Origin of the sequence: Curtobacterium salicis (assembly GCF_011759505.1) — a bacterium.
Taxonomy (GTDB): domain Bacteria; phylum Actinomycetota; class Actinomycetes; order Actinomycetales; family Microbacteriaceae; genus Curtobacterium; species Curtobacterium salicis.
This window is the reverse complement of record NZ_JAAOYO010000002.1, coordinates 400,763-628,903: the sequence shown is the minus strand read 5'-3', so window position 1 is coordinate 628,903 and position 228,141 is coordinate 400,763. Positions and strand designations below refer to the sequence as shown.

At 71.9% G+C, this 228,141-nt stretch carries 227 protein-coding genes, 2 tRNA genes and 1 pseudogene (2 of these 230 only partly in view); 128 read left to right on the top strand and 102 right to left on the bottom strand.

Annotated features, from left to right (window positions below; translation table 11 throughout):
• Positions 1-312: the 3' portion of an acyltransferase gene (locus E9228_RS07325; protein WP_166779899.1), read on the top strand. Its footprint begins 198 nt before the window's first position; the window shows 312 of its 510 coding nt (coding positions 199-510); its start codon lies off the left edge, out of view; the stop codon is at positions 310-312.
• 277 nt (positions 313-589) lie between these two features.
• Here the strand turns inward: E9228_RS07325 and E9228_RS07320 are convergent, their stop codons facing one another.
• Together E9228_RS07320 and E9228_RS07315 are read right to left on the bottom strand one after the other, a co-directional pair.
• The gene (locus E9228_RS07320) at positions 590-943 is read right to left on the bottom strand and encodes a hypothetical protein (RefSeq protein WP_166779898.1); all 354 of its coding nucleotides are present in this window, start codon (positions 941-943) and stop codon (positions 590-592) included.
• A complete protein-coding gene (locus E9228_RS07315) occupies positions 940-2,100 on the bottom strand; it encodes a TRAFAC clade GTPase domain-containing protein (RefSeq protein WP_166779897.1) in 1,161 nt (386 codons plus the stop codon). The genes E9228_RS07320 and E9228_RS07315 overlap by 4 nt, the downstream gene beginning before the upstream one ends.
• Positions 2,101-2,222: 122 nt before the next feature.
• Here E9228_RS07315 and E9228_RS07310 point away from each other — a divergent pair, with 122 nt between their 5' ends.
• Positions 2,223-2,555, top strand: coding sequence for a hypothetical protein (locus tag E9228_RS07310; protein WP_166779896.1), 333 nt, complete (start codon positions 2,223-2,225; stop codon positions 2,553-2,555).
• Entirely contained in the window at positions 2,552-2,920 is a 369-nt protein-coding gene (locus E9228_RS07305; protein WP_166779895.1) for a hypothetical protein, read from the top strand. Before E9228_RS07310 ends, E9228_RS07305 begins: the two co-directional genes overlap by 4 nt.
• 38 nt (positions 2,921-2,958) lie before the next feature.
• Here E9228_RS07305 and E9228_RS17545 read toward each other — a convergent pair whose 3' ends face one another.
• Entirely contained in the window at positions 2,959-3,498 is a 540-nt protein-coding gene (locus E9228_RS17545; protein ID WP_166779894.1) for a VanZ family protein, read from the bottom strand.
• A gap of 283 nt (positions 3,499-3,781) precedes the next feature.
• Between E9228_RS17545 and E9228_RS07295 the strand changes: the two genes are divergently transcribed.
• Together E9228_RS07295 and E9228_RS17315 are read left to right on the top strand one after the other, a co-directional pair.
• Complete coding sequence (locus tag E9228_RS07295; RefSeq protein ID WP_110904938.1) at positions 3,782-4,105, top strand: hypothetical protein; 324 nt, start codon at positions 3,782-3,784, stop codon at positions 4,103-4,105.
• 358 nt (positions 4,106-4,463) lie between these two features.
• The gene (locus E9228_RS17315; RefSeq protein ID WP_166779893.1) at positions 4,464-11,252 is read left to right on the top strand and encodes an Ig-like domain-containing protein; all 6,789 of its coding nucleotides are present in this window, start codon (positions 4,464-4,466) and stop codon (positions 11,250-11,252) included.
• Between the two features lie 79 nt (positions 11,253-11,331).
• Here the strand turns inward: E9228_RS17315 and E9228_RS07285 are convergent, their stop codons facing one another.
• Both E9228_RS07285 and E9228_RS07280 read right to left on the bottom strand, forming a co-directional pair.
• The gene (locus E9228_RS07285; RefSeq protein WP_166779892.1) at positions 11,332-11,631 is read right to left on the bottom strand and encodes a hypothetical protein; all 300 of its coding nucleotides are present in this window, start codon (positions 11,629-11,631) and stop codon (positions 11,332-11,334) included.
• A 213-nt stretch (positions 11,632-11,844) separates the two neighbouring features.
• Complete coding sequence (locus tag E9228_RS07280; protein ID WP_166779891.1) at positions 11,845-12,372, bottom strand: hypothetical protein; 528 nt, start codon at positions 12,370-12,372, stop codon at positions 11,845-11,847.
• A 96-nt stretch (positions 12,373-12,468) separates the two neighbouring features.
• Between E9228_RS07280 and E9228_RS07275 the strand changes: the two genes are divergently transcribed.
• Positions 12,469-12,693 carry a hypothetical protein gene (locus tag E9228_RS07275; RefSeq protein ID WP_166779890.1) on the top strand — a complete coding sequence of 75 codons (225 nt, stop codon included), beginning with the start codon at positions 12,469-12,471 and terminating at the stop codon, positions 12,691-12,693.
• Positions 12,694-12,721: 28 nt separating this feature from the next.
• Here the strand turns inward: E9228_RS07275 and E9228_RS07270 are convergent, their stop codons facing one another.
• Entirely contained in the window at positions 12,722-13,279 is a 558-nt protein-coding gene (locus E9228_RS07270; protein WP_166779889.1) for a histidine phosphatase family protein, read from the bottom strand.
• Between the two features lie 46 nt (positions 13,280-13,325).
• On the opposite strand from E9228_RS07270, the gene E9228_RS07265 reads away from it, so the two are divergent.
• A complete protein-coding gene (locus E9228_RS07265; protein ID WP_341849821.1) occupies positions 13,326-13,781 on the top strand; it encodes a GNAT family N-acetyltransferase in 456 nt (151 codons plus the stop codon).
• Between the two features lie 39 nt (positions 13,782-13,820).
• Here the strand turns inward: E9228_RS07265 and E9228_RS07260 are convergent, their stop codons facing one another.
• Genes E9228_RS07260 through E9228_RS07245 form a run of 4 tightly spaced genes read right to left on the bottom strand, consistent with a single transcriptional unit; the run spans position 13,821 to position 15,843 of the window.
• Positions 13,821-14,399, bottom strand: coding sequence for an NAD(P)H-dependent oxidoreductase (locus tag E9228_RS07260; RefSeq protein WP_166779887.1), 579 nt, complete (start codon positions 14,397-14,399; stop codon positions 13,821-13,823).
• A 25-nt stretch (positions 14,400-14,424) separates the two neighbouring features.
• Positions 14,425-14,916, bottom strand: coding sequence for a GNAT family N-acetyltransferase (locus E9228_RS07255; RefSeq protein ID WP_208385616.1), 492 nt, complete (start codon positions 14,914-14,916; stop codon positions 14,425-14,427).
• A gap of 29 nt (positions 14,917-14,945) precedes the next feature.
• Positions 14,946-15,122 (bottom strand): hypothetical protein, encoded by a 177-nt coding sequence (locus E9228_RS07250; protein ID WP_166779885.1) that lies wholly within the window; start codon positions 15,120-15,122, stop codon positions 14,946-14,948.
• Between the two features lie 52 nt (positions 15,123-15,174).
• The gene (locus E9228_RS07245; protein WP_208385615.1) at positions 15,175-15,843 is read right to left on the bottom strand and encodes an SDR family oxidoreductase; all 669 of its coding nucleotides are present in this window, start codon (positions 15,841-15,843) and stop codon (positions 15,175-15,177) included.
• A gap of 124 nt (positions 15,844-15,967) precedes the next feature.
• Here E9228_RS07245 and E9228_RS07240 point away from each other — a divergent pair, with 124 nt between their 5' ends.
• Complete coding sequence (locus tag E9228_RS07240) at positions 15,968-16,525, top strand: TetR/AcrR family transcriptional regulator (RefSeq protein WP_341849819.1); 558 nt, start codon at positions 15,968-15,970, stop codon at positions 16,523-16,525.
• A 33-nt stretch (positions 16,526-16,558) separates the two neighbouring features.
• On the opposite strand, the gene E9228_RS07235 is transcribed toward E9228_RS07240, so the two are convergent.
• Positions 16,559-17,290, bottom strand: coding sequence for an SOS response-associated peptidase (locus E9228_RS07235; RefSeq protein WP_166779882.1), 732 nt, complete (start codon positions 17,288-17,290; stop codon positions 16,559-16,561).
• A 66-nt stretch (positions 17,291-17,356) separates the two neighbouring features.
• Between E9228_RS07235 and E9228_RS07230 the strand changes: the two genes are divergently transcribed.
• Positions 17,357-17,959, top strand: a complete 603-nt coding sequence (locus E9228_RS07230) for an NAD(P)H-dependent oxidoreductase (protein ID WP_166779881.1) — start codon at positions 17,357-17,359, stop codon at positions 17,957-17,959.
• A gap of 89 nt (positions 17,960-18,048) precedes the next feature.
• On the opposite strand, the gene E9228_RS07225 is transcribed toward E9228_RS07230, so the two are convergent.
• A complete protein-coding gene (locus tag E9228_RS07225) occupies positions 18,049-18,696 on the bottom strand; it encodes a maleylpyruvate isomerase N-terminal domain-containing protein (protein ID WP_425248371.1) in 648 nt (215 codons plus the stop codon).
• 46 nt (positions 18,697-18,742) lie between these two features.
• Positions 18,743-19,414 carry a hypothetical protein gene (locus E9228_RS07220; RefSeq protein ID WP_166779879.1) on the bottom strand — a complete coding sequence of 224 codons (672 nt, stop codon included), beginning with the start codon at positions 19,412-19,414 and terminating at the stop codon, positions 18,743-18,745.
• Positions 19,415-19,544: 130 nt separating this feature from the next.
• Here E9228_RS07220 and E9228_RS07215 point away from each other — a divergent pair, with 130 nt between their 5' ends.
• Together E9228_RS07215 and E9228_RS07210 are read left to right on the top strand one after the other, a co-directional pair.
• Positions 19,545-19,970: an organic hydroperoxide resistance protein gene (locus tag E9228_RS07215; RefSeq protein WP_111074879.1), complete on the top strand. Its 426-nt coding sequence runs from the start codon at positions 19,545-19,547 to the stop codon at positions 19,968-19,970.
• A 40-nt stretch (positions 19,971-20,010) separates the two neighbouring features.
• Positions 20,011-20,388, top strand: coding sequence for a YchJ family protein (locus E9228_RS07210; protein WP_166780163.1), 378 nt, complete (start codon positions 20,011-20,013; stop codon positions 20,386-20,388).
• A 41-nt stretch (positions 20,389-20,429) separates the two neighbouring features.
• Here E9228_RS07210 and E9228_RS07205 read toward each other — a convergent pair whose 3' ends face one another.
• On the bottom strand, positions 20,430-21,302 hold the full coding sequence (locus tag E9228_RS07205) for a shikimate dehydrogenase (RefSeq protein WP_166779878.1): 873 nt from the start codon (positions 21,300-21,302) through the stop codon (positions 20,430-20,432).
• Between the two features lie 69 nt (positions 21,303-21,371).
• Here E9228_RS07205 and E9228_RS07200 point away from each other — a divergent pair, with 69 nt between their 5' ends.
• On the top strand, positions 21,372-22,385 hold the full coding sequence (locus E9228_RS07200) for an iron-siderophore ABC transporter substrate-binding protein (RefSeq protein ID WP_341849815.1): 1,014 nt from the start codon (positions 21,372-21,374) through the stop codon (positions 22,383-22,385).
• Positions 22,386-22,598: 213 nt separating this feature from the next.
• Here the strand turns inward: E9228_RS07200 and E9228_RS07195 are convergent, their stop codons facing one another.
• The gene (locus E9228_RS07195) at positions 22,599-23,003 is read right to left on the bottom strand and encodes a DUF1304 domain-containing protein (protein ID WP_252727784.1); all 405 of its coding nucleotides are present in this window, start codon (positions 23,001-23,003) and stop codon (positions 22,599-22,601) included.
• A gap of 78 nt (positions 23,004-23,081) precedes the next feature.
• Here E9228_RS07195 and E9228_RS07190 point away from each other — a divergent pair, with 78 nt between their 5' ends.
• Together E9228_RS07190 and E9228_RS07185 are read left to right on the top strand one after the other, a co-directional pair.
• The gene (locus E9228_RS07190; RefSeq protein ID WP_110904041.1) at positions 23,082-23,399 is read left to right on the top strand and encodes a chorismate mutase; all 318 of its coding nucleotides are present in this window, start codon (positions 23,082-23,084) and stop codon (positions 23,397-23,399) included.
• Positions 23,396-24,484, top strand: a complete 1,089-nt coding sequence (locus E9228_RS07185) for a beta-propeller fold lactonase family protein (protein ID WP_166779877.1) — start codon at positions 23,396-23,398, stop codon at positions 24,482-24,484. Before E9228_RS07190 ends, E9228_RS07185 begins: the two co-directional genes overlap by 4 nt.
• A gap of 82 nt (positions 24,485-24,566) precedes the next feature.
• On the opposite strand, the gene E9228_RS07180 is transcribed toward E9228_RS07185, so the two are convergent.
• The 4 genes from E9228_RS07180 to purS are packed head-to-tail and all read right to left on the bottom strand — an operon-like array spanning position 24,567 to position 28,882.
• Entirely contained in the window at positions 24,567-25,502 is a 936-nt protein-coding gene (locus tag E9228_RS07180) for an NAD(P)-dependent oxidoreductase (protein WP_166779876.1), read from the bottom strand.
• Positions 25,503-25,506: 4 nt separating this feature from the next.
• Complete coding sequence (gene purL / locus E9228_RS07175) at positions 25,507-27,888, bottom strand: phosphoribosylformylglycinamidine synthase subunit PurL (RefSeq protein ID WP_341849813.1); 2,382 nt, start codon at positions 27,886-27,888, stop codon at positions 25,507-25,509.
• A 47-nt stretch (positions 27,889-27,935) separates the two neighbouring features.
• Complete coding sequence (gene purQ / locus E9228_RS07170) at positions 27,936-28,631, bottom strand: phosphoribosylformylglycinamidine synthase subunit PurQ (protein WP_111074887.1); 696 nt, start codon at positions 28,629-28,631, stop codon at positions 27,936-27,938.
• 2 nt (positions 28,632-28,633) lie between these two features.
• On the bottom strand, positions 28,634-28,882 hold the full coding sequence (gene purS / locus E9228_RS07165; RefSeq protein ID WP_110823495.1) for a phosphoribosylformylglycinamidine synthase subunit PurS: 249 nt from the start codon (positions 28,880-28,882) through the stop codon (positions 28,634-28,636).
• Between the two features lie 156 nt (positions 28,883-29,038).
• Here purS and E9228_RS07160 point away from each other — a divergent pair, with 156 nt between their 5' ends.
• Complete coding sequence (locus E9228_RS07160; protein ID WP_166779874.1) at positions 29,039-29,647, top strand: helix-turn-helix transcriptional regulator; 609 nt, start codon at positions 29,039-29,041, stop codon at positions 29,645-29,647.
• A gap of 23 nt (positions 29,648-29,670) precedes the next feature.
• Positions 29,671-31,299 carry a DHA2 family efflux MFS transporter permease subunit gene (locus E9228_RS07155; RefSeq protein WP_252727940.1) on the top strand — a complete coding sequence of 543 codons (1,629 nt, stop codon included), beginning with the start codon at positions 29,671-29,673 and terminating at the stop codon, positions 31,297-31,299.
• A 767-nt stretch (positions 31,300-32,066) separates the two neighbouring features.
• Here E9228_RS07155 and E9228_RS07150 read toward each other — a convergent pair.
• Both E9228_RS07150 and E9228_RS07145 read right to left on the bottom strand, forming a co-directional pair.
• A complete protein-coding gene (locus E9228_RS07150) occupies positions 32,067-32,885 on the bottom strand; it encodes a cytochrome c oxidase assembly protein (RefSeq protein ID WP_166780160.1) in 819 nt (272 codons plus the stop codon).
• A gap of 139 nt (positions 32,886-33,024) precedes the next feature.
• Complete coding sequence (locus E9228_RS07145; protein WP_166779872.1) at positions 33,025-34,350, bottom strand: acyltransferase family protein; 1,326 nt, start codon at positions 34,348-34,350, stop codon at positions 33,025-33,027.
• 162 nt (positions 34,351-34,512) lie between these two features.
• Between E9228_RS07145 and E9228_RS07140 the strand changes: the two genes are divergently transcribed.
• Both E9228_RS07140 and E9228_RS07135 read left to right on the top strand, forming a co-directional pair.
• A complete protein-coding gene (locus E9228_RS07140; protein ID WP_166779871.1) occupies positions 34,513-34,980 on the top strand; it encodes a Fur family transcriptional regulator in 468 nt (155 codons plus the stop codon).
• Between the two features lie 29 nt (positions 34,981-35,009).
• Positions 35,010-36,515, top strand: coding sequence for a catalase (locus E9228_RS07135; RefSeq protein ID WP_166779870.1), 1,506 nt, complete (start codon positions 35,010-35,012; stop codon positions 36,513-36,515).
• Between the two features lie 137 nt (positions 36,516-36,652).
• Here the strand turns inward: E9228_RS07135 and E9228_RS07130 are convergent, their stop codons facing one another.
• Complete coding sequence (locus E9228_RS07130; protein WP_166779869.1) at positions 36,653-37,219, bottom strand: GNAT family N-acetyltransferase; 567 nt, start codon at positions 37,217-37,219, stop codon at positions 36,653-36,655.
• Between the two features lie 137 nt (positions 37,220-37,356).
• Between E9228_RS07130 and E9228_RS07125 the strand changes: the two genes are divergently transcribed.
• The 11 genes from E9228_RS07125 to E9228_RS07075 all read left to right on the top strand — a co-directional run bounded on the left by E9228_RS07125 (position 37,357) and on the right by E9228_RS07075 (position 44,085).
• Positions 37,357-37,635, top strand: coding sequence for a hypothetical protein (locus E9228_RS07125; protein ID WP_166779868.1), 279 nt, complete (start codon positions 37,357-37,359; stop codon positions 37,633-37,635).
• Positions 37,636-38,262 (top strand): hypothetical protein, encoded by a 627-nt coding sequence (locus tag E9228_RS07120; protein ID WP_166779867.1) that lies wholly within the window; start codon positions 37,636-37,638, stop codon positions 38,260-38,262. It abuts the gene before it with no gap.
• 117 nt (positions 38,263-38,379) lie between these two features.
• A complete protein-coding gene (locus tag E9228_RS07115; protein WP_166779866.1) occupies positions 38,380-38,664 on the top strand; it encodes a hypothetical protein in 285 nt (94 codons plus the stop codon).
• Positions 38,661-39,263 (top strand): hypothetical protein, encoded by a 603-nt coding sequence (locus E9228_RS07110; protein ID WP_166779865.1) that lies wholly within the window; start codon positions 38,661-38,663, stop codon positions 39,261-39,263. The genes E9228_RS07115 and E9228_RS07110 overlap by 4 nt, the downstream gene beginning before the upstream one ends.
• A gap of 83 nt (positions 39,264-39,346) precedes the next feature.
• On the top strand, positions 39,347-39,520 hold the full coding sequence (locus tag E9228_RS07105; RefSeq protein WP_166779864.1) for a hypothetical protein: 174 nt from the start codon (positions 39,347-39,349) through the stop codon (positions 39,518-39,520).
• Between the two features lie 47 nt (positions 39,521-39,567).
• Positions 39,568-40,131 (top strand): hypothetical protein, encoded by a 564-nt coding sequence (locus E9228_RS07100; RefSeq protein WP_166779863.1) that lies wholly within the window; start codon positions 39,568-39,570, stop codon positions 40,129-40,131.
• A gap of 335 nt (positions 40,132-40,466) precedes the next feature.
• On the top strand, positions 40,467-40,748 hold the full coding sequence (locus E9228_RS07095; protein WP_166779862.1) for a hypothetical protein: 282 nt from the start codon (positions 40,467-40,469) through the stop codon (positions 40,746-40,748).
• Positions 40,749-41,022: 274 nt separating this feature from the next.
• The gene (locus E9228_RS07090; protein ID WP_166779861.1) at positions 41,023-41,352 is read left to right on the top strand and encodes a hypothetical protein; all 330 of its coding nucleotides are present in this window, start codon (positions 41,023-41,025) and stop codon (positions 41,350-41,352) included.
• The gene (locus E9228_RS07085; protein WP_166779860.1) at positions 41,349-42,407 is read left to right on the top strand and encodes a peptidoglycan-binding domain-containing protein; all 1,059 of its coding nucleotides are present in this window, start codon (positions 41,349-41,351) and stop codon (positions 42,405-42,407) included. The genes E9228_RS07090 and E9228_RS07085 overlap by 4 nt, the downstream gene beginning before the upstream one ends.
• Positions 42,398-43,000: an ATP-binding cassette domain-containing protein gene (locus E9228_RS07080; protein WP_166779859.1), complete on the top strand. Its 603-nt coding sequence runs from the start codon at positions 42,398-42,400 to the stop codon at positions 42,998-43,000. Before E9228_RS07085 ends, E9228_RS07080 begins: the two co-directional genes overlap by 10 nt.
• Positions 43,001-43,011: 11 nt before the next feature.
• Positions 43,012-44,085, top strand: coding sequence for a hypothetical protein (locus E9228_RS07075; protein WP_166779858.1), 1,074 nt, complete (start codon positions 43,012-43,014; stop codon positions 44,083-44,085).
• 34 nt (positions 44,086-44,119) lie between these two features.
• Here the strand turns inward: E9228_RS07075 and E9228_RS07070 are convergent, their stop codons facing one another.
• Together E9228_RS07070 and E9228_RS07065 are read right to left on the bottom strand one after the other, a co-directional pair.
• Positions 44,120-45,061, bottom strand: a complete 942-nt coding sequence (locus E9228_RS07070; protein ID WP_166779857.1) for a VOC family protein — start codon at positions 45,059-45,061, stop codon at positions 44,120-44,122.
• An 84-nt stretch (positions 45,062-45,145) separates the two neighbouring features.
• Complete coding sequence (locus E9228_RS07065; RefSeq protein ID WP_166779856.1) at positions 45,146-45,925, bottom strand: SDR family oxidoreductase; 780 nt, start codon at positions 45,923-45,925, stop codon at positions 45,146-45,148.
• Between the two features lie 106 nt (positions 45,926-46,031).
• Here E9228_RS07065 and E9228_RS07060 point away from each other — a divergent pair, with 106 nt between their 5' ends.
• Both E9228_RS07060 and lepB read left to right on the top strand, forming a co-directional pair.
• Complete coding sequence (locus tag E9228_RS07060) at positions 46,032-46,565, top strand: hypothetical protein (RefSeq protein ID WP_166779855.1); 534 nt, start codon at positions 46,032-46,034, stop codon at positions 46,563-46,565.
• Positions 46,562-47,191 (top strand): signal peptidase I, encoded by a 630-nt coding sequence (lepB, locus tag E9228_RS07055; RefSeq protein WP_252727783.1) that lies wholly within the window; start codon positions 46,562-46,564, stop codon positions 47,189-47,191. The genes E9228_RS07060 and lepB overlap by 4 nt, the downstream gene beginning before the upstream one ends.
• A gap of 94 nt (positions 47,192-47,285) precedes the next feature.
• Here the strand turns inward: lepB and E9228_RS07050 are convergent, their stop codons facing one another.
• Positions 47,286-47,606, bottom strand: a complete 321-nt coding sequence (locus tag E9228_RS07050; protein WP_166779854.1) for a hypothetical protein — start codon at positions 47,604-47,606, stop codon at positions 47,286-47,288.
• A 103-nt stretch (positions 47,607-47,709) separates the two neighbouring features.
• On the opposite strand from E9228_RS07050, the gene E9228_RS07045 reads away from it, so the two are divergent.
• Positions 47,710-48,915, top strand: a complete 1,206-nt coding sequence (locus E9228_RS07045; RefSeq protein ID WP_166779853.1) for a PP2C family protein-serine/threonine phosphatase — start codon at positions 47,710-47,712, stop codon at positions 48,913-48,915.
• 64 nt (positions 48,916-48,979) lie between these two features.
• Here E9228_RS07045 and E9228_RS07040 read toward each other — a convergent pair whose 3' ends face one another.
• A complete protein-coding gene (locus E9228_RS07040; RefSeq protein WP_166779852.1) occupies positions 48,980-49,858 on the bottom strand; it encodes a phosphoribosylaminoimidazolesuccinocarboxamide synthase in 879 nt (292 codons plus the stop codon).
• Entirely contained in the window at positions 49,855-51,138 is a 1,284-nt protein-coding gene (purD, locus tag E9228_RS07035; RefSeq protein ID WP_166779851.1) for a phosphoribosylamine--glycine ligase, read from the bottom strand. Before purD ends, E9228_RS07040 begins: the two co-directional genes overlap by 4 nt.
• A gap of 57 nt (positions 51,139-51,195) precedes the next feature.
• Between purD and E9228_RS07030 the strand changes: the two genes are divergently transcribed.
• The gene (locus E9228_RS07030) at positions 51,196-51,555 is read left to right on the top strand and encodes a sterol carrier family protein (RefSeq protein ID WP_166779850.1); all 360 of its coding nucleotides are present in this window, start codon (positions 51,196-51,198) and stop codon (positions 51,553-51,555) included.
• Here E9228_RS07030 and E9228_RS07025 read toward each other — a convergent pair.
• Both E9228_RS07025 and E9228_RS07020 read right to left on the bottom strand, forming a co-directional pair.
• The gene (locus E9228_RS07025; RefSeq protein ID WP_166779849.1) at positions 51,511-52,365 is read right to left on the bottom strand and encodes a DUF4184 family protein; all 855 of its coding nucleotides are present in this window, start codon (positions 52,363-52,365) and stop codon (positions 51,511-51,513) included. The genes E9228_RS07030 and E9228_RS07025 overlap by 45 nt on opposite strands.
• A 313-nt stretch (positions 52,366-52,678) precedes the next feature.
• Entirely contained in the window at positions 52,679-55,267 is a 2,589-nt protein-coding gene (locus tag E9228_RS07020) for a helix-turn-helix transcriptional regulator (RefSeq protein WP_166779848.1), read from the bottom strand.
• Positions 55,268-55,371: 104 nt separating this feature from the next.
• On the opposite strand from E9228_RS07020, the gene E9228_RS07015 reads away from it, so the two are divergent.
• Positions 55,372-55,827: a hypothetical protein gene (locus tag E9228_RS07015; protein ID WP_166779847.1), complete on the top strand. Its 456-nt coding sequence runs from the start codon at positions 55,372-55,374 to the stop codon at positions 55,825-55,827.
• Positions 55,828-55,923: 96 nt separating this feature from the next.
• On the opposite strand, the gene purF is transcribed toward E9228_RS07015, so the two are convergent.
• Entirely contained in the window at positions 55,924-57,381 is a 1,458-nt protein-coding gene (gene purF / locus E9228_RS07010) for an amidophosphoribosyltransferase (protein WP_166779846.1), read from the bottom strand.
• Positions 57,382-57,452: 71 nt separating this feature from the next.
• Between purF and purM the strand changes: the two genes are divergently transcribed.
• A complete protein-coding gene (purM, locus tag E9228_RS07005; RefSeq protein WP_166779845.1) occupies positions 57,453-58,547 on the top strand; it encodes a phosphoribosylformylglycinamidine cyclo-ligase in 1,095 nt (364 codons plus the stop codon).
• A 138-nt stretch (positions 58,548-58,685) separates the two neighbouring features.
• Here the strand turns inward: purM and E9228_RS07000 are convergent, their stop codons facing one another.
• Positions 58,686-58,892 carry a DUF3073 domain-containing protein gene (locus E9228_RS07000; protein ID WP_166779844.1) on the bottom strand — a complete coding sequence of 69 codons (207 nt, stop codon included), beginning with the start codon at positions 58,890-58,892 and terminating at the stop codon, positions 58,686-58,688.
• 162 nt (positions 58,893-59,054) lie between these two features.
• Between E9228_RS07000 and E9228_RS06995 the strand changes: the two genes are divergently transcribed.
• A complete protein-coding gene (locus tag E9228_RS06995; protein ID WP_166779843.1) occupies positions 59,055-60,206 on the top strand; it encodes an NAD(P)-binding domain-containing protein in 1,152 nt (383 codons plus the stop codon).
• Positions 60,207-60,275: 69 nt separating this feature from the next.
• Positions 60,276-61,067, top strand: a complete 792-nt coding sequence (locus E9228_RS06990) for an NAD-dependent epimerase/dehydratase family protein (protein WP_166779842.1) — start codon at positions 60,276-60,278, stop codon at positions 61,065-61,067.
• 13 nt (positions 61,068-61,080) lie between these two features.
• Here E9228_RS06990 and E9228_RS06985 read toward each other — a convergent pair whose 3' ends face one another.
• Positions 61,081-62,064, bottom strand: coding sequence for an aldo/keto reductase (locus E9228_RS06985; protein WP_166779841.1), 984 nt, complete (start codon positions 62,062-62,064; stop codon positions 61,081-61,083).
• An 89-nt stretch (positions 62,065-62,153) separates the two neighbouring features.
• On the opposite strand from E9228_RS06985, the gene E9228_RS06980 reads away from it, so the two are divergent.
• Positions 62,154-62,543, top strand: coding sequence for a MerR family transcriptional regulator (locus E9228_RS06980; protein ID WP_166779840.1), 390 nt, complete (start codon positions 62,154-62,156; stop codon positions 62,541-62,543).
• 35 nt (positions 62,544-62,578) lie between these two features.
• Here the strand turns inward: E9228_RS06980 and E9228_RS06975 are convergent, their stop codons facing one another.
• From E9228_RS06975 to yczE, 7 genes are all read right to left on the bottom strand, one after another.
• Positions 62,579-63,019, bottom strand: a complete 441-nt coding sequence (locus E9228_RS06975) for a DoxX family protein (protein ID WP_166779839.1) — start codon at positions 63,017-63,019, stop codon at positions 62,579-62,581.
• 126 nt (positions 63,020-63,145) lie between these two features.
• Positions 63,146-63,394 carry a DUF3072 domain-containing protein gene (locus E9228_RS06970; RefSeq protein ID WP_111074916.1) on the bottom strand — a complete coding sequence of 83 codons (249 nt, stop codon included), beginning with the start codon at positions 63,392-63,394 and terminating at the stop codon, positions 63,146-63,148.
• An 86-nt stretch (positions 63,395-63,480) separates the two neighbouring features.
• Positions 63,481-64,269 carry a hypothetical protein gene (locus E9228_RS06965; RefSeq protein ID WP_166779838.1) on the bottom strand — a complete coding sequence of 263 codons (789 nt, stop codon included), beginning with the start codon at positions 64,267-64,269 and terminating at the stop codon, positions 63,481-63,483.
• Between the two features lie 27 nt (positions 64,270-64,296).
• A complete protein-coding gene (locus E9228_RS06960; RefSeq protein WP_341849811.1) occupies positions 64,297-66,543 on the bottom strand; it encodes an APC family permease in 2,247 nt (748 codons plus the stop codon).
• Positions 66,544-66,759: 216 nt separating this feature from the next.
• Complete coding sequence (locus tag E9228_RS06955; protein ID WP_166779837.1) at positions 66,760-67,347, bottom strand: PadR family transcriptional regulator; 588 nt, start codon at positions 67,345-67,347, stop codon at positions 66,760-66,762.
• A complete protein-coding gene (locus E9228_RS06950) occupies positions 67,344-68,267 on the bottom strand; it encodes a DUF4097 family beta strand repeat-containing protein (protein ID WP_166779836.1) in 924 nt (307 codons plus the stop codon). The genes E9228_RS06955 and E9228_RS06950 overlap by 4 nt, the downstream gene beginning before the upstream one ends.
• A 76-nt stretch (positions 68,268-68,343) precedes the next feature.
• Entirely contained in the window at positions 68,344-69,009 is a 666-nt protein-coding gene (gene yczE, locus E9228_RS06945) for a membrane protein YczE (RefSeq protein WP_166779835.1), read from the bottom strand.
• A 60-nt stretch (positions 69,010-69,069) separates the two neighbouring features.
• Between yczE and yczR the strand changes: the two genes are divergently transcribed.
• The 3 genes from yczR (at position 69,070) to E9228_RS06930 (ending at position 74,830) form a co-directional block, all read left to right on the top strand.
• Positions 69,070-70,509 (top strand): MocR-like transcription factor YczR, encoded by a 1,440-nt coding sequence (gene yczR, locus E9228_RS06940; protein ID WP_166779834.1) that lies wholly within the window; start codon positions 69,070-69,072, stop codon positions 70,507-70,509.
• A 130-nt stretch (positions 70,510-70,639) separates the two neighbouring features.
• Positions 70,640-71,338 (top strand): DUF6518 family protein, encoded by a 699-nt coding sequence (locus E9228_RS06935; RefSeq protein ID WP_166779833.1) that lies wholly within the window; start codon positions 70,640-70,642, stop codon positions 71,336-71,338.
• A 135-nt stretch (positions 71,339-71,473) separates the two neighbouring features.
• On the top strand, positions 71,474-74,830 hold the full coding sequence (locus E9228_RS06930; protein ID WP_166779832.1) for an efflux RND transporter permease subunit: 3,357 nt from the start codon (positions 71,474-71,476) through the stop codon (positions 74,828-74,830).
• A 19-nt stretch (positions 74,831-74,849) separates the two neighbouring features.
• On the opposite strand, the gene E9228_RS06925 is transcribed toward E9228_RS06930, so the two are convergent.
• Both E9228_RS06925 and E9228_RS06920 read right to left on the bottom strand, forming a co-directional pair.
• Positions 74,850-75,110: a hypothetical protein gene (locus E9228_RS06925; RefSeq protein ID WP_166779831.1), complete on the bottom strand. Its 261-nt coding sequence runs from the start codon at positions 75,108-75,110 to the stop codon at positions 74,850-74,852.
• 103 nt (positions 75,111-75,213) lie between these two features.
• Complete coding sequence (locus E9228_RS06920) at positions 75,214-76,221, bottom strand: alpha/beta hydrolase (RefSeq protein WP_166779830.1); 1,008 nt, start codon at positions 76,219-76,221, stop codon at positions 75,214-75,216.
• A 66-nt stretch (positions 76,222-76,287) separates the two neighbouring features.
• Between E9228_RS06920 and E9228_RS06915 the strand changes: the two genes are divergently transcribed.
• Positions 76,288-77,142, top strand: coding sequence for a PPK2 family polyphosphate kinase (locus E9228_RS06915; protein WP_341849810.1), 855 nt, complete (start codon positions 76,288-76,290; stop codon positions 77,140-77,142).
• 269 nt (positions 77,143-77,411) lie between these two features.
• A complete protein-coding gene (locus tag E9228_RS06910; protein ID WP_166779828.1) occupies positions 77,412-79,631 on the top strand; it encodes a DEAD/DEAH box helicase in 2,220 nt (739 codons plus the stop codon).
• Between the two features lie 81 nt (positions 79,632-79,712).
• Here the strand turns inward: E9228_RS06910 and E9228_RS06905 are convergent, their stop codons facing one another.
• Positions 79,713-80,225 carry a mycothiol transferase gene (locus E9228_RS06905; RefSeq protein WP_166779827.1) on the bottom strand — a complete coding sequence of 171 codons (513 nt, stop codon included), beginning with the start codon at positions 80,223-80,225 and terminating at the stop codon, positions 79,713-79,715.
• A gap of 26 nt (positions 80,226-80,251) precedes the next feature.
• Complete coding sequence (locus tag E9228_RS06900; RefSeq protein ID WP_208385614.1) at positions 80,252-80,785, bottom strand: MarR family transcriptional regulator; 534 nt, start codon at positions 80,783-80,785, stop codon at positions 80,252-80,254.
• A gap of 283 nt (positions 80,786-81,068) precedes the next feature.
• Here E9228_RS06900 and E9228_RS06895 point away from each other — a divergent pair, with 283 nt between their 5' ends.
• The 4 genes from E9228_RS06895 to E9228_RS06880 all read left to right on the top strand — a co-directional run bounded on the left by E9228_RS06895 (position 81,069) and on the right by E9228_RS06880 (position 87,143).
• Entirely contained in the window at positions 81,069-81,662 is a 594-nt protein-coding gene (locus E9228_RS06895) for a hypothetical protein (RefSeq protein ID WP_166779825.1), read from the top strand.
• A gap of 38 nt (positions 81,663-81,700) precedes the next feature.
• Positions 81,701-82,846, top strand: coding sequence for a S24/S26 family peptidase (locus tag E9228_RS06890; RefSeq protein ID WP_166779824.1), 1,146 nt, complete (start codon positions 81,701-81,703; stop codon positions 82,844-82,846).
• An 86-nt stretch (positions 82,847-82,932) separates the two neighbouring features.
• A complete protein-coding gene (locus E9228_RS06885; RefSeq protein WP_166779823.1) occupies positions 82,933-84,102 on the top strand; it encodes an exonuclease SbcCD subunit D in 1,170 nt (389 codons plus the stop codon).
• Complete coding sequence (locus tag E9228_RS06880; RefSeq protein WP_166779822.1) at positions 84,102-87,143, top strand: AAA family ATPase; 3,042 nt, start codon at positions 84,102-84,104, stop codon at positions 87,141-87,143. Before E9228_RS06885 ends, E9228_RS06880 begins: the two co-directional genes overlap by 1 nt.
• A gap of 29 nt (positions 87,144-87,172) precedes the next feature.
• On the opposite strand, the gene E9228_RS06875 is transcribed toward E9228_RS06880, so the two are convergent.
• Together E9228_RS06875 and E9228_RS06870 are read right to left on the bottom strand one after the other, a co-directional pair.
• Positions 87,173-87,349: a hypothetical protein gene (locus E9228_RS06875; RefSeq protein WP_166779413.1), complete on the bottom strand. Its 177-nt coding sequence runs from the start codon at positions 87,347-87,349 to the stop codon at positions 87,173-87,175.
• On the bottom strand, positions 87,346-88,152 hold the full coding sequence (locus tag E9228_RS06870) for a class E sortase (protein WP_341849809.1): 807 nt from the start codon (positions 88,150-88,152) through the stop codon (positions 87,346-87,348). Before E9228_RS06870 ends, E9228_RS06875 begins: the two co-directional genes overlap by 4 nt.
• A gap of 134 nt (positions 88,153-88,286) precedes the next feature.
• On the opposite strand from E9228_RS06870, the gene E9228_RS06865 reads away from it, so the two are divergent.
• Complete coding sequence (locus tag E9228_RS06865; RefSeq protein WP_166779821.1) at positions 88,287-88,718, top strand: GNAT family acetyltransferase; 432 nt, start codon at positions 88,287-88,289, stop codon at positions 88,716-88,718.
• Positions 88,719-88,766: 48 nt separating this feature from the next.
• On the opposite strand, the gene E9228_RS06860 is transcribed toward E9228_RS06865, so the two are convergent.
• A complete protein-coding gene (locus E9228_RS06860; protein WP_166779820.1) occupies positions 88,767-89,693 on the bottom strand; it encodes an EamA family transporter in 927 nt (308 codons plus the stop codon).
• Between the two features lie 36 nt (positions 89,694-89,729).
• Between E9228_RS06860 and E9228_RS06855 the strand changes: the two genes are divergently transcribed.
• The 6 genes from E9228_RS06855 (at position 89,730) to E9228_RS17540 (ending at position 95,743) form a co-directional block, all read left to right on the top strand.
• Positions 89,730-90,872: a CPBP family glutamic-type intramembrane protease gene (locus E9228_RS06855; RefSeq protein WP_166779819.1), complete on the top strand. Its 1,143-nt coding sequence runs from the start codon at positions 89,730-89,732 to the stop codon at positions 90,870-90,872.
• Positions 90,873-90,881: 9 nt separating this feature from the next.
• Entirely contained in the window at positions 90,882-92,741 is a 1,860-nt protein-coding gene (recQ, locus tag E9228_RS06850; protein WP_166779818.1) for a DNA helicase RecQ, read from the top strand.
• Positions 92,742-92,814: 73 nt separating this feature from the next.
• Positions 92,815-93,555 carry a 1-acyl-sn-glycerol-3-phosphate acyltransferase gene (locus tag E9228_RS06845; protein WP_166779817.1) on the top strand — a complete coding sequence of 247 codons (741 nt, stop codon included), beginning with the start codon at positions 92,815-92,817 and terminating at the stop codon, positions 93,553-93,555.
• A 100-nt stretch (positions 93,556-93,655) separates the two neighbouring features.
• Positions 93,656-93,931: a hypothetical protein gene (locus E9228_RS17015; RefSeq protein WP_166779816.1), complete on the top strand. Its 276-nt coding sequence runs from the start codon at positions 93,656-93,658 to the stop codon at positions 93,929-93,931.
• A gap of 194 nt (positions 93,932-94,125) precedes the next feature.
• Positions 94,126-94,782 (top strand): M23 family metallopeptidase, encoded by a 657-nt coding sequence (locus E9228_RS17310; RefSeq protein WP_341849808.1) that lies wholly within the window; start codon positions 94,126-94,128, stop codon positions 94,780-94,782.
• 118 nt (positions 94,783-94,900) lie between these two features.
• Positions 94,901-95,743, top strand: a complete 843-nt coding sequence (locus E9228_RS17540; protein WP_341849807.1) for an NAD(P)-dependent oxidoreductase — start codon at positions 94,901-94,903, stop codon at positions 95,741-95,743.
• A gap of 39 nt (positions 95,744-95,782) precedes the next feature.
• Here E9228_RS17540 and E9228_RS06825 read toward each other — a convergent pair whose 3' ends face one another.
• Positions 95,783-95,971 carry a hypothetical protein gene (locus tag E9228_RS06825; RefSeq protein ID WP_166779815.1) on the bottom strand — a complete coding sequence of 63 codons (189 nt, stop codon included), beginning with the start codon at positions 95,969-95,971 and terminating at the stop codon, positions 95,783-95,785.
• 50 nt (positions 95,972-96,021) lie between these two features.
• Positions 96,022-96,537 (bottom strand): MarR family winged helix-turn-helix transcriptional regulator, encoded by a 516-nt coding sequence (locus E9228_RS06820; protein WP_166779814.1) that lies wholly within the window; start codon positions 96,535-96,537, stop codon positions 96,022-96,024.
• Between the two features lie 165 nt (positions 96,538-96,702).
• On the opposite strand from E9228_RS06820, the gene E9228_RS06815 reads away from it, so the two are divergent.
• A complete protein-coding gene (locus E9228_RS06815) occupies positions 96,703-97,593 on the top strand; it encodes an alpha-E domain-containing protein (protein WP_166779813.1) in 891 nt (296 codons plus the stop codon).
• A 69-nt stretch (positions 97,594-97,662) separates the two neighbouring features.
• On the opposite strand, the gene E9228_RS06810 is transcribed toward E9228_RS06815, so the two are convergent.
• Together E9228_RS06810 and E9228_RS17005 are read right to left on the bottom strand one after the other, a co-directional pair.
• On the bottom strand, positions 97,663-99,012 hold the full coding sequence (locus tag E9228_RS06810) for an MFS transporter (RefSeq protein ID WP_166779812.1): 1,350 nt from the start codon (positions 99,010-99,012) through the stop codon (positions 97,663-97,665).
• A 5-nt stretch (positions 99,013-99,017) separates the two neighbouring features.
• On the bottom strand, positions 99,018-99,482 hold the full coding sequence (locus tag E9228_RS17005; protein ID WP_166779811.1) for a MarR family transcriptional regulator: 465 nt from the start codon (positions 99,480-99,482) through the stop codon (positions 99,018-99,020).
• 172 nt (positions 99,483-99,654) lie between these two features.
• Between E9228_RS17005 and E9228_RS06800 the strand changes: the two genes are divergently transcribed.
• Positions 99,655-100,407: an SDR family NAD(P)-dependent oxidoreductase gene (locus tag E9228_RS06800; RefSeq protein ID WP_166779810.1), complete on the top strand. Its 753-nt coding sequence runs from the start codon at positions 99,655-99,657 to the stop codon at positions 100,405-100,407.
• A gap of 100 nt (positions 100,408-100,507) precedes the next feature.
• Here E9228_RS06800 and E9228_RS06795 read toward each other — a convergent pair whose 3' ends face one another.
• The 3 genes from E9228_RS06795 to E9228_RS06785 are packed head-to-tail and all read right to left on the bottom strand — an operon-like array spanning position 100,508 to position 102,933.
• On the bottom strand, positions 100,508-101,449 hold the full coding sequence (locus E9228_RS06795; protein WP_166779809.1) for an acetamidase/formamidase family protein: 942 nt from the start codon (positions 101,447-101,449) through the stop codon (positions 100,508-100,510).
• Between the two features lie 60 nt (positions 101,450-101,509).
• Positions 101,510-101,779 (bottom strand): hypothetical protein, encoded by a 270-nt coding sequence (locus E9228_RS06790; RefSeq protein WP_166779808.1) that lies wholly within the window; start codon positions 101,777-101,779, stop codon positions 101,510-101,512.
• 11 nt (positions 101,780-101,790) lie between these two features.
• A complete protein-coding gene (locus tag E9228_RS06785; protein ID WP_166779807.1) occupies positions 101,791-102,933 on the bottom strand; it encodes an inorganic phosphate transporter in 1,143 nt (380 codons plus the stop codon).
• A 78-nt stretch (positions 102,934-103,011) separates the two neighbouring features.
• On the opposite strand from E9228_RS06785, the gene E9228_RS06780 reads away from it, so the two are divergent.
• Positions 103,012-103,884, top strand: a complete 873-nt coding sequence (locus E9228_RS06780) for an alpha/beta fold hydrolase (protein WP_166779806.1) — start codon at positions 103,012-103,014, stop codon at positions 103,882-103,884.
• Positions 103,885-104,000: 116 nt separating this feature from the next.
• Here E9228_RS06780 and E9228_RS06775 read toward each other — a convergent pair whose 3' ends face one another.
• From E9228_RS06775 to E9228_RS06760, 4 genes are read right to left on the bottom strand one after another with little or no spacing between them, the layout of a single operon-like run.
• Positions 104,001-105,221, bottom strand: coding sequence for an alpha/beta hydrolase (locus E9228_RS06775; protein WP_166779805.1), 1,221 nt, complete (start codon positions 105,219-105,221; stop codon positions 104,001-104,003).
• The gene (locus E9228_RS06770) at positions 105,212-106,120 is read right to left on the bottom strand and encodes a hypothetical protein (protein WP_166779804.1); all 909 of its coding nucleotides are present in this window, start codon (positions 106,118-106,120) and stop codon (positions 105,212-105,214) included. The genes E9228_RS06775 and E9228_RS06770 overlap by 10 nt, the downstream gene beginning before the upstream one ends.
• Positions 106,117-106,635: a hypothetical protein gene (locus tag E9228_RS06765; protein ID WP_166779803.1), complete on the bottom strand. Its 519-nt coding sequence runs from the start codon at positions 106,633-106,635 to the stop codon at positions 106,117-106,119. The genes E9228_RS06770 and E9228_RS06765 overlap by 4 nt, the downstream gene beginning before the upstream one ends.
• Positions 106,632-107,324 (bottom strand): helix-turn-helix domain-containing protein, encoded by a 693-nt coding sequence (locus E9228_RS06760; RefSeq protein ID WP_166779802.1) that lies wholly within the window; start codon positions 107,322-107,324, stop codon positions 106,632-106,634. Before E9228_RS06760 ends, E9228_RS06765 begins: the two co-directional genes overlap by 4 nt.
• A gap of 122 nt (positions 107,325-107,446) precedes the next feature.
• On the opposite strand from E9228_RS06760, the gene lplAB reads away from it, so the two are divergent.
• Both lplAB and E9228_RS06750 read left to right on the top strand, forming a co-directional pair.
• A complete protein-coding gene (lplAB, locus tag E9228_RS06755) occupies positions 107,447-108,496 on the top strand; it encodes a lipoate-protein ligase LplAB (RefSeq protein ID WP_166779801.1) in 1,050 nt (349 codons plus the stop codon).
• Positions 108,497-108,590: 94 nt separating this feature from the next.
• Positions 108,591-108,917, top strand: coding sequence for a hypothetical protein (locus E9228_RS06750; RefSeq protein WP_166779800.1), 327 nt, complete (start codon positions 108,591-108,593; stop codon positions 108,915-108,917).
• Between the two features lie 35 nt (positions 108,918-108,952).
• Here E9228_RS06750 and E9228_RS06745 read toward each other — a convergent pair whose 3' ends face one another.
• From E9228_RS06745 to E9228_RS06700, 10 genes are all read right to left on the bottom strand, one after another.
• Positions 108,953-109,237 carry a GNAT family N-acetyltransferase gene (locus E9228_RS06745; protein ID WP_166779799.1) on the bottom strand — a complete coding sequence of 95 codons (285 nt, stop codon included), beginning with the start codon at positions 109,235-109,237 and terminating at the stop codon, positions 108,953-108,955.
• Between the two features lie 104 nt (positions 109,238-109,341).
• Positions 109,342-111,726, bottom strand: a complete 2,385-nt coding sequence (locus tag E9228_RS06740) for an MDR family MFS transporter (RefSeq protein WP_166779798.1) — start codon at positions 111,724-111,726, stop codon at positions 109,342-109,344.
• A gap of 148 nt (positions 111,727-111,874) precedes the next feature.
• The gene (locus E9228_RS06735; protein WP_166779797.1) at positions 111,875-112,768 is read right to left on the bottom strand and encodes a hypothetical protein; all 894 of its coding nucleotides are present in this window, start codon (positions 112,766-112,768) and stop codon (positions 111,875-111,877) included.
• A gap of 32 nt (positions 112,769-112,800) precedes the next feature.
• A complete protein-coding gene (pgm, locus tag E9228_RS06730; RefSeq protein ID WP_166779796.1) occupies positions 112,801-114,420 on the bottom strand; it encodes a phosphoglucomutase (alpha-D-glucose-1,6-bisphosphate-dependent) in 1,620 nt (539 codons plus the stop codon).
• Between the two features lie 280 nt (positions 114,421-114,700).
• Positions 114,701-114,949, bottom strand: coding sequence for a hypothetical protein (locus tag E9228_RS06725; protein ID WP_166779795.1), 249 nt, complete (start codon positions 114,947-114,949; stop codon positions 114,701-114,703).
• Between the two features lie 122 nt (positions 114,950-115,071).
• Positions 115,072-115,740 (bottom strand): methyltransferase domain-containing protein, encoded by a 669-nt coding sequence (locus E9228_RS06720; RefSeq protein WP_166779794.1) that lies wholly within the window; start codon positions 115,738-115,740, stop codon positions 115,072-115,074.
• A complete protein-coding gene (locus tag E9228_RS06715; RefSeq protein WP_341849806.1) occupies positions 115,737-116,375 on the bottom strand; it encodes a TIGR04282 family arsenosugar biosynthesis glycosyltransferase in 639 nt (212 codons plus the stop codon). The genes E9228_RS06720 and E9228_RS06715 overlap by 4 nt, the downstream gene beginning before the upstream one ends.
• Positions 116,372-117,127, bottom strand: coding sequence for a glycosyltransferase family 2 protein (locus E9228_RS06710; protein WP_341849805.1), 756 nt, complete (start codon positions 117,125-117,127; stop codon positions 116,372-116,374). The genes E9228_RS06715 and E9228_RS06710 overlap by 4 nt, the downstream gene beginning before the upstream one ends.
• Before the next feature lie 269 nt (positions 117,128-117,396).
• Positions 117,397-118,467, bottom strand: a complete 1,071-nt coding sequence (locus E9228_RS06705; RefSeq protein WP_166779793.1) for an NAD-dependent epimerase/dehydratase family protein — start codon at positions 118,465-118,467, stop codon at positions 117,397-117,399.
• Positions 118,464-119,354 carry a phosphorylase family protein gene (locus tag E9228_RS06700; RefSeq protein ID WP_166779792.1) on the bottom strand — a complete coding sequence of 297 codons (891 nt, stop codon included), beginning with the start codon at positions 119,352-119,354 and terminating at the stop codon, positions 118,464-118,466. The genes E9228_RS06705 and E9228_RS06700 overlap by 4 nt, the downstream gene beginning before the upstream one ends.
• A gap of 121 nt (positions 119,355-119,475) precedes the next feature.
• Between E9228_RS06700 and E9228_RS06695 the strand changes: the two genes are divergently transcribed.
• The 7 genes and pseudogenes from E9228_RS06695 (at position 119,476) to E9228_RS06670 (ending at position 124,824) form a co-directional block, all read left to right on the top strand.
• Positions 119,476-120,744: a molybdopterin-binding protein gene (locus E9228_RS06695; RefSeq protein WP_166779791.1), complete on the top strand. Its 1,269-nt coding sequence runs from the start codon at positions 119,476-119,478 to the stop codon at positions 120,742-120,744.
• Complete coding sequence (gene moaC, locus E9228_RS06690; protein ID WP_166779790.1) at positions 120,741-121,211, top strand: cyclic pyranopterin monophosphate synthase MoaC; 471 nt, start codon at positions 120,741-120,743, stop codon at positions 121,209-121,211. Before E9228_RS06695 ends, moaC begins: the two co-directional genes overlap by 4 nt.
• Positions 121,208-121,723, top strand: coding sequence for a MogA/MoaB family molybdenum cofactor biosynthesis protein (locus E9228_RS06685; RefSeq protein WP_166779789.1), 516 nt, complete (start codon positions 121,208-121,210; stop codon positions 121,721-121,723). The genes moaC and E9228_RS06685 overlap by 4 nt, the downstream gene beginning before the upstream one ends.
• Positions 121,720-122,157 carry a molybdenum cofactor biosynthesis protein MoaE gene (locus tag E9228_RS06680; RefSeq protein ID WP_166779788.1) on the top strand — a complete coding sequence of 146 codons (438 nt, stop codon included), beginning with the start codon at positions 121,720-121,722 and terminating at the stop codon, positions 122,155-122,157. The genes E9228_RS06685 and E9228_RS06680 overlap by 4 nt, the downstream gene beginning before the upstream one ends.
• Positions 122,158-122,307: 150 nt before the next feature.
• On the top strand, positions 122,308-122,706 hold the full coding sequence (locus E9228_RS06675) for a PLD nuclease N-terminal domain-containing protein (RefSeq protein ID WP_166779787.1): 399 nt from the start codon (positions 122,308-122,310) through the stop codon (positions 122,704-122,706).
• A 54-nt stretch (positions 122,707-122,760) separates the two neighbouring features.
• Positions 122,761-123,436: pseudogene (locus E9228_RS17710) on the top strand (ATP-binding cassette domain-containing protein); the annotation flags it as partial.
• A gap of 56 nt (positions 123,437-123,492) precedes the next feature.
• On the top strand, positions 123,493-124,824 hold the full coding sequence (locus tag E9228_RS06670) for an ABC-F family ATP-binding cassette domain-containing protein (RefSeq protein WP_482156223.1): 1,332 nt from the start codon (positions 123,493-123,495) through the stop codon (positions 124,822-124,824).
• A 74-nt stretch (positions 124,825-124,898) separates the two neighbouring features.
• Here the strand turns inward: E9228_RS06670 and E9228_RS06665 are convergent, their stop codons facing one another.
• Both E9228_RS06665 and E9228_RS06660 read right to left on the bottom strand, forming a co-directional pair.
• Positions 124,899-126,251 (bottom strand): D-alanyl-D-alanine carboxypeptidase/D-alanyl-D-alanine-endopeptidase, encoded by a 1,353-nt coding sequence (locus E9228_RS06665; protein ID WP_341849804.1) that lies wholly within the window; start codon positions 126,249-126,251, stop codon positions 124,899-124,901.
• 109 nt (positions 126,252-126,360) lie between these two features.
• On the bottom strand, positions 126,361-126,855 hold the full coding sequence (locus tag E9228_RS06660; RefSeq protein ID WP_166779785.1) for a MarR family winged helix-turn-helix transcriptional regulator: 495 nt from the start codon (positions 126,853-126,855) through the stop codon (positions 126,361-126,363).
• A 79-nt stretch (positions 126,856-126,934) separates the two neighbouring features.
• On the opposite strand from E9228_RS06660, the gene E9228_RS06655 reads away from it, so the two are divergent.
• Positions 126,935-127,006, top strand: a tRNA-Gln gene (locus E9228_RS06655).
• Positions 127,007-127,342: 336 nt separating this feature from the next.
• A complete protein-coding gene (locus E9228_RS06650; RefSeq protein ID WP_166779784.1) occupies positions 127,343-128,455 on the top strand; it encodes a fatty acid desaturase family protein in 1,113 nt (370 codons plus the stop codon).
• 101 nt (positions 128,456-128,556) lie between these two features.
• Here the strand turns inward: E9228_RS06650 and E9228_RS06645 are convergent, their stop codons facing one another.
• Positions 128,557-129,192 carry an MBL fold metallo-hydrolase gene (locus E9228_RS06645; RefSeq protein WP_166779783.1) on the bottom strand — a complete coding sequence of 212 codons (636 nt, stop codon included), beginning with the start codon at positions 129,190-129,192 and terminating at the stop codon, positions 128,557-128,559.
• A 36-nt stretch (positions 129,193-129,228) separates the two neighbouring features.
• Here E9228_RS06645 and E9228_RS06640 point away from each other — a divergent pair, with 36 nt between their 5' ends.
• Positions 129,229-129,672: a MarR family winged helix-turn-helix transcriptional regulator gene (locus E9228_RS06640; RefSeq protein WP_166779782.1), complete on the top strand. Its 444-nt coding sequence runs from the start codon at positions 129,229-129,231 to the stop codon at positions 129,670-129,672.
• Positions 129,673-129,686: 14 nt separating this feature from the next.
• Here the strand turns inward: E9228_RS06640 and E9228_RS06635 are convergent, their stop codons facing one another.
• The gene (locus tag E9228_RS06635) at positions 129,687-130,043 is read right to left on the bottom strand and encodes a hypothetical protein (RefSeq protein WP_166779781.1); all 357 of its coding nucleotides are present in this window, start codon (positions 130,041-130,043) and stop codon (positions 129,687-129,689) included.
• Positions 130,044-130,184: 141 nt separating this feature from the next.
• On the bottom strand, positions 130,185-135,572 hold the full coding sequence (locus E9228_RS06630; RefSeq protein ID WP_166779780.1) for a DUF6531 domain-containing protein: 5,388 nt from the start codon (positions 135,570-135,572) through the stop codon (positions 130,185-130,187).
• A 101-nt stretch (positions 135,573-135,673) separates the two neighbouring features.
• On the opposite strand from E9228_RS06630, the gene E9228_RS06625 reads away from it, so the two are divergent.
• Together E9228_RS06625 and E9228_RS06620 are read left to right on the top strand one after the other, a co-directional pair.
• Positions 135,674-136,198 carry a hypothetical protein gene (locus E9228_RS06625; RefSeq protein WP_166779779.1) on the top strand — a complete coding sequence of 175 codons (525 nt, stop codon included), beginning with the start codon at positions 135,674-135,676 and terminating at the stop codon, positions 136,196-136,198.
• A 244-nt stretch (positions 136,199-136,442) separates the two neighbouring features.
• On the top strand, positions 136,443-136,736 hold the full coding sequence (locus E9228_RS06620; protein ID WP_166779778.1) for a hypothetical protein: 294 nt from the start codon (positions 136,443-136,445) through the stop codon (positions 136,734-136,736).
• A 61-nt stretch (positions 136,737-136,797) separates the two neighbouring features.
• Here the strand turns inward: E9228_RS06620 and E9228_RS06615 are convergent, their stop codons facing one another.
• Both E9228_RS06615 and E9228_RS06610 read right to left on the bottom strand, forming a co-directional pair.
• Entirely contained in the window at positions 136,798-137,115 is a 318-nt protein-coding gene (locus E9228_RS06615; RefSeq protein WP_166779777.1) for a hypothetical protein, read from the bottom strand.
• Entirely contained in the window at positions 137,112-137,624 is a 513-nt protein-coding gene (locus E9228_RS06610; RefSeq protein ID WP_166779776.1) for a DUF427 domain-containing protein, read from the bottom strand. The genes E9228_RS06615 and E9228_RS06610 overlap by 4 nt, the downstream gene beginning before the upstream one ends.
• A 194-nt stretch (positions 137,625-137,818) precedes the next feature.
• On the opposite strand from E9228_RS06610, the gene E9228_RS06605 reads away from it, so the two are divergent.
• Positions 137,819-138,535, top strand: a complete 717-nt coding sequence (locus tag E9228_RS06605) for a TerD family protein (protein WP_166779775.1) — start codon at positions 137,819-137,821, stop codon at positions 138,533-138,535.
• A gap of 85 nt (positions 138,536-138,620) precedes the next feature.
• On the top strand, positions 138,621-140,525 hold the full coding sequence (locus E9228_RS06600; RefSeq protein ID WP_166779774.1) for a family 43 glycosylhydrolase: 1,905 nt from the start codon (positions 138,621-138,623) through the stop codon (positions 140,523-140,525).
• A gap of 73 nt (positions 140,526-140,598) precedes the next feature.
• Here E9228_RS06600 and E9228_RS06595 read toward each other — a convergent pair whose 3' ends face one another.
• The 3 genes from E9228_RS06595 to E9228_RS06585 all read right to left on the bottom strand — a co-directional run bounded on the left by E9228_RS06595 (position 140,599) and on the right by E9228_RS06585 (position 144,735).
• On the bottom strand, positions 140,599-141,606 hold the full coding sequence (locus E9228_RS06595; RefSeq protein WP_166779773.1) for an AraC family transcriptional regulator: 1,008 nt from the start codon (positions 141,604-141,606) through the stop codon (positions 140,599-140,601).
• Positions 141,607-141,799: 193 nt separating this feature from the next.
• Positions 141,800-143,389 (bottom strand): GMC family oxidoreductase, encoded by a 1,590-nt coding sequence (locus E9228_RS06590; RefSeq protein WP_166779772.1) that lies wholly within the window; start codon positions 143,387-143,389, stop codon positions 141,800-141,802.
• Complete coding sequence (locus tag E9228_RS06585; RefSeq protein WP_166779771.1) at positions 143,386-144,735, bottom strand: alpha/beta fold hydrolase; 1,350 nt, start codon at positions 144,733-144,735, stop codon at positions 143,386-143,388. The genes E9228_RS06590 and E9228_RS06585 overlap by 4 nt, the downstream gene beginning before the upstream one ends.
• 343 nt (positions 144,736-145,078) lie before the next feature.
• On the opposite strand from E9228_RS06585, the gene E9228_RS06580 reads away from it, so the two are divergent.
• The 14 genes from E9228_RS06580 to E9228_RS06515 all read left to right on the top strand — a co-directional run bounded on the left by E9228_RS06580 (position 145,079) and on the right by E9228_RS06515 (position 153,388).
• Positions 145,079-145,540, top strand: a complete 462-nt coding sequence (locus tag E9228_RS06580) for an Asp23/Gls24 family envelope stress response protein (protein WP_166779770.1) — start codon at positions 145,079-145,081, stop codon at positions 145,538-145,540.
• Positions 145,537-145,728, top strand: a complete 192-nt coding sequence (locus tag E9228_RS06575) for a DUF2273 domain-containing protein (protein ID WP_166779769.1) — start codon at positions 145,537-145,539, stop codon at positions 145,726-145,728. Before E9228_RS06580 ends, E9228_RS06575 begins: the two co-directional genes overlap by 4 nt.
• Complete coding sequence (locus tag E9228_RS06570; RefSeq protein ID WP_166779768.1) at positions 145,725-146,042, top strand: hypothetical protein; 318 nt, start codon at positions 145,725-145,727, stop codon at positions 146,040-146,042. Before E9228_RS06575 ends, E9228_RS06570 begins: the two co-directional genes overlap by 4 nt.
• Positions 146,043-146,050: 8 nt before the next feature.
• Complete coding sequence (locus E9228_RS06565; RefSeq protein WP_166779767.1) at positions 146,051-146,626, top strand: DUF6286 domain-containing protein; 576 nt, start codon at positions 146,051-146,053, stop codon at positions 146,624-146,626.
• A complete protein-coding gene (locus E9228_RS06560; protein ID WP_166779766.1) occupies positions 146,623-147,186 on the top strand; it encodes a hypothetical protein in 564 nt (187 codons plus the stop codon). Before E9228_RS06565 ends, E9228_RS06560 begins: the two co-directional genes overlap by 4 nt.
• 97 nt (positions 147,187-147,283) lie before the next feature.
• A complete protein-coding gene (locus tag E9228_RS06555) occupies positions 147,284-147,457 on the top strand; it encodes a CsbD family protein (protein WP_166779765.1) in 174 nt (57 codons plus the stop codon).
• A gap of 87 nt (positions 147,458-147,544) precedes the next feature.
• The gene (locus tag E9228_RS06550; protein ID WP_166779764.1) at positions 147,545-148,570 is read left to right on the top strand and encodes an Asp23/Gls24 family envelope stress response protein; all 1,026 of its coding nucleotides are present in this window, start codon (positions 147,545-147,547) and stop codon (positions 148,568-148,570) included.
• Positions 148,567-148,989 carry an MFS transporter permease gene (locus E9228_RS06545; RefSeq protein ID WP_208385612.1) on the top strand — a complete coding sequence of 141 codons (423 nt, stop codon included), beginning with the start codon at positions 148,567-148,569 and terminating at the stop codon, positions 148,987-148,989. The genes E9228_RS06550 and E9228_RS06545 overlap by 4 nt, the downstream gene beginning before the upstream one ends.
• Positions 148,990-149,350: 361 nt before the next feature.
• Positions 149,351-149,620: a GlsB/YeaQ/YmgE family stress response membrane protein gene (locus E9228_RS06540; protein ID WP_111075805.1), complete on the top strand. Its 270-nt coding sequence runs from the start codon at positions 149,351-149,353 to the stop codon at positions 149,618-149,620.
• Between the two features lie 116 nt (positions 149,621-149,736).
• Positions 149,737-150,702: an AraC family transcriptional regulator gene (locus tag E9228_RS06535; protein ID WP_166779763.1), complete on the top strand. Its 966-nt coding sequence runs from the start codon at positions 149,737-149,739 to the stop codon at positions 150,700-150,702.
• A gap of 168 nt (positions 150,703-150,870) precedes the next feature.
• Positions 150,871-151,038, top strand: a complete 168-nt coding sequence (locus E9228_RS06530; RefSeq protein ID WP_166779762.1) for a hypothetical protein — start codon at positions 150,871-150,873, stop codon at positions 151,036-151,038.
• A gap of 54 nt (positions 151,039-151,092) precedes the next feature.
• Complete coding sequence (locus E9228_RS06525) at positions 151,093-151,353, top strand: hypothetical protein (protein WP_166779761.1); 261 nt, start codon at positions 151,093-151,095, stop codon at positions 151,351-151,353.
• A 65-nt stretch (positions 151,354-151,418) separates the two neighbouring features.
• Positions 151,419-152,612: a helix-turn-helix domain-containing protein gene (locus E9228_RS17535; protein WP_166779760.1), complete on the top strand. Its 1,194-nt coding sequence runs from the start codon at positions 151,419-151,421 to the stop codon at positions 152,610-152,612.
• A 140-nt stretch (positions 152,613-152,752) separates the two neighbouring features.
• Positions 152,753-153,388: an LppP/LprE family lipoprotein gene (locus tag E9228_RS06515; RefSeq protein ID WP_166779759.1), complete on the top strand. Its 636-nt coding sequence runs from the start codon at positions 152,753-152,755 to the stop codon at positions 153,386-153,388.
• An 18-nt stretch (positions 153,389-153,406) separates the two neighbouring features.
• On the opposite strand, the gene E9228_RS06510 is transcribed toward E9228_RS06515, so the two are convergent.
• Both E9228_RS06510 and E9228_RS06505 read right to left on the bottom strand, forming a co-directional pair.
• Positions 153,407-154,033: a TetR family transcriptional regulator gene (locus E9228_RS06510; RefSeq protein WP_166779758.1), complete on the bottom strand. Its 627-nt coding sequence runs from the start codon at positions 154,031-154,033 to the stop codon at positions 153,407-153,409.
• A gap of 85 nt (positions 154,034-154,118) precedes the next feature.
• Positions 154,119-156,185 carry an MDR family MFS transporter gene (locus E9228_RS06505; protein ID WP_166779757.1) on the bottom strand — a complete coding sequence of 689 codons (2,067 nt, stop codon included), beginning with the start codon at positions 156,183-156,185 and terminating at the stop codon, positions 154,119-154,121.
• 250 nt (positions 156,186-156,435) lie between these two features.
• On the opposite strand from E9228_RS06505, the gene E9228_RS06500 reads away from it, so the two are divergent.
• Positions 156,436-156,978, top strand: coding sequence for a MarR family transcriptional regulator (locus E9228_RS06500; protein WP_166779756.1), 543 nt, complete (start codon positions 156,436-156,438; stop codon positions 156,976-156,978).
• Between the two features lie 30 nt (positions 156,979-157,008).
• Here E9228_RS06500 and E9228_RS06495 read toward each other — a convergent pair whose 3' ends face one another.
• A complete protein-coding gene (locus E9228_RS06495; protein ID WP_166779755.1) occupies positions 157,009-157,581 on the bottom strand; it encodes a TetR/AcrR family transcriptional regulator in 573 nt (190 codons plus the stop codon).
• A 67-nt stretch (positions 157,582-157,648) separates the two neighbouring features.
• On the opposite strand from E9228_RS06495, the gene E9228_RS06490 reads away from it, so the two are divergent.
• The 6 genes from E9228_RS06490 (at position 157,649) to E9228_RS06465 (ending at position 166,088) form a co-directional block, all read left to right on the top strand.
• Positions 157,649-158,407 (top strand): SDR family NAD(P)-dependent oxidoreductase, encoded by a 759-nt coding sequence (locus E9228_RS06490; protein WP_166779754.1) that lies wholly within the window; start codon positions 157,649-157,651, stop codon positions 158,405-158,407.
• A gap of 95 nt (positions 158,408-158,502) precedes the next feature.
• Complete coding sequence (locus E9228_RS06485) at positions 158,503-160,320, top strand: DEAD/DEAH box helicase (protein ID WP_166779753.1); 1,818 nt, start codon at positions 158,503-158,505, stop codon at positions 160,318-160,320.
• A gap of 201 nt (positions 160,321-160,521) precedes the next feature.
• Complete coding sequence (locus E9228_RS06480) at positions 160,522-160,803, top strand: pyrophosphorylase (RefSeq protein ID WP_110824133.1); 282 nt, start codon at positions 160,522-160,524, stop codon at positions 160,801-160,803.
• Between the two features lie 367 nt (positions 160,804-161,170).
• A complete protein-coding gene (locus E9228_RS06475; RefSeq protein WP_166779752.1) occupies positions 161,171-163,195 on the top strand; it encodes a glycosyltransferase in 2,025 nt (674 codons plus the stop codon).
• Positions 163,192-163,602, top strand: coding sequence for an ATP-binding protein (locus E9228_RS06470; RefSeq protein ID WP_166779751.1), 411 nt, complete (start codon positions 163,192-163,194; stop codon positions 163,600-163,602). Before E9228_RS06475 ends, E9228_RS06470 begins: the two co-directional genes overlap by 4 nt.
• On the top strand, positions 163,590-166,088 hold the full coding sequence (locus E9228_RS06465) for an OpgC domain-containing protein (protein WP_166779750.1): 2,499 nt from the start codon (positions 163,590-163,592) through the stop codon (positions 166,086-166,088). Before E9228_RS06470 ends, E9228_RS06465 begins: the two co-directional genes overlap by 13 nt.
• 75 nt (positions 166,089-166,163) lie before the next feature.
• Here the strand turns inward: E9228_RS06465 and E9228_RS06460 are convergent, their stop codons facing one another.
• The 6 genes from E9228_RS06460 to E9228_RS06435 form a co-directional block, all read right to left on the bottom strand.
• The gene (locus E9228_RS06460; protein WP_166779749.1) at positions 166,164-167,714 is read right to left on the bottom strand and encodes an AMP-binding protein; all 1,551 of its coding nucleotides are present in this window, start codon (positions 167,712-167,714) and stop codon (positions 166,164-166,166) included.
• Between the two features lie 257 nt (positions 167,715-167,971).
• Complete coding sequence (locus E9228_RS06455; RefSeq protein ID WP_166779748.1) at positions 167,972-168,880, bottom strand: hypothetical protein; 909 nt, start codon at positions 168,878-168,880, stop codon at positions 167,972-167,974.
• 100 nt (positions 168,881-168,980) lie between these two features.
• The gene (locus tag E9228_RS06450; RefSeq protein ID WP_166779747.1) at positions 168,981-169,610 is read right to left on the bottom strand and encodes a response regulator; all 630 of its coding nucleotides are present in this window, start codon (positions 169,608-169,610) and stop codon (positions 168,981-168,983) included.
• Positions 169,604-171,022: an ATP-binding protein gene (locus E9228_RS17530; protein WP_166779746.1), complete on the bottom strand. Its 1,419-nt coding sequence runs from the start codon at positions 171,020-171,022 to the stop codon at positions 169,604-169,606. Before E9228_RS17530 ends, E9228_RS06450 begins: the two co-directional genes overlap by 7 nt.
• 99 nt (positions 171,023-171,121) lie before the next feature.
• Positions 171,122-171,271: a hypothetical protein gene (locus E9228_RS06440; RefSeq protein ID WP_166779745.1), complete on the bottom strand. Its 150-nt coding sequence runs from the start codon at positions 171,269-171,271 to the stop codon at positions 171,122-171,124.
• A gap of 166 nt (positions 171,272-171,437) precedes the next feature.
• A complete protein-coding gene (locus E9228_RS06435) occupies positions 171,438-171,887 on the bottom strand; it encodes a MarR family winged helix-turn-helix transcriptional regulator (RefSeq protein WP_166779744.1) in 450 nt (149 codons plus the stop codon).
• Between the two features lie 104 nt (positions 171,888-171,991).
• Between E9228_RS06435 and E9228_RS17525 the strand changes: the two genes are divergently transcribed.
• The 6 genes from E9228_RS17525 (at position 171,992) to E9228_RS06405 (ending at position 179,746) form a co-directional block, all read left to right on the top strand.
• Positions 171,992-173,005, top strand: a complete 1,014-nt coding sequence (locus tag E9228_RS17525) for a helix-turn-helix domain-containing protein (protein ID WP_166779743.1) — start codon at positions 171,992-171,994, stop codon at positions 173,003-173,005.
• Positions 173,006-173,149: 144 nt separating this feature from the next.
• Positions 173,150-174,538 (top strand): MFS transporter, encoded by a 1,389-nt coding sequence (locus tag E9228_RS06425; RefSeq protein WP_166779742.1) that lies wholly within the window; start codon positions 173,150-173,152, stop codon positions 174,536-174,538.
• 437 nt (positions 174,539-174,975) lie between these two features.
• Positions 174,976-176,202, top strand: coding sequence for an alcohol dehydrogenase catalytic domain-containing protein (locus E9228_RS06420; protein WP_166779741.1), 1,227 nt, complete (start codon positions 174,976-174,978; stop codon positions 176,200-176,202).
• Positions 176,203-176,433: 231 nt separating this feature from the next.
• Positions 176,434-177,861: a bifunctional UDP-N-acetylglucosamine diphosphorylase/glucosamine-1-phosphate N-acetyltransferase GlmU gene (gene glmU / locus E9228_RS06415; protein ID WP_166779740.1), complete on the top strand. Its 1,428-nt coding sequence runs from the start codon at positions 176,434-176,436 to the stop codon at positions 177,859-177,861.
• A 111-nt stretch (positions 177,862-177,972) separates the two neighbouring features.
• Positions 177,973-178,950 (top strand): ribose-phosphate diphosphokinase, encoded by a 978-nt coding sequence (locus tag E9228_RS06410; RefSeq protein ID WP_166779739.1) that lies wholly within the window; start codon positions 177,973-177,975, stop codon positions 178,948-178,950.
• Between the two features lie 16 nt (positions 178,951-178,966).
• A complete protein-coding gene (locus tag E9228_RS06405) occupies positions 178,967-179,746 on the top strand; it encodes a putative protein N(5)-glutamine methyltransferase (RefSeq protein WP_341849801.1) in 780 nt (259 codons plus the stop codon).
• Between the two features lie 163 nt (positions 179,747-179,909).
• Here E9228_RS06405 and E9228_RS06400 read toward each other — a convergent pair whose 3' ends face one another.
• A complete protein-coding gene (locus tag E9228_RS06400) occupies positions 179,910-181,487 on the bottom strand; it encodes a molybdopterin-dependent oxidoreductase (protein WP_425248369.1) in 1,578 nt (525 codons plus the stop codon).
• Positions 181,488-181,604: 117 nt separating this feature from the next.
• On the opposite strand from E9228_RS06400, the gene E9228_RS06395 reads away from it, so the two are divergent.
• Positions 181,605-182,303 carry a hypothetical protein gene (locus E9228_RS06395; protein WP_166779738.1) on the top strand — a complete coding sequence of 233 codons (699 nt, stop codon included), beginning with the start codon at positions 181,605-181,607 and terminating at the stop codon, positions 182,301-182,303.
• Between the two features lie 93 nt (positions 182,304-182,396).
• Here E9228_RS06395 and gndA read toward each other — a convergent pair whose 3' ends face one another.
• The gene (gndA, locus tag E9228_RS06390; RefSeq protein WP_166779737.1) at positions 182,397-183,854 is read right to left on the bottom strand and encodes an NADP-dependent phosphogluconate dehydrogenase; all 1,458 of its coding nucleotides are present in this window, start codon (positions 183,852-183,854) and stop codon (positions 182,397-182,399) included.
• A 113-nt stretch (positions 183,855-183,967) separates the two neighbouring features.
• Here gndA and E9228_RS06385 point away from each other — a divergent pair, with 113 nt between their 5' ends.
• From E9228_RS06385 to mfd, 6 genes are all read left to right on the top strand, one after another.
• Complete coding sequence (locus E9228_RS06385; RefSeq protein WP_166779736.1) at positions 183,968-184,495, top strand: gluconokinase; 528 nt, start codon at positions 183,968-183,970, stop codon at positions 184,493-184,495.
• Between the two features lie 64 nt (positions 184,496-184,559).
• Positions 184,560-185,888: a D-mannonate dehydratase ManD gene (gene manD / locus E9228_RS06380; RefSeq protein WP_252727780.1), complete on the top strand. Its 1,329-nt coding sequence runs from the start codon at positions 184,560-184,562 to the stop codon at positions 185,886-185,888.
• Between the two features lie 25 nt (positions 185,889-185,913).
• Positions 185,914-186,834 carry a hypothetical protein gene (locus tag E9228_RS06375; RefSeq protein ID WP_166779735.1) on the top strand — a complete coding sequence of 307 codons (921 nt, stop codon included), beginning with the start codon at positions 185,914-185,916 and terminating at the stop codon, positions 186,832-186,834.
• Positions 186,835-187,047: 213 nt separating this feature from the next.
• The gene (locus E9228_RS06370) at positions 187,048-187,677 is read left to right on the top strand and encodes a 50S ribosomal protein L25/general stress protein Ctc (protein WP_166779734.1); all 630 of its coding nucleotides are present in this window, start codon (positions 187,048-187,050) and stop codon (positions 187,675-187,677) included.
• A 29-nt stretch (positions 187,678-187,706) separates the two neighbouring features.
• A complete protein-coding gene (pth, locus tag E9228_RS06365; protein ID WP_166779733.1) occupies positions 187,707-188,291 on the top strand; it encodes an aminoacyl-tRNA hydrolase in 585 nt (194 codons plus the stop codon).
• Between the two features lie 117 nt (positions 188,292-188,408).
• Positions 188,409-192,002 (top strand): transcription-repair coupling factor, encoded by a 3,594-nt coding sequence (gene mfd, locus E9228_RS06360; protein ID WP_166779732.1) that lies wholly within the window; start codon positions 188,409-188,411, stop codon positions 192,000-192,002.
• Positions 192,003-192,074: 72 nt separating this feature from the next.
• On the opposite strand, the gene nhaA is transcribed toward mfd, so the two are convergent.
• Complete coding sequence (gene nhaA, locus E9228_RS06355; RefSeq protein ID WP_166779731.1) at positions 192,075-193,253, bottom strand: Na+/H+ antiporter NhaA; 1,179 nt, start codon at positions 193,251-193,253, stop codon at positions 192,075-192,077.
• Positions 193,254-193,381: 128 nt separating this feature from the next.
• Here nhaA and E9228_RS16745 point away from each other — a divergent pair, with 128 nt between their 5' ends.
• The 8 genes from E9228_RS16745 (at position 193,382) to E9228_RS06315 (ending at position 201,581) form a co-directional block, all read left to right on the top strand.
• Positions 193,382-194,251 carry a MazG family protein gene (locus E9228_RS16745; protein ID WP_208385611.1) on the top strand — a complete coding sequence of 290 codons (870 nt, stop codon included), beginning with the start codon at positions 193,382-193,384 and terminating at the stop codon, positions 194,249-194,251.
• 216 nt (positions 194,252-194,467) lie between these two features.
• On the top strand, positions 194,468-195,712 hold the full coding sequence (gene hisS / locus E9228_RS06345; RefSeq protein ID WP_166779730.1) for a histidine--tRNA ligase: 1,245 nt from the start codon (positions 194,468-194,470) through the stop codon (positions 195,710-195,712).
• A 97-nt stretch (positions 195,713-195,809) separates the two neighbouring features.
• Positions 195,810-197,093: a phosphopyruvate hydratase gene (gene eno / locus E9228_RS06340; RefSeq protein WP_111076424.1), complete on the top strand. Its 1,284-nt coding sequence runs from the start codon at positions 195,810-195,812 to the stop codon at positions 197,091-197,093.
• A 174-nt stretch (positions 197,094-197,267) separates the two neighbouring features.
• A complete protein-coding gene (locus tag E9228_RS06335; protein WP_166779729.1) occupies positions 197,268-197,807 on the top strand; it encodes a septum formation initiator family protein in 540 nt (179 codons plus the stop codon).
• Positions 197,808-197,842: 35 nt separating this feature from the next.
• Complete coding sequence (locus E9228_RS06330) at positions 197,843-198,391, top strand: DUF501 domain-containing protein (RefSeq protein WP_166779728.1); 549 nt, start codon at positions 197,843-197,845, stop codon at positions 198,389-198,391.
• Between the two features lie 44 nt (positions 198,392-198,435).
• Positions 198,436-199,908: an FAD-dependent oxidoreductase gene (locus E9228_RS06325; RefSeq protein ID WP_166779727.1), complete on the top strand. Its 1,473-nt coding sequence runs from the start codon at positions 198,436-198,438 to the stop codon at positions 199,906-199,908.
• 110 nt (positions 199,909-200,018) lie between these two features.
• A tRNA-Leu gene (locus E9228_RS06320) sits at positions 200,019-200,092 on the top strand.
• Positions 200,093-200,258: 166 nt separating this feature from the next.
• Entirely contained in the window at positions 200,259-201,581 is a 1,323-nt protein-coding gene (locus E9228_RS06315; protein WP_341849800.1) for a threonine/serine exporter family protein, read from the top strand.
• 160 nt (positions 201,582-201,741) lie between these two features.
• Here E9228_RS06315 and E9228_RS06310 read toward each other — a convergent pair whose 3' ends face one another.
• The gene (locus E9228_RS06310) at positions 201,742-204,114 is read right to left on the bottom strand and encodes an Ig-like domain-containing protein (RefSeq protein ID WP_166779726.1); all 2,373 of its coding nucleotides are present in this window, start codon (positions 204,112-204,114) and stop codon (positions 201,742-201,744) included.
• Positions 204,115-204,386: 272 nt separating this feature from the next.
• On the opposite strand from E9228_RS06310, the gene E9228_RS06305 reads away from it, so the two are divergent.
• Positions 204,387-204,968: a LemA family protein gene (locus tag E9228_RS06305; protein ID WP_166779725.1), complete on the top strand. Its 582-nt coding sequence runs from the start codon at positions 204,387-204,389 to the stop codon at positions 204,966-204,968.
• Between the two features lie 18 nt (positions 204,969-204,986).
• On the opposite strand, the gene E9228_RS06300 is transcribed toward E9228_RS06305, so the two are convergent.
• A complete protein-coding gene (locus tag E9228_RS06300; protein WP_166779724.1) occupies positions 204,987-206,201 on the bottom strand; it encodes a winged helix-turn-helix domain-containing protein in 1,215 nt (404 codons plus the stop codon).
• 116 nt (positions 206,202-206,317) lie between these two features.
• On the opposite strand from E9228_RS06300, the gene E9228_RS06295 reads away from it, so the two are divergent.
• The 4 genes from E9228_RS06295 (at position 206,318) to E9228_RS06280 (ending at position 210,033) form a co-directional block, all read left to right on the top strand.
• Complete coding sequence (locus tag E9228_RS06295; protein WP_208385610.1) at positions 206,318-207,571, top strand: AI-2E family transporter; 1,254 nt, start codon at positions 206,318-206,320, stop codon at positions 207,569-207,571.
• Positions 207,572-207,617: 46 nt separating this feature from the next.
• The gene (gene ilvA, locus E9228_RS06290) at positions 207,618-208,862 is read left to right on the top strand and encodes a threonine ammonia-lyase (protein WP_166779723.1); all 1,245 of its coding nucleotides are present in this window, start codon (positions 207,618-207,620) and stop codon (positions 208,860-208,862) included.
• Between the two features lie 110 nt (positions 208,863-208,972).
• Positions 208,973-209,536, top strand: coding sequence for a hypothetical protein (locus E9228_RS06285; RefSeq protein ID WP_166779722.1), 564 nt, complete (start codon positions 208,973-208,975; stop codon positions 209,534-209,536).
• A complete protein-coding gene (locus E9228_RS06280) occupies positions 209,533-210,033 on the top strand; it encodes a SoxR reducing system RseC family protein (RefSeq protein WP_166779721.1) in 501 nt (166 codons plus the stop codon). The genes E9228_RS06285 and E9228_RS06280 overlap by 4 nt, the downstream gene beginning before the upstream one ends.
• A gap of 18 nt (positions 210,034-210,051) precedes the next feature.
• On the opposite strand, the gene greA is transcribed toward E9228_RS06280, so the two are convergent.
• Positions 210,052-210,540 carry a transcription elongation factor GreA gene (gene greA, locus E9228_RS06275; protein ID WP_166779720.1) on the bottom strand — a complete coding sequence of 163 codons (489 nt, stop codon included), beginning with the start codon at positions 210,538-210,540 and terminating at the stop codon, positions 210,052-210,054.
• Positions 210,541-210,642: 102 nt separating this feature from the next.
• Positions 210,643-210,966: a DUF4307 domain-containing protein gene (locus tag E9228_RS17520; protein ID WP_166779719.1), complete on the bottom strand. Its 324-nt coding sequence runs from the start codon at positions 210,964-210,966 to the stop codon at positions 210,643-210,645.
• A gap of 231 nt (positions 210,967-211,197) precedes the next feature.
• Here E9228_RS17520 and mca point away from each other — a divergent pair, with 231 nt between their 5' ends.
• On the top strand, positions 211,198-212,088 hold the full coding sequence (gene mca / locus E9228_RS06265) for a mycothiol conjugate amidase Mca (protein ID WP_208385609.1): 891 nt from the start codon (positions 211,198-211,200) through the stop codon (positions 212,086-212,088).
• Positions 212,085-212,393: a hypothetical protein gene (locus E9228_RS06260; protein WP_166779718.1), complete on the top strand. Its 309-nt coding sequence runs from the start codon at positions 212,085-212,087 to the stop codon at positions 212,391-212,393. Before mca ends, E9228_RS06260 begins: the two co-directional genes overlap by 4 nt.
• A gap of 101 nt (positions 212,394-212,494) precedes the next feature.
• Here the strand turns inward: E9228_RS06260 and trhA are convergent, their stop codons facing one another.
• On the bottom strand, positions 212,495-213,214 hold the full coding sequence (trhA, locus tag E9228_RS06255; RefSeq protein WP_166779717.1) for a PAQR family membrane homeostasis protein TrhA: 720 nt from the start codon (positions 213,212-213,214) through the stop codon (positions 212,495-212,497).
• Between the two features lie 76 nt (positions 213,215-213,290).
• Here trhA and E9228_RS06250 point away from each other — a divergent pair, with 76 nt between their 5' ends.
• The 3 genes from E9228_RS06250 (at position 213,291) to E9228_RS06240 (ending at position 217,057) form a co-directional block, all read left to right on the top strand.
• On the top strand, positions 213,291-214,076 hold the full coding sequence (locus E9228_RS06250; protein ID WP_341849799.1) for an isoprenyl transferase: 786 nt from the start codon (positions 213,291-213,293) through the stop codon (positions 214,074-214,076).
• A 137-nt stretch (positions 214,077-214,213) separates the two neighbouring features.
• Positions 214,214-215,326, top strand: a complete 1,113-nt coding sequence (locus E9228_RS06245) for an aminotransferase class V-fold PLP-dependent enzyme (protein ID WP_166779715.1) — start codon at positions 214,214-214,216, stop codon at positions 215,324-215,326.
• Positions 215,327-215,668: 342 nt separating this feature from the next.
• A complete protein-coding gene (locus tag E9228_RS06240) occupies positions 215,669-217,057 on the top strand; it encodes an RNA 5'-3' helicase PhoH2 (RefSeq protein WP_425248368.1) in 1,389 nt (462 codons plus the stop codon).
• Between the two features lie 146 nt (positions 217,058-217,203).
• Here the strand turns inward: E9228_RS06240 and E9228_RS06235 are convergent, their stop codons facing one another.
• The 5 genes from E9228_RS06235 to xseA form a co-directional block, all read right to left on the bottom strand.
• On the bottom strand, positions 217,204-218,616 hold the full coding sequence (locus E9228_RS06235; RefSeq protein ID WP_166779713.1) for an aspartate ammonia-lyase: 1,413 nt from the start codon (positions 218,614-218,616) through the stop codon (positions 217,204-217,206).
• A gap of 103 nt (positions 218,617-218,719) precedes the next feature.
• The gene (locus E9228_RS06230; protein WP_166779712.1) at positions 218,720-219,334 is read right to left on the bottom strand and encodes a carbonic anhydrase; all 615 of its coding nucleotides are present in this window, start codon (positions 219,332-219,334) and stop codon (positions 218,720-218,722) included.
• 88 nt (positions 219,335-219,422) lie between these two features.
• On the bottom strand, positions 219,423-220,061 hold the full coding sequence (locus tag E9228_RS06225; protein WP_166779711.1) for a DUF4245 domain-containing protein: 639 nt from the start codon (positions 220,059-220,061) through the stop codon (positions 219,423-219,425).
• Complete coding sequence (locus E9228_RS06220; RefSeq protein WP_166779710.1) at positions 220,058-220,321, bottom strand: exodeoxyribonuclease VII small subunit; 264 nt, start codon at positions 220,319-220,321, stop codon at positions 220,058-220,060. The genes E9228_RS06225 and E9228_RS06220 overlap by 4 nt, the downstream gene beginning before the upstream one ends.
• A gap of 128 nt (positions 220,322-220,449) precedes the next feature.
• Positions 220,450-221,691, bottom strand: coding sequence for an exodeoxyribonuclease VII large subunit (gene xseA, locus E9228_RS06215; protein WP_166779709.1), 1,242 nt, complete (start codon positions 221,689-221,691; stop codon positions 220,450-220,452).
• A gap of 124 nt (positions 221,692-221,815) precedes the next feature.
• Here xseA and E9228_RS06210 point away from each other — a divergent pair, with 124 nt between their 5' ends.
• Together E9228_RS06210 and E9228_RS06205 are read left to right on the top strand one after the other, a co-directional pair.
• Positions 221,816-222,880, top strand: coding sequence for a 4-hydroxy-3-methylbut-2-enyl diphosphate reductase (locus tag E9228_RS06210; protein ID WP_166779708.1), 1,065 nt, complete (start codon positions 221,816-221,818; stop codon positions 222,878-222,880).
• The gene (locus E9228_RS06205) at positions 222,877-223,704 is read left to right on the top strand and encodes a DUF6264 family protein (protein ID WP_166779707.1); all 828 of its coding nucleotides are present in this window, start codon (positions 222,877-222,879) and stop codon (positions 223,702-223,704) included. Before E9228_RS06210 ends, E9228_RS06205 begins: the two co-directional genes overlap by 4 nt.
• Positions 223,705-223,737: 33 nt before the next feature.
• Here the strand turns inward: E9228_RS06205 and E9228_RS06200 are convergent, their stop codons facing one another.
• Together E9228_RS06200 and fbaA are read right to left on the bottom strand one after the other, a co-directional pair.
• Positions 223,738-224,997, bottom strand: a complete 1,260-nt coding sequence (locus E9228_RS06200) for a M18 family aminopeptidase (RefSeq protein ID WP_166779706.1) — start codon at positions 224,995-224,997, stop codon at positions 223,738-223,740.
• Positions 224,998-225,186: 189 nt separating this feature from the next.
• Positions 225,187-226,215 (bottom strand): class II fructose-bisphosphate aldolase, encoded by a 1,029-nt coding sequence (fbaA, locus tag E9228_RS06195; protein ID WP_166779705.1) that lies wholly within the window; start codon positions 226,213-226,215, stop codon positions 225,187-225,189.
• A gap of 156 nt (positions 226,216-226,371) precedes the next feature.
• Here fbaA and glpX point away from each other — a divergent pair, with 156 nt between their 5' ends.
• A complete protein-coding gene (gene glpX, locus E9228_RS06190; protein WP_111075711.1) occupies positions 226,372-227,361 on the top strand; it encodes a class II fructose-bisphosphatase in 990 nt (329 codons plus the stop codon).
• Between the two features lie 61 nt (positions 227,362-227,422).
• Here glpX and E9228_RS06185 read toward each other — a convergent pair whose 3' ends face one another.
• On the bottom strand, positions 227,423-228,141 hold the 3' portion of the coding sequence (locus tag E9228_RS06185; protein WP_166779704.1) for a DNA recombination protein RmuC. The gene runs 541 nt beyond the window's last position; only the last 719 of its 1,260 coding nucleotides appear in the window; the start codon falls outside the window, past its right edge; the stop codon is at positions 227,423-227,425.

The following is a 228,141-nucleotide window of genomic DNA, read 5'->3' as shown; positions in this document are numbered from 1 at the left end:
ATCGGTGAGGACGTGAACCTCTCAACACAGGTGCATCTCTGGACGGCTCAGCACGGCTGGGATGACCCGGATTTCGCCTACGAGTCTGCTCCCATCGTCATCGGAGACCACGCGTGGCTGAGTACCCGTGTGACAGTCCTCCCCGGTGTGACCATCGGTGAGGGTGCCGTCGTCGCGGCGGGCGCTGTGGTCACGAAAGATCTGGCGCCTTACGGTCTCTACGGCGGAGTCCCCGCCCGCTTCATCCGCCCCCGTCAATCGCCGAAGTCCTACCGGCTTGCGCCGGCCTCAGCGAAGACCTGGTGGTGGTGACCCCGGGGAGCATCGTCGGGGCTTGGACAGTCCGTCTGGCCGGAGCGGTTGAGTAGCGACCACTCCGGCCAGACTGGCCTCAGGTCACGATCAAGAGGACGGCGACCACGCCGATCACGGCGAGTGGTGCTGCCACCCACAGCCACCACGGGAAAGCGGAGGGACGTCGGTACTGTCTGCGATTCGGGTTCACCTGCTGACCGTACGACCTGCACGTGTCGGCTCACGGTCGTTCGGTGCCCCTGGTGCGGAACTCCATCAACTTGACGGCTGATCGTCACATGTCGGACACAGAGCCCGGCGCCTTCGGCTGCTCCCACACCTCGGCGTACCGCTCCCGCACCAGCGGCCACACCTGTGTGACCGCGTCCTCGACGGAGCGCACGGAGTCGCTCAACGGCGGGGTCAGCACGAACTCGTGGGGGATCGGCCGGCCCGAGCGGTCCTGACGCCCGTCGGGGTCGGGGAACCGCACGGCGAGCATGCCGGTCCGCCGCCGGATCGTGGCCGGGACGTCGCGGACGCCGGCGAACGCCTCCTCGTAGCGGGCCAGGGGGTCCTGGTCGGGCCGCTCGGTCGCCAGGAAGCGGAATCCCCAGGTGCGGCCACGGGTGGCCCAGATGAAGCTCATGCGTCGTCTCCTCGGCGCAGGACCCGGTCGTCGACGCCGCGGTCCAGGTCTTCTGCGAAACGCGCGAGGACGCGGGTGGTGAACTCTCGTTCGGCTTCCGCCTGGTCCTTCACCTTCGCGACCTTCTTCGTGGCGAAGCTGACCGCCTTCGAGCCGAGGCCGCCACCGATCATGCTGACGGCGGCGCCGACCAGGTTGGACTTCATCAGCTTCGAGGTGCCGAGGAACCCGATCACCGGGCCGACGAACTTCAGCAGCTGTTCGGCGACCTGGGCACCGCGCTGTCGGGTGGAGGCCCACTTCGCGAAGCGCTCGAACGGCAGCATGGCGGTCATCGGCAGCAGCAGGTCGACACCGGTGCGGGTGGTGACGTCGATCGTCCCGGGCTCGAACTTCGCCGAGGAGAGCAGCAGGAAGTCCTCACCGACGTCCAGGGCGTCGGGGTCCTCGACGAAGCTCTGCAGCACGCTCCGCAGTTCGTCGAGCTCCCCGCCGGCCTTCCCGATGACGATCTCGCGGAACTCCTCGACGTCCAGGTCGGGCAGCAGGTCGGCCTTCGACAGCGCGAGGGTCCAGATGCGGGGGAACCGGGTCAGGCGTTTGCCGTCCTCGAGCACGTCGTCGCGCAGGGCGTAGAGGCCGGTGTGGAAGTCAGTGAGCAGCGCCTTGAGGTAGCGCTCCTCCTCCCCGGCGTTCTCCGCGAGCAGCTGCCCGTCGACGAGCACGACGGCGACGTCCGCACTGAGCAGGGAGCGGAAGGTCGCGACCCGGCGGGCTTCTTCCTCGGCCGAGCTCGGGTCCTCCTCGAACCACTCACCGGGGTAGTCGTGCCACACGATCCCGAGGGGCTTCGCTGCCTTCTGCTTCGAGCGGCCCTTCGGCAGGTCGTCGGCCGAGGGTTCGATGACGAAGCGGTAAGTGGCGGCGCTGAAGCGGTTGGCGCTGGGCACGGTGGAGCTGTCCCGCATGCCCAGGTAGTTGCGGTGCAGGGTCCGCCCCTGCGCGCGGTCCTCGGCGGTGACCGCGTACCGGTTCGCGCGTCGGACACGCGGCTCCTGGGCGGCGCCGTAGAACGACGAGAGCAGGACGGTCTTCCCGCTGCCACTGCCTCCGAAGACGGCGATGTGCTGTTCCATCGTGGTGCTGGTCGAGGCCATGCCCCGACCGTAGGCGGGTGCACCTGCACACTCCGCCCGCCACCCCGGACCTGAGCAACCACGAAGGATAGGGTCGACGAAGGCTCGACAACAGGTCGGGGTCAGCACGACGGGGGACACGCATGCAGATCAAGCACGTGATGGGGGCTGCCCTCGGGGCGGCGGTGCTCGCGACGACTCTGGCGGGGTGCACGGCGTCGGCGTCGGCGTACCGCACGGTGAGTCCGGAGAGCTTCGAGTCGACGGTGGTGAAGGCGCTGCAGGAGATCTCCGACGCCACGCCGGAGGTCGACTGCGGCGACGAGGACATCGCGCTCAAGGACGGCGACCAGGTGCACTGCGACGTCAACACGAAGGGGTACGACGTCGTCTACGACTCGGTCGTGACCATCAGCACCAAGGGCGCCGAGGACTACAGCGTGCACGTCGAGGTCGACGAGCAGCCGAAGTCGTGACCGATGCGCGCCGCGATGGCGGGCGTGCGCCGACGGATCCGCCGGCCTCGGGCCTCCAGATCGGGGTGTCCGTCACCGCGCTCGTCGTGACGGGCCTGCTCGGGCTGGCGTTCTCGGCGATCGACCTGGTGCTCATGCTGTTCGTCGGCGGCATCGACGTCCCCAACGGCCGCACCGACGTCACCGCCAGTCGGGTCTCGATGGGGCTGCTGCTCCTCGTCGCGACCGTGCTCTGGTGGAGCGGTGTGGTGGTGACGACGCGTGCGGTCGGGCGGAAGCGCACCGGGCTCGGGCCGGCCTTCGGGTTCGGGCTGGGCAGCCTGCTGCCGCACCTCAGCGCGTGGGGCATCGGCAACGGCTCCTGAGACGGTGGGTCGGGAGGGGCGCCAGCAAGCCGACGCCGTCAGGCCCGCCGCCGCGCAGCCACCCCGAGCAGGAGCACCCCGAGAACCGCGCCCACCACGGCGCCCATGGTGTTCGCGACGACGTCGTCGATGGTCGCGTACCGCGCCGGCAGGAACAGTGCCTGCCCGATCTCGATCGTCGAACTGACGAGCAGGCCGGCGGCGGCGCCGGCCCACCACCAGCGGGCACCCGCGAGCAGCACCACGAGCAACCCCAGCGGCACGAAGAACGCCACGTTCGCCAGCGACTCGATCATCGGGTAGCCGAACCAGCTCGGCGCTCCGTGCCGGTGCGCCGCTCCGACCAGCCGGTCGATCCACGGCTGCGCCCTCGAGTCGACGGGCGTGCCCCAGAAGCCGATGAGGACCACCGCCACCCCGTAGGCGACGGCCAGGGCGCCGGCGACCCGGCGGCTGCGCCCGGTCGCGTGGGCGCTCGTCCCGCCCCGTCGGCGGAGCGCGCGTCCGGAGGCGACCACCCGGCGGACCGCGGCCGACGTCACGTCGCGCACGTCGGGCTCGGGATGGTCGGGGGTCACGGGAGCGACGCTACCGGGGCGTGCCTCCCGGCCGTGTCCACCGCATGGCGGACCGCCGGACGGGAGGCTCGACCCACCTTCCTGGATTCCGTCCACTTCGCGAGTACCCCGGTTTGTCCCCTGTACCCCGGAAACGTGACGTTCCGTCCCGGGTTTCCGGGGTTCGATACCGGAGCGGATCAGGAGAACCCGTGAATCGACGGGGCTGGCTGGTGGGTGTTCGGCCTGCGCCGTAGCGTTGTCCCGCAAGCAGATGTACCCCAGAACGTGAAGGAGCAGGGCCATGACGATCATCAGCCACGACGTGCACCAGGTCGAGGTGACGCTGGACACCGACACGGTGGACACGATCGCCGTCCTCGAGGCCCAGGTGGCCCACACTCCTTCCCGCGCCTCCCTCTCTTGGGCAGAGGTCGAACCCGGCCTCTGGTCCGCGAACTACGGCGGCTACTTCGGTGGCACGGTCGACAAGCGCGACGGGCACTACTTCGTGTCCGACACGTTCGGCCAGTACGTCGGGGACTTCCGCTCGCTGGAGGACGCACAGTCGCGTCTCGCCGAGCGTCTGCACATCGTGCTCCCGTCCGTCATCCGACCGGTCGACTGACCGCACCTGACGGACTGACCACGGACACCTGAGAACGAGGGATCGAACGCAGCAGCGAAGCACCCCCCGGAGCATGACCTCCGGAACAGCATGACCAGGGCCCCGCCGGAACACCGGCGGGGCTTTGACGTTCTCCGGACAGTGGCGTTGCTCGTCGTGTCCAGAGCGGGCCGGAAGTGTCCCCAATCCGGGGGTCTGTACCCCGGAAATCCGGCGCTGGTCCCCCCTACTGGGGACCCGTCATGTCCCCATCGGAGTGGGTCGGGCTGTCAGGATCACGCTCGGCGCAAACGGTCGTTCTCCGATTCCCCGGGTCCTCCAGCGCGCCAGGTTCGCTGTCTCGACCCGAAAGTGACTGATGCTGCCTGATCCCCAGGGCTCCGCCGCGCCCCGCCGCGCGCTCGGCCTCCGTTCCCTCGCCATGCTCGGCGCCGCACTGCTCGTCGGTGCCGGCCTGAGCGCCGCCGCCGTCGTCTCCGCAGCACCCGCGTCGGCCGCCGTGCAGGCGACGCAGGACAGCCACTTCGTCTGCGACCAGAACACGCTGTACGCGACGAACAGCGCCGGCAAGGTCGTCGCGATCGACATCACGACGGGTGCGAGCAAGGGCGCGACGGTCGACGTCGCCGACCTGGGCGACCAGGCGAACAACGGCCTCGGCATCTCCCGCGAGGGCACGTCGATGTTCGCCGCCGCGAACGGCGGGAACGCCACGCTGCGGTCCTTCGACCCGAAGACGAACACGGCATCCGCCGCGATCGCCACCGACAAGGTGCGCTCGGTCATCCGCGGTGCCGTCAACCCGGTCACCGGCTTCTACTACTACGGCGACAACACCGGCGCGCTGATGGCCTACGACCCGGCCACCGGCAAGGCGATCGGCCAGGTCGGGCAGATCAACGGCCTCAAGGCGGGCAACGGCGACTTCGCGTTCAGCTCCCGCGGCCTGTTCTTCGTCGTCGCGGCCGACAAGGTCTACCGCGTCGACGCCGAGACCGTCCCCACCACCGCGGGCACGACGGCGCTCTCGACCACCGAGATCGCGACGCTGCCGACGAACACGAACAGCCCCGGCATCGCGTTCTCGTCCGACGGCTACCTCTACGTCTCGAACTCCGCCACGACCGGGACGGCGCCGAACACCACCACGACCACGACGCTCCTGCAGCTCGACCCGACCTCGGGCGCGCAGGTCCGGAGCTTCCCGGTCGTCGGCAACTACAACGCCAGCGACCTGGCGACCTGCAACTACGCGGACACCGTCACCGGTCGCACGAGCGTCGACCAGCGCTGGAACAGCAGCGACCAGTTCGGACTCGCGATCTCCGGCGACGGCATCACCGCGACGAGCAAGGGCACCAGCGCCAGCACCACGGGCAGCGCCACCGGCCTGCAGGACCAGAAGGCCGGCGCGATCCTCACCACGCCGGGCAAGAAGTACACGGTCGCGCAGACCGCCCTCGGCACGACCGACCTGGCGAACTACACGACCACGTGGAAGGCCGTCGACGTCAACAGCGGCACCGCCGTGGCGTCCGGCACCGGCCAGACCGCCGCGTTCACGTTCCCGCAGGCCGTGGGCACCGACGGCACGGACGTCGTCGTCACGTTCACGAACACCCTGAAGCTCGTGCACGGGTCGACCTCCGCCGACACCTACGCCACCCCGGTCGACACCACCCTCACGGTCCCCGCCGCCGGCGTGCTGGCGAACGACAAGGGCACCGGCCTGACGGTCACGAAGCACACCGACCCGAGCAACGGCACCCTGACCATGACCGGCACGGACGGCGCCTTCTCGTACGCCCCGAACGCCGGGTCCTCGGGCACCGACCAGTTCGACTACACCGCCACCGACGGCAGCGGCCAGTCCTCGACCAGCACCGTCACCATCACGGTCACCCCGACCGCGACCGACGACGCCTTCAGCGTGCACGCCGGCTCCACCGTCACCGCGGACGCCGCCCACGGCCTGCTCACCAACGACCACGGCTCGCGCCTGACCATCACCGGCAACTCCGCGCCGGCGCACGGCGCCCTGACGCTCGCGGCCGACGGCTCGTACACGTACACGCCCGCCGACCGCTTCTCCGGGAAGGACTCGATCACCTACACGGCGAAGGACGCCTCCGGCACGACGATCACCGGCACGGTCAGCATCACGGTCCTGCCGACCGCGAAGGCCGACACGATCACCGCCACCGCCGGACAGACCACCACGGTCGCCGCTCCGGGCCTGCTCGGCAACGACCTCGGCTCGGGCCTGACCGTCACCGGCAACACGACGCCCGCGCACGGCACCGTGTCGGTCGGCAAGGACGGCACCACCACGTACACAGCGGCCCCGGGGTACTCCGGACCGGACGGCTTCGACGTGACGATCACCGACGGCAACGGCGAGTCCGACACCGTCACGATCACCGTGCGCGTCGCCCCGAAGGCCGCGGACGACACCGCGACGGTCGACGCCGGCAGCTCCGTCAGCACCACGACCCGCGCAACGGGCGTCCTGGGCAACGACTCCGGTTCCGCCCTGACGATCACGAGCTCCACGACGCCGGACCACGGCACGCTGGTGCTCGACGCCTCGGCCGGCACCTACACGTACACGCCGACCGTGGGCTTCTCGGGCACGGACCACTTCGACTACACCGCGACCGACCAGTCCGGTGCGACGACGTCCGCCACGGTGACGATCACCGTCCGCCCCGCGGCCACGGCCGACAGCGCGACGACGTCCGCCGACCACCCCGTCGTCGTCGACGTGCAGGCGAACGACCACGGCACCGGCCTGACCACCACGGTCGCCGGTCAGCCCGCCCACGGCACGGTCGCCGTCGCCACCGACGGCACCGTCCAGTACACGCCCGCCGCCGGCACCTCGGGCCCGGACTCCTTCACCTACACGGTGACCGACGACGCCGGCCGGACCACCGGGCCCGTGACCGTCAGCGTCACCGTGGCGCCCGTCGCGACGAACGACACCGCGGCCACCCAGGCCACGAAGACGCTCGCGATCCCCGCCACGACCCTGCTCGGCAACGACTCCGGCACCGGCCTGACCATCACGAAGGCCGCCGGCACCTCGCACGGTGACGCGTCCGTCGCCGCCGACGGCTCGGTCGTCTACGCGCCGAAGGCCGGGTTCTCCGGCACCGACACCGTCGTGTACACGGTGACCGACGCCTCCGGGCAGTCGACCACCGCGACCATCACGGTCGTCGTCGGCCCGATGGCGATGCGCGACACCGCGACCGCCACCGCCGGCTCGACCCTGACGATCGGCGCGGCCGACGGCGTGCTCGCCAACGACCAGGGCACCGACCTGACCGCGGAGGTCGACCGCGCCCCGGCACACGGCACGCTCGACCTGCACGCCGACGGCTCGTACAGGTACACGCCCGCCGCCGGGTTCTCCGGCCCGGACTCGTTCACCTACACGGCGACCGACGGCTCGGGCGGGAAGTCCACCGGCATCGTCACCGTGACCGTCCGACCGAAGGCACAGGACGACCGCCTCACCACGACCGCCGGCACCCCGCTCGTCGTCACCGCGGGCAGCCTCACCGGCAACGACTCCGGCTCCGGCCTGACCGTGACCGCCGTGACCGACGGCGCGCACACCACCGTCGTGCTCGGCACGGACGGGTCGATCACGATCACACCGGCCCCGGGTACCTCCGGCACCGACTCGGCCACTTACACGGTCACCGACACCGCCGGCAACACCAGCACCGCCACCGTGCGGATCACCGTCGCCCCGGTCGCGACCGACGACTCCGGCACCGTGCGTGCGGGGGAGACCCTCACCCGCACCACCCGGGCCACCGGCGTCCTCGGCAACGACCTGGGCACCGCCCTGGCGATCACCCACCACACCGAACCGGGCCACGGCGTCCTGGTCCTCGACGACACCACCGGAGCCGTGAAGTACACGCCCGTCGACGGGTTCTCCGGGGACGACTCGTTCACCTACACGGTGACCGACGCCGCCGGCACGCCCGCCACCGCCACCATGACGCTCGTCGTCACCCCGGCGACCGCCGACGACCGCGCGGCGACCTCGGCGAACCGGCCGGTCACGATCGACGTGCAGTCGAACGACTCCGGCGTCGACCTGCGCACCGTCCTGGTCGGCGCGCCGACACACGGCGCCGCCGTGGTCGAGCGGGACGGCACGGTCACCTACACGCCGGCCGCCGGCACCTCCGGGACGGACACGTTCACCTACCGGGTGACGGACGCGACCGGACGCCCGAGTGCGCTGTCGACGGTGACCGTCACGGTCCTCCCGGTCGCCATGGCCGACACCGTCGGGACCGCCGCCGGCAAGCCCGTGTCGATCCCGGCGGCCACGCTGCTCGGCAACGACTCCGGTACCGGCCTGACCGTCACCGCGGTCGGCGGCGCCGACCACGGCGACGTGACCCTTGGCACGGACGGCACCGTCGTCTACACGCCGAAGGCCGGGTTCTCCGGGACCGACACCGTCACGTACACGGTGACCGACGCCTCCGGGCGGTCCACCACCGCGACGGTCATCGTCGTGGTCGGGCCGATGGCGATGCGCGACAGCACGACCGCGACCGCTGGCTCGACCCGTACCGTCAGCGCGGCGGACGGCGTCCTGGCGAACGACCGCGGCACCGACCTGACCGCCACCGTCGACCAGACGCCCGCACACGGCACGCTCGACCTGCACGCCGACGGCTCGTACACGTACACGCCCGCCGACGGGTTCTCCGGCACGGACACCGCCACCTACACGGCGGAGGACGGCTCCGGCACGACCGCCACCGGCATCCTCACGATCACCGTCCGGCCCGCCGCCGGTGACGACACCCGCACCACCACCGCCGGCCAGCCGGTCACCGCGACCTCGGCCGCGCTGACCGCGGACGACCACGGCACCGGCCTGCACGTCACCGACGTCACCGACGGTGCGCACGGCACCGCCACGGTCGACGCCGACGGCACCGTCACCTACGTGCCCACCGCCGGCTGGTCCGGTACCGACACCGTGACCGTCACGGTCAGCGACGCCATCGGCGGCACCGCGACGAGCACCCTCACCATCACGGTGGTCCCCGTGCTCGCAGCACCCGACGCCACCGCCACCGCCGACGGGCAGCTCGTCGTCCCCGCCGGTCAGGGCGTCCTCGCCGGCGCCACCGGCACCGACCTCGAGGTCACCGGCCACAGCACGCCCGACCACGGCACCGTCGAGGTCGGCAAGGACGGCTCGTACACGTACACCCCCGAGCCGGGCTACTCCGGCCCGGACGGCTTCGACGTGACCGTGACCGACGGCAGCGGCGGCACCACCACCGGCACCGTGACGATCACCGTCGCCCCGAAGGCCACGGACGACACCGCCACCACGACGGCGTCCACCCCGGTCGCCGTCACCGTCACCCGGAACGACTCCGGCACCGCCCTGCGCGTCAGCAGCGTCGGAGCCGCAGCGCACGGGACGGTCACCATCACCGGAGCCGGGACCGTCACCTACCTCCCCGCCGACGGGTTCTCCGGCACCGACACGTTCCGGTACACCGTCGTCGACCCGACCGGGGGCACCGCCTCGGCGACCGTCACCCTCACCGTCACCCCGACGGCCACGGACGACGTCCTCCGCACCGCCGGCCGGACCCCGCTGACGATCGCCGGCAGCACCCTCACCGGCAACGACTCCGGCACCGGCCTCACCGTCACCGGTCACGGCGACGCCGCCCACGGCACCGTCACGACCGGCGCCGACGGCGGACTCGTCTACACGCCGGCCGTCGGGCACTCCGGCACCGACCGCTTCACCTACACGGTGACCGACGCCTCCGGGCAGACGACGACGGCCACCGTCACCGTCCTCGTCGGCACCGTCGCGGTCGACGACTGGAGCACCACGACGACGAACGGCACCGTGCGGATGAACCGGGCGCTGGGCGTCCTGTCCGACGACTCCGGTACCGGCCTCTGGGCCTCCGTCGACGTCCGGCCGCAGCACGGCAGGCTCCGGCTCGCGAAGGACGGGTCGTACGTCTACACCCCGTCCGCGAACTGGTCCGGCCGTGACTGGTTCACCTACACGGCGCACGACACCGAGGCGAACACCGCGGTCGCCCGCGTCGCGATCGACGTCACCCCCACCGCCGTCGCCGACACCGCGCACACCACCGCGGGCACGGCCGTCACCGTCCGCGGACCCGGCGTCCTCGGCAACGACCGCGGCACGGAGCTGACCGTCGTCGCCGTCGGGAACGCAGCCCACGGCACCGCCACCATCGCCGCCGACGGCACGTTCGTCTACACGCCGGCCGCCGGGTTCTCCGGCACCGACACCGTCGCCTACACGGTGCGGGACGCCAGCGGTCAGACCGTCGACACCACCGTCACCGTCACCGTCGGCATCACCGCGACGGACGACGCCGGTCACACCGTCGCCGGTACGGCGCTCGCCGTCGACGCCCGCCACGGCCTGCTCCGCAACGACTCCGGCACCGGGCTCACCACGAGCCTCGCCCGGAAGGCCGCGCACGGCACCGTCCGGGTGCAGGCCGACGGGTCGTACGTCTACAGGCCGGCGGCCGGGTTCACCGGGCGGGACACGTTCGAGTACACGGTGACCGACGCCTCCGGGCAGACCACCCGTGCGACCGCGACCATCACGGTCGTCGCGGCGGCCGTCGCCACCGACGACCGGGGCACCGGCCGCAGCGGGCACACCGTCACCGTCGAGCCGCTCGAGAACGACCGCCCGACCGGCGGCGCCACGTTCGACACCGACACGCTGCACCTGGTCGACCCCGCCACCGGACACATGACCGACCGGGTCGCCGTCCGCGGTGCCGGCACCTGGCACGTCGAAGACGGGGTCGTCACGTTCACCCCGGCGCACGGGTTCTCCGGCACCGAGACGATCGACTACACCGTCCAGGACAGCGCCGGACAGGTCGTCACCGCGACGATCACGGTCACCTACCCGGTCGGGATCGCCGCCGTCGCGCACGTGGCGCAGCTCGCCTTCACCGGCAGCACGGGCTTGGCGGGGCTGGGGCTCGGGGCGCTCGCGCTGCTCCTCGCTGGCGCGGCGCTGCTGCTGCGGCGCCGCCTGGTGGCCGAGGGGCCGGTCGGGCCGCGCCGCCGGCGGTAGCCGCGCGGGGAGTCCGTACCGGACGGGAGGCCCGGACCACGTCAGCCGACAGGCTCACGTGATCCGGGCCTCCCGTCCGTCAGCGGCGTGCGAGCAGCGCGCCGGCGACGAGCCGGAGCGCCAGTGTGACCGCACCGACCACGGCGGCGGCGGCGCCGACCACCACCAGGACCAGGACGCGCAGCAGGGCGTGCGTCGCCGACTCGTCGACGTGGGGCGTGATCAGCGTCGTGCTGAGGAAGACGGAGCCTGCCGCGACGAGCAGGACAACGCCGATCCAGGTCGCGGCGCGAAGGGCGGGTGGCGCGACGACCTCGTCCGCCGCCGAGCCGGGGCGCGCCCGTGCCCCCTCGGTCTCCCAGTCAGCCAATTCCGTCATGGTCGTCCCCCTCCGTCGGCATGATCGTAGGGGGAACGGGACGAACGCGGCACCCCCCTGCGCCCGCCCAGCGCAGGAGCAGGTCAGCGGACCCGCTCGGCCCGGTCGGCGTCGGCGTCGTCCTGCCAGCGCTGGGCCTGCTCGTCGGGTTCGGGGATCGAGTGGACATCCGGGCCGCCCACCGCGTCGTGCTCGACGCAGCGCGGGCGCCGGTCAGTCGGTGCGAAGGGTGTCGTTCTCGTCCGACGCCACCGGCTCGACCGGCGTCCAGCCGTACCAGCGGCCGTCGATCTCGGTCGTGAGGCGTCCGTCACCGCAGGTGACGAGTGACGTCGTCGGCAGCCGGTCGGGCAGGAAGCCCGCGGTCATCGCCGGCCCGCCCTTCGCGCCGTCGACCGGCTCGCACGCGCTCGTATCGACGCCGTCGGCCGAGGTGAAGCCGATGACGTAGCCGGGCTCGCTCGTGTCGAGACGGACGTCGATGTCCTTCGCGTCCGCCGGCACCCACTTCGGCATGAACCACGCGAGGTCCTCCGAGTCCGCGTTCGACGGGGCGTCGGCGTAGGTGTCGTAGTGCTCCTGCTGCTCGGGCAGGTACGGCTGCACGACGCTGCAGCCGGCGAGGGCCAGCACGATGACGCCCATGCCGAGGACGCCGACCGCGGAGGTCAGGGCGGAACGCTCGGATCGGGTAGCGGGCTGAGTGGTGTCGTCCGTGGTGGGGTGCTGCGTCGAGATCATGTGTCCATCGTCTCGGCGGCGTGCCTGCCGGGGAATGTGGCCACCTGCCGGGACGGGGTGGGGATGACCCCCGGATGGCGGGGTTACTCTGCGGGGATGGCTGACGACCCGATGAGCGCGCTGTTCTCGAGCGCGATGACCGCGGTTCCGGGTGGCGGCGACGCCGGGCGGGCGGCCGGGCTCGTGGGGCTCCTCGGGCTGCTCACCGCGATCGTGTCGGGTGTCGGAGCGGTGGTGGTGGGAATCGGTGCGTTCGTCGTCGTGCTCGCGCCGCTGGTGCTGGGGTTGGGCCTGGTGCCCGGCTTGCTGCCGAGTCCCTGACGGGTTCCTCGCCCTTCGATCCGTCGTGTCATGCGATCCGTTGCCAGGTGGACAGCGCCTTCCAGCGCGTCGGGTCGAACCGGAACGCGCTGCCCATGCCGGGCTGGTCCAGGTCGCGGCTGATCGGGACCCGGGTGAGGCTCGCCAGCAGGAGCGCCCCGACCCCGCCGTGCGCCACGAACACGATCGAACGCTCCGGCGTCTCGGCGACGAGCTGGCGGACCGCATGCTCGATCCGGCGCTGGGCGTCGACGGCCCGTTCCCATCCGCGGATCGACTCGACGGGCCGAGCGAAGAACGCGTCCACGGTCGGCTCGAACTCCTGCGGGTCGAGGTAGCCGGTCGCGCTGCGGTCCATCTCGCCTAGTCGCGCGTCGACCTCGGCGTCGAGGTGCCACGACCTCGTGAGGACCGCGGCGGTGTCCAGCGCCTTCCGCTCGGCGCTGCTGACCAGGCGCTCCGGCCGAGGCAGGACGGAAGCGGCGCGTCCGGCGCGGACTTCGCCCTGCGGTGACAGGCCCCAGTCCTCGATCGGCACATCGGGATTCACGACGACCTCGGGGTGGGTGAGGAACGTGCAGTGCATCCGACGACAGTACTGTCGGGGTGTGGTCCTCGTCGGTGGTCGAACCGTGCTGGAAGTCATCTCGCCGGAGCTCGCGCGCCGCATCGTCGCGCGTGACGAGCAGCCTGGCGACGACTGGCATCCCGAGTACCCATTCGCGGACGAGCTCGACCCGCTGCGGTCACTCGCGGCTGCATCGAGCACCGACCCGGTCTTCACGATGTACCTCGTCCGCCGGCGGTCGGACGGCCTGGCGGTCGGCGGCATCGGGTTCTTCGGTCCGCCGGACGGAACCGGGACCGTGGAGTTCGGGTACGGGCTCGTACCGTCGGCCCGGGGCGCAGGACTCGCGACCGAGGCCGTCGAGCTGGCACTCCAGCATGCGGCCGACAACGGGGCGCGGGCGGCCGTCGCGGACACCGACGTCGCGAACGTCGGCTCGCAGCGGGTCCTCGAGAAGAACGGCTTCGTCGAGGTCCGACGCAGCGCAGCGCTCGTGTGCTACCGACGTGAGCTCGCCTGACGGACGGTTGCCGCGCCTCCCAGCCGGTGCTCGTCGCCGTCAGACCTCCCACTCCGACGAGTACGTCCTGCCCTGCAGCAGTCGCGCCAGTTCGACGTGTACCGACACCGTCTTGTCGAGACGATCGGCGCGGTCCGGCCGCAGCTGGTCGCCGTCCCAGTCCCGCTCGGAGAAGTACGCCGTGTAGGGGTTCACGATGCACTTGAAGTCCAGCATCAGTGACTGCGCGAGCGGTCCGGTCGCCATCGTGCTGTGCGGCAGACCGGCAGCGCAGACGAACGTGACGACCTTGTCGAACCATGCCGCGCGCCGACCTGCTCCGGTCGCGCCGGTGGACTCGATGAGCGACTTCACAATCGACGACGGCGCCCAGTTGTAGATCGGGAAGGCGAGGACGACACCGTCCGCTTCGTCGATGACGCGGTGCACGGCGCTGAACGCGTCGCTCTCGAAGACCCTGTCGTTGTCGAACGGCGGCAGCGAGACGTCCGCCAGGTCGATGACCGTGCTCCGATGTCCCTGCGAGGAGATGACGTCGGCCGCGTGCTCGGCGAGACGGCGACTCACGCTCGCAGGGTCGAGGCTGCAGGAGAAGACCGGGAGGCTCAGCGACGACACACGAGCACGGTACCGAAGCGACGGGTCATCCAACGGTGGGGTTCCCCAGCGGGATCACATAGCGTCGGAGTCGGACGGCCCCACGGTCCTCCCTCGTGACGATTATCCCGCCCACATGTTCCAGCGTCGCGATCGACCCCGCGTTGTCGTCGTGACAGACGGCGGTGACTGAGCTCCACCCGTGCTCTTCCGCGAAGGCCAGCACCTCACGGAGCGCCCACGTGCCGACACCTCGGCCGCGCGCGGACGGGCGGACGCCGTACCCAACGTGACCCAGTCGCGGTACCCGCTCGTCCTCCGCACACCTCAGGGCGATGCCGCCCAGCACGGTTCCGGCGTCGACGATCCACCAGAGCGACGTGGGGTCGTGCCGCAAGCGTTCAAGCCACGCCCGGAACCCGTCCGCGCTCTCGACGTCGTCCGTCGGTCCGATGCCGAAACCGTCCTCATGGAGGCCCGGCCCCCACTCGTGATGGGCCTCCAGCCAGGCGTCGCGCAGCTCCGGACCCGGCTGCACCAACTCCAGCGTCGACCGAGGACGCGAGGTCATCCGGCGCGACGGCCGCGCTGCCGTCGCACCTGCACGAGCATCACGACCAGGGCGAGCCCGATCAGCACCGGGATCCAGACTGATCCGGATGCGGGCGCCGCCACGACGACTCCGAGCACCAGGCAGATCCCGGCACAGACCGCGATGACGATGTCCCCAGCTGTCCACTTCACGGTCGTCCCCTCGTTCGACTCACTGACACGCTACGACTCTGCAAGGCCGATGTCACTCCGCCGCCGCACCGCCCTCCAGCCACTCGGCGAACCGCGGACCGATGACCTCGGCGTCTGCTGTGGGAAGCAGTGCTCCGTTCCGGAAGGCCCGCCCCATCGCGCCGGGGATGGGCAACGGGACCGCGACCACACCCCGGTCGGGCAACGAGCGGGTCATCTCCCACAAGGTCATCGTCTCCGGGCCCGTGACGTCGACCTCCGTCTCGGTCCGGAGGCCCGTGGCGACGTCCGCAACGATCGCTGCGACGCTGTCGAGTGCGACCGGGGCGATCGTCATGCCGGGTACGAGCGCGAACGGCCCGGTCCGCATCCGCTCGAGGTTCTGTCGAGCGAACTCGAACCACTGTGTCGAGCGCACGATCGTGAGTCGCGGGCTCACGTCGCTCGCGATCTGCTCCTGGACGGTCTTGCCGGCGAAGTACCCGTAGCCCTGCACCACGGGCAGCGTGCAGTTGACGATCGACAGGAGCACGTGGTGCGCCTGGAGGTCCGCCGCGGCCGCAGCGATCGCTCGTGTCGAGCGGCCGAAGAAGTCCGTCGCGCGCCGCCTGCTCGTGGTGAACATCCCCGTCGCCTCGACGATGACGTCGGCCCCGGCCAGTCGCTTCGTGGCGTCATCACGGAGCACGTCGAAGCCGGTCGTCCTCGAGTGCTGCGTCACGTCGCACCCTCGTGCCCGCAGCGCCTGTTCGATCGCGCGTCCGGAAGCGCCCCCACCCACCACTGCAACCTGCATGCCGTGCCCCTCGTGTCTCTACAGATGTAGAGGAAACTACGATCGACTGGTGTCCGAGCGGCGGAAGTCCCTGGCAGACGCTGGTCTGCGGCTGGTCGCACGCGAGGGCGTGCGCGCGCTGACGCACCGGGCGGTCGACGCAGAGGCCGGGGTCCCAGCGGGATCGACCTCCTACTACGCGCGCAGCCGGAACGAACTCACGGCCCTCGTGGTCGCTCGGATCTCCGAACGGCTCGCCTCCGCGCTCGAAGCCGTGGCCGTGCCTCCAGTCCTCGACGTCGATGCCGCGACCGGCATCGCGGAGGCGTTCCTCGAGACGCTGGCTCGAGAGCACGATGCCCAGGCAGCGCGACTGGCGTTGCTCGCCGAACTGCGGGCCGACGATGCGCTGCGGACGCCTCTGACCGCTGCCGACCCCGTCCGTGCCGCACTCATCGCCACCGCAGAACAGATCCTCCGGGCGCTGAGCGCGCCCGACGCCCCTGCGGCCGCGGTCGACTTCGTCGGCCTGGTCGACGCGCTCCTGCTCTACCGCATCGCGCACGTGGGCCCGGTCGACTCGCGTCGCGTGCTCACCGCCTACCTCGGCGGTCTCGCATCGCGGTGACGGAGAGCCCGACCTCCGAGGAGGGCCGGGTGATCAGAACAGCGGCTCGATGAGGTGCGGCCCGTCGTTCCGCACGCTGTTCACCGTCCGCGCGACCTCGTACTGCTCGAGGCCCGCCGCGACCTCGAGCGACTCCCGGTCGAGCAGCGCGAGCAGGTCGTTCGTGCCGGCACCGTCGCCGAGCCACGCGTCGTAGCCGTCGGGGGTCAGGAACGCCGGCATCCGGTCGTGCACCTCGCCCGGAGCGACATGGGCGTCCCGCGTGATGATCGCGAGCGACAGTCGCCACTTGTCCGGGTCGTCCTCGGGCTTCGTGGGGTCGGGCCAGGCGCTGACGACACCGGCCATCGCCAGTGCCCCGCCGGGCTCGTGGACGAAGTGCGGCTCCTTGCCGTCCTCGCGCACGACCCACTCGTAGTAGCCCTGCGCCGGGACGATGCACCGGTTCGTCGCGAACGCACGCTTGAACATCCCGCTCGTGGCGACGGTCTCGATGCGGGCGTTGATCGGCTTCGGGCGCTGCTTCTGGAAGTCCTTCGCCCAGCTCGGCACGAAGCCCCAGCTGATCTGCGGCAGTTCGCGCTGCCCGTGCCGCTGCCGGACCGCGTACACGGGGTCGGTCGGGGCGACGTTCCAGCTCGGAGCGAGGCCGGCCTGGACCTCGCCGGTGTCCTCGTCGACGTGCTCGGTGCGCGCGGCGAGCTCCCCGACGAGTTCGGGCAGCAGGTCAGCGGTGGTGTCGGAGACGACGAAGCGGCCACACATGAGCCCAGTGTGCACGGAGCCGCCGACGTCGGCACGGGCTCAGTAAGGTCCGCTTGACTTGGGGACGTGCACACCCTCGTCGTCACCGCTCATCCCGATCGCGATTCGCTCACCGCACGGATCGCACGGCAGTTGCAAGGTGCCCTGCAACCGGGCGTGACCGAGGTGCTGGACCTGGCGGCCGATGGGTTCGACCCGCGCTTCGGCTCGGCGGACCGAGACGCCTACCGCGGTACGGGCCACGTGCCGGCGGACGTCCTGCGGCAGCAGCATCGACTCGACGACGTCGACCACCTGGTCCTGGTCTTCCCCGTCTACTGGTGGTCGATGCCGGCGCTCCTGAAGGGGTGGATCGACCGCGTCTTCATCAACGGGTGGGCCTTCGACATCGATCCAGCAGGCGGGACTCGTCGCAACCTCGGGCGTCTCACCGTCCACCTGCTGCCCGTCGCGGGTGACGCTGCCGGCACGTACGAGCGGCACGGGTACGAGCAGGCGCTCCGGACGCAGATCGAGCACGGCATCGTTGACTACTGCGGCGCGCAGCGTGGTGCGACGGCGTTCGTGTACGAGTCCGAGCGTGACGACGCGGACGCCCGCCGAGGCATCGTCGACGACGCCGTCGCCCGGGTTGCCGATGCCGTCCTCGGCACCGAGCCGCGACCGTAGCGCGAGGCCGCGCTGGTACTGGCCGTTGTGCACGGGGCCGCCGACCTCGGTCAGCCCCGGGTCCTGTTGCTGACTGGTCAGAGTGCGCTTTAGTCCGCCGGCAGCGCGCCGCGGCCCGACAGCGCCCGCAGCAGCAGCGGCCCGTCCCCGCGCCGGACCGCCGCGTCGGTGAGCAACAGACTGGAGGCCCGCACCGCCTCCGCTGGCACCGCGACCGTCACGACGTGGCCGGCCCCGGCGACCGCACGCACCAGGTCGTCCCCGTGCACGACGAGTTCCAGCACCCGGGTGCGGAGGTACTCGTCCACGGGGAGACGCAGGCCGCCCACGACGGTGATCCGGGCCTCCCGTCCGGTGGAGTCGAGCGCTGCGAGCGCACCGTCACGGGCGAGGGCCACAGCAGCCGCCGGGGCGGAGCCGAGCGCAGCGCCGGCGGCGACGCCCCGGGCAGCGACGTCGTCCGGGTCTGCGACGGAGCCCGCGGTGGCCCGGAGGTAGCCGACCGCGTCCCCGACGTCGTCCCCGACCTCGGGGGAGTCGGCGAGGCCGTCCTCCGCCGAGAGGTAGGCGGCGACCGTCAGCAGTGCGCGGTTCGTGTGGCCGACCAGGGCGCGGACGTCCCACACACCGAGCGCCGGGGTCGTCCAGAGTGCCGGGTCGTCATCCGGTGTCGGCAGTGCTCCGATGACCTCGACGAACCAGGACGCGGTCGTGGCGAAGAGCTGGCGGGGGTCCAGGGGCTCATCCTGTCCTGCGGGACGGCCGGAGTCACCCGTCCTCGGGTCAGTCGCCGGGCAGGCTGATCTTCGAGCCCGACGGGAACCGGTTGCGGCCCGGGGGTGTGGTCGGGGCCTCGTGCGGAGCGAGTGCGGCCGCGGTGCGGTGCGCACGCTCGGTCCGGCCGAGCTGCAGGAGCCCGGGCAGGAGGGTCCAGAGGAACAGGATCGTCATCGTGAAGCCCACCGTGTGCCGGTCGCCGGTGGTGAGCAGCGCGACGCCGGCGAGCGAGCAGCCGATCAGCACCGCTGCGGCCCGTGCGAAGTCGACCACGAGTGTCCGCCGCACCAGCGCCGTGTCGTGCAGGACCGCCGCGCGGTCCTCGGGTCGCATCTCGGGCGGCCGACGGACCAGGTACCGCTGCACGGAGTCGCGGGCCAGCCGCATCGTCTCCGGTCGGACCGGTTCGCCGTAGATCGTGGCCAGCGGGTCGTCGGTCTGCGCGAGCGGGAAGCACCCGACGGTGACCAGTCCGGCCGCCAGCGAGGCGAGCACCACCACGATCGTCGCCCGGACGGGGCCGGCGCCGGTCCAACCGGTAGAGGCCGCGGTGATGCCGAGCGCCAGGGCGGCGACGAGTGCGACGACGACGCCGACCGAGACGGCGCGTCGGAAGCGGGTCGGCGACACGTCCTCGCCGAACCGCGCACGGAACACCTGCCACCCCAGTCGGAACACGGCCCCTGTCTACCGGCTCTCGCTGAGGATCGCTCGGACACGCCCGACCGCCGGCGCGGGTGAGGAGCGCCGTCCGCGTGAGCCCGCGCCTCCACAGCGATCATCCAGCGACGGTCGCTGACCTGGCGGCATGAGTCTCGACATCGTCTACACCGCAGCCGCCCACGCCACCGGAGGCGGCCGCGACGGACACGTCCGCACCGAGGACGACCGCATCGACCTCGACACCCGACCGCCGAAGGAGATGGGCGGCAGCGGCGAGGGCACGAACCCCGAGCAGCTCTTCGCCGCCGGGTACGCAGCCTGCTTCCTCGGTGCCCTGCACGCCGCCGGTCGCGAGCTGACGCTGGACACCACCGGCGCCGAGGTCTCCGCCGAGGTCAGCATCGGTGGCAACGGCTCGGGTGGCTTCGGCCTCGCGGTCGAGCTCGACGTCTACGCACCGAGCGTCGCCGGCCCCGAGCGGCAGCGGCTGGTCGAGCTCGCGCACACCATCTGCCCGTACTCGAACGCCACGCGCGGCAACATCACGGTGACGCTCTCGCTCGTCGACTGACGCCCTCGCGGTGCTCGCCGCTCCCTAGGCTGGAGCGGTGATCTCCGACCGCTGCCCCTGCCTGAGCGGCAACCCGTACGACGAGTGCTGCGGCCCCCTGCACGCCGGCGCGCCCGCACCGACAGCGGAGCGGCTGATGCGGTCGCGGTTCTCCGCCTTCGCACTCGGCCTGCCCGAGTACCTGCTCCGCAGCTGGCACCCCAGCACGCGGCCCGCCATGCTCGACCTGGACCCCGACCAGCGCTGGACGCGGCTCGACATCGTCGGCACCCGGTCGGGAGGCCCGTTCGACTCCGCCGGCACCGTCACGTTCCGCGCGTGGTGGCGCTCCGACTCCGAGCGCGGGACGCTCGAGGAGACGAGCGACTTCGTCCGCGAGGGCGGGCACTGGTACTACGTCGACGGTGTCGTGGCCTGACGCCCGGCGCGGCTGGGCGCCGCTGACGGGAGACGTCCGCGTCAGCCGATTGTCTCCGGCAGGCCCACGGCAGCGCGCATCGCCCGGCGGACCTCGGCCTCGGACGGCAGCAGCTCGTCCTCGTCCCCGGTCAGGAAGAACCGGATCTGCCCGATCGCCTGCTCGCTGAGCATGTCCAGGCCGTTCAGCACCCGACCGCCCGCAGCCGTCCACGCCGCGGAGGCCCGGGTCGGCCACGGCTCGTACGCCACGTCGAACAGCACCGCGTCCGGCCCCGACGGCACGAGGGGCAGGCCATCGGCAACGCCGCCCGGCAGCGTCGACACCACGAAGCCCATCGGGTCAGCGGAACCGAGGTCCTGCAGGTCGTGCACCTCGAGTGTCACGCCCAGTCGCGCGGCCAGCAGCACCAGGTCGCCCGCCTTGGCGGTGTCCCGCAGGTACACCCGGACCAGCGATGCGCCGAGCCGCAGTGACGCGGTGAGGGCGCTCGCCGCGGTGGCTCCGCCGCCGAGGATCGTCGCCTCGCCCGGGACGTGACCGAGTGCGGCGACCGGGCGGACGATGCCCTGGACGTCCGTGTTGGCACCCGCCAGGACGACCGACGAGCCCTCGCGGCGGAACGCGACCGTGTTCGCGACGCCGAGCTCGTCGACGAGCGGGGTGGTCCGGTCGAGCAGGGGGAGGACCTCACGCTTCAACGGCATCGTGAGACTGAGGCCGCGCCACTCCGGACCGAGCCCCGCGACGAACGCGGCGAGCCCACCGGAGGCGACCTCGTGCCTCCCGTACGAGAACGGCAACCCGAGCACGTCGTAGGCCGCAGCATGCAGCGTGGGGGAGAGCGAGTGCGCGATCGGGGAGCCGAGCACGGCGAGTTCGGTGCGGTCGGTGTCGGGGAAGGTGAGGGGCACGCGCGCAGCCTATCCAGGCAGGACCCGCTGCCCACCCGGGGAAGAGTCCCTTAGGTTAGGCTACCCTTCGTGATCCGTTCCTCCCTCTCCAAGCGCCGTTCCGCCCGCGTGCTCGCTGCGGCCGGCGCCGTCGTCGCGGCCGCGCTCGTGCTGGCCGGCTGCTCCTCGTCGAGCCCCTCGTCCTCGTCGTCCTCCGCCGGCTCGTCCGACGGCGCCTTCCCCGTGTCGATCACGACCGGGCTCGGCACCACGACGATCGACTCCGCCCCGAAGCGCGTCGTCGCCCTCGGGTGGGGCGACGCCGAGACGGCCCTCGAACTCGGCGTGCAGCCCGTCGGCGCCAGCGACTGGCTCGCCTTCGGTGGCGACGGCGTCGGGCCGTGGCTCAAGGGGGCGTACAAGAAGTCCCCGAAGATCATCGAGACGCTCGAGCCCAGCTACGAAGAGATCCTCAAGCTCAAGCCGGACCTGATCCTCGACGTGAAGTCCTCGGGCGACAAGGACCGCTACGACAAGCTGTCCGCCATCGCCCCGACCGTCGCGATCCCGAAGGGCGGCGAGAACTACCTCGCCTCCACGACCGAGCAGGTCGACATGATCTCGAAGGCGCTCGGCAAGGAGTCCGAGGGCAAGAAGCTGCTCAGCGACCTCGACGACTCCTACGCCGCCGCTCGTACGGCACACCCCGAGTTCGAGGGCAAGACGGCCGCGATCGGCGCGTACACGTCCGAGGGCTTCGGGGTCTACGCCTCCCGCGACAGCCGTGCCACGTTCATGCAGAACCTCGGCTTCACGATCCCGTCCGCGATCGACAATGCCGCCGGCAAGGAGTTCTCGGTCTCGCTGTCGAACGAGAACCTCGACCTGCTCGACGCCGACCTGACCGTCGTCCTGCCGATCTACGTCGACGCGTCGAAGGCGAGCTCGGACCCGCTGTTCCAGAAGGTGCCGTCGGTCGAGGCCGGGCACTCCATCGTCATCGACGACTCGGACGTCTCCACCGCGTTCTCGCTCGGGACGACCGCGGCGATCGAGTGGGCACTCAAGCGCCTGCCGGACGAGTTCGCGAAGAAGCTGGGCTGACCGCCGGGCGCAGCGCGCTTGCGCGGCGCCAGTCGGACCCGCACAACAGGAACCGGCCCGCACCACGAGATCTCGTGGTGCGGGCCGGTTCCTGTTGTGCGTGGACCACGCAGTGGGCGTCGGCGCCAGCCACCTGCCGGGCGGGGGCGTCCGGTGCGGGGTGAGGCGGGCCTCCCGGCCGGGCGCGGGTGCGTGCCGGACGGGAGGCGCGGGTCAGGACCCGAAGGTCGAGCCCACGAAGGCGAACAGGAGCGCGAGCAGCGGGAACGCGCCCTGCATCGACGCGGAGCGCAGGTACTTGCGGCCCGTGCCCGCGAGGACGACCGCGGCACCGAGCATGCTCGCGCACGAGAAGACGACGAGCGTCCACCCGGTCGCACCGTTGCCCGCGAGCACCAGCACCACACCGAGGACCGCGCCGATCGCCAGGAACAGGTTGTAGAAGCCCTGGTTGAAGGCGAGGGACCGGGTCGCCTGCGCCTCGGCATCGCTCGAGATGCTGAAGATGCGTCGGACCCGAGGGCTCGTCCACGCGAGGGACTCGAGGAAGAAGATGTACGCGTGCACCAGGCCCGCCAGGACCGCGAAGACACCGGAGATCGCCAGCAGAACCGTCATGTCGACCATCCTCCCAGCAACGGGACGACCCCGAGGTCACATCTCGTCCGAGGGGGCCTCGATCAGTAGGCTCTGACCATGAACGAGGCCCGAGGGACGACCGACGACGACGCCGTGGCCGAGCTGCAGAGCATCCGGCAGAGCATCGACAACATCGACGCTGCCGTGATCCACATGCTCGCCGAGCGGTTCAAGTACACGCAGCGGGTCGGCTACCTCAAGGCCGCGGCCGGGATGCCCGCGGCAGACCCCTCCCGTGAGCAGATCCAGGTCGCACGGCTGCGCGCCCTCGCTGCCGAGTCGCACCTCGACCCGGCCTTCGCAGAGAAGTTCCTCAACTTCATCGTGGCGGAGGTCATCCACCACCACGAGCGCATCGCCGTCGGTGAGCTGTGACCCTGCCGTCGCTGCACCTGCTGATCGGCTCGTACACGGCGACCGGGGGCGGCAACGCGACCGGGATCTCCATCGTCGACGGTGACCTCGTGTCGACCGTCGCCGTGCTCGACGACCCGTCGTTCCTGGCCGTCGACGGTGACCGGGTGTACGCGGTCTCCGAGACCGTCGACGGCGGCGTCCACGCCTTCCGCCGGTCCGGATCCGCGCTCGAGCACCTGTGGGACGCCCCCGCCGGTGGAGACGCCCCCTGCCACGTGCGGATCGACCCGTCCGGTGCGCTCGTCATCACGAACTACGTCTCGGGGACGGTGACCGCCGTCTCGCTCGCGGCAGCGGAGGCGTACGCCGTCTCGTCCGGCGACGGGGGCGCCGCGGTGCACGGCGTCGGCGGACAGGGCGCCGGGGTCTCCGCCGCACTGCCGGACGCGGCACTCGCGACCGAGGTCCTGCCCGACGCGACCGGTCCCGACGAGGACCGGCAGGAGGGCCCGCACGCCCATCAATCCGTCGCCACGCCTGACGGCACGGTGTTGGTCGCCGACCTCGGCGGCGACGCCCTGCACGAGTTCCGGGTCAGCGCCGACGCCGGCTCCGCGTCGATCGAGGCGCTGCGTGTCCACCACGTCGCGCCCGGCGCCGGACCACGGCACATGGCATGGGTGGGTGACGACCTCGTCGTCGCGGGCGAACTCGACGGACGGGTGTACCGCCTCCGCCGCGACAATTCCGGGTCGTTCCACGAGGTCTGCGCCACCTCGGTCTTCGACGGCCCCGGTGCGCCGTCGCTCCTCAGCCACATCGAGGTCGACGAGCGCGGCCGGGTCACGGTCGCCGTGCGCGGCCGCGACCAGATCGTGGTGCTCGACTCAGCTGACGACGGGCTCCGCGTCATCGGGTCGGCGTCGGCGGGCGGCGTCTGGCCGCGCCACTTCGCCCGGGTGCCCGGGCACCTGCTCGTCGCGAACCAGATGTCGGACGCGGTGGCGGTGCTGCCGGTCGGGGACGACGGTGTGCCGGGGGAGGCCGTCGGGCAGATCGCCGTCGGCAGCCCGACCTGCATCGTCCCGCTGCCCGAGCGCTGAGTCGATCCGGACCGGTGCGGTCGAGCGTGCCCGGCTGGGCCGTCGGCCTGGACGGGGTTGCCTGCGGATCCGGCCGGTGCCGTCAGCCCTGTGTGACCGGCAGATCGATGACGTTCTCGAACGTGTGACCCTCGGCCAGCGCCGCGACCTGGCGACGGATCAGGTCGAGCGACCGCGGGATGCTGAGGTCCGTGTTGCCGCCGACATGGGGCGTGAGCACGGTGTTCGGCGTCGTCCAGAGCGCGTGGTCGGCGGGCAGGGGTTCCGGGTCGGTGACGTCGAGCGCCGCCGAGATCCGGCCCGAGCGGAGTTCCGCCACGAGAGCGTCGGTGTCGACGACCTTGCCGCGTGCGACGTTCACCACGAGGGCGCCGTCGGGCAGCGCGGCGAGGAGGTCCGCGTCCACCAGTCCCTCGGTCTCGTCGGTGAGCGGCGCGATGAGCACGAGCACGTCCGTGGTGCGCGCGAGTTCCGGCAGCTCGCCGAACGCGTGCACCTGCCGGCCGTCCTGCTCACGAGCCGTCCGGGCGACGACGGTGACGTGCGTGCGGAACGCCTCGAACCGCGTCGCGATCGCCGACCCGATCGCGCCGTAGCCGACGACCGTCACCCGCCGGTCCGCCAGCGACCGGGTCTCGCGTGCGTCCCATCGCTGCTCGGCACGGTCGAACTGGAACGCTGCGATCTCACGGAGCGAGGTCAGCGCCAACCCGACGGCGAGCTCCGCCGTCTCGTCGTCGTGGATCCCGCGGCCGTTCGCCAGCCGTGCGTGACCGGGTACGTGCGGGGTCGCCCACTCGTACCCGGCGCTCGGCAGCTGCAGCAGTTCGAGGTTCGGCAGGTCGTGCACGAACTGCCAGCGGTGCCGTCCACCGAAGTAGAACGGCAGGAACGCGATGGCGACCTCGTCGGCCCGGTCGTACGGGGACTCGACGTCCCAGACGTCCAGCTCGATGCCGTCCGGCACCGGTCCGAAGCCGTCGAGCAGTTCCTGCAGGGGCAGCGTGACGATCGGCACCGGGTCAGGAGTCCGTGCGCGGCGAGAAGGAGCCGTGGTCGTCGAGCGGCCCGCGCCCGACGTAGCCCTCGGTGACGTTCTCCTGGATGACGTCACCGAAGTGCGTCGGCAGGGTCGCACCGTGGACGCCGCGGAGCTCGTCGATCGTCGCCTCGAACGCACCCTGGACCTCGAGCGAGCCCGACGCGGCGTCGGTCACGCCGATGCGCAGGACCGGGTACCCCCGGCCCGTGCAGAGGCCCTGGAAGCGGACGTCGTCCTCGCGTCGGACGGTCACGATGACGCGGCCGGTCGACTCGGAGAACAGCGCCGTCGCGGTGTCGACGCCGTCGCGGGACTCGAGCTCGTCGAGCACGACACGGGCACCGAGGCCGAAACGGAGCACCGACTCGGCGAGGGTCTGGCCGAGGCCGCCGTCCGCCAGGTCGTGTGCGCTCGTCAGCAGCTGCTCGTCGGCCGCAGCGGCGATGAGCTCCGCCAGGGCCTTCTCGCGGCCCAGGTCCACCATCGGCGGACGTCCGCCCAGGTGGTCGTGCACGGTGCCGGCCCAGGCCGAACCGTCGAGCTCGAGGCTCGTGGTGCCGAGCAGGTAGATGTTGTGGCCGTCGTCCTGCCACCCCGAGGGGATGCGCTTGGCGACGTCGTCGATCACGCCGAGCACACCGACGACCGGCGTCGGGTGGATCGGGGTGTCGCCCGTCTGGTTGTAGAACGACACGTTGCCGCCGGTCACCGGGATGCCGAGCTCCATGCAGCCGTCCGCCAGGCCCTCGACGGCCTCGGAGAACTGCCACATGACCTCGGGGTTCTCGGGCGAGCCGAAGTTCAGGCAGTCGGTGACCGCCGCGGGGACGGCACCGGTGACGGCGACGTTCCGGTACGCCTCGGCCAGGGCCAGTCGGGCGCCCTGCTTCGGGTCGAGCTGGCAGTACCGGCCGTTGGCGTCCGTGGCGATCGCGACACCCAGGCCGGTCTCCTCGTCGACGCGGATCATGCCGCCGTCGTCGGGGAAGGACAGCGCGGTGTTGCCGAGGACGTACGTGTCGTACTGGTTCGTGACCCAGCGCTTGTCGGAGAGGTTCGGCGACCCGAGCAGCTGCAGGAACTGTGCCTTGAGGGCGGGTCCGGTCTCCGGACGGTCGAGCGACTCGGCACCGTCGGCCTGGAGCGCGTCGATCCAGCTCGGGTAGGCGACCGGGCGGTCGTACACCGGGCCGTCGACCGCGACGGTGCGCGGGTCGACGTTGACGATCTCCTGGCCCTGCCAGTCGATGACGAGACGGCCGGTGCCGGTGACCTCGCCCAGCACGCTGGTCTCGACCTCCCACTTGCCGACGACCTCGAGGAAGGCGTCGAGCTTGTCGGGGCGGACGACCGCCATCATGCGCTCCTGGCTCTCCGACATGAGGATCTCCTCTGCCGTGAGCGACGGGTCGCGGAGCAGGACGTCGTCGAGGGAGATGTGCATCCCGCCGTCGCCGTTGCTCGCGAGCTCGCTCGTCGCGCAGGAGATTCCCGCGGCTCCGAGGTCCTGGATGCCCTCGACGAGCTCCTTCTGGAAGAGTTCGAGGCAGCACTCGATGAGGACCTTCTCGGCGAACGGGTCGCCCACCTGGACCGCCGGACGCTTGGTCGGGCCGCCCTCGGTGAAGGTGTCGGACGCCAGGATCGACGCGCCGCCGATGCCGTCGCCACCCGTGCGGGCGCCGAACAGCACGACCTTGTTGCCCGCACCCGAGGCGTTCGCCAGGTGTAGGTCCTCGTGCCGCAGCACACCCACCGCCAGGGCGTTCACCAGCGGGTTGCCCTGGTACACCGGGTCGAAGTAGGTCTCGCCGCCGATGTTCGGCAGGCCGAGGCAGTTGCCGTAGAACGAGATGCCGCCGACGACCCCGTGCACCACGCGTGCCGTGTCCTCGTGGTCGATGGCGCCGAACCGCAGCTGGTCCATCACCGCGACCGGACGGGCACCCATCGAGATGATGTCGCGCACGATGCCGCCGACACCGGTGGCCGCACCCTGGTAGGGCTCGACGTAGGACGGGTGGTTGTGCGACTCGACCTTGAAGGTCACCGCCCAGCCGTCACCCACGTCGACGACACCGGCGTTCTCGCCCATGCCGACCATCAGGTTCTTGGTCATCTCCGGCGTGACCTTCTTGCCGAACTGCCGGAGGTAGTTCTTGCTCGACTTGTACGAGCAGTGCTCGGACCACATGACCGAGTACATGGCCAGCTCACCCGAGGTGGGGCGGCGACCGAGGATCTCGCGGATCTTCGCGTACTCGTCGGCCTTCAGCCCGAGGGCCGCGTAGGGCTGTTCCTTGTCGGGCGTCTCGGCGGCGTCCTGGACGGTGTCGGGCTTCGGGCGGACGGGCGTGGTCACGGTGTTGTCGTTCCCTGTCACTGGATTCGCGGGCGAAGGAGTCGCGGTCACTTGACGAGCGCGCGCTCGATCACGGAGGTGAAGAAGGTGAGGCCGTCCGTGCCGGAGGCCATGGCCGCGCGGGTGTCCGGGCCGAACCCGGGCTCCGTCGCGTGCTCGGGGTGCGGCATCAGGCCGACGACGTTGCCGCGCTCGTTCGAGACGCCCGCGATGTCGTCGATCGACCCGTTCGGGTTGACGCCGACGTAGCGGAAGACGACCTGGCCGTTGTCCTCGATGCGCTTGATCTCGTCCGCGTCGGCGACGAAGCGGCCGTCGGCGTTCTTCAGCGGGATGGTGATCTCCTGCTGCGCGTCGAAGCCGGACGTCCACGCGGTGTCGGCGTTCTCGACGCGGAGCACCTGGTCGCGGCGGATGAACTGCTGGTGGGCGTTCCGCGTGTGCGCACCGGGGACCAGACGGGCCTCGGCGAGCATCTGGAAGCCGTTGCAGATGCCGAGCACGGGCATGCCCTTGCCGGCGACGTCGATGACCTCGGCCATGATCGGGGCCTTGGCGGCGATGGCCCCGGCGCGGAGGTAGTCCCCGTAGGAGAACCCGCCCGGCAGGACGATCGCGTCGACACCCTGGAGGTCGTGGTCACCGTGCCAGAGCGCGACCGGCTCGGCTCCGGCCAGACGCACGGCACGCTGCGCGTCGCGGTCGTCGAGCGAGCCGGGGAAGGTGATGACCCCGATGCGCATCGTCACTCGACGACGCTCACGGAGACGACGTCCTCGATGACTGCGTTCGAGAAGACGTCGACCGCGATCTCGCGGACTTCGGCGAGCTTGGCGTCGTCGACGGGACCGTCGACCGACACCTCGAATCGCTTGCCGATGCGGACGTTGGTCAGGTCGTTCTTGCCGAGGCGGGCGAGGGCATTGCCCACCGCCTTGCCCTGGGGGTCGAGGATCTCGGCCTTCGGCATGACCTCGACGACGATCGTTGGCACGTGTTCACTCCAGCACAGGGGTCGGGTGGGGACGTCACCAGTCTAGGTCCAGCGCACGGCGCGTCGGGCGCTTGTGGAGAACTGTTCGACGACGTATATTCCAACTCGAACAATCGGCATCGAACACGCGGTGACGATCGACCACCCGGAGACCCCGTGACCGACCTGACGCCGCTCGCGTTCGCGGCGCTCGGCCTGCTCGCCGAGTCGCCGATGCACCCGTACGAGATGTTCCAGACGATGCTCCAGCGCCGCGAGGACCGGAACGTCAAGGTCCGACCCGGCACGCTCTACCACCAGGTCGGCCGTCTCGCCGACCTCGGGTACGCCGAGGTCGTCGGCACCGACCGCGCGGGCAACCGACCCGAACGGACCACCTACTCGATCACGGACGCCGGGCGCGCGGCACTCGAGGCCGGCCTCCGCCACATGGTCGCCGAACCCGCCGACGAGTACCCGCAGTTCCGACTGGCGGTGTCCCACGTGGACAACCTCCCCGTCGAGGACGTGGCGGCCGCCTTCCGGGCGCGCATCACCGCACTCCGCGCACAGCGCGACGGGTACGACGAAGCCGCCGCGGGCCTCCAGGCCAAGGAACTGGCCGAGCGCTACTGGCTCGACGTGTCGTACGTCCGTGCCATGCTCACCGCGCAACTCGAGTGGCTGACCGCCATCGCCGAACGCGTCGAGCGCGGCGACATCCCCTGGGACGGCCCGGCCGTCCCCGCAGAACCCCCACAGAACAGCAAGGACACCACTCGATGACATCCGCAGCAACCGCCGCCGACCTGGAGCACGGCAAGAAGCCGTGGCCAGCGCTCTGGGCCCTCGTCGTGGGCTTCTTCATGATCCTCGTCGACTCGACGATCGTCTCGGTCGCGACCCCGACCATCGCCACGGCGCTCGACGCCGACATCAACGCCGTCATCTGGGTGACCAGCGCCTACCTGCTCGCCTACGCCGTGCCCCTGCTCATCACCGGCCGTCTCGGTGACCGCTTCGGCCCGAAGGTGCTCTACCAGGTCGGTCTCGTCGTCTTCACGCTCGCCAGCCTCTGGTGCGGTCTCGCCGGCTCGATCGAGATGCTCATCCTCGCCCGCGTCGTGCAGGGCCTCGGCGCCGCGATGATGACGCCGCAGACGATGTCCGTCATCACCCGCATCTTCCCGCCGCAGAACCGTGGCGCGGCCATGGGCCTCTGGGGTGCGGTCGCCGGTGTGGCCTCGCTCGTCGGCCCGATCGTCGGCGGCCTGCTCGTCGACGGCTTCGGCTGGGAGTGGATCTTCTTCGTCAACGTCCCCGTCGGCATCGTCGCGTTCGTCCTGGCGCAGAAGTTCGTCCCGTCCTTCGAGCGTCACCGCCACCGCTTCGACACCCTGGGCATCGTGCTCTCCGCCGTCGGTCTGTTCCTGCTCGTCTTCGGCATCCAGGAGGGCGAGACCTACGACTGGGGCACCATCACCGGCCCGATCTCGGTCTGGTCGCTCATCATCGCCGGCATCGTCGTGCTCGCCGCGTTCGTCGTCTGGCAGGGCGTGCAGAAGGGCGAGCCGCTGCTGCCGCTCGGCCTGTTCAAGGACCGCAACTTCACCCTCGCGAACATCGCGATCACCGCGGTCGGCGTCGCCATCTCGTCCTTCGCACTGCCGATCATGCTGTGGGCGCAGGACGTCCTCCGCTTCTCGCCGACGCAGGCCGCCCTGCTGCTCGTGCCGCAGGCGGTCATCTCGGCCGGCCTGGCACCGTTCGTCGGCAAGAAGCTCAACGTCTGGAACCCGCGCTGGGTGGCGTCCTTCGGACTCGCCTGCTTCTCCGGCGGCCTGTTCTGGTTCGGCGCCCTGATCGCCGCGAACGCCGACTGGGGCTGGGTGCTCCTGCCGAGCGCGCTCCTCGGCCTCGCCAACGCCTGCATGTGGGGACCGCTGTCCGTCTCCGCCACACGCAACCTGCCGCCGCGTCTCGCCGGTGCCGGTTCGGGCGTCTACAACACCACCCGTCAGATCGGTGCGGTGCTCGGTTCCGCCGGCATCGCCGCCCTGATGGAGGCACGCATCACCGCCGAGTTCCCGCAGCAGTCCGGCGGGTCCGGCGCGGGTGCGGAGCAGACCGGGTCGCTGCCCGGGTTCCTGCTCGAGCCGTTCTCGCGGGCCATGGGTCAGTCGCTCGTGCTGCCGGCCGTCGTGCTCATCGCTGCGATCGTGGCGGCACTGTTCCTGTCGAAGCCGAAGCAGACCGTCGCCTGGAAGCAGACCGGCTCGGTCGCCACGCAGCCCGACGGCGGGTCGGCCGAGGCTGCCTCGGCGAAGGCCGACGACGAGCGCGAGCACGTCGCTGCCCACGCCTCGGCTCCGGCACCCGCCACCGCCGCGGACGAACTCGCTGCGGGCCAGCACCCGGGCAAGCACGTCGAGGCGTAACCCGCCCGTCCCGCACCACCGGAGCCCCGGTCCCTCGCACGAGGGGCCGGGGCTCCGTCGTGTCTAGGTGCCTGGGTGTCTCGGTGTCCCGGGTGTCTGAGTGTCTCGGTGTCTCGGTGTCTCGGTGTCTGGCGGTCCCGGTCGGCCGGCGTGGTTGCTGAGCGGGCGGAAGTGCGCCGCTGGCGTCCGTCGCTCCGGGGTCTTCCGCCCGCTCGCGGTCGCGCGCGGCCCGTGAGCCGACGCCGAGGCGGGCGCAGGGCGGCGAGCGGGCGGAAACGCGCCTCCCGGATCGCCCGCATCGGGGGATTCCGCCCGCTCGCCGCGTCGCGCACTTCCCGGAAGAGCCGGGAGGCCCGCCCCGCGTCGAGCGGGCGGTTTCGCGCCCCCTGCGCTTGCGGCACCCGGGGCTTCCGCCCGCTCGCGGGTCGGAGAGGTCACGGGGACGGGCGTTCGTCGGTGAGCGGGCGGAAGCGCGCCTCCCGCCCGGGTAGGGCCCTGGTGTTCCGCCCGCTCGCCGGCTGGGGCGGCTGGTGCGGCTGGTGCGGCTGGCGCGCCGGGCCGGCTGGCGAGCTGCGGGCAGTGGACGCCGCGCGCGGATCGAACGGGCAGATCCGCGCGGCTCGAGGCGCGCCGACCCTGGTCTTTCGCCCGCTCGCGCCAGACGGCAGAACCTCCCACGGCAGGACCTCCCGCCGCCGCGCCCGCGCGCCCGCGCGCCCGCGCGCCCGCGCGCCCGCGCGCCCGCGCGCCCCCGCGCCCCGCGCCCCTCAGGGCCGACGCTGCAGGTGCTCCCGCGTCAGCGCGTCCATCTGCTCGTCCGTCAGGTCGTCGACCTCGCGGGCCTCGCGGCGGTCGGAACGCTGCCACCGGATGAAGAGGGCGATGAGCACGGGGACGTCCGCCACCTCGGCGATGAACCACAGTAGGTCGCCCGCCAGGTGCTGGTCCTGCAGCGGCGACGGTGCCCACGGCACGTGCAGCACCACCCGCCCGGCTCCGTCCAGCACGTGGTCGCTGACGCGCATCACGACCGCCGGTACCGCGTCGAGCACGAGCTCCACGAACGCCAGCAGGAACTCGGCGGTGGCGAAGGCGGAGGAGCGGAGCACCCCGACCTCGGACAGCGGCGCGAGCAACCCGAAGCCGAGGACCGGCACCAGGACGGTGATCCCCACGCTGCTGACCAGGGACTGTCGGAGCACGGCCGCCAGCGGGGTGAGCATCACGCAGAACAGCGCGAGGGCGACCAGGGGCGAGACGATCGCGTTGCCGAGGAACCGTGCCGGGCGCGACCGCAGGACGGCGTCGGCGGTCTCGGCGAGGCGGGTGGGGCCTCCCGTCCGCAGCAACGCGAACGGGCCGGACAGCGCGGCGAACGTCGGGACCGCGAAGAAGAGGACGGCGATCCGCAGGACGAACGCCCACCGCAGCTGCCGGTCGTACTGGCCGACGATCCCGAACTGCACCACCGTGAACAGGGCGAGCGCGGCGACGAACGCCAGGGTCCGCCACCAGGGCCAGCGGACACCACGGCGTCGGGCGGAGACGAGTCCGGCGCCGTACGCGACGACGGCGACGCCGAGCAGCGCCGCCGCCAGGGGGTCGACGTGCCAGGTGCTCCAGAACTCGGAGGGTGACGGCGTGGGGTGCCTCCCGGTGGTCGCGCTGCGGGAGACATCTTCCTCCGGCCGTGAGGCCCGACCCGGCTCCGGTGGATGAGGATCCCTACATGGTCCGCACGCCCGGAGCCGCGCCGGTCGGGCTCGGAGCCGCGACGGTCGTGCTCAGCAGCCACGTCCCGACCGGGATCGCGACCGCTCCGAGGAGTGCGAGCGGGAACGAGAGGTGCAGCTGCATCACCGCGAACGCCGGGCCGATCGTGCAGAGTGCTGCGACCGCGAGGATCAGCCACGCGGGCCGGTCCGTGCCGGGGACGAGGCGGGGGAGCGGGCGGTCGAAGCGACGGACTGCCCGGGCGACACCGAGGGTGGCGGCGAGCAGCACGACCACGGCGACGACGCGCGTGGCCCACCAGGTGCGCGAGCCCGGGTCGGGGAACGGCAGCCCGACGAGCAGCCCGATGCCGTTGAGCAGGATGAAGAGCGGCAGGTGCCACAGGTAGATCGTCATGCCGTCACGGCCGAGCAGGAACACGACGGCCTGGGCGGGACGGGTGTGCATCAGCCGGGTCAGGGGAGCGTGCACGAGCTGGACCAGGCACGCCTGCCCGACCGCGAGCAGAGCCAGCGGCAGCATCGGCGGGTTGAGGTCCTGCAACATGTCCGGCGCCCAGAGCCCGACCGAGGTGATCGGCACGAGGACCGCGTAGGCGACGACCGCGATGCACGCCAGCAGCACCTTCGAGCGCCGGGCGAACCAGCCGTCGGCCCAGAGGAACCCGAGTTGCTGGGCGAACAGCCACACCGGGCCGAGGTTGAGCAGCCCGACCTCGGCGACCCCCGTGGCGAGCCGGACGCCGTCGACCGCCGCGGCCAGCAGGAGCAGCACCGCCAGGGTGCGCCACGGCGCGGTGGCGTGCAGCCGCGTCATCAGCGGCACGCAGCACTGCGTGATGCCGTACGCGGCGAGGAACCAGAGCGGCGACCCGATGCCGAACGCGAGCTCGTCGAGCAGGTCCGCCGGGGTGCCGAGGACGGTCGCGATGCCGAGACCGACGGCGAGCACGGCGAACAGCGGCACCGCCGGCCGGTAGAGCCGTACGAGCCGGGTCGCGATCCAGTCTCGCGGGCCACCGCCGCGTGCGACGGTGCTGCGCCATCCCACGGCGCTCGCGAAGCCACCGACGACGAAGAAGAGGGGCATGACCTGCCCGATCCAGGTCGCCGCCACGTACCAGGGGAGTTCCTGCAGCGGGCTCGTCACCCGGAGGCCCGAGGCGTCGGAACCGACGCCGACCATCGTGACGTGCACGATGACGACGAGGACGACGCAGGCCGTCCGGATGAGGTCGACGACCAGGTCCCGCTGCACGATGGCCCCCCGGACGTCCTGAGCGGTGTTCGCCGACGCGTCGGCCTGCTGCATGGACATGGCTGGACGCTACCGGTCGTTCCACCCCTCCCAGGCCGGGTCCAGCCGATCGCGACAGGATCGTGACACATTGCATTCCGGGAGGCGCATGGGTCGCCCGCAGGACCGCCTCCGCCGTGTACAGTGGGCATTGTCTTGAATCCTGCAAGAGAAGGGCTCCGCATGGTCGACGACACCGAACTGCTCCGCGGAGCCGGCCTGCGCGTCACCGCGCCGCGCCTCGCCGCCCTCCGGGCGATCGAGACCCGCCCGCACACCACCGCCGACGACCTGGTCACGGCGCTCGCCGCCGAACTCCCGACGACCAGTCACCAGGCGGTCTACGGCGTCCTCGCCGCGCTGACCGGCGCCGGACTCGTGCGCCGCATCGAACCGGCGGGCAGCCCGGCCCGCTACGAACGGCGGACGGGCGACAACCACCACCACATCGTCTGCACCATGTGCGGCGCGATCGGTGACGTGGACTGCGCCGTCGGCCACGCGCCGTGCCTGACGCCGTCCGAGACCCACGGCTTCGCCGTCACCACCGCAGAGGTCACCTACTGGGGCATCTGCGAGCAGTGTGCGGCAGCCGAGCAGAGCGATGTCGAGACCGACGCCGTGACTGCGAACCGACCCGAGCCATCCTGACCGAACCTACGTTCCAAATAGGAGGAACCGTGTCCGACCAGAACACGCCCACCACCACGACCAACAGCGGGGCCCCGGTCTCCAGCGACCAGCACTCCATGGGAGTCGGCGCCGACGGCCCCATCGCCCTGCACGACCACTACCTGGTCGAGAAGCTCGCCCAGTTCAACCGCGAACGCGTCCCGGAGCGCGTCGTCCACGCGAAGGGCGGCGGGGCGTTCGGTACCTTCACCGTCACGCACGACGTCTCGCAGTACACGCGTGCCGCGTTCCTCCAGCCCGGTCAGACCACCGAGATGCTCGCCCGCTTCTCGAGCGTCGCCGGTGAGCAGGGCTCCCCGGACACCTGGCGCGACCCCCGTGGCTTCGCGCTGAAGTTCTACACGAGCGAGGGCAACTACGACCTCGTCGGCAACAACACCCCGGTGTTCTTCATCCGCGACGGCATCAAGTTCCCGGACTTCATCCGCTCGCAGAAGCGCCTGCCGGGTTCGCACCTCCGCGACCACGACATGCAGTGGGACTTCTGGACCCTGTCGCCCGAGTCGGCGCACCAGGTCACGTGGCTCATGGGCGACCGCGGCCTGCCGTCGAGCTGGCGCCACATGGACGGCTTCGGGTCGCACACCTACCAGTGGATCAACGCCGACGGCGAGCGCTTCTGGGTGAAGTACCACTTCAGCACCGAGCAGGGCCACGCGACGCTGACGCAGGAGGACGCCGACCGCATCGCCGGTGAGGACGCCGACTTCCACATCCGCGACCTCCACGAAGCGATCGAGCGTGGGGACAACCCGCGCTGGACCCTCGCGGTGCAGGTCATGCCCTACGAGGACGCCGCCAGCTACCGCTTCAACCCGTTCGACCTGACGAAGGTGTGGCCGCACGCGGACTACCCCCTCATCGAGGTCGGCACGATGGAGCTCAACCGCAACCCGGAGAACTACTTCGCGCAGATCGAGCAGGCGACCTTCGCCCCCTCGAACTTCGTGCCCGGCATCGCGGCGAGCCTCGACAAGATGCTCCTCGCGCGCATCTTCAGCTACGCGGACGCCCACCGTTACCGCGTCGGCACGAACCACGCCCAGCTGCCGGTGAACGCCCCGAAGAACGAGGTGCACTCGTACTCGAAGGACGGCGGGATGCGCTTCGACTTCCAGAAGTCGGAAGTCCCCGTGTACGCGCCGAACTCGCTCGGTGGTGCACACGCTGACCCGACCGCCACGGACGACGCCCCCGGCTGGGAGTCCGACGGTGCGCTGCAGCGTTCCGCCGCGACCCTCCACCCCGAGGACGACGACTTCGGCCAGGCGGGCACGCTCTACCGCGAGGTCCTCGACGACGCCGCACGTGAGCGTCTCGTCGGCAACATCGCCGGGCACGTCTCCAAGGTGACGCGCGACGACCTGCGCGAGCGCGTCTTCGCCTACTGGACGAGCGTCGACCCCGACCTCGGCGCCCGCGTGCGCGCGGCCGTCGCGCCGAGCGCGCCGGGCTCGAACGAGGACCCGGAGAAGGTCGCCGTCCAGGCGTAGTCGCCGGACACGGACGGGAGGCGCGGTGCGAGTTCGACTCGCACCGCGCCTCCCGTCTGTGATCTGCTGGCTCGCCGGCCGGCGTACGCGGCCCGACCGCTCGGCGACCGTGGTCGGGCGCGTCGGGACGGGGCCCCTCAGACCTGCTGGCCGTTGAGGAGGATCGGACCCTCCGGCCAGTCCTCGAGCCGGGCCGTCACCGGACGGACCATCCAGCCGCCCTGCTCGGTCTCGACGACGCCGGCACCGTCCGCGGTGAAGGCGCTGAAAGTGCCCACCGCCTCGGGGAACTCGTGCCAGCCCATGTGGGCGTAGAAGGGGATCCGGTCCTCGCCCGCACCGAGGAAGCCGTACGGCACGCGGAGCCCGTCGAGCACGTCGTGCACGCGCTCCATCAGCTCGCGACCCACCCCGGAGCCCTGCAGGCGGGGCGAGACACCGACCAGGCCGGTGTCGCCGACCAGGACGTCCTCGCCCCCGACCGTGACGAACATCCGGCGGATGCCGACGTGGGCCAGGACGACGCCGTCCTCGGTCCGGCCGAGTACCCGACGCTCGGGCTGCATGCCGGCCCAGCTCCGACCGCCGACGTACCAGTGCGACCAGCTCGGGAACGCCTGCGCCAGCATCGCCGCGATCGCCTCGTGGTCGGTGAGCGACAGCGCGCTCTCCTCGACCACCTCCCACCGGATGTCTTCGCTCATCCGACCATCCTGCCCGGGAACCGCCGAGCCCGCTGAGGGTGTCTGTATTCCGGATACCGACAACTGGCATTCCGGAGTCCGGTCGCCCTACCGTGGCGCCGTCCACGAGAGAGCTCGTGGCGAGGGAAGGAACTCGGATGATCACGAAGTTGGTCCTCGGCGCAGCAGTCGTCGGCACGCTCCTCAGCGGCACCCTGGCGTTCGACGCCGCGACCGCACCCCGGGCAGAGGCGGCGGCCTGCTACGGCTCGGTCAGCATCTGGAAGGGCAAGAACAACACCTGTTCGTCGGCCAGGCACTGGGACGCGATCAAGAACGCGAAGTCGAAGTACGGTGCGTGGGTCGGGCGCGGCAAGTACTCGACACAGAACGCCTGCTGGGCGAACGTCGTCTCGTACGGGATGACGGCGAAGTAGATGCGTCGTCGCGAGCACGGCCGCGTGATGGCGGTCATCGCTTGCGCGGCCGTCGTCTCGCTCGGTCTCGCCGGGTGCACCGGAGGTCAGCAGCGACGAGCCGCATCGACGTCCGACGCGAGATCGCTGACGGCCACCGGGCCGTGGGTGGACGAGTTCCGCGATGCGCTGCAGCACGGCGTCTCCTCGTACGAGGCAGCGATCCTCCGTGATGGCGAGATCACGCCGGCGGAGCTCGAGGACGCGCACCACCACGTCCGGCAGTGCCTGGGGGAGTCGGGGCTCGACATCGCGTACGCCACGGACGGCGGGTTCGAGTTGGAGTCCCGCGACGGCAAGTACCCGGATGACTTCTTCGAGCGGTCCGACCCGGTCCTCCGTGCCTGCGAGGAGCGGTACGACCAGTACGTGACGATGCTCTTCGAGGAGACGCGTCGGAACCCGCAGAAGCAGGACGAGGCCGCGATCACCGTCAGGTGCCTGCAGAAGGCCGGGCTGGTCGGCAAGGACTACAGCGAGCGGAAGTGGCGGGCCGAGTACGACGCGGGGGTGTTCTCGTTCCCGGAGTACGACGTGGCGGCGAAGCAGTGCCAGCTTGATCCGCTCGGCCTCTGGCGGACGCCGTGAGGCGCGGTCGTCGCCCACAGTGGCGATTCGACTTTCGCTGTCTCTGCTGCGCTCACTCACCAGAGTGTCATATGTCGAACAACACGCCGAATGAGTTGGTGAAGGAGAGAGATGAACATGGTGATCACGAAGGTGATGCTCGGACTCGCACTCGTCGGAACGCTGATGAGCGCTGGAGTCGCAGTCGACGCTGTGACAGCGCCGGGCGCCGAAGCCGCGGCGTGCTGGGGGCAGATCACGCAGTCGCAGGGGAAGAACTACACCGGATGCGGCAGCGCGCAGCACTTCAACGTCCTCCGCAACGGTCAGATCAAGCTCGGGAACGTCGCCCGTGTCAACTCCTGGTCGCGGCAGAAAGCCTGTTGGGTCGGCATCAGTAAGTACGGAATGGTCCGTGCTTGAACGTGGTCGCTCATCGACAGATCAGCCTTCTCGTCGTCGCAGTGGTCATGATCGTTCCCCTCACCGGATGCGCTGACTCGGGTGATCCGGTCACGGGCTCAAGCCCTGATCCAGACGCCCCCTGGGCAGATGAGTTCGCCAGCGCGATGTCCGGGGCAAGCGACTACGAGCGGTCGGTCCTCGAAGACGGTGTCGTCACACCTGCGGAGCTCGTCGAGGCGCAGTCGAAGAAGCGATCCTGTCTGAAGGATGCGGGTTACCGCTGGGACATCGAGGAGGACGGCACATCGTCCTTGGAGCCGATCAGCGAGCGCGCGGTCTCTCCGACACGGATGTTGAACGGAGTGCTGCAGGAGTGTTCGCAGCGCTTCGATCAGAACGTCACGGTCTTGTTCGACGAAGTCCGACGGAACCCTCACCGCGAGGACGAAGCACGAATCATGGTCGCTTGTCTTCGCAAGGTCGGGCTTGTTGATCGCTCGTACACGGAGCGGGACTGGCGGCGAGACGACGATCAAGGCGTCTACCCCTTCGGTGCTTCCAGCGAAGCGTTCATTGGATGTCGGCTCGACCCTCTTGGCCTGTGGAGGAGCGGATGAGAAACGTCCGAGAGCTCATTTCCTTGGTCGCGGTCGACTTGGCGATGGCGCCGGGCGCGAACGCCGCTGCGTGCTGGGGGCAGATGACTCAGACGAAGGGCAAGAACTACACGGGGTGCGGGGCAGCGCGGCACTTCGTGGCCGTCGGAGCCTCGTTGCAGATCAAGACGGGAAACCGTGCGACGGCGAACAAGTGGTCCTACGAGCCGGTGTGCTGGGCAGGGATCCGCAAGTACGGCATGGTCCGGTCGCAGTGAGGAGGCGGACGCGGCGGACTGTGGCCGTCCTGGCACTGGCTGGGATCGTGAGCACGACCGGGGCTTGCTCGAAGCCGCTCGCCGATCGAACCGCGGACGAACCCGACCTGGCGCAGTTCGTCGACGCGGGCCCCTGGGCGGCCGATTTCGCCACGGCCTTCGCCGACGCGGGGGCCTACGAGCGGGCCGTTCTGCGCGACGGTGTCATCACGTCGGCGGAGCGAGCGGACGCTCACACTCGCCTTGCTGCTTGCATGCGGGACTCCGGTTGGCGATGGAAGGAACATGACGACGGCGGCGCCGAAGGCGAGCCGCTCCGGTCGGGGGCTACAGCGGATGTCGAAGACATGTCGCGCCACTTGGAGGACTGCTCGAAGCGTTGGGACAGGAACATCTCGTTGCTCTTCGAGCAGATCCGGCGCAATCCCGAGAAGCGCGATGAGGCGAAGATCTCCGTCACCTGCCTCCGACGAGCAGGCGTGGTCGGGTCGTCGTACTCCGAACGACAGTGGCGGTCGGAGGACGACTCAGGCGTCTTCTCGTTCGATGAGTGGTCTCCCGCGGCGGTGCATTGTCGCGAAGATCCCCTCGGGCTGTGGCGGACGCCGTGAAGCGGCGATGGTGCGTGCCGATGGTCCTGTCCGCCCTGGTCGTGAGCGGCTGCGCCCAGACGACTCCGGTCGCCGCCGAGCCGAGATCTCAGTGGGTGGATCCTGCTGCCTTCGCGGCCGCTGGCCCCTGGGCGGTGGAGTTCGCGGAAGCAGCGGTGGCTCCGTACCCAAGGCTCACGCTGTGAGGCCGTCGTTCCTCCTGCGGCCCAGCGCGTGGTCACGCCAGTACGACAGTCCAGGGTCATTGACAATGTCATATTCGAGTTGACCCGGGGGAAGAAACCTAATACTTTGCACTCTACCGCGAGGGGCTCGCGGAGCGGAAGGAGAAACAAATGCTCATGAAGTTGATGGTCGGAGTCGCGAGCATCGGGACCATCCTCGGTGTTGGTGTCGCAATCGACACAGCGACGGCAGCTGATGCTGAGGCGACTGCGTGCTGGGGGCAGATCACGCAGATGAAGGGGAAGAACTACACGGGTTGCGGAATGGCCCATCACTTCAATCGCATCAACAACAAAGACCTCAAATACGGCAACAACGCCAAAGCAAACACCTGGTCCTACGAACCGCTTTGCTATGCGAATGTGACGCAGTACGGGATGGTCCGGGTCTGAGGTGGTACTGAGAAGGCGCGCTCGCGGCGTTGCGCTCATGGTGTTGGCGACGCTCCTCATGAGCGGATGCGCTCATGACCGAGCGTCGGCACCGTCAACTCCCCAGCGCCTTCCGGCCGCCGGTCCATGGGCGCAGGAATTCGGAGAATCTCTTGCGCTCGCCAGCGACTACGAGGCTCGGGTTCTGCGAGACGGTGAGATCTCCGCAGCGGAGCTCGCAGACGCGCAGGCCCGAGACCGCGCCTGCATGCGTGATGCGGGGTACGACCTGCAGGTGGCCGATGACGGAACGTCGAGCCTCAGTAGGCTCGACGGAGCGGATCTCCCTGAGACGGGCATCGTCGACTCCGTGAGGCGGAGATGTGCTCACCAGTTCGACAGGAGTCTCACTCATCTGTTCAACGAGGTGCGGCGGAACCCGGAGAAGCAGGACGAAGCGAAGATCACCGTCGCCTGCCTCCGGAAGTCGGGGCTCGTCGGGAGGGACTACACCGAGCGGAAGTGGCGGTCGGAGAACGACACCGGGGTGTTCTCGTTCGACGAGTACGACCCCGCTGCCACCCAGTGTCGGCTGGACCCGCTCGGCCTCTGGCGGCAGGGATGAGTGGGCGACGCAGCGGTGCGCTGTCTGGCTCACTCATCGGTCTCGGCAGCCTGCTCGTCGCTGCGGCGGCAGCCGTCGGCGCGGTCGTGGCGCTCCCGGCCGATCCGCCCGCGGCACTGCAGACGGCGACCCCGGTCGAGACGGTGGCGGTCACCGAGCGGACGGACGCCGATGAACACCAGGTACAGCTGGCGCTCGACACCGGTGCACCCCGAGCCGTGGTCACGAGCCGCACCGGCATCGTCACGTCCTCGTCGTGCTCGACCGGCGGAGCCCTCCGGAGCGGCACGGAGATCGCCCGGGTCGACGACCTGCCGGTGATCGCGTTGGCCAGTGGGACGCCGCTGTTCCGAGACCTCCACGACGACGACCGGGGGGAGGACGTCCGCGGACTGCAGCGGGAACTCGCCCGACTGGGGTCGACCATCACGGTCGACGGGGTCGTCGGACCGGGGACGCGCCAGGCAGCGCGGTCGTTCCTCCTGGCCCACGACGTTCCCCGTTCCGCGCTCTCGGACGACACGATCGACCGCTCGGCCTTCGCGTGGATCCCCGCGGCGGAGGCGACGGTCCGGACCTGCACGGCGGTGGTCGGGGCACCAGTGGACGCCGACGGCACGCTCGTCGAGCTGCCCGCCGAACTCCGCGGAGCACGGATCGAGCAGCTCCCCGCCGAGGTCGTGGCCGGCGCGCGTGCGGTCACCGTCGGGCAGTTCCGCAGTGCCGTCGACGACCACGGGGTGGTGACGGACCCGACAGCACTCGCGCAGATCGGCGCGCTGCCGGAGTACGCCGCGACGGTGGCGTCCGCCGACGGTGTCCCGACGCTGCCGGCGACGTGGGCGCTCGCCGACCCGCTCACGGTCCAGGTCGTGCCGCCGACCGCGCTCTGGGACCTCCGAGACGACCACGCGTGTGTGCAACCGGTGGCGGGGGATCCGGTCCGGGTGGAGGTCGTCGGCTCCGAGCTCGGGCAGTCCTTCGTCCGGGCCGATCCCGGAGCGACCTTCGACCGTGTCCGCGCAGCACCGGACAGCGGCCGGCCGTGCCGGTGAGTCTCCGCGGCGTCGGGCACCGCTGGCCGAACGGCACCGTACTGTTCCACGACGTCCACCGGACCTTCGACGAGGGCAGCGTGACGGCGTTGGTCGGCCCGAGCGGCTCCGGGAAGTCGACGCTGCTCGCGATCCTCGCCGGGATGACCGCTCCGACCTCCGGACGCGTGGAACTGCCCGACGACGCCGCCGTGCTGTGGGTGTTCCAGAACCCGCACGGGGTGGCGCGCCGGACCGCGCTCGACCACGTGACCGTGCCGTTGCTCGCCCGCGGGATGCGTCGACGTGCTGCCGAGGACCGGGCGATGGTCGTCCTCGAGCGCTTCGGTCTGGCCGCGCGGGCCACGGCGCGGTTCCGTGAACTCTCGGGTGGCGAGGCGCAGCGGCTGATGCTCTCTCGGGGCGTCGCCGCGGCCCCCACGCTGATGCTCGTCGACGAGCCCACCGCGCAACTCGACCGGACGACCGCGGCCGAGGTGAACGACGTGATCGCCGAACTCGCAGCCGCAGGCACCACGGTCGTCGTCGCGACGCACGACGACGCCACACGGGCGGCATGTGGAGCAGTGCTCGACCTCGGGGCATTCCGGTGAACCGGCCCGGCATGCGGATGTCGGAGGTGTTCCGTGAGGCCTGGCGGGACGTCGCCTCGGGCGCGGGTGCGGCGGTCGTCTGCGCCGGGGTCCTGGCGGTGCTGCTCGCGGGAGTCGTCGGTATCCGGACGATCACCGTCGCGGGAGACGTCCGTGCCGCCGCCCGATGGGTTGCGTCCGGCTCTGCCACGCAGGTGTTCACCGCAGCCGGGCGGATCGACGGGCGAGCATGCGCAGCGCTGGCCGACGAGCCGGACGTCCTGGCCGCCGGGGCGTTCCGGAAGACCGAGGACGGCATGGTCGTCGCGGCGCTCCCGAGGACGTCGATCCCGACCTACGAGGTGACCGGCGGAGCGACGGCACTGTTCAGCGTCACCGGGGGCTCCGGTGGCGCGGGTGTCGTCGTCGCCCCCGAGGTGGCCGAGGCCCTCGGCGTCGGTCCGGGGCAGCAGATCGCGACACCGGACGGTCCGGTCCCGGTCGCGGGGGTCTACGCCTACCCGGACGACGGCCGCGACCCCGAGCTGTCGTACGCGGTCCTGGCACCGACCGTTGATGACGGTGCACCCTTCGACGCGTGCTGGGCGACCGTCTGGCCCGAGGACCAGACCGCCGTCAGCGCGCTCCGGCGGACACTGCTGTCGGAGACCGGGTCACCGGACGGCGAGCGGTCGACGCTGGGCCAGCTGAATCCCCGTTCCGGCACCACGTTCCTCCCGAGTGAACCGCCTACCCCGGGCGTGCTCGAGTCGGTGGCGCTCGCAGTCGGCCTCGTCGTCGGTTCCGCTGCGGTGCTGCGTCGGCGGCTGACGATCGCCTCGGACCGTCACGTCGGGGTCGGCGCGGCTGCGCAGGCCCTCGGGATCGCCGTCCAGCACCTGGCGTGGGGCACAGTCGGTGCGGCCCTGGCGCTCGCCGTGTCCGGCGTGCTCGTCCGTGGTCTCCCGCCCGACCACGGGCTGCCGATCGTCGCGGGCGCCGCGGTCCTCTGCGTGCTCGGACTCGTCGGAGCGGTCGCGGGCGGCGCAGCCGCGGTGCCGCTCATCCGGGAACGCGCGCTGCACCGCTACTTCCGCACCCGATGACGGTCACCGGGAGGCGCGGGGCACGCCCGACACGTCACCCGCGACCGGCGGTGGTCACCTCGATGCGGTTTGCCCACGGGTCCTCGAACGCGACCGTCCGTCCGTCGTCCGCGGTCTGCACCCCGGCGTCCCGCATCCGAGCCGTCAGTGCACCGAGGTCGTCGGCGGCCGGCACCTCGATCCGGACCAGCCCGAGACCGAGCGCCTGCTGCCGACGGCCCGCCCCGCGGGAGTTCCACGTGTTCATCGCCATGTGGTGGTGGTACCCGCCGGCGCTGACGAACAGTGCCTGGCCGCCCATCGACGCGGTCGTCGCGAAGCCGAGCGTGTCGACGTAGAACGCCTTCGCCGAGGCCACGTCGCCGACCGACAGGTGCACGTGGCCGACGCGGCCGGGCCGGGTGTCGGCGTGCTCGAGTGCCTCCGCGGTGAGGTGCTCCTGCAGGAACGCGTTCGGGTCGATGTACACGGTGTCCATGTCGATCGAGCCGTGGGTCCACGACCACTCGGTGCGGTCGCGGTCCCAGTACAGCTCGACGCCGTTGCCCTCGGGGTCGGTGAAGTAGAACGCGTTGCTGACCAGGTGGTCGGCGCTGCCGGTGAACGACTGCGGGTACCGCGTGGCGACGGAGTACAGGGCGGCGGCGAGGTCGGCTCGGTCGTCGAACACCACGGCGGTGTGGAACAGGCCCGCCTGCCCGGGGCTCGCGTGCCGGAGTGCGGGTTCGTGCTCGAGGACGACGACCGGCACCGCGAGCGCGCTGCCGCCGCCAGCCGGCACAGCGCCGCCGACTGGCACAGCGCCGCCAGCCGACGCAGTGCCTGGGCGCCCGAGCACGGTCCGCGCCCCCTCCTGCGCGAGCACCGTCAGCCGCACACCGTCCCGGTAGAACGCCGTCATGGCGTCGAGGTCGGCGACCCGGAGCGTCACGGCGCCCATCCCGGTGTCCGCGGCGAGGAGGTCCTGCGAGTTCATCGCCCCAGTCTGCGCCGATTTTGTTGACGCGTCAACTAAAAGCGAGGCGACCAACGCACCGCACCGCACCGCACCGCACCGCCCTCACTTCGCGCTGAACCCGCCGTCCGTCTTGAGCAGCTGCCCGTTGACCCAGCCCCCGTCCGGCCTGCACAGGAACCCGACGAGCGCCGCCGTGTCCGTCGGCATCGACGGGCGTCCGAGCGGGGTCTGGTCGACGGCCGCCTGTCGGATCTCGTCCGTCATCCACCCGGTGTCGTTCGGTCCGGGGTTGATCGTGTTCGCGCTGACCCGGACGTCGCCGAGTTCGATCGCCGCGCCGACGACCAGCCGGTCGAGCGCTCCCTTGCTCGTGCCGTACGGCAGGTTGAACCCGACGTGGTCACTCGTCAGCGCGATCACCCGGCGTCGGTCGAGCGGCGCGTCGGCTCCCTCGCGCAGTCGCCGCGCGTACGCCTGGATGACGAGGAACGGCGCGCGGACGTTGACCGCCAGGTGCTTGTCGAACGACTCGACGGTGGTCGTCGCGAAGTCGGAGCCAACCGACTCGCAGTGCGACATGACGACAGCCGTCACGGGCGCGCCGGCCTCGGCCTCGGCACGGCCGACGAGTGCGGCCGCCTGCTCCGGGTCGGCCAGGTCGACCGGGAGGCGCGTCACGGCAGCCCCCGCTGCCACACACTCCGCCACGACCGCGTCCACCCCCTCCGGGTCGGCGCCCCCGTGCACCCGCTCGTCGTACGGACCCCACCAGCTGATCGCGAGGTCCCAGCCGTCGGACGCGAGCCGGACTGCGACGGCGGCTCCGATGCCGGCTCGTCGGCCGACCCCCGTCACCAGGGCGAGTGGTCTGCGGTTCGTCATGCGGGCCTCCATCCCGACCGTGCAGCGGTGCGCGGTCCTGACCACCTTGGCATCGCATCCGGCTGCTCGTCAGCCGGACGCGGTCCGGACGGGCCAAGATGGACCGATGCCCCCTGAACGCCGAGGTCGCCGCCCGCGACCCGAGGACCTGCCGGTCGAGCACGTCCGCGACCGCATGTCGTCGTACATCTACGGCAACATCACCGTGCTCGCCGTCGCGATCGCCGTCTCGCCGGAGCAGATCGAGCACGGCGCCGCGGTGTTGACCGTGCTGGCGACCGCGGTCCTGACCTACCTGGCGCACGTGCTCGCGCATCTGGTGGCGCACTCGATCGGTGCCACCGGTGACGAGGACGCCCGACGTGAGACCGTCGCCGTCATCACCCGGAACGCGAACCCGATCGCGACGTCCGGCTTGATCCCGGCCGTGCTCTACGTGGTCGCGTGGCTCGACTGGTTGCCGGCGGAGTGGGCGCAGATCGCGGCGGTCGTCATCCTGGTCGTCCGCATCGGTCTGGTCGGGGTGTTCCTCCAGCGGTTCAGCGGCAAGCAGCCGTCGTTCCTCGGCCTGTGGGGCGGCATCGTCCTGGCCGCGGTCGCCCTCGCCATCTCACTCGTGAAGGTCGTGGCGACACATTGAGCAGTGACACATCGGTCGACGGCGCGGACGAGCGCCGCAGGTCCACGAAGCGGTTCGTCCGTGACCTGGTGATCATCGTCGTGGCGGCGCTGCTCGCCTCGTTCCTGGTGAAGGCGTACCTGGTGCGCTCGTTCTACATCCCGTCCGAGTCGATGGAGAACACCCTCCTGGTCGGCGACCGGGTGCTCGTCAACGAGCTCGTGCCGCATGCGATGCGGCTGGAGCGTGGCGACGTCGTGGTGTTCCGCGACCCGAACGCCTGGCTCGGTCCGGGGCAGGGCGACGACCTCATCAAGCGCGTCATCGGCCTGCCGGGTGACCGGGTGGAGTGCTGCGACGCGAAGGGTCGGCTGTCGGTGAACGGGCACGCCGTCGACGAGCCGTACGTGCGGCTGCCGGCTGACGTGAACCGGGTGTCGGGCGACGACTTCGCGATCACCGTGCCGAAGGGGCGGATCTGGGTGATGGGCGACAACCGCTACAACTCGGCCGACTCCCGCATCCACGGCAACGTGCCGCTGGACGACGTGGTCGGGCGCGCGTTCGTCATCACCTGGCCGGCCGACCGATGGTCCGTGCTGTCCCGCTACGGCGAGGAGTGGGACGCGGTCCCCGACCCGAAGTGACGACGAGACGGGCCGGAGCGACGAGACGGGCCGGAGCGACGAGACGGGCCGGAGCGACGAGACGGGCCGGCACCGTGCCTCCCGGCCGGGAGGCTCAGCAGCCGACGGTCGTCAGCGTCACCTTCGCGACCTGGTCGGCCCGCACCCGGGCCCGCTCCGGGCACAGGTCGCCCGCGCGGACGGTGACCTCGCCGAGGGGCACGCCCGCGAAGTCGGCGGTGTCGCCCGGGTAGACCTGCTGGTGCGACGACGGCTCGCCGTTCGGCAGGAAGACCTTCACCTGGTAGGGGTGGTCGGCGGCGTTCTGGGACACCGTGACGGACACCTGGCCGGTCGGGTTTTGCGCGCCGCAACCGGTGAGGGCCAGGGTCGCGCCACAGACCAAGGCGAGGACGGGGAGGACACGGCGGAGCACCGCCCCAGAGTACGCGCGGGCGGCAGTGTGGCCCGTCCACTGGGGGCATGCGTTCTGGACACAGGACGCGGGCGGTGTCCGGTATCCGCGTTAGCGTGGAGCCATGAGCATCGAGCACGCGGAGCAGCAGACGGATCAGGTCGCCGCTCCCGACAACGCTCGGCGTGCTGCCCTCCTGGCCGCCCTCGACGTCGTGCAGGGCGGCCCCGAGGAGCGCTTCGAACGCATCACCCGGATCGCGCGGGAGGCCTTCGGCGTCGCCGGGTCCTTCCTCAACCTGGCCGGCGACGACGTGCTGTTCCACAAGTCGCAGCAGTCCGACGCCGTGTTCCCCGGGTCGACGCCGCTCCGCGACACCTTCTGCGGGCGCACCCTGCAGCAGGACGGCCCGGTCGTCGTCGCCGACGCTCGTGACGACCGGCGGTTCTCGGACCTGCCGATGGTCAACGGCGACCCGAACGTCCGCTTCTACGCCGGGGTCCCGCTGCACGTCGGAGCCGATGCGACCAAGGTCGGCACGCTCTGCCTGATCGACCCGGAGCCCCGGACGCTCACCGCGGACGACGTCGCGCTGCTGCAGGAACTCGCCGTCTGGGCGGAGCGCGAGCTCGCCACCGGCCTCGACGACGACCGGATCCGCGCCGTGCTGTCCGGACTGCAGCCGCAGACCGTGGACCTGCCGGGTTGGACCATCGGCGGCACGTCGATCCCGCACGGCATCGTGTCCGGTGACTTCCACGAGTGGCGCCTCGACGGGGACACCGTCGACCTGACCGTCGCCGACGTGATGGGCAAGGGCATGGCGGCGGGACTCCTCGCCGCCGGCATGCGCGGTGCGCTGCTCGCTCGGTGCCACGAGGTCCCGACGACGGCGGTCGCCGCACTCGAGGAGCAGGTGTCGCCCGACCTCAGCGCAGCCGAGGCGTTCGCCACGCTCTTCCACGGTCGACTCGACACCACCACCGGTCAGCTCGACTTCGTCGACGCCGGGCACGGCCTCGTCCTGCACCTGCACGCCGACGGCACCGAGACGGTCCTGCGGTCCGTCGACCTGCCGATCGGTCTGCACCCGGTCGGGATCGACCGCGCTGTCGGTGCGCTCGTCCTGGAACCCGGCGACTCGCTCGTGCTGGTCAGTGACGGGGCGCTCGAGCTGTGGGACTCGACCCTGGCGTCGCTGTCCCGACTCGGAGCGCTCTACCGGCAGTCGACGGACCTCGACACGTTCCTGGCCGGGGTCCGACGGCGGGCGATCGAGCACGACCCGGGCGACGACCTGACCGTCGTCGTGGTCTCCCGCGACGCCTGACCCGCGTGGCGGCCCGCAACCCGGGCCGGGCACTGGCCCGCAACGCTGGCCCGGGCTCCGTTCGTCAGGCCCCGAGGCGCTCGATCAGCTCCCGGTACCGTGCCGCCGTGCGCTCGACGACCTCGTCCGGCAGCACCGGCGGCGTACCCGTGCGGTCCCAGTGCGCGCTGAGCCAGTCGCGGACGATCTGCTTGTCGAACGAGTCCGTGCGGTTGCCCGACTCGTACGCGGCAGCGTCCCAGTAGCGGCTGGAGTCGCTCGTCAGGACCTCGTCCGCGATCCGGATGAGCCCGTCGGCGTCGCGACCGAACTCGAACTTCGTGTCCGCGATGACGACCCCGCGCTGCAGGGCGATCGCCGCCGCGTCGGAGTACACCGCGAGCGACAGGTCACGCAAGGCGGCGGCATCGGCCGGTCCGACCAGTTCCTCGGTGCGTTCGAAGGAGATGTTCTCGTCGTGCTCACCCTGCGGCGCCTTGTACGCCGGCGTGTAGATCGGTTCCGGCAGACGGTCGCCGTCCGACAGTCCGGCGGGCAGGGCGACGCCGCACACACTACCGGACTGCTGGTACTCGGCCCAGCCGCTGCCGACCAGGTACCCGCGGACGACGCACTCGATCGGGAACATGCGGAGCGGCATGACGTGCATGGAGCGTGCTGCCACCTCGGCCGGTACCGGGGTCGTGGTGCCGCTCGGCGTGAGCAGGTGGTTCGGGACGTCGCGGAGCTGGTCGAACCAGAAGCGGGACAGGCGGGTCAGCAGCTCGCCCTTGCCGGGGATCGGCGGTTCGAGCGCGAAGTCGTACGCGCTGACCCGGTCCGATGCCAGCAGCAGCAGCTCGGTGGCGCCGGCGACGTCGGCGGTGTCCGCGGGGACGTAGAGCTCGCGGACCTTGCCGGACGAGACGTGTCGCCAGCCTTCGACGACGGGGACGGTGCTCATCGGACGACCTTCGTGGCGATGTCGGTGCGGAACTGGCCGCCGGGCAGGGTGATGTCGTGCAGTCCCGCGTACGCGCGGTCCCGCGCCTCGGCGAAGTCGGACCCGGTCGCGACGACGCTGAGCACCCGCCCGCCGGTGGCGACGAGCTCGCCGTCGAGGGTGCCGGTCGCGGCGTGCAGGACCGCGACGCCGTCACGCGCGTTCGCGTCGTCGACGCCGGTGATGACCCGACCGGTGACCGGGTTCTCCGGGTAGCCCTCGCTCGCCAGGACGACGGTGACGGCGACCTGGTCGCGGAACTCGGGCCGCGGCGTGCTGCCGAGCTGCCCGGTGGCGGCGGCCAGCAGCAGGCTGCTCAGCGGGGTCGCCAGGCGGGGGAGGACGACCTGGGTCTCGGGGTCGCCGAACCGGGCGTTGAACTCGATGACGCGGACACCCTGCTCGGTGACGATCAGGCCGCAGTAGAGCAGGCCGACGAACGGCGTGCCCTCGTGCTCGAGCCGGCGCACGGTCGGCAGCGCGACGAGGTCGGAGACCTCGTCCACGAAGGCCTGCTCGGAGCCCCAGCGCTCGTCGAGCCAGGGCAGCGGCGAGTACGCGCCCATGCCGCCGGTGTTCGGTCCGAGGTCGCCGTCGCCCAGACGCTTGTAGTCCTGCGCGGGGGAGAGCGGCCGGACGTCGTGCCCGTCACTGAGGAAGAACAGCGAGACCTCTTCGCCGTCGAGGAACTCCTCCACCACGACGTGTCCGTGCTGCAGCCAGTAGGTCGCGTGGTCGAGCGCCGCCTGACGGTCCTCGGTCACCAGGACGCCCTTGCCCGCGGCGAGCCCGTCGGCCTTGACGACGTAGGGGGCGCCGAGGTCGTCGAGCGCCGCGGCGGCTTCGGCGACCGTGCCGGCGTACACCGGGCGTCCGGTCGGGACACCGGCCTCGGCCATGATCCGCTTGGCGAAGGCCTTCGATCCCTCGAGCTGCGCGGCCGCCTTGCCCGGCCCGAACACCGGGATGCCACGGGTCCGGAGCGGGTCGGCGACGCCGGCGATCAGCGGGGCCTCCGGCCCGACGACGACCAGGTCGACGTCGTTCTCGAAGGCGTACTCCGCCACCAGGGCGCCGTTCGACGGGTCGAGCGACACCGTCTCGACGTCGGCGGCGATGCCGGCGTTGCCGGGCGCGGCCGTGATGACGTGGCCGCCGTCCGGGGACGCGGCGTTCTCCGCCAGGAGGGCCGTGATGATCGCGTGCTCGCGGGCACCGGAACCGAGGACGAGGATTCGCACCCGATCACCCTACCGAGCCCGACTCGCCGCCCGCAGTGCACCGGCTAGCCTGTGGAGATGCCGCCGAGGACCATCGAAGACGCCGTCGGACGGGCTGCGCTCGACGCCGTGACCGCCGGTGCGACGGACCGCACCTCGATCGCGACGGCCGTCCGCTGGACCCTGCAACGCCTGGCCGAGGACGTCCCCGGCAACAGCGTCGAGGTCCGGGTCCCCCCGTTCGCCGCCGTGCAGGCCGTGCCCGGTCCGCGGCACACCCGCGGCACCCCGCCCAACGTCGTCGAGACGGATCCGACGACGTGGCTCGCGCTCGCCACCGGCCGACTGCGGTGGGACGACCCCGACACCACCCGGCGGGTCAGCGCGTCGGGGTCACGGGCGGACCTCGCCGCGTTCCTGCCGGTCCGTCTGCCCTGACCGTCCCGACCGCCGCCGCCGCACCAGCAGCAGCACGAGCGCCCCGACGAGCAGGACCACCGCGACCGTCGGCGGCAGCACGAACGCCTCCCGGACCAGGACCGTCCCGGCACCGCCGCCGTGGCCGACGGCCGTCCCCGCGGTGACCAGCGCGACCAGCAGGACGGCGGCGAGGGCGACGGCGGGGGTGGTGCGGGCCTCCCGTCCGGAGTGGCCCGCCGGCACCGCGCGGTCGGTCAGGACAGCGCCGTCCGACCGGGAGGCACGCCCCACCTCGGCCGTGTTCCTCGCGGTGTGCGCGGGGCGCGCCCACCGCAGCAGCAGGACGACGAGCAGGAGCAGACCACCCGCGCTCGAGCCGTCCTGGACCAGCGCGTACACCGGGTGCCCGCCGACGTCCGACAGGAGGGCCGGCACGTGGGCGACGACCCAGCCGTCCCGGTGCGAGCAGGCGTCCCAGACGAGGTGGGTGACGCTCCCGAGCAGGCAGGCGACGACGACGAGCGGGATCCGCGACGCCGTGAGCCGCTCGGGGCGGTCCCAGCCCGGCAGTCGGGCGCGGTACCGGGCCGGGAGCACCGGGGTCCAGGCGGGCCGGACGAGGAACCACCACGCGGCGAGTACGACCAGCGACACCGCGAGGTCGACCGTGATGACGCCGGTCCACGAGTGCGTGAAGCCGTACGGCGGCAGCGCGGGCACGAAGAGCACCGCGTCGGGGGCCATCGAGCCGACCGCGACCGCCGCGAGGGGCAGCGCGGATCGGCGGAACGGCAGGGCGACGACCGCGTGGCTGATGGTGAACGGCACCCGACGAGCCTGGCGGGACGCCGGTCTCGTGCGCATCGGCCGTGAGGCGGACTCCGCGGTACCGGTGGGAATTAGGTAGGTCCTACCGATGTGGACCGTGCACCTGCTTCTCTAACCTTGCTGAAGCCGCCGGGATTCGGACCCGACCCGAACGGGTCCGAACCCGGCGACGTACGCAACGCTACGCGAAACCAGGCCCGCTGTGTCAACAGGAACGGCGAGTCGTGCTGCATCCCGCAACTTCTTGCGGTCGATCCGTCGCGCCCGGACGCAGGCGGCACCGTCCGGACGGCGACGGCCGAGCAGTTCCGGGTCAGACCATCTCGGTGAGCTCGGACCGCGAGCGCAGGTCCCACTTCGAGAACACCCGCGACATGTGTGCGTCGATCGTCCGCACCGACAGTCCGAGGTGCTCGGCGATCCGCCGGTTCGAGAACCCCTGCGCCGCGAGCTGCGCGACCTCGTACTCCCGCTTCGTCAGCGGCTGCGTCCGACGTCCAGCGGTCACCGCCATCCCGCACGCGGCCAGGTCGGCCTGGGCGCTGGCGATCCACCCCCGGTCGCCGGAGCGCAGCGCGTCGGCGTACTGGGTGATGGCGTTCGCCAGGGGACCGTCCACGCGTCCCGCGGCGTCCTGCAGACGGTCGAGCGAGGCGGCTATGTCCCGACCGGCCGACACGTCCATGACGTGGTGCAGCGCCTGGCCGTAGAGCACGTGCGTCCAGGCACCCGACGCGGTTCCGCGGGCGATGAGCTCGTCGGCGCGGTACAGGCCCGCGGGGTTGCCGAGCAGCGCCTCGGCCCAGGCGATCGTCATCTCGATCTGGTCACCGAGGATCCGCATCGCCCGCAGCGGGGTCGTCCGTGCCCGTTCGACGGACTCGGCGGCCGCGTCGGTCATGCCCGCGTACGCCTGCGACATCGCCAGACGTGACCACGCGTACGCCGCGAAGCCACCCGGGTCGTCGACCGCGTACCGCTCGCACGCGGCGGTGAACGCGGTGACGGCGTCCGACCACCGACGCTGCCCGAGTGCGTGGTTGCCGATGCCGAACAGCTCGAGCGTGAAGTCGTACTTGAGGAACGGGTCCGCCCGTCCGACCGGCACCTGCGTCACCATCTCGGCGATGTCGCCGCGCCAGACCTGCACCTGGTGCATCACCGACACGATCTCGCCGACGCTCCACGGCGAGTCCTCGAGGTGCACGGCGGCCGTCGCCAGGCAGGCCTGCGCGAGCCGCATGGCGTCGTCGAGTCGCCCGCCGGTGCCCAGGGCCGCGACGGCGCACGCGGCGATCGGCAGGAACGAGCGGGGGATCGCCGGGGCGTGGAGGACACCGGTGCGCTCGATCTCCTCGCGGACCTCGGCGAAGTCGCCACCCCAGCCGAGGTGCGACAGCCGCAGGACCCGCAACTGCTCGACGGTCTCCGGGCCGACGAACTGCATCGCGACCTCGGTGAGCGCCACGGACGCCGGAGTATCGTCGTCGTGGAACTGCCGGAGGTTCGCCAGGGTCTCGCAGGCCTCCACCACGGCGACGTCGTCGACCGGTGCGCCCGAGGTCACGAGACCCCAGGCGGCCTCGGCGTCGAGCCGTCCGGCCTCCCGTCCGCTGCTGTAGCCGTACGCCAGCGAGCGGAGGCAGTGGGTGCGCACCCGGTCGGTCGGGGTGAGGCCGGCGTCGGGGCCGGCACTGAGCGCCGCGGTCGTCAGCGCGATGGCGCTCTCGTGCTCCTGCAGGCCGCCGGCGACCCGCGCGGAGTCGAGCAGCTGGTCGACCGGGGGCACGATGCCGCACTCCAACGCCCACAGGGTGGAGCGGAGCCGTGCCGCCGGCGGCGCTCCCTCGGGTCGGTCGGTGCGGAACGCGTTGGCGCGGGCGAACAGGGCGGTGCGGCGGGCGACGGGCACCTGGGCACGGACGACCTCGCCGATGAGCGGGTGCGAGGACCGTGCGACCGGGCTGCCGGTGTCGGTGGAGTCGATGCGGACGAAGCCGAGCCCCACCGTGCGGTCGAGGTCGGTGCCGTCCACCAGCGCGATCAGGCGGGACAGCGGGATCGGCTCGGCGAGGGCCACGATCTCGACGACGTCCCGGAGGTCCCCCGGCAGCGCGCCGAGCTCCGTGCGGTACATGTCGGCGAGGCTCAGCGACGCCGTCACCCGGCCGCGCCAGTACCAGCTGAGCGCGGTGTGCTCGAGGGCGCCGGACGACAGACCGGCGCGCACGACCTCACGCAGGTAGAGCGGGTTGCCCTGTGTCGCCCGGTGCACCTGCTCCACCGACGCCGGCTCGAGCGGGGCTCCGAGGGCGCGCTCGATGATCGACGACGTCTCGGCGAGGTCGAGCGGCTCGAGGTCGATGCGTTCGAGCAGGTCGTCCTGCCAGAGGGCACGCAGCGGCTCGGCGAGCGCGGTGAAGTCGCGGCAGGTGAGGACGAGCCGGGCGTGCTGGTCACGGACGAGCCAGGCGACGTAGCGGGCCGAGAGCGCGTCGAGCAGGTCGGCGTCGTCGACACGGAGGAGCAGGTCGCGGCCCTCGGCCTCGGCCGCGTTGCGCAGGCGGGCCTCGGCGGGGACCGGTTCGGTCAGGTCGTCGCCGAGGACGTCCCCGAACCGGTCCGACACCGCCCCGAACGGCATCGACGACCCGGCCGCGACCGCGGTGATCGGGACGACGAGGGGATCGGCGTCCCGCTCCTGCGCGGCGAGCCGGTCGGTCACCCGGGCCGCGACGGTGGTCTTGCCGAGCCCGGCAGCACCGACGAGCGCGACGCTCCACCGGTGCTCCCCGACGACGGCGACAGCGCGGTCCTCTTCGTCACGGGTGAGGACGGGCCAGGACAGGCGGGCCGGTGTGGTCGTCGGACGGCGGTCGCTCGACGCGGTCTCCTCGACCATGGCGCACCTCCGTCCTCGATACTGCTCGGTAGTGGACCATCATCTCGCGTTCTCCGGACGCACTGCCGGGCGTGCCTCCTCCCAAGGTGGGGGACAATGGGGGAGTGAGCAACACCGATCGACCCGATGAACGCCCGGTGCCGGCGCCCAACGCGGTGACCAGCCCGGACCAGGTCACCATCCGACGCGCCCCCCGCTTCAGCGTCTTCATCCTCGGCGGGGCGGTCCTCGGCTTCCTCGTGACGGTCGTCGTCGTCGCACTCACCATGGGCATCGACCGCGGGAACCAGCAGGAGACCACCGGCTTCGCGGGCCTCGTCGGCTACTTCAGCCTCTACGGCGTCTCGATCGGCATGCTCGTCGGCGCGGTCGTCGCCGTCGTGCTCGACCAGGTCTCGTCCCGCCGCGCAGCCCGGCTCACCGCCGAGCGCGTCGCGGTCGACCCGGCCCCCGAGACCGTCGACGGCGAGCTCGAGGACCACGACCTCCCCGACGCCCGACCGGCGACGGCGCCTCCGGCCGAGCCCACCGCCGACGACCCGGGACACCCGGAGCGCTGAGACCGCGGTCGCGGACGCGACCCGACAACGGACGGGAGGCCCGTCACCAGTTGGTGACGGGCCTCCCGTCCGTTGTCCACACGTCGTGGACCGACGTCAGCTGAGCTGGTTCGCCTCGACCCACGCCAGGTACTCCGGCGACACCGAGCCGGTGACGTACTCACCGGTGAAGCAGCTCATCTCGAGGTCCGTGACGTCCGACCCTTCGATGATCGCGTCGCGCATGTCACCGATCTCCTGGTAGATCAGGTGGTCGCTGCCGAGGACGCGGTTGATCTCCGGGATCTTCCGGTCGTGCGCGATGAGCTCCGACCGCGTCGGCATGTTGATGCCGTACACGTGCGGGAACCGGACGGGCGGCGCCGCGCTCGTGAAGGTGACCTCGTTCGCTCCGGCTGCCCGCGCCATCTCGACGATCTCGCGGCTCGTCGTGCCGCGCACGATCGAGTCGTCGACGATCAGGATGTTCTTGCCCTTGAACTCGGACGACATCGCATTGAGCTTCTGACGGACCGAACGCTTGCGCTCCGCCTGCCCCGGCATGATGAACGTGCGGCCGACGTAGCGGTTCTTGTAGAACCCCTCGCGGTACTCGATGCCGAGCTTCCGTGCGACCTGCATCGCTGCGGGGCGGCTGGAGTCCGGGATCGGCATCACGACGTCGATGTCACCGGTCGGGGCGTACTGCTCGATCGTGTCCGCCAGGCGGTTGCCCAGGCGGAGACGGGCGTCGTACACCGAGATGCCGTTCATCACGGAGTCCGGACGGGCCAGGTAGACGTACTCGAACGAGCACGGCACCAGACGCGGGTCCTTCGCGCACTGCCGGGCGTGCATCGTGCCGTCCATCTCGATGAAGACGGCCTCGCCCGGAGCGACGTCGCGGACGATGTCGTACCCGCCGGACTCGAGCACCAGGGACTCCGACGCGACGACCCACTCGCTCTTGCCGGCGTCGTCGAACTTGTGTCCGAGGATGAGCGGACGGATGCCGAACGGGTCCCGGAACGCCAGCAGGCCGTGGCCCGCGATCGTCGCGATCGTGGCGTACGAGCCCTCGACCCGCTCGTGCACGCGCTCGACCGCGTCGAACACCTGCCCGGGGTCGAGGTGCGTGCCCCGGACCTGGCCCTGCAGCTCGTGCGCCAGGACGTTGACGAGCAACTCGGTGTCCGACGTCGTGTTGAGGTGCCGACGGTCGATGTCGAACAGCTCGCGGGTGAGTTCCCGCGTGTTCGTCAGGTTGCCGTTGTGCACGAGGACGATGCCGTACGGCGCGTTCACGTAGAACGGCTGGGCTTCCTCTTCGTTCGCGGCGGCGCCGCGGGTGGCGTAGCGGACGTGGCCGAGGCCCATCGTCCCGAGGAGTGCCCGCATGTCACGGGTACGGAAGCCCTCCCGCACGTGGCCGCGGGTCTTGTGCATGTGGTGCACGTGACCGTCGACCGTGGCGATGCCGGTGGAGTCCTGTCCCCGGTGTTGCAGGAGGAGCAGGGCGTCGTAGATGGATTGGTTTGCAGGCCCCTGCGCAACGAGGCCGACGATGCCGCACATTCGCGGGGTGCTCCAGACCGTAGGATCGGGTGGTACCGAACAAGTCTGCCATGCCCCGCGGAGGACGACGTATGCCCAACCCCTACGCCGAGGCCGGCGTCGACACCGCTGCCGGTGACCTGGCCGTCGAGCTCATGAAGTCCGCCGTGTCGGCGACGCACAACGCGTCCGTCCTCGGCGGGGTCGGCGGCTTCGCCGGTCTGTACGACGTCTCGTTCCTCAAGGACTACGAGCGGCCCCTCCTCGCCACCTCCACCGACGGTGTCGGCACGAAGGTCGCGATCGCGCAGGCCATCGACAAGCACGACACGATCGGGCAGGACCTCGTCGGCATGGTCGTCGACGACATCGTCGTGGTCGGCGCGACGCCGCTGTTCATGACGGACTACATCGCCTGCGGCCGGGTCGTCCCGAACCGGATCGCCGACATCGTCGCCGGCATCGCCCGCGGCTGTGCGGCCACGGGCACCGCCCTCGTCGGCGGTGAGACCGCGGAGCACCCGGGTCTGCTCGGGCCGGACGACTACGACGTCGCCGGTGCCGCGGTCGGCGCGGTCGAGGCCGGTTCGCAGCTCGGCGCGCACCTGGTGCAGGACGGTGACGTGGTCATCGCGATCGAGTCCTCGGGGCTGCACTCGAACGGGTACTCGCTCGTCCGGCACATCTTGGGCCAGCGCGGCATCGGCTACACGGACACGCTGCCGGAGCTCGGCGGTCTGGTGGGCGAGGCGCTGCTCGAGCCCACCCGTCTCTACACGACCCCGCTGCTCGAGCTGATCGACGCGCACCCGCGTGCCGTGCACTCCCTGTCGCACGTGACCGGTGGTGGCATCGCGGCGAACCTGGCGCGGGTGCTGCCCGTCGGCTCGTGGGTCGAGGTCGAGCGCTCGACGTGGCAGCCGCTCCCGGTGTTCCGCGTCCTGGCGGAGCTGGCCGGCACGCCGATCGAGGACACCGAGGGCACCTGGAACCTGGGCATCGGGATGTTCGCCGTCGTCTCGGCAGCGTCGGTGGACGGCATCACCGCGACGCTCCGCTCGGCCGGGCTGCCCGTGTGGTCGGTCGGCACGGTGTCGATCGGCACGCGCGACCTGACCGGGTTCGAGCAGGGCGCGAAGGGCGTCGACGGCGGTGCCGTGCGCCTGGTCGGGTCCTACGCGGGCTGAGTCCCAGCGCGGCTGAGGTCGCACGAACTGCCGCTCCGAGCATCTCGGGGCGGCAGTTCGGACGACCACGGCATCACGGTGTCCGACAACGACGAACGCCGCGCTGCCCGGAGGCGCGCGGCGTGATCGACCCGGAGGTCAGGCGGACTTGTTCGTGTCCGTCTGGTTCTCCAGGTCACCTTCGTCACCGAGTTCGTCGCCCCAGCGGTCGACGTAGTCGGGCTCGTCCGACTGCTGTGCGACGGAGAGTTCGCGTTCGAGAGCACCGTAGTTGGTGTCCGGGCTGAAGTACTTCAGCTCTCGGGCGACCTTGGTGTGCTTCGCCTTCTGACGGCCGCGCCCCATGCGTGACCCCCTCTGTGTCGGCTCGAGTCCGGTCTCGGCGGGCAACGAGTGTGCACCCGGGAAGAACAGACGGTTCGTGGTTTGAAATCTGTCGTCCACTTTACCATGTACCCCGTTGCCGACTTCGCCCGGCGCGTCCCGAGCACAGCAGAATCGAGGGTGATGATCCGCGCAGCAGAACGAGTCCGTGTCGTCGTGATCGGTGCTGGTCAGGCCGGACTCTCGGTCGCCTGGCACCTGCAGCGCGCGGGACTCGCCGCAGGCCGCGACCTGGTGGTGCTGGACCGTGCTCCGGGGACGGGAGGCGCGTGGCAGTTCCGGTGGGACGCGCTGCGCCTCGGCATCGCACACCGGGTGCACGACCTGCCCGGCATGCACGAGATGGGCCTCCGGTTCGACGACGCCGACCAGACCCGGCCGGCCCGGGACGTCGTCGCCGAGTACTACCGACGGTTCGAGGAGCACCACGACCTCCGGGTGCGTCGGCCGGTCGCCGTCACCGCCGTCCGGCGCGCCGACGACCAGGACGGTGCCGGCGCCCTGGTGGTCGAGACCCGTGACGAACAGGGCGTGGCGGGGGCGATCCGTGCCGAGGTGGTCGTCAACGCCTCCGGGACGTGGGGCACCCCGTTCGTGCCGTGGGTCCCCGGCCGTGACGCGTTCCGGGGCCGGCAGCTCGACACGACGGGCTACCGCGACGCGTCGGACTTCGCCGGGCAGGACGTCGTGGTGGTCGGTGGCGGGACGAGTGCGATCGGGTTCCTGCTCGAACTCGACGGCATCGCCCGGTCGACGCGGTGGTTCACCCGTCGGCACGTCGTCTGGTCGGAGGACCCGGCCCTGGCGGTCGGCGCGGCCGTGGCGGCGGTCGAGGACCAGGACCGCGCTGCCCGGGCCGGCCGGACCCTGCCGAGCATCGTCAGCGGGACCGGGCTGCCGGTGTCACCGCGGATCCGGCGCGGGATGGCCCGGGGTCTGCTCGAAGCTGAGCCGATGTTCACGCGGCTCGACGCGGACGGCGTCCGGACGGCGTCCGGCGAGCACGTCCACGCCGACGCGGTGATCTGGGCGACCGGGTTCCGCGCCGACCTGCGACACCTCGCGCCGCTGCACCTCCGGACCGAGTCCGGCGGGGTCGTCGTCGAGGACGGCCGGTCGAGCGCCGAGCCCCGACTGTTCCTCGCCGGCTACGGCCCGCAGGCGTCGACGATCGGGGCGAACCGCGCCGGTCGTCGCATCGCCCGCCAGGTCCTGGCGGTCCTGGCCCCCGACGACGACACGGTGGATCCCGCGCAGCACGAGCGTCCAGCCTGACCCGTTCCGGCCGCCGGACGTCCCGGTCGAGAGCGATCCGCGGCGCACCCGGCCCAGTACGATCGCACGATGTCGAGCATCGCCGGAAGTCGTTGGGTCATCACCGGTGCTGCCGGGAACATCGGTTCGGCGCTCCGGCCCGCGCTGCTGGAGCGACAGGTGGTCCTGGTGTCCACCGACATCCGGCCGGTCGCCCCGAGGGGACCTGAGGAGTCGGTCGCCGTGGTCGACCTCGGCGACCTCGATGCCCTGGTGCAGTTGTTCGCCGGCGCGGACGGGGTCCTGCACCTCGGTGGGATCGCCGACGAGGCCGACTTCCATGACCTGGCGGAGACGAACATCGTCGGGACCTACCACGTGCTCGAGGCCGCGCGCCGGGCCGGCGTCGGTCGGGTCGTGTACGCCAGCAGCAACCGGTCGACGGGGTCGTACCGGGTCGGCACCCACGTCTCGCCCGACATGCCCCCGCGACCGGACGGGTTCTACGGGGTCTCCAAGGTCGCGGGCGAAGCGCTCTGTCGCCTGTACGCGGACAAGTTCGGGATCAGCACGATCTCCCTGCGCATCGGCACGTACGCGGACCAGCCGGCGTCCGCCCGCGAGCAGCGGACCTGGCTGAGTCCCGCCGACGCCGTCCGCGCCGTCGTCGCGGCGATGACGACCACCGAGCACACGGCGGTGTTCTACGCGGTCTCGGCGAACGCCGACGGCTGGTGGGACCTCCGTGCCGGCGAGGCCGTCGGATTCGCTCCGCAGGACGACGCGGCGGCCCCCGGCGCGCAGGAGCCCGTCGACCCGGACATCCCGCAGGGCGGGACGTACGCGACGCCCGCGTACTCGACGGAGCGCATGCGCCGGTAGCTCCCGCCCCGGGTCATCCGCGATCGCGAGCCATCCCCGCCGCCGTGTTCCGCGCCCCGGTGGCCGCGCCGTGCGGCGATGCGGCGTCGATCCGCGCGAGGTCGTCCGCCGTCAGCTCGACGTCCACCGCGGCCGCGTTCTCCTCGACGCGGGCGGCCTTGGTGGTGCCGGGGATCGGCACGGTGCCGGCCTGGATGACCCAGGCGAGTGCGAGCTGTGCCGGGGTGATCCCCTTCTCGTCCGCGACAGCTCGGAGAGCGTCGACGATCCGGAGGTTGGCACTGATCGCCTCGTCGGAGAACCGCGGCAGGCCACGTCGGGCGTCACCGACCGGCAGGTCGTCCCGTCGGACCAGCGTGCCGCCGAGGAACCCCCGACCGAGCGGTGAGAACGGGACGAAACCGATGCCGAGTTCGCGCGCGGTGTCGAGGACGCCGTTGTGCTCGGCATCACGCTCGAACAGGCTGTACTCGGACTGGATCGCCGTGACGGGGAAGGTCGCGTGCGCCCGGCGGAGGGTGTCGGCTGCGGTCTCGGAGACGCCGAGGTACCGGACCTTGCCGGCGGTCACGGCTTCGCCCATCGCCCCGACGGTGTCCTCGATCGGGACGGCCGGGTCGACGCGGTGCAGGTACCAGAGGTCGACGTGGTCGGTGCCCAGGTGTGACAGGGACCGGTCGATCGCTCGTCGGGCGTGCTCGGGGGAGCCGTCCAGCCCGATCGGGGCTCCGTCGTCGGTGAAGTCGGTGGCGAACTTCGAGGCGATGACGACGCGCTCGCGGTCGGCACCGAGGGCGCGGCCGAGGAGTTCTTCGTTCGCGAACGGCCCGTACGCCTCGGCGGTGTCGAACAACGTGATGCCGAGGTCGAGCGCCCGTCGGATCGTCTCGACCGACCCGGCCTCGGTCGCGCCCCCGTAGAAGGCGCTCATCCCCATGCACCCGAGGCCCATCGCCGAGGTGGTCAGGCCCTGCGAGCCCAGTGTCGTCTGTTGCACGGTGTCGTCTCCTCGTCGTGTCGGACCGTCCGATACGAGCAGAGCCTGGACCCTGGTGCGCGCACCATGTCAAGTGGCAGCATCGGGGGATGCTCCTGCCCACCGTCCCGATCGCCGACCCCGTGACGATCAGCGCCGCCGCCGACCTGCTCGGCATCACCGTCGACACGATCCGGTACTACGAGAAGGAGGGCATCGCACCCGCGCCCGATCGTGGTCCGGACGGGTGGCGGCGCTACGACGAGCACGACCTCGCCTGGCTGGCGGGCGTCGTCATGCTGCGCGGGACCGGGATGAGCGTGGCCGAGATGCGTGAGTACGCGGCCGCGTACCGCGCGGGCGCCGACGACGAGCAGCGGTTGGCGCTCCTGCGGCGCCACCACGAGACGGTGCTCCGCCGACAGGCGGAGGTTCGTCGGCACCTCGACGCCCTCGAGCGGAAGATCGCGGCGTACGAGCGGCAGGTCGACGGCCGGTAGCTCCCCGTCCCCGGACGGCGACGCGGGACCGCCGGTCAGGCGGCGACCGGCTCCTGCGCACCGCGGCGACCCCGCGAGCGACGCAGCACGACGGCGTCGACCGAGTAGCGGCCAGGACCGGTCAGCGCGACGGCGAGGGATCCGGCAGCCAGGACGAGGACGTACTCGAACCCACCGTCCTGCGAGAAGAAGCCCGACGACAGGTGCGCCAGTACCCCGGCCACGACCATGTCGACGGCGAGCAGGACCGCCACCACACGGGTCGCGACGCCGAGCACCAGCAGCACGCCGCCGACCAACTCGAGGCCGGCGACGAGGGGCGCGGCGATCTCGGGGAAGGGGACGCCCATGCCGGCGAACCCCTGCGTCACTCCGGGGATGCCCTGGCTGACCTTCTGGGCACCGTGGGCGATGAAGACGACGCCGAGGACGACGCGGAGCACGGTCAGGCCGATGGAGGTCGATGTGGTTCGCATGGCGACGACGCTATGTGGTGACGTGTCATCGATCCGGTCTGTCCGGGCGACTGCCGGGGCTCTGCCAGGGGGATGCCAGACGGCGGTCCGCAGAACTGCGGACCGCCGTACAGCAACGACTGTTGCTCAGGAAGAAGCGCCGCGTCCGGTCTTCTCCTGCAGGCGCTCGATGTGCTCCGACGCCTCGGCCTTGGTGAGGTCGGCCGACAGTTCCTCGCCGGCTTCACGGGCGAGGGTGTCGAGGTAGCTGCGCTGCGGGCCGGTCATCGGCTCGTCGCCGGTGACCCACTGCTCGGGGTCCTTGCTCGCGGTGGTCGAGGGGTCCGGGCGTTCTCCGCCGAGGGTCTCCGGCTGGTTCTGGTCTGCATCACTCATGCCCCGGACCGTACGCCGCACCCCCGACCGCGGGCGCAGCACGACGTCCCCCGTAGGCCGTGAGCGGACAATGGGCGCTGGGCGACTCAGACGGGCGTCGCGGTGTACCGGACCAGGTCGCCGCCGACGTCGCTCGCCGCCACCGGGACGACCCGTCCGCCCCGCTCGATCCAGAGCGTGTTCGCGGGCTCGTCCAGTCGGTCGACCCGGTGCAGCGATCCGTTGAGCAGGACCGCGGCGCTGATCCGGACCCGGCCGGACGCGGGACGCGGGGGCAGGCCGGGGACGTCGTCGGCGTACACCGGGTACTCGCCCGGCGACAGCACGGGGGTGACGGGCGTCGTCACGATCTCCACCCCGGACGCTCCGGTGGACGTGTCGGCGACGCCGGACGACACGACCACGAGACGCACCACCTGGTCCATCGGCAGCGGGACGTCCGCCTTGGGCTCGTCGGCTGTGCCGGCCAGGGCGCGGAACGCGGGCCGACCGTCGGCGGCGAGGTGCGCCTTGCGCCCGTCGATGCGGACGCGACCACGCCCCCGCGAGTCGGCGTAGACGCCCGGCTCCAGGCCGGACCGTCGGGCGTCCAGGAGGCTCACCACGACCCGGTCGGGCCGGTACCAGTCGCGGAGCGTGGCCGGGTCGACCCAGCCGATGCTCGCGACACCGCGGGCGAGCTCGGCGGAGTCGTCCGCGGCCCGCTCGTCGAGGGCGCCGAGCGGGTGTTCGCCGCGCACGGCGACGAGACCGTCGTAGCGGCCGTCCGGCGACACGGGAGGCTCGTGGTCGAGCACCTCGACGCGCTTCGAGACCTTGCCGCCGTGTCCGTCGAAGGTCGCGAAGGTGCGGAGGGCCTCGGGAGCGGTCGTCATGGGGTCACATCGTACGACCGCGCACCGTCACGCGTCGTCATCGTGCGGACGCGAGACCGGCGGCGTGACGGCGACGAGCGACCGGATCTCGCCGGTGCAGAGCGCGGGGTCGACGCCCTCGGCGGGGCCGGCCGGGCGGGTGGCGCGACGGGAGGCCGGCGACGGCTGGTGCGCCAGTCCCTGCGGCTCGAGGCTGTTGCGCTGGGCGGACCGGACGAGGCGGTCCTCCTCGGCCTCCGAGCGGAAGACGCCGTGCGGGGAGCGGCGGAGCGGCGGCCGGACGGGTTCGCCACGGCGGTCCTGCCCGGGGAAGGGGCGGGAGCGCTTGCCGTAGAGCAGCTCCGAGGAGTCCAGCAGCCAGGGCACGAGCGCGACGGTGACGCCGTGCATGAGGAGCAGCTTGCGGCGGATCCGGCGACCGCGGTGGTTGTGGAGCAGGCCCTCCCACCAGTGGCCGACGATGAAGACCGGCGTGTAGACGGTGACGACCTCGGAGCCGTGCTCGAGCCGGTGCGCCTTGATGTACTTGATGAGCGGCATCGAGATGTCGCGGTACGGGCTCGGCACCATGGTCAGCGGGACCTCGATGCCGTGCTCGGCCCACTGTTCGCGGAGTCGGGCGGCGTCGGCGTCGTCGATGGCGACGTGCACGGCCTCGAGTCCGGCGTGCTTGGCGGCGATCGCGTAGTCGAGGGCCTTGAGCACGGGCTTCTGCAGCTTGTTGACGAGCACGATCGCGTGGTCGCCGGTCGCACCGAACTCGGTCTCGACGTCGGCCTGGATCTCGTGCGAGACGTCCCGGTAGTAGCGGTTGACGCCGAGCATCAGCACGAACAGCACGGGCATGATCACGAAGACCAGCCAGGCTCCGTGCGTGAACTTCGTGATCGTGACGATGACGAGCACCACGAAGGTGAAGGTCGCGCCGATGGAGTTGATCGTCAGGCTCCGGAGCACCTGCCCCCGGTTCACCGGTTCGTCGGCGGTGCCGGCACGGTCGGCGCGGAGCAGGCTCACCCAGTGCTTCACCATGCCGCTCTGGCCGAGCGTGAACGACACGAAGACGCCGATGATGTACAGCTGGATGAGGCTCGTGACGTTCGCCCGGTAGACCATGAGCAGCGCGGCCGCGACGAGCGCCAGGACGATGACGCCGTTCGAGTAGATGAGCCGGTCACCGCGCGTCGACAGGGCCTTCGGGGCGTAGGAGTCGCGGGCCAGGATCGAGCCGAGCAGCGGGAACCCGTTGAACGCCGTGTTCGCCGCCAGGAGCAGCACCGCGGCGGTCGTGGCCTGGATGACGAAGAACAGCACCGAGTTGTTGCCGAACGTCGCCGCCGCGATCTGGGCGATCAGGGAGCGCTGCGGGGTGGTGGCGCAGTTCGCGAAGCCCTGTAGGTCGCAGGCGCTCTCGGCGTAGTGCACGCGCGAGACCAGCGCGAGGGTGATGAGACCGATGAACAGCACGATCGCGATGCCGCCCATGAGCACGAGGGTCTGCTGGGCGTTCTTGATCTTCGGGCGACGGAACGCCTGCACGCCGTTCGCGATCGCCTCGACGCCGGTCAGCGCGGAACAGCCGGACGCGAAGGCGCGGAGGAGCAGCAGGATGAACGCCGCCTGCGTGGTGTGCTCGACGTTCTGCACCGTGTACGCGGCCGATTCGGCGACCGGCGCGTTGCCGGCCGCGACCCGGACCAGGCCGGTGACGACCATCACGAAGACGCTCGCCACGAACAGGTAGGTGGGGACCGCGAACGCCTTGCTCGACTCGCGGACACCGCGGAGGTTCGCGGCGGCCAGCAGCACGACGAACAGGATGGCGAGTTCGACCCGGAACTCGTTGAGCATCGGCAGCGCCGAGATGATGTTGTCCACGCCGGAGGCCACCGACACCGCGACCGTCATGACGTAGTCGACGAGCAGGGCACTTGCGACGACGAGGCCGGCGCGCTCGCCGAGGTTCCGGTGTGCGACCTCGTAGTCGCCGCCGCCGGACGGGTAGGCCTTGATGAGCTGTCGGTAGGACGCGACGACCACCACGAGCAGCAGGACGACCATCGCTGCCACCCACGGGGCGAAGGTCAGGAACGCCATCCCGCCGAGCAGCAGGATCATGAGCAGCTCCTGCGGCGCGTACGCCACGGAGGAGAGCGGGTCGCTGGCGAAGATCGGGAGCGCCAGGTGCTTCGGCAGCAGCTGCCCCTCGAGTTTCTCGGAGGGGAGGGGGTCGCCGATCAGTCGGGCTTTCAACGACCGGGTCTCGTTGGTCACGAGCGACGAACTTACTCAATCGGTGGGCGAACGCAACACCGGAGCCCGCAACGGTATTCCGCCGTGACCGAACCGGATGCGACGAGCCCTTCCGATCCGCGACACGGCGCGGATCGGAAGGGCTCGGGGTCGGTTTCCTGAAGGAACGGACAGGATGGGTCGACGCACCGGATCCGGCCGGGAGGCGCGGGTCGCGACCGCCTGGTCCCGCACCGGTCAGAGGGACTTGCGCAGTGCCTCCAGGCCGTCACGCAGTCGCCGGACGGCCGCGTCGTCGAGCGTGCCACGGGCGGCACGGCGGCGGAGGTCCGCACGGAGCTGCTGCCGGAACACGGCGACGGCCATCTCGGCGTCGCGGAGCGATCGGACACCCGCCGCCGGGACCGTGGTCGGACCCGAGGTGGACGGCCTGCCGGTGCCACCGGGCTCGGCGGCGGCCGCCAGGTCCGCACGCAGGGACTTCATCGCGGCGCCGACCGAGGCGCGGACACCGTCGGCCAGCGACTTGACGCTGTCGGTGACACCGTTCTCGAGCTGTGCGACCTCGTCCGCGCGGGCGTCGAGCTCGGCCCGACCGGCGTCCGTGATGGCGTAGACGGTCTTGCGGCCGTCGGAGGTGCCGGTGATCAGGCCGTCCTCCTCCAGCTTCGCCAGGCGCGGGTAGACGGTGCCGGCGCTCGGGACGTAGGTGCCGCCGAAGCGGTCACCGAGGGCGGTGATGACCTCGTACCCGTGCATCGGGTGGTCGGCCAGCAGGACCAGCAGGTAGAGGCGCAGGTGGCCGTGCGCGAAGACCGGGCTCATGCGACGGTCCCGCCCTGCTCGTCGAAGGACGGAGCCGTGGGGGCGGTCGGCGCGGCTGGCGCGGTCGGTGCCGCCGGCCCGTCCGGCGCGGTCGGCGCGGTCGGCGCGTCGGACGCGGCGGGTGCGTGGCCGTGCACGATCGCGACGTCACCGGAGACCGAGTTGACACGGATGTCGACGTAGGACCCGGCGAGCTCGCCGTCGGTCCGCGTGTACGACCCACGGGTGCCGCGGACCTCGGCGTCGTCGAACTGCAGACGGCCGGTCGCGGTGTTGATCGTGCTCGTGTAGGGCGTGCCGTGCTCGAGGCGGACGTCGACCGACCCGGACACCGTGTTCACCTTCACCTGGTCGGGGGAGCCGTGCAGGTCGAGCACGACCGCGGAGGACACCCCGTCCGCGGTGAAGCGGCGGATCTCGCCGGTGGCGACGACGTCGCCCGAGACGGTGCGGAGCGCGACGGCGCCGACCTGGTCGCGGAGGGTGGTCGTGCCGGAGACCGCGTTGACGACGACGTCGCCGATCACGCCGTCGAGGACGACGTCACCGGAGACGCTGTTGAGCGTGGCGCCCCGCTCGGTGCCGGAGAGCAGGACCCCGGCGGACACGACGCCGATCGTCACGGTGACGTCGCGCGGCACCAGGATGCTGACGTCGGCACGGGCGCCGCCGCCACGGAAGGACTTGAGGAACCCCAGGACGTCGTCCCAGCGCATCTGCGGGTGGTCGACGGTGAGGGTGTCGCCCTCGATCTCGACCTTGATGGGCTTGCCGGAGACCTGGTGGATCTCCACGCGGGCGGTGGGCTCGTCGTGCGTGACGACGTCCACCTGTCCGCCGACCAGGCCGATCCGCAGTGCGCGGACGATCCCGGTGTCGATGACCTTCGGCTCGTCGATGAGCCACTTCTCCTGTGCCATGACGTCTCCCTGTCCAGACGCGATGTGTCGCGTCTTCTGCGACACGATACATCGCGTCTGGACAGAGCGGCCAGGGTCAGCCCCGGATGCTCGGCGCAGGGTCAGGAACCGGCGGGGCGGGGGCGGGGCGTGCCTCCCGGGTGGGGCTCCACGGGAACCGACGGAAGTGGCGCATCAGCGGCTGGACCATCGGACCGATGGCGAAGGCGGCGACGACGGTGCCGACGCCGACGTCCCCGCCCAGCACCCAGCCGACGACGACCACCGTGACCTCGACGCTCGTCCGCGCGATCCACAGGGGCCAGCCGAGGCGCTCGTGCAGTCCGACCATGAGCCCGTCGCGCGGACCGGTCCCGAACCCGGCGCCGATGTACCACGCGGTGGCGACCGCCAGGAGGGCGAGGCTCGCGACGAAGAGCAGGACGCGGCCGAGCAGGTCACCCGGTTCCGGGACCAGCCAGAGCACCAGGTCAGCGGCGGGACCGACGAACAGGACGTTGAGCAGCGTGCCGATCCGCGGTCGCTGGCGGAGGGGGATCCAGAACAGCAGGATCACGAAGCTCGAGGTCACCGTGACGACCCCGAACGACCACGGCAGGACGTTCTCGAGCCCCTGGGTGAGCACGGTCCATGACGAGACGCCGACGACGGCGCGGACCTGCAGCGCCACCGAGGCGCCGTAGAGGAAGAGGCCGACGGCGAGTTGCACGAAGCGCAGGGTCAGGGCGGCTGAGCGGGACATGGCACGATGCTCGCGCAGATTGGCCTGCTGAGCGAGAGCCAATCGGGCTAGCGTGGACACATGACGCCCGTCCTGCTCAGCGCCCGCTCCGTCGCCCAGCTGCTCCGCCACTGGCGGTCCGGGTCCGATGCCGCCGCCTACGAGGCGCTCGCCGACGCCGTCCGGGTCCTCGTCATCGACGGTCGCATCCCGCACGGTGCCCGGCTGCCCGCCGAACGCGGACTCGCCACCGCGATCGGCGTCTCCCGCACCACCGTGGCGAACGCCTACGCGCGCCTCCGGGAGGACGGCTACCTCACCTCACTCCGCGGCTCCGGCAGCGTCATCCGCCTGCCGCTCGAAGGCCGACCCGACCCCGAACACCTGGCCGGCGTCGTCCCCGACGACCTGCTCGACCTCCGGAAGGCCGCGCTCCGCAGCGCCCCGGGCGTCGCCGAGGCCGTCGAGCGGGCGATGCGGCACCTGCCCGCGGCGCTCGCCGGGATCGGCTACGACACCGTGGGCGACGCCGGCCTCCGTGCCGCGATCGCCGACCGGTACACCGCCCGCGGGCTGCCGACGACCGCTGCAGAGGTGATCGTCACGGTCGGCGCGCAGCACGCCATCGCCCTGCTCGCCCGGGTCCTGGTCCGACGCGGGGACCCGGTGCTGGTCGAGTCGCCGACCTACCCCCATGCGCACGAGGTGCTCCGTGAAGCCGGCGGCCGACTCGTCTCCGTCCCCGTCGACGTGCGGGGCGGCTGGGACGAGGGGGTGCTCGACGCGACCATCCGGCGGTCGGCGCCGACGCTCGCGTACGTGATGCCGGAACTGCACAACCCGACCGGTGCGACGATGGCCGACTCGACCCGCCGGGTGCTGCTCGAGGCCGCCGCGGCGGTCGGCACGGTCGTCGTCGCGGACGAGACGATGGGGGAGCTGCGCATCGACGGCCTCGCCGCTCGACCCCTCGCCGCCGACGCACCCGGCCAGGTGGTCATGGTCGGTTCCGCCGCCAAGGTCTTCTGGGGCGGGCTGCGGATCGGCTGGGTCCGAGCCGCCCCGGAGCTGTTGCAGCGGCTGCTCATCGCCCGCCCGACCGGCGACCTCGGCACACCCGTCCTCGACCAGCTGGTCGCGCGCGAGCTGGTCCCGCAGACCGCGGCCGTCCTGGAGGCACGGCGGCACGTCCTCCGCGACGGTCGCGACGGACTCGTGGCCGCGCTCCGGGCACGACTGCCGGAGTGGGACGTGCCGTCACCGGCGGGCGGGTTGACGCTGTGGGTCGGGCTCGGACGGCCGGTGTCGAGTGCGCTCGTGCTCGCGGCCCGGTCCGAGGGCGTGGTGCTGGCCTCGGGAGGGGTCTTCGGGCCGGACGGCGGGTTCGAGCGGTCGCTGCGCGTGCCGTTCGCCGTCTCCGGCCCCGACCGGGAGCGGCTGGTCGAGGCGTTGGCACGATCGTGGGAGCGGGTCGGCGGGGCCGTCGTGGAGACGCGGGGGTCGGCGGCGGCGGTGGTGTGAGGTGCGTCCGCTCGTCTGTTCTCGTTCTCGTTCTCGTTCTCGTTCTCCGGCGGTCGTCACCCTCGCGGGGGATGCGGGTGGCCCTGCAGGGTGACGCGGTGACCGGTACGGGCACGACAGCATCGGGACCATGAACAGCACCCTGTCCTCCTCGTCCACCGCACTGCCGGGTCCGTCGTCGGGCTCCGCCGCCGGCGTGCCGCCGTTGGCCCGGGTCACGATGGCGCTGACGGGGTCGCTGCTGGCCGGGGTCGCGACGAGCTTCGGGCAGGCGGTGCCCGGACTCGGCACCGTGTCGAACTCGGCCGGCCCCTGGTTCGTCGTCGCGGTGCTGCTCGTGCTCGCGGCGGGGATCGGGCGGGGCGCTGCCGTCGCTGCTCGGGTCCGGTGGGGCCGGGTGGTGCTGGCGATGGTGCTCGGGGTGGTGCTGCTCGAGCTCATGCACGTCGGGTACTGGGCGGCGACGAACCTGCGCGGACACGTCGACTCGCTCTCGATCACGAGCTTCTGGGTCGTGATGGCGCTGCCGGCCGGACTGCTGGCAGGTGCGGTCGCCGTCGCGGTGCGGTCCGCCGACGGCCGCTGGCGTGGAGCTGCCGCGGGTGTCACCGCGGCCGTGCTCATCGGCGAGGGGGTCCGCGGGCTGCTGCAGGTCGCGGCCACCACCGGATCGGCCGGGTGGATCGTCCAGATCGTCGTCGGGATCGCCGTGCTCGTCGCGGGGATCGCGCTCGCGCGCACGCCGGTCGGTCGCGTGGTCGCGTTGAGCACCGGGATCGTCGGTTCGGTGGCCGTCGCGGTGGTCTACGTCGCGATCGCCTGGGTCTGACCCGGTCCAGCGCGGGCGGACCGGTCGGAGGGCGGACCGGCGCACTGCTCCTGCACATCCAGCCGAAACTGCACGTTCGTCCACAGAGTGCACTGTCGGGGCGCGCGCGGACCCCGCGACTGCGAGGATCGAGACGTGCACCTCCTCTCCGTCTTCAGTCTCCGGAACCGCGCCCTCATCGCCCTCGTGACGATCGTGGTCGCCGTCTTCGGTGGCGTCGCCCTGTCGAGCCTGAAGCAGGAGCTCATCCCCAGCGTCGAGTTCCCCCAGGTCGCCATCGTCAGCGCCTACCCCGGAGCCACGCCAGAGGTCGTGTCCAACGACGTCTCCACCAAGATCGAGCAGGCGATCCAGGTCGTCCCGGACCTCGAGTCGACCAGTGCGACGTCGTCCACCGGGCAGAGCGTCGTCTCGGCCTCGTTCCAGTACGGCTCGAACCTGGCCAGCGCCGAGGACAAGATCCAGACGGCGGTCAACGCCCTGTCGTTGCCGGACTCCGTGCAGACGCAGATCGTCACCGGGTCCTTCGACGACCTGCCGGTCCTGCAGGTCGCTGTCTCGGCCTCCGGCAACCAGGAACAGCTCGTCGACCGGCTGCAGGCCTCGGCGATCCCCGACCTCGAGAAGCTCGACGGCGTGCGCCAGGCCGACGTGTTCGGCAACCCGGGGCGCCGCGTCGTCATCACGCCGGACCAGGACGAGCTCGCTGCCCGCGGCCTCAGCCAGACGGCGATCTCGGACGCGCTCGACGACAACGGCACGCTGATCCCCGGCGGCACCCTGACCCAGGACGGCTCGACGCTGTCCGTGCAGACCGGCGAGCGGATCGCGTCGCTCAAGGACATCCGTGACCTGCCCCTGACCAGCTCGTCCTCGGGGTCGAGCTCGTCGTCGGGGTCCGGTTCCTCGGGCTCGGGCGGCTCGACGTCCGGCGGCAGTGCCGCAACGGGCGCCGGTGCGGCTGCTCCCGGCGCGACCGGTGCGACCGCGACGGGTGGCACGACCACCGCCGCGCCCACCGACGGCACGGCGACCGGTGGTGCGACCACCGCCGCGACCCCGACCGACACCACGCTCGGCGACGTCGCGACGGTCGCCATCAAGGAGTCCCCGCGCACCTCGATCAGCCGTGTCAACGGCGAGCAGGCGCTGACGATCTCGATCACGAAGACGCAGGAAGCCAACACCGTCGACGTCTCGAAGACCGTGCAGGACGCCCTGCCCGACATCGAGAAGAAGATCGAGGGCGACCCGCGGTTCACCGTCGTCTTCGACCAGGCGCCCTACATCCAGCAGTCGATCGACTCCCTGGCCGAAGAGGGCCTGCTCGGCCTCGGCTTCGCGGTCATCGTGATCCTGGTGTTCCTGCTCTCGTGGCGTTCCACCCTGGTCACCGCGATCTCGATCCCGACCTCGGTGCTCCTCGCTGCGATCGGCATGCGGGCCGCCGGGTACACGCTCAACATCATCACGCTGGCCGCCCTGACGATCGCGATCGGCCGCGTGGTCGACGACTCCATCGTCGTCATCGAGAACATCAAGCGGCACATGGTGCCGGGCGTCGACCGCGGCCGGGCGGTGCTCGATGCCGTGCGCGAGGTCGCCGGTGCCGTCACCGCCTCCACCCTGACCACCGTCGCGGTGTTCCTGCCGGTGGCGTTCGTCGCGGAACTCGTCGGTGAGCTCTTCCGGCCGTTCGCCGTCACCGTCACCCTGGCGCTCCTCGCGTCGCTGCTCGTGTCGCTGACGATCGTCCCGGTCCTGGCGTACTGGTGGCTCCGGCCGGCGAAGGCGAAGCGGGGCGAGGCAGCGCCCGCGCAGGCGGGGACCGACCCGGCCACTGCCGACCCGGCCGCTGCCGACCTCGACACGATGCGTCCGGGGTCCGAGGGCGCGCTCGTCTCGGCCGCCGACCTGCACGACGCCGGAAGCTCCGACCGCCTGCGCCGCGTGTACCTGCCGGTGCTCCGCTGGGCCGTCCGCAAGCCGGTCGTCGTCGTGCTGCTCGCCGTGGTCGTCCTCGGCGGAACGGCAGCGTCGCTGCCGTTCGTCACGACGAACTACCTCGGTGACTCCGGGCAGAACACGTTCACCGTGACGCAGGACCTCAAGGCCGGCTCGAGCCTCGCCGTGCAGTCCGACTCCGCACGCAAGGTCGAGCGGGCACTGCAGGACGTCTCGGGCGTCGAGACGGTGCAGACCACCATCGGCACGAGCGGGCAGTCGATCCAGGCGGCCTTCGGCGGTGGCGGCACCGCGTCGGTCCAGTACGCCGTGACGACCGACGCCGAGTCCGACCAGACGACGATCCAGGCCGATGCCCGGAAGTCGCTGAAGCGCATCGACGGCGTGGGCGAGATCACCATCGCGTCCTCCGGTGGCGGCTTCGGCGGCAGCAGCGACATCGAGGTCGACGTCACCGCGCCGACCCAGTCGCAGCTCGAGACGGCGTCGCAGAAGGTCCTGAAGACCATGCAGTCGGTGGAGAACACCACGGCCGCGACGAGCAACCTGTCCGCAGCGGAGCCCTTCCTGGCCGTCCGTGTCGACCGCGCGAAGGCCGCGTCGCTCGGGCTCACCGAGACCCAGGTCGGCGGGCTCGTCGCCGCAGCGGTCTCGCCGCGCGACACCGGCAGCATCGAGATCGACGACGCGACGCTCGACGTCTACATCGCCGACGCCGAGCCGCCGACCACGATCGCCGCGCTCCGCGACCTCGACGTCCCGACGAGCACCGGCACCGTCAAGCTGACGGACGTCGCGACCGTCGAGAAGTCCGAGGGGCCGACCACGGTCACCACGACGAACGCGGCCCGCACGGCCACGATCACCGTGACGCCGGACGCCGCGAACCTCGGTGCCGCCGTGCAGTCGGTCACCACGGCCGTGAACGAGCTCGACCTGCCCCGTGGTGCCACCGCGTCGATCGGCGGTGTCGCCGCCAGCCAGTCGTCCGCGTTCTCGCAGCTCGGCCTGGCGCTCGTCGTCGCCGTCCTGATCGTCTACGTGATCATGGTCGCGACGTTCCGCAGCCTGCTCCAGCCGCTGATGCTCCTGGTCTCGGTGCCGTTCGCCTTCACCGGTGCACTGCTGCTGCAGATCATCTCCGGCGTCCCGCTCGGTGTCGCGTCGCTGATCGGCCTGTTGATGCTCATCGGCATCGTGGTGACGAACGCGATCGTCCTCATCGACCTCGTCAACCAGTACCGGCGACGGGGGCTGCGCGTGCGTGACGCCCTGCTCGAGGGCGCGACCCGTCGTCTGCGGCCGATCCTCATGACCGCGACCGCGACGATCTTCGCGCTGCTGCCGATGGCGATCGGGCTGACGGGCAAGTCCGGCTTCATCTCGCAGCCGCTCGCACTCGTCGTGATCGGCGGTCTGGTGTCGTCCACGCTGCTGACGCTCGTCGTCCTTCCGGCGCTGTACGCGCTGGTCGAGGGGGCGCGCGAGCGTCGGGCCGAACGGAAGGCCGCGCGAGCGCAGTCCTAGCGTCCCGCCGGTCGGGGGCTTAGCGCTCGCTGGGCTCCCGGTCGGCCGGGTGGAACCACGACACGACCGCACAGGTCAGGGTCACGAGGAACACGACGGCCCCGGCCTGTGCCACGACCGACACGTGCCCGACCGCAGCTCCGTACCCGCCGAACGACACCGCGACCAGGAACGACAGTCCGAGCAGCAACTCCACGGACGTCCGGACACCGGTCACCGGCGTGGTGGACGGGCGCGGGGCATGCGGGATCGGCGTCTGGGCGGTCGGCGTGAGGGGCACCCCGGAAGTCTGGCGACCCGCCCGGTCCGCCGGCAGTCCCGCTCCGGGTGCCACCCGCGCGGGGGAGTCGGTGCGGGGAGCCTGCCCGGTCGCGTGATCCGCGTCAGCGCAACCCGGCCCGGAGGAACGTCGTGACCCGTCGACTCATCGCCTCGTCCAGCTGCGCGATCGAGTGCGCCGAGCCCTGGACGGCCACGAAGGTCACCGGCACGCCGTGCGACCGCAGCGTCGAGGCGAAGCGCTGCGACTCCCACAGCGGGATGAACTCGTCGGTCGAGTGCCCGATGAAGAACGGCGCCGTCGCCTTCGTCACGTGGTACTCCGGCGACGCCCGTTCGGCGGCCGGGCACGCCCGGTACGACGCACATCCGAGGTACAGCAGCTGCTTCCGCTGGAACGACGCGGCGACGCCGTCCGAGCCGGTGGACCGCGCCGTCAGGTCGGTCGGGCCGCTGAGGTCCACGACGGCCCGGATCCGGTAGCCGTCGGCGTAGGACGTGGACTCGTGGTCCTGCACCGCGAGCATCGCCGCCAGGTTCCCGCCGGCGCTGCCACCGAACACCCCGACGCGACCGGGGTCGACGTCGTACGTCTGCAGCGTGGTCTCGCGGAACACGAAGTCGAGCGCCCGGCGGACGTCGTCGAGTCCGGCGGGGAAGGGGTCGGTCGGCGCCAGACGGTAGTCGACGTTGAAGGTCACGAAGCCCTCCGACGCCAGGTACTGGCACACCGAGCGGTAGGCGGCGGTCGCCTTGTCGCCGTGGGACCAGCTGCCGCCGTGGATCATCATCACGGCCGGACGGGTGCCGACGTCGACGCGGTCGGGTGCTGCCGTCGGGGCGGCGGTCGGGGTCGCCGTCGGCGTCGCGGTGCTCTCCGGCGGGCTGTCGGCCGGCAGGCAGACGTCGAGTTGCTGCAGCGGGTCCTGCCCGTACGGGACGTCACGCACGACGTCGATGCCGTGGTACCGCAGGGACAGCGGGTAGATGACCGCTCCGGCGGTGACCGTCGAGTTCTGGTCGCCCGTGCCGTCGGCGCTGCAGGACGCGGCGGCGCCGACGATCGCGACCGCGGCGACGAGCGCGAGCAGGAGACGACGGCCGGACTTCATCGCCAGCCACGGTACATGGGCATCCCGCGGGTGCCAGGATGGTGGTCACACCCGCAGGAGGATCCCGTGAGCCGTCAGAAGTCCTGGAACGCCGATCCGGAACCGCTCCTCCGCGTCGGTCCCGGGTTCCGACTCGACACCGTCGACCCCGACGACACCCCGGGGTTCCCCGGCCGCAAGATCGACGGGCTCGAGGCGCTGGCCGCCGGTGCATCCCGCCTCACGGCCCTGCAGGAACGACTCTGGGCAGCCGCCACGGCGGGGGACCAGCGCCGTGTCCTGCTCGTCCTGCAGGCGATGGACACCGCGGGCAAGGGTGGCATCGTCTCGCACGTCGTCGGCGCGGTCGACCCGAACGGCGTGCACTACGCCGGCTTCAAGGCCCCGACGGCCGAGGAGCGCGAGCACGACTTCCTCTGGCGGGTCGAACGACAGCTGCCGGACGCCGGCCAGCTCGGGGTGTTCGACCGGTCCCACTACGAGGACGTCCTCATCCAGCGGGTCCGCGGGCTCGCGGAGCCGGCCGAGATCGAGCGGCGCTACGGGGCGATCGTCGACTTCGAGTCGCGCCTGGCCGAGCAGGGCGCCACGATCGTGAAGGTGATGCTGCACATCTCGAAGGACGAGCAGCGCGAACGCCTCGGTGACCGACTGGACCGGCCGGACAAGCACTGGAAGTTCAACCCCGCGGACATCGACGAGCGTCTGCGGTGGGACGAGTACCAGCAGGCGTACCAGGTCGTGTTCGACCGGACCTCGACCGACCAGGCGCCCTGGTACGTCGTGCCGGCCAACCGCAAGTGGTACGCCCGGCTCGCCGTGCAGCAGCTCCTGCTGCGCGCCCTCGAGGACATGCACCTCTCGTGGCCCGCCGCCGACTTCGACGTCGCCGAGCAGCGCCAGCGGCTCGCCGAGTCCTGACCCTCCGGGCATCCGGACAGGAGGCCCGGCGCACCCCCGCCACAGCCCGGTCGACCTCGACCGGGCTGGCCTTCGGGTACCCGGTCGCGTAGACTCGATCGGTCGGCCTTCGACACCGTGGCTCGCGAGCCGCGGACGTGTTTGGGTGTTGTGTAGTTCGAGGGCTGGAATCACGTCGATCGACGACGGGATGAACCCCCTCTCCACGAACCGCCCCCGCCGATGTCGCTGCCGGGCCGCGTGGTACGTCTGCACCCCGGAAAGAACACATGGCCCCGTACGACAAGGGCGCGAACTCGCGCGCCGACCGATCCGACCGCGCTCGTCACCCGAACGGCACCCCTGCCGCTCGCAGCGCCAAGCACCGCGGCTTCCGAGCCCCCGAGCCCACCGCCCCGCGCCAGAAGCAGCGCTGGGACGCCGAGGAGCGTCGCTCCCGTCCCTCGTCGGGCGAGCGCCCGAACTGGGAGCCCCGCGACAGCCGCGGCAGCCGTCCGGCGTGGGAGCCCCGCGGTGCGGGCCGTCCCGCACGCGGTGACGACCGCGCCCCGCGCAGCTTCGACCGGAACGACCGTGGCCCGCGCCGCGACGACGACCGCGCACCCCGCCGCGACTCCGGCGACCGAGCCCCGCGCAGCTTCGACCGGAACGATCGCGCTCCCCGTCGTGACAGCGACGACCGTCCCCGTCGTTTCGACCGGGACGAGCGCGCTCCCCGGAGCTTCGACCGGAACGACCGCGCGCCGCGTCGTGACGACAACGACCGTGCGCCGCGCCGTTCCGACCGTGACGACCGTGCGCCGCGCAGCTTCGACCGGAACGACCGCGCCCCCCGTCGCGACAACGACGCCCCGCGCTCGTTCAACCGTGACGACCGTGCGCCGCGCAGCTTCGACCGGAACGACCGCGCTCCCCGTCGTGACAGCGACGACCGTCCCCGTCGTTTCGACCGTGACGAGCGCGCCCCGCGCAGCTTCGACCGTGACGACCGCGCGCCCCGTCGTGACAACGACGACCGCCCGCGTCGTTTCGACCGTGACGAGCGCGCCCCGCGCAGCTTCGACCGCAACGCTCCCTCCTCGCACGGCCGTCCCGACGCTCCGCAAGCTCCGCGTCGCGCCGGAACCGGCTCGCAGGGGCCCAGCGCCCCGCGTCGTGACAACGACGAGCGTCCGCGTCGCTTCGACCGTGACGACCGTGCGCCGCGCAGCTCCGACCGCTCGACCGAGCGCACCCCGTTCGTCCCCGCGGACGACGTCAAGCTCGAGAAGCTGCAGGCTGAGGCGACCATCGCCGCCGACGTCGACGGTGTGACCTTCGGCGATCTCGGCATCGGCGGGAACATCTCCCGTGCCCTGGCCGAGCTCGGCGCAGCGAGCCCGTTCCCGATCCAGGCCGCGACGATCCCCGACGTGCTCGCCGGCAAGGACGTCCTCGGCCGCGGTCGCACGGGCTCCGGCAAGACCATCGCGTTCGGCGCCCCGCTCGTCGAGAAGCTCATGGAGCACGGTGGCGGCACGAAGCGCAAGATGGGCCGCGCCCCGCGTGCGCTCATCCTCGCGCCGACGCGTGAACTCGCCCTGCAGATCGACCGCACGGTGCAGCCGATCGCCCGCTCGGTCGGGCTCTTCACGACGCAGATCTACGGCGGTGTGCCGTACGGCCGCCAGGAGGGTGCGCTCGAGCGTGGCGTCGACATCATCGTCGGCACCCCGGGCCGCGTGCAGGACCTCCTGAACAAGGGGAAGCTCGACCTCAGCGAGGTCGTCATCTCCGTCCTCGACGAGGCCGACCACATGTGCGACCTCGGGTTCCTCGAGCCGGTGCAGGAGATCCTCCGCGCCACCGCCGAGGTCACCCCGCAGGGCAACCGTGCGCAGAAGCTGCTGTTCAGCGCGACGCTCGACACCCAGGTCGCGGCGCTCGTCGAGCAGTTCCTGCACGAGCCGAGCGTGCACGAGGTCGCGGGTGAGGACCAGGCGTCCTCGACCATCGACCACCGTGTGCTCGTGGTCGAGCAGCGTGACAAGGACCGGGTCCTCGAGGAACTCGTCGCCGGCGAGGGCAAGACCATCGTCTTCGCCCGCACCCGTGCCTACGCCGAGCGTCTCGCCGAGCAGTTCGAGGACGCCGGGATCCGCGCGACCTCGCTGCACGGTGACCTCAACCAGTCGCGCCGCACGCGCAACCTGTCGCTGCTCACCAGCGGCCGCGTGAACGTGCTCGTCGCCACCGACGTCGCGGCCCGCGGCATCCACGTGGACGACATCTCGCTGGTCGTGCAGGCCGACGCCCCGGACGACTACAAGGCGTACATGCACCGCTCCGGCCGCACCGGTCGTGCCGGCAAGGAGGGCACGGTCGTCACGATCGTCCCGCGCAGCCGTCGCCGGAAGATCGAGGGCATCCTCGAGCACGCCGAGATCGAGGCGGACCTCGTCGAGAGCGGTCCCGGCGACCGCATCCTCGCGGAGCTCGCCGCGCGCTGACCCGCGCACGCACCACGTGACGGACGCGAGGCCCGGTACCAGCTGGTACCGGGCCTCCCGTTTGTCGCGACGTGACCGGCGTCAGCGGTTGAAGAACAGCACCCCGCGCGCGTAGCCGGCCTGTCCGGCGTGCTGGACGCAGTCGTCGAGGATGCTGACGAGGCGGACGCCGACGGTGACGGGCGGGTCCCAGGCCTCGTCGACGACGGTCTCGAAGTCCTCGGCCGACAGCGTGTGCAGGTAGGCGACGGTGCGTTCGTGCACGGCGCCGAGGTAGCCGTTCAGGAGCTCCGCCGACGCACGGACGCGGCCGACGTCGTCGCGGGACATGCCGTACCCGAGCGCCTCCGCGGGGAACGGCAGGCCGAACCGCTCGACCCAGCCGTCGGCGGTCCAGACCTGCTCGGAGCCGGCGAGGGCGGCGATCTGGGAGTCCTGCCCGCGGGCGATGTGCCAGGCGAGCCAAGCGAGCGTGTTGGCGCCGGCGGCCGGTCGGGAGGCGAGCTGGTCCTCCGACAGGCCGTCGACGGCACGTGCGACGGTCTCGGGTACGCGGGAGAACGCTTCGACGAGGAGTTCGGCGGGAGTGGTCATGCTCCCGACCGTACGCCGCACCGCGGTCAGAGGCTGGCGGCTCGGGAGTGCCGGGCGAGCGCGTCGCCGAGCAGCGTGAACTGCGTCGCGAGGCGGGCGCGGTCGGCTGGGGCGACGACCTCCCGGGCAGCGGCCGAGTAGACGCCCGTGATCTGCTGCGCGACCACCGACCCCGACGCGGTGAGGTGCAGCAGGAGGCTGCGGCGGTCGTCCGGGTTCGGCCCGCGGCGGATGTGGCCGTGCCGCTCGAGCCGGTCGATCAGCGAGGTCATCGCGCCCGTGGACAGCTCGAGGTGCTCGCCGGCCTGCTTCGGGGTGACGCCGGTGCCGGTCGCGGCCAGGAACAGCACGAAACGGGTGTCGGTGGCGTTGAGGCCGCGGGCGGCGCTCTCGCGGGCCAGGACACGGGCGTGGTGCATCTGGAACGAGCGGAACGCGACCATCAGGTCGGCGAGGTCGTCCTCGGCGGCAGCGACGGGGACGGGCTGGGTGGACTGCACGTCGGGGCTCGACGGTGCCGACACGGCGTCGGGTACGGCGTCCGGCATGGTGTCGGGCACGGCGGGGAGGGTCGTTCGGGAGTCCGGCATGCGGGGGTGTCGCTCTTCTCGCCAGGGACCGTGGTGGACGGTCGAGGGGCGACCCGGGGCAGTCGCCGTGCTGCTCATCGTGCGCCTTCGTGCCTGGACGTTCCACCCCCAACAGAGGGGGGTGGTCGCACCCTTGTGACCGGCTCGGTACCGAAGTAGCTTGATGGTCGTACCACCTCGGCACGTAGCGCGACCAACCACCGCGGGCCCGGCCGGACCACCGATCAGACAACTTCTCCTCAGGAGCACCGCCATGTCCTCTGTCACGCCTCGTGCTGCCCGCCTCACCGCTTGGATCGGCATCCCGGTCGCGCTCGTCGCTTCCGGGGTCGTCGTCTCGACTGCCTCGTACTCGGCGTTCTCCGCCGAGACCGTCAACCCGACCAGCAACTGGACCGCCGGTTCCGTCGCCCTCACCGACGACGACAACGGTTCCGCGCTCTTCACCGCGACCGGCCTGAAGCCCGGTTCGGCCGACGCGAAGTGCATCGCCGTCACCTCGACCGGATCGCTCGCGTCCACCGTGAAGCTGTACGGCACGAACCCGGTCACCACGAAGGACCTGGCGTCGAACATCAGCATCACGATCGAGCAGGGGACCGGTGGCGGCTTCGGCTCCTGCTCCGGCTTCACCGCGGCCGGCGCACCCGCGTACACCGGCACGCTCGCCGGCTTCGGGTCGGCGGCGACCGGGTTCAGCACCGGTGTCGGGTCCTGGGCGCCGACCGGCACCGCGTCGGACACCAAGGTCTACAAGGTGAGCTACTCGGTCCCGACCTCGGCGCCGAGCACCGTCATGGGCGGCACCGCCTCGCTGGGCCTCACGTGGGAGGCACAGAACAGCTAGTCGACGGACGGAACGGACACGCCCGTTCGGAGGCACCCATGTCCAACACCGACAGCACGGGTGGCCGCCCGCCGTCGTCGACGGCCCGTGGCCTGCTCGACTGGTCCCGGATCGTCGTCGGCACGCTCGCCCGATCGGTGGTCGTCACCCTGCTCGGACTCGCGCTCTGGGCGGCGGCGCCCGCCGCGATCGGGTGGATGCCGACGACCGTCATGACCGGGTCGATGGAACCGCGGCTCAGCCCCGGAGACGTCGTCGTGTCCCGTCCGGTCCCCGCCGAGCAGGTGCGGGCCGGACGCGTCCTGCTCGCCGACGACCCCGACCAGGCCGGTCACCTGCGGATGCACCGCTACGTCCAGAACGGGCCGGACGGCACCATCATCACCAAGGGCGACGCCAACCCGCGGATGGACTCGACCCCGATCGACCGTTCGGCCGTGCACGGGGTCGGGTACCTGCGGATCCCGTACGTCGCGTCCCCGGTGCTGTGGCTGCGGTCCGGCGAGTGGGCGCGCATCGTGCTCGCGGCGGCCGGTCTGGTCGGCGTGCTCGCGCTCTGCGCGGTGGACCGCTCGCTCCGACGGTCGGGCCCGGCGGTGACGGACGGACCGGACGACGGCACCGCCGGACCGGACGACGGCACCGCCGGACCGGGTGCCCGCCGACACCGCGGCGGACGGGAGGCACGTCACCGGGCCGCCACGGACCTCCCGGCCGGCGGACCCCACCGCGCCGTGGCACGGCTCCTGCGGCGGTCACACCCCGTCGTCGCGGCCTCGGTGCTGGTCGCGGTCACCGCGGCCGGGACCGCGCTGCCGTTGCCCGCTGCCGCAGCACCGTGGACCGGGTCGACGAACAACCCGACGACCCAACTCGCCGCGGTGTCCGGCAACGCGGTCACGGCTCTGACCTGCAGCGCCGCCACCGGGTCCGCGCAGTTGACCTGGACGTTCCCGGCGGGTGCCGACCCGCAGTCCTTCGAACTCGTGGCGAACGGCACGACCGTCATCCGCACCGTCGCCGGCAACGTCCGGACGGCGCCGGCGTCGGGCGCCCTGCTCAGCCTCGGGGCGTCGACGATCCGGATCCGCGCCGTCTACGCGCCCCAGTCCGGGTGGTCGGCGCTCGGGACACCGTCGGCCCGCGTGACCGCGGTCACCTCGCTCCTCACGAACTGCGGCTGAGCGGCATCCGTCCCCCGGAGCACCGCTCCTCCACCGGTACGGCCGGCCGTCCGGGGATGTCCCCGGCGGCCGTTACCGTGGCTGCCATGCGGATCCTGCACACCGGCGACTGGCACCTCGGACGGACGCTCCTCGGTGCGGACCTGCTCGAGCACCAGGCGGTCTTCCTCGACGACCTCGTCCAGGTGGTCCGCCGGCGCGCGGTCGACCTCGTCGTCATCGCCGGTGACGTGTACGACCGCGCGATCCCGCCGGTGGAAGCAGTCCGGATGCTCTCGCACGTGCTCGAACGGCTGGCCGAGACCGCGACGGTCGTCGTGACGCCGGGCAACCACGACTCCGCGGTCCGGCTCGGCTTCGGCGCCGGGGTGATGAGCGACCGGGTGCGGATCCTCGCCGAACCCGCTCGCCTGGCGGACCCGGTGCTCGTCGACACCGACGACGGCGGCGGTCCGGTCGCCGTCTACGGGTTGCCGTACCTGCAGCCCGACATGGTCCGGTACGCGCTCGCGCCGGTGCCCGACGAACCCCTCGCCCGCTCCCACCAGGCGGTCGTCGGGGCCGCGACGGACCGGGTCCGCGCCGACCTCGCCGGTCGCCCGGGCACCCGCTCGGTCGTGGTCGCACACGCCTTCGTCGGCGGCGCCCTGGCCAGCGACAGCGAGCAGGACATCCGGGTCGGCGGGGTCGACCGCGTCGCCGAGTCCACCTTCGACGGCTTCGACTACGTCGCACTCGGACACCTGCACGGCCCGCAGCGGGTCGGGTCCGGGGACCGCATCCGGTACGCCGGGTCCCCGCTGGCGTTCTCGTTCGGGGAACAGAACCACACGAAGTCCGTGACGCTCGTCGACCTGGCGGCGGACGGCTCGGTGTCGGTGGAACTCCTGCCGACGCCGGTGCCGCGACGGCTCGCGGACGTCCGTGGCAGCATCGAGCAGATCGAGTCCGGGGTCTTCGCCGCCGACGTCGACGCCTGGGTCCGGGTCGCCGTGACGGACACCGTGCACCCCGAACGCCTGTACGCCCGCGTGAAGGACCGGTTCCCGCACGCGCTCGCGATCACCCACGAGTCGGCGGACGCCCCGGAGCGATCGGCCGCGCGGACGGTCAGCGCGACGAGCGACCCGGTGGAGGTGGCCGCCGACTTCGTCACCTACGCCACGGGCGGTGCACCGGACGGCGTCGAACTCGCGATCCTCCGCGACGCGTACGAGTCCGCGGCGGCTGCCCTGGCCGAGCAGGGGGCCCGCTGATGTACCTGCACCGCCTCGAACTCCGAGCCGTCGGGCCGTACCCGGACCTGGTGTCGATCGACTTCGCGTCCCTGGCTGCGTCCGGGGTGTTCCTGCTCGAGGGGCCGACCGGGTCCGGCAAGTCGACCATCATCGACGCCGTCGTCTACGCGCTGTACGGCGGCCTGGCGGGCAGCGACGCCAGCACCGACCGCCTGCACAGCCAGCACGCCGACCCCGCGGTGGAGCCCTTCGTCGACCTGGTGTTCGAGACGGGTGCCGGTGTGTTCCGCGTCCGCCGCACGCCGCCGTACGACCGGCCCAAGCAGCGGGGGACCGGCACGATCCGGCAGCAGTCCTCGGCGCAGCTCTTCCGCCTGGCCGACCCGTCCGACCTGGTCGGCGAGCCGGTCTCGCACCGCGCGCCGGAGATCGGCGTCGAGATCGCCCGCATCGTCGGGCTGAACCGCGACCAGTTCCTGCAGACCGTCGTCCTGCCGCAGGGGGAGTTCGCCCGGTTCCTCCGCGCTCCGGGTGAAGACCGCCGGAAGCTCCTGCAGTCCCTGTTCGGCACCGCGATCTACGACCGGACTGCCGACGAACTCGCTGCCCGGCGCCGGAGCGCGGTGGCCGACGTCGACGCGGCGGATGCCCGGGTGCGGGACGCCCTGGGTCGCTTCCGGCAGGCGTCCGGGGACGACGACGCCGACGAGTCGAGCGCGGCGGACGTCGTCACCGAGCTGCGCCGCACGGCAGCCGGGCTCGAGCGGGCCCGGACCACGGCACGGACCGACGCCGAGTACGCCGTCGCCCACCTGCACGACGTCACCACCCGGCTCGCAGCCGTCGACCGCCGACGTGGTCTGCTCGCCCGGGCGGACGCGCTCGCCGCCGGAGCAGCGGCGGTCGCCGGGCACCGGACCGCGCTGGGCCTCGCCGACCACGCCGCGGTGGTCGTCGCCGTCGCGGACGGGGCCGCCGCCGCCGAGGACCGGCTGACCGCCCTGGTCGGGGAACGCTCGGCCGTCCGTGACCGGCACGAGATGACCGACGCCGTGCCGCGCGACACGCACGACCGCCTGGCCGCGGCCCGGTCCGAGGTCCGGCACCTCGTGGACCTGGAGCAGTCCCTCGACCAGCGTGCCGCCGCCGTGCAGTCGGCCGCCGCCGACCTCGAGCGGACGCAGACCCGGCTCGTCGAGGCCGCCACCGCACTTTCGGCACGTCCGGACGAGCGTGCCGAGATCGTCCGCGCCGCCGCCCGGTCCGCGGAGGCCGCCGCCGACGCCGCCGCGGCCGAGCGCGCGGTCGAGACGGCACAGGAGCTGGCCGGTCTGCTCGCCGCACGACGGGTCGCCGCCGGACGGACGTCGGAGCGAGCCGCCGCGGTGACGGCAGCGGCCACCGCGGCCGCCGCCGCCCTCGCGACCGAGAACGACCTCCGTGCCCGACGCATCGCCGGGCTCGCCGGTGAGCTCGGCGCCGCACTCGTCCCGGGCGACCCCTGCCCGGTCTGCGGCGCCGTCGAGCACCCCGCCGTCGCCCTGCCGCAGGACGACCACCCGAGCGCCGAGCAGATCGACGCCGCCGCGGCAGCACGTGCGGACGCCGAGCGGGCCCTCGGCACGGCCACCGCCGACCACGCCGTCGCACGGGCCGACCTCGACCGGCTGACCGAGGCCGTCGGTGAGCACGACGACGAGTCCGTCGCCCGGCAGCGCACCGACGCCGACGCACGACTGGCCGCCGCCCGGTCCGCGGCCGACGCCGTCCGAGACCACGAGCAACGACTGCAGGGCCACGACCGGGCCACCCGGGCGCTCGAGGACGACCACACCGACCTGGTCACCCGGATCCGACTGCTCGCCGACCGGATCGACGGCGACCGCACGCGCCTCGACGCCGACCGGGCCCGGGTTGACGACGCCCGGCGCACCGTCCGTGCCGCACTCGACCAGGCCGTCACGGCGGGCGCGGGGACCGAGGCTCGCGCGGCGCTGGACCTCGACGGACCCCGGGGCACGCTCGCCCAGGAAGTCGCCGCGGTCGACGCCCTGATCGCGGTCCTCCGGACGGTGGCCGACCTGGACGACCTGGTGACCGCCGCCGAGCGCGAGGTCGCGGACCGCAAGGCCGAGGTCGACGCCGCGTTGCAGGCACAGGGCTTCGCCGACGTCACGGCTGCCCGCAGCGCCGCGCTCGGGCGGGCCGACGCCGAGCGGTTGCGCGGTCTCGTCGCCGCGGCGGACCGCGAACAGGCCGTGGTGGAGGCCGGCCTCGCCGAACCCGCGGCGGTCGCGGCCGCAGCCGACATCCCGACCGACGCCGACCCGGGTGCAGCGCTGGACCGTGGTGCGGCGCAGACCGCTCGGGACGCCGCAGCCGTGGCCCTCGACGACACCACACGGGCCGCCGCTGCCGCCGGGGACCGTGCGACCGCCGCCGAGCGGTGCGCGGCCGACCTTGCGCGGGCCGTCCGCGCGCGCGACACCACGAGCGCCGAGAGCCGAGCCGTGGTCCGCCTCGCCGACATCGCCGCCGCGGCCGCTCACGTCAACCCGACCGGCATCACGCTCGGTACCTACGTGCTCATGCGCCGCTTCGAGGACGTCGTCGCCGCCGCCAACGACCGGCTGCGCGCGATGCTCGCCGGACGGTTCACCCTCGAGACGTCCGACGAGCGGGAGACCGGCACCCGGGCTCGGCGGACGGGGCTGGCGCTGGCCGTCCGCGACCACCTGACCGACAGCACGCGCGACCCGCGGAGCCTGTCCGGGGGCGAGACCTTCACGTTCTCGCTGTGCCTGGCCCTCGGCCTCGCCGACGTCGTGCAGGCCGAAGCCGGCGGGGTGTCGCTCGGCACCCTGTTCGTCGACGAGGGCTTCGGGACGCTCGACCCGGAGACGCTCGACGACGTCATCGGACAGCTGTCACGCCTGACCGCCGGCGGACGGCAGGTGGGCATCGTCAGCCACGTCGAGGAACTGAAGCAGCGGATCCCGGAGCGGATCGCGGTCCGGCGGACTCCCGAGGGCGGGTCGCAGGTCACGACCACCGTCTGACCGTCCGGCCAGTGGCCAGCGGCCAGCGGTCAGGGGTGCGGCGTCGCGTCCACGGTGCCGTCGGGCGGCGGCAGGATGTCCGCGGCGATCCACGGGAACACCCAGGTGAAGAGCACGAAGACGATGGCGACGAGGAGCACGAGCAACTCGAGCACCTTCAGCGCGGTCGGTCCGGGCAGGGCCCGCCAGACGAGGGGGAAGATCACTTGGCGGCCTCCGTCAGTTCCTTCGGCGTGCCGTCGGACGCCTGCATCCAGTAGTCCATCTTCGCGTGCACGACGTACCGCTGGGCGGCGGACCACATCGGGTGGCAGGCGGTGAGCGTGAGCCAGCGGTCGTCCGAGGTGGGCTCCACACCGGGCTTGTTCGGGACCGGCGCGATCGTCTCGATGTGGTCGGGGGTGACGATCTGGCTGTCGGTGACCTTGTAGACGTACCAGACGTCGAACTTCTTCTTCGCGTCGGTCACACGGACGACGATCGGGTCGCCGTCCTGGAGGTCCGCGATCTGGTTGAGCGGCTTGCCGTACGTGACGCGGTGTCCGGCGACGGCGAAGTTGCCCTCGGCTCCGGGCATCGCGGTGTCCTGGTAGTGGCCGAGACCGATGGTGTTGAGGACCTGCTCGCGGTCGGTGCCCTCGCCGATCGGCCGGTCGTAGTCGCTGCCGAAGCGCGGGATCTGCATGGTGCCGAAGACGGTCGAGAGCCCCGGCGGTTCGGCCAGCACGGGAACCGCGTCCCGCCGCTCGGTGCCGACGATCTTCTTCGGCTCGGGCTGGTCCAGCGTCTGCACGAGCTTGGTCTGCTGGTTCACGGCGACGACGTCGGTCCACCACGCAGTCCAGACGACGTAGAGCCCGGTGCCGGCTCCGGCGATGATGAGGAGCTCGGCGAGCAGGGCGACGAGCGCTCCGCCGACCGTCTGGCGCGGACGCCGACGCCGGGGCTGCTCGTCGCCGTTCTCAGCGCGGGCGTCGCGCCGCGACGGCAGCGTGTCGTGAGAGGTCACAGGGGCTCCGGATCGGTGAGGTCGGCGCAGTAGGTCTATCAGACCACGGCGACGGCCCGCTGCGGGCACCGTCCACAGGTCCGTCCGGTGACGATGGCGGATCGACGGGCGCGGTCCTCGCTACCGTGGTGCGGATGGAGCCCCTGATCCGTCCCTTCCGCCCCGCCGACACGGAGGCCGTCGTCGCGCTGTGGGAGTCGTGCGGCCTGGTCCGGCCGTGGAACGACCCGCGCCGGGACATCGCGCGGAAGGCGACGGTGCAGCCGGAACTGTTCCTGGTGGCGACCGACCGGGAGGCCGTGGTCGCCGCCGGCATGGCCGGTTTCGACGGGCATCGTGGCTGGGTCAACTACCTGGCGGTGTCACCGGACCGACAGGGGGGTGGGCTCGGTCGGCGCCTGATGGGCGAGTTCGAGCGGCTGCTCACCGACCTCGGCTGCCCGAAGCTGAACCTGCAGGTCCGAGCCGGCAACGAGCAGGTGATCGCCTTCTACGAGTCACTCGGGTACGCGGACGACCACACGGTCTCGCTCGGCAAACGCCTGATCCCGGACGACGCGCCCTGAACCGATCCGCAGGAGGACTGTCAGGCAGCGCCGCGGAGCACCGGGTCGTCAGGACACCGCGAGGCCGACCGACGCCGCGAACGCCAGCACGATGCCCGCGGTCTGCAGCGCGGTGAGCCGTTCGCGGAGCACGATGCCGGCGAGCACCACGGTGCCGATCGGGTAGAGCGCGTTGAGGACGCTCATCACCGGCAGCGTCGACGGGTCGTCGCTCGAGTGCAGGCCCGCCTGGATGAACACGTTCGCCAGGGCGTCGAACACCCCGCACGCGATCACGACGAGCACCAGTACCCGATCGGGCCGCACCCGGCCGGCGACGGGGCGGACGTCCGCCGTCGTCGAGGCGGGGGACGAGCCTCCCGGCCGTCGGCGGAGCCGGGCACCCAGCCACATCGTGACGAGCGCCGCCGTGCCGAGCAGCACCACCTGGAGGGTCCGCGCGACGAGCAGGGTCGCGACGCCGGAGTCGGCCGGCGAGGCGTCGTACCCGAGGACGACGCCACCGAAGCCGCATCCGGCGATCGCGGCCGTGACGACCCCGCGGAGGGTGAGGCGCGCGCCGCCCGGGTCGGGGACCGACGCGACGAGCACCACGGCGACCACCGCCACCACGAGCGCGACCACTCCGAGTGGCGACAGCACGGTGCCACGGACCAGCGCGACGACGACCGGGACGACGGCGGAGAACACGGCGGTGAGCGGGGACAGCACACTCATCGGACCGATCGCGAGCGCCGCGTAGAGCAGGAGGACGCCGACCGCGCCGGAGAGGCCCGCGACGACGCCGGCGGCCGTCGCCTGTCCGGAGAACCGGCTGCCCAGGACCGCGGAACCGACCAGCAGCGGAACGAGGCCGACGGCGGCGGCGACGGCCGTGACGGTCACGGGCCGGATGCGACGTGACGCGAGCCCGCCCAGGAAGTCGGCCGGCCCGTAGACGAGGGCGCCGCCGAGGCCGAGCAGCACGGTGATCACGGGTCCCATCCTGCCCGCACCGGTACTCTGCACGGCGTGAGCGTTCCCTACCACCGGTTGCCCCGTGTCGATGCGAACTGGCGGTGGTGGCGGCCACTGGTGGCCCTGGCGGTGTTCCTCGGCTTCTACCTGGCGTCGCAGTTCGTCATCGCGATCGCGTACTTCGTGCCGATCGGCGCGCAGCGGGGACCGGCGGGGGTGATGGACCTGACGGAGAAGCTGTCGTCGGGCGCCCTCGACCCGACTGACCCGCTCGTCCTCTCGTTGACGCTCGTGTCGCTCGTCGTGCTGCTGCCGGCGGTCATGCTGTCCACGAAGATCGCCGGGCTCGGCCCGTACGGGTTGCTGTCCTCGGTGCGGACCCGGATCCGGTGGGGGTGGCTCGGCTGGTGCCTGCTGCCGCTGCTGGTGCTGGCGATCGTGATGTTCTTCTTCCAGGGCAGCGGGTACGTGGCGACCGACGGTGGTCTGCACTGGAACACCGACGAACTCGGCCAGTCGACCGTCTCGCTGCAGACGCTGACCCTGACGATCCTGCTGGTGGTCCTGCTCGTGCCGTTCCAGGCCGCGGCAGAGGAGTACGTGTTCCGCGGCTTCCTCATGCAGACGATCGGCTCGTGGATCCCGCTCCGTGTCGTCGGCGCGGTCGTCGCGGTCGCGGTGTCGACGGTCCTGTTCGCCGTCCTGCACGTGCCGAACGGCTACAACATCTGGGGGATCCTCGACGTCGGCTCGTTCGGCCTGGTCGCGGCGGTCATCGTGCTGCGCACCGGCGGGCTCGAGGCGACGGTGCTCCAGCACGCGCTCAACAACATCATGATCTTCGTGCTGCAGGCGCCCGGCTGGTCGAAGGTCGACCTGACCGGCGAGGGGTCGCAGGGCACGTGGCAGGGCTTCGTCGTGACGCTCGGTACCTCGCTCCTCTACTGGGGGCTCGTCGAGGTGATGGCGCACTGGCGGAAGCTGGACCGCCGCTTCCCCGGGCAGGAGGCGCCCCGGTTCCGCGGGCACGCGCCGCTCTGGGCGGGTGGCCGGCAGTGGCTCCGGCCGGGAGGCGCGGGCTGGTCGATCGCACCCGCTCGCGATGACGAGACGGGTACGTCCGGCGACCCGGTGCTGGTCGGGGCGGGTGCCGGTCGGCCTGTGGACGAGTCCGGTGGTGTCGGCCCGCGGCCGTAGGCTCGTCGCATGAGTTCGACTGGTGTCGCTGCGCCCGGGACCGATACGGCAGGTCCGCGCTCCGCCGCGCTCGACGTGCTGCACCGGGTCTGGGGCTACGACGCCTTCCGGGGTGCACAGGCCCAGATCATCGACCGTGTGGTGGCCGGTGGGGACGCCCTCGTCCTCATGCCGACCGGTGGCGGCAAGTCGCTCTGCTACCAGGTGCCCTCGCTCGTCCGCGACGGCATCGGCGTCGTCGTCTCGCCGCTGATCGCCCTCATGCAGGACCAGGTCGACGCCCTCGCCGCGAACGGCGTCCGGGCCGCGTTCCTCAACTCCACGCAGGGTCCCGACGAGCGTGCCCGGGTCGAGCGGGACGTCGTCACCGGGCAGGTCGACATGCTCTACCTGGCGCCCGAGCGGTTGAAGATCGAGTCCACGCGGTCCCTGCTCGACCGGGCCCGGATCGCCCTCTTCGCTATCGACGAAGCACACTGTGTGGCGCAGTGGGGGCACGACTTCCGCCCGGACTACCTCGAACTCAGCGTCCTCCACGAGCGCTGGCCGGACGTCCCCCGCATCGCGCTCACGGCCACCGCGACGCCGCAGACCCACCGCGAGATCTCCGCCCGGCTCGGGCTCGACGACGCCGCGCACTTCGTCGCCGACTTCGACCGGCCGAACATCCAGTACCGGATCGAACCGAAGACCGGGGCGATGCAGCAGCTCCTGACGTTCATCCGCACCGAGCACAGCGGCGACGCCGGCATCGTCTACTGCCTGTCCCGCAACTCCGTCGAGCGAACCGCCGCAGCACTGGTGCAGCAGGGCATCGCCGCGCTGCCGTACCACGCCGGTCTCGACGCCCGGGTGCGCGAGCGGAACCAGGCGCAGTTCCTCCGCGAGGACGGCATCGTCATGGTCGCCACGATCGCGTTCGGCATGGGCATCGACAAGCCCGACGTCCGCTTCGTCGCGCACCTGGACATGCCGAAGTCGGTCGAGGGCTACTACCAGGAGACCGGACGAGCCGGGCGAGACGGTCTGCCCGCCACCGCGTGGCTGGCGTACGGCCTGAACGACGTCGTGCAGCAGCGCCGGATGATCGACCAGTCCGAGGGCGACGCCGCGCACCGCCGTCAGCTCAGCGCGCACCTCGACGCCATGCTCGCGCTGTGCGAGACGATCGAGTGCCGTCGGGTGCGCCTGCTCGCCTACTTCGGGCAGGAGTCCTCGGCGTGCGGCAACTGCGACACCTGCCTGGCCCCGCCGGAGTCGTGGGACGGCACGGTGCCGGCGCAGAAGCTGCTGTCGACCATCGTGCGGCTCGACCGCGAGCGCGGCCAGCGGTACGGCGTCGCGCACCTGGTGGACATCCTCACCGGCAAGCAGTCGCCCCGCGTGACCGAACTCGGACACGACTCCCTCGCCACGTTCGGCATCGGTCAGGACCTGTCCGACGCGGACTGGAAGGCCGTCGCCCGGCAGCTGCTCGCGCAGGGCTACGTCGCGGTGTCCGGAGACGGGTACGGCACGCTCGTCCTCAGCCCGACGAGCGCGGACGTCCTGGCCGGCCGGGTCGAGGTCCGGATGCGTCGCGACCCGGTGAAGGCACCGCGTGCCGGGCGGACCCGACGGGCCGCCGTGGTGTCGGACATGCCGCAGGAGGCGATGCCGCTCTTCGAGTCGCTGCGGCAGTGGCGCGCCGGGCAGGCACGTGAGCAGGGCGTCCCCGCGTACGTGGTGTTCAACGACGCGACCCTGCGTGGGATCGCCGCGGTGCAGCCGTCGGACCTCGACGAGCTGTCCGAGATCTCCGGTGTCGGCGCCGCCAAACTCGAGTCGTACGGGCGGGCCGTCCTCGACGTCGTGGCGGCTGCGGTCTGATCCATGCCGTCCGGGGCATGTCGGCCCCGAGCGCGTCATTACACTCGGGAACTCCCGCTCGACAGGAGGCCGTGTGACCCGTTCGACGAAGTCCGCCACCGTGCTCGGACGCGCCGTGGTGGCGCCCCTGGCACGACTGCTGTGGCGGCCCGAGGTGGTCGGCCGGAAGAACGTCCCGAAGCGCGGTCCGGTGATCCTGGCGAGCAACCACCGGTCCTTCATCGACTCGCCGACCATCACCCTCCTGGCCCCGCGGAAGGTGTCGTTCCTCGCGAAGCAGGAGTACTTCACCGGGACGGGCTTCCGGGGTGCGCTGTCACGGGCGTTCTTCTCCGGCATCGGTGCGATCGGCGTCGAGCGCGGTGCCGGTGCCGCGGCGCAGCAGGCGCTCGACCTCGGCCTCGCCCGGCTCGAGGCGGGCGAGGCGTTCGCGATCTACCCCGAGGGCACCCGCTCGCTCGACGGTCGGCTCTACAAGGGGCGGACCGGGGTGGCCTGGCTCGCCCTGACCAGCGGCGCACCGGTCGTGCCGGTCGCGCTCACCGGGACCGAGGACGTCCAGCCCGTCGGATCGCGGCTGCCTCGGCTGGCGCGGGTCCGGATCGAGTTCGGCGAGCCGATCGACCTCTCCGGGTTCGGGGCCGCGGGCTCCGGTCGGGCCCGACGGCAGGCGACGGACGCCGTGACGGCGGCGATCCAGGCACTCAGCGGCCAGGAGCCGGCGGGCGTGTACAACGAGCCGCCGGCCACGATCGTGGAGCGGGTGAAGCGGATCCTGCAGCACGACGACCGTGGCGACGCCGATCCCGACTGACCGTCACTATTGCATATCTGAAATACTGATCGTATGGTGGGACCAGCCCGCCGGGATCAGCATCGGTGGGCACCCGAACTCCTCCAGGGAAAGGCCCACCATGTCCTCGACGCCGCTCTTCGACGCCATCGCCCGCCGGATGGGACAGTCCGACTCCGCCCCGGTCCGGCCGTCCATCGACGTGCCCGCAGAACTCGTCGAGGTCATCGACGCCGTCCCCGCCAGCCTGCGGGCCTCGCTCGCACGGGAGCACGTCGTCTGCCACGAGCAGCTCCCGCTGGTCGAGGCGGTCGTCGACGCGGTCACCCGCGCGGTCGTCGACGCCGTCGCGCTCGAGCTCGACCGGATCCTCGCCAGCGGCGTCGTCCGGGCCTGACCGTCGCCGTGTCCCCACTGATCTCGATGCCCCGGCGACGACCCGGTGCCCGAGGCCGGCACCGCCGAGCCCGAGCCCGGCACGCAGCGACGGCGACAGCGACAGCGGTCCCCGGCGCCCGCCCACGACTCCCGCCGGGCGCGTCGCTCACCGTCGCTCTCGTCCGCGCCTCGGCCAGCAGCACCGTCCGTGACGTGCGGGACCACTGGTGGGGTCGACGGCGACTCGCCCTGGCGTCGGTCGCGATCGCCGGCTGCCTGCTGGTCACGGACACGGCGCCGCCGGCGGCCGATGCCACGCCGGTCGTGGTGGCCGCACCGGGTGTGCCGTCGCAGGTCTTCCGCGCGGTCGGGGCCACCCCGGACACCCCCGCGCGAGCCGACTTCACGATCGTCCGCCGGCCCGACGGAGTGCTCCTGGCGCGCCAGCCCGGGTCGTCCGAGGCCGTCGCGCGTCCGGTCGCCGGGACGATCCCGTCGGCCGGCAACTTCGGCGGCCGGAGCGTCGCCGGGTGCGCCGCGTGTTCGACGGATCACCAGGGCACCGACTTCGCTGCTGCCACCGGGACGCCCGTCCTGGCGGTGATGTCCGGGACGGTCGTGTCCGCCGGGGTGCTCGGCGGGTACGGCAACCAGGTGCTCCTCCGCCACGCCGACGGCACGGAGACGCGGTACGGACACCTGTCCGTCGTCGACGTGCGGCCGGGGCAGTCGGTCGGCGTGGGCGAGCGCATCGGTGCCGTCGGCAGCACCGGTGTCTCCACGGGGCCGCACCTGCACTTCGAGGTGGTCCTGGCCGGGCAGCCGGTCGACCCGGAGCCGTGGCTCGCGGCCCGGGGTCTCCTGCACTGACGGGTCCGGGTGTGCGTCCGTCCACGGCTTCCCCGGTGCTGCGTCGGCACCCCGGCGAGCCGCGTACCGTCGATCTGGTCGTGGCAGGGAGCCACGCGGTGAGGAGACCACGGTGCGCGTGTCGGTGTTGGGAACCGGAGCGATGGGAGCGGGCGTCGCACAGTCGCTCCTCCGAGCGGGGCACGACGTGACGGTGTGGAACCGCACCGCGGACCGGGCCCGTCCGCTCGGCGAGCACGGGGCGACGGTGTCGACGGACGCTGCCGACGCGGTGTCCGGGGCGCAGGTCGTCCTGCTGACCCTGTTCGACACCGACGCGGTCGTCGACGTCCTCGAGCACGCTGCCGGCGAGGCACCGCAGGACGCCGTCTGGGTGCAGGCGTCGACGATCGGCGTCGCGGGGACCGAGACGATCGTGCAGCTCGCCGAGAAGTACGACATCACGCTCGTCGAGGCGATGATGCTCGGCACGAAGGCCCCGGCGGAGCAGGGCACGCTCACGATGCTCGTCGCCGGTGCGGACGAGCCGGTGTCGGTGATCGCGCCGGTGCTGGACGCCGTCAGCGCGAAGGTCGTCCGCGCCGGCGACCACGTCGGGCAGGGGACGGCGCTGAAGCTCGCGGCCAACGCCTGGATCGCGTCGATCACCGCCGCGACCGGCCAGTCGCTCGCACTCGCCCGGGCGCTCGGACTCGACCCGCAGCTGTTCCTCGACGCGATCGACGGTTCGGCGAGCGACTCCGCCTACGCGCACACGAAGGGTGCGGCCATGATCGCGGGATCGTTCCCCGCGCAGTTCGCCCTCGACGGGCTGCGGAAGGACATCGGCCTCATCACCGACGCCGCCCGTGACGCGGACGTCGACACGACCCTGCTCGCGGCCCTCGGCCGGGTCTACGCCGACGCCAGCGCGGCGGGGCACGGCGGTGACGACATCGCGGCGGTGGGGACGGCGTTCTGACCCGGACCGGGCCGTGCCGCGTTCCTGGTCCGGTCCGCGTCAGGACCGGCGGAACAGGTCGCGGAGGCGACGGGCGAACCGGCTGACCGACTCGTCGTTCAGGGTGTTCGCCAGGTCGAACGCTTCGCGCGTCGGGTCGGCGCCGTCGCGGATCCGCCGGAGCGCGGCGTCAGCGCGGGCACGGGCGTCGAGCTCCGCCGTGGGCATGTCGTCCTCGGGCTCGCGCATCGTGTCAGCGTACGCCCGGTCCTCGACGCTCCGTGCGGACGAGGTCCGGCTCAGTCCTCGTCGACGTCGGTGACGTCGGTCTCGTCGACGGCGCCAGCCATCTGCTGCAGGAACGCCACCACGACGGCCATGTCCTCCGGCGGCAGGTGCTGCGCGACCTCGACGGCGCGGGAGTCCAGGTCACCGATGACCGCGAGCGCCCGTCGCATCGACTTGCCGGTGGCGGTGAGGATGACGCCGCGGCGGTCGCCCGGGTCCGCGTGACGCTCGACGTGGCCGGAGCGGACGAGTCGGTCGACGAGCGCCGAGGTCGACGCCGCGGTGATGCCGAGCCGTTCCGCGAGCTCCTTCGAGTTGACGGTGCGCCCGGAGGTCTCGGCGTCGACGAGCACCCGCAGGGCCATCAGCGCGTTCTCACCGATCCCGAGTTCCTCACGCACGCGACGCTGGGCAGAACTCTCAGCGGTGCGGTACCGACGCAGGGCGTTCAGCACGTCCACCGCGTCGACCCGGGAGTCCTCGCCGTACCAGAACCCCGGGGCTGCTGTCGTCACCTCGGAAGTCATACGGACAATGCTAGACGCTCTAGTTAGTTTGTCTAGCGAGCGAGATGACTTGCACGCCCAGCGTCCAGGGAGCGCTCGGAACACGTCCCCCGCAACACCGGTGACGCGGCTCGGAAACACCCCGGCAACGAGCCCTCAGTAGGTTCGGCGCATGCAGGAGTCGCCGTGCTGAACCGACTCGCGAGGAGCGTCCACAGTGTCGGGGGCGCGGTCGAGCGGACGGACGTCGTCGCGCGCCTGCTCGACGTGCACCTCGCCCGGCGGGACCCCGCGACCGACGATCCGGGCCTCGGTCGGGACCTCCGGCTGGTGGTCGGCGCCACGGTGCCACCGGACGTGGACCTCAGCCCGTCGGCGACCCTCGACGCGCTGGCCCTGGACCGACACGAGCCGGCCTCGATCGCCGCGGCCGTCGCCGTCGCGCGGGACGACGCCCGCCGTGCGCGTGACGTCGTGTCGACCGAGCTCTGGGACTGCCTCAACACGACGCGTTCCCGCCTGCCGCGGAAGATCGTCGGCGAGAAGGCGCACGAGTTCCTCGGATGGGTGCGCGAGCGCAGCGCCCTGGCCGTCGGCGTGGTCGACGGGGACGTCAGCCGCGACGAGGTGTGGGAGTTCTTCACGCTCGGCCGTTCGCTGGCACGGCTGACCGTCACCGCGCGGATGCTCGCCTCGGACCTGCTCGACCCGGGTTCGGCGACGTCCTGGTCGACCGCGCTCCGTGCCTGCGGGGCGGGGGAGGCCTTCCACCGGGAGTTCCGGCACGGCAGCACCTCGGCGGATGCGGCCACGTTCCTCCTGCTCGACGAGCACAGCCCACGGTCGCTCCTGTTCCTGGCACGTCGGAGCGAGGGGTGCCTCGACGACCTGGTCGGGGTGCACCTGGCGGCCGAGGTCCGGGCGTTCGGCGAGGCCCGTGCGGAGCTCGAGACGGTGACGCCCGACACCGCCGTGGACGCGGCCCGGTCGGCGGGGTCCCGGCTGGCCGCGGCGGCCGAGACGATCACGGCCGCGCTCGACCGCCGGGTGTTCGCCGCGCCGGAACCGGCTCGCTGACCCGACGGCGTCGCTGACCCGACGGCGTCGCGGAGGGTGGTCCGGGTCACCGCTCGGGCGACGGCCGCGTCAGACCGCGCTCGAGCGCTCCACGACCGCCTCGTCGTGCTCCAGGTCCCGCCGCACGGCGGCCCGAGCGGCTCGCGTGCCGGGTGCCGGGGCGACCACCGGCAGTGACCGTGTGACGGCCAGGTGCAGGCGGTTGTCGGCGTCGTAGCGCAGGCGGACGTGCTGGAACCGGACGAGCCAGACGAGTGCGATCGCCAGGGCGACGAAGCCCGAGGTCGCGCCGACGCCGATGGCCCAGCGGGGGCCCCAGGCGTCGGCGACCGCTCCGACGATCGGGGCGCCGAGCGGCGTCCCGCCGGCGAAGACCGCCATGTAGAGGGCCATCACGCGTCCGCGCATCGCGGGTGCGGTGGTGGTCTGCACGAGGGCGTTCGCGGTGGTCATGAAGGTCAGTGAGGCGAGCCCGACGAACGCGAGCAGGACGGCGAAGGTCCAGTAGGTCGGTGCGAACGCCGCGGCGGTGCAGGCGAGTCCGAACCCGCCGGCCGCGATGGTGAGCGTCCGCATCCGGGGGACCTCCCGGCGCGCGGAAAGCAGTGCGCCGAGCACCGACCCGACCGCCATCACCGAGTTGAGGAGTCCGAACTCGCCGGCGCCGCGGTGGAACTCCACGCGCGCCATCGTCGACGTGAAGATCGGGAAGTTCACGCCGAACGTCCCGACGACGAAGATCATGCAGAGCACCACGATGATGTCCGGTCGGGTCCGGACGTACCGGAAGCCCGCGACGAGCTGCCCCTTGCCGCGTGGAGCCCGCGCCCGGTCGGCGAGCTGTCGTGGGTCGACGAACCGCAGCGCGACGAGCACGGCCAGGAACGACCCGGCGTTGATGACGAACACCCACCCGGATCCGATCGCGGCGATGAGGACGCCGGCGACCGCGGGGCCGATGAGCCGAGCGGCGTTGAACGACGCCGAGTTGAGCGCGACGGCGTTGGAGACCTGTTCGCCGGTGACGACGTCGGACACGAAGGCCTGGCGGACCGGGGTGTCGAAGGCGGCGACGACGCCGAGTGCGAGCGCGAAGCCGTAGAGGGACCAGAGCGTCGCGGTGTCGGTGAGGACCATCACGGCGAGCCCGAGGCCGAGCAGCCCCATCAGGCCCTGCGTCAGCATGAGCATCCGGCGTCGGTCGAAGCGGTCGGCGACCAGGCCGGTCCAGGGCAGCAGGAGCAGCTGCGGCCCGAACTGCAGCGCCATGGTGACACCGACCGCGACGGCGTCGTCGTGGGTCAGCTGGGTGAGGACGAGCCAGTCCTGGGCAGTGCGCTGCATCCACGTGCCGATGTTCGACACGAGGGCACCGGCGAACCAGATGCGGTAGTTGCGTCCCGAGAGGGACCGGAACATGGCACTCACTGGGCGGCGAGCCTCCGGAGGATGTCGGTGGCGGCGGTGAGGGTCTTCCGTTCCGCCGGGGTGAGCGCTGCGAGGCGCGGGGTGAGCCAGCCGTCGCGGCGCTGCCGTGTCTCGGTGACGAGGTCGTGGCCGTCGGCGGTCGGGCAGAGCAGGACCTTGCGGCGGTCGTCGCCGTGGTCGTCCTTCGTGAGCAGCCCACGGTCGACGAGCGCGGTCACGGTCTTCGTCATGGAGGGCGGGGTGACGCCTTCGTGGCGGCTGAGGTCCGCGAGGGTCATCGCGCCCTCGCGGTGCAGCAGGGCGAGGGCGGAGAACTGGGCGTCGCTGACGGTCGTGTCGGCCTTCTGTGCTCGCAGGGTCCGGGACAGCCGGTTCACGGCGATCCGGACGTCGCTGGCGAGCGAGGGGTCGGGCGACGGGCGACGACGCGCGGCGGTGGGGAGCGGGTCGGTGACGGTCACGAGTCGTCAGCCTAGCTCATTAGTTCAGCGAACGAATCAGTTCGGCCCGATCACGTGGGGAGCAGCGCGGGAACAGGCCTGCCGACCCCGGTCGACGGGCGTACAGTGGGGTACTGGACAACAGGTGTTGCCCAATCGACACGGGCCGGAAGGCACGGGAGGAGCAGGACGCATGAACGGGTTCGAGGGCAAGGTCGCCATCGTCACCGGTGGTGGCAGCGGCATCGGTGAGTCGATCGCGAAGGAGCTCGCGGCAGCGGGAGCCTCCGTCGTCGTCACGGACATCAAGCAGGAGGCCGCCGAGCGGGTCGCCGCCGAGATCGAGCAGGCCGGTGGCACCGCGGCCGCCGTCTCCGCGAACTCGTCGATCGCCGCCGACAACGAGCGGGCCGTCCAGTTCGCCGTCGACACCTACGGCGCACTGCACCTCGCCGTCAACAACGCGGGCATCGGCGCCGCACCGCAGCCCATCGGCGAGTACGACATCGAGGCCTGGGACCGCGTCCGCGCCGTCGACCTCGACGGCGTCTTCTACGGTCTGCGCTACGAGATCCCGGCGATCCTGGCGGCCGGCGGCGGCGCGATCGTCAACATGTCGTCGGTCCTCGGTTCGGTCGGCATCGCGAACAACGCCGCCTACGTGGCGTCGAAGCACGCCCTCGTCGGCCTGACGAAGGTCGCCGCGCTCGAGTACACGGCGAAGGGCGTCCGCACGAACGCCGTCGGCCCGGGCTTCATCGACACCCCGCTCGTCCGCTCCTCGCTGAGCGGCGACGAGCTCGCCGGCCTCGAGGCGCAGCACGCCGCCGGACGGCTCGGCACGGACGCCGAGGTCGCCGCGCTCGTCCTGTTCCTGCTCAGCGACCAGGCGTCGTTCATCAGTGGCAGCTACCACCTGGTGGACGGCGGGTATTCGGCGCACTGACCGGTCACCCGCGTGCCAGGCACCCGCCGGACACGCGCACCGGACGGGAGGCCCGGCGGACGTGAGCAGACCCGCTCACGTCCGCCGGGCCTCCCGTCCGTCAGTCGACCGCCCGCGTCAGGACCGCGTCGTGCGCCAGGAGCGCGTGTACGCCCCAGGTGCGGTTCGCAACCTGGGTGACCCGCATGCTGACGGCGACGCTCGCCATGCCGAGCGCCTCGGCGCGGGTGATGTCGTACGAGCCGGCGATCCAGTCGACCATCCGGTCGAGCGCGGTCGCGGTCGCGGCGTTGAGGTCTGCGTCGAACCCGAACGTGATGCGTCCCGCCGGGGTGTCCGCGTAGATGCCCGCGACCGGTGCCTCGTCCAGCAGCGTCAGGGTCATCGTGGTCGTCATGCCGCACTCGACGGCGGTGCCCGAGACCTCGCCGTCGCCCTGGGCCGCGTGGCCGTCGCCGATCGAGAGCAGCGCCTCCGGCACCGTCACCGGCAGGTACAGGGTGGCGCCGGCGACGAGCTCCCGGCAGTCGATGTTGCCGCCGCCGAGGGGTCGCGGCGGGATCGTGGAGTGCTCGCCCGTGGCTTCCGGCGGCAGCCCGACGACGCCGAGGAACGGAGCCGTCCGCACCCCGAGCCCGAGTTGGTTGTGTGCCGTGCCCGCCGCGTGGTCGACGTCCCAGAGCAGCGGCCCGCGCGTGGACGGATCGGCCAGGCCGAGGGCACGGTTCAACGGGGTGTCGACGCCACCCGAACCGGTGTAGCCCCAGTCGTCCGGCACCAGGTCGTCGAAGTGCACGGCGAGCACCTGCCCGGGCCGGGCACCCCTGACGGCGATCGGACCGAGCAGGCAGTGGCCGCGGCGGGAGGCGATGAGTGTGGACTCCTCGACGCCCGGGGCCGGCAGCCGTTCGGTGTACCCGGCCGCGCTGAGCGTCGACGCCGTGACGGTGTCACCCGGGTCGACGGTCAGCACCGGTCGGCGTTCGGCGGTGAGCACGTCGACGGCGGTGTCCGGGGTGGTCTCGATGCGGTGGTGGGTCACCGGCCGATCATCCCAGGCACGGCCTGGGGCCGGCCCCGGACGGGGTGTCCCGGCCGGCCGTCAGTGGAACTGCGGGATCGTCATCCAGATGCCGTAGAGGACGGCCGCGATGCACAGCGCGAAGCAGACACCGGCACCGAGGTACGCCACCGGCGGTGTCGTACCGGAGCGCGCCGTCTCCTCGGAGTACTGCGTCTTCTCGCCGCCCGCGTCCACCGGCTGCCCGGTCCCGAGCAGTCGCAACCCCAGCGTGTAGAGCAGCACCACGCCGACGGCGGCCACGAAGCCGACGCCTGCGACGGTGCCGATGGCGGTGAAGTCGATGTCCATCGGTTCCTCCCTCAGTTCCCGGCGGCCACGGGCTCGCGCTCCGTGGTGCCCTCGTGCACGTCGGCCGCGCTGATCGGCTTGCGCCGGGCCAGCACGAAGAAGGTCAGCCCGCCGGCCAGGGCGAGCAGCGCCACGACGACCAGGCCGATCGTCGAGGTGGAGGCGAGCCACGTGGCGAGCCCACCGACGATCGCCGCGGACGGCAGGGTGATCACCCAGGCGATGACGATCTTGCCGACGACACCCCAGTGCACGTCCGCCAGCTTCTTGCCGAGGCCGGAGCCGACGACCGAGCCGCTCGTCACGTGCGTCGTGGAGAGCGCGAAGCCCAGGTGCGAGGAGACGAGGATCGTCGCGGCCGAGCTCGTCTCCGCCGCGAAGCCCTGCGGGGACTGCACGTCGGAGATCTTCTTGCCGACGGTCTGCATGATCCGCCAGCCGCCCATGTAGGTGCCGAGCGCGATCGCGAGCCCGCAGGCCAGGATCACCCAGAGTGCCGGACCGGTGCCCGCGCCCTGGTAGCCCGCTGCGATGAGAGTCAGCGTGATGACGCCCATCGTCTTCTGCGCGTCGTTCGTGCCGTGTGCGAGCGACACCAGCGATGCGGAGATCGTCTGCCCGTGCCGGAACCCGGTCGCGGCGCCGTGCGTGGTGGCGTTCTTCGTCAGGCGGTACGCGAAGAAGGTCGCCACGAGGGCGATGACGCCCGCGATGACGGGGGAGAGCAGCGCCGGCAGCACGACCTTCGAGACCACGGTGGCCCAGTCGACCGAGTTGAGCCCGGCACCGATGATCGACGCCCCGATCAGACCGCCGAACAGCGCGTGCGTGGACGACGACGGCAGACCGAAGTACCACGTCCCGAGGTTCCAGAGCACGGCTCCGACCAGTCCCGCGAAGATCATCGTGGGGGAGATGTGGATGCCGTCCTGGCCCTCGCGGATGATCCCCTGCGAGACGGTCTTCGCCACCTCGGTGGAGAGGAACGCACCGACCAGGTTGAGCACGGCGGAGATGAGGACGGCGGTGCGGGGCTTGAGGGCACCCGTGGCCACCGAGGTGGCCATGGCGTTCGCGGTGTCGTGGAACCCGTTCGTGAAGTCGAACACGAGGGCCACCACGATCACCAACACGACTGTGACGAGGACGTCCATGCGCGAGACGCTAGGCCCGTGGACGAGCCGCCGGGTGAACGCCGGGTGAACAGGTGCGCGGTCTGCGAGGATGCTGCCGTGCCCACGTTCTCCGCCGCCCGCGGCGACTCCTCGTTCACCGACGCCCACGGTGTCGAGATCGTCTACTCGACCTGGCGCGCCGCCAAGCCGAAGGGCGTCGTGCAGATCGCGCACGGTGTCGGTGAGCACGGCCTCCGGTACGAACCGCTCGCCCAGGACCTGGTGCGGGCCGGGTGGACCGTGCACGCGAACGACCACCGCGGACACGGACGGACCGGTCTGGCGCAGTGGGACGGCGACCATGCCCGACTCGGGCGGCTCGGACCGGGCGGCCTGCGTGCGGCGATCGCGGCCGTGGAGCAGATGACCGCGGTCGCGAAGGCGGACGACCCCGGCCTGCCGGTGGTGCTGCTCGGCCACTCGTGGGGGTCGCTGATGGCGCAGCGGATCGTGAACACCTCGTCCCAGGAGTACGCCGGCGTGGTCCTGTCCGCCAGCGCGCTCCGACTGCCCGGGCTGATGAACGGCGGCGACCTGAACCGGCGGCACGCGGCCTCCGGTCCGACGACGCACGAGTGGCTCACCCGCGACCGTGCCGTCATCGACGCCGTCGGGCTCGACCCGCTCGCGGTGGAGGCCGACGTGCTCGGGCTCTTCGGCCTGCCCGACACCCTGCGGCTGCTCGGCCTGCCGCGGCGGCGGATCCCGCACGACCTGCCGATGCTGTTGCAGGTCGGGTCCGAGGACTCCCTCGGCGGGCCCCGCTCCGTCGAGCTGCTCGCCCGCGCGTACCGGCGTCGCGGCCGGCTCTCCGACGTCACCGTCCGCGTGTACGACGGCGCCCGGCACGAGGTCTACAACGAGACGAACCGGGACGAGGTCGTCGCGGACCTGGTCACCTGGCTGGGCCGCGCGGTCGCGACGGCCTGAACCGGATCGCGCGGTGCCGGATCGGACCGCGCGAGGGCGTCGGTGCAGGATGTGGCGGCGGGTCGGCATCCCCCCCAAACGACGACGCCGACCCCGCCGATGAGCACCACCGTACCCTATCCGTGTACTGCGTCTTCCTCCGATAGGGCAGGAACACGGGCCAGGAAGTCCGCGACCGCGCCGTGGAAGCGTTCCGGTTCACGGTTCAGCTCACTGCCGTGCGGGCACGGTGCGATCTCGACCAGGGTCGCCGTCGTTCCTGCCGCAGCAACGAACCGGCGCGAGGCCTCGATCGGCACGTCCCGGTCGCCGACACTGTGCAGCAGGAGCATCGGCAGGCCGGCCGGGGCCGTCGGCCGGAGTCGCCGCATCGGGATCGGCGCCCGCAGGCCGGCGATGCGCGACAGCCCGGGGACCGTCAGGGCGACGGCGCCGAGGGAACCGAGGAACCCGGGGAACCCGGCCTTCGCCGCACCCGCGCGGAGGGCTGCGAACCAGTCGAGCGCCGGACACACCAGCACCATCGCGTCGATCCGGTCGCGGAGCGCCGAGTCGTTCGCGGCGTGCATGGCGATCGTCGCGCCCATCGACCACCCGACGAGCACCAGCCGCTCGGCACCGTGGTCGACGGCGTACCGCATCGCCGCGTCGAGGTCGTGCCACTCGTCCGTGCCGAACGTGGCCGGCAGCCCCCGGTCGTCCTCGACGTCGCCGCGGTACCCGATCACGAGCGAGCTCATGCCGGCGGCGAGGGTGTCCGGCACGGCGCGGAGGATCGCCTGCCGTCCCGAGTGGATGCCGTGCACGTGGATCGCCCACGTCGTCGCTCCCGCTACGGGGAAGGACCACGCCGTCCGGACCGAGTCGTCCGCGGTGATGACGACCTCGTCGAAGTCCGGCGACACCGCTCCGGGCCGGTCGATCAGGTAGCCGCTCCAGACCAGCTCGTCGCCGGGAGCCGGCAGGGCCTCCGGTCCGCCGAGGACCGCCCGGCGGACCCGGTCGCCGTCGTCGTCGAGCACGTCGCCGACCAGGAGGCTGTGGCGCGCGTCGTCGAAGTACACGCGGTACTCGCCGGGGCAGCGGGTCTGCTCGTCGGACGGCACGGTGATCGTCGTCGTCGTCGTCGTGGTCGTGGTCGTGGTCGTGGCCGTGGCCGTGGGCGTGGCCGCGGCAGTGGGCGCCGGCGCCGTGTCCGACCGGCCGACCTCGAGCACGGTGACGGTGCGTTTCGGGCGCGGGTGCACCGCCTTCCGTGCCACGACCACCCCCGCTGCCGTCACCGCCGCGACCCCCGCGGCCGCCACCGTCCCCGTCACCGCTCCGATCAGGCCCATGCGCTGACCCCGCTCGCCAGTCGTGCGTCCACTCGTCGCAAGAAGTGCTCCTCGTTCTCCGTGGCTTCCAGACGGCCCGCGACGATCTTGTCGCGGACCTCGATGTACCGCTGCGCGGCGGCGACCTCGGGCCCGCCGGGCACCCGGAGGGCGGGCGGTCCGTCACTGCGGTCGCGCGCTGAGATCAGGAACAACCGCACCGACACGGCACGCCAGGACAGGGTCGAGGACAACCGGCGGACCGTGCGCCACCCGTGCGCCAGCGCGATGCCGACGAGCCCCGGGTAGAACAGGCTGTTGAAGGTGACGAGCATCGCCCGCGAGAACCCGGTCTGCCCACCGGCGACGAACACCGCGGTGACGTCGACGAGCTCGGCGACCACGGACAGCACCACGAGCGCGAACCCGATGACGAAGAGCACGTCGGCCCCGCGGACCCGGGGCAGGAGCACGCGGATCGAGTCCGCCGCGAACCAGCCCATCGCGAGCATGTAGACGACGATGTGCACCCACGTCGCCGGCAGGTGCAGGTGCTCGTGGACGTACGTCGTCGGTTCGCCCACGTGGTCCGGGATCGCGACGAAGGTCACCGTCTCCACCAGGAGCACGGCGACCAACCACCGGAGGCGCGACCGTGCAGCGGACCCGGTGTGGGCACGGGTGGCGTCACGGAGGAACCAGAAGGCGGCGGTGGCGGCGAGGACCTGCACCAGGTCGATCGCGTTGACGTCGCCGAGCGCCGCGTCGATGTCGTCGACCGGCCACACCACACCCACCGTGGAGATGCCGACCACTCCGAGGGCGGCGGCGAAGAAGGCCGGCCGCCGCTCGGCGCTGGCCAACGCGTCGACCCGGAGCAGCAGGAGCCCGACGACCGCCCAGAACGCCGCGGCGATCACGCGAAGGCGTCCTCGCCCGGCGACGCGGTCGACGTCCGGAGGCGCGTGAGCAGCAGCATCGCGCCGCGCTCGGCGACGAGCTCCTCGATGTCGACGCTGCGCGCCTGGTCGGGGGACGTCCGGCCGGGGACGCGAGCCCGTGCGGCCGAGACCTCGGCGGTCACCCCGGCGTACCCCCGACCCAGGACGTCGGCCGGGACGTGGCAGCCGCCGTGTCCGGCCGCGATGTGCATGAACTCGTGGAGCACCACGAACAGCTGGTAGAGCCGCGGGTCGTCCGGGTGGAAGTACACCTGCCCCGCGTCCGCCGTGTTGAGGTACAGCCCGGTGACGCTCGCCGGCTGACCGCGAGCGGGCAGCGAGTCCAGCGGTGCGACCCGGACCGGCTTGCCGAACCAGCGCTCGAGCGACGTCCGGAGTGTGTCGAACGTGATCGGTCCCGCCGGCAGGGCGAGACCGTCGATCGCGGCCTCCGCCAGCTGCGTCGTCAGGCGGTTCGTCCGGACCGTCCTCACCGGAGGCCCCCGCGCTCGGACGGGGCGGCGGCGCGGATCGCGTCCGCGATGGCCAGGAGCTCAGCGGGGGAGGCCGCGTTGACCGACCGGGCCGCGATCCCGACACCGGTCTCGGCCAGGGCGGTCTCGACCTCGAGCCGGGCGTCGAGGACGTCGACGACCCCGGGCACCGCGACACGGAGCAGGTACTCGGCGGGCACGTCGAAGAACTCCGCCACCGTCCGGAGGTCGTCGTCGGTGACCTCCGTCGGCTCGCCGGCCAGCAGCTGCTCCCAGTCGGCACCGGCGAGCAGACGCCCCCGCTTCGCCAGCGCCGCACGGACCGCGCGGTCGACCGGGGGCGCGGGCGTCCGCGCGACGTGCAGGGCCACGAGCTTCCGCAGCCGGTACCCGAGGAGCGCTGCGTCGGGCCGGTCGTCCACCTCGGCGGCGCCCCGCCGGTCCGTCTCGGTGATGGCCGGCTCCAGCAGGGTGCGGACCGGGACGCCGAGCGCCTCGGCGATGGTCTGGACGTCGTTGGTGCTGAACGAGGTCTCGCCGCGGGTGCGCTTGTAGTAGTAGCCGCGGCTGAAGCCGGCTCGCGCGATCAGGGCCGGCGTGGAGACACCGCGTCGGACCCGGAGGTCGTCGATCGCGTCGACGAGCGCCCGCGAGAACTCGTTCGGCTCGCCGCTCCCCTGTCTGCCCACCCGACGACCCTATTGCGAAACCGACCGCAGGTGGTCGACCAGCCGCGGATGCGGACGGACCGCCTGTCGGACGGGAGGCTCGCCACCCGGCCGCCACGTGCCTCCCGGAATAGGGTGGCGGCATGCACGGTGAGTACAAGGTCCCCGGAGGCAAGCTCGTCGTCGTCGACCTGGAGGTCGTCGACGGCAGGATCGACCAGTTCCGTCTGGCGGGTGACTTCTTCCTCGAACCGGACGACGCGCTCCCGCTCATCGACCGGGCGGTCGACGGGCTGCGGGCCGACACCGACGCCGCCGGGATCGCGGCCGCCGTTCGGCACGCGCTGCCGGAGGACGCCGTCCTGCTCGGCTTCACCCCCGAGTCCGTCGGGGTCGCGGTCCGCCGTGCCCTGTCGCGGGCCTCGTCGTGGCGTGACTACGACTGGAAGGTCATCCACGAGGGGCCGATCAGCCCGAACGAGCACCTCGCGCTCGACCAGGTCCTCACCGAGGAGGTCGGCGCCGGACGCCGTGGACCGACGCTCCGCATCTGGGAGTGGGACCAGCCGGCAGTCGTGATCGGCTCGTTCCAGTCGCTGAAGAACGAGGTCGACCCCGCCGGAGCCGAGAAGTACGGCGTGCAGGTCGTCCGCCGCATCTCGGGCGGCGGCGCGATGTTCATGGACGCCGGCGCGATCATCTCGTACTCCCTGTACGTGCCGACCGAGCTCGTGCAGGGCATGACCTTCGCCGACTCGTACGCGTACCTGGACGAGTGGGTGATCGAGGCGCTGAAGTCCCTGGGCATCGAGGCCTACTACCAGCCGCTCAACGACATCACCTCGACCAAGGGCAAGATCGGCGGCGCCGCCCAGAAGCGTCTGGGCACCGGGTCGCTGCTGCACCACGCCACCATGAGCTACGACATGGACGGCGAGAAGATGGCGCAGGTCCTCCGCATCGGCCGCGAGAAGATGAGCGACAAGGGGACGACGAGCGCCGCGAAGCGTGTCGACCCGCTGCGGTCGCAGACCGGACTGAGCCGTGCCGAGATCATCGACCGGCTCGTCGGCACGTTCACCAAGCTCTACGGGGCGACCGAGGGGCACGTGACCGACGCCGAGCGGCAGAAGGCGCAGGAGCTCGTCGACACGAAGTTCTCGACGCGGGAGTGGCTCGAGCGCGTGCCCTGAGCGGCGCGGCGGCCGGCGCCGCCGTCCGTGCGGATCACGAGGATCAGCCGCGCGGCGGATGTCCTCCGCCGGACGGCCACGTAACGTCGCTGCCGTGAACTGGTTGATCTTCCTGGGGGCGGTGGCCGCCGCGGTCGTCGTGATGTGGATCGCCGACCGTGTGGGCTGGATCGACCTGTCGAACAAGTCCACGCGCGGGGGCGGATCCGGTGGCGTCGTGTCGATGATGGACGAGGTGTTCGCGCCGACCCGACACGAGACGCAGGCCGAGTACGAGCGGCAGGCGCGCCTCCCGCGCGAAGCGCCGACGCCGTCCCGGGACGACCACGACCTGCTCAGCGGGACCGTGCTCATCCGGGTGCCGTCGGCCCGTGCCGGCGACGGCACGCACCGGGCGGGGACGCACGACCGCTCCCGCTGAGCGCCCTGCGCCGGGTGGCCCGGCGCTCGCGCGGGTCAGCGCGTGAGCAGGTCCTGGTGGTCCGGGTGCCGCTCGAGCCAAGCGGCGACGTAGCTGCACTCGGCGACGACCCGGCGATCGGAGTTCGCGCGGACGTCGTCCAGGGCGTGCTCGACGAGGATCGAGGCGTGTCCGCCGCCACGGTGCTCGGGATCGACCTCGGTGTGCACGAAGTGGATCGCGTCGCCGTCGATCTCGTAGGCGGCGAGGCCGATGACCTTGCCGTCCTCGACGAGGGAGTACTGGTTCTGGTCGGTGTCGTTGCGCACGTCGAGACTCATCCTCCGGAGGCTACGCCGGGCACCTCCCGCGGAACGCAACGTGGGCGGTTGCACACCGCGGAGTACCGCTGCGTGCAATCGCCCACGTTGCGTTCCGCGAAGGGTCAGCCGGCCGTGTGGCGGCCGTGCGGGTGCTCGTCCGCGGCGTGCGCGCCGTGCTCCGTCCGGATGGCACCGGTCGCCGCGGGAGGCTCGTCCACCGGCGTCGACGACGAGTGCGCTCCGTGGGTGGACGCGTGGGGCAGGGGCGCGCGGGTGTCGTCCGTCGCGGTCTCCGTCTCGGTCGCGGTCGGGAGGACCGAGACCTGCGAACCGCCGGCCGTGCGTGCCGAGCGCGGCTGCGCGGGCACGTCGGGCGAGGTCGGCACGGCCGACATCGACCCGGTGTCCGGCGAGACGAGCGAGCCGGAGCCCGCCGCTGCCTGCTGGGCATCGGCGGCCAGGCGGTCGTCGTCCGCGCTCTTGCGTGCGGCATCGGCCTGCTCCTGCAGCGCCGACGTCTTGCGCAGCGGCGGCACCTTGAAGAACCAGGTCAGGACGAAGGCCAGCAGGACGACGGCCAGGCCGACCCAGTAGACCGTCACCGCGGAGTCGCTGAACCCGACCAGGAACGGACGGCTGAGGCGCTTGTCCGACCCGTTGAGGAACGACGTGTCGTTGGTGGACGAGGTGCTCGAGGATGTGCCGCCCTTGCCGTCCCGCAGCTGGTCGACGAGCTTCGGTGCGACGGCGTCGACGATGCCCTTCCGCTGCGAGGCGTTCGAGTAGTCGACCTGCAGGGTGCCGTCGACGACCTCGGCACCCGCCTTGGCCGCAGCGGTCTGCAGCGCCTTCTGCTCGGCGTCGCCCTTCGCGTCGGCGATCTGCTGCGCGATGATCGTGTCGGCTGCTCCGGACGGGATGGTGCCCGCGTCGACCTGCTGCTGCACGGCGGCGGTGACCTGCTTCGTCACGGCCTGGTCGGCTGCCTGCTTGGCCTGCACGGCGCCCTGGTCGAGACCGTCCTGCACGTTCTGCTTGATCGGCGTGACGATCGGGTTCCAGATCTGGTCCATCACGCCCTTGTTCGCGTCGGCGTTCGCGACCGCCGGGTTCAGGGCGGCGTTCAGGGCGCTCTTCAGGTCGGACTCGTTCTGCAGCGCCCCGGTGATGTTCGTCGGCATCAGGCTGAACAGCACGGACAGGAGCACCGCGGTGCCCATCGTGCCGCCGATCTGGCGGAAGAACGTGGCGGCGCTGGTGGCGACACCGATGTCCCGCGGCGACACGGAGTTCTGCGCGGCGAGCGTCAGCGTCTGCATCAGCTGGCCGAGGCCGAGACCGATGAGGAACATGCCCGTCATCAGGAACCACAGCGGCCGGTCGGCGGTGAGGAACGTCAGCACCGTGTAGCCGACGGCGGTGAAGGCCGTACCGGTGACCGGGAAGATGCGGTACTTGCCCGTGCGGGAGACGATCTGGCCCGACGCGATCGACGAGATCATCAGGCCGAGGACCATCGGCAGCATGGCGAACCCGGACTCGGTCGGCGTCACGCCCTTGACGATCTGCAGGTACAGCGGGATGGTCAGCATCGCGCCGAACATGCCGAAACCGATGAGCACGGACAGGACGGCGGCCATCGAGAAGACGTGCGAGCCGAAGAGCTTCAGCGGCAGGATCGCGTCGTCGCCCATCGCCCGCTCGACGATGATGAACGCGATCAGGCCGAGTGCGCCGACGCCGTAGCACGCGAGGGCACCGGGGGAGCCCCAGCCCCACTCGCGACCCTGCTCGGCGATGAGGAGCAGCGGCACCAGCGTCACGATGACGAGGGAGGCGCCCCACCAGTCGATGCGCGGCTTGCGACGCTCGCCGTACTTCGGCAGGTGCAGGAACGTCAGCACCATGAAGAGCGCGATGATGCCGATCGGGACGTTGATCAGGAAGACCCAGCGCCACCCGGAGATGAAGAGGAGCTCGTTCGCGCCGGCGAAGACACCGCCGACGAGCGGACCGATGACGGACGAGATGCCGAACACGGCCAGGAAGTAGCCCTGGTACTTGGCGCGCTCGCGCGGTGCGAGCATGTCGCCCATGATCGCAAGCGGCAACGACATCAGGCCACCGGCGCCGAGGCCCTGCAGGGCACGGAAGCCGGCGAGCATCAGCATCGACGTCGAGAACGACGCGGCGAGGGAACCGAGGATGAAGATCGCGATCGCGGTGATGAACAGCGGGCGTCGACCGAAGAGGTCGGAGAGCTTGCCGTAGATCGGTGTGGTGATCGTCGAGGCGATCAGGTAGCCCGTCGTGACCCAGGCCTGCTGGTCGAGACCGTGCAGGTCGTCGCCGATGGTGCGGATCGCCGTGCCGACGACCGTCTGGTCGAGGGCGCCCAGGAACATGCCGGCCATCAGGCCGTAGATCACGAGCAGGATCTGGCGGTGGTTCATCACGACGTTCGACGACGTCGTGGGGGCCGCGGGTGCGGTCGCGGTCTGTGTCATGTGCGGGACTCCCGAAGATTTTGCGCTGCGTGCAAAGTTACAACTCGGGCAACGGCAGCGCGCACCGGGAACGCGTTCCTGTGGACATCGGCAGCCCTCCACAGTCCGATGTGGGGCAGACCTCCGGCGTCCTCGATCGGGAGCGGTGTCAGGCGACCGCTTGCTCGAGCGCCTCCTGGAACCGCTCGTCGACCTCGATGCGGAGTTCGCCGGTCTCGTGGTCGAACGAGGACACCGGGGAGACGTGGTCGTGGCGCGAGAACAGCAGGTGCGGGCTCAGCAGACCGCCCGGCAGGCCGGCGTCCTGGTCGCCGAGGATCTGGACCAGCAGCCCAGCGAGGGTCTGGATGGCCTGCAGGCTGTCCGCATCGCGGAGCGGGACCGCGAGCAGCAGGTGGCGGTGCGGGACCGCGAACACCGTGCCGAACGGCGCGGCACCGAACAGCGCCGGCAGGTTGACGGCCTTCGAGGCGACGAAGAGCGACTCGCCCTCGACGATGTGGACGCCGGGTGCGATCTCGGCGTTGGCGTCGACCGGCTCGGCGTCGGTGTTGAACCGGGCCATCGCCCAGAGCTCATCGGCTCCGAGTGCGAGCTTCGGCAGCGTCTGCGTCGCCAGGGTGCTCACCATCGTCGGGTAGTCGACGCAGAGCCCCAGGACGAGACCCGGTGCGAACGGCCGTGCGTACGTCAGGTCGGTCGGGTCCGCGCCGTCCTCGGCGAGCAGCCGGAGGCGGACCCGGTCACGCAACTCGTCGGCGCCCAGTTCTTCCGGCGTCGGTTCGCGGTGTGCCTGCAGCATCCGGTCGAAGTGCGCCCGGACGATGGCCGTCCGACGCTCGTCGTTCTCACCGCGGACCTGCACGGCGAGGTTCGCGAGCAGGTACACCTGCCCGTCCGCCCCGAGCAGGCGCGCCTGCGCCGGATCGCCAGGAGGCCCGTCCACCGTCGTCTCCACGCCCTGCTCAGCGAGGACGCGCTGTGCGAGCACGACGAGGGGGAGCGGCTCCGCCGCCGGCTTCTTCCGTCCGAACAACGCCATGGCGCTCAGCCTGGCACGGAACGGTCGGACTGTCAGGCCCCGAGCGCGGCGTCGACGATCTCCTTGGCTTCGCGCTGGACCTGCTCCAGGTGCTCCTGCCCGACGAAGCTCTCGGCGTAGATCTTGTACACGTCTTCGGTGCCGGACGGGCGGGCGGCGAACCACGCCTTGTCCGTGACGACCTTGACGCCACCGACGGCCGCGTCGTTGCCCGGCGCCTTCGACAGCTTCGCGGTGATCGGGTCGCCCGCCAGGGTCTCGGCGGTGATGGCGTCCCCGTCGAGCTTCGACAGGCGGGCCTTCTGCTCCTTGCTGGCGGCCGCGTCCACGCGCTGGTAGACCGGGTCGCCGAAGCGCTCGGTGAGCTCCGTGTAGAGCTGCGACGGCGTCTTGCCCGTGACGGCGACGATCTCGGACGCCAGGAGCGCCAGGATGATGCCGTCCTTGTCGGTCGTCCACGCGGTGCCGTCCATGCGGAGGAAGGACGCGCCGGCGGACTCTTCGCCACCGAAGGCCACGGAGCCGTCGATCAGGCCCGGGACGAACCACTTGAACCCGACCGGGACCTCCCACAGGCGTCGGCCCAGGGACTCGGCGACCCGGTCGATGATGCTCGACGACACCAGGGTCTTGCCGATCGCCGCGTCGTCCCGCCAGTGCGGGCGGTGCGCGTAGAGGTACTCGATCGCGACGGCGAGGTAGTGGTTCGGGTTCATCAGACCGCCGTCGGGCGTGACGATGCCGTGTCGGTCGGAGTCGGCGTCGTTGCCGGTCAGGACGTCGAAGTCGTCCTTGCGCGCGACGACCGACGCCATCGCCGAGGGGCTCGACGGGTCCATCCGGATCTTGCCGTCCCAGTCGAGCGTCATGAACGACCAGGTCGGGTCGACGTCCGGGTTCACGACGGTGAGGTCCAGGCCGTAGTGGTCGCGGATGAGGTTCCAGTAGGGCAGCGACGCTCCACCGAGCGGGTCGGCACCGATCTTCACCCCGGCACGCTTGATGGCGTCGATGTCGATGATGTTCTCGAGGTCGGCCACGTAGTTGTGCAGGAAGTCGTACCCGTCGTGCGTGGCGTGCTCGGCGCGCTGTACCTCGGCGTTGCCGCCGGCGATGATCGCGTTCGCGCGGTCGGCGATCCACGTCGTGGCGTCGCTGTCGGCCGGGCCGCCGTGCGGCGGGTTGTACTTGAAACCGCCGTCGCGGGGCGGGTTGTGGCTCGGGGTGATGACGATGCCGTCCGCGGTGTCGTCGTGCCCGGCGGTGTTGTAGGCGATGATCGCGTGGCTCAGGGCCGGGGTCGGGACGTACCCGTTGTCGGCGTCGGCGAGCACGTGCACGCCGTTCGCAGCCAGGACCTCGAGCGCGGTGCGCTCGGCCGGGCCGGAGAGCGCGTGGGTGTCACGGCCGATGAAGAGCGGGCCGTCCGTCCCCTGTGCGGTGCGGTACTCCACGATCGCCTGCGTGATGGCGGCGATGTGCGTGTCGTTGAACGCACTGTCGAGTGAGGAGCCGCGGTGGCCCGAGGTGCCGAACACGACCTTCTGCTCGGGGTTCGTGACGTCCGGGACCCGGTCGTAGTACGCCGCGGTGAGCGCATCGAGGTCGACGAGGTCGTCTGCGGTCGCTGGGGTTCCGGCACGGTCGTTCATGACCCCATCCTGGCATCGCGGGGGTGGATGCGCCCACGGTTGGGGTGAACCGTGCGGAGCGGGTGTGGGGAACCGCGGTGTCCCGCCGGGACGAACGCGAGCGGCCGCCTTCCTCGGCCTGGGGGGAAGCCGGGGAGTGCGACCGCTCGCGGTCTCGCTGCTCGCCGCGAAGGCGAGCCGTTCTGGGGGCGGGCCGGACGGCCTGCCGGGGCGGGCCGGACGGCCTGCCGGAGCGGGCCGAGACGGCCTGCCAGTGGCGGGGGAGGCCGCCCGCCGGTGGTCAGGCCGTGCGGAACGACCCGGTCGCGGTACGGACGGACCCGGTGACGGTCCGCGTGCTCGCCGTCACCGTGCTCGGGCGACGGAACTCGGTGTCCACGAACCGACCGACCCGTCCGGCCGCGACACCCGTGTAGGTGCCGACCGCCGCGTCGACCCGCAGCGCACGCCCGGTCGAGGTGTAGGTGCCGAGCTCGTCGCGCTGACGAAGTCCGCTGACGAAGGTCCCGCCGAGGGGGAAGGTGCTCATGGTGCTCTCCTCGCTGTCGTGCCGAGGCGTCGCGACCGTCGAGCCGACGGGTCCGCGACACCATCGACTGCTGGACACCACACTACGCCGTTCTCTTGCATGATGCAAAAGAAGATCGGGAGTCAGGCGATGAGCTCGCAGAAGTGCCGTCCGCCGTCGGTCCAGCTCGCTCGCGCGGTCAGCCCGGCCGCCGCGGCGTGGACGTGCAGCGCGCGGAGCCCGACCTCGGCCCACGGGAACGCCGAGCTCGCGTGGCCGTCGGCGTCGGTCACGGTGGCGACGTACGTGCGGTCGGCGTCGGCGTCGCGGTTCGTCTCGACGACGACACGGCCACCGACCCGGACGATCTGGGCAGCACGGGCGAGCAGGGCGACCGGGTCGCCGCCGATGCCGATGTTGCCGTCGATGACGAGTGCGGTGTCCCAGTGGCCCTCGTCCGGCACCGGTTCGAAGACCGATCCCTGGACCGCTCGGCCGCCGGAGCGCGTGGCGATCGCGACGGCCTCCGCCGAGACGTCGACACCGAGTGCCGGCAGGCCCATCCGCAGCGCGGCGACGAGCATCCGGCCGGGTCCGCACCCGAGGTCGATGACCGGACCGTCGGCGCCTTCCAGCAGCGACCGGTCGACGCGGTCCGCCGCGGCACTCCAGCGTCCGACGTCCATCGTCACGACCTCACCCGGACGGTCGGGGTCGGTCAGACGGAGTCGGCCGTCGGACCGCAGGGCTCGCGTGTAGGGCTCGTCGCCGCCGGCCCCGAAGGCCTGCAGGGTGCTCGTCGTGTCGGTCATCGGACACCTCCGGGAGTCGTGGCGGACTCGTCGGCCAGGGCCGCCGCGAACCGCGTGGTGGGAGCGAGGGCCGCGACGCGCTCGGCGTCCGGCAGCGTGTCGACGTCGAGCAGCTCGGCCAGGAGGCCCGTGTCGAGCCCGGCGGACCGCAGCCGTCCGAGCTGCACGGCTCCGGTGTCGTCCTGCGACATCGGGACGCCGCGGATCAGGTCGCCGTCCGGCCGACGCATGAACAGGGACCAGAAGCCGCCGTCCTCGGCCGGCCCGAACCAGGCGTCGCGCTCGGCACCGTCGAACACGGGCGCGAGGGCGTCGACCGAGACCTGCGGGGTGTCCATGCCGACCAGCAGGAGCGGCTCCTGCACGGTGTCGAACAGGAACCCGAGGCGCTCGTCGAGCCCACCGCCCGGCTGGTGCAGGACGTCGAAGCCGGCCGCGCCCTCGGGCAGGAGGTCACCGTCGTAGAAGAGGACGCGTCGAGCGGCGGGCAGCGCCGACACCGTGGCGAGCGTGTCCGCGAGGCTGGCAGCGGCGACCCTGGCCGCACCCTCAGGTGACAGGGCCGGGGTCAGGCGTGTCTTGACCTTGCCGGGCAGGCACTCCTTGGCGACGACGGCCACGGTGATGCCCGTCACGAGCGGACCTCGGCGGCCGTGCTCTCGGCGGCAGCGGACGCCGAGGCGACCCGCTGGCGGACCGACACCGGCGCGGACGTCCGGTTGCGTGCCTCCCGGCGGTACGCCCGGAGCAGCCGTGACATGTCCTTGACGGCGTTGATGGTGCCGCGGAGCGTGCCGGTGACCTTGCTGTCACCGATGCGCTGCGCGTAGCCGATGTCGGACTCGTCGACGCGCCACCCGGCGGCGTGCGCGGCGAGCACCATCTCGAGCGGGTAGCCGCTCCGGCGGTCGCGGAGGTCGAGGGCGACGAGGTCCTCGCGGCGCATCACCCGCATCGGGCCGAGGTCGGTCAGGCGGTAGCCGGTCGCGCGGCGCATCAGGACGGCGAGGACGCGGTTCGCGAAGTGTGCGTGCGGCGCCCAGGCCCCGCGGCTGGTGGGGACACGACGGCCGAGGGCCAGGTCGACCCGGCCGTCGGCGACGCGCTGCACGAGGTCGGGGAGCTCGGCGGGGTCCATCGACGCGTCGGCGTCGCAGAAGGCCACGTACTCGGCGGTCGCGGCGGCGACACCGGCGGCACAGGCCGACCCGAAGCCGCGGACCGGCTCGGTGACGACGAGGGCGCCGAGCGCGCGGGCGATGTCGGCCGACCCGTCGGTCGAGCCGTTGTCGACGACCACGGCCCGGTACCCCTCGGGGAGGCGGCCGATGACGGACGGCAGTGCGTCCGCCTCGTCGAGGCAGGGGAGGATCACGTCGACGCTCATGGAGACCATTCGGTGCGGGTCCTCGGAGCGATGGGTCGGGGCCGTCGCCTCGTCAGTCGGGCGCGTCGGGTCCGGTCCGACGGCGTCCGCTGCGGGGTGTTGTGTCATGCACCCAACCCAACACGACGTTGCTGATCGGGGTACGTGACCGCGCGCTCCGATGGCCGTTCTCCGCACCGTCGCGGTGGTCCCGGTGGTGTGTCGGACGGGAGGCGCACCCCGAGTGGGGGACGTGCCTCCCGTCCGGTGGACGGCTGGGTCGGGTCCGGTCAGCGGACCGCAGCGCGGAGCGGAGCCGTCGCGAAGTCGCGCATGCCCTCGGAGAAGTCGACCTGCGCGTGCCAGCCGAGCTCCTCGGCGATGCGCGCCGAGGACGCGGTCACGTGCCGGACGTCGCCCAGGCGGTACTCGCCCGTGACGACCGGCTGCGGGCCGTCCGGGCCGGCGATCGCGGCGGCCATCTCGCCGATCGTGTGGACCGTGCCGGAGCCGACGTTGAACGCCCGGAAGGACTCCGACGGAGCGGACTCGGTCGCCGCGATCGCGGCGAGGTTCGCTCCGGCCACGTCGTCGACGTGCACGAAGTCGCGACGCTGGGCGCCGTCCTCGAAGACACGGGGGGCCTCGCCGCGGGCCAGGGCCGAGCGGAACAGCGACGCGACACCCGCGTAGGGCGTGTTCGCGGGCATGCCCGGGCCGTACACGTTGTGGTAGCGGAGCGCGACCGCACGGCCACCGGTGGCCCGGGTCCACGACGAGGCGAGCTGCTCCTGCGCGACCTTCGTCTGCGCGTAGACGTTCCGCGGGTCGAGCGCCGCCGACTCGTCGATCAGCCCCGGCAGCAGCGGGCGGCCGTCCGGACCGATCGGGTCGAACCGGCCGGCGTCCAGGTCCTCGCGGCGACGGGCCGGTGGTCGGAGGGGCTCGCCGTCCGCCGTCGTGTAGGCACCCTCGCCGTAGACCACCATCGAGCTGGCGACCACGAGCCGGCCGAGGTCCAGACGGTCCATCGCGGCGAGCACGTGCGCGGTGCCGGCGTCGTTGCTCGAGACGTAGTCGGGCGCGTCCTGGAAGTCGACGCCGAGCCCGACCTTCGCGGCCTGGTGGCAGACCACGTCGACCTCGTGCAGGGCTGCGTCGAGGGCGACCCGGTCGCGGACGTCACCGTGCACGAGTTCGATGCCGGCGGTGCGGTGGGCGGTGACGACGGCCTCCGGGTCACCGTGCACGTCGGTGCGCAGGGAGTCGAGGACGCGGACCTCGTACCCGGCGGCCAGGGCCTGGCGGACGATGGTCGAGCCGATGAAGCCGGCGCCGCCGGTGACGAGCAGGCGGGTCACGGGCGGAGCCCCAGCACGCGGGCGGACGCACTCGCCGGCACGAGTTCGCGCGGGGTGTAGTCGTCGGGGACCGCGGCGACGATCGAACCGATGGCGCGGACGATGACCTCGTTCGCCCGGGCCAGGCGGTCCATCACGGCCTGGTGGGTGACGGGGGCCTCGGGGCTGGCGGTGTTGGCGGTGCCGGTGCCGGTGCCGTTGCCGTTGCTCGTGCTGGCGGTCTCGTCCGTGGCCGGGGCGAGGCCGGCGTCGGCGTCCGTGACGAACGACAGGTTGACCGTGCCGATGCCGAGCTCGGCGGCCAGCGGGACCTCGGGCGACATCGTCATGTTGATCGTGTGGCCGCCCGCCTGGCGCATCCACACCGACTCGGCGCGGCTCGAGAACCGGGGGCCCTGGATCACGACACAGGTGCCGGTCGGGCGGAACGGCACGTCGAGCGCGGCGATGGCGTCGATCGCGGCACGGCGGAGCACCGGGTCGAACGGGTCCGCGAAGGAGAGGTGCTGCACCTCGTCCTCGAAGTACGTGTCGGCGCGGCCCCAGGTCCGGTCGATGAGCTGGTCGGTCACCACGAAGGTGCCGGGGGCGTAGTCCGGGTGCAGCCCACCGACGGCGCTCGAGGAGACCACTGCCCGCACCCCGAGGGACCGCAGCGCCCAGAGGTTCGCGCGGTGTTCGATGCGGTGCGGCGCGACCGAGTGCGCCCGGCCGTGCCGGGTGAGGAACGCCACCCGACGGCCGGACATCGTGCCGATGCTGATCGGGCTCGACGTCGCGCCGAACGGCGTCGGGACGTCGACCTCGTCGGCGGTCCCGGGTTCGAACAGTTCGTACAGGCCGGATCCACCGATCACACCGATCGTTGCCGTCTTCTCGTTCTCCACAGGTCCTCCGGTCGTCCTCGGCGCTGGTCGGCGCCGTCGTTACGCTACAGATGCGGGCCAGGAGCGGCCCGCGAACGGTGCGTCGTCCGATGCACCGCGTCAGGACCATTCGGAGGCGCTCGTGCGAACGATCGGTCAGCACCGGGAAGCAGTCCAGGCGCTCGTCCAGCCGGCGCTGCCGGGGGGACACGGAGCGGAATCGGCGTCGGCGTCGGTCGAGACGGTGTCCGTCGTCGACCTGGCGGTCGCATCCGGTGGCGGGCGCGGGTACCGGGTGCTCGCGGCGGCCGTCGCCGCGCCGACACCACTGCCGGCGTTCGACAACAGTCAGATGGACGGGTTCGCCGTCCGCGCTGCCGACGCCGGCAGCACACTCCGTGTCGTCGCTCCGATCCCGGCAGGGCTCGTGCCCCCGCCGCTCGAGCCCGACACCGCGGCACCGATCATGACCGGCGCACGGATCCCGGACGGCGCCGACGCCGTGTTCCCGGTGGAGTCGACCCCGGCCGGCTCCTTCCCGGCAGCCCTGGACGCCGACGTCGTGCCGGTACCGGACGACCTGGTCGCGGGGACGTTCGTGCGGGTGACCGGTTCGGACCTCCGTGCCGGCGGCGCCATCGCCCGTGCGGGACAGCCCGTCACCCCCGCCGTGCTCGGCGCGCTCGCCGGGGCCGGGGTCGCCTCGGTCGACGTGTTCCGCCGCCCCCGGGTCCTGGTCGTGTCGACGGGCAGCGAACTGCTCGACGACGACGCTGCCGCCGGGGACCTGCGGGCTGGCGCGGCGATCGGCGACGCGAACGGTGTCGCGCTCTCCGCCGCGCTCGCCGAGGTCGGCGTCGAGACCCGCCGTGTGCGGGTCGCCGACGACGTCGATCGGTTCGCCGACGCGCTCGACCGGGCCGTGGGGGACTGGGCCGACGTCGTCCTCACCACGGGCGGCATCAGTGCGGGGGCCTACGAGGTCGTCCGACAGGCGCTCGAGCCCCGCGGACTCCAGGTGACTCCGGTCGCGATGCAGCCCGGCGGTCCGCAGGCCCTCGGCAGCGTCACGGTCGCCGATCGGACCGTGCCCGTCGTGGCCTTCCCGGGCAACCCCGTCTCGGCGCTGGTCTCGTTCGAGGTGTTCCTCCGCCCGGTCCTCGCCCGCGCGGCCGGTCTGCCCGGAGCCCGTCCGAGCGACGACCTGCCGAGTGCCGACGCGGCGACCTCGCCCGCAGGCAAGCACCAGGTCCGGCGCGGCACCATCGTCGACGGCCGCGTGCAGTTCGTCGGCGGGCCCAGCTCGCACCTGCTCTGGCACTACGCGGAAGCCACACACCTCGTCCACGTCCCGGTCGGCACCAGTCAGGTCGACCCGGGCGACGTCCTGACCGTCTGGAGCATCCGATGACCGACCTGTCCCACGTCCGCGCCGACGGCAGCGCGCACATGGTGGACGTCTCCGACAAGGACGTCACCGCACGCTCCGCCACGGCGACCGCCACCCTCCTGACCCGTCCGGACGTCGTCTCCCGCATCCTCGACGGCTCGCTGCCGAAGGGCGAGGTGATCGGCACCGCCCGGATCGCGGCGATCATGGCGGTGAAGAAGACGTCCGACCTCATCCCGCTCTGCCACCCGCTGCCGATCGCCGGGGTCGAGGTCGACATCACCGGTGCCGAGGACCGCGTCGTCATCCAGGTGTCCGTCCGCACGACCTCCCGCACCGGGGTCGAGATGGAGGCCCTGACCGGCGCCAGCGTCGCCGCCCTCACCGTGTACGACATGGTCAAGGCCGTCGACCGCGCCGCCGTCATCAGTGACGTCCGGGTGCTCGAGAAGCACGGCGGACGCTCCGGCGACTGGAGCGCATCATGACCGACGCCGCAGCCGACCAGGGCCGTGCGGCCGTCCTCGTGGTGTCCACCTCGGCTGCCACCGACGCCACGCTCGACCGCACCGGACCGGTCATCGTCGACTGGCTCCGCACCCGTGGGTTCACCGTCAGCGACCCCACGATCGTCCCCGACGGCGGTCCCGTCGCGGACACCCTCACCGCCGCCGTCACGGGTGGCGCCCGGATCGTCATCACCACCGGCGGCACCGGTGTCACGCCGACCGACCGCACCCCCGAAGCCGTCGCGCCCCTGCTGGACCTGGAACTCCCCGGCATCGTCGAGGAGATCCGCCGCCGTGGCCTCGCCGGCGCCGGGCCGACCGCGCTGCTGAGTCGCGGGGTCGCCGGGGTCGTCGACGGCCGGGCCTTCGTCGTCACCCTGCCGGGGTCGCGCGGTGGGGTCGCCGACGGGCTGGCCGTGCTCGACGGACTCCTCGACCACCTGCTCGCCCAGCTCCACGGCGACGGCCACGCCCCGCGGAGCGCGTCATGAGCGCCACCGCGGCCGAGCGGGTCGTCGTGGCGGACGTCGTCGACCGGGACATCACCGTCGACGAGGTGTCGGCGGTCGTCGCCTCGGACCACGACGGCGCCGTCGTCACCTTCGCCGGGGTCGTCCGTGACCACGACGGGGGCAGGGGCGTCACCGCTCTCGACTACGAACGGCACCCGAGCGCTGGCGACGTCATCGCCTCGGTGGCCCGCACCATCGCCGAGCGGCACCCCGACGTCCGGATCGCCGTGCTGCACCGTGTGGGCGCACTCGGCATCGGGGACGTCGCGCTCGCCGCTGCCGTGGCGTCCGGGCACCGGGCCGAGGCCTTCGCGGCGTGCGGGGCGCTGGTCGACCTGGTGAAGGAGCAGGTGCCGATCTGGAAGCACCAGCGCTTCACCGACGGCTCCGACGAGTGGGTCGCGGCGCTCTGACGAGCGCACTCCGAGCCGTTCCCGCCCCGTGGGAGGCGCCGGCGGCCTCCGTCTGAAGAGCGCGTCCGATCCCGGCGCACCACGGGCCCGACCCACCCCGCGAAGGCGGGCGTAGCGAGAGGACACAGCGGACCCATAGGATCCTGGGTCATGGGGATCCTGCTGTCCGGCGTGAGCGTCGTCCTGCTCGTGTTCGCGTTGATCGACATCATCACGCGGAGTGACAGCGAGGTGCGGGGGCTGCCGAAGGTCGCGTGGATCATCCTCGTGATCCTGCTGCCCGTCGTCGGCAGCATCGTCTGGTTCGCCATCGGGCACGACTGGGCTGCCGGCCCGCGGAACCACGGCCGGTACATCGAACCCACCCGCCATGAGGACCGCTACGCCACCCTCGGCGCCGCGAAGAGCGCGCACGGCGACAAGCGCGTCTCGAGCACGGAGCAGGAACTCGCCGAACTCGAACGCGAGATCGAGTACTGGGAAGCGCAGGCGCGCCTGAAGCGGGCGAAGGAAGCCGCCGGCGAGGGCGACGCGACGTCGGCGTCGTGAGTCGCGCCTCCCGGTCGGCTCGGTGACGGACCGCCCCGCTGCCCGTACCTCGGCGTGAGCCTGACCAGCACAACCAGATCGGCCTCGCGCCACGGCATCCCGCGGTGCGAGCGGGATCCCGTTGTGCCCAGCCGGCCGGAACCGGCCCAGTCCGCCGGAAGCGGCCCAGCCGGCCGGAACCGGCGCGAACCCCCCGGCGGGCCGCCACCGGCAAGGGCCGCGGCGCGAGCCCCCCCCGGCCTGACCGCCTACCCTGGTCAGGTGGCTCATCTCCTCGGCGCCGAGAACGTGCATCTCGAGTTCCCCACCCGTGTCGTCTTCGACAGCGTGACCATCGGCCTCGACGAGGGCGACCGGATCGGCGTCGTCGGACGGAACGGCGACGGCAAGTCGACGCTGCTCGCCCTGCTGTCGCAGCGACTGGAGCCGGACGACGGCCGGGTGACGCACCGACGCGGCGTGACGATCGGGTACCTCGACCAGCGCGACATCCTGCCGGAGGGCATGACGGTCGGACAGGTGGTCGTCGGTGACCTCGCCGAGCACGAGTGGGCGGGCGACGCGAAGATCCGCGACGTCATCGGCGGCCTCGTCTCGGACATCCCCTGGGACGTCACGGTCGACGAGCTGTCCGGCGGGCAGCGGCGTCGGGTGGCGTTGGCGCGCCTGCTGGTCGGCGACTGGGACGTGCTGTTCCTCGACGAGCCCACCAACCACCTGGACGTCGAGGGCATCCAGTGGCTGGCCGAGCACATCAACCGACGGTGGTCGGCGAACCAGGGCGGCATGGTCGTCGTGACCCACGACCGGTGGTTCCTCGACGCCGTGTCGACCGACACGTGGGAGGTGCACGACGGCGTCGTCGAGCCCTTCGAGGGCGGCTACGCGGCGTACATCCTGCAGCGCGTGGAGCGTGACCGGCAGGCGGCATCGAGCGAGCAGCGCCGCCAGAACCTGGCCCGCAAGGAGCTCGCGTGGCTCCGCCGCGGTGCCCCCGCCCGGACGAGCAAGCCGAAGTTCCGCATCGACGCGGCGAACGCCCTCATCGACGACGTGCCGCCGATCCGCGACACGGTCGCACTGTCCCAGATGGCGACGGCGCGCCTGGGCAAGGACGTCGTCGACCTGATCGACGCGGGCGTGTCCTTCGACGGCACGATGATCATCGAGGACATCGAGTGGCGCATCGCCCCCGGTGAGCGCACCGGCATCCTCGGTCCGAACGGTGCCGGCAAGTCGACGCTGCTCAACCTGGTCTCCGGCAAGCTGCAGCCGACGTCCGGCCGGGTGAAGACCGGCAAGACGGTGCACATCGCGGTCCTCGACCAGCAGCTGGCCGACCTGGCACAGTTCGCCGACGACCGGGTCCGCGAGGTCGTGGCACGCAAGAAGACGAGCTACGTCGCCGACGGCAAGGAGATGACGCCGTCGCAGCTGCTCGAGCGCCTCGGGTTCACGTCGGAGCAGCTCTCGACCCCGGTGAAGGACCTGTCCGGCGGGCAGAAGCGGCGTCTGCAGCTCATGCTGATCCTGCTCGACGAGCCGAACGTGCTGATCCTCGACGAGCCCACGAACGACCTCGACACCGACATGCTGGCGGCGATGGAGGACCTCCTCGACACCTGGCCGGGCACCCTCCTGGTCGTCAGCCACGACCGGTACCTGCTCGAGCGGGTCACCGACCAGCAGTACGCGGTCCTCGGTGGGCACCTCCGCCACCTGCCGGGTGGCGTCGACGAGTACATGAAGCTGCGTGCCGCGGGCACCGGTGGCGGGACGGCGTCGGCTGCTGCCGCGGCGTCTGCCGGGAGGCCCGACACGGCCGGGTCCTCGGCCGTCGCCGCCGCCTCGGGGCTGCGTCCGGCGGGTGCGGCTCCGGCTGCGCCGACCCTGTCCGGTGCGGAGCGTCGTGTGGTGGAGAAGGAGATGTCCGCCCTCGATCGCCGGATCGGCAAGCTCGCCCTGGACCGGAAGAAGCGGCTCGAGGCGTTCGGCGCGCACGACCAGACCGACTACGAGGGGCTCGGGAAGCTGCAGGCGGAGCTCGCCGCGCTGGACGCCGAGGTCGAGCAGCTCGAGGAGCGGTGGCTCGAGGTCGCGGAGCAGCTCGGGGTGTAGCACCCACGCTGGTGCGGGTCCGAGGTCGGTTCCGCCGGCCCCGTGCATCGCCCGGGTCAGTGCGTCGTCCGCGTTCAGTGCGTCGTCGCGCGGCCGCCGCACTGCCACAGCGCCGCGGCCAGCGCGTCGATCTCCTGCCGGGCTGCGGGGTCGGCGGTGCCCTCGGCGAAGACGGTGAAGGCGATGCGGTCGCCGTCCACTTCGTCAGTGACGCCGGTCAGACCGAACATGTCGTCCAAGGTGCCGGTCTTGCCGCGGACGTGACCACGTGCCTCCCGGGCCACACCGCTGAACCGGCCGTGCTCGCCCAGCGTGCCCGTCCGCCCGGCCACCGCCAGGCCGGCGTCCACCGGTGCCAGCCCGTGTCCGTGCGTGGCGACGACACGCATCAGCGCGGTCATCGCCGACGCAGGCACACGGTCCTCGCCACTCAGGCCGGACCCGTCGACCAGACGCAGGTCCGCGGTCGGGATCCCCGTGTCCCGGAGCGCCTTCGTGGTGCCGGCCTGGATCGCGGCGAACGAGCGGCCGGTGCCCTCGGCGATCGCGACGTGGCGGGCGAGGACCTCGGCGAGGGTGTCGTCCGAGTGCGTCAGCAGCGTGGCGACCAGATCGGCGACGGGTGCCGAACGCACCGTGCCGAGCGGTTCCGCGTCCGCCGGGACCGGGACCGACACGGTCTCGACCTGCACCCCGGGACCGAGCAGCGCCGCGAACGCCGTCGCCGCGCGCGACACCGCGGCGGAGCTCCGCATCGAGTACGCGTCCGTGGGGTCGTCCCGGTCGCCGTCGACCATCAGGGCGGTGATGTTCGAGACGCTGCCACTGGTCCGCGCACTCTCGGGCCAGGTCGGGTTCCAGGCCGGACCGTCGAACAGGTCGGTGTCGACCTGGACGACCCGGACCGGCGGGAGGCCCGCGCGCGATGCGACGACCTGCCGGGCGAGGTCGTCGAGGTGCGGAGCGCCGGGGGAGACACCGTCCTGCCCGGTGGGTAGGCGACTCAGCGTCGGGTCGCCGCCGCCGACCAGCACCACGGCGTCCGGTGCGGTGCCCGCCACCACCGTGGTCGTGAACCGGTGGTCCGGGCCGAGGGTCGTCACCGCCGCTGCCGCGGTGAGGAGCTTCATCGTGCTGCCCGTCTGCGTCGGTTCATCGGCGCGGTGAGCCAGGACGCTCGCCCCCGTCCGGACCGACCGGGCGTCGAGGAACAGCTGCCCGGCCGACCAGTGCGCCGCCAGGTCCGGCGCGGTGCAGCGCGGGTCCGCCGCTGCCGACGCCCGGGTGCCGGCACCCGCGTCGACGACCGTCGCACCGATGGCCGTCGCGGTCGCCGACAGCAGCAGGACCACCACCAGGAAGACGGCACGGGGGTACCGGAGGAGGAACGCGCGGGCGCCGCGCTGTCGGGGCTGGTGGTCGGTCACCCGCTCAGCATCCCGCCCGGTCGCGGCCGGACGGATCGGTCGTTCGACCGAACTCCGCGGTCGCGACGTGGCAGCGGGTCATCCGAAGGTCGGGTCCTCGGCGCGGGTGCTAGTCCCCGAGGCCCAGGATGAGCCGCCGCAGCAGCCCGGCGAGCTGGTCCTGCTCAGCGTCGGACACCCCGGCCAGGATGTCCCGCTCGGCGCGGAGCAGGTCCGCGATCGCCCCGTCCACCGCCTGACGCCCCGCGGCGGTCAGGGACACCAGGATGCCGCGGCCGTCCCGCGGATCGGTCCGCCGCGCGACCAACCCACGCGAGGCCAGACGGTCCACGCGGTTCGTCATCGTGCCGCTCGTCACGAGCGTCTGCTGCAGCAGCACCTTCGGGCTCAGCTCGTACGGGTCACCCGCACGCCGGAGTGCCGACAGGACGTCGAACTCCCACGGCTCCATGCCCCCCGCGTCGAACGCCTGCCGACGGGCGCGGTCCAGGTGTCGGGCGAGCCGGTCCACCCGCGACAGCACGTCGAGGGGCGCGAAGTCCAGGTCGGGGCGCTCTCGACCCCACGCCGCGACGATCCGGTCGACCTCGTCCTCTGGCGGCATCCGTCCATCATGGCGTGGATCGGTGGCGCACGACCAGTGTCGGGCACATGGGAGGATGGTCGGGCTCCTCCGGGGGCGTTCCGCCTTGGTGTAATGGCAGCACGACGGCCTTTGGTGCCGTTAGGTCCGGGTTCGAATCCTGGAGGCGGAGCCGCGGGCGTCAGCGACGGCCTGAGGGCGTCCGACGTCGCTTCGCAGTCCACGGTCGTCGATCTCGTCGCGAGCGCGCACGTCGCTGACCGCGAGCGTGCGCCGAGGGCGCATCCGGTCACCAGGATGACGGAACGCTGGAGGTCGTCCGTGAGTTCCCGGAGCGGCCGGCGGCGATCCTGCCCGCGGACCCGGGCAGGGCCGCGGATCCGGGGCGTCTGACCGGCCCGACCTGAGGAACGGGCACGTTTGCGGTCGGTGTCGTGTCCTCAGTACGGTCGATCCGTCCACGTCGCGAGGTGGACGTCCGCCAGCAGTGCCGTCGACGGGAACCCGAATGACCACCGAGACCGTGATCACCAGCCCCTACCGGAAGACCGGCACAGCGAACGGCCCCCGCACCGGCGGCACGTCGACCTACTCGGCGCTGCTGCAGCGCGTGAAGGACGACGGGCTCCTCCGCCGCCGTCGCGGCTTCTACTGGTCGGTGTTCGCCGCCCTCGTCGTGGCGACCGCCGCGTGCTGGGTCGTCTTCGCCCAGCTGGGTGCCTCGTGGTTCCAGCTCATCGTGGCGGGCGCGCTCGGCGTCCTGTTCACCCAGTTCGCGTTCCTCTCGCACGAGTCGGCGCACCGGCAGGTGTTCGACTCCCGGAAGTGGAACGACCGTGCGGGCCGCTGGCTCGGCACGTTCGTCGTCGGCCTGTCGTACTCGTGGTGGATGAACAAGCACACCCGTCACCACGGCAACCCGAACACGATCGGCAAGGACCCGGACATCGCCCCCGACGGCGTCGTCTTCATCCCCGAGGACGCCGCCGCCACGACCGGCCCGATGCGCTGGCTCGTCCGGCACCAGGGGTGGCTGTTCTTCCCGCTGCTCACGCTCGAGGGCATCAACCTGCACCGGCACGCCGTCACCTCGGTGCTCCGCGGGGTCGACGGCAAGAGTGACCGCCGCGACCGGGTCGTCGAGGGCGTCATGCTCGCGGCTCGGTTCGGGATCTACCTGCCCGTGGTCTTCGTGTTCCTGCCGTTCGGGATGGCGTGTGCGTTCCTCGGTGTGCAGCTGGCCGTGTTCGGCGTGATGATGGGTGCCTCGTTCGCCCCGAACCACAAGGGCATGCCGACCATCGCGCACGACGCCAAGGTCGACTTCTTCTCCCGCCAGGTCCGGACCTCGCGCAACATCCGCGGCGGTTGGTGGGTGTCGTTCCTGATGGGCGGGCTGAACTACCAGGTCGAGCACCACCTGTTCCCCTCGATGCCCCGCCCCGCACTGAAGCAGGCACGGCTGCTGGTCCGGGACCACTGCGACAGCCTCGACGTGCCCTACACCGAGACCACCCTGCTGCGCTCCTACGGCATCGTCGTCCGGTACCTCAACCGGGTCGGCCTCGCCGCGCGTGACCCGTTCGACTGCCCGATGACCAGCGAGCTCCGCATCAGCTGACGCCGGCACGCCGGCACTCCGGCGCAGGCAGCCTGTCCGGAACAGACCGCGGGCCGACTCGAGATCGAGTCGGCCCGCGGTCTGTTCGTCGTCCGGGTCGCTCAGACCGTGATCGTCTCCCCGTCCGCCAGCGTCACCAGGTCGACCCCGGTGAGCTGCCCGGCGAACTGCGCGAACGAGCCCTTGCCGACCTCGCTGAGCATCAGGTCGTGGATCTGCACGGCGCGCTCCGGCTGGACGGCACGCACGAAGTCGACGAGCTCACCGAGCTTCGCCCACGGCCCCGACGTCGGCACGAGCAGGGTCTCGACCGGCACACCCGGCACGGCGTACGAGTCGCCCGGGTGGAAGACACGACCGTCGACCAGGAACCCGACGTTGCTCATCGGGGGCAGGTCGGGGTGGATGACGGCGTGGTCGCCACCGTGCACGCCGACCTCGAAGCCGCCGGCGGTGATCGTGTCACCGGGGGAGACGGCGACCACGCGGCCGTCGTGCTCGCCGAGCGCGTCGACGACGGACGCCGGTGCCCAGATGCGGAGGTCGGGCTGCGCGTCGAGCGCTGCCGTGAGGACGTCGGCGTCGAAGTGGTCGGGGTGGTCGTGGGTGACGAGCACGGCGTCGGCCGCCGCGACGAGCTCGGCGGACGTCGGCGTGTAGGCACCCGGGTCGAGGAGGACGCTGCGGTCGCCGTCGCGGAGGACCACGGTGGCGTGGGTGTGCTTGGTGAGTTCCATGCCGCCAACTGTACAGGCTGCCTGTACAGTTGGCGCATGACCCTCCGCGACTTCACGCTCGACGACGCGAACGCACTCCGGCGCGCGATCGGGGACAGCACCCGCGCCGTCCGCCGCTCGGAGACCACGCCCGAGGGGCAGGTCGAGACGCTCGGCTTCCTCGCGCGCGACGGCGCACACAGCATCGCCGCACTGGCGCGGCTCCGACGCGTGCGGCACCAGTCGATGCGGGTCACGGTGACCGACCTCGAGGCGCAGGGGCTCGTCGAGCGGACCCCGGACCCGGCCGATGCCCGTGGGGTCCTCGTGTCGTTGACCGAGGCCGGCCGGACGACCATCGACGAACTCCGCCTCCGCCGGTCCGCCCGCGTCCTGGCCGCGGCCGAGCGTGCGCTCTCCGCGGAGGAGCGTGCCGTCCTCGCGCACGCGGCCGACGCGATCGTCAAGCTGACCGCCGCGCTGGAGACGGACGGCAGCTGACCCGGACGGTCGGGTCAGGAAGCGGGCTCGAACCCGTAGGCCGTGGGATCCCGCCGGATCACATGCAGGACGCCCCGCATGTCCCACGATGCGGTCCCGACCTCGATCCGGAACTCGCCGGGTGGGGACAACCGGGCCGCGATCTGCTCGTTGTTGGCCCGGGTCACGCCCTCCCGCAGGAGGAGCCGCCCACAGTCGCGGGTCGAGATGACGACCTGGGCGATCGGACCCCCGATCCCGCGTGAGGACGACGACTGCATCTCGCCCTCGGCCGACGTCACGTCGCAGGTGATCGTCGTCTTGTGGTCAGCGTCGTAGGAGTGGACCACCGCCGGGCCGACGAAGACCACGCAGACGATCACCAGGACCACGGCGATCCCGGCACCGAAGCGGAACCAGGCCCGACGCTGACCGGGACGGACCGATCGTGTCCCACCTCGATCGTCTGCCGTGCTCGCGCTCCGCCTGCCCACATCTGCCCTTCGTCGAGTGTCGTCCGTCATCCTGCCGGATCAGCGAGCGTGGCTCCCGATGGGGAGCGGTCCCTCGCCGCCGCCGAAGAAGCCGTTCCAGGCGTCCGGCCGGAGGTCTTCACCGGTGTCGCCTCCCGGCTTCAGCCCTTCGTTGAGCACGGAGGCCCCGGCACCGGCCACGCCGTCCACACCGAACCCGACCACTTCGTTCGCGATCGTGAACGGCAGCGGCTGGCTGCCGTGGTCCCCGGACACGGGTGCGACGTGTCGCCCGGTGCCGGCCGGGAAGAGGTTGGTCAGGTCGGTGGCCTTCTGCAGCCCCGAGGACGCCACGCTGCCGGTCGCCCCGCTCACCACGCCGGCCCCGGTCGTCTGCAGGAAGTCCGAGACGTTCCGCTTGCCCTCGAGCGACGGGTCGGTCAGGTAGTCGGCGCCGTTCGACGCGCCACCCTCGATGCTCGCCGCGGTGGCGGCACGACCGGTCTGGCTCATCACCCCGCGGCCCACCGTCGACATCACGCCGGTGCCCGCGCTATTGACGACCGTGGACGCGCCGGCGGCGGCCTTGAGACCGGAAGCGGCTCCGCCACCCAACAGGCCGGTGCCGAACCCGATGAGCGTCTGCCGTCCGACCTCGCCCCAGTCGACGTTGCCGCTGTCCGGCCCCTGCTTCACGATCGAGAAGCCGCCGGCGAGCAGAGCGCCGGAGCTCGCTGCCATCGCCATCGTCACCAGCGCGCCGCCGGGGACGAACATGAGGGCCACGCCGCCGACGATCATCGCCGTTGCGAGGATCGCTTCCTTGTGTTCGGCGATCCAGTTGCCGGCCGCCGCGAAGTTGCCGACGTGCGCGTCGTTGTAGGCCTTGAGGTCCTTGTCCGTCGCCGGGCGGAGGCCCAGCGGATCGATCGCGTGGAGCGGGTCGTTGCCCGCGTAGGAGTACGGGTTGCCGGCCCAGCCGGCACCGACCACGGGTGCGAGCGGGTCCGCGGACAGGAACCCGCGAGCGACCGGGTCGTACACACGGGCGCCCAGCCACTCGAGGCCACCGACGTCGAGTCCGCCGGTCGCGGACAGCGCCACACCGGTCGGCAGGCCGAGCCCGGACTGGAGGCCCGTGGCGGCTGCCAACACCGCCCACGGGTCCTGCGGATCGGTCGCGCGGGCTCCGCGCCAGCCGGCGGCGTCCGCCGCGTCCCCGACCAGGGTCACGCCACCGGGGAGTTCGAACAGTGAGGTCCCCGCGACGCTGACGAGGGTCGGCACGAGGGCCGCGGTGTCCCACCAGGTCTCGGCGCCGGCCGCGTCGGCGAGTTCGCCGAGCACGTCCACCCAGAGGTCGATCCGACCGGTCTCGCGGTACGCCACGTCACGCTCGACGACGCCGCCGAGGTAGCCGAGTGCGGACCAGGCGTACTCGGTCGTGGAGCCGTCCGGGGCGGTGCGACGGATCCGACGACCGAGCCCGTCCGCCACGTACTCGGTCCGCTCGCCGTCCGTCGTCGACGCCAGGAGCGCGCCCGCGACGTCGTACTCGTGGCGGGTCTCGACGCCGTCGAGGGTCTCGGCGACCAGTCGTCCGCCGGCGTCGTAGGTCCAGGTGCGGCCACGGCCGTCGTCGCCCAGGGCGCTGACGAGCTGGCCGGCGTCGTCGTGGCGGTAGGTCACACGACCGCCCACACCCGTGACGGCGGCGATCCGGTCGTCGCCGTCCCGCTCGACGGTGGTGCGGGACACGCCCTCCGTCGTGGTCGCCGTGTGGGCGACGAGGGCTCCGCCGCGGTAGGTCCAGTGCTGCACGAGCTCGCCGGAGGCCGACTCGACGACCCGACCGCTCGCGTCGTACGCGAACGTCCCGGCGGTGCGACCGTCGCGCTCGACGGCGACGAGTCGACCGGCGTCGTCGCGACGGAGCTGGGTGCGGGTGCCGTCCGGATCGGTCCGGGCCGCACGGAGTCCGTCGGCGTCGTACTCCCACGCCACGGCCCGGTCACCACGCGAGCGTCGTACGAGCAGCCCACGGCGGTCGTACCGCAGCTCGTGGTCGAGCGTCCTGCCCGGACCCCGGGTGTGGTCGGTGACCACGACACGGCGGCCGACGAGGTCGTGCGAGACCTCGCCCTGCAGGGTGCCGTCGACCTCGAGCCGCTGCCGTCGACCGGCCGCGTCGTACGACCAGACGACGACGCGACCGGCGCGGTCGACCTGGCGGACCGGGCGTCCGGCGGCGTCGTGCTCGATCGTCGAGGTGCGTCCGAGCGGATCGGTCTCGGCGACGAGCCGATCGGCCGCGTCGTACGCACGACGGGTGACCGCGCCGGTCGGATCGGTGACGGTGACCACGCGCCCGCGGACGTCGTACTCGTAGCGCGTGACGCCGCCGAGGCCGTCGACCACCTCGGTGACCTGACCCGCGGCGTCGTACCGGAACCGTCGGCGACCGAAGCGTGCGTCCTGGACGGCGGCGAGCCTCCCGGCCGTGTCCCAGCGGTAGCGCGTCGTGCCGGAACCCGGCGTCGTCCAGGTGAGGACACGGCCGACGGCGTCGTACTCGGTGCGCTCGACCTCGCCCGTCGGCAGGGTCCGGGCCACCACGCGGGAATCCGCGTCGTAGGTGAGGGTGGTGCGGGCACCGAGCGGGTCGACGGCGGCGGCGGGGCGGCCGCAGGCGTCGTACTCGTACGTGGTGCGCGCACCGGACGGCAGCGTGAGGGCGACCACCCGACCGGCGAGGTCGCGCTCGAGGCGGGTCAGACCGCCTTCGCCGTCGACGAGTTCGACCGGGTTGCCGGCCGCGTCGTACGTGACGAGTTCGGCACCGGTGGCGTCGCTGGTGCGTTCCACGGGGCGGCCGAACTCGTCGAACCGGACCGACGAGCTCGAGAACGCGTCGCGGAGCGTCCGCATGCCGGTGGTCGGGTCGGTGCTCGACTCCTGGCGGACGCCGGTCGGGTCGATGGTCGCCGTCAGCGCGCCGTCCACCGCGTACTCCCGCAGCCAGCGTGCGCCGGTCGGGTCGGTGACCTCGCGGAGGCGTGAGAGCGCGTCGTGCACGAAGCCCCAGGAGGCGCCGTCGGGGAGGGTGACCGACGCGGTGTTCCCCTGGTCGTCGTGGGTCTGGCTGGTGACCCGGCCGAGCGCGTCGGTGACCGTGGCGACCTCGCCGTCGGCGCCGTACGTGATGGTCGTCTTCGCCCCGGTGGGGTCGACCTGTGCCGTGACACGGCCCGCGTGGTCGTACTCGGACCGCCACACCGCGCCGTCCGCGTCCTGGCGGGCGACCGCGTTGCCGGCCGCGTCGTACCGGTACTCGGTGCGTGCTCCCGTCGCGCTCACGACGGCGGTGACCCGGCCGACGGTGTCGCGTTCGATGCGGACGGTGTCGCCCACGGCGTTCGTCACGGCGACGAGCTCGCCGTGGGCGTCGTGCTGCTGGGAGAAGACGACACCGGTCTGGTCGACGGCGCGGACGAGCAGACCGTCGTGCCACGTCAGCTCGGTCCGACCGCCGAGCGGGTCGGTGATGACGGCGGGGTCGCGGTCGTCGCCCCGGTACTCGAAGGTGGTGACGGCACCGGACTCGGACACCACCGTGGTGACGCGGTCGTGCTCGTCGTAGCCGGTGGTGACGTCCGCTCCGGCGGGGGTCACCGTCCGGATCCGCCGGCCGCGGGCGTCGTACCCGTGGACGGCGACGGAGCCGTCGCGGGCGGTCGACGACACCAGGTTGCCGTGCGGGTCGTACGACATCGACTGGCGCTGGTCGTCGGAGTCGATGACCCCGATGAGCCGGCCCTTGGGGTCGGCGATCCAGGCGTTCGACCGCGAACCGTCCTCGTCCGAGATCGCGGTGACGCGTCCGGGCAGGTAGGCGAAGCGGACCCGACGGCCGTGCGGGCTGCGCTGCTCGACGACACGGCGCTCCGCGTCGTACGTGTTGTCGGCTTCGACCACACCGGCGGCGCTCGTGACCGTGACGACCAGGTCGTCCTCGTCCCAGCCGTACCGACGGGTGCCGGCGGCCGTGGTGACCGAGACCAGACGGTCCTGGTCGTCGTACCCGTACTCGACGCGACGCCCGTCGGAGGCCCGCAGCACCGCCACCCGACCATCGACGTACTCGACGTCCACCGACCGACCACGCTCGTGCCGCAGGCGCACCGGCAGGTCGTCACCGTCACGGTCGACCCGGACGGCGGTGCCCGGCCCGGCACTCTGCCCGACCCAGACGCCGGCGGGGGTGAAGTCGATGCGGACACCCGCGTTGTCGCGGACGACGAGCAGGTCGCCCTCGGCAGCGAGCCACCGGTTCTCACCGACGCCGCGGTCCCACCCGGCACCCCGACGGGGGAAGCGGATCTGCCGACCGTCGGCCTCGACCAGGGACGCGCCCTCGTCGTCGAGCAGCAGCCGGGTCTCGAGGACGGACGCCCAGCCGGGTCCGAACAGGCCGACGCTCCGGTCGAGCGAGTTGTACATGCGCGTGATCGCGAGGGCGGCCGACGCCGGCAGGAAGGCCAGGTCGGTCTCCGGCTCGACGAAGTTGCCGGTCGTCGTGTTGACCGGGTCCATCGAGAACCCCGTCGTGGGCTGCGCGCCGTACGCCGAGGGCGGGTCGAACGCGAGCGCGGACCGTGTCGCCGAGACACCGGCAGCCTGCAGTGCGGCGCCGAGCGCGGCGTCCGACACGGTGGACACGGACCCCTCGCCCCCGGCCGCGGCGAAGGCGTCCGCGACGGTGTTCGCCCAGGTGACGTCCTGGGCGTTGTCGCTGAGCCACTTCTCGAACCCGCTGACGAGTCCGGACGAACTGATGGTGCCCCAGTGGCACTTCGCCGCGAAGTCCGAGAACTTCCCCCGCAGGGAGCCGGGCTTGCCGGAGAGGTCGGCGTCCAGCTGGGACGAGCCGGTCGCGAACGAGCGCAAGTCCTCGGGCTTCGCGGAGGACGTCCCGCCGCCCCCGCCGCCGCCGCCGGGGTTCGGGGTCTGCCGGCTGCCGACGGCCACGTCGGGCTGGGGGAACGTCGGCTTCGGCTCGGCCTGCTCGGTCGGGGCCTGCTCGCCGCCGAACCAGTCGTCGTGCCAGCGTTCGACGAGGTTCCGGTCCGCCTGACGCTCGTCGAACTCCCGCGCGCGTCGTCGTCGGTCGTTCTCGCGCTTCGCGGCCGCCTGCATCGTCCGGACCCACTGCGAGACCGTGCGCATCGTCGACACGAGGTCACGCGCCCCGGTCGCGGCGGTGACGCGGTTCTGGTCGAACAGCTCGGCGAAGTGCCCGCGGAACTCGAGCAGCGCCGTGCTCGAGAACGAGTACCGGCTGCCGCTCTGCGACTCGATGCTGGACGCGGTCGTGGTCAGTGCGCTGGCCAGCGCGTCTGCCGTCGCGTCGTCGAACTCGACCGGCTCGTTGCCGTGCGGATCGGTCATGTGTTGCCCCCCAGTTGCACTCGAACGCCGCCGATGTCCCCACGGCGGCGCTGAACACCCCCACCGTACCGGAACCACCCGGGTCTCGTATGGTGTCCTGCATGGGGACACCAGCACCATCCCGAGACGGGGACACCGTGGGCCGCGACGACACCGGGAAGGGCCCGCTCTTCCGGGTCCGCCGGCGCCGGTGGCAGTACATGGTCGCTCGGGTGGTCGCCGCCGCCGGGTTCGTCGTCGCGGCGCTCCTGCTGCTGGCGACGGCCGGGCGTGACGACACCGAGACCGGCTTCGTCATCGCCGCCGCGGCGTTCCTCGTCGTCTGCGCCCTGATCGTCGTCCTGACGGTCGGCCTCGCGCGTTCCGTGGTCGAGGCGTACCCGGACCACCTCCGGGTCCGGGCCGGCTTCGGGCAGTGGCGGACCGTGTCCGCGTCCGACATCGCCACGATCGAGACCGAGGCCAGCCGGTGGTCGGGCTTCAACGCCCGGGACGCCCAGCGGCGGAAGCTCTTCGCGGCGTTCTCCGTGTACGCGGGGTTCCGTGAGCTGTGCATCTGGCTGGAGCAGCAGGCTCCCGCTCCGTGGGCTGCGTACCTGGCACCCGCCGGCCCGACCGGGCGCTGATCGCGCTCCTCGCACCAGCTGCCCGTCCGGGCAGCCCGTCGGCCGCCTGGGCGACAGCCATCGTCGATCTCGTACCGCCGGTGTACATTGAGACGAGTACGGACCATCCCGATGCGTGCGTTCCCGACGAGACCGTTGCCCTGACTCGGTTGCGGGTGCCCCGCCGCTCGTGCGGGTCCACACCTGCGCACACCACCGCCGGCCTCCGCCGTGCACGCATCGAACTGGTCAGAACCGGTTCACCATGAAGTACGTCGTCTACGGACTGACATCCGTCCTCACCAGCAGTGCCGCCGCCTCCGCCGTGATGCGGTACGCGGCCGCTCTCCTACAGACCGGCAGCAGCGACCTCGTCGCGATCCCCGCTGTCGACCTCGCGGGCGTGCCGATCGCGGTCGAGGTGCTCCTCGGCCCGGGCGTCCCCGTCCTCGCGGAGCCCGCGGCGGACGACCTGCTCGAGCCCGAGCACCGGGAGTTCATCGACGACCTCGCGGAGCGCACCCGCTTCGTCCTGGCACGCCGGTCCGAGCGGGCCTGAGGGGCTGCTCCCCCGGGGGAGGCCGGGCCGCGCAGCCAGCCGAGCCCGCCGTGTCGCCTGCTCAGCGCTGACGGACGACCAGTGTCCCCGGGCCGACGGGCAGTGCGCCGGCCCGGTACTCGATCACGGCTCCGGCAGCACTCGCCGTCGCGACCCGGACCGAGGCCCCGCCGAACCGCCAGCCGCGGTTGATGCAGAAGACGGCGAACTCGACGTCGCCGTCGTCCGGCAGCGCCCAGGTGCCCGACCCCCACTGCGCCGGCTGTCCGACGCCGTCCACGCTGACGGTCGGTCGCGCGCCCCACGCGAACCACGGCCGGTGCAGGCGGAGCTCGACCCGGCGACGGGTGGTGCCGGACGGCAGCGGCGCCTCCGTCACCACCCGAGCGTCCCGGGCTCGCCCTTGAACGGCCCGACGACGTCCGCGGTGATCCAGCCACCGTAGAAGTCGCCCTCCTGCGCGCGGACGCGCTCACCGGCGACCTCGCACGAGTCCATCTGCGACGGGTACACGGCCACCATGTCGCGCAGTTCGCCGTACCCCTGCCACGGCGTCGGGTAGGTCCAGGCGCCGCGCCGCACGACCTGGTCGCCGCCGTGCACGTCGAAGTACGACGCGCTGCCCTTGAACTCGCACATGCTCGACCCGCTGGTGTGCACCAGGGCACCGGCCGCGAAGTCGGTGATCGGCAGGTAGTACACCGGGGGGTGGCTGGTCTCGAGCACCCGGACCGCGCCGGTCGTGTCGGCGACGACCTGGCCGCCGAGCCGCACGACGACCCGGGCGGCGGTCCGCTCGACGCGCGGCGGGCGTGGGTAGTCCCACACCGACTCCTGTCCGGGGCCGGGGACGTCGGGGGTGGGGTGGCCGGGGCTGCGTCGGGTCATGTCCCCAGTTCTACCCGTCGGGATCGACGGACTGGAGGCTCGTCACCAGCTGGCAGGTCCGCTCGCCCTCCACAGGTGGCCCGGTCCGGGCAGTTCTCCACAGTCCGGGGCGGGTGGTGGCCGCGCGGCCGCATCCGCGGCACGATGGTGAGCGGCGCAGGACGCCAGCAACCAGCGCGACGACGGGGGACGACATGTTCGGGATCGGCAAGAAGCACAAGCAGGACGACGCGGCAGGCACCGCAGCAGTGACCCCGTCGGCAACGGCACCGGCAGCCGCGGCAGCACCCGCGACCGGGCCCGTGACGGACCTCGGCGTCGCCACCGGCCGCATCAGTCTCGAGAAGCGGCAGACGGTCAGCCTGCGCAAGACCCAGAAGACGACGGTGACGATCTCCTGGCCGAACAGCACCGACTACGACGTGTACGCGCTGGTGCGGTACCGCGACGGCCACGTCGAGACGGTGTCCCAGTTCGGGACGAAGACCGACCGTGCGTTCACCCCGCGGACCGCCGACGGTGCGGTGACACACCTCGGCGACCAGCGGCGCGGTGCCCGGGGTGCGACGACGATGGCGGACGAGGTCGTCGAGATCACCCTGACGCCCGAGATCGACCGCATCGTGCCGGTGGTCTACTCCGCGCAGTCGAACGGCACGGGGTCGTTCCGTCGCTACCAGGTCGGCATGACGATCGACAACGGCGCGGGTGACGTCGTCGAGATCGCGGCGCGCGACGCCGACAGCAACGACAAGGTCTACTCGTGCGTGCCCGGCGTCATCACGAACGGCGAGCAGGTGCACGTCGAGAAGGTCGAGCTGTACTCGGCGCCGAAGTCCGAGCGGCGACCGGTGGTCAACCCCGACGGGTCCGTCACGATGGACGCCGGTCCGGTCAACGCGTACAAGTAGGCGATCCGGACGGCGGCCCTGGCCGCCCGGGCGCGACGGGGCTACGCTCGCGGGCACCACCTCCTCAACGACGAGAGGCTGTCCCGTGCGCCGAACCATCGCGATCACCCTCGCGGCCGTGACCATCGTCGGGGCGCAGGCCCTAGCCGGCCCCGCGACCGCCGCACCACCACCGCCCGCCGCACCGACCATCTCGGTGTCGAGCGGTGCCGTTTCCGCGCATGCGGGGGCGTCTGCCGGACGCGGCCACACGCCGGCGGCGACGCACCAGAACCCGATGGCACTGCGCCTCCCGGACGGCCAGACGGCGGCGAGCTGCGCCGACCCGACCGCCATCCACGGGACCGGCCGCGACCGCAACTGGTACCTGTACTGCACGACCGACGCCCTGACGGCGACCGAGAAGACCGCCACCGGCGAGCTCGTGCAGCACAGCGTGCCGACCTACCGGTCCACGAACCTGACGGACTGGACGTACGTCGGCGACGCGTTCACCACCAAGCCGACCTGGGTCGGCGACGCCAACGGCATCTGGGCACCCGACGTCGTGTCGCGCGGGGGTACCTGGTTCCTGTACTACACGGCGTCGGACACCCCCTCGTCGACCGGGCCGACCGGGGGCGGTTCGGCGATCGGCGTCGCGACCAGCAGCAGCCCGACCGGCCCGTGGACGGACTCCGGCGGCCCGGTCGTCGCTCCCCAGACGGCACCGAACGGCAAGGGTGCCCGGTGGTCGTTCGACCCCGAGGTCATCACCGCCTCTGGCCGGACCTTCCTGTACTTCGGCAGCTACTTCGGCGGAGTGCACGTCCGACAGCTGACGGCGGACGGACTGCGCTCCCTGCCGGAGACCGAACGGCAGATCGCGATCGACAACCGGTACGAGGGCTCGTACCTCCTGCGCCACGGCGGCTGGTGGTACTACATGGGCTCCGCGACGAACTGCTGCAACGGGTCGCTGACCGGCTACGGCGTCTTCGTCGCCCGCTCCAAGAGCCCGCTCGGGCCGTTCCGCGACCGTGACGGTGTCGCGATCACGGACACCCGGGTCGGCGGCTCGCCCCTCCTGGCACAGAACGGGAACCGCTGGGTGGGCACGGGGCACAACACCGTGGTCAGGGACTTCGCCGGGCAGGACTGGATCATCTACCACGCGGTCGACCGGACGGACCCGTACTACGCCGGGCAGACCGGCTACACGAAGCGCCCGGCGCTCATCGACCCGCTCGACTGGGTCCGCGGGTGGCCCGTGGTGCGCGGGGGAGCGGGACCGTCCGACTCGCTGCAGCCCGCGCCGGCGGCGCAGCCGGGTCAGCGCTCGGCGTACCGACCCCACACCGTTCGGACCGACGTGCCGGGTCGGACGATCCGGTCGCTGTCGACCGGGTTCGACGGAGACGAGCTGCCAGCGGCGCTGACCTGGACGCGGCAGCCCGATCCGTCGACCTACCGGGTCTCGGGTGGCGCGTTCTCGTGGCAGACGCAGGACGCCGACCTGCACCCGCCGCAGACACCACTTGCCTCGGTGCTCACTGAACGCGCCCCGGCCGGCGACTACGTCCTCGAGACCCGGGTCCGGATGGACACCCCGGCGACCGGTGACACGTTCAACTACCGGCAGGGCGGCCTCGTCGTGTACGGCGACGACGGCGACTACGTCCGCCTCGTCTCGAACTCGATCTACGACACCCGACAGACGGAGTTCGGCAAGCAGGTCAGCGGGCAACCCGAGGGGGCGCCGAGCTACGGCAACATGGTCGTCGGGCCGGTCGGGGACGCCACGACGCTCCGGATCGTGCACCGGGTCGTCGACGGCGAGCACCGCTACACCGCGTCCACCAGCGTCGACGGTCGGCACTTCGTGCGCGGCGGCACGTGGACGGCCGACCTCGGGGCGACACCGCGGATCGGGCTCATCTCGCTCGGTGGTGCCGGGTCGACGAGCACGTTCGAGGACCTGCGAGTGAGCACCGTGCGCACGGTGCGGTGAGATCGGACGAACGGCCGACGGGCCCGTTGCGGTCGCGCCGGGCCCGTCGGCCGTTCACCGGGTCCGTGCCCGCTCAGCTCCGCAGGGTCGCGCGCGGGTACTCGCCGAACTCGCTGCGGTACGCCGCCGAGAACCGGCCGAGGTGCGCGAACCCCCAGCGGCGGGCGATCGTCTGTACCGACGTCCCGGACGCGTCTGCCTGCAGGAGGTCCCGCCGGACACGCTCGAGATGGGTGCGGAGCAGGTAGGTCATCGGGGTCTGGTCCAGGTGCCGCTGGAACGCCTCCTGGGTCGCTCGGACGCTCAGGCCCGCCGCGTCGGCGATGTCCGAGACGCTCATCGGCTCCGCGACGTGCTCGTGGACGTACTCGACGGCGGCGCGCAGGCGGGCCCGGCGGGGCAGGAGCACGGCGGGCGGCAGTGCCGTCACCGTCGGCGGGTACATCCGGAGGAACGCGGCCGCGGTCCCGCGCGTCAGGGTGTGCCAGAGCAGGGTGTCGACCCCGCCGGTCCGGAGTTCCCGGGAGAGCAGCGCGAGGCTGCTCCGCCACTGCGTGATCGCCGTCGGCTCGAGGGTCCGCAGGTGGTCGATGCCGAGGTCGGTGACCTGACCGGTGTGGAACATCTCGTCAGCGACCTCGTGTACGAGTCGACGCGACATGTGCACGAGCCGCTGGTCGTAGTCCTCGTACTCGAAGACGAACTCACGGCACGTCGGGAAGAGCATCGGGACGTCGAGCTGCAGCGGCACCCGGTCCTGCGTCACGTCGGGAACGCCCTGCCCGGACGTGATCCACTGCACGACGTAGTCGGGGGAGCGGGGGATCGCGCCGCGGATGAGCCCGCCGATCTGGGACCGGCGGAGCGTGACGTCCCCGTCGCCCACCGCGCTGTAGCGGTAGGCGAACGGGTGGTCGGTGGCGTGGGCTTCCCACTCGCGGCCGTCGTAGAGCCGCCCGATGTCCGCGACGACCGCGTCGCTCGAGGTGCCGGAGGCCTCGATGCGGACCGGTCTGACCGCACCAGCGGCCCGCGCCGTGGTGTCGGCCCGTCGGGCGGTGACGTCGAGCGTGCTGGTCATGCTCGTCTCCCTGACGGCCGCCGAGCAGGCGGTCGGATCGCTGCTGTCCCTGTCAGCGCTCCCGCGACGTTCGAGGAACTGGACGTCGAGCGAAGCTCGCTGACTGGAACGGTACCCGGGTGTCCGTCATACGTGCAGGGGTTGACGTTCTCGTCATGGAAGTGTCAGCGGCGGACTCGCAGTTGCGCAGGGCTCAGACGGCGGCGACCAGTCCAGCCGAACGGTCCGCTGCGGCGTCTCCGCGGAGCATCCGGTCCGCCGTGCGGAGGGACAGCGCCATGATCGTCAGCGCCGGGTTCGCGATCACGGCGCTCGGGAAGACGGAGTTGTCGCACACCCACAGGTTCGGGACGTCCCAGGACCGGCCCGCCGCGTCGACGACCGAACTGCCCGCGTCGGCGCCCATCCGTGCGGTGCCGATCGTGTGCGCAGTCCGTTCGAGGACCCGGACGTCCTCGCCGCCGGCGGCCTCGACGATCGCGGTCATCGTCCGCACCGCGTGCCGACCGATCGCGTCCTCGTTCTCGCCCGGGGTGAAGGTGATCGTGGCCTTGCGGATGCCGTGCTCGTCGACCTCGTCCCCGAGGACGAGTCGGTTGTCCTCGTACGGCAGGCACTCGGCGTTGATGCCGACACCGGCCATGTGCGGGTAGTCGCGCATCGCCTTGACGAGCGCTGCCCCGCGGAGCCCACCGCCGCGGACCAGCGAGGTGGCGAAGGTCAGCGGCTGCACGCCGAGGCTCTGGATGAGGTACCCGCCGGCGAAGTCCGCGTCGGTCGGTCGGACGAAGTCCTCGGTGATGATCGAGGACGGGTAGCCGCGGTAGGAGCGCATCGACTCGTCGAAGCGGGCCCACACCTGGGTGGCGCCGTGCGCGGTGAAGTTCCGGCCGACCTGGTCGCTGCTGTTCGCGAGCCCGGTGTGCAGGAGCAGGCGTGGGGTCTCGACACCGCCGGCGGCGAGCACGAGCGCACGGGTGCGCTGCCGGTGGTCCCGACCGTCCTGGCGGTACACGACGGCTTCCACCGCACCGCTGGCGTCGAGTTCGATGCCGTGGACGAAGGCCTCGGGTCGGATCTCCGCACCGAACGCGACGGCGGCCGGCAGGTACGTGGTGTCCATCGACACCTTCGCGCCGTTCCGGCAACCCTGGTGGCAGGAGCCGCACGAGACGCAGGCGTGACGCAGTCCGTGGTGCTCCTGGTGGCGGTCCTCCGTGGTCAGGGCGACGGGGGCGTCGGTGGCGGTGATCCCCACCGCCGCGGCGCCCCGCATCATCATGTCCGACGACGCGTTCCGTCCCGGCGGGCGCATCGAGTAGCGGCGGGACGGGTCCCACGGGTAGTGCTCGGGTCCGGCGACCCCCACGTCGTGCTCGACCTGCTCGATGTACCGGATGAGTTCGGCGTGGTCGATCGGCCAGTCGTGACCCTGCCCGGACTCCGTCGCCAGGTGCAGGTCGTGGGCGCTCGGACGGGGCGTGAAGGCACCCCAGTGCAGGGTCGAACCGCCGACACCGGTGCCGCTGTTGTTCGGACCGAAGGCGGTCGGGGCGCCACCGCCGCTGATCCGCTCCTCCATCCAGTTGATGTCCGCCGGTGCCTCGACCTCGTCGGGCAGGTGGTCGCCGGGTTCGGTGTTGCGGCCGGCCTCGAGCGCGACGACCCGGAGGCCGGCGCGGGCCAGGCTGGCGAGCAGTGGCGCGCCGCCCGCTCCGGTGCCGACGACGACCGCGTCCACGATCTCGTCCTCGCTGTGGCGTCGCTGGTGTTCGAGCCTCATGGTGTTGCTCCGTCCGGTTCCCATGCTTCGCGTTGTCCGGCTCCCAGCAGTTGGAAGCCCTGTTTGCGGACGCCGTCCCCGCCGTTGGCGAAGCCGTCGTAGTCGATCGCGGCCATCGTCGCCGGGTGGGCGAGCCACTGCTTGACGAGGTCGACGCCGGCGTCCTCGGACCAGGCGCGCAGCTGGCCGCCGTCGAGGGTGCCACCGGCGGGGGTGTACGTGCCGGCGTCGATCGCGTCGAGGACGTCGGCCAGGTGCTCGTCCGAGACGGCCGCCTCCGGGGCGAGGACGTCGAGCGCCGCACGGTACGCGTCGGGGTCGGTGGGCAGTCCGTCGACGCGCCAGCCGTCACCCAGGCCGTCGGCGAGCTGCGCGTCGACGCGCAGGGCCAGGTCGATCTGACGTCCGGCGGGCTGCGGCACCACGACGCGCGCGACGGCCCGGAGGGTGTCGAGTTGGGCGACGGAGAGCGCACGCGGTTCCGCGGCCGGGTCGTCCGGGAGTGCGCGGACCGCCAGCACGCCGCGGTTCTTGGCGCTCACGCGCGGGGAGGCGATGACCCGCGCCGATGCGGTCGGGACAGCGGGCCCGTGGTCGACCCGTCGCTCCCAGAAGGAGCGGATCCGGTCGGCGACGGCGTCGGGCTGTTCCCATGGCAGGAGGTGCGCGGCACCGGGCACGACGTCGAACTCACCCCGCGGCCAGTGCGGCAGGTTCAGCTCGCGCTGCGCCTCCGGTCCCAGGTCGCCGTCCTCGGCACCGGCGAGCACCAGTGCGGGCACCGGGCTCGGCTCGACCGCGTCGGACCAGTCCTCGCGGCTGCCCCGGAGCAGCCAGGCGGTCCACGCGCCCGGATCGGCGCGCTGCACGTCGTGGACGGCCATCGCGTACGGCTCGGGAGGCAGCGGGGCGGCAGTGTTCGCGCTGACGAACTCCGCGGCCTCGTCGGGGCCGATCTCGTGGTCGGCCGCCCAGGAGAGCATCGACGCGCGGCGCTCCTCGTCCATGGGTTCGGGAGCGAGCGGGGACGCGGCCAGGAGCACGACGGCCCGCAGCCCGAACAGCCCGTTCGCGCCGCTCATCGTGCGTCCGGCGACGACCGAGGCGACCTTCCCGCCCATCGAGTGGCCGATGAGCGCCCACTCGGTGGCCCCGCTGGTGCCGATGGCCCGCTCGACGAGCACGGCCATCTCCTCGACGGTCGTCCCGCCCTCCGCAGAGCTGGTCCCGAAGCCGGGGAGGTCGATGCCGACCAGGTCGAGCGTGCCGTCGAGCCGGGCACGCAACGCCTGGAACTCCTGGGAGCTGGACCCGAGGGCGTGGAGGCAGAACGCGGTCGCCGTCATCCCTCGTTCCTACCGGTCGGGCCGCCTCGCCCCTCAGCCCGATGTACCCCTCGTGCGCACGAGGGCCGTCTGCGAGCGGTCCCAGACTGGAGGCGCGCCCCGCCTCGATCCGCACGGTGACGCGGGGCGCGGGGTCAGTCCCATTCGCGCGGTCCGCGCACCATCGGAGCCGCTATCGGCACACGAGACGGTTCGGGGTACAAGTCCGGCCCCCGGAACGGGTGGGTTCCTGGAATGCGGCTGGAAGTCGTGCCGCGGCCGTGACGAACGTCCTCTCCAGCCCGTCTCATCCGTGAACAGCACCCGCTGGGAACGCCCGGCGGGCCACTCGGAAGGAGACACCATGGCCGACACCACCACGACCACCCCGAACACCCTCGCCACGAGCGGGTCCGGAGCGTCGAGCACGGGCAACCACGCCGCCACCGGCAAGACCGTCATCGACGACACCGTCGTCTCGAAGGTCGCCGGCATCGCCGCCCGCGAGGTCACCGGCGTGCACTCGCTCGGCGGCGGCGCAGCCCGTGCCATCGGTGCGATCCGCGGCGCCATCGGCCAGCGCGACCTCTCGCAGGGCGTCAAAGTCGAGGTCGGCGAGAAGCAGGTCGCCGCCGACATCACCATCGTCGCCGAGTACCCGGTGCCGCTGCAGCAGGTCGCCGAAGGCGTCCGCTCGTCGGTGTCCCGTGCGCTCGAGCAGATCGTCGGCATGGAGGTTGCCGAGGTCAACGTCACGATCCAGGACGTCTTCATCCCGGGCGACGACGACGAGGACGACGACAAGAAGGAGTCGCGAGTCGCATGAGCAGCACACTGAGCGGCGCCCTGATCGGCGCCGTCCTGGCAGCCGTCGCACTGCAGTTCGGCTTCTGGGGCTTCGTCCTGGTCGTCGTGTTCGCCGCGGTCGGAGCACTCGTCGCGGCACTCGTCACGGGTCGCATCGACCGGAACGCCCTGACCGACGTGCTGACCGGACGCCGGAGCTCCCGGTGACCGGCGGCCCGGGCGCCGTTCCGGGCCGCGTCGAGATCACCACCCGCGCCCTCACCTCGTGCGTGCGTGCCGTCGCCGCTGAGCGGCTCGGAGCGCCCGCGAAGCGGGTGCGGGTGGAGCTCGGCGACGCCCGCGGGGCGTTGGCCCTGGACATCACCGGCCCGGTCGCCGCCGGCACGGACCTGGTCCAGGCGGCCACCACCGCGGCGGCCGAGGTCCGGAGCCGCGTCAGCGCCCTCACGGGACGTCGTGTCGGGTCGGCACGCATCGAGTTGACCGGGATCGTGCGCGAGCACGACACCCGGGTCCGGTAGGAGGACACATGAGCAGCAGTTCCGTCGAACGCCGGCTGCGTCGCCGCAGCGTGCACCGTTCCCGGTCCACGGCCGTGTCCGTGGCGTTGGTGGTGCTCGTGCTGGTCGCGGCGTGGATCGGCACCGAGTCGGTCCTCCGCGCGGTCGGTGCGGCGCCGCTGCTGGCCGACCCGCAGACCGCGGTGGACGCGGCACTCAGGCCGGACGCGACCTTCGTCACCCTGATCGAGGTCATCGCCGCGGTGCTCGTCATCGCCGGTGTGGTCCTCGTCGTCCTGGCGGTCAAGCCCGGTCGGCAGCACCGCTCGGTGGTGCCACACGACCGCGGTGCCGTGGTCATCGACTCGTCGATCATCGCCTCGACCGCCCGGAACGCCGCGGGTCACGCGGCGGGTGTGCCCGACGCCCACACCACCGCGAGCGCCCGTGGTGCCCGCACCGCGGTGCACGTCGTCCCGATGTCCGGCGTCCCGGTGGACTCGGCAGCCGTCGAGCACGCCGTCGCCGAACGCCTCGGCCGACTGGACGACCGTTTCGCCCGCCACGTCACCGTCCGTGTCAGCGAGAAGGGCACCCTGTCATGACCTCGAGCAACCGCACCCTGAACCGGATCATCCTGTTCGTGCTAGGCCTCGTCGCCGTCGTGGTCGGCCTCGCCATGGGCGCCGGTGTCCTGCCGGCCGTCCGCGACGCACTCGAGCCGTACCTGACGCTCCCCGACCGCGTCGAGGTCCCCGCGACCTCGCTGTGGATCGTCGCGGCCGTCTGCCTCGTCGTGGTCGTCCTCGCACTCGTCTGGGTCGTCACCCGTGGCCGTGGCGGCACCGCCGTCGCCGTCCGTGAAGCCCAGGGCGACGACGAGGTCACCGTGAACGTGGCCCTCGTCCGTGACGTCATCGACCACGAACTGGCCGGCGTACACGACGTCGTCTCGTCGAAGGTCGACATGTACACGGTGCGCGGGCACCGTGCCGCACGGCTCCGTGTCGCGGTCCGCCGCGGCGGGGACGCCGTCACGGTCCTCGATGCCGTGGACTCGGCGATCGCCACCCTCGACCGGACCCTCGGTCGCGAGGTGCCGGTCCTGGTCCACCTCACCGGCGGCACCCGCTCGGCCCTCTCGAAGGCCAAGCGCGTCGCCTGACGGACGTGCCACGGGCCTCCCGGCCGGCGGCACCAGCACCACCCTCACCACACAACCGCGGTCGGACCCTCGACCGCACGAACGGAAGGAGCCCGTCATGGGACTCGACGACAAGATCAAGAACGCTGCTCAGGACATCGCGGGCAAGGCCAAGGAGGCCTTCGGCAAGGCGACCGACGACGACTCCAAGGTCGCCGAGGGCAAGAAGGACCAGGCCGCCGCGAGCGCGAAGCAGACCGGCGAGGACGTCAAGGACGTCTTCCGCGGGTAGCGACCAGCTGACACGACGGGGCACGCGCGCGTTCGAGCGCGGTGCCCCGTCGTGCGCTCACGGCCCGCTCGACCCGAGGAGGAAACCATGCAGAACGACATCCACGTGCCGAACGACTTGCACGCACACGCGCAGCGCACCGCCGTTGCCCTGCCCGCGTCCCTGACCGACCCGCTCCCGGCGGACGCCGCACCCGTCACCGTCGCCGCCCGGACCGCAGCGGTGACCGCCCTCGGAGTCGACGGGGTGCACCACCTCGGCGGGCTCGCCGAACGTGCGGCCGACCAGGTCCGCCGCCGACTCGGCCGGAGTGGCAGCGCGCTGGGTGTCCGGGTCGACGACTCCGACGGCACGCTCGACGTCGCGGTCGCCGTGGTCGTCCGCTACCCACACCCCGTGATGGAGGTCGCGGCCGAGGTGCGCTCGCAGGTCGGTGCCGCCGTCACCCAGCTCGCCGGTCTGCCCGACCACGTCGAGGTCGACGTCCGGGTCCTCGACGTCCACGGCCCGTTCGACGACGAGCCCTCGAAGGTCGACGAGGCCGTCGACTCCGTCCGAGGCGCTGCCGCGACCGCGGCGGGCACCGTCTCCGACGCGGCGAAGTCGGCAGCGGACGGCGCTCGATCGGCGGCGGACACAGCGGGGTCCGTCGCGTCGGACGCCCTGGCCGCGGCCTCGGCGACCGCTTCGGACGCCGCCGCCTCGGCACGTGACGCGGCCGGGCACGCCCGTGACGCGATCTCGGACGCGACCGACGCTGCCGGTGCGGCGACCTCCGATGCGGTGGCGTCAGCGCGGAAGACCGCGTCCGACGTCGCAGACCGTGCGGGTGACGCGGCCGTCGCTGCGCAGGAGGCGGCGACCGCTGCAGCCGAGCAGGTCGGCGACGACGTCGCGGACGGCGTGGCGGAGGCGCGACACCGGGCCGACGCGGAGGACGCGGCCGGCGAGGCCGCTCCGTCGGACGCCGCCGAGCCGGCCGTCCACGCCTCCACCGTCTCCGGGTCGGAAGCCGCAGCAGACGCGCTCGAGGACGCGGCGGACGACGTGCGCCGCGCCGCCGAGGCCGTCCGCGGCGGCACGGCCGACGACACCGCCACGGACCGACCGTGAGCGCCTGGGCCGAGCGGCGGATCCGCCGCCAGGTGGCCGCTTCCCGGCCCAGGTCGCGCAGCGTCTGGGTCGCGAGCGGCATCGGACTGATCGCCGTCCTGGTGCTGGCGTTCGGCGCGTTCCTGCCGCTCGTCGGCTTCCTCGCCGGCATCACGGGGACGACGGCCGGACTGGTCCCGTTCCCGTTCCTCCGCGTGACGCTGGTGACCCTCGTTGGAGCAGTCGTCGTGCTGGCGCTGCTGCTCCTGGCGGTGACGCGGCGCCACGGTGCGACCGCGTGGACCGCGGTCGTGCTCGCACTCCTCGTCGCCGTCGGCGTCACGGTGTTCCCCCTCGTGGCGGTGGCGATCGGCTCGGCGGACCGCGCCGGCGACGCGTGGCCGGTCGTCTCCGGCCTCTGGTCCCGGTTCGTCGGCTGAGGCCGCGGTCCAGATCATCCGGATAGCGCATCATCGACTGTGTAGTGTGCCTAACTACTTTCCGGAGAGCAGAGTGGAGCGGTACATGCAGCACCTCGGAAGGACCGGTCAGATGCACTCGACGCCCGCGAGCCCCACATCCGCGGACGGGGACACCCCGACCGAAGCCATCGACATGACCGCGCTGTTCGCAGCGCAGTCGCGTGACGGTCTGCTCGACAGCATCTGATCGGCGCCGCCGGTCGGTCCTGATCGGTACCGCCCATCCGGGAGCGTCGATCTCGACCGCTCCGCCGCCCCTCGGGGTGGCACACCTGCTCCACAACGGCACCTCGCGGTGCCCGTCCTGAAAGGCACTCCCATGAGCTTCCTCGGCTTCATCCTCCTCGGCCTCATCGCCGGCGCCATCGCCAAGCTGATCCTCCCCGGTCGCCAGGGTGGCGGCTGGATCGCCACGCTCGTCCTCGGTGTCATCGGCGCCCTCATCGGTGGCTGGCTCGGCGGCCTGATCTTCAACGTCGGCTACGACGGCTTCTTCAGCATCCAGTCGTGGATCATCGCGATCGTCGGCGCGATCATCGTCCTCCTCATCTGGGGTGCGATCACCGGTCGTCGCGGCGCCCGCGCCTGACAGCCTTCCCCGGCGCACGTCGTCGGGAACACGGAGAGCCCCGCACCTGCTGGTGCGGGGCTCTCCGTGCGTCCGGGGGTGCGGATTGTCGGTGGTGACCCCCAGGCTGGCAGTGCATGGACTCCGTCGAACAACCCCTCGTGCACGTCGACCGTCGCGGCCTCGCCGTCGACGAAGCGGTCGCGTTCTACGAGCACGTCTACGCCAGCCAGGACATCCACATCGGCGAGGCCGCGACCGAAGGGTTCTCGTGGCGGTACCGATCGATCGGGGACGGCGACGTCACGGTCGGCACCTCGTCGGTGGCAGCTCGTCGGTGGGGGACCATCGACCCCGGGGACGACTACGTGCTCGCCTGGGCCTCCGCGCCGGGGATCCGACTCGACACCGGTTCGTCCGACCCGGTCGACATGCTGCCGGGCGTCCCCGTGATGTACCCGGCGGGTCGGGACTTCACGTTCAGCGCGGCGCCGACGGTGCAGCACGTCATCCGCTTCGACCGGACGTTCCTCGAGTCCGTCGCCGCCGCACGACAGGGCGACCTGCCGGCACCGCTGCAGTTCGCCCGGCACCCCGACCCCGGTTCCCTGCAGCAGCTCCGCACCGTCATCGCCGCCGCGGCGGGGGCGTTGCTCGACCCCACGACCGACCACGACCGACGCTCGGCGTGCAACACGACCGTGGCTGAAGCCGTGGCCGCCACCTTCGACGCCCGTCCGATACCCCCGGCCGGACTGCTCAGCGACGGGCCGGCGACCATGCGGATCGCCCAGGAGTGGATGGTCGCGAACGCTCGGCGACCGATCACGATCACCGACGTGAGCGTCGCGGCCGGCGTCGCCGTGCGGTCACTGCAGGCGTCGTTCCGCCGGCACACCGGGGCCTCCCCGATGCACTTCCTCCGCCAGGTCCGGCTGCACCGTGTGCGGGCCGAACTCAGCGCCGCCGACCCCGACACGGCGACCGTCGCGCAGATCGCCCTCGGGTGGGGCGTCGGGCACCTCGGACGCTTCTCGGGCACCTACGCGGCGACGTTCGGCGAACCGCCGTCGGTGACGCTCCGCCGCCGTCGCAGCGCCTGACCGCACCCGTGTGACGTGCCCGGACGTGCTCGGGTGCGCGGACCGGACACCGTGTCCAAGGGGCGTACTCCACCCCCCTCCGGGCTTGGTCCAGTGGGGTGCACGGGGGATGCTGTCCCTGCGCCTCCGAACCCTTCGGGTCGGGCGCACCAGCAGGAAGAGCGCACCGTGAACGAGCGCATCCGACCCTCCCTCCACGAACTCCGGCTGCAGGCCGACGAATGGCACCGCCGCGGGCTCAGTCACCCGGACGAGATCGACGCGATGGTCTCCCGGCGGACCGCTGGCTCGACCCCCGCGGAACCCACCTACGCGGACTTCTTCACCGTCGTCTGACCCGGCTCGACCCGACCTGACCCGACCCGCAGCACCGTGCGTAGGCTCGGTGACATGTCCGACTTCTCCGCAGACCAGGCCGCCGTCGTCCGCATCGAACGTTCCGAAGAGGGCCGGTGGGACCTCACCCTCGTGAGTGACAGCGGTGTCGCGATCGGCCACGGCGTGCACCTGTTCGACCGCTCGGAGGACGACGGGGTCGACGAGCTCGCGGCGGCGCAGCAGTTCGTCGGCGGCTACGGCTGGCGCTTCGAGGGCGACGCCGTGCAGCAGGACGGCCCGGACGCGTTCTGGGCACCGCTCATCCGCGCCTGAGCGGTCCGCTCGCCGGTCCGGGTGGACCCCGGACATCCGCGTTCTGCGGATGACAAGATGGGTCGGTGCCACCGATCGATGACGACAACGGGTTCCGCAAGGAGCGGTTCACGGATGCGGGCGGCTCGGACTACACCGCGATCTTCCGCTCCGAGTACTCCGGTCAGGACCTCCGGCGCGACACCACCGTCGCCTCCGACACCTTCGCGTCCGCGGGCACCCGGTACGAGTACTTCGTCATCGGCGACGACGACCTGACGCTCCGCACCATGAACGCGCGGGGCGGACGGCGCGGCGGGGTGATCGGACCCCGGGACGACCACGTGGTCTTCTGGCTCCAGCACGGCCGCCTCGAGATGCACTTCGCGGACCGGTCCCGCGTGATCGAACCCGGCAGCCCGTACATCGCCTCCGCGTCCGAGGCCTACCGCTTCGAGTCCGAGGAGACCGTCTACAACGGCGTGCACATCTCCGACGCGTTCCTCCGGAAGACGGCGGGCGAGCTCGGCTACCCGATGCCCGAAGGGGCGGTCCTGTTCGACCAGCAGGACGAGCGGGTCGCCCGGCACGAGCCGCTCCGTCGGCTGCTCGGCGAGGTCAGCCCGACCCTGATGGACGACCGGGTGCGCGGCGCGATGCGGACGGCGCTGAACCGCCGCCTGGCCACCGTCGTCCTCGACACCTTCCCGCTCCGTGACCGTGGTGACGACGTCCCGACCGCCAGCCGGTTGCGGGACGCGATCGCGTTCGTCGAGGAGCACGCCCGCGACCGCCCGTCGGTCCCGGCTATCGCCGCCGCCGCCGGCCTCAGCGAGCGTGGTCTGCAGGAGGTCTTCGCCCGGACCCTCGGGGTCACCCCGAACGGGTTCCTCCGCGACCAGCGGTTGGACGAGGTGCGGCGTGAGCTCCTCCGGGGGGAGTCGCCGAACAGCGTCCTCGAGGTGGCACGCCGCTGGCGGTTCACGAACCCCAGCCGCTTCGCCACCGCGTACCGCGCCCGCTTCGGCGAGGACCCCTCGGCCACGCTCCGGGCGGCCACGTCCCGACGGCCCGACGGCCGCTCGTCGTGGCGGATCCGGCAGGCGGTGGCCTACATCGAGACCCACCTCGACGACGCCTGCACGGTCGCCGACATCGCCGCGGCCGCGGGGCTCCGTCCCCGCCGGCTCCAGCAGCTCTTCAAGGAGGAGCGGGGCACCACGCCGACCGCGTTCCTCCGCGACCTGCGCGCGCTCCGCCGGTCCGGCGACCGCTCCTGAGCAGCGCCGGCGGTCGCCCGCCGCGACGTCTGCCGGACGGGAGGCACGGATCACCCCCGACATGCGCCTCCCGGCCGAGCGGTCAACCGACCTCGGCGTCCCCTGTGGGCCGGCGGCGGCGGCCCGGCAGGATGTCCCACATGGGAACCAGTTCGCGACTCCGCACCGCCGCGCTGCGCGGCCTCGTCCCGCTCGGGCTCGTCTCGGTCGCCCTCGCCGGGTGTTCGACCGGGTCGGGTGACCCTGCGCCGACGCAGACGGTGACGCAGACCGTCGCGCCGTCGGCGGCGGCCGCGGCGACGCCGACCTCGGTCGCGACGACACCGGCTCCGGTGCAGACGCCGCAGCCGAGCGCGACCCCGACGTGTGGCGCCGAGGACCCGACGAGTGCGATCCAGCAGGCTGCCGACCGTCTCGGTGCGCCCGCCGGCATCGACGGGGCCACCTGGGACACCGCGTCGGCCGAGCGCGACGGGTACGACCCGTGTGCGGCGCTGTCGTGGGTCGTGCTGCGCCCGGCGATGTCGACCGGCAGCTCACCGTCGGCGATCCTGCTGTTCCACGACGGCGCGTACCTCGGCACGGCGACGAAGGAGCAGTACTCGTTCGAGCCGGACGTCGTCCGGCAGTCCGACGCGGCGCTGACCGTGACGTACCGGTTCCCGCTCGCCGGCGAGGGGAACGCCGAGGCCAGTGGTCGAGCCGAGGCGGCCTACCGGTGGGACGACGGCGCCGGACGCGTCGTCATGACGGGGGACGTGCCACCGACACCGTGACCGGCCTGGTGACGGCGGTCAGCGGTCGGTGACGAGCGCGACCATCTCGGCGACGACGGCGCGGAGGCGCGTGGCGAGGTCCGCCTGGTTCTGCACGCTGAAGCGGTGGGCAGCTTCGGTGAGTGCGGACATCACGAGGGCGACGGCGGTGCGCGCGGTGTCCTCGTCGGTGCGTGTGCTGACGGCGGCGATGAGGGACTGCCGGGACTCGGCCATCCAGCGCATCACCATCGACGTCATCTCGGGGCGCCGGACCAGCAGTTCCTTCGCCCGGGCACGGTCGGCGGAGAGCGGCACCGTGTGGGCGACGAGGTCGCAGACGTCGTCGATCAGCGGGCCGTCGGCGGCGGCGAACCGGTCACGCACGGCGTCGGGGACGTCGACGGTGTCGAGGCCGATGGCCGCGTGGGCCTTCGACGAGAAGTAGTTGAAGAAGGTGCGCGGGGAGACGTCGGCGTCGGCGCAGATCTGCTCGACCGTGACCCCGTCCAGGCCGTGCTCGGTGATGCGGGTGAGGGCTGCGTCGTGGATGGCCTGCCGGGTCTGCTGCTTCTTGCGTTCGCGGAGCGTGCAGGGCTCGGAACCGCCGTCGGCACTGCTGCCGAGCGCGGCGCTGTCGGATGCGGGTGCTGCCGTGGTGGTCACGGGCGACCTCCGGTGGGGGAGAGGTGGGGCGGGCCGCCCGCGCGCTGCCGACGGTGGTCGGCGTGCGTGCGGGCGGCCCGGGTGGTCACCGACGCTGGGTCGGCGTGGATCCGGTCATCGGACCGGTGAAGGAGCCGGCCTCGGCCGCGGCCATGCCGGCGTCGGCCTCGAGCTGGGCCTCGGCGGACATGTCCGCCTGCTCCTGCAGGGCCGAGCGCTGGCGCAGCGGCGGCACCTTGAAGAACCAGGTGAGGACGAAGGCGAGCAGGATCACGGCGAGTCCGACCCAGTAGATGGTCACGGACGATGCGTTGAAGCCGGCCATGAACGGGCGCGTCAGGCGGGAGTCGGCGCCGGTCAGGAACGAGGTGTCGTTCGTGGCCGAGGCACTCGAGTCGTCGTTCGCACCCTTGTCGATCTGCTTGACGAGGTCCGGGACGACCTGGTCGACCCAGTAGGTGCGCTGTCCGGCGTCCTTCCAGTCGACCGCGAGCTGTCCGTCCACGACGCTGGCGTGTGCCTGGTCGGCGGCCGTCGCGAGGGCGGTGGCCTCGGCCTGCGGGGTGGCGTCGGCGACCTGCTGGGCGATCACGGTCTCGGCGGCGGCCGCGGGGACCGTTCCGGCGGCGACCTGCGCCTGGACGGCCGTGGTGACCTGCTGGGTGACGGCCTGGTCGGCGGCCTGCTTCGCGGCGGTGGTGCCGCGGGCGAGCCCGGAGTCGATGTTGTCCTGGATCGGTTCGACTATCGGGTCCCAGATCTGGTCCATGACGCCCTGGTTCGCCTTCGCGCTGGCGACGCTCGGGTTGAGCGCCGCGTCGAGTGCAGCGGTCAGGTCGGCCTTGTTCGCGGTGGCGTGCACGATGTTGGCGGGCATCACCGAGAACAGGATCGAGAGCAGCACGGCGGTGCCGAGCGTGCCGCCGATCTGGCGGAAGAAGGTCGCCGAGCTGGTCGCGACGCCCATGTCCTTGGCCTCGACGGACCCCTGCGACGCGAGCGTCAGGGACTGCATGACCGAACCGAGTCCGAGACCGATGAGGAACATGCCGATCATCAGGAACCAGAGCGGCTTGTCGATCGTCATGAAGGTCAGGACGACGTAGCCGGCCGACACCAGCGCGGTGCCGATCACCGGGAAGACCCGGTAGCGGCCGACGCGGGCGACGATCTGTCCCGAGGTGATGGAGGCGATCATCAGGCCGCCGACGAGGGGCAGCGTCGCGAAGCCGGACTCGGTCGGGCTGAGGCCGACGACGATCTGCAGGTACAGCGGGATGGTCAGCATGGCGCCGAACATCGCGAAGCCGACGAGGAACCCGATGACGGTCGCCATCGAGAACGTGCCGGAGCGGAAGAGCTTCAGCGGGATGATCGCCGCGTCGCCCATCTTCGACTCGATGACGAGCAGTGCGACGAGGCCGACGGCTCCGATGACGTAGCAGGCGAGGGCGGCGGGGGAGCCCCAGCCCCACGTGCGGCCCTGCTCGGCGACCAGCAGCAGCGGGACGAGGGTGACGATGACCGAGGTCGCGCCCCACCAGTCGACGACCGGCTTGTCGCGCTTGTCGTGCACCTTCGGCAGGTGCAGGAAGACGATCACCATGACGAGCGCGGCGATGCCGATCGGCACGTTGATGAGGAGCACCCAGCGCCAGCCGGTGATGAAGAGGATCTCGGACGCCCCGGCGAGCAGACCGCCGATGAGCGGGCCGATGACCGACGAGATGCCGAAGACGGCGAGGAAGTAGCCCTGGTACTTCGCGCGCTCACGCGGGGCGAGGATGTCGCCCATGATCGCGAGCGGCAGCGACATCAGCGCACCGGCACCGATGCCCTGGACGGCGCGGAAGGCGGCGAGCATGAGCATCGACGTGGACATCGACGACAGGACGGCGCCGACGATGAAGACCACGATGCCGAAGATGTAGAGCGGACGACGGCCGAAGATGTCGGAGAGCTTGCCGTAGATCGGCGTCGCGATCGTCGACGTGATCAGGTAGGCGGTCGTGACCCAGGCCTGCTGGTCGAGACCGTGCAGGTCGTCGCCGATGGTGCGGATCGCGGTGCCGAAGACCGTCTGGCCGAGGGACGACAGGAACATGCCCGCCATCAGCCCGTAGATGACGAGCAGGATCTGACGGTGGGTCATCAGGGGTTGCTGACCGGGTGCACCGGGGGTCGCGGTGCTCCGGCCCGGCACCGGCGTCTGTGCGGTGACTGTTGACAATGCGGGTCCTTCTGGTTCGACGTGCCGGACGGCGAGTGCGTCGTCGGGCGGAGGCGAGGCGGGTGCGTGGGCCACGGAGGGGCCGCTGCGCATCCTGAAACCTTGCAGGCTCCGCAACTTTACATCCATTGCGTTCTGCAAGCAACTAGTTGGCGCGTCGTACGATGACGCCGTGCCCGAGGACCAACGCCCCGACGACGATCGGCCCGACGACGATCGGCCCGACGACGGTCGGCCCGACGACGACCGCCCGGGAGCCGAGCGGCTGCTCCGCCGACAGCTCGACCGGCTGTGGGTGCGCCAGACCCTGCGGACCGTGCTCATCGAGCAGTCCGGCGGCCTCGACCCGACCGCGCGGGTGATCCTCCGGGCCGTCGAACGCCTGGGAGAGGTCCGCTCGACCGCCGTCGCCGAGCGCACCGGACTGTCGCGGCCGGTCGTCAGCCGGCGGATCGCCGGTCTCGTCGAGGCCGGCTACGTCCGCACCACGCCGGACCCGGACGACGGTCGGGCGGCCCTGCTCGCCCTGGCGCCGGCCGGCCGTGCGCTGCTGGACGGCCTCGACGCGCAGGGGGACGCGGTGTTCGACGACGTGACGAGCGTGTTCGACGGGCAGGAACTGCGCGACCTCGCCCGACTGCTGGCACGGTTCAACGACCGTGCGGCCGAGGTGCTCGGCGCCGGCGGCGAGGACGACCGGGGCGAGACGCCGTAGTCGGCTCGCACGTCGGGGGAGCGCGCCCGCTCAGACCAGATCGGCGAGCACCGCGTCCACGACCTCGGCCGGTCCGCCCGCGCCGCCGTGCAGGGCCCACCACGTCAGTGCCGCGTCGGCCGCCGCCGCGAACACCGCGCAGCGCACCTGCACGGCCAGGTCGTCCTCGGAGACCCCGTCGCGTCCGGCCACGAAGGCCACAAGGGTGTGCTCGAGTTCGGCGACGAAGAAGGCGCCCTCCTGCCCCAGGCTCGGGTTCGCCCGGATCACGCGGAGCCGTCGCCGGGTCACCTCGACCACGTCCGCGGGGAACGTCGCGGCGATCCGGTAGGCGGCTCGGAGCGCGTCACCGGAGGCCTCGTCGTGCGGGCGTCCGGCGAGGGCGTCCTCGAAGCGCTCACGGAACTCGTCGAGTCCGCCCCACACCAGTGAGCCCTTGGTGGGGAAGAGCCGGAAGAGTGACCGACGGCTGATGCCGGCCTCGACGGCGACGTCGTCCATCGCCACCGCGTCGTAGGTGCGCTCGTCGAAGAGCCGCAGGGCGACGAGGGACACCGCGTCCGGGACGATCGTGCGCGGACGCCCGGTGGGTCGGTCGTGCATGGCTCCCTTTCGGCACTGAGTGCTACAACGGTGGTGCGCAGGCAGCGCGACTCAGTGAGGAGACACCATGACCGACACCACCACCGGACGGTTCGCCGGCTCGACCATCATCGTCACCGGAGCGGGATCCGGCATCGGACGCGCCACGGCGACCCGCATCGCGCAAGAGGGTGGTCGCGTCATCGCCACCGACGTCGTCGCCGCCCGCCTCGACGCGCTCCGCACCGAACTCGACGGCCTCGACGTCGAGACCGTCGTCGGTGACGTCGCCGCGACTGAGACCATCGACGCCCTCGTCACCGCCGCCGGCGGCCGCGTCGACGGGCTCGCCAACGTCGCCGGCATCATGGACGCGTTCCTGCCGCCGGACGAGGTCGACGACGCCACCTGGGAGCGCGTCTTCAGCGTCAACGTCACCGGTCCGATGCGCCTCACCCGTGCCGTGCTGCCGCTGATGATCGCCGCCGGCAAGGGCTCCGTGGTCAACGTGGCGTCCGAGGCCGCGCTCAAGGCATCCGCCGCGGGCGCCGCCTACACGTCCTCCAAGCACGCCATCGCCGGGTACACCAAGAGCGTCGCGTTCTTCCACGGGCCCCAGGGCATCCGCGCCAACGCCGTCGCCCCGGGAGCCGTCGCGACGAACATCGAGGCGCCGATGAAGAGCGAGTACGCCGCCGGTCGGGTCGGCCCGATCATGCAGACCACCATCCCGCCGGTCGCCCAGCCGGAGCAGCTCGCGGCGGCCATCACGTGGCTCCTCAGCGACGACTCCGCCAACGTCAACGGGGCCGTCCTGCCGAGCGACGGCGGCTGGTCGGTCGTCTGAACCGACCCCGTGACGGACGGGAGGCACGTGGTGCGGCCGCCACGCGCCTCCCGTCCGTCTGGGGTCCAGCTCGAAAACGGGATACCGTTCTCCCCATGAGCACCGAGAACACCACCCCCGCCGAAGCCGTCGACGAGGAGCCCGTGATCACCTTCGCCGACCTCGGGCTCAGCGACCCCGTCCTCAAGGCCGTCAAGGACATCGGGTACGAGACCCCTTCCGCGATCCAGGCCGCCACCATCCCGATCCTGCTCGAGGGCCGCGATGTCGTCGGCCTCGCCCAGACCGGTACCGGCAAGACCGCCGCGTTCGCACTGCCCGTGCTGTCCCGCATGGAGGCCGGCGCGAAGCTGCCGCAGGCGCTCGTCCTGTCCCCGACCCGTGAGCTCGCGCTCCAGGTCTGCGAGGCGTTCGAGCAGTACGCCGCGCACATGAAGCACGTCCACGTCCTGCCGGTCTACGGCGGCCAGGCGTACGGCGTGCAGCTGTCCGCCCTCCGTCGCGGCGTCGACGTCGTCGTGGGCACCCCCGGTCGCATCATGGACCACATCGCCAAGGGCACCCTCGACCTGTCCGAGCTGAAGTACCTGGTGCTCGACGAGGCCGACGAGATGCTCAAGATGGGCTTCGCGGAGGACGTCGAGACGATCCTCGCCGAGACGCCGGACACCAAGCAGGTCGCGCTCTTCTCCGCGACGATGCCCGCGCAGATCCGCCGCATCTCGAAGCAGTACCTCAACGACCCGGCCGAGATCACGGTCAAGGCGAAGACGACCACCTCGGCGAACACGACGCAGCGCTACCTCGTCGTGTCCTACCCGCAGAAGGTCGACGCCCTGACCCGCATCCTCGAGGTCGAGGACTTCGAGGGCATGATCGTCTTCGTCCGCACGAAGAGCGAGACCGAGACCCTGGCCGAGAAGCTCCGCGCCCGTGGGTACGCCGCGGCCGCCATCAGCGGTGACGTCGCCCAGGCCCAGCGCGAGCGGACCGTCAACCAGCTGAAGTCCGGCAAGCTCGACATCCTGGTCGCCACCGACGTCGCCGCCCGCGGGCTCGACGTCGACCGCATCACCCACGTGGTGAACTTCGACATCCCGATCGACACCGAGTCCTACGTGCACCGCATCGGCCGCACCGGTCGTGCCGGCCGTTCGGGTGCCGCGATCAGCTTCGTCACCCCGCGTGAGCGTCGCCTGCTCACCGCGATCGAGAAGGCCACCCGCCAGCCGCTCACCCAGATGCAGCTGCCGAGCGTCGAGGACGTCAACTCCACGCGACTGACCCGCTTCGACGACGCGATCACCGCGGCCCTCGGGCAGGAGTCCCGCGTCAGCGCGTTCCGGGACATCATCGCCCACTACGTCGAGCACCACGACGTGCCGGAGTCGGACGTCGCCGCAGCGCTCGCCGTCGTGGCGCAGGGGGACACCCCGCTGCTCCTCGACCCGGCGGACGACCGCGCGCGCCAGCAGATCGAGCGCGACGAGCGTCGCAGCCGTGACGACCGCCCGGCCCGTGACCGTGACGGCGACAGCGGTGGTGGCGACCGTCGCCGCCGCTCGGTGCCGATGACCGCCTACCGCATCGAGGTCGGCCGTCGCCACCGGGTCGAGCCGCGCCAGATCGTCGGTGCGCTCGCGAACGAGGGCGGCCTGCGCCGTGACGACTTCGGCGCGATCCAGATCCGACCGGACTTCTCCGTCGTGGAGCTGCCGGCGGACATGGACTCCGGCGTCCTCGACCGTCTGCGCGACACCCGCATCAGCGGCAAGCTCATCGAGATCCGCGCGGACAGCCGGGGCGGGGTGCGTCGCGACAGCGGCACCCGTCGCGACGGGTCCCGCTACGGCGACCGTGACGATCGCGGCGGCTCCGGCGACGACCGCCGGCCCCGCTCCTCGCGCGACTGACGCCGTGACGTGCGGCCGGTCGCCTGCTGACGCACGCACCGGTCCGACGCAAGGCCCGACACCATCCGGTGTCGGGCCTTGCGTCGTCTCTGTGGAGAACCTGGTCCGCTGGATCGACGAGCCGGTAGGGTGGACCGCGTCAGAGCCTCCGGGGGATCTTCTGCGCGGGGGTGCAGGTACGAAGAGAATGAGGGGTTCACCATGTCGCGTGTGCTTTCGACCGAACAGGCCAAGACCGCCATCCGCCAGATCCAGTCCATCGTCAACGGTGGCTTCACGGACCAGATCTCGCAGCTCGACGCCCAGGGGCGCATCCTGTCCGACTCCAACGTGTGGGACGGCCCCCTGGCGTCGAACTTCCGCGGGTCGACCTGGCCGGAGACCAAGGCCGCGCTGGACAAGGCGAAGACCGAACTCGAGCAGCTCCGCACGCAGCTCGACAAGATCTCGCAGGACATCTTCACCGCGGGTGGCGGCGCGTAAGCAGCCGTTCGTGCAGCGCCCGGGCCGTCGACCAGTTCGACGGACCGGGCGCTGTCGTCTGTCCGGAAGCGCTGTCGTCCGTCCGGAGGCGCTGTCGTCCGTTCGGAGTCGCTGTCGTCCGTCCGGACGAGCGGTCCTCGGGCGTCCCCAGATCGGGGCATCGTGCTGACAGGTGTCGCCCTGCTGCGGTAGACAGGACAGCACGCCGGAGTCGACCCGAACGACGCCGAGCGGACGGCGTCGCCCGTGGAGCCTGGATCCGCCAGCGGCACCGTGCCACATCCGTGCGCGGCAACCGCGCGCACGGGCTTCCGGGATCAGGAGGGGACGCCGTGCACTGCAGCGACGGTTCAACAGGGGTGCGCCGATGACGGCGTTGGACGTCGGTCGACGCGACCGTCGTCGACTCACCGTCGGAACGCCCCGCCGCCGACTCCTGGCCGTCCGGACCGTGGCCGTGCTCGCCGCGGTGTCCGGCCTGAACTACGTCGGGTGGCGCTGGGTCGCCTCGGTGAACTGGCACTCGTGGTGGATCGCCGTGCCGCTGGTCCTCGCCGAGACGTACAGCGTCATCGACTCGGTGCTCTTCGCGTTCGGGGCGTGGAAGCTCCGCGAGCGCGGCGAACCCCCGACGAAGCCGAGCACCGACGTCACGGTCGACGTGTTCATCACCACGTACAACGAACCGATCGACCTGGTGATGCGCACCGCCCTCGCGGCGAAGGCGATCACGCACCCGCACACCACCTGGATCCTCGACGACGGCAACCGCCCCGAGATGCGTGCGGCTGCCGAGGCCGCCGGGCTCGGGGTCATCACCCGCGGCAAGGACTGGGTGGACCGCCCGCGGCACGCCAAGGCCGGCAACCTCAACAACGCCCTGCTCGCCACGCAGGGCGAGTTCCTGCTCATCCTCGACGCCGACCAGGTGCCGGAACCGTCGATCCTCGACCGCACCCTCGGGTACTTCAAGGACGAGCGGATGGCGCTCGTGCAGACCCCGCAGTGGTTCGAGAACGTCCCGGACTCCGACCCGCTCGGCAGCCAGGCGCCGCTGTTCTACGGACCCATCCAGCAGTCGAAGGACGGCTGGAACGCGGCGTTCTTCTGCGGGTCGAACGCCATCCTCCGGCGTGAGGCGCTGATGCAGCTCGGCATCACGCGGTACGTGCGAGAGGTCGAGACGAGCGTCCAGCGCACCATCAAGACCGCGAAGAAGCTGCTCGGTCGGTCGCGCGAGACCGAGACGGACGAGCGCGTGCTCGTCGCCCTCGACGACGCCGAAGCCGTCGTCGACCGGGCGCGTGACGAGATCGCCGCCGGAGAGCCGCTCGGCGACGTGACCTACCGCTTCCAGCGCGGCATCGACGCGATCGCGTTCCGCTTCGCCGCCGCCGACCTCGAGTCGGTGCGCGCGGACCTCCAGGAACTCGCGGCGATGTCGACCGACGCGAACACCTTCGCCGGCCTCGACGACGCGGCCCTCGACGTCCTCGGGCAGCGGGGCGCGTCCCCGGTGGCCGCGATCGAGTCCATCGCGGTGCTCGCCCGCGCGCTCGACGTGAACCGCGACGACGAGGCACAGGCGATCATGCCGCTGGCGACGATCTCGGTGACCGAGGACATGGCGACCGCGATGCGCCTGCACGGCCTCGGCTGGCGCTCCGCGTACCACGACGAGATCCTGGCGAAGGGGCTCGCGCCGGAGGACCTCGAGACGATGCTCGTGCAGCGGCTCCGGTGGGCGCAGGGCACCATGCAGGTGTTCTTCCGCGAGAACCCCCTGGTGCAGAAGGGCCTGTCGTTCGGGCAGCGGCTGATGTACTTCTCCACGATGTGGAGCTACCTGTCCGGCTTCGCCGCCGTGGTCTACATCGCCGCGCCGGTGCTCTGCCTGTCGTTCGGCGTCGTGCCGGTCCAGGCGTACAGCACCGACTTCTTCGCCCGGCTCATCCCCTTCCTGGTCCTCAACCAGCTGCTGTTCTGGGTGGTCGCCGCGGGCAGACCGACCTGGCGCGGGCAGCAGTACTCGCTGGCGTTGTTCCCGGTGTGGATCGAGTCGGTCACGAGCGCCTTCGAGAACGTCTTCCGCGGTCGTCCGCTCGGCTTCCGCGTCACGCCGAAGGTCCGCGACACCACCGACGCCAAGCCCCGCTGGGACCTGGTGAAGCCGCAGCTCGTCGCGATGGCGGCGCTCGCCGCCGCGCTGGTGATGATCGGCATCCGCTACCTGACCGGGCAGGCGGAGGGCATCGCCCCGCTGGTCAACACCGCCTGGGTCGTCTTCGACCTGTTCATCTTCAGCATCGTGATCCGGGCGGTGCGCTACCGCGGGCCCGAGGCCCAGGTGCCCCTGGAGCACGAGTCCACGACGGTCGGAGGACCCCTGTGAGCACGCACGCGAGCATCGACGTCCCCGCGGTCCCCGCGTCGCTCGACACCGTGCAGGACACCTTCGCGGCGTGGTGGGACGGCCAGGGCATCGACGACCCCACCATGCGCTTCCGGCTGGAGACCGCCCTGGTGGAGGTCGCCGCGAACGTCATCGAGCACACCCGCCGCTCGGACACGCAGGAGGGCCGTCGGTTCGTGTTGGACCTCACCGCGCGGGACGCCGAGCTCGTCGCCGTCCTGTCGGACAACGGCATGCCCGCCGACATCGACCTCAGCGCGGTGACGATGGCCGACCCCGAGGACGAGGGGGGTCGTGGTCTCGCGCTCGCGATCGCGGCGCTCGACCGGCTCGAACACCACCACGAGGGTGGGCGGAACGTCTGGGTACTGGTGTGCGAGCGCTGAGCCGGCTCGGGGTCCGGATCACCGCCCTCCTCGTCGTCGTCGGCGTGCTCCTGCTCGGCGGCGCCCTGCCCGCGAACGCCGCGACGGGTGCGGTGGCCCCACCGAGCGGGAAGACCTGGTTCGGCCCGGACCTCGACTGGGGCGCGGACGCTCCCGACGGGTACGAGGGCCGGCTCGGCGCGACGCCGTCGATGTACGGCGTCGAGATCGCCTACCCGGTCGACGGGCGGGCCGAGGAGCAGTTCCACCGCTCCACCCGCGCGGCAGCGGCGCAGGGTGCCGTGCTCGTGGTCAGCCTGGTGCCGGACCAGTCCCTCCGGTCGCTGACCGGGGCTGATGCCCGCCACGCGAACCGGCTGTTCGAGCAGGCCCACCGGCAGTACGACACCCAGCTCCTGGTCCGCTTCGCCCCGCAGATGAACGGCACGTGGGTCCGTTGGGGGCAGCAGCCGACGCAGTTCGTGCAGGCCTTCCGGACCGTGGCGCAGCGGGTGCACGCCGGCGACTCGGACGCCCGCATGGTGTGGTCGCCCTCGTACGGAGCGGGGTACCCGTTCGGCTCCTCCGCCGGCCGCCTGGCGGACCTGTCGGCGACCGACACGGCGAAGCTGGACACGAACGGCGACGGTGCGATCACCGCGGCCGACGACCCCTACGAGCCGTACTGGCCCGGGGCGTCGTCCGTCGACTGGGTCGGGCTGTCGATGTTCTTCTTCGGCAAGGGGAAGTCCACCGAAGCCGCAGGGCGGGACGTCCCGCTGACCCGCAACGTGGTGCCGGCGTCGGACGAGGTCGCGCAGCGCTTCGCCGAGCGCTGGGGCTACGACCGGCAGCAGCCCCGCAGTTTCGTCGACCGGTTCGCCGTCGACCGCGACCGCCCGATGCTCCTCGACACCGGCGCGCTGTACGACCACTCCCTCGACGGTGCCGGCGAGCTCCAGGTGAAGCAGGGATGGTGGCGGCAGGTCATCGCCGAGGTGCAGAAGACGCCCGAGATCCGCGGGGTGACGTACATCGAGGCGAACCGCCGTGAACCGGAGGCCGGCAACCGGGTCGCCGACTGGCGCTTCGCGAAGGCCCCGGGCACCGCCGGCTCGTTCCGGACGGACCTGCAGGGTGCGGACCAGTTCGTGTTCGGCCCGGTCACCGACCGGGTGACCCCGCAGCAGGGTGCCGCCGCGACGAACCAGCAGCTCGACACCGGCGGCGACCAGATGGCGTGGATCGTCTGGCTGTCGGCGGGCCTCGCGCTCGTGTTCGTGCTCAGCGGGCTCGTCGGCCGACTCCTGCCCAGCTGGCGGTACCCCGACGACGGCAAGCCCGGACGCGACCTGCGGCTCGACCTGTTCCGCGGGTTCATCATCCTGGCGGTGGTGATCACGCACATCGAGGTGTCCGGCCCGTACTCGTACCTGACGCTGCACGCGGTCGGTGCGATCACCGGCGCCGAGATGTTCGTGTTCCTCTCGGGCATGGTGCTCGGCATGGTCTACCCGCTCGGCATCGCGCGGTTCGGCGAGTGGGCCTCGGCGATCGGCGCGTGGAAGCGCGCCCGGAAGCAGTACCTCGTCACGCTCGCGGTGATCCTCATCGTCTTCGCGCTGAGCTTCGTGCCGTTCCTCGACACCGACGCGATCACGACGTTCACGGACCGGGGCACGGGCCTCGACGGGGTGCAGGCCGAGGGGCGGGTCTACGACCTCTACCCGAACGCCATGCAGCTGTTGGCGTACCCGCCGCCCTGGTACGCGATCCGGCAGTTCCTGCTGCTCGAGATGGGTCCGTGGCCGTTCAACATCATGGGCCTGTTCGTGGTGCTCAGCCTGTTCATCCCGGTGTTCATGTGGGTGATCCGGCGGGGGTACTGGTGGGCGTTGCTCGTCGTCAGCTGGGCGCTCTACGTCTTCCAGGCGGTGCACCCCGAGTTCAAGCCGCTCAACTCGCAGTTCGACGCGGTGTTCCCGCTGCTGACCTGGCAGGTGGTCTTCACCCACGGCCTGGTGCTCGGCTACTACCGTCGGCAGATCACCCGGGCGCTGACCGGCCGGCTCGGCAAGGTCCTGGTCGGCGTGCTGGTCTGCGGCTACGCGGCCTTCCTGGTCTACGTCTGGGCGGGCGACCGGTTCGACTTCACCCCGGTGCCGTTCCCCGCGTCGATGTACCAGGACCTCTACAACACGGCGTACCAGCGCGTCGACCTGCAGTGGGGTCGACTCATCGACATCGCGTTCTTCGCGGTCGTCTCGTACGCGATCCTCACCGTGTTCTGGAAGCCGGTGAACGCCGTCATCGGGTGGCTGTGGATCCCGCTCGGGCAGGCGAGCCTCTACGTCTTCGTGTGGCAGGTCTTCTTCGCGCTGGTGATCGCGTCGCTGCCGCTCGACTACGGCAACGTCTTGATCGGTACCGCCGTGCACACCGTGCTGATCCTGCTCAGCTGGTACATGGTGCGCCGGAAGTTCCTGTTCTCCGTCATCCCGCGCTGACGGGTCGGTGAGGCCGGACGGACGTCAGGCCCGTCACCAGCTGGTGACGGGCCTCCCGTTCCGCGTCTCGCGCCCTCAGGCGCTGTACTGCCGTGTCAGCTCGCGCCGCAGCACCTTCCCGCTCGGCCCGATCGGCAGCGTGTCGACCACGTGGAAGACGCGCGGGTACTTGAACGACGCGACGTGCTCGCGGACGAACGCGTCGACCGCGTCCGACCCGGCGGCGCCGTCGCGGAGGACGACGGCCGCGTGCACCTCCTGGCCGTGCACCGGGTGGTCGACGCCGAACACGGCGGCCGAGGCGACGTCCTCGTGCCGGTGCAGCACCGCCTCGATCTCGGACGGGTACACGTTGTAGCCGTTCCGCAGGATGAGGTCCTTCTTGCGGTCGACGATGCTGACGTAGCCGTCCTCGCTGAGCACACCGATGTCACCGGTGCGGAGGTACCCGTCGGCCATCGCGGCCTCGGTCGACTCCGGGTCGTCGAGGTAGCCGAGGAACAGGTTGTGCCCACGGACCACGATCTCGCCGGGTTCCCCGACCGGCACGGGCACGATCCGTCCCTCGATCTCGGCGTCCGCGACGACGACGTCGACGCCCCACACCGCGGGCCCGACGCTGCCGGCGCGACTCGGGACGCCGCGGGGGTTCACCGAGATGACGGGGGAGGTCTCGGTCATCCCGTAGCCCTCCTGGATCGGCGCGTGGAAGGTCGACTCGAAGCGTTCCAGCACGGCGGCGGGCAGGGCGGCACCGCCGGAGACGCACCAGCGGAACGGCGGTCGGGCGTCGTGCTGCTCCGCCGCCCCGAGGAGCGCGATGAACATCGTCGGCACGCCGAGGAACGCCGTCACCTGCTGGTCGGTGCACAGCTGCAGCGCGGTCGCCGCGTCGAAACGGGGCAGCAGCACGATCGTGGCCCCGCGGCGGAGCGTGGTGTTCATCACGACCGTCTGCCCGAAGGTGTGGAACAGCGGGAGGCCGCCGAACACCACGTCCTCCTCGCGGAGGTCGAACACGTCGATGATGCAGACGTTGACCTGCTCGACGAGGGCGAAGTGCGACCCGACCGCGCCCTTGGGCTGCCCGGTGGTGCCGCTGGTGAACAGGATGGTGGCCGGGTCGAGGGGGTTCGTCGCGACGACGGCGTCGAGCGGCTCGCCCTCGGACGCCAGTGCCGTCAGCGAGACGACGTCCTCGCCGGCCCCGACGCCGACGACGAGCGCGCCGGTGTCGGCAGCGGCCGGTGCGGCCTCACCGAGCACCGAGCCGGCGGCGACGAGCACGCGGGCGCCGGAGCGGCTGAGGACGTGGGTGATCTCCTCGCGCTTGAACAGCAGGTGGATCGGGACGACGACGGCGCCCATCGCGAGCACGGCGAAGTACGCCACCAGGAACTCGGGCACGTTCGGCAGCATCACCGCGACACGGTCGCCGCGCTGGACACCGCGGGACCGCAGGCCACCGGCGGTCGCGCGGACGCGCTCCCACAGGTCGCCGTAGGTCAGCTCGTGGACGCCGTCCGGCATCGCGGTGACGACGGCGGCCTTGGTGCGGTGCCGTCGGGCACCCTCGGCCACGATCGTGGCGACGTTCAGTGTTCCCAGTCCGGTGGTGGTGGACATCGTGCCCCTCTTCGTCGGTGCGGGCATCGTCGCCCTCGGTCGCGCCGCTGGTGAGACGACGCTCGCGCGGTCGTCGGGTGCGACCGCCCTCCTGACGCTACCCAGCGCGGGCGGCCCGCATGCAGCCCCCGTTCGGCGGACAGGGTGGGGCGGCCGCCACCACGAGACGGACGGGAGGCCCGTGGCGATCCCGCCACGGGCCTCCCGTCCGTCGTGGTGTGCGCTGGTGCGGACCGGTCAGCGCCCGCGCGTGCTGGTCAGCGCGACGCGATCGGCGTCGGGTCCACCGGGTCCGGCGGCACCGGCAGCGAGCCGTGGATCTGGTTCTGCGCCTGGCAGTCGCTCGTGCAGTTCGTCGCGCCGGCGCTCAGCTCGACGGCGTCCTCGCCGAGGACACCACCCAGACGGCCGCCGGGCTGGACGGTCCACGTGGTCGTCGTCGCGGTCTGCGAGGTCTTCGTCGCGACCTGCGGGCTGTCCTTGCCGAGCAGCATCTGGTGCGCCCCGCTGCCCGATGCGACCGCGGGGGTGCCGTCGCCGAAGTTGACCTTGCCGGTGTACGGGTTGACGAAGTAGAACAGGCCGGCACCGAGCGTGTGGGTGAAGGTGACGGGGCCGGCGAACTCGGTCTCCATCTGGAAGACCCCGCCCTGCGCGCCGTCCTTCGCCTGGATCTTGAACTTGCCGGCGCCGGTGCTGAAGATCGCGACGAGGGTGTCGTCCCGGACCTCGAGCGACGACAGGCGGGTGCCGGCGAGCTGCGCGGCGGTGAGCGAGGGCACCTTCGACGCGAACACGACCGTCGGCTTCGTCACCATCCGCTGGGTGTCGGGGGCGCCGGTCAGCGTGTAGTCGTACACGCCGAGGTCGGCGAGTCGGATGTCGAAGCCGTTGTGCTTGCCGCGGACCGCGATGGTGCCCGAGACGGCGATGTCCTTGAGCTTGAAGTCGCGGCCGACGGCGGGGTTCGTGGTGGTGCCGTTGACCGTGACGGCGTAGTCGCCGCCCGTCGAGGTCTTGCCGGACGCCTGCGCCGGGGCGACCCCGACGAGTGCGACCGCGGCGACGGCTGCGGCGGCGAGGGTCGCGGCGAGGAGCGTTGCCGTCCCGCGGGTGCGGCCCGAGCGGCCCGAGCGGGCGGTGCGGTGGTCGGTGGTGGTGCGCATGGTGTGCCTCCTGTGCGGGGCGGTTCGAGAGTGCGGGGCGGTTCGACCCCTCGGCACGATCGTCGCCGCTCGCTCCCGCGGGCACCATCGGACCTTGGTACTAGTACCCGTGGTCCCGCGCCCAGAGCGCCGCAGTCGTCCGGTCCGCCACCTGGAGGCGCCGGAAGACGCTGCCGACGTGCACCTTGACGGTCCGTTCGGCGATCCCGAGTTCGGACGCGATCTGCCGGTTCGACAGCCCGCGGGCCAGGCGCACGAGGACCTCGCGCTCGCGCGGTGGCAGCACCGGGCCGGAGGGGACCGGGTCGGCATCCGTCCCCGTCGCCGGCAGCAGACTCCGGGCGACCCGTGGGTCGATCGGGACCTCGTCGCGCGCGGTCGCGCGGACCGCCCGCACCACGTCGTCCGGGGTGGCGTCCTTGAGGAGGTACCCGGTCGCCCCCGCGGCCAGCGCGGCCCGGACCCGGGCGTCGTCGGCGAAGGTCGTCAGCACGAGCACCCGGGCGGACGGCAGGTCGGTCCGCAGTGCGGCGGTCGCGGCGACCCCACCGGCGCCGGGCATCGACAGGTCCATCACCACGACGTCGGGGCGGAGCGTGAGTGCCCGTTCGACGGCCTCCTCACCGGTCGCGGCCTCGCCGACCACCTGGCAGTCGTCGGTCGTGTCGAGGACCGCACGGAGCCCACCGCGGACCAGGGCGTGGTCGTCGACGAGCAGCACCCTCACCATCCCGACGCCACCCCGGCGGACTCCGACTCGGCGGGGACCGCCAGCTCCCAGGTGGTCCCGGTACCCGGCGCGGTCCGGAGCACCAGCGAGCCGCCGGCGTCCTCCGCGATCTGCCGGAGCAGGGTGGTCCCGAGGTGACCGCTGCGTCGTGACCCGAGCACGGCCTCCGCATCGAAACCGACCCCGTCGTCGGACACCCGGACGACCAGCTCGTCGTCCCGTCGGTCGACCGTGACCCGGACCGCACTCGCTCGGGCGTGCCGGACGGTGTTCGCGACGGCCTCCCGCACGAAGCGCACGGCGGCGAGCAGCGCCGGGGGAGCGGCCGGGACCGTCGCCGGGACGTCGAGCCGCACCACCAGGCCGGCCGCACGTCCCCGGGCGGTCGCGTCGTCGAGCGCGGCGGCGAGCCCGTCGCGGTCCGGGGCCGCCGGCTGGATAGCGGACATCGACGACCGCAGCGCCGACACCGCGGACCGCAGTGTGGTCGCCGACTCGTCGAGCACCCGGGCGCCGGGACCCGTCGTGCTCCGTGCGGCCGCGCCGAGGCCGAGCGCCAGCCCCGCGATGTCCTGCACCGGACCGTCGTGCAGGTCGGCGGCGAGCCGACGGCGCTCGGCGGTCTCGGCGTCGAGCGCGCGGACCAGCAGCCGCTCCCGGTCACGCTGGCCGCCCCGCACCCGGAGCAGCAGCCACAGCACGACGGGCAGCAGCAGCGCGATGGCCACACCCACGGTGCCGAACGCCAGGGTGGCGAACGCGGACCGCAGGGACGCGGCACTGCCGAGGACCGCGTCGTACGGGTAGTAGACCTCGAGCAGCAGTGGGTCGCCGGAGGGCACGTGCACCGCCTGGTACGCCTCGAGCAGCGGCCCCCGCCCCCGCTCGTACCGGTTCTCGGGCGCAGTCAGGTCGGACACCTCGGCGTCCGAGCGGTCCGACTCGAGCGCCTCCAGGTCGTCGTCGGACAGCGCGAACCGCTGCCCCACCAGGCGGGGTTCGTCCGACCAGAGGACGGTGCCGTCCGGAGCCCAGAGCTTCACCCGGACCGCGCCGGTCGCGGCGGTCACCGCCTGCACGGCACGGTCCAGTCGGTCCGCGGCGACACGACGGTCGGCGGCGGACGCAGCCCGGTCGGCGACGGCGTCGAGCAGCGCCGGCTCGACGACGGTCCGGGCGACCGCGGCGGTGTCGTCGGTCGCGTCCTCGACCGCGAACCGTTCCGCGGTGCGTTGGGAGACGAGGGTGCCGACCGTCGCGACGGCGGCGCCGCCGAGCAGGGCTGCGAGCACCACGCCCACCAGCACCCGGCGCCACGGCACGGTCCGGACCGGACGACGGCGGAGGTCGCGCCGGACGACGAGCACGGCGTCGTCGCCGCGCTCGGAGTCGAGGGATCGTCGTCCGGGCACAGGGTCACCGTAACCCGCCCCGGGGCCGACCCCGGACGCGACGGGAGGCCCGTGGCGATCCCGCCACGGGCCTCCCGTCGACGTGTCGACGTCGCTGCGTCAGCGCTGCTTCGTCGTCGCCACGAAGAGGTCGTCGAACAGTCCCTGGTCCTCGGTGGGCTGCTCGCCGTGCTTCCAGCGACGGCGCATGCGGCGGATGGTGGTGATGCGCACCGGATCGACGCCCGGTTCGGTCTCGTACATGCCCATGGTGTCCCATCCCGTCGGCGGTGACCCCCGTGCGAGGGGGGTCCTGGTCGAGTCCGACGGTACGGCGACGTTCGGAGCCACGCCCGGCCAAGTAGGTCGCGAATTGACCCATCCGCGCTGCGTGGACAATTCCTCCGACCGGCGACCAGGGGGCCCATAGCCTGCACTACGACGTGGGCGACACCCCGCCGTCGAGCGCCCCGGCGATGCGGTCGACGATGCGGACGAGGCGTCGGCGCTCTCGTTCCGAGAAGGAGGACAGGAGTTCGTGCAACTGCTCGTTGGTGCTGTCCAGCGCCGCTGCGAACACCTGCTCCTGGCCGGGCGTCAGCTCGATGAACCTGCTCCGACCGTCCTCCGGGTTCGGCACACGCCGCAGGAGGTCCTGCCGTTCCAGCCGGTCGATGATGCCGGTCACCGCGGGGCCCGTCAGACCGAGGTGCGACGTCAGGTCCTTCACGCGCACCGAACGGTCGCCCGTCTTGGCGCGCCACACGTACTGCAGGACCGACAGGTCCGTCCCGGAGACGCCGGTCCGGTCCCGCAGCCGGTTGCGCAGCGCGGTCGAGGCCTGCTCCAGTCGGGTCAGGGCACCGATCACGTCGAGGTCGCTCATCGGGTGCCCTCCTCCGTGTCGCACGGCACACCGGAGTGGGGACCGGCGTGCTCGCGGCAAGGATATCCAGATACCGCTGGTTCCCGATCCAGTGTGGTGACGACGTGAGCGGGCCGCTCGCGCCGGAGCCCGGCGAGACCAGGGCGGCGGCTGGACGGGAGGCGCTCGCCGACTCCGCCGTCCCGGTGCGGTTCGAGGTGTCCGGCACCGACCCCGACGCCGCCGTCCGCGACCTCGCCGGCATCTACTCCGGCAGGCAGTGGTTGTCGCGCCGGACCGACGGGGAGTACTCCTACCGCTACACGGCCGTCGGCGACTCCGACGTCTCGATGCGCCGGTCCACGATGAGCGGCTTCCTCCGCGGTGCGTCCGCACCCGGCGACGACCTCGTGATGGGCTGGCTGACCGCTGGCTCCGGGACGCCCGACACCCTCCGCGACCGGGTCGCGCTGCGGATCGGGCACCCGATGCTGTTCCCGGCACACCGCGACGTCGTGTTCGTGGCCACCGACTACGACCAGCAGCTCGTCCACCTGGACCGCGCCCTCGTCCGGGAGGTCGCTGCCGAACGCTTCGACGTCGGCACCCGCGAGCTGCGCTTCGACCACCTGCGACCCGCGGACACCGTGGCCGTCCGACAGTGGCGGGACTCCCTCGGCGCCCTCGCACGGGCGCTGCGGGAAGGCGGCACCGGGTCGCTCGTCTGGCACGAGGCGAAACGGCAGACCGTCGACGCGTTCCTGCGGGTCGTCCCGCCGCAGCTCGACCAGCTGCCCGCGGAACTGCTGCACCCGCGGCAGGCGAAGCTCCGCGCGGCGGTCGAGCACATCCACGCACACGCCGACGACCCGATCACCATCACCGACCTGGCGCAGGTCGCGGGCCTCAGCGTCCGCAGCGTGCAGGAGGCGTTCCGCCGCACCTTCGGGGTGTCGCCGCTGAACTACCTGCGCCAGGTGCGACTCGACCGGGTGCACGAGGAGCTGCTCGCGCTCGACTCCCGGAGCGTCTCGGTCGGCCAGGTCGCCACGCGCTGGGGCTTCGCGCACCTCGGGCGGTTCTCGGCGTCGTACGCGGAACGGTTCGGCGAGTACCCGAAGCAGACGCTGCGGCGCTGAGTCGGGGCCGGCGGGCGTCGCCGGTCGACGTGGTCGCCGCGGCCTGCCGGTCGCCGTGGTCGCCGCGGCCTGCCGGTCGCCGCGGTCCACGCGGCCTGCCGGTCGGACACCGCGGTGGACACCCGGAGGCGCTACGGTTCGGCCATGACCGGTACGCCGACGACCGCCGAGGCACCGCCGACCCCCGTCCGGCGTCGGGCACTGCTGTCCTGGGCGCTCTGGGACTGGGGCTCCGCCGCCTTCAACGCCGTCGTCACCACGTTCGTGTTCAGCACCTACCTGGCCAGCCGGGCGTTCGTCGACCCGGCCCTCGTCGCCGCCGAGGACTCCTCGTCCGCCGCGGCCGCAGCCGTCGAGCGCGAACTCGCCCACAACGCCGCGGTGGTGTCCACCGCGTTGACCATCGCCGGCATCGTCGTCGCCCTCGTCGCCCCTGCGATCGGCCGACTCGCGGACACGTCGGGGCACCGGAAGCGCTCGGTGCTCATCGCGACGATCGGCATCGTCCTGTCGATCGTCGGCATGGTCTTCGTCGCGCCGGAGCAGCCGTACCTGGTGCTCGGCGCCGCCCTCATCGGCATCGGCACCGTCGCCTACGAGATCGCCTGCGTCGGCTACAACGCCATGCTCGGTCAGGTCGCCACCGGGCCGAAGACCGGCCGGGTGTCCGCCATCGGGTGGGCCGCCGGGTACTTCGGCGGCATCGTGCTGCTCATCGTCCTGCTCGTGCTCTGCATCCAGGACTTCGGCGTCGACGGCACGGGCGGACTCCTGCAGCTCCCCGCGACCGTGGCCACCGGGCAGTGGGACGTGCGCGTCGCGATCGGCATCGCCGCCGTGTGGCTCGCCGTCAGCTCGATCCCGCTGTTCGTCGTCGTCCCGGAGGCCCCGGCCGACCCCAGCCGCCGCGGATCGCTGTGGTCCGCCTACGCCGACCTCGGGCGGGACGTCGCCCGGCTCTGGCGCACCCGGCGGAACGTCCTGGCCTTCCTGCTCGCCAGCGCCGTGTTCCGCGACGGCGTCGGTGCCGTGTTCACGTTCGGCGGGATCATCGCCGCACAGGTGTTCGGGTTCAGCCCGTCCGGCGTCATCATGTTCGCGATCGTGGCGAACGTCGTCGCCGGCATCTCCACGGTCGTCTCCGGTCGACTCGACGACCGGTTCGGGTCCCGGCCGCTCATCATGGTGTCCCTGGTCGGTCTGTCGGTGTTCGGCACCGCGGTGCTCTTCGCCGGGTCCGCGCAGGCGTCGTTCTGGGTGCTCGGTCTCGGGCTCTGCATGTTCGTCGGGCCGGTGCAGTCGTCCTCCCGGGCGTACCTGGCGAAGCTCGCGACGCCCGGCCGCGAGGGCGAGTTGTTCGGCCTCTACGCCACCACAGGGCGTGCGGCGTCGTTCATCGCCCCGGCGCTGTTCGGCCTCGCGGTGACGATCGGCGGGTCGACGCGGTACGGGATCCTCGGTGTCGTCGTGGTCCTGATCGCGGGTCTCGTGCTGATGGCCTTCGTCCGCGACGAGCCCGCGGCCGCCGCCTGACGCGCGCGCCTGCTCGTACGACACTCGGGGCCCTGGTCGCACGACACCCCGCTCACGTCCGCCGAGGTGCCGCGATTCGTCACTCTCGCGCGCCGAGAGCGACGCGTCGTGGCCTCTCGACGCCCGCCGCCCGGGAGTGTCGCGCCGGCCGGCGGACGGGAGGCTCGGTGCCGGACGCGGGGCGTGCCTCCCGTCCGTGGGCTGCCGCGGTCGCACGACACCCCGCTCACGTCCGTCGAGGTGTCGCGATTCGTCGCTCGCGCGCGCCGAGAGCGACGAATCGTGGCCTCTCGACGGCGGGCGCCCGCGCCCGCCCTCCAGCGCCGCCCGCCCGCCCGCGCCCGCCCGCCCGCCTGTCCGCATGCCGCGCAGCCCTCCGCGACCACCGAGACCCCCGCGCGTAGCGTCCGCCCCGACGACCCACGAGGAGGAACCCCATGAAGGCAGTTGTCTGGCACGGCATCGGCGACATCCGGCTCGACGAGGTCCCGGAGCCCACCATCCAGGACCCGCACGACGCGATCGTGCACATCACCCGCTCGGCGATCTGCGGCACCGACCTGCACTTCGTCCGCGGCACCATGGCCCCGATGGTCGAGGGCACGATCCTCGGCCACGAGGCGGTCGGCGTCGTCTCCCAGGTCGGCGACGCCGTGCGCGGCTTCAGCCCGGGCGACCGCGTCGTCATCAACTCGACCATCTCGTGCGGCGCCTGCCGGTACTGCCGGATGGGCCAGACCGCACAGTGCGACGTGGCGAACCCGAACGGGCCGCAGGCGGGCACGAGCTTCTTCGGCGGCCCGCAGTCGACCGGCCCTGTGGACGGTCTGCAGGCCGAGTACGTCCGGGTCCCGTGGGCGCAGAACACGATGCACCCGCTGCCCGACAACGTCAGCGACGAGCAGGCGATCCTGCTCTCCGACATCTTCCCGACCGGCTGGTTCGGCGCCGAACTCGCCGGGGTGCGGCGGGGTGACGTCGTCGTCGTGTTCGGCGCCGGGATCGTCGGACAGTTCGCGGCGGCCTCCGCCTACAAGCAGGGCGCCGGTCGCGTCATCGTCGTCGACGGGCACGAGACCCGGCTCGCCGCCGCACTCGCGCAGCACTGCGAGGTCGTCGACTACAACCGGGAGGACCCGGTCCAGGCGATCCTGGACCTCACCAACGGCATCGGTGCGGACGCGGTCATCGACGCGGTCGGCGTGGACGCGGAGCGCCCGAAGCACGGCCCCGCCGCCGTGACCGACGAGCAGGCCGCCGCCTTCGACGCCGAGGTGCAGCAGGTCGCGCCCGACGCCTCGCCGGACGGGTTCGGGGAGCAGCAGCAGTGGAAGCCGGGCGACGGGCCCTCGCAGGTCGCCAAGTGGGCGGTCGCGTCGGTCGCGAAGTACGGCCGGATCGGGATCATCGGCGTCTACGGGCCGACGGCGCAGTCGTACCCGATCGGCGAGGCGATGAACAAGAACCTCACGATCCGGATGGGCAACTGTGACCACCACTCGGTCACGCCGCCCCTGATCGACATGGTCGCTGCCGGCCAGTTCGACCCGACGGCGCTCATCACCGAGCACGAGGGCATCGGGTCCGCGATCGCGGCCTACGAGGCCTTCGACCGCCGTGAACCGGGGTGGATCAAGGTCGAGTTGACGGACCTGACCGCCTGACCGAAGCGGCGCTGCGCGTCGCTCGATGACTGCCGGGAGGCCCGGTGCCGGTCCGACGGGCCGGCACCGGGCCTCCCGTGGTGCGGTGGCCACTCCGGCCGCTCCGGCCGCGCGGTCCGGGGAGGCGGCTCCGGTGCGGCTTGCCCTGCACCGATGCGGTTCTCCGCGCAGTTCCCCACACATCGGCGCGACGGTCGGCCGAGGGCGAGGCGGTGGGCCAGGATGGGACGCATGACCGACCAGCGGATCGCCGTCGTCGTCCTCGCCGCCGGGCAGGGCACGCGCATGAAGTCCTCGCTCCCCAAGGTGCTGCACCGGCTCGCCGGCCTGCCCCTCATCGCGCACGTGCTCCGGACCGCGGAGTCGCTGTCACCGGAGCACATCGCCGTCGTCGTGCGGCACGAGCGTGACCGCGTCGCCGCCGAGATCACCGAACGTGCGCCGGACGCCCTCGTCGTCGACCAGGACGACGTCCCCGGTACCGGTCGTGCCGTCGAGGTCGCGGTGGACGCGCTGCCCGCCGACTTCGACGGTGTCGTCGTGGTGCTCTCCGGCGACGTCCCGCTGCTCGACGCGCAGAGTCTCCGCACCCTCGTCAACGCCCACGGCGGCGGCGGGCACGGGGCGACCTTCGTCAGCGCGATCGCCCCGGACCCGACCGGGCTCGGACGGATCGTGCGTGACGCCGACGGGTCGTTCGCCGGGGTCGTCGAACACAAGGACGCCACACCAGAGCAGCTCCAGATCACCGAGGCGAACGCCGGCATCTACGCGTTCGACGTCACGCACCTCCGCGCGGTCCTGCCGTCCCTGACGACCGAGAACGCGCAGGGCGAGAAGTACATCACCGACGTCCCTGCCCTGATCGCTGCCCGCGGCGGCCGGGTGGACGTCGTCACGCTGAGCGATCCGTGGCTCGTCGCCGGCATCAACGACCGCGCCCAGCTCTCCGACGCCGCACGGGAACTCAACGCCCGCATCGTCCGTCGCCACCAGCTGGCCGGGGTCAGCGTGCAGGACCCCGCGTCGACGTGGATCGACCTCGACGTCTCGATCGAACCCGACGTCGAGCTGCTGCCGGACACCCAGCTGATCGGCGCGACGGCGATCGCCAGCGGGGCCGTCGTCGGGCCGGGCACCACCCTGCGCGACACCGAGGTCGGGGCAGGAGCCACCGTCAACCGGGTCGACGCCACGCTGGCGGTGATCGGCGACGGCGCCTCGGTCGGTCCCTTCGCCTACCTGCGGCCCGGCACGATCCTGGGCGAGCGCGGCAAGATCGGCACCTTCGTCGAGACCAAGAACGCGGTGATCGGCCGCGGCAGCAAGGTCCCGCACCTGTCGTACATCGGCGACACCGAGGTCGGCGACGACTCCAACATCGGTGCGAACACCATCACCGCGAACTACGACGGCGTCCACAAGCACCGCACGGTCATCGGCTCCGACGTCCGGACCGGATCGCACAACGTGTTCGTCGCCCCGGTTAGGATTGGCGACGGGGCGTACACCGGTGCAGGCACGACCGTCCGCAAGGACGTGCCGGCCGGGTCGCTCGCGATCAGCTACGCCCCACAGCGCAACACCGAAGGCTGGGTCGAGGAGAACCGACCCGGAACCCCGGCGGCCGAGTCAGCTCGGCGTGCGCGAGGCGAATGACACCTCGACGGTCCCCGTGACCGTCAGCGGTGGGCCCCGACCGGAGCCCAGGACATCGGCCCCGGCGGGTCAGATCGGCCCCTCCACGGGGTCAGGGAGTGAGCACCACACGTGTCCGGAATCAAGACAACCGGCCAGAAGCGACTCGTCCTGGTCGCAGGGCGAGCGCACCCGGAACTGTCGAAGTCGATCGCGGAAGAGCTCGGTGTCGACCTCGTCCCGACCGATGCCCGGACCTTCGCCAACGGTGAGCTCTACGCCCGCTTCGACGAGTCGGTCCGCGGCTGCGACGCCTTCGTCATCCAGTCGCACACCGCTCCGATCAACGAGTGGCTCATGGAGCAGCTCATCATGGTCGACGCCCTGAAGCGCGCTTCCGCCAAGCGCATCACCGTCGTCGCGCCGTTCTACCCGTACGCCCGGCAGGACAAGAAGGGTCGTGGCCGCGAGCCGATCTCGGCCCGCCTCGTCGCCGACCTGTTCAAGGCGGCCGGCGCGCACCGCATCATGAGCGTCGACCTGCACGCCCCGCAGATCCAGGGCTTCTTCGACGGCCCGGTCGACCACCTGTTCGCGATGCCGGTGCTCCTCGAACGCTTCCGCGAGATGCTCGACCCCGCGACCCTGACCGTCGTCTCGCCCGACATGGGCCGCGTCCGTGTGGCCGACATCTGGTCCGAGAAGCTCGGCGCACCGCTGGCGATCATCCACAAGCGCCGCGACCCGCTCGTCCCGAACCAGGTCTCCGTGCACGAGATCGTCGGTGACGTCGCCGGCCGTTGGTGCCTGCTGGTCGACGACCTCATCGACACCGGCCGCACCATCGCCAAGGCGGCAGAGGCCCTCAAGGCCAGCGGAGCCAAGGGTGTCGTCGTCGCCGCCACGCACGCGGTGTTCTCCGACCCGGCGACCGAGCTGCTGCAGAGTGAGTTCATCGACCGCGTCGTCGTCACGGACACGCTGCCGGTGCCGCACGAGAAGCGCTGGGACAAGCTCGAGGTCCTGCCGATCGCGCCGCTCATCGCCCGTGCCATCCACGAGGTGTTCGACGACGGTTCGGTGACGTCGATGTTCGACGGCGCCGCCTGAGTCCTCGGACGCAACCGTGGCACTGACCCCGCGGGACGCCCTCGCCGCCCGACTCCGGGCCGGCGGGAGCGTCTTCGCCGAGGACGAAGCCGACCTGCTGCTCGCTGCCGGTGACGGCGACCCGGCCCGGCTCCGGACGCTCCTGCAGCGTCGTCTCGCCGGGGAGCCGCTCGAGTACGTCCTCGGTTGGGCAGCTTTCGACGGGCACCGGGTCCGCGTGACACCCGGGGTCTTCGTCCCACGGGCCCGCACCCGGGTCGTCGTCACCCAGGCTGCCCGACGCCTGCACCGCTACGACCGGGTCGTCGACCTGTGCTGCGGTGCGGGAGCGATCGGGATGGCGCTGCTCGAACGGATCGGCGCGCTCGACCTCGTCGCATCCGACATCGACCCGGATGCCACCGACGTCGCGGCCGAGAACCTGGGCGACCGGGGTATCGTCGTCACGGGTGACCTCTTCGACCCGCTGCCGACCCGGTTCCGGGGGCGGGTCGACGTCCTCACCGTGAACGCGCCCTACGTCCCGACCGACGCGATCGGCACCATGCCTCCGGAAGCCCGCGACCACGAGCACCGGGTCGCCCTCGACGGCGGGGCGGACGGCCTCGACGTGCACCGTCGGATCGCTGCCGGTGCTGCGGAGTGGATCCGGCCGGGCGGGGCGGTCGTGATCGAGGTGTCGGGGGAGCAGGCACCGGTCTCCGCGGGCCTCTTCCGTGCGGCCGGCTTCGACGCGGAACTCGCCCGCGACGACGAGGTCGACGGCACCTGCGTCGTCGCCACCCTCCCCGCCTGAACCCTGCCGGCGGCGCCCGCTCCGGCACGCCTGCGCCCGCCGCTCCAGCGCGACACCGGTGTTCGTCGTTCGCGCCGCGTCATGCCGGTGTTCGACGGACGAACACCGGTGTTTCGCGCCCCACCGCGCCCGGCGACGCGTGGGCGGCGGGGCGTGCCTCCCGTCAGGAGGCGGAGATGGTGACCCCGTGCCAGCCGGTCGCGCCGTTCGGCGCGGGCGGCCGCTGCACACTCGTCTGCACCTCACCGTCGGCGCTGACGGCACGGACCTGCACCTCGTGCTGCCCGGCGACGGCGGTCCACCGGTAGACCCACTGCCGCCAGGTGTCGGCGGAGACGGAATCGGCGAGTTCGGCGTCCTGCCACCCGGCGGACCCGACCTTGACCTGCACGGCCTTGACACCGACGTGCGGCTGCCAGGCGACACCGGCGATCGGGACCCGGTCGCCGACCCGCACCGAGGTGCCGTCGGACGGGGTGTCGATCCGCGACTCCAGCTTCACCGGCCCACGCTCCGACCACCCACGCGGCGTCCAGTACCCCTGCGCCTTGGCGAAGCGGGTGACCTCGAGCTCGGTCACCCACTTGGTGGCGGAGACGTACCCGAACAGGCCCGGCACGACCAGGCGAGCCGGGAACCCGTGCTCGGCCGGCAACGGCGTGCCGTTCATGCCGACGGCGACGAGCGCCTGCGTGTCGTCGTCCTGCAGCACGTCGAGCGGGGTGCCGGCGGTGAACCCGTCGATGCTCCGCGACAGGACCATGTCGGCACCGGACTTCGGCCGGGCGCGGGCGAGGAGCGACCGGATCGGGTAGCCGAGCCAGAGCGCGTTGCCGATCAGGTCGCCGCCGACCTCGTTCGACACGCAGCTCAGCGTGGCCATGTGCTCTTCGAGGGGGAGGGCCAGGAGCTCCGCCCAGGTGATCTCGACGGTCTCCTCGACCTCGCCGTGGATCCTCAGCGACCAGTCGGCGGGGTCGATCGACGGCACGCGAAGCGCCGTGTCGATCCGGTAGAAGTCGGCGTTCGGGGTGACGTACGGCGTGATTCCCGTGACGTCCAGGCTGGCACCGCTCGGCACCGGTTCGGCCGTGCTCGCCGGTGCCGGCAGACGCACGGCCCGGCGGACCGCAGCCGCGGCCTGCAGCGACGCCGATCCCAGCCGGGAGGCGCTCCCCACCAGCGCCGCGACCGCTGCGGTGGTGACCGCCCATCCGATGAAGGAGCGGCGCTGGACACCGTCGGCGCGGTCCGCGCCGACGGTCGGGACGGCGCGGGTGTCCTCCCACCGGCGGAGGCGCTGCAGGAGGAGTCGCAGGACGATGATCGACGCGGCCACGCCGAGGACGGTCGGAGCACCGTCGAACGTGCCGCTGCCGGAACGGGTGGTGACCGCGAGCAGGGCGAGCACCCCACCGGCGGCGAAGACCAGCGCACCGAAGGGCGGTCGGCGTCGCTCGAGGACGCCGGCGCCGGCCGTGATGACCACGAGGAGGACGGTCATGAGGGCGAACAGCGCCACCTTGTCCCCGGTGCCGAACAGCGACACCATCAGGTCCTTCGCGCCTCGGGGCGCCAGGTCGATGACGGCCGAACCGACCGCGACGAGCGGGCTGCCGGCACCCCCGAGGAGCAGCGCCCCGAGCTCCGCGACGGCGAGGAACGCGAGCATGGCGATCACCCCGACGAGCGCGGCGGCCCAGCGGCGGTGCGGGAGGAGGCGCGGGTCAGGCTCGGTCACCCTCGGATGGTAGGTCAGTGCCGCTGGGAACGGCTGGTCCGGTGCGCTCGGCGGGTTCGGGGACCGTTCATCCCCGAACGTGCGGATCGAGGACGTCGTCGTGGCAGGATCGTCACCGTGCCGAGGCGACCGATCCGTGTTCCGGGTCCTGGTCGTGCCCGCGGCGACCGGGAGCGTTGGTCGCCGTACCGCCGGCTACTGGCCCTGCGGTGGGCGATCGTCGGGCTCTGGGCCGCGCTGGTCACCGCGCGCATCATCGTCGTGAACGCCGATCCGGACGCCGACCTGACGGCGTTCGGCATCGCCGAGGTCGCTGCGGTCGCCCTCGGCGTGACCGTCATCGTGATCGCCGTCCTCCGGGCGCGGGCCATCGCGCGACGGCGATCCGACGACGTGCTGGCCGTCGCGGTCCGACGCGTCGACCCGACCGTGTGGTTGGTCCCGGCCTCGGCCACCCCGGAGCTCCGCGGCACGCTCGAGGCTGCGCGTCCGGAGGTCCCGCTCGCGCAGCACGTCACGTGGGCGTTCGGCGCGACCGAGGCGTCCCTGTGGGAACTCGACGGACGGCGTGCGACGAGGTTGCTCGTGATCCGGTGGAGCCGTGTGGTGCACGTCGGGGTCGAGGACGTCCTGGTGCCCGGTGCCGGACGTCGGACAGCCCCGGCGATCGTCGTGCACTACGTCCGGGCGGACGACACCACGGCGGTGGCGACGTTCTTCGTGCGTGCGGCTCCGGGCTCGGATCGGCTGCTCGGCCGCGGGGACCGGCTGGACGAGTTGCTCGCCCGGCTCGCCCGCGAGCGCATCGTCGCCTGACACGCACGCCGCTGCACGCCGCTGCACTCCACCCGACACGCACGCACCGAGGGCCCCGTCCACGACGAGGCCCTCGGAGTCGAGCGAGTGGGATCAGTGCGTCGAGGGCTCCTGCTCGACCTCCGGACGCCCGTCCTCGGACCACAGCGTGTGGAACGTGCCGTCCTTGTCGGTGCGCTGGTAGGTGTGCGCTCCGAAGAAGTCGCGCTGCCCCTGGATCAGGGCCGCGGGCAGCCGCTCGGACGCCAGCGAGTCGAAGTACGACAGTGCCGACGAGAACCCGGGTGCCGGGATGCCCGACGCGGCCGCGATCCCGACGATGCGACGCCAGGCGGCTTCACCCTCGGCGACGGCCTTGGCGAAGTACGGGTCGACGAGCAGGGACGCGAGCTCCGGGTCCTTGTCGTACGCCTCGACGATGCGGTTGAGGAACTGGGCGCGGATGATGCAGCCGCCACGCCAGATCTTCGCCATGTCACCGAGGGTGATGTCCCAGTCGTACTCCTTCGCCCCGGCGATGATGAGGTCGAAGCCCTGCGCGTAGGCGACGACCTTCGAGGCGTAGAGCGCGGCGCGGACGTCGTCGGCGAAGGTGTCCGGCACCTCGGCGATGTCGGGGCGCTTCGTGACGGACTGCTGGACCGCTGCGCGCTGCGTCGCCCGCGACGACACGGCCCGGGCGAACACCGCTTCACCGATTCCCGACACGGGGATGCCGAGGCCGACCGCGTTCTGCACGGTCCAGACGCCGGTGCCCTTCGACCCGGCGGCGTCACGGATGACGTCCACCAGGGGCTTGCCGGTGTCGGCGTCCTGCTGCTTGAGGACCTCGCCGGTGATCTCGATCAGGTACGACTCGAGGTCGCCCTTGTTCCACTCGTCGAACACCTGGACGAGCTGGTCGACGCTGTAGCCGCCGACGCGGCGGAGCAGGTCGTATGACTCGGCGATGAGCTGCATGTCGGCGTACTCGATGCCGTTGTGCACCATCTTCACGAAGTGGCCCGCGCCGTCGGTGCCGACGTGCGTGACACAGGGCTCGCCCTCGGCCACCGCGGCGATCGAGGTCAGGATCGGCCCGAGGGTCTCCCATGCCTCGTCTGAACCGCCCGGCATGATCGAGGGGCCGTGCAGGGCGCCTTCTTCGCCACCGGAGATGCCGGTGCCGACGAAGTTGAGGCCCTTCTCCTTGAGATCGTGTTCGCGGCGGATGGTGTCGTGGAAGTTGGCGTTGCCGCCGTCGACGATGATGTCGCCTTCCTCGAACCGGTCGGCGAGCTGCGAGATCACCGCGTCGGTGCCCTTGCCGGCCTGGACCATGATGATCGCGGTGCGCGGCTTCGACAGTGACGCGACGAACCCGTCGATGTCCTCGGACGCGATGAAGCCCATGTCACCGTGCTCGTTCATGAGCTCTTCGGTGCGGGCGTAGGTGCGGTTGTAGACCGCGACGGTGTTGCCTTCCCGCGACGCGAGGTTCCGCGCCAGGTTCGAGCCCATCACCGCGAGGCCGATGACCCCGATGTTCGCCTTGTCGTTGTTCTCTGCCACGTCGACTCCTTCGTGTCTGGACGGCCAGGGCCAATCTATGCAGCCCCTCGTGTGCTCACCCAGGTCTTCCGCATCCTGTGGATCACGGGTCCCCCTGTTCGTAGTGTGGAGGCATGGCCGATGCGACCGTCCTCCCGCCCGTGCTCGTGATGGGGGTCTCCGGATCCGGCAAGTCGACCGTGGGCGAGGCGCTGACCCGTGCGCTCGTCGAGCGGGGTCAGGCGGCGGAGTTCGTCGACGCGGACGGGCTGCACCCCCAGGCGAACAAGGACAAGATGCACGCCGGCGTCCCCCTCACCGACGAGGACCGGCGCCCGTGGCTCGACGCCTGCTCGGCACGCATCGCCGAGGTGCAGCGTTCCGGCTCCCGGTGCGTGATGGCGAACTCCGCGTTGAAGCGTGCCTACCGCGACCGCCTCCGCGAGGACGCCCCGGACCTCTTCATCGCGTTCCTCGACGGGTCGCGCGAGCTCATCGCCGAGCGGCAGAGCCACCGCCACCACGAGTACATGCCGAACTCGTTGCTCGACTCGCAGTTCCGGACGCTCGAGCGTCCCGAGTCGGACGAGGCGTCGGCTGTGGTCCCGATCCGTGGGTCGGTGGACGAGACCGTCGCAGCGATCCTGGCGGTCCTGCACTGAGCCTCCCGACCGGAGGAGAAGCCGCGGGCGAAGCCTGCGGGTCAGCAGACGAAGGAGTCCCCGCATGACCGACCCGACCCCGACCGACCCGACCCCGACCGACCCGACCCCGACCTCCGGTCGCCCCGACACCTGGGCGAGCACGGACCGCGGACAGCTCCTCGACCGCGCCGAGGTGATCGTCACCAGTCCCGACCGCAACTTCGTCACCCTCAAGCTCACCACCGCCGACGGCGTCACCGGCCTCGGCGACGCCACCCTCAACGGCCGTGAACTGGCCGTCGCCGCGTACCTGTCGGAACACGTCGTGCCGCTGCTGGTCGGCCGGGACGCCAGCCGCATCGAGGACGCCTGGCAGTTCCTCTACCGGTCGTCGTACTGGCGGCGCGGCCCGGTGACGATGGCCGCGATCGCCGCCGTCGACATGGCGCTCTGGGACATCAAGGCCAAGGTCGCCGCCATGCCGCTCTACCAGCTGCTCGGCGGAGCCTCCCGGACGGGGCTGATGGCGTACGGGCACGCGTCCGGCAAGGAGCTGCCGGAGCTGTTCGACTCGATCCGCGAGCACCAGGCCGAGGGCTACCGGTCGATCCGGGTCCAGACGGGCGTCCCCGGGCTCGAGTCGATCTACGGCATCGCGTCGAACCGGACGACCGCGGGCAACGCGGGCGTCCGCTACGACTTCGAGCCGGCACAGCGCGGGTCGTTCCCGGCGATGGAGGACTGGGACACCCGTTCGTACATGCGGCACCTGCCGACCGTGTTCGAGGCCGTCCGCAACGAGTTCGGCCCCGAGCTGCCGCTGCTGCACGACGGCCACCACCGGATGACCCCGATCCAGGCGGCGAAGCTCGGCAAGTCCCTCGAGCCGTACGACCTGTTCTGGCTCGAGGACTGCACCCCCGCCGAGAACCAGGAGGCGCTGCGGCTCGTCCGGCAGCACACCACGACACCGCTCGCGATCGGCGAGGTCTTCAACACGATCTGGGACTTCAAGGACCTCATCCGCGACCAGCTCATCGACTACGTCCGCGGAGCCGTGACGCACATGGGCGGGATCACCCCGCTGCGGAAGACGATGGACTACGCCGCGATGTACCAGGTGAAGTCCGGGTTCCACGGGCCGACCGACATCTCGCCGGTGGGGATGGCCGCGCAGATGCACCTCGGGCTCGCGATCCACAACTTCGGGATCCAGGAGTACATGCACCACGGCGACCGCACGAACCGGGTGTTCCAGCAGTCGTCCACCTTCACCGACGGGTTCCTGCACCCGGGCGACGAGCCCGGCATCGGCGTCTCGCTCGACGTCGACGAGGCCGGGAAGTACCCGTACGAGCAGGCCTACCTGCCGTTCAACCGACTGGCCGACGGCACCGTCCACGACTGGTGAGGCGCCGCGGGTAGCCTCGGCGAGCGTGGACACCGACACGCTCGCAGGGGTCGCCCGCGCGCTCCTGCTCGTCCCGCCGGCGGACTTCGTCGCCGAGCGGACCGCACGGCAGCGGGCGCTACGGAAGGACGACCGGGAGACCGCAGCGGCCGTGGGGAAGCTCCGGAAGCCGGCACCGGCTGCATGGGTGGTCGACCTCCTGGCGGACGACCAGGCCCTCGACGAGGCGGTCGCCCTCGGTCCGTCGCTCCGGGAGGCCCAGGAACGGGCTGACCCGCAGGAGATCAGCACGCTCCGCCGGCAGCGTGCGAGCCTCGTGGCCGCGCTCGCCCAGGCGGGTGCGGACCGTGCCTCGGATGCCGGCCACCCGGCGACGCCCGCCGTCCTCGACCAGGTGCGCGCCACGATCGAGGCGGCGATGGCCGATCCGCACGCCGGAGCGGCCGTCCGCTCGGGGCTCCTCGTGCAGCCGCTGGAGAGCGTCGGCTTCGAACCGGTCGACCTCGACGGTGCGCTCGCCGTGCCGGACGCGGTGCCCGACGCATGGTCCGGCAGCGACGCCCCGCCCATCCCGATCACGGCCGGGAGGCGCGGTGCGAGCCGGTCCCGCCGCTCCGGCCCCGCAGACCCTCCCGACCACGACCCGGCGGCCGAGCGACGGGCGGCACGCGACGTCGAACGGCAGGCGCGCCAGACGTCCCGCGACGTCGATGCCGCGCTCGACGAGGTCGAAACGGCACTCGAGGACGTCGCGGAGCGGCGCGGCGACCTCGACCGCCGCCGTCGGGACCTCGAGCGGCAGCTCCGGGGACTCGAGGGGGAGCAGACCGACCTCGACGCCGAGGCCGAGCGCCTCGGACGGGAACGGGACGACGCGGAGCAGGCGAGCGACCGGGCGCGCGAGGACCTCGTCGCGGCTCGCCGTCGACGTCAGGCGCTCGACTGACCGCATCCACCGGGCGTGCGACACGCCCGGGCTGGTACTGGTAGACTTGCCCACGACTTCGGCGAGGGCCGCGTACGCGCGGCCGTGATCGACGCAGTGGGAGACCCGGCCAGACTCTGGGACCGTTCCTCACGCGTGCACGCGTTCGAGTTGCAACACCACAGACCCCTCGATGCCGGCACTCCGGCGTCGTCCCCGACACCAGGAGGCATCATGGCTGACTACACCAAGCTCGCGGCAGAAGTCCGCACCAAGTTCGGCAAGGGTGCGGCCCGCAAGCTCCGCGCCGCCGACAAGATCCCCGCCGTCGTCTACGGCCACGGCACCGAGCCGCAGCACATCAGCCTGCCGGGCCACGAGACCATGCTGCTCGTCCGTACCGCCAACGCGGTCGTCGACCTCGACATCGAGGGTGCCGCACAGCTCGCCCTCGTCAAGGACGTCCAGCGTGACCCGGTGCGCCAGATCATCGAGCACATCGACCTCGTCGTCCTCCGTCGTGGCGAGAAGGTCACCGTCGACGTCCCCGTCGTCATCGAGGGCGAGTCCTTCGCCGGCACGATCCACGTGCAGGACCTCAACACCGTCTCGCTGCTCGTCCTCGCGACGGACATCCCCGAGCACGTCGTCGTCGACGTCGAGGGCCTCGAGGACGGCAAGCAGATCGTCGCGTCCGAGCTGACCCTCCCCGAGGGCGCTGAGCTCGAGACCGACCCCGAGGCACTCGTCGTGCAGATCGTCACCCCGCGTGGCACCGCTGACGACGAGGCCGCGGACGAGGCCTCCGCTGAGGCGGGCGCCGAAGCCGGTGCCGAGGGCGGCTCCGCCCCGGTCTCCGAGTAACACCCCTTCGTGGCATCTGGTCGACGCTGATGGCAGATCGTTCGTTCGTCGTGGTCGGGCTCGGGAACCCCGGGCCCGACTACGCGGGCAACCGCCACAACGTCGGCCAGATGGTCCTCGATGAACTGGCTGCCCGCATGGGCGCCACGTTCAAGAAGCACAAGACCCCGAACCAGGTCGCCGAGGGGCGCCTGGTGCCGGGGGGCCCGCGGCTCGTCCTCGCGAAGCCCGGGTCGTTCATGAACACCTCCGGGGGACCGGTCTCGGCCGTCCTCGGGTTCTACTCCGCGTCGCCGGAGGACCTGATCCTGGTCCACGACGAGCTCGACCTGCCGTTCGACACCGTGCGCCTCAAGGGCAACGGCGGACACGGCGGGCACAACGGCATCCGTGACGTCATCAAGGCGACGAACACGAACGAGTTCGCGCGGGTGCGGGTCGGCATCGGCCGTCCGCCCGGACGCCAGGACCCGGCCGACTACGTGCTGCGCGACTTCGCCGCAGCCGAGAAGAAGCTCCTGCCGAACCTGCTGGCCGACGCCGCGGACGCCGTCGAGGCGATCGTGACCGACGGTCTGCTCGCCGCGCAGCAGCGCTTCCACGCGCCGGCCTGACCGGAGTTCCCGACCCCGAGCCGGGCGGGAGGCCCGTCCCGGCTCCGCCACGCGCCTCCTGTTCGCCCGTCGCGCACGGGGGAACCGCTGTCGGGGGCCGCCGGTACCATCGTGTGAGTGACGATCTCGGGCCTCATCCCTGCGCTCTCGCGCGCCTCCTCCTTCGATCGTGCGCTCCGTGCCGCTCCTCGTGACGCCGACTTCTCGGTCGTCGACGGGCTCCGCGTGCCGCTGTTCGCCGCGCTCCTGGCCGCACGGACCGGCCCGCAGTGCGCCTTCGTCATCACGGCCACCGGGCGGGAGGCCGAGGCGGTCCGTGACGCCCTGAGCTGCACGGTCCCGGACGCCGACGTGCTCGAGTTCCCGGCGTGGGAGACCCTGCCGCACGAGCGACTCAGCCCGAGCCCGCAGACCGTCGGCACCCGCATCGCCACGCTCCGAGCCCTGCAGCGCTGGCAGGACACCCCGGTGGACGAGCGTCGCACCACCGTCGTCGTCGCCAGCGTCCGTGCGGCGCTGCAGCCGATCGCCGACAACCTCACCGAGCTCGCCCCGGTCGTGCTGCACACCGGGTCGCGCGGCAACGACCTCAGCCGGCTCGCGTCGCAGCTCGTCGACCTGGCGTACGCCCGCGTCGACCTGGTCACCCGCCGTGGTGAGTTCGCCGTCCGCGGTGGCATCCTCGACGTCTTCCCGCCGACTGCGGACCACCCGGTGCGCGTCGACTTCTTCGGCGACGAGATCGACGGCGTCAAGGCGTTCTCGGTCGCCGACCAGCGCTCGACGGAGGACGACCTCGGCTCGGTCGAACTGACGGCGTCGCGCGAACTGCTCCTCAGCGACGACGTCCGGCAGCGCGCGCGCGAGATGCTGCACGAGTTCCCGAACCTGTCCCAGATGCTGGCCAAGGTCGCCGAGGGGATCCCGGTCGAGGGCATGGAGTCCCTCGCACCCGCACTCGTCCGGAAGCTCGTGCCGGTCACGGACTACCTGCCCGACGCCGCGACGATCGCCGTGTTCTCGCCCGAGCGCGTCAGCGGCCGCGCGCACAGCCTGGCCGAGACCAACCAGGAGTTCCTGCAGGCCGCGTGGAGCGCCGCGGTCGCCGGGGCACAGGCGCCGATCGACCTGGACGCCGGCAACTTCATGACCGTGCAGCAGCTCCGCAACACGCGTGGGCAGCGCACCTGGTGGACGGTGTCGCCGTTCGACTCCGGCGCCGACGAGCCGGTCTCCGACTCCGACGCCGTCGCCGAGGCGGGGGAGTACATCCGCGTCCCGGGTGAGTCGATCCCGAGCTTCGCCGGCAGCGCCGACGGTGCGGTCGCCCACGTCAAGGAGCTCACCGCCGACCAGTGGGCCGTCGTGGTGACCGCGCAGGGCCAGGGGCTCGTCGAGCGTGCGGTGCAGGTCTTGGCCGACGCCGGGGTGGCCGCGCGCGCCGGGGCGTTGGACGGGCCTCCCGAACCGGGTGTCGCCATCGTCACGACCGCCAGCGTCGAGCACGGGTTCGCGGTCGCCGACCCGCGCATCGCGCTGTTGAGCGAAGCCGAGTTCTACGGGCGGAGCGTCCAGCAGGGCGCCCGCACCGTCAAGAAGCTCGCGAGCCGCCGGAAGAACGTCGTCGACCCGCTGCAGCTGAAGCCGGGCGACGTCGTCGTGCACGCGACCCACGGCATCGGCAAGTTCGTCGAGCTCGTCAGCCGAGAGGTCTCGAGCGGCGGCCGGAACGCCGTGAAGCAGCAGCGCGAGTACCTGGTGCTCGAGTACGCGCCGTCGAAGCGGAACTACCCGGGCGACAAGCTGTTCGTGCCGACCGACCAGCTCGACCAGCTGTCCCGGTACGTCGGCGGCGAGAACCCGACCCTGTCGAAGATGGGCGGCTCCGACTGGTCCGCGGCGAAGTCGAAGGCGCGCAAGGCCGTCCGTGACATCGCCGTCGACCTGGTGAAGCTGTACTCGGCGCGGATGGCGTCGAAGGGGCACGCGTTCGGCCCGGACACCCCGTGGCAGCGTGAGCTGGAAGAGGCGTTCCCGTTCGCGGAGACCGCCGACCAGCTGACCACCATCGACGAGATCAAGCGCGACATGGAGAGCCCGATCCCGATGGACCGGCTGCTCTCGGGCGACGTCGGCTACGGCAAGACCGAGGTCGCGATCCGTGCGGCGTTCAAGGCCGTGCAGGACGGCAAGCAGGTCGCCGTCCTCGTGCCGACGACCCTGCTCGTCCGCCAGCACATGGAGACGTTCCAGGAGCGCTTCGCCGGCTTCCCGGTGAACCTGCGCGCCCTCAGCCGGTTCCAGACCGAGAAGGAGTCGAAGGAGACGCTCGCCGGCCTGGCCGACGGCACCGTCGACATCGTCATCGGCACGCACCGGATCCTGTCGCAGAACGTGCAGTTCAAGGACGTCGGGCTCGTGATCATCGACGAGGAGCAGCGCTTCGGTGTCGAGCACAAGGACCAGCTGAAGAAGCTCAAGACCAACGTCGACGTCCTGGCGATGTCGGCGACGCCGATCCCGCGCTCGCTCGAGATGGCGGTCACCGGCATCCGTGAGATGTCGACGCTCGCGACGCCGCCGGAGGACCGGCACCCGATCCTGACGTTCGTCGGACCGCAGTCCGACCTGCAGGTGGCCGCTGCGATCAAGCGCGAGATGCTCCGCGAGGGGCAGGTGTTCTACGTGCACAACCGCGTCAAGGACATCCAGTCCGTCGCCGCGCACCTGGCCGAGATCGTCCCGGACGCGCGCATCGGCGTCGCGCACGGGCAGATGGCGGAGAGCACGCTCGAGCAGGTCATGGTCGACTTCTGGGAACGCCGGTTCGACGTCCTCGTGTCGACGACGATCATCGAGACCGGTCTGGACATCGCGAATGCGAACACCCTGATCATCGACAAGGCCGACAAGTACGGGCTGTCGCAGCTGCACCAGCTGCGCGGCCGCGTCGGTCGTGGTCGCGAGCGCGGCTACGCGTACTTCCTCTACGACGCCGACAAGCCGCTGTCCGAGACCGCGCAGGACCGCCTCGAGACCATCGCCGCGAACAACGAGCTCGGCGCCGGCATGCAGGTCGCGATGAAGGACCTCGAGATCCGCGGTGCGGGCAACCTGCTCGGAGGCGAGCAGTCCGGGCACATCGCGGGAGTCGGGTTCGACCTGTACCTGCGGATGATCGGCGAGGCCGTGTCGCAGTTCCGCGGGGACGTCGCCGAGGGGCAGACCGAGCTCCGGCTCGAGATCCCGGTCGACGCGCACATCCCGGACGACTACGTCGAGTCCGAGCGGCTGCGCCTCGAGGCGTACCAGAAGCTGTCGGCAGCGTCGGCCCCGGCCGCACAGGCCGAGGCGATCGACATGGTCCTCGACGAGCTCACGGACCGGTACGGCACACCGCCGCAGGCCGTGCTCACCCTGATCGAGGTCTCCCGCCTCCGCCGGATGGCGCAGCAGGTCGGCCTGTCCGACGTCGTCGTGATGGGCTCCAACCTGCGGGTCGCCGGCAAGGAACTGGCGGACTCCGCGCAGGTGCGGCTGAAGCGGATGTTCCCGGGGGCTCGCTGGTTCCCGCAGCAGGACGCGGCGAGCATCCCGGTGCCGAAGCCGCACGGCGAGACCCTGCCGGACGACGCCCTCATCGGCTGGGTGGAGAGCATCCTCACCGCCGTCTACGGGGCACCGGCGCGCGAAGAGGCGTCGGCCGTCTGATCGGCGGTCCCACCTGACGGACGGGAGGCGCGTGGCGGATCCGCCACGCGCCTCCCGTCCGTCGGGTGGCTGCTACTCGGTCGCCTCGGCCTCGGAGAGTTCGCGGCGCTGCCGGTACCGGCGGGCGCGGACCGAGACGACGACGGCGGAGGCGACCATCGCGATGCCCGAGCCGACGAGGACGGCGAGGACGCCCTCGTCGACGATCTCCTGGTTCGCGGCGAACGCCAGCTCGTTCATGAGCAGCGACACCGTGAACCCGATGCCGCCGAGCACTCCGACGGTCATCACCGAGCCGAACGACAGGGTCGACCGGCCGGGTCCGCGGAACAGGCGGCCGGAGATCGTGCCGAAGAGCGTGATGCCGATGACCTTGCCGACCGGCAGTGCGAGCACGACCGCCCAGAACGTCGGCGACAGCTCGCTGATCCCGACCGCGGGGATGACGACCGCGGCGGAGACGAACGCGAAGACCGGCAGGACGATCGCGTTGGACCACGGTTCGACGTGCTCGTGGAGCGTGCCACCCGGACGGCGGGGGAGGACCAGGCCGAGCGCCACGCCCGCGATCGTCGCGTGCACACCCGAGTGGTACACGAGCCACCAGGTAACCAGGCCGATGACGGCCATCGCAACGATGAGGAACGGCTGCGCGCGGCTGCCGGGGCGCAGGCGACGACCGAGGACCGCGAAGACCACGAGCAGGACCGCGGCGCCCCCGAGCGCGAGGAAGTCGGTGCCGTGCGCGAAGACCACCGCGATGATCACGATCGCGATGAGGTCGTCGAGGACGGCCAGTGCCAGCAGGAACACCCGGATCGTGGAGGGCAGACCGCGACCGAACATCGCCAAGACACCGAGTGCGAACGCGATGTCCGTGGCCGTCGGGATCGGCCAGCCGTGCGTGTACGGGGTGCCGGACGCGACGAAAAGGTAGACCAACGCGGGGACGAGTACACCGCCGACCGCTGCGATGGCGGGGACCACGGCGGTCTTCGGGTTCGCGAGCTCCCCGGCGACGAGCTCGTGCTTCAGCTCCACGGCGACGAGCAGGAAGAACACCGCCAGCAGGCCGTCGCTCACCCAGTGCGCGATCGACAGGTCCAGACCGATCGCTCCCCACGGGGTGTGCCAGTCGAGGCCGCGCTCGAGGCCCGGGCCGAGCGCGGTGTTCGCGATGACCAGGCCGAGGACGGCGGCGGACAGCAGCGCGATGGCGCTGAACCGGGGGGAACGGACGAAGGAGGGCATGCGACTCCGGGAGGCGATCGGGTACGGGGAAGAGATCGTCGACCAGACTTCCCGACACGCCTCGGCCATCGTACCGGGCTGACCCTGGCATCCGATCCACGCGGAGCCGACGGTGGCAGCATGGCGTGATGACCTCCGTTGACGAACTCGTCGCCGTCGTGGACCGCCTGCTCGACGCCGAGCACGGCTGCGTCTGGAACCGCGAGCAGACCCATGCGAGCCTGGCCCGGTACGCGGTCGAGGAGACCTACGAACTGGTCGACGCCATCGACGGCGACGACACCGACGAGCTGCGTGAAGAACTCGGCGACGTGCTCTACCAGGTGGTGTTGCACGCCGGGATCGCTGCGCACGAGGGGCGGTTCGACCTGGACGACGTGGCCGACGCCGTCCGCGAGAAGATGCAGCGCCGCCACCCGCACGTCTTCGGGGACCAGGAAGCGCACACCGTCGAGGACGTCGTCCGCGTCTGGCGTGCCGCGAAGGCCGCGGAGAAGGCCGGACGCAGCAGCGTGTACGCCGGGGTGCCGCGGGCGATGCCGCCGCTCGAGCGTGCGGTGAAGCTGTTCGAACGGCTGGAGGAGCGCGGGGACCTGCACGCTGCGGTCGCCTCGGTCACGGACGGCAGCGTCGTCGAGCAGGTCGGCATGCTCGACGGGGCCGCTGCGCCTGCCGAGGGTGCGGCGGTCCAGCAGCCGTTCGGCAGCCGGGTCGACGTCGCCTGGGGTGCCGGGATGCTCGCCGAGGTGGCGGTGGTGCACGAACAGGGGATCGATCCGGTCGCGAGCCTGCGTGCGGCGGTGACGCTGCTGGAGGCGGCGGCCCGGCAGGCGGAGCAGGTGCCGGACGGGCAGGTGCCGGGCGCGCTGGTGCCGGACACGCAGGTGCCGGGCGCGCAGGCGCCAGCGGCAGAGGCCACGCCCGAGTTGCCGCAGGCGCCAGCGGCAGAGGCCACGCCCGGGTCGCCGCAGGGAGACGAAGAGCGGGCGTCCTCCTAACCCGAAAAAGGAGGACGCCCGCGAGCGGGAGGAGACGTCACCAGGGAGCGACGTCGTCAGGGGATCCCGCTCGAACCGCGTGGGCGTTTGCAGCACTTGCCCCCGCTGACGACCGACGGGTGGATCAGGCACCCATCGGCCGAGGTTCTGGATGAAGCATATCAGCGGACACCAGGCCGCCGCAACCGGGTCCCACGCTCTGCGAGAATCGTCGGCATGGCGACGACCGTGACGGCCCCCCGGGGCATGCGAGACCACCTCCCCGCGGACAAGGCCCGCCGTGAGCACGTGCTCGGGGTCATCCGGGGCGTGTACGCACGCCACGGGTTCGACGAGATCGAGACACCGGTGCTCGAGGACGCCGCCCGGCTGCACTCCGGCCTCGGCGGCGACAACGAGAAGCTCGCGTTCGCCGTGATGAAGCGCGGCCTCACCACGGAGGACCTCCACCGCGCCGAAGCGCCCCTGGAGCTCGCCGACCTCGGCCTCCGGTTCGACCTGACCGTGCCGCTCGCACGCTTCTACGCGTCACACCGAGCGGAGCTGCCGACCGTCTTCCGCGCCGTGCAGATCGCGCCGGTCTGGCGAGCGGAGCGCCCGCAGAAGGGTCGCTACCGCCAGTTCGTGCAGTGCGACATCGACGTCCTCGGCGAACCCGGACAGCTCGCCGAGATCGAACTGATCCGCGCGACCACGGCGGCGCTCGACAGTCTCGGCATCGCCGGTACCTCGATCCGCATCAACGACCGCCGGGTCCTGCTCGCGCTCCTCGCCTCGTGGGGGATCACGGACCAGGCAGCGGCGGACCGGGCACTCATCACGGTCGACAAGCTCGACAAGATCGGGCCGGACGGCGTCGCGAAGGAGCTGAGCGAGTCGCTGGACCTGGACGGTGCCGGGCTCGCCGACACCATCCGCGCGCTCGAGTCCGCCGACTGGGACAGCGTCCGCGGTGCGGAGTGGCTCGACACCGACGCGTTCGCCGACCTCGAGCGACTGCGGGCCGCGCTGCCCGGCGTCGACCTGCGCTTCGACCCGACGCTCGTCCGGGGCATGGGCTACTACACGGGGACGATCTTCGAGGTCGCGCACCCCGACTTCGGCTACAGCCTGGGCGGCGGCGGGCGCTACGACGGGATGATCGGTCGCTTCCTCGGCCAGGACGTGCCGGCGGTCGGGTTCTCGCTCGGCTTCGAACGGCTCGTCGACCTGGTCACGCTGCCGGACGCCGACGCGGACGACGCCGTCGTGCTCGTGTACGACAAGGACATGGACCCGGTGCGCCTCGCAGCCCTGAAGACCGAGGCCCTCGGATCGCACCACCGGGTGCGCCTCGAGAAGCGCACGAAGAACATGAAGAACCTGCTCGCCGGCCTGGTGGAGCAGGGCTTCGGGTCGTTCGCGACGGTGGACGCGGACACGACGTCGCTCGACGGCGTCGTGTTCCGGCCGCTCGCCTGATCGACGCCCGCCGGTCATCCACAGGCACCCGTCGGCGGACACCGGCGTCGCTAGGATCGACCGTGAACCACAACAACCCAACGACAGGGAGTACCCAGTGGCAGTGATCGATGCCGTAGGCGCACGCGAAGTCCTCGATTCCCGAGGCAACCCGACGGTCGAGGTCGAGGTCCTCCTGGATGACGGCGTCGTCTCGCGCGCGCTCGTCCCCTCCGGTGCCTCCACCGGCGCCTTCGAAGCGTACGAACTGCGTGACGGCGACGACTCGCGCTACGGCGGCAAGGGCGTGCTCAAGGCCGTCGAGGCCGTGCTCGACGAGATCGGCCCGGCGCTCGAGGGCTTCGACGCCACCGACCAGCGCCTCGTCGACGCCGCGCTCATCGAGCTCGACGGCACCGAGAACAAGTCCCGCCTCGGCGCGAACGCGATCCTCGGCGCCTCGCTCGCCGTCGCCCGTGCCGCAGCCGACTCCGTCGACCTGCCGCTGTTCCGCTACCTCGGCGGCCCGAACGCGCACACGCTGCCGGTCCCGCTCATGAACGTCGTCAACGGCGGTGCCCACGCGGACACCAACGTCGACATCCAGGAGTTCTTCCTGGTGCCCTACGGCGCCGAGTCCTTCTCGGAAGCGCTCCGCTGGGGCGTCGAGACCTACCACGCCCTCAAGGGCGAGCTGAAGAAGCAGGGTCTCGCGACCGGCCTCGGCGACGAGGGCGGCTTCGCCCCCGAGCTCGCCTCGAACCGTGCGGCGCTCGACTTCCTGCTCGCCGCCATCGAGAAGGCCGGATTCACCCCGGGCAAGGACATCGCGCTCGGCCTCGACGTCGCCAGCACCGAGTTCTTCCACGACGGCAAGTACGCCTTCGAAGGCAAGCAGCTCTCCAGCCAGGAGTTCACGCAGTACTTCGTCGACCTGGCGCGCGACTACCCGCTCGCCACGATCGAGGACCCGCTGGCCGAGGACGACTGGGAGGGCTGGACCCACCTGACCGCCGAGCTCGGCTCGAAGCTGCAGATCGTCGGCGACGACCTGTACGTCACGAACCCGAAGCGTCTGCAGCGGGGCATCGACGAGAAGGCCGGCAACTCGATCCTGGTCAAGGTGAACCAGATCGGCACGCTGACCGAGACCCTCGACGCGGTCTCGCTCGCGCAGCGCCACGGCATGACGGCGATCCTGTCCCACCGCTCCGGTGAGACCGAGGACACGACCATCGCCGACATCGCGGTCGCGGTCGACGGCGGGCAGATCAAGACCGGTGCGCCGGCTCGTTCGGACCGTGTCGCCAAGTACAACCAGCTCCTCCGCATCGAGGAAGAGCTCGGCGACGCAGCGGTCTACGCCGGCCGCTCGGCGTTCCCGCGCTCGGCGTCGCTGTAACCAGCACCATCGGAACGCCGTCCTCCCTCCGGGGCGGGCGGCGTTCCGTCATGCCGGGCGGATGCGTCCCCGGGGACGCGGGGCGTGCCTCCCGGCCGGCCGCGGTCCCTGAGAGGGTGCGCCACACGCGCGTGCCGGAGTGGCGCACTCCGGCCGCCGCGTTATCGTCGTCGGGTGTCCAGCCAGAAGCCCCGCGTCCGCCGCGTCCCCGTGGCGATGCCCGAGGGAGCCGCCTCCGAGCAGCCCTGGTACCGCTCGCTGCACTTCTCCGGCTTCAGCCTGCTGATGCTCGCGATCATCGTGCTCTTCGTGGTGGTCCTGGCGCCGTCGCTCCGGACCCTGGTGCAGCAGCAGGAGCAGATCACCAGCATGCAGCGTCAGGTGGCCGCGCAGAAGGCCGACGTCGCGCAGAAGAAGCACGACCTGGCGCGCTGGGACGACCCCGCGTACATCGAGGCGCAGGCTCGCGACCGTCTGCTCTACGTGTACCCGGGCGAGGAGAGCTACCTCGTGATGGGCGCGGAGAAGGGCACCACGGCGACGCCGAAGCCGACCACCGAGTCGGGCACCCCGGTCAGCTCGACCGTGCAGACCCCGAAGGTCGACTGGGTGCAGTCCATGCTGTCGTCGGTCCTGCAGGCCGGACTGTCGGACGAGACCCGCAGCGAACTCGAGCGCAGCGGCAGCACGGACAGCGGCTCGTCATCGAAGTAGGGCCGTCGCCGGGATTCCGGTAGGCTCACGTCCCCGTGACGACCCCTCCGTTCGACCCGCCGACCGCCCACGACGTCCGGGTGGTGTCCGCCCAGCTCGGACGTCCCGCTCGCGACGTCATCGGCATCGCGGCACGCTGCGTCTGCGGCAACCCGACGGTCGTGTCCACCAAGCCGCGGCTGGGCAACGGCACCCCGTTCCCGACGTTGTACTACCTGTGCCACCCCGCCGCCACCGCGGCCGTGAGCACCCTCGAGGCGAACCAGGTCATGCCCGAACTGGCCGCACTCCTCGAGGACCCCGACACCGCTGAGCAGTACCGCCGAGCGCACCAGGCGTACCTCGACGACCGCGAGTCGATCGAGCACGTCGAGGAGATAGTGGGCATCAGCGCGGGCGGCATGCCCACCCGCGTCAAGTGCCTGCACGCACTCGTCGGTCACGCCCTCGCCGCCGGCCCCGGCGTCAACCCCATCGGCGACCTCGCGCTCGAGCGCGCGGACTGGTCGCCCTCCCGGTGTGCATGCCGGGCATATGATGAGGATGCAGACGCCGGAGTCGGGGCGGGTGGCGGCGAGAACTGACCAGCCTCCCAGCAGCTCACCCCACCCCAAGGAGAACACGAACCGTGCCCAAGATCCTCGTCGTCGGCGGCGGTTACGCCGGCTTCTACACCGCATGGAAGCTCGAGAAGCACCTTCGCAAGGGCGAAGCCGACGTCGTCATGGTGGACCCGCTGCCGTACATGACGTACCAGCCGTTCCTGCCCGAGGTCGCCGCCGGCTCGATCGAGCCGCGGCACGCCGTGGTCTCGCACCGCCGCCACCTCAAGTCGACGCGCGTCGTCACCGCGAAGGTCACCGCGGTCGACCACGCGAACAAGAGCGCGACGATCACCCCTGAGCTCGGCGAGCCCTGGGAAGAGTCGTACGACCAGATCGTCATGACGGCCGGTGCCGTGTCCCGCACGTTCCCGATCCCGGGCGTCGCGGACGAGGCCATCGGTCTGAAGACCATCGAAGAGGCCGCCGCGATCCGCGACAAGATCCTCACCAACTTCGCGAAGGCCGCGAACCTCCCGGCCGGCCCCGAGCGTCAGCGCCTGCTCACGGTCGTCGTCGTCGGCGGTGGCTTCGCCGGCATCGAGGTCTTCGCCGAACTCCGCTCGTTCGTGTCGGACCTGCTCAGCAGCTACCCGCAGATCGCCTTCGAGGACACGCACTTCCACCTCGTCGAGGCGATGGGCCGCATCATGCCCGAGGTCTCGCTCGAGACCTCGCACTGGGTCCTCAAGAACCTCGCCGAGCGCGGTGCCACGGTGCACCTCGAGACGCAGCTCGCCTCCGCCGTCGGTGGCGTCTGCCAGCTCAAGGCGAAGGACGAGTCGATCGAGGTCATCGAGTCCGACCTGATCATCTGGACCGCCGGCGTCATGGCGAACCCGATGGTCAAGGGCACCGACTTCCCGCTCGAGCCCCGCGGCCGCATCACCGTGCAGCCCGACCTCCGCATCGTCGACGAGGACACCGTCATCGCCGACGCGTGGGCCTGCGGTGACGTCGCAGCCGTCCCGGACCTCACCGGTGGTGGCGTCGGTGGCATGTGCGTCCCGAACGCCCAGCACGCGGTCCGTCAGGCGAAGCAGCTCGCCAAGAACCTCGTCGCGACCATCCGCGGCGAAGCAACGGTCGACTACAAGCACGAGAACCTCGGCGCCGTCGCGGGCCTCGGTCTCGGCATCGGTGTCTTCCAGTCCGGCAAGTTCGCCATGAAGGGCTTCCTGGCCTGGGGCGCGCACCGCGGCTACCACGGTCTGGCGATGCCGTCGTGGGAGCGCAAGATCCGCGTCGTCGGTGACTGGGTGGGCAACTTCTTCCTGGGCCGCGACATCGCGTCCCTCGACGACCGCGAGACCCCGCGCGCCGCGTTCGAGGCCTGGGCCTCCCGTCCGAAGCCGGCCGTCGAGGCCGCTCCGGAAGCGGAGTCCCCGGCCGCCGGCCAGCCCGCAGGCGCAGCAGGTCCCGCCTACGCGACGCCCGCCGAGGACGTCTCGAAGGAAGCCGAGCCCGTCGGCGCCGGCGAGTCGGCGAAGACCGAGTAAGCAGGCCGAGCGAACAGCTCGAGCACGTCCGTGAGAGGGCGGTCACCCGACGGGTGGCCGCCCTCTTCCGCGTCGGTAGGCTGATCGGGCCCGACCCGCAGCGGTCGTGCGCCCCCGTGGCCCAATCGGTAGAGGCACGCGACTTAAAATCGCCGAGTTGTGGGTTCGAGTCCCACCGGGGGTACGAGAACCGGACGGGCACCCGACTCAACATCGCTGAGTTGTGGGTTCGAGTCCCACCGGGGGTACGAGAACCGGACGGGTACCCGACTCAACATCGCTGAGTCGTGGGTTCGAGTCCCACCGGGGGTACGAACCAGCCGGGGCGCCGGACTCGTTACGCTGACCCTGTGGTCGGGATCGGGAGTGCGCTGACGAACCTCCGGGACGCGCTCCGACGCCCCGAGGCCCACGTCGAGGTCATCGACGGCGAGACGGTCCCGATCGGCATGCTCCTCGGCACGCTGGGCACCCTGCTCCTCGACGCCGGCAGCTCCGTCACCGACGTCCGTTCCGCGCTCGAGAAGACCCGCGACGCCGCCGGGCTCGGCGACGGTCTCGCGATCGGCGTGCTGCCGGCACTGGTCATCGTCAGCGAGACCGCCACGGGCGCCGCCACCATCGTGAACGCCGAGGGCATCGAGCTGTCGTTCCGGCAGTCGGCCCGGGCGAACCGCCTGGTGCTCGGCCTCGAACGCGGTGCGATCGCCCTGGCCGAGATCCCGGCCCGGGTCCGCAGCATCCGGCAGGGCACCCGTCCGCCGGCGCCGTTGCCGTGGGTGCTCGGCAACGCGCTGACGTCGGCGGGCCTCGCCGTGGTGTTCCGCTGCCCGTGGTGGGCGGTGCTGGTCGCGCTCGCGGTGGGCGCCCTCGTCGGTGTGATCGGGCTGCTGTTGCGTCGCTTCCGTGAGGCGATCGCCGTCGTCCCGTTCCTCGCCGCGTTCTGTGCGACCGCGGTCGTCGGGCTGGTGGCGGCGAGCACCGGGTTCGACCACGTCCCCCTCTACGCCGTGTGTGCTCCGGTCGCGGTCTTCGTGCCGGGAGCGCTCATCACGAACGCCCTGCTCGAACTCACCGCGGCGGACATCGTCACCGGTTCGGCCCGGCTCATGCAGGGCCTCATCATGCTCGGCTTCATGGCGGCGGGCATCGCGGCCGGCAGTGCCGTGACCGGGCTGCACGTCGACCCGACCTCGGCGGCACTCGTCGGCGAGGTCGCCGGCATCGGGACGGACCGCGCCGGGTGGGAGGCCGTGCCACCCCTCTGGGCATCGTGGGTCGCCGTGGTGGTCCTGGCCACCGGCATCAGCCTGGTCTTCGGTTCGGGGTGGCGGCTCACCGCGGCCTCGGTCGTCGTCATGGTCACCGCGTACGCGGTCGTCTCCTGGCTGACCCCGTTCAGCGGCAGCGTCGTCGCGACCGGGCTGGCCGCCGCACTGCTCTTCGTCGCGACCCGTGTGCTGGAACGGATCGTGCCGGTCATCCCGGCGACGGTGTCGTTCCGCCCGGCGTTCCTGCTGCTCGTCCCCGGCACGGTCGGGTTGGTCGCGGTGGCGACCTTCGATGCGGGAGCGCTGGCGACGCCGCTGGCGACGTTCGTCAGCCTCTGCGTCGGTACGAAGATCGGTGGGCTCCTGCCCGGCCTCTTCGCCCGCTCCGCCCCCACCCACTGAGCACGGTCTCGCCGTCGCCGCCGACGGGCGGGAGGCGCGTGGCGGGCGTGCGTGCAGCCTCCCGGTCGTCGGGACGGTCGGGCTGGTGACGGGCATCCGGTCGGTTCCGTCCGGAGCCGGCCGTTCGTCCGGCCGGTCCGTCAGCCCTTCGTCCCGGGGCTCAGGACGGGAGGGCGGCCCCGTCCGAGCGACGCCACGCCCAGGCGGCCGCGGCCACCACGAGGAGCACGCCGACGCCCGTGATCATCGCCGCAGTCGGCACGTGTGTCCCGGCCGGCCCGGAGTAGACGGCCGCCGCGAACCCGACGCCGACCGCCGCGAGGGCCGCGTACCGGGGACGTGAGACCGCGGCGAGTGCGGCGCCCGCCGATCCGCGCAGGGGGAGCAGCGTGACGACCAGGGACCCGAGCCCGCCGACGCAGAGGGTGCTCGCGAACTCGGAGACCAGCGACCCGGTGAACCCGGCGGCGGGGGCGACGCTGTGCAGGACCCAGCCGGCGGCGGCGAGGACGAGCAGGGTGACCGAACGCCAGGTCGCACTCCGGGCGCAGGCGGCGACACCACGACCGAGGTGCATCGCAGCCGTGTCGGCGTCGGTCCGGCCGACCGGTACGAGCAGGACCCCGATGACGAGGGCGGGGGAGAGGTCCGCGGCACGGGTCAGGCCGCTCGCCAGCACCGCGGCGAGGAGCAGACCGGGCGAGAGCCGGTACGTGACGGTGTGTCGGTCGTCACCGGCGGCCCAGCGGGTGGCGAGCACCACACCGATGCTGAGCACCGTGACGCCGGCCACGACCCCGAACGCCAGGCGGACGTAGCGGGCCTCGAGCGCGATGCCGGTGCCGAGCAGCGCGAGCAGACCGGCGACGGCGATCCCGAGTGTGACGGTGACCCAGCCCGCCACCGCGTCGTCGCCACGACGGCGTTCGGACCGGGTGCGGTTGCGGCCGGTGAACCGGGAGGCACGCACCGGGCCGCGACGGAGGGCACCGGCGAGGACCCGCACCGGACCGGCGACGAGCAGGAGGAACGTGGCCGCGACACCCACGGCGACCGCGAGGGTGCGCCACGAGAACGTGGTCTGGATGGTGGGGACGGCGTGGTCGTAGGCGGTCGCGACGGTCCAGTCGCCGGCCGGTCCGCTCCAGTCGGGTCCGCCGGTGCCGCCACCGGGGAGCGCGCCCCCGGCGGTCCCGGTGCCGGGTCCACCCGCGCCACTGCCGTCCGCGCCGCCGGAGCTGGTGCGGTCCGGTCCGGTGCCGTCCGTCCCGGTGCCGTTCGTGCCGTTCGATCCCGACCCGGCGGACCCGTGTCCGGTGCCCGTGTGGTCGCCGCCCGGGGCCCCGGTTCCGGTGCCGCCGCCCGCCGTGGGGGCGACGCCAGGGGTGCTGGCCGTGCCGCTCACGGTCACGCGGAACGCGACGGCGGCCGCCGGGGACGAGGTGTTGCCCGCTTCGTCCTGGTCGACCGCACGGACCCGGTGCGATCCGGGGCGCAGCGCGTCGGCGGCCCGGCAGGACCACGAGCCGTCCGCGGCGACGGACGAGCGGCAGACGGCGGTCGAGTCGATGTAGGCGGTGACGAGGGTGCCCGGCTCGGCGGTCCCGGCGATCCGCACCGGCTGGGCGCCGAGGGCTGTCGATCCGACCGGAGCGGTGATGCGCGGTGCTGCCGGCGCCGTCCGGTCGACGACGAGGGTCCGTGCGGCCGAGGCGGCGCTCCGGAGGTCCGACCGGTAGCCCGTCGCGGTGCTCGCCGTCTGGGTGGCGCTGACGCTGACCGTCCCGTCGGCCGGTGCGCCGGGCCCGGTGCCCCAGCGGGCGGCCCAGGTGCCACCGGAGCCGACGACGGCGGTGGCCACGGCGGCGGACCCGGAACGGCTGACGGTCACGGTCGCGCCCGGGTGACCCGTCCCGGTGACGGTGCCGGTGCTCGGTCGCCGGGCATCGATCGTCGGCGGGACGATGACGTCGGTCGGCGCGGCGTCCGCACTCGGCAGCGCGGAGGTCGTCGTGTCGAGGACGGTGAACACCTGCGCCGGCCCGGAGTGGACGGTGCCGACGCAGGACCACGCGCCGGAGCCGTCGGTGGTGGCTCGGCACACCGACGCCGAGGGGACCGCCGGGTCGGCCACCCGGACCTGGTGGCCCGGGGACGCGCGTCCGGAGAAGCGCGCGAGGAGGGTCGTGATGTCACCGGGGTCGACGATCGTCGGTGCGACGGCCGCCCCACCCGAGGGTGGCGGCGAGGTCGGTGTCGGTGACGGGCTCGTCGCGTCCCCCGGTCCGGGCGCGGGAGCCGGCACCGGGTTCGAGTACGTCGGGGGCTGCGTCGGCGACGGCGGTGTCGGGACGCCGGCGCCCGGGAGCGTCGACGTCGCCGCGAGGGCGGGGGCGGACGCGAGGGGCAGGAGCACCAGCCCGAGGGCGGTGACGAGCAGGTGCGCTGTCGCCCGTCGGGGTCGCCGTCGGTGGACGTCGCTGCCGACGTCCCGGTGCTGCACGTTGTCCCCGGCCGTGTCCATCCTGTCCATCCCACGTGATCCGGGCCGTCGGGTCAACACCCCGCGCGGAGGAAGTCGGTGCTTCCGCGCCTCCGGCGGCCCGTCCGCCCCCGCATGCGCGCTCCGCCGGGCGCGGTCCGCGAGCCCGGTGTGCGTCACTCGGGAATCGGCCGTGAACATCGGCGTGCGGCGGGGCTGCCCGGAGGTGCTCGGTAAGATCGATCCGGACCGCTGAGGTCTGATCAGCGGGCTGCGGAGGTCCGCACGCAACTGCGGCCCGACGCGCAAAGGAGTACGCCCGAATGGACACCGGACTCGTCACGACGCTCATCGTGATCGGCGTTGTGGTCGTCGTCCTCGTGATGATCGGGATCTGGTTCTGGTCGAGCCAGAAGTCCCTCACCGCGTTGCAGAGCCGAGTCGACACCGCCTGGGCCGAGATCGCCGCGCAGCTGCACGAGCGCGCCGAGCTCATCCCGACCATCGTCGACACCGTGCAGGGTCACGCCGCGCACGAGAAGTCCGTGTTGACAGCCGTCACCGATGCCCGAGCCGAGACCCTGTCCGCGCAGGACGCGGTCGCCGCCTCCGCTGCCGAGGGGCACATGCAGAAGGCGCTGAAGAGCGTGTTCCGCGTGGCCGAGGGCTACCCGCAGCTGCAGTCCAGTCAGTCGTTCCTCGAGCTGCAGTCGCGGCTCGTCTCGACGGAGGACAAGATCCAGTCCGCCCGTCGGCACTACAACGGTGGCGTGCGCGAACTCAACACCAAGGTGCGGTCGTTCCCGGCCTCGACCATCGCGAAGCGTCGCGGTGTCGGTCCGGCCCCGTTCTTCGAGACCGCCGAACCCGCGGCGATCGCCGAGCCTCCGCGAGTCCAGTTCTAGCCACGCGGATCCCGCCCGTCAGGTCCGGGGGGCGACCCCGAGTGCCGCAGCGAGTGTGCGCGCCGCCGTCCCACGGTCGGTGACCTCCACCCCGTCGAGCCCCTGCCATGCGGCGGTCCGGCGGAGCAGCGCGGCGAGCCGATCGACGTCGATCACCGCGCCCGGTTCGTGCCAGGCCGTCCGCACGTGCAGCACCCCGCGCTGTCGGTCGCTCTTCAGGTCGATCCGCCCGACGAGTGCGTCGTCCTGCAGCACCGGCAGCACGTAGTACCCGAACACCCGCTTCGGGGCGGGCGTGTAGATCTCGATCCGGTAGTGGAAGCCGAACAGCCGCTCGGCCCGTGGCCGGAACCAGACCACGGGGTCGAAGGGGCTGAGCACGGCGTCGGCCTCGACCCGTCGGGGGACACGGGCGTCGACGTGCATCCACGCCCGGTCGCGCCAGCCCTCCACCGTGACCGGCACCAGTTCGCCGGCGTCCTGCAGGTCCGCGATCGCGGCAGCGGTGTCGTCGGCGCGCAGTCGGTGGTGGTCGGCCAGGTCGGCTCGGGTACCGACGCCGACGGCCCGGGCCGAGCGACGGACCAGCTCCCGCACGGCATCGGCACGGCCCGGTGCGGTGGCGAAGTACCCCGCCGGCAGCACCTGGTCGGGCAGCGCGTAGACGCGCTCGAACCCGGTCCGTCCCGCGCTGACCACGTCGCCCCAGCGGAACAGCTGCTCGAGGCCGTGCTTGACGTCGCTCCACCCCCACCACGGACCGCGTCGCACGTTGGACTCGTGTTCGACGGCACTCGCCGGCATCGGGCCCTCGGTGGCGAGCAGGGCCAGGAGTTCGTCCCGGACCCGGGCAGTCCGTTCGACGCCGGCGACGCGCAACGGGTTCGTGGTGTCGCGCTGCCGGTACGCATCCATCCGCCACCGGAACAGCCGCAGGTCCTCGCGTGGGACGAACGCCGCCTCGTGCGCCCAGTACTCGATCCACGGGCTCCGCTGCGTCAGCGTCTGGCGGTCGAGGGCGGCCTTGTCGTACGCACCCAGTCGGGCGAACAGGGGCAGGTAGTGGCTGCGCTCGAACACGTTCACGGAGTCGATCTGCAGCACCCCGAGGCGGGCGAGCGCGGCCGACACCGAGCGGGTCGGGACGGGGGCGTCCTGTGGTGTCCGACCGAACCCCTGCGCGGCCAGGGCGACGCGGCGGGCCTCGGCGGCGGAGAGCGTGGTCCTGACCATGACGGGAACGCTACCGAGCCCCGCCGACGCCCGGACCAGGCCGCCGTGGCGCGATCGACGCGTCAGCACATGCCTGACCCGGCACCTGCCCGGTTCGGCGTGGATACAGTGGCGGAATGGCATGGGGAAAGAAGACTCATCCCGACCCCGTGGTCGAGGACTCGGTACCGATCGGCATGCGCATCGCGGGAGCGTTCTCGTGGCGCGTGCTCGTCATCGCGGGGGTCATCGCCCTCTTCATCTGGCTGATGACGATCTTCAGCGAGATCCTCATCCCCTTCCTCATCGGCATCGTGATCTCGGCGCTGCTCGTCCCGCTCTCGAACCGGCTGCAGCGCTGGCACGTCCCGAAGTGGCTCGCGGTCATCCTCAGCCTGCTCGGCGGGCTCGCCGCGGTGGCCGCTCTGGTCTGGCTCGTGATCGACCAGATCGTCGCGTCGTACCCGTCCCTCCGGGACCGCACGGTGTCCCAGTACGGCAACGTGCGGTCGTTCGTGCTCAACTCCGGATTCGGGATCTCACAGAAAGACGTCAACACCTGGCTCGATGAGGCCACGAAATGGGTGCAGGACCACTCGGGCACGATCCTGTCCGGGGTCGCCAGCGCCGGCTCGAGCGCCACGCACGTGTTCGAAGCGCTCTTCATCATCCTCTTCACCACGATCTTCCTGCTCATCGACGGCAAGAACGTCTGGCGCTGGACCGTCCGGCTGTTCCCCCGGAAGGCACGCGCGACCGTCGACGGTGCGGGCGTCGCCGGGTGGATCACGCTGACCAGCTTCATCCGCGTGCAGATCTTCGTCGCGTTCGTCGACGCGGTCGGCATCGGCCTGGGTGCGTTCATCGTCGGCCTGTTCTTCGGCGGCATGCCGCTCGTCATCCCGATCGCCGCGATCGTCTTCCTCGGCGCGTTCATCCCGGTCGTCGGTGCGATCGTCACCGGCTTCCTCGCCGTCTTCGTCGCCCTCATCTTCAACGGCCCGCTCGCCGCCGTCCTGGTGCTCGGCATCGTGCTGCTCGTCCAGCAGATCGAGGGCCACATCCTGCAGCCGCTCGTGATGGGCAACGCCGTCAAGGTGCACCCGCTGGCCGTCGTGCTCGGCGTGACCGCGGCCTCCGGGCTCGCGGGCATCGCCGGTGCGTTCTTCGCCGTCCCGCTCATCGCCACCCTGAACGCGATGGTCACCACGATCGCGAGCGGCCGGTGGCGCGGGCTCGACTCCGACCACGTCCTCGAAGCCACCCCGAAGCGCGGTCAGCACGGACGCATCCAGCTCCGGCGACGGCGACACCAGGTCGGCGACGACGTCCCGGCGCCGGGCAGTGACGCCGAGCCGGCCGCCGAACCGGGCACCGCCAGCACCAACTGAGCGTCACGTGGCAGCCGCAGACCCCGGAACCGACGATGATGGGATCGTGACCGACACGACTGCACCTTCGATCCCGACGCTCGCCGACATCGAGGCCGCGCGCGAGACGATCGCCGGCGTCGCGCGGGTCACCCCGATGGAGACGTCGAAGTTCCTGGAGGGCCTGCTCGGTTCCCCGGTGCACCTGAAGTGCGAGAACCTGCAGCGCACCGGCGCGTACAAGGTCCGTGGCGCCTACAACCGGCTGTCGACCCTGTCGGCTGCCGAACGGGAGGCCGGGGTCGTCGCCGCCAGCGCCGGCAACCACGCGCAGGGGGTCGCCTTCGCCGCGCGCGAGCTCGGCATCCCCGCCACCATCTTCACCCCGGTGGGGGTCGCCCTGCCGAAGCTGCAGGCGACCCGACGCTACGGTGCCGACGTCGTGCTCCGCGGTCACTCCGTCGAGGAAGCGCTGTCCGCCGCGAAGGAGTTCGCGGCCCGCACCGGAGCGGTCTTCATCCCGCCGTTCGACCACCCGGCCGTCATCGCCGGGCAGGGCACGCTCGGGTTCGAGATCCTCGACCAGGTCCCCGACGTCGACACCGTCGTGGTCCCGATCGGCGGTGGCGGGGTCATCTCCGGCATCGCGATCGCCGTCAAGGGCCTCGCCGAGCGCCTGGGCCGGGAGATCCGGGTCATCGGGGTGCAGGCCGAGAACGCCGCCGCCTACCCGTCGTCCATCGTCGCGGGGGAGCCGCTGACGATCACGACCTCGCCGACGATCTCCGACGGCATCGCGGTCGCTCGTCCCGGCGACATGAACTTCCCGATCATCCGGGACCTCGTCGACGAGATCGTCACCGTGTCGGACGACGACACCGCCCGGGCTCTGCTCGTGCTCCTCGAGCGCGCCAAGCTCGTGGTCGAGGCGGCCGGGGCGGTCGGGGTCGCCGCGATCATGTCCGGTGCCGTGCACGACACCGGACGGACCGTGGTGCTGCTCAGCGGCGGCAACATCGACCCGCTCATGATGGAGCGGATCATCACCCGCGGGCTCGTCGCCGCCTCGCGGTACATCGGCATCCGGATCATGCTGCCGGACCGTCCCGGCCAGCTGGCCCGGGTGTCCCAGATCATCTCGGACGCCGGCGCCAACGTCGTCGAGGTCCTGCACACGCGGCACGGGCAGGGGCTCGTCATCAACGAGGTCGCGCTCGACCTGTCGATCGAGGCCCGTGGCCCCGGCCACGCCGACGAGGTGATGGCGCGTCTGCAGGAGGCGGGCTTCCGCCCGGAGCAGCTCACCAACTGACGACGACGGACCTCCGGCCGCGTCAGCGCGGCGCACGGATCCGGTCGGCGGGCGTCAGCGCCCCGTGAGGAGCGCCCCGGACGACCGCTGACGGGTCGAGGCTCGTCCGCATGACCCTGACCGCGATCCTCCCGTCGCTCCGCGCCTCGATCCCCGACCCGCTCGACCCGTCGGCCTGGCCGGTACACACCGAGACCACGACCGACGACGTGCGCGTCAGCGCCGTGTCGATGTCCCGGCTCGCCGACGTCGCCGGCACCCCGTGCGTGCACACGGCGGAGGAGGCCCCGCCCCGCTACCGCTCCCGGGACTGGACTCCGCGGGGGATGAGCGTCGCGGTCGCGGCGGTCACCGGGGTGTGGCGGACGCACGACGGCCTCGTGCTCGAACTCGACGCGGTGCTGCCGGCGTGCGCGGTGCTCGACGAGGCACGCCTGATCGGACGGCGGACCACGGCGCCCCGGGCGACGGCGGTCGTCGGTGGTGCCCGGGCGGACGGCGGGACCGCGGTGCTCGTCGTGCCGGCCGACGTCGCGGTCGGGGACCTGGTGTGTCTGCCGTGCCGACGGGCACTGACGCGCCGGGAGGTCGCAGCGGCGGTGCCGTCGGCCGTCCCGCCGACCGTGGCGTCGGCCGAACTCCCCGCTGCAGCCGCAGCCGGGGTGTCGCGATGACCGCCGTCGACGGTGTGCGGACCCGGATCGTCGACGGGCCGCACCGCTGGGGGCGACTCGACGTCCGTCCGGTCGGCCGCACGATGTGGGAGACCCGGACGCTCGTCGTCTACCCGCCCGGCACCGACCGACACGAGCGGTCGCTGCTGCGGGTCGCCCACGCGTGGCCGCTGGCGGGCCTCGTGGTGGCGGGAGCGGTGACGGTCGCCTGGACCGCCGCTCCCGTGCTCGGCGCCGCCGTCGGGTTCGCCCTCTACGCGCTGGGGTTCCTCGTGCTGCGGTCGGCGACACGGCGGCTGCGACCGCTGGTCCGGTCACTCACCGTGACGACGTTCCACGGCAGCGGACGACCCGAGGTCCACGGACAGGTCCACCTGTTCGCGGTGTCCCTCGACGCACTGTCGGCGTTCGAGGACGCGATGCGTGCGGGCAGGGTGGACGCGGTCGCGTTCGAGGCCGCCTGGGGTCACGTCTGGAACGCCCTGCCCGCACGATGAGCCGGTGGCTCGGCCGTCCTACGGCTCGTAGCGCTCGACGTTCGTCACCTGGACGGCGATCTCCTTGCCGTTCGGCGCCGTGTAGGTCGTCGAGTCCCCGGCACGGAGCCCGACGATCGCGGCGCCCACGGGGCTGACCGGGCTGTACACGGTGAGGTCCGAGCCCTCGGCGACGATCTCGCGGTTGCCGACGAGGAACGTCGACGGGTCCCCGGCGATGGTGGCGGTGACGACCGTGCCGGGCTCGACGGTGCCGTCGAACTGCGCTTCCGTCACGGTGGCGTGCTTCAGGAGCTCGGTGAGGGCGCGGATGCGGGCCTCGATCTTGCCCTGCTCGTCCTTGGCCGCGTGGTACCCGCCGTTCTCCTTGAGGTCGCCCTCTTCACGGGCGGCCTCGATGCGGCTCGCGATCTCGATGCGGGCCGGGCCGGTGAGCTGCTCGAGCTCGGCGGTGAGACGGTCGAACGCCTCCTGGGTCAGCCAGGTGCCCTGCGTGTCGTTGCTCATGTCGTTTCCCTTCGGCCGTGGCGGTCGGGACCGGTCACAGCGTGTGGCGCAAAAGAATCGAGACCGGCCGGCGGCCGGTCTCGAATCGTGATTCCGAGCAGTCTAGGGAACCCAGCAGGAGTGGATCAACCCGGTGACGGCCCGGGTCGTCGTGTTCACCTGCGTGGAGATCGACCGGTCGCGCTGCTCCTGGGCCGGCAGCGTCACGACCCGCCAGCCGACGATCGTGTACGACTTGTCCAGCGCCTGCACCGCGCACTGCACGGTGGTGCCCGGGTCGACGGCGACCTGGGTGTGCACGACGACGCTGTGGTCGGACAGGACCTCGTACCCGACGTCGTCCGTGTCGAGTCCGTGCGTGGTCTGACCGGGGCCCGCCCAGATCACCCAGACCGCGAACACGATCGCGATGGCGACCGCGATCACGACGGCCAGCAGCTTGCCGCGGCGCCGGGTGTCCGCACTGCGCCCGTACCGGTCGTCGAGTGACGTCCGGCCGTCGAGGACGGTGGACGTGCCGCGTGCGGTTCCGCCTGCTGGGGCGTGGTGCTGATCGGACAGTTCGGGGCTCCCGGGGTGATTATCCTGATCCCAGGGTAGTTCACGCTCGCCGTGCGCCACCCGCGACCGCAAGTCCGTGAGCCGTGGAGGAACGTCTTGCCCCATCGTCTGCTGGCCGTGCACGCCCACCCCGACGACGAGTCGAGCAAGGGAGCGGCCACGGCGGCGAAGTACGTGGCCGACGGCGCCCAGGTCCTGGTCGTCTCGTGCACCGGGGGCGAGGCCGGGGACATCCTCAACGAGCAGCTCTCCGACACCGCCAAGGCCCGGGCGCACCGCGACATGGCGGGCTTCCGCCGCACCGAGATGGCCGCCGCACAGGCCGCCCTCGGCATCGACCACCTGTGGCTCGGCTACCACGACTCGGGACTGCCGGACGCCGAGAAGGGCGAGACCGTCCGTTCCGGCACCTTCTCGACCGTCCCGCTCGAGTACAGCACCGAGGCACTCGTGCGGGTGATCCGGCGCTTCCGACCGCACGTCCTGGTCACCTACGACGAGAACGGCGGCTACCCGCACCCCGACCACATCCGGACGCACGAGGTCTCGGTCGCCGCCTGGCGCGACGCGGCCGACCCGGACGCGTACCCGGACGCCGGCCCGGTGTGGTCCGTCGCGAAGCTCTACTACGAGCGGACGATGAACCCGCGCCGGTTCTCCGCCTTCCACGACGCCCTGCGTGAGCGCGAGCCGGAGAACCCCCTGCTCGAGCAGCTCGGTGAGTGGGTGGCCCGGTTCGCGGACCGCCCGGACCTCGCCACGTCGCACGTGGACGTCCACGAGTACTTCGACGCCCGTGACGCCGCCCTCCGCGCGCACGCCAGCCAGGTGCCGCCGGACAGCCCCTTCTTCTACTGGCCGAACGACCTGCTCGCCGAGGTCTGGCCGACCGAGGACTACCAGCTCGTCGAGTCCCGGGTCCCCACCGAGCTCCCCGAGTCCGACCTGTTCGCAGGCATCCCATCCGAAGAGGACGCGCACGCGTGAGCACCATCGCCGCGGTACTGGCCGCCACCACCCCCAGCCCGAGCCCGAGCGGCGTCCCCGACGTCGACGTCACCCCGGGCGTCGCGGGCTTCGTCGCCATCGCGCTCGTCGCGATCGTGACGATCCTGCTCGTGGTCGACATGACCCGCCGCATCCGCCGGACCCGCTACCGCGCCGAGATCCGGGAGCGTCTGGAGGCCGAGGTCGCCGGGGAGCCCGGGGACGGCGCGGTCACGGACGAGCCGTCGCGTCCCGCCGCCGAGGACGGCCGTGCCGATGTCGGTGACGACACCGAGCGCGGCTGACGCGACGCTCCGGTCGAGTCACCACTGACGGACGGGAGGCTCCCCACCAGCTGGTGGGGAGCCTCCCGTCCGTCGTGTGGTCCGGCCGCTGCCGGACGGGGTCAGCGAACGGGGTGCAGCGCGATCACGAGGATGCCGGCCCACTGCGCGGCGAAGGCGACGACGGTGAGGGCGTGGAAGACCTCGTGGAAGCCGAAGAACGTCGGCGAGGGGTCCGGACGCTTGAAGCCGTAGACCGCCGCTCCGAGGATGTAGGCCACCCCGCCGGCGAGGACGAGCACCGTCATCGGGACGCTCGCGGCGAAGAGCTGCGGCAGGATCAGGAACGCCGCGCAGCCGAGCGCCAGGTACAGCGGCACGTACAGCCACCGCGGGGCACCGATCCAGAAGACGCGGAACGCGACGCCGAGCAGCGCACCGCTCCACATCACCCACAGCACGATGACCATCAGCGAGTGCGGCAGCGCGCAGACCGCGACCGGTGTGTACGTGCCGGCGATGAGCAGGAAGATGTTGGTGTGGTCGATGCGTTTCAGCACACGCTTGACGACCGGACGCCAGGGGAACCGGTGGTAGGTGGCCGAGACGCCGAACATGACGAGCGACGTCGCCATGAAGACGGCGCTGGCACCCTTCGCCGCCGGGGTGACCGCGAGCGTGATGAGCACGATGCCCATCGCCGCGGCGAACGGGAACGTGCCGGCGTGGATCCAGCCGCGCCATGCCGGGCGGGTGTCGGCCGGTCCGGCGGCGGCGGTGGTCTCGGCCTCCTCCGTGAACGGCACGTGGGGGAGGGCAGGTGCGCCCTGGTCTGACTGCATGCTCCGACCGTACGGCCGAGGGACGGGACGGTGGCTGGGAGTCCGATCGCGGGGCGCTTGCACTACAGTCGACGCCGTGACGGGCAGGTTGGGATGGGCGGGGCGTGGGCTCCTCTACCGCGCCTACCAGAACCGCATCCGGCGCCAGATCGACGGCGCGCAGAAGCCCCGGCACGTCGCGATGATCGTCGACGGCAACCGTCGCTGGGCTCGTCAGCTGGGGCTCGAGACCGCCGCGCACGGCCACCGGGCGGGTGCCGCGAAGATCCCCGAGTTCCTGTCCTGGTGCGAGGACCTCGACATCCAGGTCGTGACGCTCTACCTGCTCTCCGCCGACAACCTGACGGGGCGCGGGGGCGAGGAACTCGACCAGCTCGTCGGGATCATCGCCGACCTGGCCGAGCGGCTGTCGCACCACCGCACCTGGCGTGTCCAGCACGTCGGGTCGAACGACGGCTTGCCGCCCGAGCTCGTCGCAGCCCTCGAGGCCGCGGAGGTCCGGACCGCCGACCACACCGGGCTGCACATCAACCTCGCCGTCGGGTACGGCGGTCGGCGGGAGATCGCCGATGCGATGCGCAGCATCGTCCGGAGCCACGGTGAGGGCGGCGGGACGCTCGACACCCTCGCCGAGGTCCTGACGCCGGAGCTCATCGGCGACCACCTCTACACGCAGGGGCAGCCCGACCCGGACCTGATGATCCGGACGTCGGGGGAGCAGCGGTTGTCGGACTTCCTGCTGTGGCAGAGCGCGCACAGCGAGTTCTACTTCGTGGAGGCGTTCTACCCGGACCTCCGAGAGGTCGACTTCCTCCGGGCGGTTCGCGACTTCGGGTTGCGGTCGCGGCGCTTCGGCGGCTGAGTCGTTCCACAGCAAGCGAGATCGTCTCAGGGCCGGGCGGTCCACCGTTGCTGCTCCTGGCGCTTCCCGGACTGCATTCGCCCCGGTGAACCGGTCCCAGTAGGCTCACAGGGTTCTGCCCACTGGAAGGTGCCCCCGTGACCACGATCGACGAGTACGTCGCCGGCTTCGCCGAGGAGCCCGGCTACCTCGACCACGCGGCCTTCGGTCCCGTGCAGACCGCAGTCCTCGAGGAGCAGCGCGTCCTCGGTCACATCCAGGAGCACATGCGCTTCGGGGCCATGGAGACGCTCGACGAGCAGGACGCCCGCGTCCGCGCCGTCGCCGCCCGGCTCGTCCGCCGCCGCGAGGACCAGGTCGTCTCCCAGACCGCCACCACCCCCGGCCTCCTGCACACCGCGTTCGGCCTGACCGGCGGCGTGCTCGTCGCCGCCGACGAGTACCCGTCGCTGCCGCTCGCGCTCGCCAGCGCTGCCTCGGCCACCGGCGGCCGCGTGCAGCCCGTCGTGATCGAGTCCGGCGCCGGCTGGCTGACGCCCGACCGCATCCGCGAGCGTCTGTCCGACGACGTGACCGCCGTCGCGCTGTCCCTCGTGGACTGGCGCACCGGGTACCTCGCCGACCTCGCCGCCATCCGTGACGTCATCGGGGACCGCCTGCTCATCGTCGACGCCATCCAGGGCTTCGGCATCGTCGACGCCCCGTACGAGGTCGCCGACGTCGTGGCCACGGGCGGTCAGAAGTGGCTGCACGCCGGATGGGGTACCGGCTTCACCGCCTTCAGCGACCGCGCCCTCGCACGGGTCAAGCCGGCACTGTCCGGTCCGCACGGCACGACCGGCTGGCCCACCGAGGTGCCGAGCGTCCGCGCGGGAGCGGCCGCGTTCGCGATGTCGCGCGTCGACCCGGTCTCCCAGGCGCGCCTGGCCGTCTCGCTCGAGCGTCTCACCGCCGTCGGGGTCGCCGCCGTCCAGGAGCGAATCGCCGACCGGGTGGACCGGATCATCGACATCGCGGACGAGTTCGGGCTGCCCGTCGAGTCCAGCCGTGACCGCCGGGAGCGTGCCGGCATCGTCGTGCTCCGACCCGCCGCCGGGCGGCTCACGGCGCTCACCGCGGCGATGCACAACCACGGCGTCACGGCGACCGCTCGCCTCGGCGAGGTCCGGGTCTCCGCGTTCGCGTCCACCACGGACGAGACACTCGGCATGTTCCGCGACGCGTGCATCTCGTACGCGACGATGGGCTGACGCCGGCTGTCGCTCCGGCTCCCGCTCCGGCTCGCCCCTCGGCCGAGCCGGACCGACGTGCGCTGACCGCTGACCGCTGACCGCTCGGCGAGGGGTGCGGGGCGTGCCGGGGCGGGCGGGAGGCACGTGGCGGGCCCGCACCGCGCCTCCCGGACGTTCAGCCGGCCGACACACGACCGTAACCGCCGGAACAGGCGTGTCGCTGGTGCCGTCCGTGTGCGCGCCGTAGCTTGGCGACATCGGGCAACGCGCCCGGTCGGAGCGGCCACGGTCGGTGCTCCGGGACCGCTCCAGTGGCCGCGTCGAAGGACATGACCGGGCCGAGCGCGGCCCGGGGATGGAGTGGTCGTGACCTCTCAGAACGTCTCTCGCGGAACGTCTTCCACCTCGCCGCAGCACACCGCTGCGAGCAGCCGGGCCGCGGACTCGTCCACGCCGGTCGCCCAGCGCACGTACGTGCTGGACACATCGGTGCTGCTCAGTGATCCGCGCGCCCTGTTCCGGTTCGACGAGCACGCGGTGGTCCTGCCCGTCGTGGTCGTCAGCGAACTCGAATCGAAGCGCAACGACCCGGAGATCGGGTACTTCGCCCGCCAGGCACTGCGGATCCTCGACGAGCTGCGCATCGAACACGAACGCCTCGACTTCCCGATCGCGGTCGGTGACGGCGGTTCCCTCCGCGTCGAGCTGAACCACTCCAACCAGTCCGTCCTGCCCTCGGGCCTGCAGCTCGGCGACAACGACTCCCGGATCCTGGCCGTCGCGTCGAACCTGGCGAACGACGGGCTCGACGTGGTCGTCGTGTCGAAGGACCTGCCGCTCCGCGTGAAGGCCGCGTCGATCGGCCTGGCCGCGCAGGAGTACCGCGCCGAACTCGCCGTCGACAGCGGCTACACCGGCATCACGACCCTGCAGGTGTCCGGCGACCAGGTGGCGGACCTCTACGAGAAGGAGGAGATCCGCACCCCGGAGCTCGACGGCGTCCCCGTCAACACCGGCGTCGTCATCCACTCCGAGCGCGGATCGGCCCTCGGTCGCGTGCACTCGGCGGGTGCCGTGTCGTTGGTGCGTGGCGACCGCGAGGTCTTCGGCCTCCGCGGCCGCTCCGCCGAACAACGGCTGGCGATCGACGCGTTGCTCGACCCGGAGATCGGCATCGTCTCGCTCGGCGGCAGCGCCGGCACGGGCAAGTCGGCGCTCGCCCTGTGCGCCGGACTCGAAGCCGTCCTGGAGCGTCAGCAGCACAAGAAGATCATGGTGTTCCGCCCGCTCTACGCCGTCGGCGGGCAGGAGCTCGGGTTCCTGCCGGGCGACGCCTCCGAGAAGATGAACCCGTGGGCGCAGGCGGTGTTCGACACCCTCGGCGCGCTGGTCTCCGACAACGTCCTGGACGAGGTCGTCGAACGCGGCATGCTCGAGGTCCTGCCCCTCACCCACATCCGCGGACGCTCCCTGCACGACGCGTTCGTCATCGTCGACGAGGCACAGTCCCTCGAACGGAACGTGCTGCTCACCATGCTGTCCCGGATCGGGCAGAACTCCCGGGTGGTGCTCACGCACGACGTCGCCCAGCGGGACAACCTGCGGGTCGGACGGCACGACGGGGTCGCCTCGGTGATCGAGCGGCTGAAGGGGCACCCGCTGTTCGCCCACGTGACGCTGACGCGGTCGGAGCGCTCGGCGATCGCGGCGCTCGTGACGGAGATGCTGGACTCGCCGGACCTCGCGTAGCGGGCGCGCTCGGCGCGTTCCGCGCTGAGCGACAGGCCTCGCGCTGGTCGGCGCGAGGCATGTCGCTCAGCGCGATCGGACGTTCGGTAGAACCGCACCGCGCCTCCCGTCCGGTGCGACGGCGCCGGACGGGAGGCGCGGACCGGTCAGTTCGGGTGCGTCATGCTGAGGACGTCGAGGGCGCTGTCGAGCTGCTCCTCGGAGACCTCGCCGCGCTCGACGAAGCCGAGGGCGACCACGGCCTCGCGCACCGTCAGGCCCTCTGCGACGGCGTACTTCGCGACCTTCGCGGCCGACTCGTAGCCGATGACCCGGTTCAGCGGCGTCACGATCGACGGCGACGACTCGGCGAAGGCCCGCGCCCGCTCGAGGTCCGCCTGCAGCCCGTCGACCGTCTTGTCGGCGAGCACCCGGGAGCTGTTCGCGAGCAGGCGGATGGACTCGAGCAGCGCCGTGCCCATCACCGGGATCGCGACGTTGAGCTCGAAGGACCCGGAGGCGCCGGCCCACGACACGGTGGCGTCGTTGCCGATCACCCGCGCGGCGACCATGAGGGTGGCCTCGGGGATGACCGGGTTCACCTTGCCGGGCATGATCGAGGAGCCCGGCTGCAGGTCGGGGATGTGCAGCTCGCCGAGGCCCGTGTTCGGCCCGGAGCCCATCCAGCGCAGGTCGTTGTTGATCTTCGTCAGGCTGACCGCGATGACCTTCAGGGCACCGGACGCCTCGACCAGGGCATCACGCGCGCCCTGGGCCTCGAAGTGGTCGAGGGCCTCGGTGATCGGCAGGCCGGTGTCCTCGGCGAGCTGGGCGATGACCTGCTGCGGGAACCCCTTCGGCGTGTTGATGCCGGTACCGACGGCGGTACCACCGAGCGGGACCTCGGCGACGCGGGGGAGCGTGGCGTGGACGCGCTCGACGCCCAGGCGGATCTGGCGCGCGTAGCCGCCGAACTCCTGCCCGAGGGTGACCGGGGTGGCGTCCATCAGGTGCGTCCGGCCGGACTTCACCGCGTTGGCCCACTCCACGGCCTTGCGCTCGAGGGCCTCGGCGAGGTGCTCGAGCGACGGCACGAGCGACCGGATGAGGCCATCGGTCACGGCGACGTGGACCGAGGTGGGGAAGACGTCGTTCGAGGACTGCGACGCGTTGACGTGGTCGTTCGGGTGGACCTCGGTGCCGGCGACGCGGGAGGCCAGGGTCGCCAGGACCTCGTTCATGTTCATGTTCGACGAGGTGCCGCTGCCGGTCTGGTACACGTCGACCGGGAAGTGCTCGTGGTGCTCGCCGCCGATGACGGCGTCGGCCGCCGTGGCGATGGCCTGCGCGACGTCGTCGTCGAGGATGCCGAGTCGGCCGTTGACGAGCGCCGCGGCACGCTTGATGCGGGCGAGGGCGATGATCTGCGCGGACTCGAGGCCGGTGCCCGAGATCGGGAAGTTCTCCACGGCCCGCTGCGTCTGCGCACGGTAGAGGGCCGACGCGGGGACCCGCACCTCGCCCATCGTGTCGTGCTCGATGCGGAACTCGCCGTCAGCGGGGGTGGTGGTGTCGGTCACGTCGTCGTGGTCCTTCCTCGTGGTGCTCACACCGGGTCGCGGTCGCGGCGGTGTCGGTGGCGCTCCGGCGGCTCGTCGCTGCCGGAGCGGTCACGCGGTCGGGTCAGGCCTGTCCGACGACGGTGTCGATCGTGACCTCGCCTGTGGTGAGGTCGTAGGTCGCGCCGACCACGGCCAACCTACCGTCCGCGATCGCGTCCGAGACGGCACCCGACCGGTCCAGGATCGTCTTCAGGCTGGACTCCAGGTGCGCAGCTCCGACGGACTCCTGGGCGACGTCGGGGTCGGTGGCGCGGACCCGCTCGACGCTCGGGGTGATCGCGTCGACGAGGACCTGCAGGTGCGGGGCGGGGACCGGCTCACCCGATCGTGCAGCGGCGACGGCACCGCACTTCGTGTGGCGGAGCACGACGACGAGCGGGGTGCCCAGGGCGACGACGGCGAACTCGATCGAGCCGAGCACGACGTCGTCGACGATCTGCCCGGCGTTCCGGATGGCGAAGACGTCACCGATCCCGGCGTCGAACACGTGCTCGAACGGCACGCGCGAGTCGGAGCAGCCGAGGACCGTGGCGAACGGAGCCTGCGACCCCTGCAGCTCGGAGCGGCGCTCGGGGTCGATCCGGCCGGTGCGACGCTTGTCGGCGGCGAAGCGGGCGTTGCCGTCGACCAGGAGTCGCAGGGCGTCGGCGGGGGTGGAAGCGGCGCGGTCGGTCATCGTGTGTCGTTCCTCGGGCTGTTCGGGTTCGCGGGGTGATCGGGTCGTGCGTGCTGCGTGCTGGTCGTGCCGGCGGTGGTGCTGCTGTCTAGCGGTCGAGTTCCTCGCCGACCGCCGTCGCCACCGTCGCGAAGGACTTCTGGTCGGCGGTGCCGGCGAGCACCACGGTGTCCGTGCCGGACGTCGTCACGAGGGCGTACGCGTTGTTGCCGGCGCCCTTGCCCTCGTCACGTCGGTCGTACACGGTCCACTTCGTCCCGGCGATCGTCCGGGAACCGGTGGCGCGCTCCTGGTCGAGCTGGTCGGCGATCCAGGTGTCGTTCGCGTCGATGCCCTGGTGCATGCCGATGTACTGGTCGTCGGGCGTCAGGAGGCCGATCGTCCACACGGCCACCCCGCGGGACGAGCCGGACTGGTACTCGGCGTGGTTCGACGTGTACGACGACGGCAGATCGGGGACCAGGAGCGCCGCCCCGGAGACGTCGGCCTGCTTCGCGACCTGTCGGTAGTCGACGGCGCGGTCCACGGCCTGGTCGGGACGGACCACGACGGCGACCAGGAACAGCACGATGCCGAGCGATGCGATGAGCGCCAGCACGAGGTTGAACGCCGTCTGGTGTTCACGTCGGGCTCGGCGCGCGGTGTCCTTGCGTGCCCAGGTCTCCTCCGCCGTCTCGGGGCGACCGAGTTCGGCGACGATCGGGCGACCGGTCTCCGGGTCGCTCATCGGACGTCACCGGCGACGGTCTGGTCCGCACTGCCGTTCTCGGTGGCTGCGCGGGCGGCGTCGAGTCGGGCGCGGGCGCCGACGAGCCACTCTTCACAGCGGGCGGCGAGGGCTTCGCCGCGCTCCCAGAGGCCCAGGGACCGCTCGAGGGTCGCCGACCCCTGCTCGAGCTCGGAGACGACACGGACGAGTTCGTCACGCGCCGCTTCGTAGCTCAGCGAGCGGACGTCGGGCTGCTCGGACTGCTGCTCGGAAGACACGCTCCGATCCTACCGAGCCGCCACCGACGCGACCGCTGTCGCGACCGCTGTCGCGGACGCCTGTGGAGAACACGCGGGGTGTGGAGGACCGCACGCCGGTCTGCCGGGGCCGGGACGGGCCTCCCGGCTCAGGAACCGGACCCGTCGGGACCGGGCCCGTCCGGCTCGAGGATGCCGACCGCGGTCCCCGTGCCGAGCGTGACGTGCACCGGGGTGGCACCGTCGAGGTCGTCCGCGCCGCGGACCACCGCGCCGCTGCCCGTCTGCACGATCGCGTACCCGCGACGGAGGGTGTCCCGCGGCGACAGCGCGCGCAGCCGACCGGTCAGGTGCCCGACCTCGGAGTGGGAGCGTTCGATCCGGCGGTCGATGAGCTCCCGCGCACGCGAGAGGTCGCGGGCGACCTCTTCGGCGCGGGTGTCGACGAGCCAGGCGGTGGACGCCAGCGCCGGCCGCGAACGCAGGGCCGCGATCCGGTCGGCCTCGACCGAGAGCGTGTGCGACAGCCGCAGACCGAGCCGGGCCCGTGCCTGCCGGACGTTCGCCAGTTCCTCGGCCACGTCCGGCACCACGCGCTTCGCGGCATCGGTCGGGGTGGAGGCGCGGAGGTCGGCGACCTCGTCGAGGATCGGCCGGTCGGCCTCGTGCCCGATGGCGGAGACGATGGGCGTCGTCGCGGCCGAAGCCGCCCGGACCAGGCCCTCGTCGCTGAAGCCGAGCAGGTTCTGGAAGTCGCCGCCGCCGCGCGCGACGATGATCACGTCGACCTCGGGATCGGCGTCGAGTTCCTGGATGGCCGCGGTGACCTCGGCCACGGCCCGGTCGCCCTGCACAGCGGTGTGCACCGTGCGGAACGCGACCTGGGGCCACCGGAGCTGCGCGTTCCGCTTGACGTCCTTCTCGGCGTCGGAGTCCTTGCCGGTGATCAGGCCGATGCGGTGCGGCAGGAAGGGGAGGCGCTTCTTCCGGGCCGGGTCGAAGAGACCCTCTTCCGCCAGTGCCCGGCGCAGCCGTTCGAGGCGTTCGAGCAGGTCCCCGAGCCCCACGTGCTTCATCTCGACGACCTGCATGGTCAGCGAGCCGCCCTTGACCCAGTAGTTCGGCTTGACCGCTGCGACGACACGGGCACCCTGCTTGAGGTCCGCCGGCACCCGGGAGCGCACGCTCGACCAGATGGAGAACGAGACGGTGGCGTCGACCTCGACGTCCTTGAGCTTGCCGTAGACGTTGCCGCCGGCGACGTTCCACTGGGTGATCTCACCCTCGACCCAGGCGACCCCGAGCCGGTCGATCCAGTCGCGGAGCTTCGCACCGAGCAGCGCGACGGGCCACGGGTCCTCTGCCGTGGGCGGCCCCTGTTCGATCGCCATCGTGCCCCTCTCTCGTCGTCCGCACCATGTTGCCGGACACCGGTGACAGCCCGGGCCCCGGCGTGCCTCCACGGGCTCGTCGGTGCCCAGCCTGTGCGGGTCCTGCTCACCCATCATCGGGGACGTGACGATCACCAACGGCCACTCGGTCCCGCTCGCCCCGCCGCGGCTGCCCGCAGCGCGCGGTCGACTGCGCGACGTCCCGGTCAGCGGACCGAAGCGGGTCCTGCTCGCAGCCCCCCGCGGGTACTGCGCCGGCGTCGACCGGGCCGTGGTCGCGGTCGAGAAGGCACTCGAGCAGTACGGCGAGCCGGTCTACGTCCGCAAGCAGATCGTCCACAACGTGCACGTCGTGTCCACGCTCGAGCAGCGCGGAGCCGTCTTCGTCGACGACGTCGCCGAGGTGCCGCGCGGATCGCACGTCGTCTTCAGCGCGCACGGCGTCTCGCCGGCCGTCGTGGCCGGTGCCGCGGAGCGCGACCTGCACGCCATCGACGCCACCTGCCCGCTCGTCACCAAGGTGCACCGCGAAGCCACCCGGTTCGCCAAGGCCGAGCGCACCATCATCCTCATCGGGCACGCCGGCCACGAAGAGGTCGAGGGCACGATGGGCCACGCACCCGACCGGACGATCCTGGTGAACGGTCCGGCCGACGTCGCCGCGCTCGAGGTCCCCGACCCCGACAACCTCGTCTGGCTGTCACAGACCACGCTGAGCGTTGACGAGACCATGGAGACCGTGCGGCTCCTGCGCGAGAAGTACCCGTCGATCGAGAACCCGCCCTCCGACGACATCTGCTACGCCACCCAGAACCGACAGGTCGCCGTGAAGAAGGTCGCACCGGCTGCGGACCTGGTCATCGTCGTCGGCTCCGCGAACTCGTCGAACAGCGTCCGACTCGTCGACGTCGCCCTCGAGTACGGCGCGAAGGACGCCCACCGTGTCGACTACGCCGAGGAGATCCGGCAGGAGTGGCTCGACGGTGTCCGGACCGTCGGTGTCACCAGCGGTGCGTCCGTGCCCGAGGTCCTGGTCGCCGAGGTCCTCGAACAGCTCGCCGACGCCGGCTACGGCACCGTCGAAGAGGTCGTCACCGCCCACGAGGACCTGATGTTCTCGCTGCCCCGCGAACTCCGCACCGACGCGGACGGCAAGTCCACACGTCCGCTCGGCGGGCGCACCCGATGACCGAGTCCGATCCGCAGACGGACGGCTGGTCCGGCGTGCCGCCGCGTGCGACCACCGCGGCGGACGGCCAGGAGGCCCGGGTCGCCCCCGACACGTCTGCCGACTCCGACCGTGGTGGCGCTGGTGCCGGCTCCGGTGCCGGTGCCGGTGCCGGTGCGGGTGCTGCCGGTCGTCCGGCTCCGCAGTACGGCGAGTACGCACCGGAGGGCTGGGTCAACCCGGTCCTCGCCGAACAGGAGCGCCAGGAACAGCGGGACCGCGAGCACGCAGCCGCCTCGGCCGCCGCATCCGCCGAGCGCTCGAACGGCACGGGTCGACGGAACGGCACCGCGCGTCCGAACGGCACCGCGCGTTCGAACGGCTCGGCGCGTCCGGACGGCTCGGGCCGCTCGTCGCAGGTGGACCGCGGTCGGGGAACGACCCCGCGGGAAGGTACGTCCGTCCGCCGACTCGGCGCGTCCCCGGTCGACGTGCTCCTGACGTTCGTGCTGCTCGCGATGGGCCTGGTCAGCGTCGTGCAGTCGCTGTCGATCGGCGCGGTCGCCTCCACGGTCCGTCAGACCCTCGAGACGAACTACACCGCCCTGCAGCACCCTGGCACGTTGAACGGTGCGGCGATGATCAGCGCCGTCGGCATGCTCGTGGTCTACGCCCTCGTGCTCTGGTGGTCCGTCGTCCGGCTCCGCGCGGGCAAGCGGACGTTCTGGGTCCCGCTGCTCGGCGGCGCCGTCGCGACGGTGTTCAGCTCGATCGTCTTCGTCATCGTCGTGTTCCAGGACGACGGCTTCGTCGCGTCGATGATGCGGCAGGCGTCGGGCGGCTGAGCCCGGGTCCGCGGACCCGGGCGCACCCCGGCGTCAGGCGAGGAACGCCGCGACCGCCGCGTGGAGGTCGGCGAGGTCGTCGACGTGCACGAGCTCACGCACCGAGTGCATCGACAGCAGACCGACGCCGATGTCGATCGTCGGGATCCCCAGCCGCGTCGCCGCGATCGGACCGATCGTCGAGCCGCCCGGGATCGTGTTGACGTTGACGAACGGCTGGTGGTCCACACCGGCCGCTTCGCACGCGGCGGCGAACACCGCGGTGCCCTTCGCCTCGGTCATGTAGCGCTGGTTCGCGCTGATCTTCAGCAGTGGACCACCACCGGGCCGCGGGCGGTTGGTGGGGTCGTGCTTCTCTGCGTGGTTCGGGTGCACCAGGTGACCGGCGTCACTCGACAGCAGCCACGAGGCACGGAACGCCCGGGCCGACTCGGAGCGGCTGGCACCGAGGCCCTCCTGCACGCGGGCCAGGACGTCCTCGAGGAACGGCCCACCCGCACCCGACGGTGACGACGACCCGATCTCCTCGTGGTCGAACGCCGCGAACACCGGGATGTGGTCACCGTCGCCCGGAGCCTCGAGCAGCCCACGCAATCCCGCGTGCACACTCGTCAGGTTGTCCATCCGGCCCGAGGCCAGGAACGCCCGGTCGATGCCGATCCGCTGCGGTGCCTGCGCGTCGGCGAAGAAGAGGTCCCACGACACGGCGGTCTCGCCGAGTCGGGAGCGCAGCCACGCCATCGCGTCGCTGCCGCCCGTGCTGCCGTCCGTGCCGACGATCGGCAGGGTGTGCCGCTGCTTGTCGAGCGCCGGACCGTCGTTGACTCCACGGTCGAGGTGGATCGCGAGGTTCGGGATCCGGGCGACGGCGTCGACGGTGTCGAAGAGCGTGGTGGTGCCGTCACGGTGGACGACTCGGCCGGCGATGCGCAGGTCGCGGTCGAACCACGTCGACAGGACCGGGCCGCCGTAGACCTCGACGTTGAGCTGCTCCCAGCCGCCGACGCGGACCGTCGGGTTCGGCTTGATGCGGAAGCCGGGGGAGTCGGTGTGCGCGCCGAGGATGCGGAACGGCGTCGTCGCGGTCGCGCCCTCCGGCAGACGCCATGCGATCACGGCCCCGTCGCGGACCACGACGTAGGCGCCCGGCTCGGTCGGCCACGCGGCGGTCTCCTCCAGGTCGGTGAAGCCCGCGGCCACCAGGCGGTCACGGGCGACCGACGCCGCGTGGAAGGCGGTGGGGGACTCCGTGACGAAGTGGGCGAACTCGCTGGCGATGGCGTCGACGGTCATCCGTCCATCGTGGCACGTCGTCTCGACCCGGCACGCAGTGGACGTCCCCGGACGCGGACGGGGGCGCGTCCAGCGGACGCGCCCCCGAGCCTCCCGGCCGACCTTCAGCTCTGGGCCCTTGTCAACGATGGGCCGTTGTCAGCTCTGCGCCCTTGTCAGCTCCGGGCCGTCGTCAGCTCCGGGCCGTCGTCAGCTCTGGGACTGTCCGGCGGAGCCGAGGACCTTCGTGGCCTCGACGACGCGAGCGGCCATCGCGGACTCGGCGACCTTGCCCCAGGCGCGCGGGTCGTACTGCTTCTTGTTGCCGACCTCGCCGTCGAGCTTCAGGACGCCCTCGTAGTTCGAGAACATCGATCCCGCGATCGAGCGCGTGAACGCGTACTGCGTGTCCGTGTCGATGTTCATCTTGATGACACCGTTGCGCACGGCCTCGTGGATCTCGTCGTCGGTCGACCCGGATCCACCGTGGAAGACGAGGTCGAGCGGGTTCTGGCCGGTGCCGTGCTTCTGCGCGATGGCGTCCTGGATCTCGCCGAGGAGCTCGGGGCGGAGCTTGACGTTGCCCGGCTTGTACACGCCGTGCACGTTGCCGAACGTCAGCGCCGCGATCCAGCGGCCCTGGTCGCCCATGCCGAGCGCCTCGACGACCCGCTCGACGTCGTTCGCGGTCGTGTAGAGCGCGTCGTTCGTGCCCTCGTGCTGCACACCGTCCTCTTCGCCGCCGACGACGCCGATCTCGACCTCGAGGATGGCGTTGATGTTGCGCGTCTTCTCGATCATCGTCTTGGCGATCTCGATGTTCTCGTCGAGGGGCACGGCCGAACCGTCCCACATGTGCGACTGGAAGATCGGGTTGCGGCCCTGACGGACTTCTTCTTCACTGGCGGCGATGAGCGGCAGGACGAACCCGTCGAGCGCGTCCTTCGGGCAGTGGTCCGTGTGCAGCGCGACCGTGATCGGGTAGTTCTTCGCCACCTGGTGTGCGAAGGCGGCCATGGCGAGGGCACCGGCAGCCCGGTTCTTCACCGTCTGGCCCGCGAAGTAGTCGGCCCCACCGGTCGTCACCTGGATGATGCCGTCGGAGCCCGCCTCGGTCAGCCCCTGCAGGACCGCGTTGATGGTCTGCGAGGACGACACGTTGACCGCGGGGTAGGCGAACTTCCCGGCCTTCGCGCGGTCGATCATCTCGGCGTACTGTTCCGGCGTTGCGATGGGCACTGGGATCTCCTTCGACTTCTTCGGTGATGTCCTGTTCGATGCTAGTCAGGGCCGGTTGGTGCGTGGTGGGTGTGACGGGTGCCTGTGGACGGATCGCGCTCTGCACATCCGTCCGCCGGGGAGGCCGGACGGTCGGCGCTCGGTACGCTGGGGGGTGTGACTCCCACGACTGAGACCGGCTCCCTGTTCCTCCAGCCCGACCGCAACCTCGCGCTCGAGCTCGTGCGTGCGACGGAGGCCGCCGCGATCCGTGCGCAGCCGTGGGTCGGACGGGGTGAGAAGAACCTCGCCGACGGCGCCGCGGTGGACGCGATGCGCAAGTTCCTCGGCACCGTGAACTTCGACGGCGTGGTCGTCATCGGCGAGGGCGAGAAGGACAACGCCCCGATGCTCTACAACGGCGAGCACGTCGGCAACGGCCACGGCCCCGCCTGCGACATCGCGGTCGACCCGATCGACGGCACCTCGCTCACCGCCGCCGGCCGCCAGAACGCCATCTCCGTCATGGCCGTGTCCGACCGCGGCTCGATGTACGACCCGTCCGCCGTCTTCTACATGGACAAGATCGCCGCCGGACCCGAGGGTCGCGGTGTCCTGGACCTCGACAAGCCGATCGGCGACAACATCCGCGCGCTGGCGAAGGCCAAGGGCAAGGACCTCGAGGACATGGTCGTCGCCGTGCTCGACCGTCCGCGACACGACGAACTCATCCGCGCCATCCGCGCGACGGGTGCCGGCACGCGACTCCTCCTCGACGGTGACGTCGCCGGCGGCATCGCGGCGGCACTCCCCGGCTCGGCGATCGACATGTGCGTCGGCGTCGGTGGCACCCCGGAAGGCATCATCACCGCATGCGCGATCAAGGCGTTGGGCGGTGTCCTGCTCGGCAAGCTCCAGCCGAAGGACGACGAGGAGCGCGAGCGCGCCATCGCCGCCGGCCACGACCTGGACAAGGTCCTCGACCAGGACGACCTGGTGACCGGCGACAACACGTTCTTCGTCGCCACCGGTGTCACCGACGGCGTCCTCGTCGACGGCGTCCGTCGCTCGCGCGGCGTCATCCACACCGACTCGCTCGTCCTGCGGTCGCGCTCGAACACGATCCGCCGCATCCAGGCGGACCACCGCGCCGAGAAGTGGTTCTGATCCACTGAGCTGACGGCGCCCGGCCCGTCCGGCCGGCAGCGCAAGCGGCCGGCGGCCGGGCTCAGTCCTCGGTCGCGCTGACGAGCTCCGGGGCCGTCAGCAGCCGCGGCTCGTCCTCGATGCTCGTCGGGTCCGCGATCACCTTCGACTCGTCGAGCAACGACAACCGACGGGCACTCGGCAGCACCTGCCGCTCGAGCGACCCCACGAAGCGGTTGTAGTCGACGACACTGCCCCGGATGGAGCGGCCGAGCTTGTCCACGTGGGTGGCCATCGTCGCGAGTCGTCCGTGCAGTTCGCGGGAGATCGTGAAGAGCTCACGCGCCTCTTGCGTGACGACGTCCTGCTGCCACGAGAACGCGACGGTCTTCAACACCGACCAGAGCGTGACCGGCGAGGCCAGCGCCACACGCTTCCGGAACGCGTGGTCGAGCAACCCCGGGTCCGCGGCGAGGGCACTGGCGATGAGCGACTCGGACGGGATGAACGCCACGGTCAGCTCCGGCGAGGCGTCGTAGCCGGACCAGTACTCCCGCGCAGCGAGGGCGTCGACGTGCGCTCGGAGCGCCTTGACGTGTTGCGCCATCAGCTGGTCGCGGCGAGCGGCTTCGGCGCCGGTCGCGCTGGCGGGGATCTCCGAGGCCTGCAGGTAGGCGGCGAAGGGGACCTTCGCGTCGACGGCGATCGACTTGCCGCCGGGCAGGTGCACGATCATGTCCGGCCGGGCGGCACCGGCCGAGGTCGTGACGGCGGACTGGACGTCGAAGTCGACGCGTTCGA

Coding starts and splice junctions, on each gene's coding strand:
- E9228_RS07320 (WP_166779898.1), bottom strand. CDS start 943: ATGAGCTTCATCTGGGCCACCCGTGGCCGCACCTGGGGATTCCGCTTC.
- E9228_RS07315 (WP_166779897.1), bottom strand. CDS start 2,100: ATGGCCTCGACCAGCACCACGATGGAACAGCACATCGCCGTCTTCGGA.
- E9228_RS07310 (WP_166779896.1), top strand. CDS start 2,223: ATGCAGATCAAGCACGTGATGGGGGCTGCCCTCGGGGCGGCGGTGCTC.
- E9228_RS07295 (WP_110904938.1), top strand. CDS start 3,782: ATGACGATCATCAGCCACGACGTGCACCAGGTCGAGGTGACGCTGGAC.
- E9228_RS17315 (WP_166779893.1), top strand. CDS start 4,464: ATGCTGCCTGATCCCCAGGGCTCCGCCGCGCCCCGCCGCGCGCTCGGC.
- E9228_RS07285 (WP_166779892.1), bottom strand. CDS start 11,631: ATGACGGAATTGGCTGACTGGGAGACCGAGGGGGCACGGGCGCGCCCC.
- E9228_RS07280 (WP_166779891.1), bottom strand. CDS start 12,372: ATGATCTCGACGCAGCACCCCACCACGGACGACACCACTCAGCCCGCT.
- E9228_RS07275 (WP_166779890.1), top strand. CDS start 12,469: ATGGCTGACGACCCGATGAGCGCGCTGTTCTCGAGCGCGATGACCGCG.
- E9228_RS07270 (WP_166779889.1), bottom strand. CDS start 13,279: ATGCACTGCACGTTCCTCACCCACCCCGAGGTCGTCGTGAATCCCGAT.
- E9228_RS07235 (WP_166779882.1), bottom strand. CDS start 17,290: ATGTGTGGCCGCTTCGTCGTCTCCGACACCACCGCTGACCTGCTGCCC.
- E9228_RS07215 (WP_111074879.1), top strand. CDS start 19,545: ATGAGTCTCGACATCGTCTACACCGCAGCCGCCCACGCCACCGGAGGC.
- E9228_RS07195 (WP_252727784.1), bottom strand. CDS start 23,003: ATGACGGTTCTGCTGGCGATCTCCGGTGTCTTCGCGGTCCTGGCGGGC.
- E9228_RS07190 (WP_110904041.1), top strand. CDS start 23,082: ATGAACGAGGCCCGAGGGACGACCGACGACGACGCCGTGGCCGAGCTG.
- purQ (WP_111074887.1), bottom strand. CDS start 28,631: ATGCGCATCGGGGTCATCACCTTCCCCGGCTCGCTCGACGACCGCGAC.
- E9228_RS07145 (WP_166779872.1), bottom strand. CDS start 34,350: ATGTCCATGCAGCAGGCCGACGCGTCGGCGAACACCGCTCAGGACGTC.
- E9228_RS07140 (WP_166779871.1), top strand. CDS start 34,513: ATGGTCGACGACACCGAACTGCTCCGCGGAGCCGGCCTGCGCGTCACC.
- E9228_RS07130 (WP_166779869.1), bottom strand. CDS start 37,219: ATGAGCGAAGACATCCGGTGGGAGGTGGTCGAGGAGAGCGCGCTGTCG.
- E9228_RS07125 (WP_166779868.1), top strand. CDS start 37,357: ATGATCACGAAGTTGGTCCTCGGCGCAGCAGTCGTCGGCACGCTCCTC.
- E9228_RS07120 (WP_166779867.1), top strand. CDS start 37,636: ATGCGTCGTCGCGAGCACGGCCGCGTGATGGCGGTCATCGCTTGCGCG.
- E9228_RS07115 (WP_166779866.1), top strand. CDS start 38,380: ATGGTGATCACGAAGGTGATGCTCGGACTCGCACTCGTCGGAACGCTG.
- E9228_RS07105 (WP_166779864.1), top strand. CDS start 39,347: ATGACTCAGACGAAGGGCAAGAACTACACGGGGTGCGGGGCAGCGCGG.
- E9228_RS07095 (WP_166779862.1), top strand. CDS start 40,467: ATGCTCATGAAGTTGATGGTCGGAGTCGCGAGCATCGGGACCATCCTC.
- E9228_RS07085 (WP_166779860.1), top strand. CDS start 41,349: ATGAGTGGGCGACGCAGCGGTGCGCTGTCTGGCTCACTCATCGGTCTC.
- E9228_RS07075 (WP_166779858.1), top strand. CDS start 43,012: ATGCGGATGTCGGAGGTGTTCCGTGAGGCCTGGCGGGACGTCGCCTCG.
- E9228_RS07070 (WP_166779857.1), bottom strand. CDS start 45,061: ATGAACTCGCAGGACCTCCTCGCCGCGGACACCGGGATGGGCGCCGTG.
- E9228_RS07065 (WP_166779856.1), bottom strand. CDS start 45,925: ATGACGAACCGCAGACCACTCGCCCTGGTGACGGGGGTCGGCCGACGA.
- E9228_RS07060 (WP_166779855.1), top strand. CDS start 46,032: ATGCCCCCTGAACGCCGAGGTCGCCGCCCGCGACCCGAGGACCTGCCG.
- E9228_RS07045 (WP_166779853.1), top strand. CDS start 47,710: ATGAGCATCGAGCACGCGGAGCAGCAGACGGATCAGGTCGCCGCTCCC.
- E9228_RS07040 (WP_166779852.1), bottom strand. CDS start 49,858: ATGAGCACCGTCCCCGTCGTCGAAGGCTGGCGACACGTCTCGTCCGGC.
- E9228_RS07030 (WP_166779850.1), top strand. CDS start 51,196: ATGCCGCCGAGGACCATCGAAGACGCCGTCGGACGGGCTGCGCTCGAC.
- E9228_RS07020 (WP_166779848.1), bottom strand. CDS start 55,267: ATGGTCGAGGAGACCGCGTCGAGCGACCGCCGTCCGACGACCACACCG.
- purF (WP_166779846.1), bottom strand. CDS start 57,381: ATGTGCGGCATCGTCGGCCTCGTTGCGCAGGGGCCTGCAAACCAATCC.
- purM (WP_166779845.1), top strand. CDS start 57,453: ATGCCCAACCCCTACGCCGAGGCCGGCGTCGACACCGCTGCCGGTGAC.
- E9228_RS07000 (WP_166779844.1), bottom strand. CDS start 58,892: ATGGGGCGCGGCCGTCAGAAGGCGAAGCACACCAAGGTCGCCCGAGAG.
- E9228_RS06995 (WP_166779843.1), top strand. CDS start 59,055: ATGATCCGCGCAGCAGAACGAGTCCGTGTCGTCGTGATCGGTGCTGGT.
- E9228_RS06990 (WP_166779842.1), top strand. CDS start 60,276: ATGTCGAGCATCGCCGGAAGTCGTTGGGTCATCACCGGTGCTGCCGGG.
- E9228_RS06980 (WP_166779840.1), top strand. CDS start 62,154: ATGCTCCTGCCCACCGTCCCGATCGCCGACCCCGTGACGATCAGCGCC.
- E9228_RS06975 (WP_166779839.1), bottom strand. CDS start 63,019: ATGCGAACCACATCGACCTCCATCGGCCTGACCGTGCTCCGCGTCGTC.
- E9228_RS06970 (WP_111074916.1), bottom strand. CDS start 63,394: ATGAGTGATGCAGACCAGAACCAGCCGGAGACCCTCGGCGGAGAACGC.
- E9228_RS06965 (WP_166779838.1), bottom strand. CDS start 64,269: ATGACGACCGCTCCCGAGGCCCTCCGCACCTTCGCGACCTTCGACGGA.
- E9228_RS06955 (WP_166779837.1), bottom strand. CDS start 67,347: ATGAGCCCGGTCTTCGCGCACGGCCACCTGCGCCTCTACCTGCTGGTC.
- E9228_RS06950 (WP_166779836.1), bottom strand. CDS start 68,267: ATGGCACAGGAGAAGTGGCTCATCGACGAGCCGAAGGTCATCGACACC.
- yczE (WP_166779835.1), bottom strand. CDS start 69,009: ATGTCCCGCTCAGCCGCCCTGACCCTGCGCTTCGTGCAACTCGCCGTC.
- yczR (WP_166779834.1), top strand. CDS start 69,070: ATGACGCCCGTCCTGCTCAGCGCCCGCTCCGTCGCCCAGCTGCTCCGC.
- E9228_RS06935 (WP_166779833.1), top strand. CDS start 70,640: ATGAACAGCACCCTGTCCTCCTCGTCCACCGCACTGCCGGGTCCGTCG.
- E9228_RS06920 (WP_166779830.1), bottom strand. CDS start 76,221: ATGAAGTCCGGCCGTCGTCTCCTGCTCGCGCTCGTCGCCGCGGTCGCG.
- E9228_RS06910 (WP_166779828.1), top strand. CDS start 77,412: ATGGCCCCGTACGACAAGGGCGCGAACTCGCGCGCCGACCGATCCGAC.
- E9228_RS06905 (WP_166779827.1), bottom strand. CDS start 80,225: ATGACCACTCCCGCCGAACTCCTCGTCGAAGCGTTCTCCCGCGTACCC.
- E9228_RS06895 (WP_166779825.1), top strand. CDS start 81,069: ATGTCCTCTGTCACGCCTCGTGCTGCCCGCCTCACCGCTTGGATCGGC.
- E9228_RS06890 (WP_166779824.1), top strand. CDS start 81,701: ATGTCCAACACCGACAGCACGGGTGGCCGCCCGCCGTCGTCGACGGCC.
- E9228_RS06885 (WP_166779823.1), top strand. CDS start 82,933: ATGCGGATCCTGCACACCGGCGACTGGCACCTCGGACGGACGCTCCTC.
- E9228_RS06880 (WP_166779822.1), top strand. CDS start 84,102: ATGTACCTGCACCGCCTCGAACTCCGAGCCGTCGGGCCGTACCCGGAC.
- E9228_RS06865 (WP_166779821.1), top strand. CDS start 88,287: ATGGAGCCCCTGATCCGTCCCTTCCGCCCCGCCGACACGGAGGCCGTC.
- recQ (WP_166779818.1), top strand. CDS start 90,882: ATGAGTTCGACTGGTGTCGCTGCGCCCGGGACCGATACGGCAGGTCCG.
- E9228_RS17015 (WP_166779816.1), top strand. CDS start 93,656: ATGTCCTCGACGCCGCTCTTCGACGCCATCGCCCGCCGGATGGGACAG.
- E9228_RS06825 (WP_166779815.1), bottom strand. CDS start 95,971: ATGCGCGAGCCCGAGGACGACATGCCCACGGCGGAGCTCGACGCCCGT.
- E9228_RS06820 (WP_166779814.1), bottom strand. CDS start 96,537: ATGACTTCCGAGGTGACGACAGCAGCCCCGGGGTTCTGGTACGGCGAG.
- E9228_RS06810 (WP_166779812.1), bottom strand. CDS start 99,012: ATGTTCCGGTCCCTCTCGGGACGCAACTACCGCATCTGGTTCGCCGGT.
- E9228_RS06800 (WP_166779810.1), top strand. CDS start 99,655: ATGAACGGGTTCGAGGGCAAGGTCGCCATCGTCACCGGTGGTGGCAGC.
- E9228_RS06790 (WP_166779808.1), bottom strand. CDS start 101,779: ATGGACATCGACTTCACCGCCATCGGCACCGTCGCAGGCGTCGGCTTC.
- E9228_RS06785 (WP_166779807.1), bottom strand. CDS start 102,933: ATGGACGTCCTCGTCACAGTCGTGTTGGTGATCGTGGTGGCCCTCGTG.
- E9228_RS06775 (WP_166779805.1), bottom strand. CDS start 105,221: ATGGGCCTGATCGGAGCGGTGACGGGGACGGTGGCGGCCGCGGGGGTC.
- lplAB (WP_166779801.1), top strand. CDS start 107,447: ATGCACGGTGAGTACAAGGTCCCCGGAGGCAAGCTCGTCGTCGTCGAC.
- E9228_RS06745 (WP_166779799.1), bottom strand. CDS start 109,237: ATGAGTCTCGACGTGCGCAACGACACCGACCAGAACCAGTACTCCCTC.
- E9228_RS06740 (WP_166779798.1), bottom strand. CDS start 111,726: ATGACACAGACCGCGACCGCACCCGCGGCCCCCACGACGTCGTCGAAC.
- E9228_RS06735 (WP_166779797.1), bottom strand. CDS start 112,768: ATGGCGTTGTTCGGACGGAAGAAGCCGGCGGCGGAGCCGCTCCCCCTC.
- pgm (WP_166779796.1), bottom strand. CDS start 114,420: ATGAACGACCGTGCCGGAACCCCAGCGACCGCAGACGACCTCGTCGAC.
- E9228_RS06725 (WP_166779795.1), bottom strand. CDS start 114,949: ATGAGCACCTTCCCCCTCGGCGGGACCTTCGTCAGCGGACTTCGTCAG.
- E9228_RS06720 (WP_166779794.1), bottom strand. CDS start 115,740: ATGACCGACACGACGAGCACCCTGCAGGCCTTCGGGGCCGGCGGCGAC.
- E9228_RS06710 (WP_341849805.1), bottom strand. CDS start 117,127: ATGAGCGTCGACGTGATCCTCCCCTGCCTCGACGAGGCGGACGCACTG.
- moaC (WP_166779790.1), top strand. CDS start 120,741: ATGACCGACCTGTCCCACGTCCGCGCCGACGGCAGCGCGCACATGGTG.
- E9228_RS06685 (WP_166779789.1), top strand. CDS start 121,208: ATGACCGACGCCGCAGCCGACCAGGGCCGTGCGGCCGTCCTCGTGGTG.
- E9228_RS06680 (WP_166779788.1), top strand. CDS start 121,720: ATGAGCGCCACCGCGGCCGAGCGGGTCGTCGTGGCGGACGTCGTCGAC.
- E9228_RS06675 (WP_166779787.1), top strand. CDS start 122,308: ATGGGGATCCTGCTGTCCGGCGTGAGCGTCGTCCTGCTCGTGTTCGCG.
- E9228_RS06670 (WP_482156223.1), top strand. CDS start 123,493: ATGGTCGTCGTGACCCACGACCGGTGGTTCCTCGACGCCGTGTCGACC.
- E9228_RS06660 (WP_166779785.1), bottom strand. CDS start 126,855: ATGCCGCCAGAGGACGAGGTCGACCGGATCGTCGCGGCGTGGGGTCGA.
- E9228_RS06650 (WP_166779784.1), top strand. CDS start 127,343: ATGACCACCGAGACCGTGATCACCAGCCCCTACCGGAAGACCGGCACA.
- E9228_RS06645 (WP_166779783.1), bottom strand. CDS start 129,192: ATGGAACTCACCAAGCACACCCACGCCACCGTGGTCCTCCGCGACGGC.
- E9228_RS06640 (WP_166779782.1), top strand. CDS start 129,229: ATGACCCTCCGCGACTTCACGCTCGACGACGCGAACGCACTCCGGCGC.
- E9228_RS06630 (WP_166779780.1), bottom strand. CDS start 135,572: ATGACCGATCCGCACGGCAACGAGCCGGTCGAGTTCGACGACGCGACG.
- E9228_RS06625 (WP_166779779.1), top strand. CDS start 135,674: ATGGGGACACCAGCACCATCCCGAGACGGGGACACCGTGGGCCGCGAC.
- E9228_RS06620 (WP_166779778.1), top strand. CDS start 136,443: ATGAAGTACGTCGTCTACGGACTGACATCCGTCCTCACCAGCAGTGCC.
- E9228_RS06610 (WP_166779776.1), bottom strand. CDS start 137,624: ATGACCCGACGCAGCCCCGGCCACCCCACCCCCGACGTCCCCGGCCCC.
- E9228_RS06605 (WP_166779775.1), top strand. CDS start 137,819: ATGTTCGGGATCGGCAAGAAGCACAAGCAGGACGACGCGGCAGGCACC.
- E9228_RS06595 (WP_166779773.1), bottom strand. CDS start 141,606: ATGACCAGCACGCTCGACGTCACCGCCCGACGGGCCGACACCACGGCG.
- E9228_RS06590 (WP_166779772.1), bottom strand. CDS start 143,389: ATGAGGCTCGAACACCAGCGACGCCACAGCGAGGACGAGATCGTGGAC.
- E9228_RS06585 (WP_166779771.1), bottom strand. CDS start 144,735: ATGACGGCGACCGCGTTCTGCCTCCACGCCCTCGGGTCCAGCTCCCAG.
- E9228_RS06580 (WP_166779770.1), top strand. CDS start 145,079: ATGGCCGACACCACCACGACCACCCCGAACACCCTCGCCACGAGCGGG.
- E9228_RS06575 (WP_166779769.1), top strand. CDS start 145,537: ATGAGCAGCACACTGAGCGGCGCCCTGATCGGCGCCGTCCTGGCAGCC.
- E9228_RS06565 (WP_166779767.1), top strand. CDS start 146,051: ATGAGCAGCAGTTCCGTCGAACGCCGGCTGCGTCGCCGCAGCGTGCAC.
- E9228_RS06560 (WP_166779766.1), top strand. CDS start 146,623: ATGACCTCGAGCAACCGCACCCTGAACCGGATCATCCTGTTCGTGCTA.
- E9228_RS06555 (WP_166779765.1), top strand. CDS start 147,284: ATGGGACTCGACGACAAGATCAAGAACGCTGCTCAGGACATCGCGGGC.
- E9228_RS06550 (WP_166779764.1), top strand. CDS start 147,545: ATGCAGAACGACATCCACGTGCCGAACGACTTGCACGCACACGCGCAG.
- E9228_RS06540 (WP_111075805.1), top strand. CDS start 149,351: ATGAGCTTCCTCGGCTTCATCCTCCTCGGCCTCATCGCCGGCGCCATC.
- E9228_RS06535 (WP_166779763.1), top strand. CDS start 149,737: ATGGACTCCGTCGAACAACCCCTCGTGCACGTCGACCGTCGCGGCCTC.
- E9228_RS06525 (WP_166779761.1), top strand. CDS start 151,093: ATGTCCGACTTCTCCGCAGACCAGGCCGCCGTCGTCCGCATCGAACGT.
- E9228_RS06515 (WP_166779759.1), top strand. CDS start 152,753: ATGGGAACCAGTTCGCGACTCCGCACCGCCGCGCTGCGCGGCCTCGTC.
- E9228_RS06505 (WP_166779757.1), bottom strand. CDS start 156,185: ATGACCCACCGTCAGATCCTGCTCGTCATCTACGGGCTGATGGCGGGC.
- E9228_RS06495 (WP_166779755.1), bottom strand. CDS start 157,581: ATGCACGACCGACCCACCGGGCGTCCGCGCACGATCGTCCCGGACGCG.
- E9228_RS06490 (WP_166779754.1), top strand. CDS start 157,649: ATGACCGACACCACCACCGGACGGTTCGCCGGCTCGACCATCATCGTC.
- E9228_RS06485 (WP_166779753.1), top strand. CDS start 158,503: ATGAGCACCGAGAACACCACCCCCGCCGAAGCCGTCGACGAGGAGCCC.
- E9228_RS06480 (WP_110824133.1), top strand. CDS start 160,522: ATGTCGCGTGTGCTTTCGACCGAACAGGCCAAGACCGCCATCCGCCAG.
- E9228_RS06475 (WP_166779752.1), top strand. CDS start 161,171: ATGACGGCGTTGGACGTCGGTCGACGCGACCGTCGTCGACTCACCGTC.
- E9228_RS06460 (WP_166779749.1), bottom strand. CDS start 167,714: ATGTCCACCACCACCGGACTGGGAACACTGAACGTCGCCACGATCGTG.
- E9228_RS06455 (WP_166779748.1), bottom strand. CDS start 168,880: ATGCGCACCACCACCGACCACCGCACCGCCCGCTCGGGCCGCTCGGGC.
- E9228_RS06450 (WP_166779747.1), bottom strand. CDS start 169,610: ATGGTGAGGGTGCTGCTCGTCGACGACCACGCCCTGGTCCGCGGTGGG.
- E9228_RS06440 (WP_166779745.1), bottom strand. CDS start 171,271: ATGGGCATGTACGAGACCGAACCGGGCGTCGATCCGGTGCGCATCACC.
- E9228_RS06435 (WP_166779744.1), bottom strand. CDS start 171,887: ATGAGCGACCTCGACGTGATCGGTGCCCTGACCCGACTGGAGCAGGCC.
- E9228_RS06425 (WP_166779742.1), top strand. CDS start 173,150: ATGACCGGTACGCCGACGACCGCCGAGGCACCGCCGACCCCCGTCCGG.
- E9228_RS06420 (WP_166779741.1), top strand. CDS start 174,976: ATGAAGGCAGTTGTCTGGCACGGCATCGGCGACATCCGGCTCGACGAG.
- glmU (WP_166779740.1), top strand. CDS start 176,434: ATGACCGACCAGCGGATCGCCGTCGTCGTCCTCGCCGCCGGGCAGGGC.
- E9228_RS06385 (WP_166779736.1), top strand. CDS start 183,968: ATGGCCGATGCGACCGTCCTCCCGCCCGTGCTCGTGATGGGGGTCTCC.
- manD (WP_252727780.1), top strand. CDS start 184,560: ATGACCGACCCGACCCCGACCGACCCGACCCCGACCGACCCGACCCCG.
- E9228_RS06370 (WP_166779734.1), top strand. CDS start 187,048: ATGGCTGACTACACCAAGCTCGCGGCAGAAGTCCGCACCAAGTTCGGC.
- pth (WP_166779733.1), top strand. CDS start 187,707: ATGGCAGATCGTTCGTTCGTCGTGGTCGGGCTCGGGAACCCCGGGCCC.
- nhaA (WP_166779731.1), bottom strand. CDS start 193,253: ATGCCCTCCTTCGTCCGTTCCCCCCGGTTCAGCGCCATCGCGCTGCTG.
- E9228_RS16745 (WP_208385611.1), top strand. CDS start 193,382: ATGACCTCCGTTGACGAACTCGTCGCCGTCGTGGACCGCCTGCTCGAC.
- hisS (WP_166779730.1), top strand. CDS start 194,468: ATGGCGACGACCGTGACGGCCCCCCGGGGCATGCGAGACCACCTCCCC.
- E9228_RS06310 (WP_166779726.1), bottom strand. CDS start 204,114: ATGGACAGGATGGACACGGCCGGGGACAACGTGCAGCACCGGGACGTC.
- E9228_RS06305 (WP_166779725.1), top strand. CDS start 204,387: ATGGACACCGGACTCGTCACGACGCTCATCGTGATCGGCGTTGTGGTC.
- E9228_RS06300 (WP_166779724.1), bottom strand. CDS start 206,201: ATGGTCAGGACCACGCTCTCCGCCGCCGAGGCCCGCCGCGTCGCCCTG.
- E9228_RS06295 (WP_208385610.1), top strand. CDS start 206,318: ATGGCATGGGGAAAGAAGACTCATCCCGACCCCGTGGTCGAGGACTCG.
- E9228_RS06285 (WP_166779722.1), top strand. CDS start 208,973: ATGACCCTGACCGCGATCCTCCCGTCGCTCCGCGCCTCGATCCCCGAC.
- E9228_RS06280 (WP_166779721.1), top strand. CDS start 209,533: ATGACCGCCGTCGACGGTGTGCGGACCCGGATCGTCGACGGGCCGCAC.
- greA (WP_166779720.1), bottom strand. CDS start 210,540: ATGAGCAACGACACGCAGGGCACCTGGCTGACCCAGGAGGCGTTCGAC.
- trhA (WP_166779717.1), bottom strand. CDS start 213,214: ATGCAGTCAGACCAGGGCGCACCTGCCCTCCCCCACGTGCCGTTCACG.
- E9228_RS06230 (WP_166779712.1), bottom strand. CDS start 219,334: ATGACCGACCGCGCCGCTTCCACCCCCGCCGACGCCCTGCGACTCCTG.
- E9228_RS06225 (WP_166779711.1), bottom strand. CDS start 220,061: ATGAGCGACCCGGAGACCGGTCGCCCGATCGTCGCCGAACTCGGTCGC.
- xseA (WP_166779709.1), bottom strand. CDS start 221,691: ATGGCGATCGAACAGGGGCCGCCCACGGCAGAGGACCCGTGGCCCGTC.
- E9228_RS06205 (WP_166779707.1), top strand. CDS start 222,877: ATGACCGAGTCCGATCCGCAGACGGACGGCTGGTCCGGCGTGCCGCCG.
- E9228_RS06200 (WP_166779706.1), bottom strand. CDS start 224,997: ATGACCGTCGACGCCATCGCCAGCGAGTTCGCCCACTTCGTCACGGAG.